The sequence below is a fragment of the Mesorhizobium huakuii genome, from assembly GCF_014189455.1.
GTDB classification, from domain to species: domain Bacteria; phylum Pseudomonadota; class Alphaproteobacteria; order Rhizobiales; family Rhizobiaceae; genus Mesorhizobium; species Mesorhizobium huakuii_A.
In genome coordinates, this window is record NZ_CP050296.1 from 1,016,907 (window position 1) to 1,240,496 (window position 223,590).

Annotated in this window: 211 protein-coding genes, 1 tRNA gene and 18 pseudogenes (2 of these 230 running past the window's edge); 107 read left to right on the forward strand and 123 right to left on the reverse strand. The window is 63.6% G+C overall.

Annotation, left to right across the window (positions count from 1 at the left end; all coding sequences use genetic code 11):
* On the reverse strand, positions 1-1,060 hold the 5' portion of the coding sequence (locus HB778_RS05065) for an aldehyde dehydrogenase family protein (RefSeq protein ID WP_183462006.1). Its footprint begins 437 nt before the window's first position; only the first 1,060 of its 1,497 coding nucleotides appear in the window; it begins with the start codon at positions 1,058-1,060; its stop codon lies beyond the left edge, outside the window.
* A gap of 190 nt (positions 1,061-1,250) precedes the next feature.
* On the opposite strand from HB778_RS05065, the gene HB778_RS05070 reads away from it, so the two are divergent.
* Complete coding sequence (locus tag HB778_RS05070; RefSeq protein WP_183462008.1) at positions 1,251-3,353, forward strand: FAD-dependent oxidoreductase; 2,103 nt, start codon at positions 1,251-1,253, stop codon at positions 3,351-3,353.
* Between the two features lie 67 nt (positions 3,354-3,420).
* Positions 3,421-4,959, forward strand: coding sequence for a trimethylamine methyltransferase family protein (locus tag HB778_RS05075; RefSeq protein ID WP_183462011.1), 1,539 nt, complete (start codon positions 3,421-3,423; stop codon positions 4,957-4,959).
* A gap of 80 nt (positions 4,960-5,039) precedes the next feature.
* On the opposite strand, the gene HB778_RS05080 is transcribed toward HB778_RS05075, so the two are convergent.
* The 3 genes from HB778_RS05080 to HB778_RS05090 are packed head-to-tail and all read right to left on the reverse strand — an operon-like array spanning position 5,040 to position 7,160.
* A complete protein-coding gene (locus tag HB778_RS05080) occupies positions 5,040-5,663 on the reverse strand; it encodes an HD domain-containing protein (protein WP_183462013.1) in 624 nt (207 codons plus the stop codon).
* Positions 5,664-5,696: 33 nt separating this feature from the next.
* Complete coding sequence (locus tag HB778_RS05085) at positions 5,697-6,047, reverse strand: Rieske (2Fe-2S) protein (protein WP_183465007.1); 351 nt, start codon at positions 6,045-6,047, stop codon at positions 5,697-5,699.
* Positions 6,048-6,074: 27 nt separating this feature from the next.
* On the reverse strand, positions 6,075-7,160 hold the full coding sequence (locus HB778_RS05090) for an amidohydrolase family protein (RefSeq protein ID WP_183462015.1): 1,086 nt from the start codon (positions 7,158-7,160) through the stop codon (positions 6,075-6,077).
* A 175-nt stretch (positions 7,161-7,335) separates the two neighbouring features.
* Between HB778_RS05090 and HB778_RS05095 the strand changes: the two genes are divergently transcribed.
* Positions 7,336-8,181 carry a LysR family transcriptional regulator gene (locus HB778_RS05095; RefSeq protein WP_183462017.1) on the forward strand — a complete coding sequence of 282 codons (846 nt, stop codon included), beginning with the start codon at positions 7,336-7,338 and terminating at the stop codon, positions 8,179-8,181.
* Positions 8,182-8,252: 71 nt separating this feature from the next.
* On the opposite strand, the gene HB778_RS05100 is transcribed toward HB778_RS05095, so the two are convergent.
* The 8 genes from HB778_RS05100 to HB778_RS05130 all read right to left on the reverse strand — a co-directional run bounded on the left by HB778_RS05100 (position 8,253) and on the right by HB778_RS05130 (position 16,490).
* Positions 8,253-8,891: a TetR/AcrR family transcriptional regulator gene (locus tag HB778_RS05100; RefSeq protein ID WP_244661815.1), complete on the reverse strand. Its 639-nt coding sequence runs from the start codon at positions 8,889-8,891 to the stop codon at positions 8,253-8,255.
* Positions 8,892-8,979: 88 nt separating this feature from the next.
* The gene (locus HB778_RS05105) at positions 8,980-10,542 is read right to left on the reverse strand and encodes an ABC transporter substrate-binding protein (protein ID WP_183462021.1); all 1,563 of its coding nucleotides are present in this window, start codon (positions 10,540-10,542) and stop codon (positions 8,980-8,982) included.
* A gap of 1 nt (position 10,543) precedes the next feature.
* Positions 10,544-11,059 carry an oligopeptide/dipeptide ABC transporter ATP-binding protein gene (locus HB778_RS41285; protein WP_244661816.1) on the reverse strand — a complete coding sequence of 172 codons (516 nt, stop codon included), beginning with the start codon at positions 11,057-11,059 and terminating at the stop codon, positions 10,544-10,546.
* Positions 11,031-11,570 carry an ATP-binding cassette domain-containing protein gene (locus HB778_RS41290; protein WP_244661817.1) on the reverse strand — a complete coding sequence of 180 codons (540 nt, stop codon included), beginning with the start codon at positions 11,568-11,570 and terminating at the stop codon, positions 11,031-11,033. The genes HB778_RS41285 and HB778_RS41290 overlap by 29 nt, the downstream gene beginning before the upstream one ends.
* Positions 11,567-12,532: an ABC transporter ATP-binding protein gene (locus HB778_RS05115; protein ID WP_183462023.1), complete on the reverse strand. Its 966-nt coding sequence runs from the start codon at positions 12,530-12,532 to the stop codon at positions 11,567-11,569. Before HB778_RS05115 ends, HB778_RS41290 begins: the two co-directional genes overlap by 4 nt.
* On the reverse strand, positions 12,529-13,416 hold the full coding sequence (locus HB778_RS05120; protein ID WP_183462025.1) for an ABC transporter permease: 888 nt from the start codon (positions 13,414-13,416) through the stop codon (positions 12,529-12,531). The genes HB778_RS05115 and HB778_RS05120 overlap by 4 nt, the downstream gene beginning before the upstream one ends.
* A complete protein-coding gene (locus tag HB778_RS05125) occupies positions 13,400-14,350 on the reverse strand; it encodes an ABC transporter permease (RefSeq protein ID WP_183462027.1) in 951 nt (316 codons plus the stop codon). The genes HB778_RS05120 and HB778_RS05125 overlap by 17 nt, the downstream gene beginning before the upstream one ends.
* Positions 14,351-14,480: 130 nt before the next feature.
* Positions 14,481-16,490 carry a CocE/NonD family hydrolase gene (locus HB778_RS05130; RefSeq protein WP_183462029.1) on the reverse strand — a complete coding sequence of 670 codons (2,010 nt, stop codon included), beginning with the start codon at positions 16,488-16,490 and terminating at the stop codon, positions 14,481-14,483.
* Between the two features lie 340 nt (positions 16,491-16,830).
* On the opposite strand from HB778_RS05130, the gene HB778_RS05135 reads away from it, so the two are divergent.
* A complete protein-coding gene (locus HB778_RS05135; RefSeq protein WP_183462031.1) occupies positions 16,831-18,045 on the forward strand; it encodes a pyridoxal phosphate-dependent aminotransferase in 1,215 nt (404 codons plus the stop codon).
* Positions 18,046-18,081: 36 nt separating this feature from the next.
* Here the strand turns inward: HB778_RS05135 and HB778_RS05140 are convergent, their stop codons facing one another.
* Genes HB778_RS05140 through HB778_RS05155 form a run of 5 tightly spaced genes read right to left on the reverse strand, consistent with a single transcriptional unit; the run spans position 18,082 to position 23,158 of the window.
* Positions 18,082-18,756: a hypothetical protein gene (locus HB778_RS05140; protein ID WP_183462032.1), complete on the reverse strand. Its 675-nt coding sequence runs from the start codon at positions 18,754-18,756 to the stop codon at positions 18,082-18,084.
* A gap of 1 nt (position 18,757) precedes the next feature.
* Complete coding sequence (locus HB778_RS05145; RefSeq protein ID WP_244661818.1) at positions 18,758-20,818, reverse strand: glycine cleavage T C-terminal barrel domain-containing protein; 2,061 nt, start codon at positions 20,816-20,818, stop codon at positions 18,758-18,760.
* The gene (locus tag HB778_RS42750) at positions 20,761-21,651 is read right to left on the reverse strand and encodes a 2Fe-2S iron-sulfur cluster-binding protein (protein WP_280515953.1); all 891 of its coding nucleotides are present in this window, start codon (positions 21,649-21,651) and stop codon (positions 20,761-20,763) included. The genes HB778_RS05145 and HB778_RS42750 overlap by 58 nt, the downstream gene beginning before the upstream one ends.
* Before the next feature lies 1 nt (position 21,652).
* Complete coding sequence (locus HB778_RS05150; protein ID WP_183462034.1) at positions 21,653-21,904, reverse strand: sarcosine oxidase subunit delta; 252 nt, start codon at positions 21,902-21,904, stop codon at positions 21,653-21,655.
* A gap of 12 nt (positions 21,905-21,916) precedes the next feature.
* Positions 21,917-23,158 carry an FAD-dependent oxidoreductase gene (locus HB778_RS05155; protein WP_183462036.1) on the reverse strand — a complete coding sequence of 414 codons (1,242 nt, stop codon included), beginning with the start codon at positions 23,156-23,158 and terminating at the stop codon, positions 21,917-21,919.
* A 128-nt stretch (positions 23,159-23,286) separates the two neighbouring features.
* On the opposite strand from HB778_RS05155, the gene HB778_RS05160 reads away from it, so the two are divergent.
* Positions 23,287-24,174, forward strand: a complete 888-nt coding sequence (locus tag HB778_RS05160; protein ID WP_183462038.1) for a LysR family transcriptional regulator — start codon at positions 23,287-23,289, stop codon at positions 24,172-24,174.
* A gap of 13 nt (positions 24,175-24,187) precedes the next feature.
* On the opposite strand, the gene HB778_RS05165 is transcribed toward HB778_RS05160, so the two are convergent.
* Entirely contained in the window at positions 24,188-24,343 is a 156-nt protein-coding gene (locus HB778_RS05165) for a DUF1127 domain-containing protein (RefSeq protein ID WP_183462040.1), read from the reverse strand.
* 234 nt (positions 24,344-24,577) lie between these two features.
* Here HB778_RS05165 and HB778_RS05170 point away from each other — a divergent pair, with 234 nt between their 5' ends.
* Positions 24,578-25,447 (forward strand): LysR family transcriptional regulator, encoded by an 870-nt coding sequence (locus HB778_RS05170; protein WP_183462042.1) that lies wholly within the window; start codon positions 24,578-24,580, stop codon positions 25,445-25,447.
* Positions 25,448-25,565: 118 nt separating this feature from the next.
* Here HB778_RS05170 and HB778_RS05175 read toward each other — a convergent pair whose 3' ends face one another.
* On the reverse strand, positions 25,566-26,468 hold the full coding sequence (locus HB778_RS05175; protein WP_183462043.1) for a GNAT family N-acetyltransferase: 903 nt from the start codon (positions 26,466-26,468) through the stop codon (positions 25,566-25,568).
* Between the two features lie 238 nt (positions 26,469-26,706).
* Between HB778_RS05175 and argE the strand changes: the two genes are divergently transcribed.
* From argE to HB778_RS05205, 6 genes and pseudogenes are all read left to right on the forward strand, one after another.
* The gene (gene argE, locus HB778_RS05180) at positions 26,707-27,831 is read left to right on the forward strand and encodes an acetylornithine deacetylase (RefSeq protein ID WP_183462045.1); all 1,125 of its coding nucleotides are present in this window, start codon (positions 26,707-26,709) and stop codon (positions 27,829-27,831) included.
* Positions 27,832-27,841: 10 nt separating this feature from the next.
* Positions 27,842-28,765, forward strand: a complete 924-nt coding sequence (locus tag HB778_RS05185) for a 2-hydroxyacid dehydrogenase (protein WP_183462047.1) — start codon at positions 27,842-27,844, stop codon at positions 28,763-28,765.
* 125 nt (positions 28,766-28,890) lie between these two features.
* Positions 28,891-29,244: a cupin domain-containing protein gene (locus tag HB778_RS05190; RefSeq protein WP_183462049.1), complete on the forward strand. Its 354-nt coding sequence runs from the start codon at positions 28,891-28,893 to the stop codon at positions 29,242-29,244.
* A 149-nt stretch (positions 29,245-29,393) separates the two neighbouring features.
* The gene (locus tag HB778_RS05195) at positions 29,394-30,857 is read left to right on the forward strand and encodes an aldehyde dehydrogenase family protein (RefSeq protein WP_183462051.1); all 1,464 of its coding nucleotides are present in this window, start codon (positions 29,394-29,396) and stop codon (positions 30,855-30,857) included.
* Between the two features lie 10 nt (positions 30,858-30,867).
* Positions 30,868-31,912: pseudogene (locus HB778_RS05200) on the forward strand (tartrate dehydrogenase).
* 17 nt (positions 31,913-31,929) lie between these two features.
* On the forward strand, positions 31,930-33,387 hold the full coding sequence (locus tag HB778_RS05205; protein ID WP_183462053.1) for an NAD-dependent succinate-semialdehyde dehydrogenase: 1,458 nt from the start codon (positions 31,930-31,932) through the stop codon (positions 33,385-33,387).
* A gap of 33 nt (positions 33,388-33,420) precedes the next feature.
* Here the strand turns inward: HB778_RS05205 and HB778_RS05210 are convergent, their stop codons facing one another.
* Both HB778_RS05210 and HB778_RS05215 read right to left on the reverse strand, forming a co-directional pair.
* The gene (locus tag HB778_RS05210; protein ID WP_183462055.1) at positions 33,421-34,695 is read right to left on the reverse strand and encodes an NAD(P)/FAD-dependent oxidoreductase; all 1,275 of its coding nucleotides are present in this window, start codon (positions 34,693-34,695) and stop codon (positions 33,421-33,423) included.
* Between the two features lie 16 nt (positions 34,696-34,711).
* On the reverse strand, positions 34,712-35,380 hold the full coding sequence (locus HB778_RS05215) for a haloacid dehalogenase type II (protein WP_183462057.1): 669 nt from the start codon (positions 35,378-35,380) through the stop codon (positions 34,712-34,714).
* 320 nt (positions 35,381-35,700) lie between these two features.
* On the opposite strand from HB778_RS05215, the gene HB778_RS05220 reads away from it, so the two are divergent.
* The 7 genes and pseudogenes from HB778_RS05220 (at position 35,701) to HB778_RS05250 (ending at position 44,094) form a co-directional block, all read left to right on the forward strand.
* The gene (locus HB778_RS05220; protein WP_183462059.1) at positions 35,701-36,540 is read left to right on the forward strand and encodes a GNAT family N-acetyltransferase; all 840 of its coding nucleotides are present in this window, start codon (positions 35,701-35,703) and stop codon (positions 36,538-36,540) included.
* A 10-nt stretch (positions 36,541-36,550) separates the two neighbouring features.
* Positions 36,551-38,194, forward strand: a pseudogene (locus HB778_RS05225) (aminotransferase class III-fold pyridoxal phosphate-dependent enzyme).
* Complete coding sequence (locus HB778_RS05230) at positions 38,161-38,883, forward strand: HAD-IA family hydrolase (protein ID WP_183462061.1); 723 nt, start codon at positions 38,161-38,163, stop codon at positions 38,881-38,883. Before HB778_RS05225 ends, HB778_RS05230 begins: the two are co-directional and overlap by 34 nt.
* Before the next feature lie 63 nt (positions 38,884-38,946).
* A complete protein-coding gene (locus HB778_RS05235) occupies positions 38,947-40,557 on the forward strand; it encodes an ABC transporter substrate-binding protein (RefSeq protein ID WP_183462063.1) in 1,611 nt (536 codons plus the stop codon).
* A gap of 86 nt (positions 40,558-40,643) precedes the next feature.
* Positions 40,644-41,594 (forward strand): ABC transporter permease, encoded by a 951-nt coding sequence (locus HB778_RS05240; protein ID WP_183462065.1) that lies wholly within the window; start codon positions 40,644-40,646, stop codon positions 41,592-41,594.
* 2 nt (positions 41,595-41,596) lie between these two features.
* On the forward strand, positions 41,597-42,442 hold the full coding sequence (locus HB778_RS05245; RefSeq protein WP_183465008.1) for an ABC transporter permease: 846 nt from the start codon (positions 41,597-41,599) through the stop codon (positions 42,440-42,442).
* On the forward strand, positions 42,439-44,094 hold the full coding sequence (locus HB778_RS05250) for an ABC transporter ATP-binding protein (protein WP_183462067.1): 1,656 nt from the start codon (positions 42,439-42,441) through the stop codon (positions 44,092-44,094). Before HB778_RS05245 ends, HB778_RS05250 begins: the two co-directional genes overlap by 4 nt.
* A gap of 15 nt (positions 44,095-44,109) precedes the next feature.
* On the opposite strand, the gene HB778_RS05255 is transcribed toward HB778_RS05250, so the two are convergent.
* Positions 44,110-44,586 (reverse strand): Lrp/AsnC family transcriptional regulator, encoded by a 477-nt coding sequence (locus tag HB778_RS05255; protein WP_032933129.1) that lies wholly within the window; start codon positions 44,584-44,586, stop codon positions 44,110-44,112.
* Positions 44,587-44,809: 223 nt separating this feature from the next.
* Here HB778_RS05255 and HB778_RS05260 point away from each other — a divergent pair, with 223 nt between their 5' ends.
* On the forward strand, positions 44,810-46,135 hold the full coding sequence (locus HB778_RS05260) for an NAD(P)/FAD-dependent oxidoreductase (RefSeq protein WP_183462069.1): 1,326 nt from the start codon (positions 44,810-44,812) through the stop codon (positions 46,133-46,135).
* On the opposite strand, the pseudogene HB778_RS05265 reads toward HB778_RS05260, so the two are convergent.
* From HB778_RS05265 to HB778_RS05285, 5 genes and pseudogenes are all read right to left on the reverse strand, one after another.
* A pseudogene (locus tag HB778_RS05265) lies at positions 46,132-47,540 on the reverse strand (FAD-dependent oxidoreductase). The gene HB778_RS05260 and the pseudogene HB778_RS05265 overlap by 4 nt on opposite strands.
* Positions 47,537-47,839 carry a (2Fe-2S)-binding protein gene (locus HB778_RS05270; protein WP_183462071.1) on the reverse strand — a complete coding sequence of 101 codons (303 nt, stop codon included), beginning with the start codon at positions 47,837-47,839 and terminating at the stop codon, positions 47,537-47,539. The pseudogene HB778_RS05265 and the gene HB778_RS05270 overlap by 4 nt, the downstream one beginning before the upstream one ends.
* The gene (locus tag HB778_RS05275) at positions 47,836-49,821 is read right to left on the reverse strand and encodes a hydantoinase B/oxoprolinase family protein (RefSeq protein ID WP_183462073.1); all 1,986 of its coding nucleotides are present in this window, start codon (positions 49,819-49,821) and stop codon (positions 47,836-47,838) included. The genes HB778_RS05270 and HB778_RS05275 overlap by 4 nt, the downstream gene beginning before the upstream one ends.
* Before the next feature lie 4 nt (positions 49,822-49,825).
* Positions 49,826-51,904: a hydantoinase/oxoprolinase family protein gene (locus HB778_RS05280; RefSeq protein ID WP_183462075.1), complete on the reverse strand. Its 2,079-nt coding sequence runs from the start codon at positions 51,902-51,904 to the stop codon at positions 49,826-49,828.
* A 106-nt stretch (positions 51,905-52,010) separates the two neighbouring features.
* On the reverse strand, positions 52,011-52,916 hold the full coding sequence (locus HB778_RS05285; protein ID WP_183462077.1) for a LysR family transcriptional regulator: 906 nt from the start codon (positions 52,914-52,916) through the stop codon (positions 52,011-52,013).
* A 116-nt stretch (positions 52,917-53,032) separates the two neighbouring features.
* Between HB778_RS05285 and HB778_RS05290 the strand changes: the two genes are divergently transcribed.
* Positions 53,033-54,157 (forward strand): NAD(P)/FAD-dependent oxidoreductase, encoded by a 1,125-nt coding sequence (locus HB778_RS05290; protein WP_183462079.1) that lies wholly within the window; start codon positions 53,033-53,035, stop codon positions 54,155-54,157.
* 160 nt (positions 54,158-54,317) lie between these two features.
* Positions 54,318-55,343 carry an alpha/beta fold hydrolase gene (locus tag HB778_RS05295; RefSeq protein WP_183462081.1) on the forward strand — a complete coding sequence of 342 codons (1,026 nt, stop codon included), beginning with the start codon at positions 54,318-54,320 and terminating at the stop codon, positions 55,341-55,343.
* On the opposite strand, the gene HB778_RS05300 is transcribed toward HB778_RS05295, so the two are convergent.
* The 4 genes from HB778_RS05300 to HB778_RS05315 form a co-directional block, all read right to left on the reverse strand.
* The gene (locus HB778_RS05300) at positions 55,309-56,727 is read right to left on the reverse strand and encodes a hypothetical protein (RefSeq protein WP_183462083.1); all 1,419 of its coding nucleotides are present in this window, start codon (positions 56,725-56,727) and stop codon (positions 55,309-55,311) included. The two genes, HB778_RS05295 and HB778_RS05300, sit on opposite strands and share 35 nt — an antisense overlap.
* On the reverse strand, positions 56,724-57,302 hold the full coding sequence (locus HB778_RS05305; protein WP_183462085.1) for a TetR/AcrR family transcriptional regulator: 579 nt from the start codon (positions 57,300-57,302) through the stop codon (positions 56,724-56,726). Before HB778_RS05305 ends, HB778_RS05300 begins: the two co-directional genes overlap by 4 nt.
* Positions 57,303-57,559: 257 nt before the next feature.
* Positions 57,560-57,943, reverse strand: coding sequence for an SMU1112c/YaeR family gloxylase I-like metalloprotein (gene gloA2 / locus HB778_RS05310; RefSeq protein ID WP_183462087.1), 384 nt, complete (start codon positions 57,941-57,943; stop codon positions 57,560-57,562).
* 315 nt (positions 57,944-58,258) lie between these two features.
* Entirely contained in the window at positions 58,259-59,134 is an 876-nt protein-coding gene (locus tag HB778_RS05315) for a LytTR family DNA-binding domain-containing protein (protein WP_183462089.1), read from the reverse strand.
* A 199-nt stretch (positions 59,135-59,333) separates the two neighbouring features.
* On the opposite strand from HB778_RS05315, the gene HB778_RS05320 reads away from it, so the two are divergent.
* The 4 genes and pseudogenes from HB778_RS05320 (at position 59,334) to HB778_RS41310 (ending at position 64,314) form a co-directional block, all read left to right on the forward strand.
* Positions 59,334-61,154, forward strand: a complete 1,821-nt coding sequence (locus HB778_RS05320) for an FAD-dependent oxidoreductase (RefSeq protein ID WP_183462091.1) — start codon at positions 59,334-59,336, stop codon at positions 61,152-61,154.
* Between the two features lie 557 nt (positions 61,155-61,711).
* Entirely contained in the window at positions 61,712-63,106 is a 1,395-nt protein-coding gene (locus HB778_RS05325; protein ID WP_183462093.1) for an FAD-binding oxidoreductase, read from the forward strand.
* 73 nt (positions 63,107-63,179) lie between these two features.
* Positions 63,180-63,842: pseudogene (locus HB778_RS41305) on the forward strand (MFS transporter); the annotation flags it as partial.
* A 106-nt stretch (positions 63,843-63,948) separates the two neighbouring features.
* Positions 63,949-64,314: a hypothetical protein gene (locus HB778_RS41310; protein ID WP_244661967.1), complete on the forward strand. Its 366-nt coding sequence runs from the start codon at positions 63,949-63,951 to the stop codon at positions 64,312-64,314.
* A 209-nt stretch (positions 64,315-64,523) separates the two neighbouring features.
* Here HB778_RS41310 and HB778_RS05335 read toward each other — a convergent pair whose 3' ends face one another.
* From HB778_RS05335 to HB778_RS05345, 3 genes and pseudogenes are all read right to left on the reverse strand, one after another.
* Entirely contained in the window at positions 64,524-64,823 is a 300-nt protein-coding gene (locus tag HB778_RS05335) for a DUF982 domain-containing protein (RefSeq protein WP_183462095.1), read from the reverse strand.
* Between the two features lie 131 nt (positions 64,824-64,954).
* Positions 64,955-65,463 (reverse strand): annotated as a pseudogene (locus HB778_RS05340) (Hsp20/alpha crystallin family protein).
* An 85-nt stretch (positions 65,464-65,548) separates the two neighbouring features.
* Positions 65,549-66,016 carry an Hsp20 family protein gene (locus HB778_RS05345; RefSeq protein ID WP_183465009.1) on the reverse strand — a complete coding sequence of 156 codons (468 nt, stop codon included), beginning with the start codon at positions 66,014-66,016 and terminating at the stop codon, positions 65,549-65,551.
* Positions 66,017-66,250: 234 nt separating this feature from the next.
* Here HB778_RS05345 and HB778_RS05350 point away from each other — a divergent pair, with 234 nt between their 5' ends.
* Positions 66,251-66,502 (forward strand): hypothetical protein, encoded by a 252-nt coding sequence (locus HB778_RS05350; RefSeq protein ID WP_432421236.1) that lies wholly within the window; start codon positions 66,251-66,253, stop codon positions 66,500-66,502.
* Positions 66,503-66,695: 193 nt separating this feature from the next.
* On the opposite strand, the gene HB778_RS05355 is transcribed toward HB778_RS05350, so the two are convergent.
* On the reverse strand, positions 66,696-67,010 hold the full coding sequence (locus HB778_RS05355) for a DUF982 domain-containing protein (RefSeq protein WP_183462098.1): 315 nt from the start codon (positions 67,008-67,010) through the stop codon (positions 66,696-66,698).
* Positions 67,011-67,089: 79 nt separating this feature from the next.
* On the opposite strand from HB778_RS05355, the gene HB778_RS05360 reads away from it, so the two are divergent.
* Positions 67,090-67,269: a hypothetical protein gene (locus HB778_RS05360; RefSeq protein WP_210308066.1), complete on the forward strand. Its 180-nt coding sequence runs from the start codon at positions 67,090-67,092 to the stop codon at positions 67,267-67,269.
* On the opposite strand, the pseudogene HB778_RS05365 reads toward HB778_RS05360, so the two are convergent.
* Both HB778_RS05365 and HB778_RS05370 read right to left on the reverse strand, forming a co-directional pair.
* Positions 67,256-67,524, reverse strand: a pseudogene (locus HB778_RS05365) (usg protein). The gene HB778_RS05360 and the pseudogene HB778_RS05365 overlap by 14 nt on opposite strands.
* Before the next feature lie 22 nt (positions 67,525-67,546).
* Positions 67,547-68,047, reverse strand: coding sequence for a hypothetical protein (locus HB778_RS05370; protein ID WP_432421237.1), 501 nt, complete (start codon positions 68,045-68,047; stop codon positions 67,547-67,549).
* A 187-nt stretch (positions 68,048-68,234) separates the two neighbouring features.
* Between HB778_RS05370 and groES the strand changes: the two genes are divergently transcribed.
* The 4 genes from groES to HB778_RS05390 all read left to right on the forward strand — a co-directional run bounded on the left by groES (position 68,235) and on the right by HB778_RS05390 (position 71,159).
* Positions 68,235-68,549: a co-chaperone GroES gene (gene groES, locus HB778_RS05375; RefSeq protein ID WP_183462102.1), complete on the forward strand. Its 315-nt coding sequence runs from the start codon at positions 68,235-68,237 to the stop codon at positions 68,547-68,549.
* A 59-nt stretch (positions 68,550-68,608) separates the two neighbouring features.
* Positions 68,609-70,237 (forward strand): chaperonin GroEL, encoded by a 1,629-nt coding sequence (gene groL, locus HB778_RS05380; protein WP_183462104.1) that lies wholly within the window; start codon positions 68,609-68,611, stop codon positions 70,235-70,237.
* Positions 70,238-70,603: 366 nt separating this feature from the next.
* Complete coding sequence (locus HB778_RS05385) at positions 70,604-70,924, forward strand: DUF982 domain-containing protein (RefSeq protein WP_183462106.1); 321 nt, start codon at positions 70,604-70,606, stop codon at positions 70,922-70,924.
* Positions 70,925-70,949: 25 nt separating this feature from the next.
* Positions 70,950-71,159 (forward strand): DUF982 domain-containing protein, encoded by a 210-nt coding sequence (locus HB778_RS05390; RefSeq protein WP_244661819.1) that lies wholly within the window; start codon positions 70,950-70,952, stop codon positions 71,157-71,159.
* Between the two features lie 314 nt (positions 71,160-71,473).
* Here the strand turns inward: HB778_RS05390 and HB778_RS05395 are convergent.
* Positions 71,474-71,549: transfer RNA gene (locus HB778_RS05395), tRNA-Ile, on the reverse strand.
* 134 nt (positions 71,550-71,683) lie between these two features.
* On the opposite strand from HB778_RS05395, the gene HB778_RS05400 reads away from it, so the two are divergent.
* Positions 71,684-72,397 (forward strand): SIMPL domain-containing protein, encoded by a 714-nt coding sequence (locus HB778_RS05400; RefSeq protein WP_183462108.1) that lies wholly within the window; start codon positions 71,684-71,686, stop codon positions 72,395-72,397.
* A gap of 223 nt (positions 72,398-72,620) precedes the next feature.
* Here HB778_RS05400 and HB778_RS05405 read toward each other — a convergent pair whose 3' ends face one another.
* Both HB778_RS05405 and HB778_RS05410 read right to left on the reverse strand, forming a co-directional pair.
* Positions 72,621-73,007: a hypothetical protein gene (locus HB778_RS05405; RefSeq protein ID WP_183462110.1), complete on the reverse strand. Its 387-nt coding sequence runs from the start codon at positions 73,005-73,007 to the stop codon at positions 72,621-72,623.
* Between the two features lie 204 nt (positions 73,008-73,211).
* Entirely contained in the window at positions 73,212-73,658 is a 447-nt protein-coding gene (locus HB778_RS05410; RefSeq protein WP_183462112.1) for a YcgN family cysteine cluster protein, read from the reverse strand.
* A 344-nt stretch (positions 73,659-74,002) separates the two neighbouring features.
* Between HB778_RS05410 and HB778_RS05415 the strand changes: the two genes are divergently transcribed.
* Positions 74,003-76,111 carry an OmpA family protein gene (locus HB778_RS05415; protein ID WP_244661820.1) on the forward strand — a complete coding sequence of 703 codons (2,109 nt, stop codon included), beginning with the start codon at positions 74,003-74,005 and terminating at the stop codon, positions 76,109-76,111.
* A 516-nt stretch (positions 76,112-76,627) separates the two neighbouring features.
* Here HB778_RS05415 and HB778_RS05420 read toward each other — a convergent pair.
* Complete coding sequence (locus HB778_RS05420; RefSeq protein WP_183462114.1) at positions 76,628-77,494, reverse strand: SDR family oxidoreductase; 867 nt, start codon at positions 77,492-77,494, stop codon at positions 76,628-76,630.
* 183 nt (positions 77,495-77,677) lie between these two features.
* On the opposite strand from HB778_RS05420, the gene HB778_RS05425 reads away from it, so the two are divergent.
* Entirely contained in the window at positions 77,678-77,944 is a 267-nt protein-coding gene (locus HB778_RS05425; RefSeq protein WP_095204197.1) for a type II toxin-antitoxin system VapB family antitoxin, read from the forward strand.
* Complete coding sequence (locus tag HB778_RS05430) at positions 77,941-78,330, forward strand: type II toxin-antitoxin system VapC family toxin (protein WP_183462116.1); 390 nt, start codon at positions 77,941-77,943, stop codon at positions 78,328-78,330. The genes HB778_RS05425 and HB778_RS05430 overlap by 4 nt, the downstream gene beginning before the upstream one ends.
* A gap of 6 nt (positions 78,331-78,336) precedes the next feature.
* Here HB778_RS05430 and HB778_RS05435 read toward each other — a convergent pair whose 3' ends face one another.
* On the reverse strand, positions 78,337-78,963 hold the full coding sequence (locus HB778_RS05435) for a response regulator transcription factor (RefSeq protein WP_183462118.1): 627 nt from the start codon (positions 78,961-78,963) through the stop codon (positions 78,337-78,339).
* Positions 78,964-78,971: 8 nt separating this feature from the next.
* The gene (locus HB778_RS05440) at positions 78,972-79,844 is read right to left on the reverse strand and encodes a S1C family serine protease (RefSeq protein WP_183462120.1); all 873 of its coding nucleotides are present in this window, start codon (positions 79,842-79,844) and stop codon (positions 78,972-78,974) included.
* Positions 79,845-80,012: 168 nt separating this feature from the next.
* Between HB778_RS05440 and HB778_RS05445 the strand changes: the two genes are divergently transcribed.
* Positions 80,013-80,963 (forward strand): S1C family serine protease, encoded by a 951-nt coding sequence (locus HB778_RS05445; protein WP_183462122.1) that lies wholly within the window; start codon positions 80,013-80,015, stop codon positions 80,961-80,963.
* A gap of 9 nt (positions 80,964-80,972) precedes the next feature.
* Here HB778_RS05445 and HB778_RS05450 read toward each other — a convergent pair whose 3' ends face one another.
* Positions 80,973-81,398 (reverse strand): VOC family protein, encoded by a 426-nt coding sequence (locus HB778_RS05450; protein WP_183462124.1) that lies wholly within the window; start codon positions 81,396-81,398, stop codon positions 80,973-80,975.
* Positions 81,399-81,464: 66 nt separating this feature from the next.
* Here HB778_RS05450 and HB778_RS05455 point away from each other — a divergent pair, with 66 nt between their 5' ends.
* Entirely contained in the window at positions 81,465-82,091 is a 627-nt protein-coding gene (locus HB778_RS05455) for a TetR/AcrR family transcriptional regulator (protein WP_183462126.1), read from the forward strand.
* Here the strand turns inward: HB778_RS05455 and HB778_RS05460 are convergent.
* On the reverse strand, positions 82,024-82,980 hold the full coding sequence (locus HB778_RS05460) for a LysR family transcriptional regulator (RefSeq protein ID WP_183462127.1): 957 nt from the start codon (positions 82,978-82,980) through the stop codon (positions 82,024-82,026). The genes HB778_RS05455 and HB778_RS05460 overlap by 68 nt on opposite strands.
* Positions 82,981-83,088: 108 nt before the next feature.
* Here HB778_RS05460 and HB778_RS05465 point away from each other — a divergent pair, with 108 nt between their 5' ends.
* Positions 83,089-83,721 (forward strand): FMN-dependent NADH-azoreductase, encoded by a 633-nt coding sequence (locus HB778_RS05465; RefSeq protein ID WP_183462129.1) that lies wholly within the window; start codon positions 83,089-83,091, stop codon positions 83,719-83,721.
* A gap of 146 nt (positions 83,722-83,867) precedes the next feature.
* On the opposite strand, the gene HB778_RS05470 is transcribed toward HB778_RS05465, so the two are convergent.
* From HB778_RS05470 to HB778_RS05495, 6 genes are all read right to left on the reverse strand, one after another.
* Positions 83,868-84,560: a hypothetical protein gene (locus tag HB778_RS05470; RefSeq protein ID WP_183462131.1), complete on the reverse strand. Its 693-nt coding sequence runs from the start codon at positions 84,558-84,560 to the stop codon at positions 83,868-83,870.
* Positions 84,561-84,571: 11 nt separating this feature from the next.
* A complete protein-coding gene (locus HB778_RS05475; RefSeq protein ID WP_183462133.1) occupies positions 84,572-85,612 on the reverse strand; it encodes a 3-oxoacyl-ACP synthase III family protein in 1,041 nt (346 codons plus the stop codon).
* Positions 85,613-85,863: 251 nt separating this feature from the next.
* Positions 85,864-86,181, reverse strand: a complete 318-nt coding sequence (locus tag HB778_RS05480; RefSeq protein ID WP_244661821.1) for a hypothetical protein — start codon at positions 86,179-86,181, stop codon at positions 85,864-85,866.
* A 17-nt stretch (positions 86,182-86,198) separates the two neighbouring features.
* Positions 86,199-86,354 (reverse strand): hypothetical protein, encoded by a 156-nt coding sequence (locus tag HB778_RS05485; RefSeq protein ID WP_183465334.1) that lies wholly within the window; start codon positions 86,352-86,354, stop codon positions 86,199-86,201.
* 82 nt (positions 86,355-86,436) lie between these two features.
* Positions 86,437-86,736, reverse strand: a complete 300-nt coding sequence (locus HB778_RS05490; RefSeq protein ID WP_183462137.1) for an AzlD family protein — start codon at positions 86,734-86,736, stop codon at positions 86,437-86,439.
* Entirely contained in the window at positions 86,733-87,473 is a 741-nt protein-coding gene (locus HB778_RS05495; RefSeq protein WP_183462139.1) for an AzlC family ABC transporter permease, read from the reverse strand. Before HB778_RS05495 ends, HB778_RS05490 begins: the two co-directional genes overlap by 4 nt.
* 172 nt (positions 87,474-87,645) lie before the next feature.
* Here HB778_RS05495 and HB778_RS05500 point away from each other — a divergent pair, with 172 nt between their 5' ends.
* Both HB778_RS05500 and HB778_RS05505 read left to right on the forward strand, forming a co-directional pair.
* Positions 87,646-88,104 carry an Lrp/AsnC family transcriptional regulator gene (locus tag HB778_RS05500; protein ID WP_183462141.1) on the forward strand — a complete coding sequence of 153 codons (459 nt, stop codon included), beginning with the start codon at positions 87,646-87,648 and terminating at the stop codon, positions 88,102-88,104.
* Between the two features lie 149 nt (positions 88,105-88,253).
* Positions 88,254-89,455, forward strand: a pseudogene (locus HB778_RS05505) (MFS transporter).
* Between the two features lie 53 nt (positions 89,456-89,508).
* On the opposite strand, the gene HB778_RS05510 reads toward HB778_RS05505, so the two are convergent.
* Positions 89,509-90,642, reverse strand: a complete 1,134-nt coding sequence (locus HB778_RS05510; RefSeq protein ID WP_183462143.1) for an NAD(P)/FAD-dependent oxidoreductase — start codon at positions 90,640-90,642, stop codon at positions 89,509-89,511.
* Between the two features lie 38 nt (positions 90,643-90,680).
* Entirely contained in the window at positions 90,681-91,349 is a 669-nt protein-coding gene (locus HB778_RS05515) for a peroxiredoxin (RefSeq protein WP_183462146.1), read from the reverse strand.
* Between the two features lie 140 nt (positions 91,350-91,489).
* On the opposite strand from HB778_RS05515, the gene HB778_RS05520 reads away from it, so the two are divergent.
* Positions 91,490-93,196 carry an AfsR/SARP family transcriptional regulator gene (locus HB778_RS05520; RefSeq protein ID WP_183462148.1) on the forward strand — a complete coding sequence of 569 codons (1,707 nt, stop codon included), beginning with the start codon at positions 91,490-91,492 and terminating at the stop codon, positions 93,194-93,196.
* A gap of 20 nt (positions 93,197-93,216) precedes the next feature.
* On the opposite strand, the gene HB778_RS05525 is transcribed toward HB778_RS05520, so the two are convergent.
* Positions 93,217-94,716 carry a PLP-dependent aminotransferase family protein gene (locus HB778_RS05525; RefSeq protein ID WP_244661822.1) on the reverse strand — a complete coding sequence of 500 codons (1,500 nt, stop codon included), beginning with the start codon at positions 94,714-94,716 and terminating at the stop codon, positions 93,217-93,219.
* Positions 94,717-94,813: 97 nt separating this feature from the next.
* Here HB778_RS05525 and HB778_RS05530 point away from each other — a divergent pair, with 97 nt between their 5' ends.
* The 6 genes and pseudogenes from HB778_RS05530 (at position 94,814) to HB778_RS05555 (ending at position 101,242) form a co-directional block, all read left to right on the forward strand.
* A complete protein-coding gene (locus HB778_RS05530) occupies positions 94,814-95,932 on the forward strand; it encodes a Gfo/Idh/MocA family protein (RefSeq protein WP_183462150.1) in 1,119 nt (372 codons plus the stop codon).
* On the forward strand, positions 95,929-96,828 hold the full coding sequence (gene iolE, locus HB778_RS05535) for a myo-inosose-2 dehydratase (protein ID WP_183462152.1): 900 nt from the start codon (positions 95,929-95,931) through the stop codon (positions 96,826-96,828). The genes HB778_RS05530 and iolE overlap by 4 nt, the downstream gene beginning before the upstream one ends.
* A gap of 111 nt (positions 96,829-96,939) precedes the next feature.
* Positions 96,940-97,896, forward strand: coding sequence for a sugar ABC transporter substrate-binding protein (locus HB778_RS05540; protein WP_095204219.1), 957 nt, complete (start codon positions 96,940-96,942; stop codon positions 97,894-97,896).
* Between the two features lie 150 nt (positions 97,897-98,046).
* Positions 98,047-99,143, forward strand: a pseudogene (locus HB778_RS05545) (ABC transporter permease).
* A complete protein-coding gene (locus HB778_RS05550) occupies positions 99,143-99,937 on the forward strand; it encodes an ATP-binding cassette domain-containing protein (RefSeq protein ID WP_183462154.1) in 795 nt (264 codons plus the stop codon). Before HB778_RS05545 ends, HB778_RS05550 begins: the two are co-directional and overlap by 1 nt.
* Positions 99,938-100,075: 138 nt before the next feature.
* Positions 100,076-101,242 (forward strand): extracellular catalytic domain type 1 short-chain-length polyhydroxyalkanoate depolymerase, encoded by a 1,167-nt coding sequence (locus tag HB778_RS05555; protein WP_183462156.1) that lies wholly within the window; start codon positions 100,076-100,078, stop codon positions 101,240-101,242.
* A gap of 56 nt (positions 101,243-101,298) precedes the next feature.
* On the opposite strand, the pseudogene HB778_RS05560 reads toward HB778_RS05555, so the two are convergent.
* Positions 101,299-101,902: pseudogene (locus tag HB778_RS05560) on the reverse strand (general stress protein).
* Positions 101,903-101,927: 25 nt separating this feature from the next.
* The gene (locus HB778_RS05565) at positions 101,928-102,677 is read right to left on the reverse strand and encodes a DUF4142 domain-containing protein (protein WP_183462158.1); all 750 of its coding nucleotides are present in this window, start codon (positions 102,675-102,677) and stop codon (positions 101,928-101,930) included.
* 24 nt (positions 102,678-102,701) lie between these two features.
* Between HB778_RS05565 and HB778_RS05570 the strand changes: the two genes are divergently transcribed.
* Positions 102,702-102,947: a hypothetical protein gene (locus HB778_RS05570; protein WP_183462160.1), complete on the forward strand. Its 246-nt coding sequence runs from the start codon at positions 102,702-102,704 to the stop codon at positions 102,945-102,947.
* 42 nt (positions 102,948-102,989) lie between these two features.
* Here the strand turns inward: HB778_RS05570 and HB778_RS05575 are convergent, their stop codons facing one another.
* Positions 102,990-103,880: an NmrA/HSCARG family protein gene (locus HB778_RS05575; protein ID WP_095204228.1), complete on the reverse strand. Its 891-nt coding sequence runs from the start codon at positions 103,878-103,880 to the stop codon at positions 102,990-102,992.
* Positions 103,881-103,983: 103 nt separating this feature from the next.
* On the opposite strand from HB778_RS05575, the gene HB778_RS05580 reads away from it, so the two are divergent.
* Entirely contained in the window at positions 103,984-104,874 is an 891-nt protein-coding gene (locus tag HB778_RS05580) for a LysR family transcriptional regulator (RefSeq protein ID WP_183462162.1), read from the forward strand.
* Between the two features lie 95 nt (positions 104,875-104,969).
* Here HB778_RS05580 and HB778_RS05585 read toward each other — a convergent pair whose 3' ends face one another.
* Entirely contained in the window at positions 104,970-107,408 is a 2,439-nt protein-coding gene (locus tag HB778_RS05585) for a GcvT family protein (RefSeq protein ID WP_183462164.1), read from the reverse strand.
* Between the two features lie 106 nt (positions 107,409-107,514).
* Between HB778_RS05585 and HB778_RS05590 the strand changes: the two genes are divergently transcribed.
* The 3 genes from HB778_RS05590 (at position 107,515) to HB778_RS05600 (ending at position 109,797) form a co-directional block, all read left to right on the forward strand.
* The gene (locus HB778_RS05590; protein WP_244661823.1) at positions 107,515-108,018 is read left to right on the forward strand and encodes a nuclear transport factor 2 family protein; all 504 of its coding nucleotides are present in this window, start codon (positions 107,515-107,517) and stop codon (positions 108,016-108,018) included.
* 102 nt (positions 108,019-108,120) lie between these two features.
* Positions 108,121-109,053, forward strand: coding sequence for an NAD(P)-dependent alcohol dehydrogenase (locus HB778_RS05595; RefSeq protein ID WP_183462166.1), 933 nt, complete (start codon positions 108,121-108,123; stop codon positions 109,051-109,053).
* Between the two features lie 45 nt (positions 109,054-109,098).
* Positions 109,099-109,797 (forward strand): helix-turn-helix transcriptional regulator, encoded by a 699-nt coding sequence (locus HB778_RS05600; RefSeq protein WP_183462168.1) that lies wholly within the window; start codon positions 109,099-109,101, stop codon positions 109,795-109,797.
* Between the two features lie 43 nt (positions 109,798-109,840).
* On the opposite strand, the gene HB778_RS05605 is transcribed toward HB778_RS05600, so the two are convergent.
* Together HB778_RS05605 and HB778_RS05610 are read right to left on the reverse strand one after the other, a co-directional pair.
* On the reverse strand, positions 109,841-110,137 hold the full coding sequence (locus tag HB778_RS05605; protein WP_183462170.1) for an HlyU family transcriptional regulator: 297 nt from the start codon (positions 110,135-110,137) through the stop codon (positions 109,841-109,843).
* 47 nt (positions 110,138-110,184) lie between these two features.
* Entirely contained in the window at positions 110,185-110,826 is a 642-nt protein-coding gene (locus HB778_RS05610; RefSeq protein WP_183462172.1) for a TetR/AcrR family transcriptional regulator, read from the reverse strand.
* A 179-nt stretch (positions 110,827-111,005) separates the two neighbouring features.
* Between HB778_RS05610 and HB778_RS05615 the strand changes: the two genes are divergently transcribed.
* A complete protein-coding gene (locus HB778_RS05615) occupies positions 111,006-111,683 on the forward strand; it encodes a PspA/IM30 family protein (RefSeq protein WP_183462174.1) in 678 nt (225 codons plus the stop codon).
* Between the two features lie 61 nt (positions 111,684-111,744).
* Positions 111,745-112,005: a YiaA/YiaB family inner membrane protein gene (locus HB778_RS05620; protein ID WP_023779112.1), complete on the forward strand. Its 261-nt coding sequence runs from the start codon at positions 111,745-111,747 to the stop codon at positions 112,003-112,005.
* A 635-nt stretch (positions 112,006-112,640) separates the two neighbouring features.
* Here the strand turns inward: HB778_RS05620 and HB778_RS05625 are convergent.
* On the reverse strand, positions 112,641-113,327 hold the full coding sequence (locus tag HB778_RS05625) for a PadR family transcriptional regulator (RefSeq protein WP_183462176.1): 687 nt from the start codon (positions 113,325-113,327) through the stop codon (positions 112,641-112,643).
* Between the two features lie 272 nt (positions 113,328-113,599).
* Here HB778_RS05625 and HB778_RS05630 point away from each other — a divergent pair, with 272 nt between their 5' ends.
* Entirely contained in the window at positions 113,600-113,857 is a 258-nt protein-coding gene (locus HB778_RS05630; RefSeq protein ID WP_183462178.1) for a DUF2798 domain-containing protein, read from the forward strand.
* Between the two features lie 55 nt (positions 113,858-113,912).
* Here HB778_RS05630 and HB778_RS05635 read toward each other — a convergent pair whose 3' ends face one another.
* The 4 genes from HB778_RS05635 to HB778_RS05650 all read right to left on the reverse strand — a co-directional run bounded on the left by HB778_RS05635 (position 113,913) and on the right by HB778_RS05650 (position 116,072).
* Positions 113,913-114,305: a thiol-disulfide oxidoreductase DCC family protein gene (locus HB778_RS05635; RefSeq protein WP_183462179.1), complete on the reverse strand. Its 393-nt coding sequence runs from the start codon at positions 114,303-114,305 to the stop codon at positions 113,913-113,915.
* A gap of 13 nt (positions 114,306-114,318) precedes the next feature.
* The gene (locus tag HB778_RS05640; RefSeq protein ID WP_183462181.1) at positions 114,319-115,377 is read right to left on the reverse strand and encodes a DMT family transporter; all 1,059 of its coding nucleotides are present in this window, start codon (positions 115,375-115,377) and stop codon (positions 114,319-114,321) included.
* 23 nt (positions 115,378-115,400) lie between these two features.
* The gene (locus tag HB778_RS05645) at positions 115,401-115,670 is read right to left on the reverse strand and encodes a putative hemolysin (RefSeq protein ID WP_183462183.1); all 270 of its coding nucleotides are present in this window, start codon (positions 115,668-115,670) and stop codon (positions 115,401-115,403) included.
* Between the two features lie 108 nt (positions 115,671-115,778).
* Positions 115,779-116,072 carry a GYD domain-containing protein gene (locus HB778_RS05650; protein WP_183462185.1) on the reverse strand — a complete coding sequence of 98 codons (294 nt, stop codon included), beginning with the start codon at positions 116,070-116,072 and terminating at the stop codon, positions 115,779-115,781.
* A gap of 250 nt (positions 116,073-116,322) precedes the next feature.
* On the opposite strand from HB778_RS05650, the gene HB778_RS05655 reads away from it, so the two are divergent.
* Positions 116,323-117,378, forward strand: coding sequence for a TauD/TfdA family dioxygenase (locus HB778_RS05655; RefSeq protein ID WP_183462187.1), 1,056 nt, complete (start codon positions 116,323-116,325; stop codon positions 117,376-117,378).
* A 99-nt stretch (positions 117,379-117,477) separates the two neighbouring features.
* Here the strand turns inward: HB778_RS05655 and rpoD are convergent, their stop codons facing one another.
* The 3 genes from rpoD to HB778_RS05670 form a co-directional block, all read right to left on the reverse strand.
* The gene (gene rpoD / locus HB778_RS05660) at positions 117,478-119,502 is read right to left on the reverse strand and encodes an RNA polymerase sigma factor RpoD (protein WP_095201737.1); all 2,025 of its coding nucleotides are present in this window, start codon (positions 119,500-119,502) and stop codon (positions 117,478-117,480) included.
* Positions 119,503-119,922: 420 nt separating this feature from the next.
* The gene (dnaG, locus tag HB778_RS05665) at positions 119,923-121,857 is read right to left on the reverse strand and encodes a DNA primase (protein WP_183462188.1); all 1,935 of its coding nucleotides are present in this window, start codon (positions 121,855-121,857) and stop codon (positions 119,923-119,925) included.
* Between the two features lie 141 nt (positions 121,858-121,998).
* On the reverse strand, positions 121,999-122,367 hold the full coding sequence (locus HB778_RS05670) for an RcnB family protein (protein WP_183462190.1): 369 nt from the start codon (positions 122,365-122,367) through the stop codon (positions 121,999-122,001).
* 389 nt (positions 122,368-122,756) lie between these two features.
* Here HB778_RS05670 and HB778_RS05675 point away from each other — a divergent pair.
* A pseudogene (locus tag HB778_RS05675) lies at positions 122,757-124,420 on the forward strand (Na/Pi cotransporter family protein).
* A 212-nt stretch (positions 124,421-124,632) separates the two neighbouring features.
* Here HB778_RS05675 and HB778_RS05680 read toward each other — a convergent pair.
* Entirely contained in the window at positions 124,633-125,577 is a 945-nt protein-coding gene (locus tag HB778_RS05680) for an IS630 family transposase (RefSeq protein WP_183458765.1), read from the reverse strand.
* Positions 125,578-125,738: 161 nt separating this feature from the next.
* On the opposite strand from HB778_RS05680, the gene HB778_RS05685 reads away from it, so the two are divergent.
* Positions 125,739-126,923, forward strand: coding sequence for an MFS transporter (locus tag HB778_RS05685; RefSeq protein WP_183462192.1), 1,185 nt, complete (start codon positions 125,739-125,741; stop codon positions 126,921-126,923).
* A gap of 5 nt (positions 126,924-126,928) precedes the next feature.
* On the opposite strand, the pseudogene HB778_RS05690 reads toward HB778_RS05685, so the two are convergent.
* A pseudogene (locus HB778_RS05690) lies at positions 126,929-127,826 on the reverse strand (LysR family transcriptional regulator).
* A gap of 95 nt (positions 127,827-127,921) precedes the next feature.
* Between HB778_RS05690 and HB778_RS05695 the strand changes: the two are divergent.
* Positions 127,922-128,752 (forward strand): SDR family oxidoreductase, encoded by an 831-nt coding sequence (locus HB778_RS05695; RefSeq protein WP_183462194.1) that lies wholly within the window; start codon positions 127,922-127,924, stop codon positions 128,750-128,752.
* 30 nt (positions 128,753-128,782) lie between these two features.
* Here the strand turns inward: HB778_RS05695 and HB778_RS05700 are convergent, their stop codons facing one another.
* The gene (locus HB778_RS05700; protein ID WP_183462196.1) at positions 128,783-130,996 is read right to left on the reverse strand and encodes a heavy metal translocating P-type ATPase; all 2,214 of its coding nucleotides are present in this window, start codon (positions 130,994-130,996) and stop codon (positions 128,783-128,785) included.
* A 113-nt stretch (positions 130,997-131,109) separates the two neighbouring features.
* Here HB778_RS05700 and HB778_RS05705 point away from each other — a divergent pair, with 113 nt between their 5' ends.
* Positions 131,110-131,526 (forward strand): MerR family transcriptional regulator, encoded by a 417-nt coding sequence (locus HB778_RS05705; protein WP_183462198.1) that lies wholly within the window; start codon positions 131,110-131,112, stop codon positions 131,524-131,526.
* 67 nt (positions 131,527-131,593) lie between these two features.
* Here HB778_RS05705 and HB778_RS05710 read toward each other — a convergent pair whose 3' ends face one another.
* The 3 genes and pseudogenes from HB778_RS05710 to HB778_RS05720 form a co-directional block, all read right to left on the reverse strand.
* Positions 131,594-132,151, reverse strand: a complete 558-nt coding sequence (locus HB778_RS05710) for a GNAT family N-acetyltransferase (protein WP_183462200.1) — start codon at positions 132,149-132,151, stop codon at positions 131,594-131,596.
* A gap of 85 nt (positions 132,152-132,236) precedes the next feature.
* A pseudogene (locus HB778_RS05715) lies at positions 132,237-132,979 on the reverse strand (SDR family oxidoreductase).
* A gap of 175 nt (positions 132,980-133,154) precedes the next feature.
* Positions 133,155-134,063 (reverse strand): AraC family transcriptional regulator, encoded by a 909-nt coding sequence (locus HB778_RS05720; RefSeq protein ID WP_183462202.1) that lies wholly within the window; start codon positions 134,061-134,063, stop codon positions 133,155-133,157.
* Between the two features lie 245 nt (positions 134,064-134,308).
* On the opposite strand from HB778_RS05720, the gene HB778_RS05725 reads away from it, so the two are divergent.
* Positions 134,309-135,304, forward strand: a complete 996-nt coding sequence (locus HB778_RS05725; protein WP_183462204.1) for a hypothetical protein — start codon at positions 134,309-134,311, stop codon at positions 135,302-135,304.
* 46 nt (positions 135,305-135,350) lie between these two features.
* Here the strand turns inward: HB778_RS05725 and HB778_RS05730 are convergent, their stop codons facing one another.
* Positions 135,351-136,142, reverse strand: coding sequence for an alpha/beta fold hydrolase (locus HB778_RS05730; protein ID WP_183462205.1), 792 nt, complete (start codon positions 136,140-136,142; stop codon positions 135,351-135,353).
* A 102-nt stretch (positions 136,143-136,244) separates the two neighbouring features.
* Here HB778_RS05730 and HB778_RS05735 point away from each other — a divergent pair.
* From HB778_RS05735 to HB778_RS05745, 3 genes and pseudogenes are all read left to right on the forward strand, one after another.
* A pseudogene (locus tag HB778_RS05735) lies at positions 136,245-136,388 on the forward strand (helix-turn-helix domain-containing protein); the annotation flags it as partial.
* Between the two features lie 84 nt (positions 136,389-136,472).
* Positions 136,473-137,417, forward strand: a complete 945-nt coding sequence (locus tag HB778_RS05740; protein WP_183458765.1) for an IS630 family transposase — start codon at positions 136,473-136,475, stop codon at positions 137,415-137,417.
* Between the two features lie 12 nt (positions 137,418-137,429).
* A pseudogene (locus HB778_RS05745) lies at positions 137,430-138,224 on the forward strand (LysR family transcriptional regulator); the annotation flags it as partial.
* Positions 138,225-138,230: 6 nt separating this feature from the next.
* Here HB778_RS05745 and HB778_RS05750 read toward each other — a convergent pair.
* Positions 138,231-138,680 (reverse strand): GatB/YqeY domain-containing protein, encoded by a 450-nt coding sequence (locus HB778_RS05750; RefSeq protein WP_183462207.1) that lies wholly within the window; start codon positions 138,678-138,680, stop codon positions 138,231-138,233.
* 274 nt (positions 138,681-138,954) lie between these two features.
* Between HB778_RS05750 and carA the strand changes: the two genes are divergently transcribed.
* From carA to HB778_RS05765, 3 genes are all read left to right on the forward strand, one after another.
* Entirely contained in the window at positions 138,955-140,160 is a 1,206-nt protein-coding gene (carA, locus tag HB778_RS05755; protein WP_183462214.1) for a glutamine-hydrolyzing carbamoyl-phosphate synthase small subunit, read from the forward strand.
* A 69-nt stretch (positions 140,161-140,229) separates the two neighbouring features.
* Complete coding sequence (locus HB778_RS05760) at positions 140,230-140,481, forward strand: type II toxin-antitoxin system RelE family toxin (RefSeq protein ID WP_183462216.1); 252 nt, start codon at positions 140,230-140,232, stop codon at positions 140,479-140,481.
* Between the two features lie 11 nt (positions 140,482-140,492).
* Entirely contained in the window at positions 140,493-140,876 is a 384-nt protein-coding gene (locus HB778_RS05765) for a helix-turn-helix domain-containing protein (protein WP_183462218.1), read from the forward strand.
* Positions 140,877-140,885: 9 nt separating this feature from the next.
* On the opposite strand, the gene HB778_RS05770 is transcribed toward HB778_RS05765, so the two are convergent.
* The 3 genes and pseudogenes from HB778_RS05770 to ypfJ all read right to left on the reverse strand — a co-directional run bounded on the left by HB778_RS05770 (position 140,886) and on the right by ypfJ (position 144,142).
* Entirely contained in the window at positions 140,886-141,806 is a 921-nt protein-coding gene (locus HB778_RS05770) for an aldo/keto reductase (protein ID WP_183462220.1), read from the reverse strand.
* Positions 141,803-143,067: pseudogene (locus tag HB778_RS05775) on the reverse strand (TCR/Tet family MFS transporter). The gene HB778_RS05770 and the pseudogene HB778_RS05775 overlap by 4 nt, the downstream one beginning before the upstream one ends.
* Positions 143,068-143,221: 154 nt before the next feature.
* Positions 143,222-144,142, reverse strand: a complete 921-nt coding sequence (ypfJ, locus tag HB778_RS05780; protein WP_183462222.1) for a KPN_02809 family neutral zinc metallopeptidase — start codon at positions 144,140-144,142, stop codon at positions 143,222-143,224.
* 257 nt (positions 144,143-144,399) lie between these two features.
* On the opposite strand from ypfJ, the gene HB778_RS05785 reads away from it, so the two are divergent.
* Positions 144,400-146,469, forward strand: coding sequence for a hypothetical protein (locus HB778_RS05785; RefSeq protein ID WP_244661824.1), 2,070 nt, complete (start codon positions 144,400-144,402; stop codon positions 146,467-146,469).
* A gap of 130 nt (positions 146,470-146,599) precedes the next feature.
* Here HB778_RS05785 and HB778_RS05790 read toward each other — a convergent pair whose 3' ends face one another.
* The 3 genes and pseudogenes from HB778_RS05790 to HB778_RS43410 all read right to left on the reverse strand — a co-directional run.
* Entirely contained in the window at positions 146,600-146,788 is a 189-nt protein-coding gene (locus tag HB778_RS05790) for a hypothetical protein (protein ID WP_183462224.1), read from the reverse strand.
* Positions 146,789-146,975: 187 nt separating this feature from the next.
* Positions 146,976-147,206, reverse strand: coding sequence for a hypothetical protein (locus HB778_RS05795; RefSeq protein ID WP_095202012.1), 231 nt, complete (start codon positions 147,204-147,206; stop codon positions 146,976-146,978).
* Between the two features lie 35 nt (positions 147,207-147,241).
* Positions 147,242-147,447 (reverse strand): annotated as a pseudogene (locus tag HB778_RS43410) (hypothetical protein); the annotation flags it as partial.
* A gap of 258 nt (positions 147,448-147,705) precedes the next feature.
* Here HB778_RS43410 and HB778_RS05800 point away from each other — a divergent pair.
* Positions 147,706-147,999 carry a hypothetical protein gene (locus HB778_RS05800; protein WP_183462226.1) on the forward strand — a complete coding sequence of 98 codons (294 nt, stop codon included), beginning with the start codon at positions 147,706-147,708 and terminating at the stop codon, positions 147,997-147,999.
* A 447-nt stretch (positions 148,000-148,446) separates the two neighbouring features.
* On the opposite strand, the gene HB778_RS05805 is transcribed toward HB778_RS05800, so the two are convergent.
* Together HB778_RS05805 and HB778_RS05810 are read right to left on the reverse strand one after the other, a co-directional pair.
* Positions 148,447-149,392 (reverse strand): IS630 family transposase gene (locus tag HB778_RS05805; RefSeq protein ID WP_183455851.1). Its coding sequence is split into 2 segments (ribosomal slippage): positions 148,447-149,052 and positions 149,054-149,392, totalling 945 coding nucleotides; the frame shifts between segments, so codons are not numbered across the junction.
* 300 nt (positions 149,393-149,692) lie between these two features.
* Entirely contained in the window at positions 149,693-150,079 is a 387-nt protein-coding gene (locus tag HB778_RS05810; protein WP_183462228.1) for a DoxX family protein, read from the reverse strand.
* 293 nt (positions 150,080-150,372) lie between these two features.
* Between HB778_RS05810 and HB778_RS05815 the strand changes: the two genes are divergently transcribed.
* The gene (locus tag HB778_RS05815; RefSeq protein ID WP_095201756.1) at positions 150,373-150,672 is read left to right on the forward strand and encodes a GlsB/YeaQ/YmgE family stress response membrane protein; all 300 of its coding nucleotides are present in this window, start codon (positions 150,373-150,375) and stop codon (positions 150,670-150,672) included.
* A 96-nt stretch (positions 150,673-150,768) separates the two neighbouring features.
* On the opposite strand, the gene mntR is transcribed toward HB778_RS05815, so the two are convergent.
* Positions 150,769-151,221 carry a manganese-binding transcriptional regulator MntR gene (gene mntR / locus HB778_RS05820; protein ID WP_027044183.1) on the reverse strand — a complete coding sequence of 151 codons (453 nt, stop codon included), beginning with the start codon at positions 151,219-151,221 and terminating at the stop codon, positions 150,769-150,771.
* Positions 151,222-151,453: 232 nt separating this feature from the next.
* Here mntR and HB778_RS05825 point away from each other — a divergent pair, with 232 nt between their 5' ends.
* From HB778_RS05825 to HB778_RS05835, 3 genes are all read left to right on the forward strand, one after another.
* A complete protein-coding gene (locus HB778_RS05825; protein ID WP_183462230.1) occupies positions 151,454-152,818 on the forward strand; it encodes an Nramp family divalent metal transporter in 1,365 nt (454 codons plus the stop codon).
* Between the two features lie 55 nt (positions 152,819-152,873).
* Positions 152,874-153,716, forward strand: a complete 843-nt coding sequence (locus HB778_RS05830) for a protein-L-isoaspartate O-methyltransferase family protein (protein WP_183462232.1) — start codon at positions 152,874-152,876, stop codon at positions 153,714-153,716.
* A 117-nt stretch (positions 153,717-153,833) separates the two neighbouring features.
* On the forward strand, positions 153,834-154,484 hold the full coding sequence (locus HB778_RS05835; RefSeq protein ID WP_183462234.1) for a dihydrofolate reductase family protein: 651 nt from the start codon (positions 153,834-153,836) through the stop codon (positions 154,482-154,484).
* 195 nt (positions 154,485-154,679) lie between these two features.
* Here the strand turns inward: HB778_RS05835 and HB778_RS05840 are convergent, their stop codons facing one another.
* On the reverse strand, positions 154,680-155,588 hold the full coding sequence (locus HB778_RS05840; protein ID WP_183462236.1) for a LysR family transcriptional regulator: 909 nt from the start codon (positions 155,586-155,588) through the stop codon (positions 154,680-154,682).
* A gap of 56 nt (positions 155,589-155,644) precedes the next feature.
* Here HB778_RS05840 and HB778_RS05845 point away from each other — a divergent pair, with 56 nt between their 5' ends.
* A complete protein-coding gene (locus HB778_RS05845) occupies positions 155,645-156,244 on the forward strand; it encodes a LysE family translocator (protein WP_183462238.1) in 600 nt (199 codons plus the stop codon).
* 211 nt (positions 156,245-156,455) lie between these two features.
* Here the strand turns inward: HB778_RS05845 and HB778_RS05850 are convergent, their stop codons facing one another.
* Positions 156,456-157,250 (reverse strand): SDR family NAD(P)-dependent oxidoreductase, encoded by a 795-nt coding sequence (locus HB778_RS05850; RefSeq protein WP_183462240.1) that lies wholly within the window; start codon positions 157,248-157,250, stop codon positions 156,456-156,458.
* Between the two features lie 214 nt (positions 157,251-157,464).
* On the opposite strand from HB778_RS05850, the gene HB778_RS05855 reads away from it, so the two are divergent.
* Entirely contained in the window at positions 157,465-157,920 is a 456-nt protein-coding gene (locus HB778_RS05855) for a MarR family winged helix-turn-helix transcriptional regulator (RefSeq protein WP_183465013.1), read from the forward strand.
* A gap of 26 nt (positions 157,921-157,946) precedes the next feature.
* Here HB778_RS05855 and HB778_RS05860 read toward each other — a convergent pair whose 3' ends face one another.
* Complete coding sequence (locus HB778_RS05860) at positions 157,947-159,125, reverse strand: MFS transporter (protein WP_183462242.1); 1,179 nt, start codon at positions 159,123-159,125, stop codon at positions 157,947-157,949.
* A gap of 208 nt (positions 159,126-159,333) precedes the next feature.
* Here HB778_RS05860 and HB778_RS05865 point away from each other — a divergent pair, with 208 nt between their 5' ends.
* The 4 genes from HB778_RS05865 to carB all read left to right on the forward strand — a co-directional run bounded on the left by HB778_RS05865 (position 159,334) and on the right by carB (position 165,623).
* Complete coding sequence (locus HB778_RS05865) at positions 159,334-159,690, forward strand: ArsR/SmtB family transcription factor (protein ID WP_095201764.1); 357 nt, start codon at positions 159,334-159,336, stop codon at positions 159,688-159,690.
* A gap of 275 nt (positions 159,691-159,965) precedes the next feature.
* Positions 159,966-160,724: a metallophosphoesterase family protein gene (locus HB778_RS05870; RefSeq protein WP_183462244.1), complete on the forward strand. Its 759-nt coding sequence runs from the start codon at positions 159,966-159,968 to the stop codon at positions 160,722-160,724.
* Between the two features lie 136 nt (positions 160,725-160,860).
* Entirely contained in the window at positions 160,861-161,868 is a 1,008-nt protein-coding gene (locus tag HB778_RS05875) for an SH3 domain-containing protein (RefSeq protein WP_183462246.1), read from the forward strand.
* Positions 161,869-162,119: 251 nt separating this feature from the next.
* The gene (gene carB, locus HB778_RS05880) at positions 162,120-165,623 is read left to right on the forward strand and encodes a carbamoyl-phosphate synthase large subunit (RefSeq protein ID WP_183462254.1); all 3,504 of its coding nucleotides are present in this window, start codon (positions 162,120-162,122) and stop codon (positions 165,621-165,623) included.
* 96 nt (positions 165,624-165,719) lie between these two features.
* On the opposite strand, the gene HB778_RS05885 is transcribed toward carB, so the two are convergent.
* The gene (locus tag HB778_RS05885; RefSeq protein WP_183462256.1) at positions 165,720-166,448 is read right to left on the reverse strand and encodes a reverse transcriptase family protein; all 729 of its coding nucleotides are present in this window, start codon (positions 166,446-166,448) and stop codon (positions 165,720-165,722) included.
* Between the two features lie 649 nt (positions 166,449-167,097).
* Here HB778_RS05885 and HB778_RS05890 point away from each other — a divergent pair.
* On the forward strand, positions 167,098-167,298 hold the full coding sequence (locus HB778_RS05890) for a hypothetical protein (RefSeq protein WP_183462258.1): 201 nt from the start codon (positions 167,098-167,100) through the stop codon (positions 167,296-167,298).
* 20 nt (positions 167,299-167,318) lie between these two features.
* Here HB778_RS05890 and HB778_RS05895 read toward each other — a convergent pair whose 3' ends face one another.
* The 5 genes from HB778_RS05895 to HB778_RS05915 all read right to left on the reverse strand — a co-directional run bounded on the left by HB778_RS05895 (position 167,319) and on the right by HB778_RS05915 (position 171,057).
* Entirely contained in the window at positions 167,319-167,861 is a 543-nt protein-coding gene (locus HB778_RS05895) for a phosphoribosyltransferase-like protein (RefSeq protein WP_183462260.1), read from the reverse strand.
* Between the two features lie 494 nt (positions 167,862-168,355).
* Entirely contained in the window at positions 168,356-168,748 is a 393-nt protein-coding gene (locus tag HB778_RS05900) for a RidA family protein (RefSeq protein WP_183462262.1), read from the reverse strand.
* 37 nt (positions 168,749-168,785) lie between these two features.
* A complete protein-coding gene (locus tag HB778_RS05905; RefSeq protein WP_183462264.1) occupies positions 168,786-169,178 on the reverse strand; it encodes a RidA family protein in 393 nt (130 codons plus the stop codon).
* A 277-nt stretch (positions 169,179-169,455) separates the two neighbouring features.
* Positions 169,456-169,920, reverse strand: a complete 465-nt coding sequence (locus HB778_RS05910) for a cupin domain-containing protein (RefSeq protein ID WP_183462266.1) — start codon at positions 169,918-169,920, stop codon at positions 169,456-169,458.
* Positions 169,921-170,313: 393 nt separating this feature from the next.
* Positions 170,314-171,057, reverse strand: a complete 744-nt coding sequence (locus HB778_RS05915) for a DUF899 family protein (RefSeq protein ID WP_183462268.1) — start codon at positions 171,055-171,057, stop codon at positions 170,314-170,316.
* 179 nt (positions 171,058-171,236) lie between these two features.
* On the opposite strand from HB778_RS05915, the gene HB778_RS05920 reads away from it, so the two are divergent.
* A complete protein-coding gene (locus tag HB778_RS05920; protein WP_183462270.1) occupies positions 171,237-171,572 on the forward strand; it encodes a hypothetical protein in 336 nt (111 codons plus the stop codon).
* Here HB778_RS05920 and HB778_RS05925 read toward each other — a convergent pair whose 3' ends face one another.
* Positions 171,573-172,061: a GNAT family N-acetyltransferase gene (locus HB778_RS05925; protein WP_183462272.1), complete on the reverse strand. Its 489-nt coding sequence runs from the start codon at positions 172,059-172,061 to the stop codon at positions 171,573-171,575.
* A gap of 4 nt (positions 172,062-172,065) precedes the next feature.
* Entirely contained in the window at positions 172,066-173,028 is a 963-nt protein-coding gene (locus tag HB778_RS05930; RefSeq protein ID WP_183462274.1) for a lytic transglycosylase domain-containing protein, read from the reverse strand.
* A gap of 181 nt (positions 173,029-173,209) precedes the next feature.
* Between HB778_RS05930 and HB778_RS05935 the strand changes: the two genes are divergently transcribed.
* Positions 173,210-173,779 (forward strand): methylated-DNA--[protein]-cysteine S-methyltransferase, encoded by a 570-nt coding sequence (locus HB778_RS05935; RefSeq protein WP_183462276.1) that lies wholly within the window; start codon positions 173,210-173,212, stop codon positions 173,777-173,779.
* Positions 173,780-173,887: 108 nt separating this feature from the next.
* On the opposite strand, the pseudogene HB778_RS05940 reads toward HB778_RS05935, so the two are convergent.
* Positions 173,888-174,791: pseudogene (locus HB778_RS05940) on the reverse strand (MBL fold metallo-hydrolase).
* A 196-nt stretch (positions 174,792-174,987) separates the two neighbouring features.
* On the opposite strand from HB778_RS05940, the gene HB778_RS05945 reads away from it, so the two are divergent.
* The gene (locus HB778_RS05945; protein WP_183462278.1) at positions 174,988-175,878 is read left to right on the forward strand and encodes a LysR family transcriptional regulator; all 891 of its coding nucleotides are present in this window, start codon (positions 174,988-174,990) and stop codon (positions 175,876-175,878) included.
* A gap of 70 nt (positions 175,879-175,948) precedes the next feature.
* On the opposite strand, the gene HB778_RS05950 is transcribed toward HB778_RS05945, so the two are convergent.
* Entirely contained in the window at positions 175,949-176,278 is a 330-nt protein-coding gene (locus HB778_RS05950) for a hypothetical protein (protein ID WP_183462280.1), read from the reverse strand.
* Positions 176,279-176,556: 278 nt separating this feature from the next.
* On the opposite strand from HB778_RS05950, the gene HB778_RS05955 reads away from it, so the two are divergent.
* From HB778_RS05955 to HB778_RS41315, 3 genes are all read left to right on the forward strand, one after another.
* On the forward strand, positions 176,557-176,769 hold the full coding sequence (locus HB778_RS05955; protein WP_010910991.1) for a cold-shock protein: 213 nt from the start codon (positions 176,557-176,559) through the stop codon (positions 176,767-176,769).
* Between the two features lie 274 nt (positions 176,770-177,043).
* Positions 177,044-177,244 carry a hypothetical protein gene (locus HB778_RS05960; RefSeq protein ID WP_095201778.1) on the forward strand — a complete coding sequence of 67 codons (201 nt, stop codon included), beginning with the start codon at positions 177,044-177,046 and terminating at the stop codon, positions 177,242-177,244.
* Positions 177,241-177,495, forward strand: a complete 255-nt coding sequence (locus HB778_RS41315; RefSeq protein ID WP_244661825.1) for a type II toxin-antitoxin system RelE family toxin — start codon at positions 177,241-177,243, stop codon at positions 177,493-177,495. The genes HB778_RS05960 and HB778_RS41315 overlap by 4 nt, the downstream gene beginning before the upstream one ends.
* A gap of 106 nt (positions 177,496-177,601) precedes the next feature.
* On the opposite strand, the gene HB778_RS05965 is transcribed toward HB778_RS41315, so the two are convergent.
* The 3 genes from HB778_RS05965 to HB778_RS05975 form a co-directional block, all read right to left on the reverse strand.
* Positions 177,602-178,210 carry a glutathione S-transferase family protein gene (locus HB778_RS05965; protein ID WP_183462282.1) on the reverse strand — a complete coding sequence of 203 codons (609 nt, stop codon included), beginning with the start codon at positions 178,208-178,210 and terminating at the stop codon, positions 177,602-177,604.
* A gap of 156 nt (positions 178,211-178,366) precedes the next feature.
* Positions 178,367-179,215: an EAL domain-containing protein gene (locus tag HB778_RS05970; RefSeq protein ID WP_183462284.1), complete on the reverse strand. Its 849-nt coding sequence runs from the start codon at positions 179,213-179,215 to the stop codon at positions 178,367-178,369.
* Complete coding sequence (locus tag HB778_RS05975) at positions 179,212-180,108, reverse strand: EAL domain-containing protein (protein WP_183462286.1); 897 nt, start codon at positions 180,106-180,108, stop codon at positions 179,212-179,214. The genes HB778_RS05970 and HB778_RS05975 overlap by 4 nt, the downstream gene beginning before the upstream one ends.
* Positions 180,109-180,327: 219 nt before the next feature.
* Between HB778_RS05975 and HB778_RS05980 the strand changes: the two genes are divergently transcribed.
* On the forward strand, positions 180,328-181,530 hold the full coding sequence (locus HB778_RS05980; protein WP_183462288.1) for a pyridoxal phosphate-dependent aminotransferase: 1,203 nt from the start codon (positions 180,328-180,330) through the stop codon (positions 181,528-181,530).
* A gap of 65 nt (positions 181,531-181,595) precedes the next feature.
* On the opposite strand, the gene HB778_RS05985 is transcribed toward HB778_RS05980, so the two are convergent.
* Together HB778_RS05985 and HB778_RS05990 are read right to left on the reverse strand one after the other, a co-directional pair.
* Positions 181,596-183,113 (reverse strand): MFS transporter, encoded by a 1,518-nt coding sequence (locus HB778_RS05985; protein ID WP_183462290.1) that lies wholly within the window; start codon positions 183,111-183,113, stop codon positions 181,596-181,598.
* 24 nt (positions 183,114-183,137) lie between these two features.
* Positions 183,138-183,533: a (R)-mandelonitrile lyase gene (locus tag HB778_RS05990; RefSeq protein ID WP_183462292.1), complete on the reverse strand. Its 396-nt coding sequence runs from the start codon at positions 183,531-183,533 to the stop codon at positions 183,138-183,140.
* 230 nt (positions 183,534-183,763) lie between these two features.
* On the opposite strand from HB778_RS05990, the gene HB778_RS05995 reads away from it, so the two are divergent.
* The 3 genes from HB778_RS05995 (at position 183,764) to HB778_RS06005 (ending at position 188,777) form a co-directional block, all read left to right on the forward strand.
* A complete protein-coding gene (locus HB778_RS05995; RefSeq protein WP_183462295.1) occupies positions 183,764-185,293 on the forward strand; it encodes a putative bifunctional diguanylate cyclase/phosphodiesterase in 1,530 nt (509 codons plus the stop codon).
* Between the two features lie 201 nt (positions 185,294-185,494).
* On the forward strand, positions 185,495-187,546 hold the full coding sequence (locus HB778_RS06000) for an elongation factor G (RefSeq protein WP_183462297.1): 2,052 nt from the start codon (positions 185,495-185,497) through the stop codon (positions 187,544-187,546).
* Between the two features lie 730 nt (positions 187,547-188,276).
* Positions 188,277-188,777, forward strand: coding sequence for a methyltransferase family protein (locus tag HB778_RS06005; RefSeq protein WP_183462299.1), 501 nt, complete (start codon positions 188,277-188,279; stop codon positions 188,775-188,777).
* Between the two features lie 30 nt (positions 188,778-188,807).
* Here the strand turns inward: HB778_RS06005 and HB778_RS06010 are convergent, their stop codons facing one another.
* Positions 188,808-189,704, reverse strand: coding sequence for a LysR family transcriptional regulator (locus HB778_RS06010; protein WP_095201789.1), 897 nt, complete (start codon positions 189,702-189,704; stop codon positions 188,808-188,810).
* Positions 189,705-189,794: 90 nt separating this feature from the next.
* A complete protein-coding gene (trxB, locus tag HB778_RS06015; protein ID WP_095201790.1) occupies positions 189,795-190,769 on the reverse strand; it encodes a thioredoxin-disulfide reductase in 975 nt (324 codons plus the stop codon).
* A 255-nt stretch (positions 190,770-191,024) separates the two neighbouring features.
* On the opposite strand from trxB, the gene HB778_RS06020 reads away from it, so the two are divergent.
* Both HB778_RS06020 and HB778_RS06025 read left to right on the forward strand, forming a co-directional pair.
* On the forward strand, positions 191,025-191,504 hold the full coding sequence (locus HB778_RS06020; RefSeq protein ID WP_019860544.1) for an Lrp/AsnC family transcriptional regulator: 480 nt from the start codon (positions 191,025-191,027) through the stop codon (positions 191,502-191,504).
* A 241-nt stretch (positions 191,505-191,745) separates the two neighbouring features.
* The gene (locus tag HB778_RS06025; protein ID WP_183462301.1) at positions 191,746-192,540 is read left to right on the forward strand and encodes a glycosyltransferase family 2 protein; all 795 of its coding nucleotides are present in this window, start codon (positions 191,746-191,748) and stop codon (positions 192,538-192,540) included.
* 15 nt (positions 192,541-192,555) lie between these two features.
* On the opposite strand, the gene gmhB is transcribed toward HB778_RS06025, so the two are convergent.
* From gmhB to HB778_RS06055, 6 genes are all read right to left on the reverse strand, one after another.
* Positions 192,556-193,209, reverse strand: coding sequence for a D-glycero-beta-D-manno-heptose 1,7-bisphosphate 7-phosphatase (gene gmhB / locus HB778_RS06030; protein WP_183462303.1), 654 nt, complete (start codon positions 193,207-193,209; stop codon positions 192,556-192,558).
* Positions 193,202-193,774 (reverse strand): D-sedoheptulose-7-phosphate isomerase, encoded by a 573-nt coding sequence (locus HB778_RS06035; RefSeq protein WP_183462305.1) that lies wholly within the window; start codon positions 193,772-193,774, stop codon positions 193,202-193,204. The genes gmhB and HB778_RS06035 overlap by 8 nt, the downstream gene beginning before the upstream one ends.
* Positions 193,775-193,781: 7 nt before the next feature.
* Positions 193,782-195,272, reverse strand: a complete 1,491-nt coding sequence (gene rfaE1, locus HB778_RS06040) for a D-glycero-beta-D-manno-heptose-7-phosphate kinase (RefSeq protein ID WP_183462307.1) — start codon at positions 195,270-195,272, stop codon at positions 193,782-193,784.
* 138 nt (positions 195,273-195,410) lie between these two features.
* The gene (locus HB778_RS06045; protein ID WP_183462310.1) at positions 195,411-196,043 is read right to left on the reverse strand and encodes a LysE family translocator; all 633 of its coding nucleotides are present in this window, start codon (positions 196,041-196,043) and stop codon (positions 195,411-195,413) included.
* A gap of 42 nt (positions 196,044-196,085) precedes the next feature.
* Complete coding sequence (locus HB778_RS41320; RefSeq protein WP_244661826.1) at positions 196,086-196,292, reverse strand: hypothetical protein; 207 nt, start codon at positions 196,290-196,292, stop codon at positions 196,086-196,088.
* 198 nt (positions 196,293-196,490) lie between these two features.
* Positions 196,491-196,727 (reverse strand): type II toxin-antitoxin system Phd/YefM family antitoxin, encoded by a 237-nt coding sequence (locus HB778_RS06055; protein ID WP_183462312.1) that lies wholly within the window; start codon positions 196,725-196,727, stop codon positions 196,491-196,493.
* Between the two features lie 170 nt (positions 196,728-196,897).
* Between HB778_RS06055 and HB778_RS42755 the strand changes: the two are divergent.
* The 4 genes and pseudogenes from HB778_RS42755 to waaC all read left to right on the forward strand — a co-directional run.
* Positions 196,898-197,182 (forward strand): annotated as a pseudogene (locus tag HB778_RS42755) (NAD-dependent epimerase/dehydratase family protein); the annotation flags it as partial.
* Entirely contained in the window at positions 197,116-197,820 is a 705-nt protein-coding gene (locus tag HB778_RS06060) for an NAD-dependent epimerase/dehydratase family protein (RefSeq protein ID WP_280515954.1), read from the forward strand. The pseudogene HB778_RS42755 and the gene HB778_RS06060, both read left to right, overlap by 67 nt.
* Positions 197,793-198,800 (forward strand): lipopolysaccharide heptosyltransferase II, encoded by a 1,008-nt coding sequence (gene waaF, locus HB778_RS06065; RefSeq protein WP_183462314.1) that lies wholly within the window; start codon positions 197,793-197,795, stop codon positions 198,798-198,800. The genes HB778_RS06060 and waaF overlap by 28 nt, the downstream gene beginning before the upstream one ends.
* A complete protein-coding gene (gene waaC, locus HB778_RS06070) occupies positions 198,797-199,771 on the forward strand; it encodes a lipopolysaccharide heptosyltransferase I (protein ID WP_183462316.1) in 975 nt (324 codons plus the stop codon). Before waaF ends, waaC begins: the two co-directional genes overlap by 4 nt.
* Positions 199,772-200,016: 245 nt before the next feature.
* Here waaC and greA read toward each other — a convergent pair whose 3' ends face one another.
* Together greA and HB778_RS06080 are read right to left on the reverse strand one after the other, a co-directional pair.
* Complete coding sequence (gene greA, locus HB778_RS06075; protein WP_008877613.1) at positions 200,017-200,490, reverse strand: transcription elongation factor GreA; 474 nt, start codon at positions 200,488-200,490, stop codon at positions 200,017-200,019.
* Between the two features lie 272 nt (positions 200,491-200,762).
* Positions 200,763-201,302: a tetratricopeptide repeat protein gene (locus HB778_RS06080; protein WP_027055114.1), complete on the reverse strand. Its 540-nt coding sequence runs from the start codon at positions 201,300-201,302 to the stop codon at positions 200,763-200,765.
* 157 nt (positions 201,303-201,459) lie between these two features.
* Between HB778_RS06080 and HB778_RS06085 the strand changes: the two genes are divergently transcribed.
* The 4 genes from HB778_RS06085 to HB778_RS06100 all read left to right on the forward strand — a co-directional run bounded on the left by HB778_RS06085 (position 201,460) and on the right by HB778_RS06100 (position 204,916).
* Positions 201,460-201,885 carry a DUF3775 domain-containing protein gene (locus HB778_RS06085; protein ID WP_095201799.1) on the forward strand — a complete coding sequence of 142 codons (426 nt, stop codon included), beginning with the start codon at positions 201,460-201,462 and terminating at the stop codon, positions 201,883-201,885.
* A gap of 550 nt (positions 201,886-202,435) precedes the next feature.
* The gene (locus HB778_RS06090; protein WP_432421238.1) at positions 202,436-203,128 is read left to right on the forward strand and encodes an extensin family protein; all 693 of its coding nucleotides are present in this window, start codon (positions 202,436-202,438) and stop codon (positions 203,126-203,128) included.
* Between the two features lie 192 nt (positions 203,129-203,320).
* The gene (locus HB778_RS06095; RefSeq protein WP_183462318.1) at positions 203,321-204,127 is read left to right on the forward strand and encodes an extensin-like domain-containing protein; all 807 of its coding nucleotides are present in this window, start codon (positions 203,321-203,323) and stop codon (positions 204,125-204,127) included.
* A gap of 81 nt (positions 204,128-204,208) precedes the next feature.
* Positions 204,209-204,916 carry an LssY C-terminal domain-containing protein gene (locus HB778_RS06100; protein WP_183462320.1) on the forward strand — a complete coding sequence of 236 codons (708 nt, stop codon included), beginning with the start codon at positions 204,209-204,211 and terminating at the stop codon, positions 204,914-204,916.
* 13 nt (positions 204,917-204,929) lie between these two features.
* On the opposite strand, the gene HB778_RS06105 is transcribed toward HB778_RS06100, so the two are convergent.
* Positions 204,930-205,952 carry a zinc-dependent alcohol dehydrogenase family protein gene (locus HB778_RS06105; RefSeq protein WP_183462322.1) on the reverse strand — a complete coding sequence of 341 codons (1,023 nt, stop codon included), beginning with the start codon at positions 205,950-205,952 and terminating at the stop codon, positions 204,930-204,932.
* A 126-nt stretch (positions 205,953-206,078) separates the two neighbouring features.
* Between HB778_RS06105 and HB778_RS06110 the strand changes: the two genes are divergently transcribed.
* Both HB778_RS06110 and HB778_RS06115 read left to right on the forward strand, forming a co-directional pair.
* Positions 206,079-206,993 (forward strand): LysR family transcriptional regulator, encoded by a 915-nt coding sequence (locus HB778_RS06110; RefSeq protein ID WP_183462323.1) that lies wholly within the window; start codon positions 206,079-206,081, stop codon positions 206,991-206,993.
* Between the two features lie 73 nt (positions 206,994-207,066).
* Positions 207,067-208,377 carry a hemolysin family protein gene (locus HB778_RS06115; RefSeq protein ID WP_183462325.1) on the forward strand — a complete coding sequence of 437 codons (1,311 nt, stop codon included), beginning with the start codon at positions 207,067-207,069 and terminating at the stop codon, positions 208,375-208,377.
* A 70-nt stretch (positions 208,378-208,447) separates the two neighbouring features.
* On the opposite strand, the gene HB778_RS06120 is transcribed toward HB778_RS06115, so the two are convergent.
* The 6 genes from HB778_RS06120 to HB778_RS06145 form a co-directional block, all read right to left on the reverse strand.
* Positions 208,448-209,767, reverse strand: coding sequence for an HlyD family type I secretion periplasmic adaptor subunit (locus HB778_RS06120; RefSeq protein ID WP_183465015.1), 1,320 nt, complete (start codon positions 209,765-209,767; stop codon positions 208,448-208,450).
* 3 nt (positions 209,768-209,770) lie between these two features.
* Positions 209,771-211,516: a type I secretion system permease/ATPase gene (locus HB778_RS06125; RefSeq protein WP_183462327.1), complete on the reverse strand. Its 1,746-nt coding sequence runs from the start codon at positions 211,514-211,516 to the stop codon at positions 209,771-209,773.
* Positions 211,517-211,551: 35 nt separating this feature from the next.
* Positions 211,552-213,036, reverse strand: a complete 1,485-nt coding sequence (locus HB778_RS06130; protein ID WP_183462329.1) for a family 16 glycosylhydrolase — start codon at positions 213,034-213,036, stop codon at positions 211,552-211,554.
* A gap of 449 nt (positions 213,037-213,485) precedes the next feature.
* Positions 213,486-214,079: a flavodoxin gene (locus tag HB778_RS06135; RefSeq protein ID WP_348524683.1), complete on the reverse strand. Its 594-nt coding sequence runs from the start codon at positions 214,077-214,079 to the stop codon at positions 213,486-213,488.
* Positions 214,080-214,092: 13 nt separating this feature from the next.
* On the reverse strand, positions 214,093-215,082 hold the full coding sequence (locus HB778_RS06140) for an aldo/keto reductase (protein ID WP_183462331.1): 990 nt from the start codon (positions 215,080-215,082) through the stop codon (positions 214,093-214,095).
* Positions 215,083-215,120: 38 nt separating this feature from the next.
* Positions 215,121-216,254: an aldo/keto reductase gene (locus HB778_RS06145; RefSeq protein ID WP_432421239.1), complete on the reverse strand. Its 1,134-nt coding sequence runs from the start codon at positions 216,252-216,254 to the stop codon at positions 215,121-215,123.
* Positions 216,255-216,410: 156 nt separating this feature from the next.
* Here HB778_RS06145 and HB778_RS06150 point away from each other — a divergent pair, with 156 nt between their 5' ends.
* Positions 216,411-217,301 (forward strand): LysR family transcriptional regulator, encoded by an 891-nt coding sequence (locus HB778_RS06150; RefSeq protein WP_183462335.1) that lies wholly within the window; start codon positions 216,411-216,413, stop codon positions 217,299-217,301.
* A gap of 29 nt (positions 217,302-217,330) precedes the next feature.
* On the opposite strand, the gene HB778_RS06155 is transcribed toward HB778_RS06150, so the two are convergent.
* Positions 217,331-218,281, reverse strand: coding sequence for a DMT family transporter (locus tag HB778_RS06155; protein ID WP_183462337.1), 951 nt, complete (start codon positions 218,279-218,281; stop codon positions 217,331-217,333).
* A 161-nt stretch (positions 218,282-218,442) separates the two neighbouring features.
* On the opposite strand from HB778_RS06155, the gene HB778_RS06160 reads away from it, so the two are divergent.
* The 3 genes from HB778_RS06160 (at position 218,443) to HB778_RS06170 (ending at position 220,943) form a co-directional block, all read left to right on the forward strand.
* Positions 218,443-218,847, forward strand: a complete 405-nt coding sequence (locus HB778_RS06160; RefSeq protein WP_183462339.1) for a YciI family protein — start codon at positions 218,443-218,445, stop codon at positions 218,845-218,847.
* A complete protein-coding gene (locus tag HB778_RS06165) occupies positions 218,844-220,085 on the forward strand; it encodes an RNA polymerase sigma factor (protein WP_183462341.1) in 1,242 nt (413 codons plus the stop codon). The genes HB778_RS06160 and HB778_RS06165 overlap by 4 nt, the downstream gene beginning before the upstream one ends.
* A 171-nt stretch (positions 220,086-220,256) precedes the next feature.
* Complete coding sequence (locus tag HB778_RS06170; RefSeq protein ID WP_183462342.1) at positions 220,257-220,943, forward strand: hypothetical protein; 687 nt, start codon at positions 220,257-220,259, stop codon at positions 220,941-220,943.
* A 39-nt stretch (positions 220,944-220,982) separates the two neighbouring features.
* Here the strand turns inward: HB778_RS06170 and HB778_RS06175 are convergent, their stop codons facing one another.
* Complete coding sequence (locus tag HB778_RS06175) at positions 220,983-222,545, reverse strand: DHA2 family efflux MFS transporter permease subunit (protein WP_183462344.1); 1,563 nt, start codon at positions 222,543-222,545, stop codon at positions 220,983-220,985.
* A 7-nt stretch (positions 222,546-222,552) separates the two neighbouring features.
* Positions 222,553-223,590 carry the 3' portion of an HlyD family secretion protein gene (locus tag HB778_RS06180; protein WP_183462346.1) on the reverse strand. It continues 66 nt past the right edge of the window, so only the last 1,038 of its 1,104 coding nucleotides appear in the window; the start codon falls outside the window, past its right edge; the stop codon is at positions 222,553-222,555.

A 223,590-nucleotide genomic window follows, 5' to 3' on the forward strand; every position in this document is an offset into this window, starting at 1 on the left:
AGCCCTCCACCTTGCCGGCCTGCCTGGCATTGATCAGCGGCCCGATTTCCGTCTCCGCCTCGATGCCGTGGCCGATGCGCAATTTGCCGGCGAAGTCTGCGACGCGGCGCACGAATTCGTCATGGATTTCGCGCGCCACGAACAGGCGCGAGCCGGCAATGCAGATCTGGCCCGAATGCACGAACACCGCCATCGCCGCGACCGGCACCGCCTTGTCGATGTCGGCATCGCGACAGACGATGATCGGCGACTTGCCGCCAAGCTCCAGCGAAACGCGCTTGAGGTTGGCCACGCCAGCCCGCGCGATCGCTTGCCCAGTCAGCGTCGAACCGGTGAAGACGATCTTGTTGACGTCGGGATGTTCGGCGAGCCGCGCGCCGGCCTCGGCTCCCGTGCCGGTGACGATGTTGACGACGCCATCGGGCACGCCGGCCTCCTGCATCAGCCGCGCGATCAAAAGCGGCGTCAGCGATGCATCCTCGGAAGGCTTCAGCACGATGGTGCAGCCGGTGGCGAGCGCCGGCGCGACCTTCCAGATCGAGGCGGCGGTCGGCGCGTTCCAGGGAATGATCGCGCCGACGACACCGACCGGCTCGCGCCTTGTGAAGGAGACGATCTCGCCCGGAATGGAATTGTCGATCGCCTCGCCATGCAGCGCCGTCGCCATGCCGCCATAGAAGCGCAGCATGCCGATAACACGGCGCCGGTTGGCCAGCGTGCGGGTGATCGGCAGACCCATGTCGAGCGTGTCGGAAACGCTGAGCTCTTCCCAATGAGTCTCGAACAGATCGGCGATGCGCAACAGCACGCATTGCCGCTCATAGGGCGAGAATTTCGACCATGGGCCTTCGAAAGCCGCGCGCGCGGCTGTCACCGCAGCATCAACATCGGCGGCACCCCCGCGCGGCACTGTCGCCAGCACCTCGCCCGTCGCCGGGTTGAGCGCCTGCATCACCTCACCGGACTGCGCCGCGACCCACTTGCCGCCGATGAACATCGGCCGGAATTCGCCGTGGTAAAGCGTCATGGCCTTCGCCCTCGGGTCGAAATTCAGCGTCATCGCGTCCTCCTCACGAATTCCGTGGCGACTATTACTCCTGCCAACGACGACCTCAAACAAGGAAAGCTAATCGGACTGTGCAGTGCGCGCGCCGCCTGAACCACGCCAACGCTTTGGGCCATTGCGTTCTGCAATGTCTGCGAATATGCTTGTTGTACGATCGTTCAACAAGCATATTCGCGAAGCCCCGATGACCTGCAATCCCCGCTACGAAATCCTGTTCGATCCGATGCGCATCGGTCCGGTCACCGCGCCGAACCGCTTCTACCAGGTGCCGCATGCCAGCGGCATGACCAACGCGCTTCCGCGTGTGCGTGCGGCCTTTCGCGAAGCCAAGGCCGAGGGCGGGTGGGGCGTGATCTGCACCGGCGCCTGTTCGATCGACCCGAGCTCCGACGACTCACCGCTGCCTTTCGCCACGCTGTGGGACGACAACGATATCCGCGCCCATGCGCTGATGACGGAGGCCGTGCATCGTCATGGCTCGCTTGCCGGCGTGGAACTGTGGCATGGCGGCGCATCCGTGATGAACCGGGCGAGCCGGCTGCCGCCGCTGTCGCCGTCGGGAATTCCATGGATGGCCACGCATGTCGGCTTCATGGGCAATATGCGGCCGAAGACGATGGACAAGGCCGACATACGCGAGGTGCTGCGCTGCCAGGCCGAGGCGGCGCGCAAGGCGCGCACGGCCGGCTTCGACGTTGTCTATGTCTATGCCGGCATGGGCTATCTCGGCTACGAGTTCCTGCTGCCCGAATACAATCACCGCAGCGATGAATATGGCGGATCCATCGAAAACCGGGTGCGCTTCGTGCGCGAGATGATCGAGGTTACCAAGGAGGCCGTCGGCAAGGATTGCGGCGTCGCGCTGCGCGTCAGCCTCGAGGAACTGCGCGGCCGGCCCGGCCGCAACCAGCCTTCCGAAGCGCACGAGCTGATCGAACTCTTGGCCGACCTGCCCGACCTGTTCGACGTCAAGATGGATTCCAGCCCGACGGACTGTTCGGCGTCGCGCTTCACCGGCGAAGGCAGCCACGAACCGGTGATCGATTTTGTCAAATCGCTGACCAAGAAGCCGGTGGTCGGCGTCGGCCGCTTCACCTCGCCCGACACCATGGTGTCGCAGATCAAGCGCGGCGTGCTCGACTTCATCGGCGGCGCGCGGCCCTCGATCGCCGACCCCTTCCTGCCGGCCAAGATCCGCGAGGGCCGCGAGGCCGAGATCCGCGAATGCATCGGCTGCAACATCTGCATTTCGAGCTGGCATGACGGCGTGCCGGTGCGCTGCACGCAGAACCCGACCGCCGGCGAGGAATGGCGGCGCGGCTGGCATCCCGAGCGTGTCGAGCGCGCCGACAGACCGGAACGCATCCTGATCGTCGGCGGCGGACCGGCCGGGCTCGAATGCGCGCTCACCCTTGGCCGTCGCGGCCATGAGGTGACGCTTGCCGACGCCAGCCGCAGCTTCGGCGGCCGGCTGACCTTCGAGAAGACGCTGCCCGGCCTGTCGGCCTGGAACCGCGTCGTCGATTACAGGCTCGGGCGTCTCGGCGAGATGAGCAATGTCTCGCTCTATCCTGAGAGTGCGCTGGGCGTGGACGAGATCATCGATCTCGCGCCCGATCGCGTGGTGCTGGCGACCGGCGCGCGCTGGACCAACATGCTCTATTCCTCGCTCGAGATTCCGGTCGGCCGGCTCGACCATCCCGGCGTGTTCACCCCCGACGACATTGCCGCCGGCCGGGTCCCGCAAGGACCGACCTTGGTCTTCGATTTCGACAATTATTACATGGGCGGCGTCCTCACCGAACATCTCGCCGCACAGGGCATTCCGGTCCGTTACGTCACCCCCGCCGGCCAGGCGTCGGCATGGACGATCATGACCAACGAGCTGCCGCTGGTGCATCGCGCGCTGGCGCGCCGCAAAGTGTCGGTGACGACGCTGCATCTCCTGAAAGCCTTCGACGGCGAGACGGCAACACTGGCGCATCTGTTCACCGGCGAGGAGAGCCGCATTGCCTGCCGATCGGTGCTGATCGTCGGGCTGCGCTTGCCGCGCAACGAGCTGTTCGAGGCGCTGATGGAACGCGCCAACGATCTTGCGACCGCCGGCATCCGCAGCGTCGACCGCATCGGCGACACGCTGGCCCCAGGCGCCATCGCCCACGCCGTGCACAGCGGCCACAAGCTCGCGCGCGAAATCGGCACGAAAGTTCGCTGGCAGCCCTTCCGCCGCGACACGCCGATCGTCGACGCGGTGGTGGATTTCGACATGCAAACGGCTGCTGAATAGGAGCAATTCCAGGAAAAGTGTGAAGCGGTTTTCCGTTCGGAATTGCGTCAAACAAGGAGTGGAAGCCATGGAACGCACTGCCGCACGTCGCAGACCCGGCCGCCCGCAGCGCGAGATCGGCGGCATCGAGCAGCGGCCATGGAAGCAGCTGACGCGGCCCTATCAGCCGATCGAGATCCTGTCGGCCGACCAGGTCCAGACGATCCACGAAATGGGCCTGACCATCCTCGAGGAAATCGGCATGCGCGTGCTGCAGCCGCGGGCGCGCCAGCTCTATCGCGCCGCCGGCTGCGATGTCGACGAAGGCGAGATGCGCGTGCGCTTCGACCGCGCCATGGTCATGGAGCGCGTCGCCATGGCGCCATCATCCTTCGAGCTGCGCGCCCGCAACCCGGCCAAGAACGTCAAGGTCGGCGGGCGGCACTGCATCCTGTCATCGGTCGGTGGGCCGGCCTATGTCATGGACAATGATCGCGGCCGCCGTCCCGGGACCTATGCCGAGATGTGCGACTATCTGAAACTCATCCAGTCGTTCAACGTGCTGCATCAGGAAGGCGGCGGCCCGTTCGAGCCGCTCGACCTGCACCAGAACACCCGCCATCTCGACCTCTACTATGCCGAGATCACTTTGCTCGACAAGAACTGGCAGCCGCAAACCCTCGGTCAGGGCCGCGCCATCGACGCGCTGGAGATGGTTGCGATTTCGCTCGGCACGACGCGCGAAAACCTTGCCCGGGAGATGCCTGTCTTCACCGGCATCATCAACACCAATTCGCCGCTGCAGCTCGATGAGCCGATGGCTGAAGGGCTGATCGCGCTGGCCGAGCATGGCCAGGTCAATGTCATCACGCCGTTCACGCTGGCTGGCGCGATGAGCCCGGTGACGCTTGCCGGCGCGCTGTCGCAGCAGCACGCCGAGGCGCTGGCCGGCATCGTGCTGACGCAGATCGTGCGTCCCGGCGTGCCGGTGATGTATGGCGGCTTCACCTCCAATGTCGACATGAAGACCGGCGCGCCGGCCTTCGGCACGCCCGAATACACGCAGGCCGCGCAGATCACCGGCCAGCTCTGCCGGCTGATCGGCGTGCCGTTCCGTTCCAGCAACGTCACCGCCGCCAATTCGGTCGACGCGCAGGCCGCCTATGAGAGCGCCATGTCGCTGTGGGGCTGTCTGATGGGCGGCGCCAACCTGGTGCTGCACGCCGCCGGCTGGCTCGGCGGTGGGCTCACCGCATCATTCGAGAAACTGGTCATCGACGCCGAGATGCTGCAGATGATGTCGGCCTATTTCGACCCGCCCGTGGTCGACATCGACACGCTGGCATTGGAAGCGGTGCGCGAGGTCGGACCGGCCGGGCATTTCTTCGGCGCCGCGCACACCATGCAGCGCTACGAGCGCGCCTTCTATTCGCCGCTGGTGTCCAATTGGGACAATTACGACACCTGGATCGAACGCGGCCAGGTCACGGCGCGCGAGCGCGCCAATGTCGTGTGGAAGCGCATGGTCGCCGAATACGAACAGCCGCCGATCGATCCCGGCATAGACGAGGCGCTGCGCGACTATATGGAGCGTCGCAAGCGCGAAGGTGGTTGCCCGCTGAATTGAGGGGCAACCGTCGAGGAGAAATCGAGCAGGACAGGCCGGGGCGGGCCCCTGGAAAAATGTCCTGGCCTCGTCGCCAGGCGCTATGTGCCTGATCGCTCGGCGGCCGCCGCGTCATCCGACATCGCAATGCGCATTCCGGGCCTGACGATGGCGGGATCATAGCTCTTGCGGGCGAACACTTCCCGCACCAGCGGCGCGAAGAAATCCAGCGGCCTGGTCGGATAGTCCGGATCGAAGCTCGACTGGTCCCATTTCTCGCAGAACTCGGCGCAGTCGTCGAAATAGGCGCTGTTCCTGAAGGCGTCCCGCTTGTGCGGGTTCGCACCGACATGCTCGCCATAGTAGATCAGCTGGAAATCGCCATGCTTTTCCACCACCCAGGCGCATTGCTCGCGCACGAAGGGACGCAAGATGGCGGCTGCGTATTCGTCGTGATTGTAGGGCGCGTAGATGTCGCCGATGTCATGCAGCAACGCCGACACCACCCAGTCGATATCCGCACCGGCATTCCAGGCGCGCGTGGCGGCCTGCAGCGAATGGCCGAGCCGCGTCACCTTGTAGCCCGACAGCGATTTGTCGAGTTCGACCATCGCCGCCAGCAGCCGGTCGGCCGTGCCGGCGGCGTATTCGGTCTCATGCTCGGTCAGGAAGGCATAGTCCTCGCGGTCGCCATCCCTCATCTGGGTGAACTTCACGGTCTCCATTGTCGAAACTCCAAAATTTGCGGCACGCAGCGGTCAGCGGCGCATTTCGAGATAGATGTCGTCGCCGTCGACATGAACGGGAAAGGTGCGCGCCCTGAGCTTCTCGTCGACAAGGCATTTGCCGGAGCGGATGTCGAACTCCCATCCGTGCCAGGCGCAGCGAATGAGCTCTCCGGCGCGCTCATAGACGAATTCCGCCTTGTCCGTTTGCCTGGTGGTGCCGGAGACCGGCCCCTCGCAGAGCTGGCCTGCCCGGTGCGGGCAGATGTTGAGCAGCGCGGCATAGCCATCCTCGAGCTGGAATATGCCGACGCGGATGCGACCGATGGTGACGATCCTCGGCTTGCCGACAGCGACCTCGGCGGCCTTGCAGGCAAAGGTCAGCGCCGGAGCCGGTTGCGGCGGCGCTCATCAGGCGACCCTCGCGGCGGCGGCCGGAGCCTCGATGCGCTTGTAGACCTCCAGCGCATTCAGCCCCATCACCTTGTCGCGCCAGGCCGGTGGGATGTGCAGGTTGGTCGGCGCGTCAAAGTCCCAGTGCGGATAGTCGGAGGCGAACAGCAGCGTGTTCTGGCCGTCCATGTGCTCCAGCGTCTCCCACAGATGCCTCACGTTCTGGGGCTGCTCCAACGGCTGGGTGCTGAAGCGGATGTTGCGGCGGCAATATTCCGACGGCAGCATCTTCAGCCACGGCGTCTCCTTGCGCAGCGCCTTGAAATTGGCATCGAGCCGCCACATCAGCGAAGGCACCCACGACACGCCGCACTCGATGACGACGAAATAGAGGTCGGGATATTTCTCGAACACGCCGTTGGAGATCATGCTGACCACATGGGTCATCGCCGGCTGGGCGAGCAAAGCGTGCGTTTCCCAGTAATAGGTCGTCGGGCCGCTGGCGATGGCGTTGTGGTTGACGCCGCCCTGGCCGCCGAAATGGATGGCGAAGGGCAGCCCGACCTCGGCGCAGGCTTCGTAGATCGGATGGTAGAACGGATCGCCATAGGGGCGCTGTGAGCCGTGGCTGGCCAGGACCTGGACGATGTCCTTGTGGCCGCCGAGACGCCGGATCTCGGCCGCGGCGCCATGCGGGTCGGTCGGCGAAATGATGATCGATCCCTTGAAGCGGCTGTCCTTGGGCAGCCACCAGTCGATCATGTAATCATTGTAGGCTTTCACCAGTGCGTTGGCATAGTGATAGTTGGCCAGGGTCGAGGCTTCCAAAGGCTCATCGGCGGTGAGGATCGCCACATCGATGTCATAGAGATCGAGGTGCTTCTCCTTCATGATCAGGTAATTGTCGTCCTCGGTCTCCGGCCGGATGTCGTGCCGCGAGAACCCCTCGGGATGCAGCCATGGACGGTGGCCGTGTGGGAAGCTCCCCCTCGGCCCGGGCTTCTCGCCGCGCACCAGGAAATCGCGCCAGTAGGGTTCGAGATAGGGCAGCAGCACCTCGGCGCTGGACCAGTAATTGTGAACGTCGGTGTCGACGATGAACATGGATGTCTTGCCTGCCATTGGGTCGGATGAGAGTTGCGGCAACCGTGCGCTTCCAAGGCAGGCCCGGCAACGCAGCCGGCGGCGGGATGTTAATCGAAGAATCCGATTACCCGTTGTCGGACCGGCCCGAAAAGCGTTAGCCATTGCAGGGAATTCCTGGCGCTGGATGGCCGAGATGCAGATCGAACTCTTGGACACATTCCTGGACCTGATCGAAACCCGCAACTTCAACAGGACGGCGGAGCGCCTTGGCATCACCCAGTCGACCGTTTCGAGCCGCATCCGCACGCTCGAGTCACTGCTGGACAAGCAGCTCTTCATCCGCGGCAAGAGCGGAACGGAGCCGACCGTCGCCGGCTTGCGGTTCGAGGAGCATGCGCGCGCGGTCAGGCTGCGCTGGCTCGACGCCCGACGCGAAATCCAGGCGGTCGGCAAGTTCGACCGGCTGATCCGCATCGGCATCCAGTTCGAGCTCTACGAACGCGTGCTGGAAGGATGGCTGGAATGGGTGCGGGCGACGATGCCCAAACTGGCGATCTATGTCGAGATCGACTACTCCAACCAAATGATCCTCGATCTCACCACCGGGAGCCTCGATCTGGCGGTGCTCTATTCGCCGCAGCACCTGCCGGACATGCATTACGAGCAGATCGCCGAGGAGAATTTCGTCATGGTGTCGACACGCGGCCTTGCCTTCGGCGCGGTGACGCCGACCGACTATATCCGGGCCAACTATTCGGCCTTCTTCAACCGCGCCCATAGGCAGATGCTGCCGGAGCTTGAAAGCAGCCCGGTCTCGATCGGAAATGGCGGCGCTGTCGCCTATCTCCTGCGAAGCCGGGGCGGGACCGCTTTCGTCACCGAGACGGTGGCGACCAGGTTGCGGCAGGAGGGCGTGGCGGAGTTCGTCGCCGACGCGCCGAAGATTTCACATCCCATCTATTCGGCCGTTCATGTCAGGCACCATCATTCCCACACCCATATTCGCCTGCTCAAGGCGCTCAAGCAGATGACCGCATAGGAGCTGCCCAAGAAGCAAGAAGGGCTGAGGCAGCCTTGCTCGGCAAGGTGCGAAGCAGCGCTGCCTCGCATTCAACCGTCCCGCAGCGGCCCCACCTGCGCTTCCAGCATCTCGAACCCCGCCGCTTCCGCCGCCTGCGGCGTCACCACGCTTTCATCGAGGCACCATTCGAGCCATAGCCCGTCGACCAAAGCGATGAAATTGCGCGCCAGCGACGGAGCGTCGACTTGCCTGCCGCGTGGTATGGCGACCGCGGCGATGTCCTCGGCGAGTTCCGCCCGGTAGGCATCGTAGAGTTCGCGGTGCGCTTCCTTGAGGCGCGGGTTGACGGCGATCTCGCCCCACAGCGACAGCCAGATCAAAAGGTTCTCGCGGCTGAAATATTCGGGCGAAAAGTTGGAATGCACCAAAGCAGCGAGCGAGGCTTCCGGCGGCCAGTCGGATGCCTCGGCGCGGCGGCGCTTGGCTTCGGCGATCTGGTTGTTGACGCTGGCGTAGAGCGAGGATTTGTAGACCTCGACCAGCAGCCCGTCGAGGCTTTCGAAATGATGGTTGATGAGGCCGCGCGAAACGCCGGCCTCCTTGCAGATACGGTCGATGGTGAAGGCGCCGATACCGCCGACCGACAGGCAGCGCGTCGCCGCCTCGATCAGCATGGAACGGCGCACGTCAGCCTGCTCGCGGCTGAAGCGCGGCGGAGCCTTCTTCACGCCGCGCTTCCTTTTTGCATCTTCTGGTTGGGTTTCCGTCATGGACCCCAGCTAATCGATTATGCACTTCCTGTCCATGAAAGCGCGTTCACGCCTTCTTCTTGAACAGCACGGGATTGGGATGGCCATCGGGATAGATAACCGGGTCGAAAGCGGTCTTGTGGATGGCGACCAGCGGCTGATGGCAGATGAAGACGAAGCCGCCGGACTGCTCCATCAGATCCTCCATGCGGTTGGACAGTGCGATGCGCCTGGCCTCGTCGCTTTCCGCCACCAGTTGCTGATAGCTGGTCTCGAATTCGGCGCTGTCGAAGCCGGACCAGTTGTAGGCGCCGATCTGATCGGGTCTGAACCAGACCAGGTTTTCCGACGGGTCGATGCCGCCGGCGAAATCCATCAGCGCCAGGTCGATGTTCTTGTAGCCGTCGCCTTGCGTCTTATCGCCGACGCCCCAGAAGGCGGCTTCGTCATAGGGTTGGATCTCGACCTTGATGCCGGCCTGTTCGAGGCTGGCCTGGATGATCTGCGCGGTCGCGGTGCGGATGGAATCGTTCATCACCGTCAAGGTCAGCGACAGGTCGCTGACGCCGGCCTCTTTGAGCAGCGCGGCGGATTTCTCATAGTCGGGCGCCGCGATCAGATTCGCGGCCCGCGCGAATTTGGTGCCGGGCTGGACGACGCCGGTGGAACGCTTGGTGAGATCGTCATAGACGCCGGTGAGGATCTGCCCGACATCGACGCCGTACTGCACGGATTGCCGCACCTTCAAATCCTTGAGCCGCGGGCTCAGCTGGTTGATGGTCAGCCAGACATAACGGGTCGATTGCGCCTCGATCAGGGTGGTGTCCGCTGGCGGCTTCTCCTTGACGGCCTTGGTCGCTGAAATCGCGATCTTGGTGTAGTCGAAGGCATCGGCCTCATAGGCGAGCTGGGCCGCTTGATCGTCGGTGACGATATAGATCTCGACCTTCGAAAAATCCGGTTTCGGTCCTGGCCAGTCCGGGTTGGCCGTCAGCGTCACCTTCTGCTTCTGCTGCCAGTCCGAGAAGAGATAGGGTCCACAGGTTGCCGGCGGCTGCGTGGTGAACTTGCCGCCCGCCTTCTCAGTGCCGGCGCGGCTGATGATGTGGCCGCCATAGTAAGGCAGGCTGGTGACGAAGATCGGCTGATAGGGCTCTTTCAAATGGATGATGCCGGACCTGGCATCGACGACCTCGACGCGGTCGAGTTTTTCGAACTGGTAGGCCCAGGGCGATGCGAGAGCCTTGTCGGCGATGCGCTCGAAAGAAAACTTCACGTCGTCAGCGGTGACCGCGCCAAAACCACCAGACCATTTCAGCCCGTCGATCAGGGTGAAGGCGATGGTCTTGGGGTCTTTCTGCTCAAGCTTTTCCGCGCCCCACAGCGACCAGGGCGAGCCTTTCCTGATATCGCCGAAATGGTTGAGCGAGACATAAATGCCGCGCATCATGACATCCTCGATGCCGCCATTCATGAAGGCCGGATCGAGGCACTGCAAATCGCCCTCCATGCGGATGCGCAGCATGTCGCCGGCCGCCGACCAGGCAAAGCTCGGCTTCATCGCCAGGCCGGCGCCGAGTGCGCCCGCCGCCTTCAGGAATGCACGTCTGTCCATGGACCATTCAGTCATCTCAGTTTCCCCTTTGGTTTGCGGAAGCGCGTGAGAAGGCTTCCCGTTCTTGCCCGCCTGTCTCCAGCGGGAAATGGCAGCGCACCATGCGGCTGGCGCCCATCGGCCGATAGGCTGGCGCCTCGGTCTTGCAGCGCCCGCGCGCGATCGGGCAGCGTGTGTGGAACTCGCAGCCCGAAGGCCGCCGGAACACGCTCGGGATCTCGCCGGTGACGGCAGGGTTGTGGCTGCGCCGGCGCGGATCGGGTATCGGCTCGGACTGGATCAGGGTCGCTGTGTAGGGATGCAGTGGCGCGGAAAACACGTCCTGCGTCGGCCCGGTCTCGACCAACCGGCCGAGATACATGATGGCCAGCCGGTCGCTGACGTGACGGATCATCGCCAGATTGTGGGTGACGATCATGGCGGCGAAACCGCGTTCGCGCTTGAGCTCGCCGATCAGGTTGAGCACGTCGCCCTGCACCGACACATCGAGACCGGCGGTCGGCTCATCGGCGAGCAGCAGATGCGGCTGCATCGCCAGGGCACGGGCAACGCCGACGCGGCGCTTGCCCGCCTGACAGCTCATGCGGGAAGCGATCGACGAAGGATGCGGGCAAACCGACCAGCGCCAGCAGCGCCTTGCGCGCGGCGCGGCGGTCCGGCATCGGCAGACCCTGGATGATCTGCGGTTCGGTGAGCAGCGTGCCGATGCGCAGGCGTGGGCTGAGCGAGGCGACCGGGTCCTGGAACATCATCGCCGAACGCCGACGCATGGCGCGGAAATCGGCCGGCGTCGCCACGTCTTTGCCCTCGAAGACGATGCGGCCGGCGGCGGCCCGGATGAGCCCGAGAATGGTGCGCGCCAGCGTCGTCTTGCCGGAGCCGGATTCGCCGACCAGCCCGAGCGTCTCGCCCGGCATCAGCGACAGCGTGACGCCGTCGATGACGTTGAAGCCCGGCAGCGGGAACGGATTGATCAGACGGCTGAGCAAGCCGCCGCGCACGAAGCTCACGGACAGATCCTCGACGGCGAGCAGCGGGCTCATGGCGTCACCGCATGACAGCGCGCGACATGAGACGCGGTGAGCTTCACCAGCGGCGGCGCGATAGAGCCGCAAGGCGCGAAGGCGCGGTCACAGCGCGGGGCGTAGACGCATCCCGATGGCGGCTGGGTCAGATTGGGCAGTGAGCCCGGAATGGTCGGCAACCGGTCCAGCCGTTCGTGGAAGCGGGCGGGATCGCAGGCGAGCAGCGCTTGCGTGTAGGGATGCCTGGCATCGTGGAAGATGGCGTCGACCTCGCCGCCCTCGACCACCTCGCCGGCATACATGACATAGACCCGGTCGCAGAGCTCGGCGATGACGCCGAGATGGTGCGAGACGACGATGATGATGCCGTTATAGTCGCGGCGGAGTTCGCGCAGCAGATGGATGATCTGCGCCTCCATGGTGACATCGAGCGCCGTCGTCGGCTCGTCGGCGATGAGCAGGCCGGGATCGGTCAGCAGGGCAGCCGCGATCGCGACGCGCTGGCGCATGCCGCCGGACAGTTCATGCGGGAAGCTGCGCATGCGCCGTTCGGCGTCGGCGATGCCGACGCGGCCGAGCATGGCGGCAATGCGCGCCCGTTTCTGCGCCCGGCCAAGGTCCTTGCGGTGGTGCTGGAAGTCGACGAGCTGGTCGCCGATGGTCAGCACCGGGTTGAACGCCGTCATCGGATCCTGGCTGACCAGCGCGATCTCGTCGCCGCGCAGCAGCCGCTGATGGTGCGCGTCGAGCTTTGCCAAGTCGACGCCGTTGTAGCGGATCGATCCATCGATGCGGGCATTGGCCGGCAGAAGATTGGCGAGCGCGGTGACCAGCGTGGACTTGCCGCAACCGCTCTCGCCGACAATGCCGATGACCTCGCCGGGATGCGCCTCGATGTCGACATGGCGCAGCGCGTGCACGCTGCCATGCGGCGTCTCGTAGCGGACGCTGAGATCGCTGGCGGCGAGCGAGCCGGTCATGCCGGCCTCCGCAATTGCAGGCGCGGATCGAGATAGTCGCGCAGGCCTTCGCCGAGGAAGGTGAAGCCAAGCGTGGCCAGCACCAGCGGCAGCCCGCCGAAGATGACCATGAAGGGCGCGGCGCGGATCGAGGTGTAGCCGTCATAGAGGATCGAGCCCCAGGACGGCGTCGGCGGGCGGACGCCCAGGCCAAGGAAACTCAGGCCGGCCTCGACCATGATGACGACCGGAATATCCATCGACAAAAGGATGATCAGCGGGCCGACGACATTGGGCAGGAGGTGGATGAGGATGATGCGCGCGGCACTGGCATCGATCAGCCGCTCGGCGAGGATGTAGTCGCTGTTCTTCAGCGCCAGCGTCTGTGCCCGGATCAGTCTGGCATAGCTCGGAAACGAGGTCGCGGCGATGACGATGATCAGCGTGCCGGTGCCGGCGCCGAGCACGGTGATGATGGCGAGCGCGAACATGATCATCGGCAGCGAGTTCAGGCTGTCGAAGCTGAGCACCAGTATGGCGTCGAGCCAGCGCGGCCCGTAGCCGGCGATCAGCCCGAGCACCAGGCCGATGGCGCCGGCGATGGCCACCGACACCATGGCGATGGTGAGCGCGGTGCGCGCGCCGTAGATGACCCGCGACAGGAGATCGCGGCCGAGATGGTCGGTGCCGAACCAATGCTCGACCGATGGCGGCTGCAGCTTGTGCAGCACGTCGATCTTGACCGGCGAATAGGGCGCCAGCCATGGCGCGAAAATGGCGGTGACGAGGAAGCCGGTGACCAGGACCAGCGCCACGCAAGTGAACGGATCGGCAAGCAGTGCGCGCAGCAGCGGAAATCGTTGTCGGCCCGGAATGGACAACGAGGCATCAGCCACGGAAGACATCGCGCACCCTCGGATCGAGCCGCGCGATCAACAGATCGGCGGCAATGGTGATGGAGACGTAGATGGCGGTCATGATCAGCACCGTGCCCATGGCGACCGGATAGTTGCGGGTGTTGACGGCGTCGGTGATCAGCTTGCCGATGCCGGGCCGGGCAAACACCGCCTCGACGAAGACGGCGCTGGAGAGGATGCTGCCGAGGCCGACGGCGACCAGCGAGATGGTCGGGATGATGGCGATGCGCAGCGCGTATTTGGAGACGATCTTCCATTCCGGCAGGCCAAAGGAGCGCGCGGTGCGGATGTGCGGTTCGCCCATCACTTCCATCATCGAGGCGCGCACCATGCGGGCGATGTAGCCGATCCAGCCGAGCGCGATCGCCGCCGCCGGCATGACAAGCGCCTTGGCCTGGCTGACGAAATCACCAGCCTCGCCGGCACCGATGGCCGGCAGCCAGCGCAGCGTCACGGCAAACAGCAGCAGTGAATAGATGGCGACGACGAAGGACGGCACGGCAATGACGCCAACGGACAGCACGCCGATGACGGCATCGGCCGCCGTGCCGCGCCGCATCACCGACAGGCAGCCGAGCGGCACGCCGATGAGGAGCGCGACGGCCAGCGCCGTCATGCCGAGGATGAGCGTGTTCGGCAGCGCCTCCAGCACCAGCGTGGAGACAGGCCGGTTCGACCAGACGTCATAGCCGAGATTGCCGGTCAGCGCGTTGCGGAAGAATTCGATGATCTGCCACCAGACCGGCTGGTCGAGCCCCATCCGCTCGATCAGCAGCCGCTTCAATTCCGGCGTGGCACGCGGACCAAGCGCTACCGTGGCCGGATCGCCTGGCACGAGGAAGACGGCCGCGTACATTGCAACCATGACGAGGACGAGGATCAGGAGGCCGAGACCGACGCGCTTCACTGCATATGCGAGCATGGCCTCTCCCCTCTCCCTAGAGCATGATGCCGAAAAGTGTGAAGCGGTTTTCGGACGACATCATGCTCTATCTCTTTGATTTAGAGCCGGATTCAGATTTCAGGTCGAACAGACCTGAAATCATCCGGCTCTATGCGAAATCGCGCCTGATGCGCCGGCTTGCCGAGGCGCTGTGGACGAGCGTGCCCCGTTCTCGCGCCTCGAGCCGCCAGCTCAGCTTGAAATGGGTTTCGTCCGCTGTCAGCTCGGTCACGGCGATCGCCTCTGTGTCGGCATCGCCGCTGGCAATCGCCCAGCGGTATTCGGTGACGAGTTTCGCCGACAGCGGATCGTCACTGCTGATGCTCATCGTGTCGCTGTTGGCCGACGAGACGGTGATGCCACGATCGTCATAGCGCCGGCGTCCATGATTGGATGTCAGCGCGATGGTCTGCACGCCCGAGCCGACATCGTCGGTGACGATGCGGCGGTCGAAGCCTTCGTCCAGCGTCGTGGTCGGAACCGGCGGCGCGGTTTCGGCCGGCTCGAAGCGGACGTCGCGGTCGCGCGATGACGGCGGGCGCACCGGCAGCATCACCATGCTGTCGCCGGTCGCGACCGACAGCGTCGACAGTTTGGGTTGCGGCCACAGGATCGGCCAATGCTGGTTGGCCAGCGCCAGCCGGATGCGATGGCCCTTGGGCACAATGCGGGCGAAATCGTTGAGCTTGAGCCGCACGCGGAAAGGCGTCCCGACCGGACACGGGGTCGGATGCTCATGGCTGTCGCGATGGCTGAGGTTGAGCACGCCGTAGGTCATCAGCGCTGACGTGCCGTCCGGATAGACATCGCAGAGCCGGGCGGCGAGATTGACATGCGGTTCATCGACGGTGACGAGCAGATCGAGCTCCGGCGCGCCGAGCAGGGTCAGGTCGTCGTCGAGCGGAGAAGTGTCGAAGCACAGCGCCATGCCGTCTTCGCGACGCTGGTCGATGGGCATGTCCGGACAGGAGCCGCCATAGCCGCCCCAGCGGCCGCAATCGCGTCCGGCGGTCGCTGGCGAGCGGACGGAAACCGTCGCTCCCTGCGCAGGCTCGCGGCTCAGCCCGCCAGCGTTCAGATGCAAGCTGCGACGCTCGACGCGCGGAGACGGCCACTGATCCTCGGCGGCCCAGCTGCCGGCATGATCAGGCAGATAAAAAGCTTGCGGCCGTTCCTCGCCGGTGACCCAGACGCGATAGAGCGGCTCGTCCATGATGCCGGTGTCTTCGCCGCAGAGCCAGTGACGCCACCAGCGCAGCGCCTCCTGCAGATAGCCGATCAGCGGCCCCGGCGCGCCACGGCAGGGATAGGCGTGCGACCACGGCCCGACGATGCCGAGTTTCGGCCCCGGCAGATGTTCGAGCAGGCGGGGGACAAAATTCGAGTAACTGTCCTCCCAGCCGCAGACGGCCATCACAGCGCATTCGATCCCGGAAAAATCTTCGCAGACAGAACCCTGCCGCCAGTAATCGTCGCGGCGCTGGTGGGCGAGCCAGACTTCCGACAGAGAGCTTGTCGCGGCAAGGCGACTTTCCCACATGGCGTGCCAGGCGTCGCCGACGATTTGCGGGTCGGGCGCCATCGCCTTCTTCACCAGCATGAAGTTCGACCACATCTCCTGCTCGGTCAGCAGCGCTCCGCCCATATAGTGGATGTCGTCGGCGTAGCGGTCGTCGGTGGCGCAGTTGGTGATGATGGCCTTCAGGGCCGGCGGCCGGCGCGCGGCGACCTGCAGCGCATTGAAGCCGCCCCAGGAAATGCCGGTCATGCCGACATTGCCGTTGCACCAGGGCTGAGCCGCCAGATGGGCGATGATCTCGCAGGCGTCCTCCTGTTCGCGCGGCAGATATTCGTCGGCGAGATCGCCGTCGGAATCGCCCGAGCCCCTGATATCGATGCGGGCGCAGGCAATGCCATGACCGGCGAGCCAGGGGTGGATGTCGATGTCGCGCGCCACGGTGCCGTCACGGCGGCGATAAGGCACCATCTCGACGACGACCGGCACCTTGTCAACGGTGCGCGGCCGCCACAACGTCGCGGCAATGCGGGTGCCGTCGGCCAGCGCGATCCAAAGCGGATCGACGGTTTCGACGGCAAAGGGAAACTCGGTTCGTACCACGGCAGGTACCCGCAAATGCTCTTGTTGAACGTTCGTACAACAAGAGCATTTGCGGCGCAATCCCGCATCGCTTTTTTAACGCCGAATGCGAACCGTTCTTCGGCCGCCGTGTTGCGCCGGCAAGCTTTCAGGCAGGGCAGAGGCCGATGTCCGTCATCGAACCAAGGCTGTCGGAGCACAGCCGATATGCCTTCGCGATCGAATCAAGACGGTGAGCAAGCTCTGCAGAAATCCAAGGGCCATAGTCACTTTTTTCATCTTCCAAATTTTGTTTCTTCGCGCGCACTGCTACTGAGCGTCGCATTCCAGCAGCGGCGGCGCCTTCAATCAGGAATTTCCGATGACGATCCAGAGCAAATTCAGCGGCCTCGGCACCGATGCCGCACCCGGACAGGAGGTCCGCCAGCTGGCCGGCGGCATCGACACGATGTTGCGCGGCGACGCGATCATCGGACGGCCGGTGGACTTTTCGCATGGTGACGTCGACGCGTTCACCCCGACGCCCGGCTCGTTCGAGGTCTTTTCAGCCGGCGTCGAAGCGGGCGGCAAGCAGGCCTATACCGAATATCGCGGCGATCTCGGCATCCGCGAGGAACTCGCCGGGCGGCTCGCAGGTTTCACCGGAGCGCCTGTCGATGCCCGCGACGGCCTGATCATCACGCCGGGCACCCAGGGCGCGCTGTTCCTGGCCGTCGCCTCGACCGTGTCGCGGGGCGATAAGGTGGCGATCGTCCAGCCCGATTATTTTGCCAACCGCAAACTGGTGGAGTTCTGCGAAGGCGAAATGCTGCCCGTGCGCATGGACTATGCGACGGCCGAAGGCCGCTCGGGCCTCGACCTCGGCCAGCTGGAAGATGCGTTCAAAGCGGGTGCGAAAATCTTCCTGTTCTCGAACCCCAACAACCCGGCAGGCGTCGTATACTCCCGCGCAGAGATCGAGACGATTGCCGCTCTGGCAAGCCGGTACAACGCCACCGTCATCGTCGACCAGCTTTACGCCCGCCTCCTGTATCCAGGCGTGGATTACACCCATTTGCGCGCGCAGAAATTGGATGCGGAAAAAATCGTCACCATCATGGGACCGTCGAAGACGGAATCGCTCAGCGGCTATCGGCTTGGGGTGGCCTTCGGATCGAGAGAAATCATTGCCCGGATGGAGAAGCTGCAGGCAATCGTCTCGCTCCGCGCCGGCGGTTATAGCCAGGCCGTTTTGCGCACATGGTTCGACGAACCGGCCGGCTGGATGGAGCAGCGCATTCGCCAGCACCAGGCTATCCGCGATGATTTGTTGAAGGTTTTCCGCGCGACTTCAGGCATTCAGGTCCGCACGACCGAAGCCGGCAGCTACATTTTTCCGGCCCTGCCTCCCCTGTCCGTGACAGGTGGTGATTTTGTCCGCATCCTGCGGCTGCAGGCAGGCGTCATCGTGACACCGGGAACGGAGTTCAGTCCGTTCTCCGAAAACAGCGTGCGGCTGAACTTTTCGCAGGACCACGCCGCCGCCGTTGCCGCCTGCGAGCGTCTGGTGGCTCTCGTCGACCGGTATCGCGCATGAGCGGAAATGACCGCGCAGGATCCAGGCGAGGCCGAACTATTCAGCAGGGTAAAGAGCCGCGAATTGAAAGCCGGCATTCGTTCCCGCCGCGGTCTCGGTCAGGACATCCAGCGCAAACGCCGCCGAGGCGATGTCGATGAAGATGTCGTAGGACATCGCGCCGAAACGGTCGAGGCGGACCACCACCGCATCCAGATGCAAGGCGCGGGTCTGGGCGAGATCACCGGACTTCAGGCTTTCCGGTCTCAGATCGGCCATCGAAATCCGTCGCATCAGAGCGGGCGCCGCGGGACCCGATATCACGAACCATGCCCAACCCTCGTCGCGATAGGCGTCGTAGCCCTTGGAGGGAAGCTGACTGTCGCGCCACGCCTTGCGCAGCTCGCGCAGCCGCGCACTGCTGCCGCCGGGAGGTGCGGCCAGCAGCACCTCCTGCTGGCCAAGTCGCAGCACTGATGTGCCGCAAGGCAAGGTAAGGGCGGTGTTCACCGCCTTGGGCGCAGATAGACCTGCCTCACCGAGCCAGTCCAGCGTACCGGGGCCACGCAGCCCGAAGCGCTCGGTCTGCGTGCAGTCGAAAACGACGTTCTCATTGGCTCCGGGGAGGCCATCTCTTCGCGCAAGGCGATGCGCCAAGGCGTGGTGGCGCAGGCTTGGATCAATACCTCCGGGATGACTGCCCGATGTTCCGCTGTGGCTGACCGGGGCCATCCTACATCTCCTGCCGTTGGTTTTCGGGATCGTAGAACGGCGCGGGCACCACTTTGGCCTGCACTTCCTTGCCGCACAGGCCGCGTATACGCAGGCTGGATCCTGGCGTCGCGTCGCGCGGGTCGGCATAGGCCAGCCCGATCCATTTGCCCAGGGTCGGCGAAAAGCAGGTCGAGGTGACGAAGCCCACTGGGCGTCCGTCCCGCAGCACGAGGCAGGATTCCGCAAGCCGGATACCATGGCCCTCGTGCAATTCGAAGCCACAGAGCTTGCGCTTCAGGCCGAGTCTGCCGCGTGCCTCGATGGCAGTCTTGCCGACATAGCGCGTCTTGGCCTTCGACAGTGCCCATCCCATGCTCAGCTCGTCTGGCGTCGACAGTGCGTCGGTATCCTGGCCGATGATGATGTGGCCCTTTTCCAGACGCAGGATGCGCGAGGCCTCCAGCCCATAGGGTTGCAGACCATAGGGTGCGCCCACCTCCAGCAGTTTTCGCCAGAGCGCCGCGCCGAAGGATTGCGGCACGTGCAGCTCATAGCTCAGCTCGCCGGTAAAGCCGATGCGCATGATGCGCGCCGGGCATCCGCCGATCACGCCGCTGCGGCCATTGAGATAGGGAAAGCCGTCCGGGGAGAGATCGATGTCGCTCCCCAGCGCCTCGAGCACCTTGCGCGCCGAAGGGCCGGTGACATTGATGGCGGCGAAGGCGGCGGTGACGTTCTGGATATCGACCCACATGCCCCACTGCGTGTTCAGGAACAGCATGTCGGTGAAGACACGGGCGACGGCGCCGGTGGTGGCGGTCACATAGAATTCGGTCTCGGACAGCCGGTAAGCCACGCCGTCATCGATGACCGATCCCATGTCGTTCAGCATCAGGCAGTAGCGCACGCGCCCCACCGGCTGCCTGGCATGCGCCATCGTATAGATGCGGTCGAGGAAAGCGCCGGCGTCCGGCCCGCGGATCGCCAGCTTGCCCAGGGTCGAGACGTCAAGCATGCCGGCCTTGCCACGCACCAGCGTGACCTCGTCGGAGATCGTCCTGCGGACATCGCGATCTCCGCCGTAATGCAGCGGTCGCCACCACGCACCGACCGGTGTCAGCTTCGCGCCGGCGGCGACATGTTCGGCGTGGATCGCCGTATGTCGGTACGGCACATGGTTCGGGCCGGCCAGCAGTCCCAATTTTTCCGGACCGAATGGCGGCCGCGAGGTCGTGATACCGACCTCACCCACTGTGCGGCCCGTTTCCGCCGCGACGATCCTGGCCGTTGCCAGTGCGGAATGCCGTCCCTGCGACGGCCCCATGCCGACAGTGGAATAGCGCTTCACCAGCTCGAGCTCGCTATAACCGTCGCTGACGGCGTTCTTGATATCCTTGACCTGCAGATCCTCGTCGAAATCCACGAAATCCCGCCCCTTGGCGTGGGCGGACAGCTGCTGAAAATGGTTCATCCCTGCCGCGCTGGCATCCGGGAGGATAGCCGGCAGGCCGGCATCATACCCCGCCCCTCGTGCCGCGGCCGCACCAGCGATCTCGCCGCTGCGCAGCACCGCGTTCAGCTCGAAATAGCCTGCCGCGGATCCGGCGACGTGAAACGCTTCCGGCAGATTGCTCAGCACGAATTGCCGGCTGGCTTCGTCAAATTCGAGCTTCGCGCCGGCATGCAGCGGCAACTGGTAGGACGGCGTGTAGCCCGCGGCGACCACGAGATGATCGCACTCCAGCGCCCCCGTGCCATGTTCCGGCGTGCTGAAGCGGATGGCTCGGACATGGCGATTGCCCGCGGTCCCCAACGCTTCCGTGACGGTGACATTCCAGATAATCCGGACGCCGCGCTCGACGAGGTTTTTCGCGAGGGTTTTGTCGGATGCATCGGCAGCCGGGTCGAGAATGGCGACCAGCGGCACGCCTGCATCGAGAAGGTCGAGAGCCGCAAAATATCCGTCCCGGTTGCCGGCAAAGACCACGGCGCGCCGGCCAGGGCGAACCGCATAGTGGCGCATCAGCCGCTGCGCGGCGGACGACAGGAGGATGCCCGGCAGGTCGTTGTTGCGGAACACCAAGGGCTGTTCATGCGACCCCGCGCCACCACGACCTGTCTGGCACGAACACGGTAGAGCGTCTCGCCCTGCAGCACCGGAAGCCAGTTGTCGGCAAACCAGCCATTGCAGGTCGCACCGGTCAGCACCCGCAGATTGCCGAGCTTTTCGGCAGCGTCGCGCAGCGCCTCCAAAGTCGCCTCCGCCTCCGCCGTCTCGAGCCCGAAGCGCGCATAGGTCAATGCCCCGCCGAGTTCCGGGTTCAAATCGACAAGCAGCACCTGCGCACCCGCCTCGGCTGCCTTGATGGCGGCCGAAAGCCCAGCCGGGCCTGCGCCGACCACCAGCACGTCTGTGTGCAGATTTTCCCTGATGTAATGGCCATGACCGGCGGTGAGATCGACCTTGCCGAGACCGGCCGATCTGCGGATCATCGGCTCCCAGAATTTGAGCCAGCTCTTCGCGCCGGGGCCAAAGAAGCTGCGGTAGTAGAACCCGACGGGCATGAAGCGGCCCAGCCTGTCGAGCACGGCGCCGCGATCGTGCTCGGCGGTGCCGTTGACGTTCTGGGCGGTGACCTTCAGCCCCTCGGCGATCGGGCGCAGATCAGCCCGCACATTCGGCTCGTCAGGCAGTTGCACCAGCGTGTTGGCGTCCTGCCCGGCCATGGTGAGGATGCCGCGCGGACGGTGGTATTTGAAGGAGCGCGACAGGATCCAGCGATCGCTGCCGGCCATGGCGGAGGCAATGCAGTCGCCGGAGAAACCTTCAAGCGCTCGGCCGTCGAAATCAAAGCGGATTTTTCGGGTGCGATCGAGACGCGATCCCCAGGGAAGCGGCAACCGTTCGGTCATGTCAGGCAGGCTTTCGATTGGGGAGATAGGTGGCCAGGATCTGGTCGCTGACGGTGTGGCGTTCGGCGATCAGCACTGTGTTGGACGGTGTGTGCCGCCACCACTCCCGCATCACGCCGAGCGGGTTCTCGGCGTAGAAGAGGGCTTCGATCAGCTGCTCCGGCTGTTCGGCGTCGGCCGCGCGGACCGGTCCGAGATACTGGAATTCGGTGATGTTGCGTGGCCCATTCACCGGGCAGGTCAAAAGCTTCATCGGGAGCACTCGTCAGTGGCTGGCGGCCGTGGCGCCCATCTCGTTCAGCAGCGCGAAACTGTCGAACCGGCTGAGGTCGAATGGTTTCAGGACATCGGGCACGCGCCCGGTGGCGATGGTCTCGGCCATGCGCTTGCCGGCCACGGGCGTCGCCTTGAAGCCCCAGGTGCCCCAGCCACAGTCGAGCCAGTAGTTCTTCAGCGGCGACGCCCCCATGATCGGGCTGTAGTCCGGCGTCATGTCGGTAATCCCGGCCCATTGCCGCAACAGCTTGACCTTGTGCAGGAACGGGAAGAGATGCAGCGCGCCTTCGGCGAGATGTTCCTTCTGGTCCAGCGTCGAGCGGGTCGATGCCAGTTGGTAAGGATCGGAGCCGCCGCCGATGACGACCTCGCCCCGCGAGGACTGCACCAGGTAGGTGTGCAGATTGGCGGATGAGACGAGTATGTCCAGGAATGGCTTCAGCGGCTGCGTCACCATCGCCTGCAGCGGGAAACAGCGGATCGGCAGCCGGATGCCCGCCATGGCGGCGACCTGGCCATTGAGCCCGCCGACGGCCTGCAGCACTTGGCCCACGGCAATCGTACCACGGTTCGTCCTGACATGGGTGACCCGGTCGCCCGCCTGCTCGAAGCCGGTCACCTCGGTGCGTTGATGGATCTCCCCGCCGCGCGCGCCGGCATGCCTGGCGTAGCCCCAGGCCATGGCATCATGGCGGGCGGTGCCGCCATCGGCATGCCAGAGCCCGCCCATCACCTCATGCTGGCCGCCAAGATCAAGGTTGAGATGCGGGCAAAGTTCCTTCACCGTCTGGACATCGACCACTTCGATCCTTGTGCCCATATGCTTGCCCATCTCGGCACGCAGATGGAAACTACGCAGCGTCGCCTCGGAATGCGCGAGTGTCAGCTGCCCGCGCTGCGAAAACATCACGTTGAAGCCGAGATCCCGCGACATCGTCTCGAACAGTTCGACGCCTTCCTTGTAGAAGCGCACCGATTCCTCGGTCATGTAGTTCGAGCGGATCGTGGTGGTGTTGCGCGCCGTATTGCCGCCGGCGAGATAGCCCTTTTCCAGCACGGCGACATTGCGGATGCCATGCACATTGGACAAATAGTAAGCCGCCGCGAGGCCGTGACCGCCGCCGCCGATGATCACCACGTCGTAGGATCGTTTCAGGTCGGGCGTCGGAGGGATGTCGCGAAAGGGAACATGCCTCGAACGCAGGCCGTATTTCAGCAGAGAGAAAGGCATGATTTCCTGCGGTTCAGGGCTGGGAATGGACTTCAGAAAAGCCACCGCGCCGACTTGGCGCAAGAAATCGTTCTTTACCCAGTGACCCCGTTTTCGTAATGCATGAGAAACCTGATTGAGGTCTCTCCATGCGAAACCTGCCGCATCTCATCTATCTGGAAGCCTTTGAGGCGGCGGCCCGGCATCTGAGCTTCACCCGGGCCGCCGAGGAGTTGAATTGCACCCAGGCGGCGATCAGCCAACGGGTTCGGGCGCTGGAGCAATTCTTCGCCCGGCCGCTTTTCCACCGGCGCAGCAACGGCCTGGAGCTTACCGAAGTCGGCACGGCCTATCTGCCGGGAATAGCCGAGGCCCTGGATCGGGCCGAGGCGGCGACCGAAGGGATGCTGGGCGCACAGGCGCAGGCCAGCGTGACCGTTTCAGCCCCGCTCAGCTTCGTTACGCTGTGGCTCGCACAGCACCTGGCTGGTTTCTCCGCCGCCCATCCGCGCATCGAGGTGCGGCTGAACAGCACGATCTGGACCGACCCCAATGTTGAGCTGGCGGATCTGAGCATTCTGGCACTCGATCCGTTGCAGCCGGTATCGGGTGCCGTGCAACTGGGACAGGAGCGGCTGATGCTTCTCTGCGACCCCGAGACTGGCCGCCAGGCCGGAGCCAAGCCCAGCGCGAACTGGCTCAACGCCGCCCGGCTCATCTACGTGCAGGGCAGGATGCAGCTGCTGGACCTCTGGGCGAAGCAGGAGAACATCGTGATCGCGCCGCAGAAAGCGCCGATCAAGGCCGACAATGCGGCGGCGGCATTGGAGATCGCGGCATGCGCCGGCGGCATCACCGCCGTCATGTCGACCTATGCGGCAAGCTACCTGGCTTCGGGGCGGCTGGTGGCGCCCTTCGGTCCCGGGGAAATCCTGCCCGTTGCCTTGCATGCGGTTCCCAATCAACAGCGCCGGCTTTCGCGGTCCGCGACGCTGTTCCTGCAATGGCTGTCAGGGGAGATACCGTTCCACCGCTAGATCGAGCATTGCTTCAGCGGCGCCGGCTCGCGTGGCGGGCATGCTGGCGGATCTCCGAACGAGAAATGCCGGCATCCGCCAGTGTGCTGTCCGGAACCCGCCGCAAGCGCGCAAGCGTCTGGCGATAGACAAGCCAGCGGGTGAAACGGTCTCGAAGTTCGTACAACATGATCGTCTCCTTTGGCACGCGGGATGTCCACGGGCTTGGGCTCATCGAAAACGCAAAGCATCTGCGCAAAGCGCATGCATGATCGAAAGGATTGCGCTGGCTCCCGGCGAAACGGGGCGCTTGCCAGTGTCTCGCCAGGCAGGATTGTCCAAGGCCGCCAACGCCTGCATACTTGCGCATCATGCCCGCTTCGGGCTACAGCCAAGGTCGCAAGGCTTTTTTCATTTCTGCAAAATGGATATTGGCTGGGACGATCTGAGGCTGTTTCTAGACGTTGCGCGGCTGGGTGGCCTGAGCGCGGCGACGGCAACCACGCGCCTCAGTGCAGCCACGCTTGGACGACGCGTCACCGCGCTCGAAAAGCAGATCGGCGAACCACTGTTCGTGCGCCAGCAGACCGGCTACCGGCTGACCCCGGTCGGGGAAGAACTGCTGCGGCGCGCCGAGGATGTCGAGGCGGCCATGCAATCGCTGACCCGCTGGCGCGAAGGCACCTTGCCCGACCGCATTGTCCGCGTCTCGGCCGGGCCATGGACCTCGGCTTTCATATCAGCCCATATCGGCGAGGTCTGGACCGTCGATGACGGCATAAGGGTGGAGTTCGTCACCACCACCGACCGGGTCGACATCGGTCGCCGTGCCGCCGATATCGGCATCCGCAGCGAGCGCCCGACCGAGCAGTGGCTGGCCGGCCGTCAGAGCGGCAAGGTCGCCCACGCGCTTTATTCCGGACGCCATCTGGTCAACGGCATCGCCGCCGGCCTGTTTGTCGGCGTCACCGGCGAAGGCGCAAACATTGCCTCGGCGCGCTGGCTGCAAGCCCATCACGGCGACCGCATCGCCGTGCGCGGCAACAACACCCATTCGGTGCGCGAACTGGTGGCCGCCGGCGCCGGCCTCTCGGTCTTTCCATGCTTCGTCGGCGACAGCGATCCGCGGCTGGTCCGCGTCGCCCAGCCCATTCCCGAGCTCGAAACCGACCAATGGATCGTCACCCATCACGAGGAACGTCACGCCCCGCCGGTCCGAAAAGTCGCCGGCCGGCTTGCCGCCTTGATGCAAGCGCATCAGCCGCTGTTTCGTGGCCAGACGCCGATCCGATAAGCTCAACAATGACCCGGCCGCGGCGACCGCAGCAGCGCTCCGTATTCTCGCTTCTCCGCGTCGCCGTGAGCCGGGTGGCGGCAACCTTGCTACGGGCAGGCCCGCCTGCGGGGCTGAACTATCCGAGAGTTTGACTGGCCAGCGCATAGGTCACCGGCGCAACTGCGCCGCCGACGGCAAAATCGGTGAGGCGTTTGCCCATCGACATGGTGAGCACCGTATCGAAAACCGGCATTCCGCTGTGCGACAGAAAGGCGGCGAACTCGCCACTGTCCATGTGGGTGTCGATCCGCAGGAAAGACCCCGAATGGTCGGCCACGTGCGGCCGGACGACCGCGACGGCGTCGGCGTCGCTTTGCGCCACGACCGGCCCCACGACATGGCCCCGCCCGAACGGCCGGCAGAGCGCGAAAGCGGTCAGCGTATCGCCCTTGAAAAGCCCGTAACCGGCCGAGTGCGCGAAAAGCTTTTCGATGAGCGCCGCCCGCCTCACGCCAAAGCCTGCCGCATCGAGCGCGATCGCCGCGGAAATATCGCCTGCGTCCAAAATCCGGACATCGCCTCGAATATCTGCCGGCCTACCCGTCGTCTGCAAGCGGGCGATGCCCTGGCATTGATAAACGGTCTTCTCCGGCTGGAAGTCGAGCGACAGATAGAGCCGCCTTGCCGCGCGCGTTGCATTGAGGCGCAGATCGCGCCCGGCGACCCTCTCGAAAACCCGCTTCATCAGCCATTGCCCCGCCCCCAGCGTCTGCAGCCGCGGCGAGGTTATAACCATGCCCACGGTGGCGAAATCGGCACCATGCGCGAACCACATGGCCGAACCGAGAACCCGGCCGATCTCGTCCAGCGCCACGAACCCCTCTCCCGATTCACGCAGGAATTGCCAGTCCTCGGCGCGATGCGGCCATCCCACGGCGAGCGAGTGCGCGTGCAAGCGGTCCAGTTCGACGCCTTCGATGTCGCCGATCCGCATCGAGAAGGTATCGATTTTCAAGCTCCCGGACGGCTTCAAGTCCATGCCTCTGAAAGATTCCCGAAAATTGACTGGCTACACGCCGCAGCCGCCCTCTACCACCAACGCTAAACAAACAGGCCCATACGATTTGCTCGAAAGCCGCGTGCTTACGCAAGATTCAACTGAAACATTTCCGCTTTCGGCATGCAATCGCGTCGGAACGCGCACATTCTTTCCGGCAATGTTGCAACTATGGTCGACGGCACCGATCCCGGCGAACCCGAACGTTTTGAGGGCTGGAATGGACGTCTTCGACATCCTCGATCGTCTCGTCGGCTTTCCATCGGTCGCCGGCAAACCGAACGGCGACATTACCGGCTGGATCGAAGCCTATCTGGCAAAATACGAAACGCAGGTCACCCTGCTTCCAGGGCCGGAAGGCGATCGTTCCAACCTTTTCGCGACGATCGGCCCCGCCAATGTCCCGGGCTATGTCCTGTCCGGCCATATGGACGTCGTTCCCGCCAGCGAGCCGCAATGGAGTTCGAGCCCTTTCGCGCTGCGCAAGGAGGGCGAACGGCTTTATGGACGCGGCACCACGGACATGAAGGGGTTTCTGGCCGCGGTGCTCGCGGCCGTGCCTGCGGTGCAGGGACTGCGGCTTGCCAGGCCAATCCACCTCGCCTTCTCCTATGACGAGGAGGTAGGATGCCGAGGCGTGCCGCATCTGATCGCCCGCCTTCCCGAACTTTGCGCGACGCCGCTCGGCGTCATCGTCGGCGAGCCGAGCGGCATGCGCGCCGTGCGCGGCCATAAGGGCAAGGCGGCCGCCCGCGTGGTCATCAACGGGCGCTCCGGCCATTCCTCCCGCCCCGATCTCGGGCTCAACGCCATCCATGCCATGGCCACTGCGCTGAGCGCGGCCGTGAGCGAAGCCGAGCGGCTGACACACGGTCCGTTCGACGCCGCCTTCGAGCCGCCCTACTCTTCGTTGCAGGCGGGCGTCGTGGCGGGCGGACATCAGGTCAACATCATCCCCGGCACCTGCAGTCTGGACCTGGAGGCACGCGCCATACCCGGCATAGACCCGCCAAGCCTGCTCGCGCCCGTCAAGGCACGGGCCGAGGCTCTTGCGGCCGACGGCTTTCGTGTCGAGTGGACACCGATGAGCGCCTATCCGGCACTGTCGCTGCCGCAGGGTGCGGCACTTGCGACATTGCTGGCCGAACTGACCGGCGAAGCGCCACTCGCCGCCGTCAGCTACGGCACGGAGGCCGGACTTTACCAGGCCGCCGGGCTCGATGCGATCATTTGCGGCCCCGGCGACATCGACCGCGCCCACAAGCCCAACGAATACATCCTTGCCAGCGAGCTCACCGCCTGTCAGCGATTGATCGAGGCCCTGGGCGCCCGCTGCGCGGCATGAAAGGAACGGAATGACATTCCTGTTCAATTCCGACGCGCGCCGCGGGGCGACCTTCGCCGATGCCTTCGCGAGAGAACTGCCGGACGTCCCCTTCACGATGGATGCCGCGACGGTCGCTCCCGATGCCGTGCGTTATCTGATCAGCTGGACCGTGCCGGATAACCTTGCCCGCTACGGCAACCTGGAAATCCTGTTTTCCATCGGCGCCGGCGTCGACCAGTTTCGCCTCGATGCGGTGCCTGCGAATGTGAAGATCGTGCGCATGATCGAGGAAGGCATCGTGCGCATGATGCAGGAATATGTGACGCTTGCCGTGCTCGCGCTCCACCGCAACCTGCCGGGATATCTGGCACAGCAGCGCGCCGGCGAATGGGCTGACATCGCGCAGCTCCAGGCCGGATCGCGCCGGATCGGCGTGCTCGGCCTCGGGCAGCTCGGCCAGGCCGTCCTCGATCGCCTGAAGCCCTTCGGCTTCCCGCTTGCCGGATGGAGCCGCTCGCCGCGGCGGATCGAGGGCGTGACCTGTCATCATGGCGAGCTCGGGCTCGACGAGATGCTCGCCGTCAGCGACATTTTGATCTGCCTGCTGCCGCTGACCGAGGAGACGCGCGGCTTCCTCGACGCCGAGCTGTTTGCGAAATTGCCCAAGGGCGCGGCGCTCGTCCATACGGGCCGGGGGCCGCAGCTCGACCAGGAAGCGCTTGTCGCTGCGCTCGACAGCGGCCATCTTTCCGCGGCGATGATCGACGTCACCGACCCCGAACCGCTGCCGGCGGGCCATCCGTTCTGGTCGCATCAAAAGGTCATTCTGACACCGCATATCGCCAGCGTCACCCAGCCCGCCAGCGCCGCGCAGGCCGTCGTCGAAAACATCAGGCGTTACCGCGCCGGCCTTGATCCCATCGGGCTCGTCGACCGGTCGCGCGGCTATTAGAGCAATTCCAGGAAAAGTTCGTGCGGTTTTCCGTCCGAAATTGCTTCAAAAACAAAGAGTTAGAGCAGTTCACCGTTTCTGTGAAACGGTGAACTGCTCTAAAGTCCAACATGAAAGGCCATCCCTTGTCCCTGCTCAAGACCGTCGATACCAGCCCTACCTTTCCGCCGCGCGAGTCCGGGGCGCTGCCCGAACGGCTGATTGCCGGCAACCCCGCTTTCAAGACCTGGGCGCAGGACGCCGCCAAGGACGATCTCGTCCATACCGGCGTCTGGGAAGCGACGCCGGGCGAGACGCGATCGATCAAGGGGGAGACCTTCGAGTTCTGCCACATCCTCTCCGGTGTGATCGAAATCACGCCCGACGGCGGCAAGCCGGTGACCTACCGCGCCGGCGACAGCTTCGTGATGAAACCTGGCTTCACCGGGGTTTGGAAGACCATCGAAACGGTGCGCAAGATTTACGTGACCGTAGGGTAACGGGAGCGCGCGAGGCGCCCGCCTCCGCAACAGATTTTGCCGTCTGTTATCGCCGGCACGCAACAATCATCCGCGACCGATCGTCGAACGGTGCATGCTGCGCTGCTGCCCGCGCTAGGCTCTTCGAGAACAGCTGAAAGCGGGCGCCCATGGGCTTGAGCTTCGATCCGGATACCGTCTCCCTTCCAGTCGGCCATTTCATTGGCGGGAAGCTGATCGCGGCCGAGGGTGAGATCGAGATGCACCGACCGTCGGATGGCAAAGCATACACCGCCTGTCCGATCGCAGGCCCCGACGTGATCGATCGTGCGGTGGACAGCGCCAAGGCGGCGCTGAAGTCCAGCAACTGGGGCAACGTTCGGCCACGCGAACGGACGAAGGCACTCCAGGCCTGGGCCGACCTGATCGAAGAGGCAGCCGGAACGCTGGCCAGGATCGAGGCGCTGTGCTCGACCCGGCCAGTCGGCCAGCTCATCGCCGGCGACATCGCTATCACCGCCGAGCAGATCCGCTTCTTCGCCGAGTTCGCCGACAAGGAAGGCAGCGAGCTCGTGCCGACCGACGACGCCACTCTCGGCATGATCATGAGCGAGCCCTATGGCGTGGTCGGCGCGATCACGCCCTGGAATTTTCCGATCTCGATGGCTGGCTGGAAGCTCGGTCCGGCGCTGGCCGCGGGCAACGCGGTCGTGCTGAAGCCGTCGGAAATGACGCCCTTTTCGGCGGTCTACATGGCACAACTCGCCGTCAAAGCAGGCTTGCCAGCAGGGCTCATAAACGTGGTGCTGGGCGACGGTCCGACGACCGGGACGGCGCTGACCGGCCATGCCGAGATCGCCAAGGTCAGCTTTACCGGCTCGACCCGCGCCGGCTCGGCGATCATGGAGAATGTCGCCCGCACCGGCGTCAAGCCGATGACACTGGAACTCGGCGGCAAGAGCCCGCAGATCGTCTTTGCCGATGCCGATCTGGACAAGGCGGCGACCGCGATTGCCGGCAGTGTCACCTTCAATGCCGGCCAGGCCTGCGTTGCCGGCACGCGCCTGATCGTCGCGAAGAGCGTGGCCGACAGGCTGACGGCCGCGATCCTGGAGAAGATGAAGGCGGCCCGGCCCGGCCCGACCTGGGACGACGCGACCCAATATTCGCCCATAATCTCGGAGCGGCAGCGGGCGCGCGTCGACGGCATCGTGCGCGCCGCGATCGAGGCCGGCGGCGAATGTCTGACCGGTGGCGGCGTCATGGACAGCCCAGGCTATTTCTACCAGCCGACATTGATCGCAGATGTCGACCAGGCCAATCCGGCAATCGTCGAGGAAATCTTCGGCCCGGTCCTGACCGTCCAGACCTTCGAGACCGAGGAAGAGGCGCTGGCGCTGTCCAGCCACCCGACCTACGGACTGGCTTCCGGCCTGTTCACCTCCGACCTGTCCCGCACCATCCGCTTCGCGCGCAAGCTTGAAGCAGGCACCGTCTGGGTCAACCGCTACAGCCGCTCGCGCGACCATATCCTGCCGACCGGCGGCTACAAGCGCTCCGGCATCGGCAAGGACCTTGGCCGTGAGGCCTATCTCGCCAACCGCAGGACCAAGAGCGTCCTGATCAGCCTCTAGAGAGATGCCGATGAAGTCCTATTCGATCGCTCTGATCCCCGGTGACGGCATTGGCCGCGATGTGACCGCCGCCGCCTGGTCCGTGCTGGAGATCGCGGCTAAACACGCGGGCTTTGCCTTGACCGGAACCGAGTTCCCCTGGTCCTGCAAATTCTACAAGGAAACCGGTCGCATGATGCCGGAGGACGGCATCGAGACCTTGCGCGGCTTCGACGCCATCCTGCTCGGCGCCGTCGGCTGGCCGGCGGAGGTGCCGGATTCCGTTTCGCTGCATGGCCTTTTGCTGCCGATCCGCAAGGCCTTCGTGCAATATGCCAACATCCGGCCGCATCGCCTGCTGCCGGGCGTCACGGGACCGCTGCGGGCGGAAGGTTTCGACATATTGTGCATCCGCGAGAACACCGAAGGCGAATATTCGGGCGCCGGCGGGCGCGTGCATCAAGGCACGCTGGACGAGGTCGCCGTGGAGACCTCGATCTTCACCCGCGCCGGCGTCGAGCGCATCCTGCGCTTCGGCTTCGAACAGGCGCGGACAAGGCGCGGCAAGCTCGCCTCCGTCACCAAGTCCAACGCGCAGAAATACTCGATGGTGTTCTGGGACGAGATCACGCGAAAGCTGGCTGCGGAGTACTCTGACGTCGCCGTGACCAGCTATCATGTCGATGCGCTCGCCGCCCGCATGATCATGGCGCCGGAGAGCCTCGACGTGGTCGTCGCCTCCAATCTGTTCGGCGATATCCTCACCGACATCGGCGCGGCAATCCAGGGCGGGCTCGGCTACGCCGCCTCCGCCAACATCAATCCCGATCGCTCGGCGCCGTCCATGTTCGAACCGGTGCACGGCTCGGCGCCCGACATCGCCCATCTCGGCATCGCCAATCCGATCGCCACCATCTGGTCCGGCGCCATGATGCTCGATTATCTCGGCGAAAGGGGCCGCGGCCGACCGCGTCATGAAGGCGGTCGAGGCTGCAACCGCCAGAGGCATAGGCACCATTCCCGGCAAGGACCGCACGGAAGCCATCACCGCCGCGGTCGTTGCCGCACTCACCTGATTGCAAGGTCGTTTCCAATGAAAAACCTGAAAGACAAAAACCTCTTCCGCGAAGCCGGCCTGATCGGCGGACGGTGGGTCGCTGCCGGCTCCGGCAAGACCGTCGATGTCATCGATCCAGCGACGCAGGCTGCCATCGGCACCGTACCGGACATGGCTGGTCCAGAGACCCGTGCGGCCATAGAGGCAGCGGCTTCCGCGTACGGGCCTTGGAAGAAGAAGACCAACGCCGAGCGTGCTGCCCTGCTGGAAGCCTGGCACGGCTTGATGCTGGCGCATCTGGATGATCTCGCGCTGATCCTGACGACGGAACAGGGCAAGCCGCTGGACGAGGCCAAAGGCGAAATCCGCTATGGCGCGTCCTTCGTCAAATGGTTCGCCGAGGAAGCGCGCCGCATCAACGGCCACACCATCCCCTCGCCGACGCAAGACCGGCGCATCATCGTGCTGAAGGAGCCGGTGGGCGTGTGCGGCATCATCACGCCGTGGAATTTTCCCAATGCGATGATCACCCGCAAGGTCGCGCCGGCGCTGGCCGCCGGCTGCACCGTGGTGATCAAGCCGTCCGAGTTCACGCCCTATTCGGCGCTGGCGCTCGGCGTGCTTGCCGAACGGGCGGGCATCCCTGCCGGCGTCATCAACATCGTCACCGGCATGCCCACAGAGATCGGCAACGAGATCATGGCGAACGAGACCGTTCGCAAGATCTCCTTCACCGGCTCGACACGCGTCGGCTCGCTGCTGATGCGCGGCGCGGCCGACAGCGTGAAGCGGCTCAGCCTCGAGCTCGGCGGCAACGCCCCCTTCATCGTCTTCGACGACGCCGATCTCGACCTCGCTGTCGAGGGCGCGCTGGTCTCGAAGTTCCGCAATGGCGGCCAGACCTGCGTCTGCGCCAACCGCATCCTCGTCCAGGCCGGTGTCTACGACACCTTCGCCGCCAAGCTATCCGCCCGCGTCAACGCCATGACAGTGGGGCCGGGCACGCAGCCCGGCGTCGCCATCGGGCCGATGATCAACATGGCGGCGGTCGAGAAGATCAACCGCCACGTCGAGGACGCGCTCGCCAAGGGCGCTGCGATCATCACCGAGAAGCCGGCGTTGCCGGAGGGCCCTCAGTATGTCGCGCCGCTGGTGCTGAGCGGCGCCACCAAGGACATGCAGCTCGCCGGTGAAGAGACGTTCGGCCCGATCGCGCCGCTTTTCCGGTTCGAAACGGAAGAGGAAGCGATCGCGCTGGCCAATGGCACGCCCTACGGACTTGCCTCCTACTTCTACACCGAGAATTTGAAACGCGCCTGGCGCGTCGGCGAGGCGCTGGAGTTCGGCATGGTGGGTCTCAATACCGGCTCGGTCTCGATCGAGGTCGCCCCCTTCGGCGGCGTCAAGCTGTCCGGCCTCGGCCGCGAGGGCGCGCAGGCCGGCATCGAGGAATATCTCGAGATGAAAAGCTTTCACATCGGCGGGCTCGGCTGAAGCAATTCGGCTGAAGCCCGGCCGGTTCGACGCTCACTGGATCCGGTCGAGCGCCTTGTAGTAGAGCCCGACCATCGGCAGGAACCAGGGCTTGCCGGAATAGCCGGGAATGGATGGCCATTCGAGCCCCTTCAGCGGATTGCGGTCCTCGCGGCCGAGCATGGCATCGGCCAGGATCATGCCGAGATGGGTGGAAAGCTGGGCGCCGTGGCCGGAATAGCCCATCGCGTACCAGACACCGTCCTGGTAACCGGCGCGCGGAAAGCGGTCCTTGGTCATGTCGACCAGCCCGCCCCAGCAATAGTCGATCTCGACCTTGGCGAGTTGCGGAAAGATCGCCGCGAGGCCTGTCCGCAATATCTGTCCGCTCCTGGCGTCGGAGCGCTGGTCCGATGTCGCCGAAAAGCGTGCGCGGCCGCCGAAGATCAGCCGCCTGTCCGGCGAGAGCCGGAAGTAGTTGCCGATGTTCATCGAGGTCACGCAGGTCCGGTTGCCCGGCATGGTCGCGGCGATCTCGGCGTCGCTTAGCGGCCGCGTGGCGATGATGAAGCTGCCGACGGAAATGATCCTGCGGCGGAAATAGCTGAAGTCAGGCGTGGTGTAGGCGCCGGTCGCCACCAGCACATTGTCGGCGCTGATGCGGCCGCGCGAAGTGGTCAGCTCATGCCTGTTGCCGGCCTGCTTGCGATCCGTCACCGCCGTTTTCTCATGGATGACGGCGCCATGGCGGGCGGCTGAAGCGGCGAGACCCGCCACATAGCGTCCCATATGCATCATGGCGCTCTTCTTCGACAGCATCGCGCCATGGAAGGGCGAGCCGATCTCTGATTTCAGGTCGGCCGCCGACAGCAGCGCCGTGTCCGGATCCACTTCGGCATGAAGGGCTTCGAAGTTGCGGGCGATCGCATCAAAGTGCTGCGGCTTGGAAGCAAGCTTCAGCTTGCCGGCGCGGCGGAAATCGCAGTCGATGCCTTCCTCGGCAACCAGCGCCTCGATGGTGTCGACGGAGTCGTCGAGCGCCCGGTAGAGCGCGATGGCGCGTTCCTTGCCGAGTTCCGCCTTGGCTGAGAGATAGCTGTGGGCGAGGCCGTTGTTGAGGTGCCCGCCATTGCGCCCTGATGCGCCCCAGCCAACACGCTGCGCCTCCAGCACGACCACCTTGGCACCGGCGCTCGCCAGCTGGCGCGCGGCGGCGAGACCGGTGAAGCCGCCGCCAATGATCGCGGCGTCATAGTGCCCTTCGACCGGGCCTTGCGCCCCGCCGGAAAAGACTGGGGCGGTGTCGTGCCAGTAGGAGACGAACTTCATCGGCAATCCGCCTGTTTCAGAGCCCAACGACGCCAGCGAGACCCGAAATGTCTGATATCTCGACATAGCCGTAGTACGGGTTGGCCGGTTCGTGGCCGCGATTGACCCAGACCTTGTTCTTGATGCCGAGATCGTGCGCCGACATCAGGTCGTAGCGGAACGAAGACGAGCAGTGAAGAACATCCTCCGGGCCGCAACCCAACCTGTCGAACATGTATTCGAAGGCCTTGAAGCGTGGCTTGTAGGCCTGCGCCTGCTCGGCCGTGTAGACGGCATGGAACGGCGCACCGAGCTTCTCGACATTAGACATGATCTGCGCGTTCATGGCGTTGGAGAGGATGACCAACGGAATTTCCTTGGCGACCTTCGCCAGGCCGGCCGGAACGTCGGCGTGGGGGCCCCAGGTCGGGACACGCTCATAGACCATTCTGGCGTCGTCGGCGCTGAAGGCAACACCGTTGCGCTTGCAGGTACGCTCGAGCGCGTTGTGGACGACGTCGGCATAGGGCTTCCAGTCGCCCATGATCTCGTCGAGCCGAAACGCCGCGAAGTTCCTGATGAATTCCTGCATGCGCGGCTCATCGAGCCGACTGCCATAGAGATCGCGCGCCGCTTCCGCCATCTGGAAAAAGGTCAACGTGCCGTAGCAGTCGAAGGTGATGTATTTGGGCCTGAAGGAAGCCATAGCAGTCGATCTCCGGTGGAAGCACGTCCGTGCTGGGATGTATTTCATCATAGGACGGCCGGCAGCGACCCACCTGACCGAAATCGCCCTCCCGAAAGCAGAAAGTTCCGTATCCGCCATCCGGTTTGGCACGCTGTAGCATCTGGCGTGCCGATTGCGGGGCCGCGCGCGGCGTGAAGCGCGTCCGCCACGGACGGTGCCAGCACAAGATGCGGCGCACCCCTCGTGCTACGGCGAAAGATACTGTCCAAGCCAAAGCCTTCAGACGATCTGCGGCGCGCCGATGCCCGAGACTTGGGCTCTAGACGGAAGGATGCCTCATGCCGCAGGGCGAGATCGAACTCCAGGCCTTCGGGCCGCACCATATCGAGGGCGCCGTGGCGCTTTCTCGCCAGGAGAATTGGCCGCATCGCCCGCAGGACTGGCAGATGGCGCTGCAGCTCTCGAACGGCGCGGTTGCGCTCGACGATCAGGGCCGCGTCACCGGAACCATCCTGGTCACGCCCTACGGCATGGATTGCGCCATGATCAACATGGTGATCGTCGACAGGAACGCGCGCGGCAAGGGGCTTGGGCGCCGGCTTATGGATCAGGCATTCGCGCTTGCCGGCAAACGTCCGCTGCGGCTCGTCGCGACGGCAGACGGCATGCCTCTCTATGAGAAACTGGGCTTCGTGCCCTCCGGCATGATCCGGCAGCATCAGGGCAAGGTTGCGGCGCTTGGTGCGCCCGATGGCGTGGAAGCAGCCGGTCCTGACGATCTGCCTGACATCAAGGCGCTGGACCGCGACGCCTATGGCGCCGACCGCGAAGCCCTGATCGATGCGCTGGCGGAGCGCGGCCAATTCGCGGTCATCCGCCGCGACGGCGCCATCGAGGCCTATGCCGCGATCCGCCCATTCGGACGCGGCGAGGTGATCGGTCCGGTGATCGCGGGAAGCACCGACGAGGCGAAGGCCCTGATTGGCTTCTTCGCCGCGTCGCGCCCCGGCGCCTTCCTGCGTGTGGATACCGGCAGCGGGACCGGCATCGCCGGCTGGCTCGAGGAAATCGGCCTCGCCCATGTCGGCGGCGGCGTGGCCATGGACCGTCCACCCAAGACGGGCGTGGAACAGATCAGGCCGAAAGTTTACGCCCTCGCCAACCAGGCGCTCGGCTAGGAGGATAACAATGCTCGCCAATTCCCTGATCGAACTCGACCGCGCCCATCTCATCCACCCAGTCGCTTCATATCGTGGCCATGAGGCGCTTGGCGTCCGTGTCTTGAAATCGGCGAAGGGCGCGACCGTGACCGAAGCGTCCGGCCGGCAACTTGTCGATGGTTTCGCGGGGCTATGGTGCGTCAATGCCGGCTACGGCCACGACAGCATCGTCGAGGCGGCGGCCCGGCAGATGCGCGAGCTCCCTTATGCCACCGCCTATTTCGACCTCGGTTCGGAGCCGGCCATCCGGCTCGCCTCGGAACTGGCCGAGCGCGCGCCAGGCGACCTCAATCACGTCTTTTTCACGCTTGGCGGGTCGGACGCGGTCGACAGCACGATCCGTTTCGTCCGCTACTACTGGAACGCCAAGGGCGAGCCGCAACGCGACCAGTTCATTTCCATAGAGCAGGGCTATCACGGCTCGTCGGTGGTCGGCGCGGGCCTGACCGCGCTCCCCGCCTTTCACGCCGGTTTCGGCATTCCCTTCGAATGGCAGCACAAGATCCCTTCCCCTATCCCTATCGCAACCCGGTGGGCGAGGACGGCAACGCGATCACCGCCGCATCGCTCGCCGCGCTGAAGGCCAAGATCGAGGCGATCGGGCCGGAGCGGGTCGCCGCCTTTTTATGCCGAGCCGATCCAGGGATCGGGCGGTGTCATCGTCCCGCCGAAAGGCTGGATCAAGGCGATGCGCGAGCTCTGCCGGGAGCACGGCGTCCTGTTCATCGCCGACGAGGTGATCACCGGCTTCGGCCGCACAGGCCCCCTGTTCGCCTGCACCGACGAGGAGATCGTCCCCGATTTCATGACGACCGCCAAAGGGTTGACCTCGGGCTATGTTCCCATGGGCGCCGTGTTCATGGCCGATCATGTCTACAACGTCATCGCCGATGGCGCGGGCGCCGCGGCTGTCGGCCACGGCTACACCTATTCCGCCCATCCCGTCAGCGCGGCCGTCGCGCTCGAAGTGTTGAAGCTCTATGAAGACGGCCTTCTGGACAATGGCATCAAGGCCGGTGCGCGCCTGATGGCAGGATTGGAGGGGCTGAGGGACCATCCGCTTGTCGGCGACGTGCGCGGTCGCGGCATGCTTGCCGCCATCGAACTGGTGGTCGACAAGGAAAAGAAGACGCCGCTTCCGGCGTCGGCAATGCCGGCACGGCGCATCTTCGACAGGGCGTGGGACAACGGCCTGATCATCCGTGCCTTCGCCAACGGGGTTCTCGGCTATGCTCCCCGCTCTGCTGCACCGACGCCGATATCGATGCGATCATCGAACGCACGCGCCGGACGCTCGACCAGACGCTGGACGATGCCGATGTCCGCCAGGCACTGGCATGAAGGCGGCGAAATATGTCGTGTCTCGAAATATCGCCGGGGCGGACGATTTCGCAATTTTGTGCCGCGCCCTCACGCCTTTTCGGCGAATCCAGCGCGGGGGAAGTGCCAGACTGCAGTTAAGACAAGGCCAGAAAGCCCGGATTTCCGGGCCTTCGAAAAGGGCCGACGCCCCGGACAGCACGGAATTTTGTTCTGTTCAACACATGCAATTCGGCCGCGCGCAGAGGAGAGCCAGTCTTGGCCAGGGGCTTTAGCGAATTCAAATACTTGACCTTCGATGTGGTCGGCACGCTGATCGACTTCGAAGGCGGCATCACCACCTGCCTGGCCGGAATTGCCGCCGAGGCCGGCGTTTCGATCGATGGCGAGGAAGCGCTGAGCCTCTACCGGCAGGCCCGCTACATGCCCGATGCCGGCCTGTTTCCCGACGATCTCGTACGTGTCTACACAGTCATCGCGCCGCGGCTCGGCCTGCCCACTGACGAAAAATACGGCGTCCGCCTGCGGGATTCGGCCAGCCTCTGGCAAGGCTTCCCGGACAGCGCGGCGGCATTGGTGGACCTTGCGAAGTCGCACAGGCTGATCGCCATGACCAATGCAAGGCGCTGGGCGCTCGATCATTTCGAAAAGCAGCTCGGATCGCCCTTTTTCGCCACCTTTACGGCCGACGATACAGGCACCGAGAAACCGGACCCGGCCTTCTTCCAGAAGGTCTTCGATTTCGTCGCCTCCCGGGGCGACAGCAAGGACGACATCCTGCACGTCGCACAAAGCCAGTATCACGACATCGGCATATCCCGGGCGCTTGGCATGACCAATTGCTGGATCGAGCGCCGGCACGCCCAGAAGGGCTATGGCGGCACGATCGAGCCCGAGCGCTTCACCGCGCCGGACTACCACTTCACCTCAATGGCCGCATTGGCGGCGGCCGTGCGGGAAAGCCTGAAGGAACGAACCTGAGCCCAAGCCCGGAAAGCCGCAGCAAGACGAGCATCCCGGAAAAACAACCGAAAGGGGAATGATATGACCGACAAGATCACGAACTGGACCAGCGCAGACGATACCATGGTCGAAACCGCCATCCGGCGGGGCGCGAGCCGCCGCGAACTTCTCAAGATGCTGTTGGCCGGTGGTGCCGCGGTTGCCGCGGGCAGCGTGGTGCTTGGCCGTGCCACCCAGGCCGTCGCCGCCACGCCGGTTTCCGGCGGCAATTTCAAGGCCGCCGGCTGGTCGTCCTCGACCGCCGACACGCTCGATCCGGCAAAGGCGTCGCTCTCCACCGACTATGTCCGCTGCTGCTCGCTCTACAACCGCCTGACTTTCCTCGACAAGGATGGCGTCACGCAGATGGAGCTGGCCGAAAGCTTCGACAGCAAGGACGCCAAGACCTGGACGGTGAAGCTGCGCAAGGGCGTCACCTTCCACGACGGCAAGGACCTCACCGCAGACGACGTCGTCTTCTCGCTGAAGCGCCATCTCGACAAGGCCGTCGGTTCCAAGGTCGCCAAGATCGCCGCGCAGATGACCGGCTTCAAGGCGGTCGACAAGTCCACGGTCGAAATCACGCTCGCCGACCCGAATGCCGACCTGCCGACCATCCTGGCGCTGCACCACTTCATGATCGTCCAGGACGGCACCACGGACTTCTCGAAGGGCAACGGCACCGGCGCCTTCGTGCTGCAGACGTTCGAGCCGGGTGTGCGTTCGGTGGTCACCAAGAACAAGAACTACTGGAAGTCGGGCAAGCCCTATCTGGACTCCTTCGAGTTCATCGCCATCAGCGACGACAGCGCCCGCGTCAACGCGCTGCTTTCCGGCGACATCAGTTTCGCCGCCTCGATCAATCCGCGCGCGATGAAGCTTATCGGCGGCCAGCAAGGCTTCGAACTGTCGAAGACGACCTCGGGCAACTACACCGACCTCAACATCCGGCTCGACATGGATCCGGGCAGCAAGGCCGACTTCGTGACCGGCATGAAGTATCTCGTCAATCGCGAGCAGATCGTCAAATCGGCGCTGCGCGGCCTCGGCGAAGTCGGCAACGACCAGCCCGTCTCGCCAGCGAACATCTTCCACAATGCCGACCTCAAGCCGAAGGCCTTCGACCCGGACAAGGCCAAGTTCCACTTCCAGAAGGCGGGCCTGCTCGGCCAGTCCATTCCCGTGATCGCCTCCGATGCCGCGACCTCGTCGATCGACATGGCTGTGATCATCCAGGCCGCCGGCGCCGATATCGGCATGAAGCTCGACGTCCAGCGCGTGCCGTCCGACGGCTACTGGGACAATTACTGGCTCAAGGCGCCGATCCATTTCGGCAACATCAATCCGCGCCCGACGCCGGACATCCTGTTCTCGCTCCTCTACGCCTCCAACGCGCCCTGGAACGAAAGCCAGTACAAGTCGGAGAAGTTCGACAAGCTGATGATCGAGGCGCGCGGCTCACTCGACCAGGCCAAGCGCAAGGAGATCTACGGCCAGATGCAGACCATGATCTCCGAGGAGGCCGGCACCATCATCCCGGCCTACATTTCCAACGTGGACGCCCTCTCCAGCAAGGTGAAGGGTTTGGAGGCGAACCCGCTCGGTGGCATGATGGGCTACGCAATGGCGGAATATCTCTGGCTCGAAGCCTGAGAGGCGCCTGCCGGGGACCGGACGACCGGTCCCCGGCACCTATTGCGCAACATGACTTGGCCGAACGCAACCGCAGGAGCGCTTCAATGACGTCTGGGGTTCTAAACCTCGTGCTGAAGCGGCTGGCGATCGCGGTCGTCACGCTGCTGATCGTGCTGTTCGCCGTGTTTTTCGCCACCAGCATGCTGCCCGGCGACACCGCGTCGATCCTGCTCGGCCAGGCAGCCACCCCGGAGGCGGTCGCCGGCCTGCGTGAGGCCATGCATCTCAACGATCCGGCAATCCTGCGCTTCCTGCTCTGGCTTGTCGGCCTGCTCCACGGCGATCTCGGCACCTCCTACGCCAATGAGATGCCGGTCGCGGCGCTGATCGGCGGGCGCTTCGTCAACACCATGGAACTCGCCGGCATCACCACGCTGCTCTCGGTGCCGCTGGCGCTGACGCTGGGCATCACCGCCGCCATGCTGCGCGGTTCCCTCTATGACCGCGCCGTCACCGTTCTTTCGATCGGCGTCATCTCGGTGCCGGAATTCATGGTCGCGACGCTCGCGGTCCTGCTCTTCGCCGTTTATCTCAAATGGCTGCCGGCCCTGTCCTCGGTCAATGAGGCGCATACGCTGACCGACCTCGTGCGCATCTATGCCATGCCGGTGATCACACTTACCTTCGTCATCTCCGCCCAGATGATCCGCATGACGCGCGCCGCGGTGATCGAAACGCTCTCAACGCCCTATGTCGAGATGGCGCTTCTCAAAGGCGCCTCACGCGGCCGCATGGTGCTCAAGCACGCGCTTCCCAATGCGCTCGGGCCGATCGTCAACGCGGTCGCGCTGTCTTTGTCCTATCTGGTCGGCGGCGTCATCATCGTCGAGACGATCTTCAACTATCCCGGCATCGCCAAGCTGATGGTCGATGCGGTCGCCACCCGCGACCTGCCGCTGATCCAGAGCTGCGCGATGATCTTCTGCCTCGGCTATCTCCTGCTCATCACCGTCGCCGACATCATCGCCATCATGTCCAACCCGAGGCTCAGGTGACGATGGCGCGCGTGGCAGCTTCCCGACGGTCCTTGCTGGGCCACAGCTACAATCTCGTGGGTGTCGTGGCCGCGCTGGTCATCCTGGCGTGGACGCTGATCGCCATCTTCGCGCCCGCCATCATTCCCCATTCGATCGGCGACATCGTCGATGACGATTATTTCGGCCCGATGCGTCAGGGCTTGTGGCTCGGCTCGGACTATCTGGGGCGCGACATGCTCTCGCGGGTTCTGATGGGCGCGCGCTACACCGTCGGCATATCGCTCGCCGCCGTCGTCATCGCCTGCTTCTCTGGCGTGGTGCTGGGGATGATCGCGGCCGTCACCGGCGGCTGGCTCGACACTTGCCTCAGCCGCTTCCTCGACGCCATGAATTCCATCCCCAGCAAGCTGTTCGGCCTTGTGGTCGTCGCCGCGGTCGGCTCGTCGATCCCCGCGCTGATCCTGACGCTCGCCGTCATCTACATACCGGGCGCCTACCGCTTCGCGCGGGCGCTCGCCGTCAACATCAACACCATGGACTTCATGACCGTCGCCCGCGTCCGTGGCGAAAGCATCGCCTACCTCATCGGCTCCGAGATCCTGCCCAACATCATCCGCCCGGTGCTGGCCGATTTCGGTCTGCGCTTCGTCTTCATCGTGCTCTTGCTCTCCGGCCTGTCCTTCCTCGGGCTCGGCCTGCAGCCGCCGCTCGCCGACTGGGGCGCGCTGGTGCGCGAGAACATAGGCGGCCTGCCCTTCGCGGCGCCTGCCGTCATCATCCCCTCTCTGGCGATCGCCAGCCTCACCATCAGCGTCAACCTGCTGATCGACAATTTGCCGCAGAAGATCAGGGACCGCGACGCATGACCAATCTCGTCGAGGTCAGGAATCTGAGGATCGAGGCGACGACCGACGCCGGACGTGTCGTTGAAATCATCAAGGGCGTCAGCCTCGACATCGCCGACGGCGAGATCGTCGCCCTGATCGGCGAGAGCGGCTCCGGCAAGACGACGGTGGCGCTCTCGCTCATGGGCTATGCGCGGCCCGGCTGCCGGATCATCGGCGGCGAGATCAATGTGAACGGCAAGAACATGGCCGCACTGTCCGAAAAGCAGCGCGCCAAATTGCGCGGCACCGACATTGCCTATGTTCCGCAAAGTGCCGCCGCCTCGTTCAACCCCTCGTCCACCATCATGGAGCAGGTGATCGAGGTTACGCGAATCCACGGGCTGATGCCGCCCGAGCAGGCGCGAAAGCGCGCGGTCGAGCTGTTCAGGGCCTTGTCGCTGCCGGACCCGGAAGGAATTGGCGCGCGTTATCCGCACCAGGTTTCGGGCGGGCAATTGCAGCGGCTGTCGGCGGCCATGGCGCTGATCGGCGATCCCAAGCTGATGATCTTCGACGAGCCGACCACGGCACTCGACGTGACGACGCAGATCGACGTGCTGAAGGCATTCAAGTCGGTCATGCGGGCTGGCGGGATAGCGGGGGTCTATGTTTCGCACGACCTCGCCGTCGTCGCCCAGATCGCCGACCATATCGTGGTGCTGAAGGGCGGCGAAGTGCAGGAGACCGGCACCACCGCTCAGATTCTTTCGGCCGCCCAGCACCCCTATACGCGTGAACTTTTGGCTGCGTTCGAGCCGAAGCCGCGGCAAGCGCATGCCGACGCGGATGCCGGCGCCAAGCCGTTGCTGCGCATCGACAATGTGACGGCCGGCTATGGTGCGGTGCGGGCTGACGGACTGCCGCTTATCCGCGCCGTCGATACCGTCAGCCTGGTCGTCGAGAAAGGGCGCAATCTCGGCGTCATCGGCGAATCCGGCTGCGGAAAATCGACGCTGGCGCGCGTCATCGCCGGCATCCATCCGGCGGCGGCCGGCGACATCATCTTCGACGGCAAGCAACTGGAGCGCGCCGCAGGCAAACGCAGCCAGGACCAGCTGCGCGAGATGCAGATCGTGTTCCAGTATGCCGACACCGCGCTCAATCCGGCCAAGCCGGTGGAGGACATCATTTCCCGGCCGCTGGCCTTCTATCACCAGCTCGACAGGCAGGCGCGCTCGAAGCGCGTCGACGAACTGCTCGACATGGTGCGCCTGCCCAGGACGCTGCGCTACCGTCGCCCGTCGGAGCTCTCGGGCGGCCAGAAGCAGCGCGTGAATTTCGCGCGCGCTCTGGCGGCCGGACCCAAGCTGATCATCTGCGACGAAATCACCTCGGCGCTCGACACGGTGGTGGCGGCCGCTGTGATCGAACTGCTCAAGGAGTTGCAGCGCGAGTTGGGCCTTTCCTACATTTTCATCAGCCACGACCTCTCCGTCGTCGAAGCGATCTGCGACGAGATCATGGTCATGTACAATGGCGAGCGGGTGGAGCAGATCACACCCGACAGACTGATGGCCCCCACCCACCCCTATTCCAAGCTGCTGTTCTCCTCCGTGCCGAAGCTCGATCCGACCTGGCTCGATGGCCTCGTCCGCGACCCCGAACTGGTCAGCCAGTACGGCCACCGCTGACGAGACGGCAGAGCCTTACCTCGGGAACAGGCTGGGCAGCGGCATGTGCGCCTTGACGATGGGCGACTTCAGCACGACGAAGCTGAAATACTTGTCGATGCCGATATCCATGTCGGTCAGCCGCTCCATGATCGTCTGGTACTCGGCGATGCCGGCGGTCACGAATTTCATCAGATAGTCGTAGCCGCCCGACACGAGGTGGCATTCGATGACCTGGTCGATCTTCTCGACGACGGCGAGAAAGCGGGCGAAGTCGACCTGGCGATGGTTCTTCAAGGTGATTTCGGTGAACACGGTCAGCGTCTGGCCAAGCTTGCCGATGTTGATCTGCGCCGAATAGCCCTCGATGTAGCCCTCCGATTGCAGTCTCTTGACCCGCATAAGGCACGGGCTCGGCGACAGATGCACCAGTTCAGCCAGTTCCACATTGGTGATGCGGCCGTTCTTCTGCAATTCGTACAGAATCTTGATGTCGATCCGATCCAGTTTCACGGTCGTCTCCGCAGAACGCATGCCACAGCACAAAATGCTGCCTTGCCCATGGACATAAACACTACCACAGCCCTTTGGCCTGTCCATCCAGGCGGATACCGCTTTGAAACGCAGAGGCTCCCGATTTCGACCGGGCTGCCGGAATAAAATTCTGCTTCGGCCTCAACTGCGGCAGCGGCTGCCTGCACAACACGGTAGATTGGCGCGTCAAGGCAGAGAGACCATGCGCGCGCCGCTTCAGCAAATCGAGACATCAAGCGACCTGCCGCGATCCGCGGACGCGGTGGTGATTGGCGGCGGCATCGTCGGTGTCTTCACGGCCTATTATCTGGCCAGGCGCGGCATGCAGGTCGTGCTCGTCGAAAAAGGGCGCATCGGCGCCGAGCAGTCCTCGAGGAACTGGGGATGGTGCCGCCAGCAGAATCGCGACGCCCGCGAATTGCCTATGGCAACCCGAAGCCTTGACCTGTGGGACAGCTTTGCGGCGGAAACCGGCGAAGACACCGGCTTTCGTCGCTGCGGCCTGCTCTATCTCAGCAATGACGATGCGGAACTGGCCGGCTGGGCGCGCTGGCGTGATTTCGCCAGGACGGCCGGCGTCACCACGCATATGCTTGACAGCGCCGAGGCCAGCGAGCGGGGCCGCGCCACGAGCCGGAGCTGGAAGGGCGGCGTCTTCTCGCCGACCGACGGCACCGCCGATCCGTCGCGGGCAGCACCCTCGGTCGCCCGCGCCATCCTCAAGCTCGGCGGCACAGTGCACCAGAATTGCGCCGCGCGCGGCATCGAGACCGAGGGCGGACGCCTGAGCGGCGTGGTCACCGAAAGCGGGACGATCCGGACGAAGTTGGCGGTCCTGGCCGGCGGCGCCTGGGCATCCTCCTTTTGCCGGCAGTTCGGTTTCCGCTTTCCGCAGGCGTCGATCCGCTCCTCCATCCTGTCCGTCTCGCCCGGCGCGGAGGGTCTGCCGGATGCGCTACACACGGCAAAAATCTCGGCCACGCGTCGCGGCGACGGCGGCTACACGCTCGCCATAAGCGGACGCGGCCGCGTCGACGTGACGCCGCAGCAATTGCGCTTCTCCTCGCAGTTTGTCCCGATGTTCCTGAAGCGCTGGCGCAGCCTCGCGCCCGGCGGGCTGCAGGGCGCGCGCTCAGGCCACGAAACGCTCAAGCGCTGGCGGCTCGACCAGCCGACGCCGATGGAGCGGATGCGCATCCTCGATCCGGCCCCGGACCAGGCGACAATCCGCCTGACCCATGCCCGCGCGCTCGAACTTCTGCCGGAGCTCAGAAAGACCAGGATCAGCGCGGCCTGGGCCGGCTACATCGACAGCACGCCGGATGGCGTGCCCGCTATCGGCGAGATTGATACCATTCCCGGTTTCTTCCTGGCTGCCGGATTTTCGGGACATGGCTTCGGCATCGGCCCCGGCGCCGGACACCTCGTCGCCGATCTGGTGACCGGGTCGCAGCCGATCGTCGACCCGACATCCTACGATCCGCGGCGCTTCGATGCTTCCGTGTGGGGGAAGGTCGCCGATTTCTAGGACGTGACAGATGCCGAGGCGCTGTCTTCGCAATCGCATCCACCTTCCCGGAGAAAGGCGCCGACAGGCGCAGGCCGCACAGGCGCCTGCCCGCGAAACCGTCCGACAGCGTCGGCAGCGCAGCCGGCTTGCTCCGCGACAAGTTCGACGGCAGCCAACTGGCAATAGCGCCCCTGGCATCGCCCCATGCCGACGCGCGACAGCGACTTCACCCGGTTGACCTCGCCGCCGCCGGAATCCACACTTTGACGTACGTCTCCAGCAGCCACGTTCTCACAACGGCAGACGATCGCGTCGTCGGGGAGCGCCCGCACCATCGCCGCCGGCCAGGGAAAGGCGCAAGCCAGGCCGCGCGCAAAGCGCTCGAGCCGTGCAAGCTCGCGCAGATCCGCCGCGGTGAAGGGCGCCGGAAATCCAAGATCGGCAAGGCACGCCGCCGCGCCAGACACCCCGCGATCTCCGCGCCATCCGCCCCGAGGAGACGAACGCCGTCACCCGCAAGATAGACTCCGTTGCCGGCGCGACCCATCCGGTCGGTCTTCGGCAGCCATTGCCGCCACTGCTCATCATAGGTGAAGGCGCATCCCGCCAAATCTGCGAGATGCGTTTCCGCCCGCAGGTGCCAACCCATGCCGATCGTGTCGCATGGCGTGAGGCACTGCCTTCCGCCGGCGTCGCGCCAACATATCGCCGTGATGCCTTGCCCGTCTGCCTCGATCCTTTCGAGGCTCACGCCGGCATGGTAGCGGCGGCCGAGCCGCACCCGCAGGGCCAGGCCGCGCAGTGCGACGAATGGTCGGGCGGCAAGCTTCCAGAAACCTCGCATCTGCTGATGCCAGGGAGAGGTGTCGAGCACCGCCGCCACATCCGCTCCCGCCTTGACGAGTTGCGCGCCGACCAGCGTCAGCAAAGGCCCCGATCCGATCAGGACGATGCGGTGCCCCAGCGCCACGCCTTGCGCCTTGAGCGCGATCTGCGCCGCGCCAAGGCTGTAGACGCCGGCGCTCTGCCAGCCCGGGACCGGAGCGACACGGTCGGATGCGCCGGTGGCAAGGATCAGGCGGTCATAACTGACCAGCTGCACGCCGCCCTCCCCCAGCACGTGCAGCCGCCCCTCCTGCACGGCAATGACCGAGCTCGCCGCGCAATAGGTGAGCCGCCCCTCTGCGGACAGCCGATCGAAGAGCGCGTGCAACGCGCGTGCCTTCCCCGCCTCCGACCCATAGAGCTGCTCCGGCGTGCGGACGAACCCGTCAGGCGGGCGACGATAGATCTGGCCGCCGGCGCGATTGCCTTCGTCGATCACAACCGGATGGAGCCCCGCCTCGACCAGCGCCGCCGCCGCCCTTATGCCGGCGGGGCCGGCGCCGACGATCACGACCCGGGGCGATGAGGTCTCGTTCACGGCCAGCTCTCCGGCGGCGTCGTGCGCAACCGTATGCCTTGCGTGATAAGGGTCGAGCATGCCCGTAGGCGCGGCCCCTCCTCCTGCCACACCCAGCAATCCTGGCAAGCTCCCATCAGGCAGAAGCCGGCCCGCGGCTCGGGTCCGAACTCGGACATTCGCAACGCGTGCCCTGAAGCCAGCATCGCGGTCAGCACGGTGTCGCCCGCGAGCGCGCTACGGATTTCACCGTCGAGAAAGAAATGCAGCTGCGCCCGATCGCGCTCGGCCAGCCGGACGATGCGGCCGGCCGAGATCATTCCGCGGCCTCTCGCACCGGCCCGGGACGCGGCAATTCAGGGAACCGTTCGCAGACAGCATCGAAAGCCGCCTGGACAGCCTCCGCCCCGGAGCGCCCCTTCATGCGGCGGAAGATCTCCGTCTTGGTGAAGAACCGCCAGTGGATCGGCAAATCCCCCAGTATGGCGGTGAGCCGGTCATAGGCGGCTGGCGTCCACTGCGCTTCGTAGCCTTCGCGCTCCGGACCGAAATGGAAATGGCCGGCGCCCGGCTCGTGATGCGCGCGCCGCCTTTCCGTCGCCTGCTCATCGACCTCGCCTTCGCGAATGACGACGCCATAGTCGCGTTCGGCCGCTATCGGCGAGATATAACCGCGCCGCACATCCTGCGCGACCCGCCAGGGCTCGCGTTCGTACGGATCGCCGCGCCCGCCGCCTCCGGCGGAGCGGATATCGAGCACGTCGCCTGGCTGCAGCACCGCCGTGTCGATGTTGCCCAGCCGCCGCTCGTGCTCTGTCCCCGGATTGACGATCATGTCCGACAGGCCGGCCGCCTTGCCGCCCAGCACGCCCCAGGGACGGAAGAAGCTGCGGTCGCGGTTGCGCGCGGTGATCCTGGAGTCGGGAGCAAAGACGCGGAAGGCCATCTCGGTCGCCAGCCCGCCGCGCCAACGCCCCGCCCCGCCACTGTCCCTGGCGAGCCCGTATTTCAGGAATTCGACCGGGGTCTCGGTCTCGGTGATCTCGATCGGTGTGTTCTTGAGATAGGCGGCATCCGCACCCGAGCCGTTGGTCCCGTCGCGATGCGGCATCGCCCCGCCGCCGCCTACCACCGGGTTCACCGCCGTGATGACGGTCCGGCTGGTGCGTTCATCCGTGGTCATGACGTTGACGATGCAGTTATTGCCGGCCGGCGCCGCGGGCAGGCGCTCCGGCACCGCCTGCGAGAAGGCGCCGAAGATGACCGACCGCAGCCGGGCGCAGGTGAGCGAGCGCATGCCGACGGCGGCGGGGTGGACCGGATTCAGCACCGACCCCGTGGGGGCGATGCAGGTGAACGGCCGGGTGAGGCCCGTGTTGAGCAGGATTTTCGGGTTGAGCGTATAGAGCACGTAGTAGACGCCCACCAATAGCATGGTGTGGCGCGGATCGCCGCCCGAAGGCACGTTGAGCGAGGAACCGAGCTGCGGATCTGAGCCGGTGAAGTCGAGCACCGCCTCGTCGCCCCTGATCGTCAGCCTCAGCTTCAGCCGGCACGGATTGGCCTCGACGGAATCCTCATCGGCGTAATCGGCGAATTCCCACGTGCCGTCGGGCATGGCGCGCAGCACGTCGCGTGCCTGCGCCTCCGCATGGTCGAGAAGCGCGGCAACGCCGTCGACGAAGCCGGCCTTGCCGAATTTTTTCACCATCGCCTGGATCTTGCGCTCGCCGGTGTTGAGCGCGCCGACCAGCGCCTTGATGTCGCCGATGTTGAGGTCGGGCTTGCGCACATTGGTGCTCATGATCCGCAGGATCATCTCGTCGAAGACCCCTTCGTTCACCAGCTTCATCGGCGGAAAGCGGATGCCTTCCTGATGGATTTCGGTCAGCGCCCGGCTGAGCGAGGCCGGCACCGCACCGCCCATATCGGTGTTGTGGATGTGCCCTCCCGTCCAGGCGACGATCTCGCCATCGACGAAGACCGGCTTCCACAGATGCGTGTCTGGCGCGTGCGTGGCGACGTGGCCGGAATAGGGATCGTTGGTGAACGCAACATCTCCCGGCCGGTAGTCGCCGACCATCGCGATGGCGCGGTGATAGGAAAGCCCGGGATACCAGGTGGCGCCGAGTTCCATCGGCACGGCGAAGGTCGCCCCCGATCGATCCATCAGCATCACCGTAAAATCCTGCGTCTCCTTGACGAAAGCCGAGTGCGCGGTGCGGTGCAGCGTGTGGGCCATATTCTCGGCGGCCGCGCGGGCGTGGTTGGCCAGAACCTGAAGGTTTGTGCGGTCGAACATGGCGTCACTCCGCGAAGGTCAGCAGAAGGTTGAGATGGCGGTCGACCCGTGCCTGCGCTCCGGCGGGAATGGCGAAGGTGGTGTCTTCCTGAACGACCACGGCAGGCCCGTGGAACGTGCTGCCCGACACGAGGGCCTGGCGGTCGTGCAGGTCGACCATTTCGACGTTCAAGTCGGTATAGACCGGGAGCCGGCGCGCCGGGATGGCTGCAACATCCACTTCTTCGGTCTCCGGCAGGGAGAGTTTCGGACCCGCGCCTATGGCGGACAGCCGGACGTTCACAAGCTCGATCTCGCCGTCGGGATCGTGGAAATCGTAGAGCTGCTGATGGGAGAGGTGGAAGGCCTGCTCGATGGCGGCCAAATTGCCGTCCATCAGCCATTCCGGCGAGAGGACGACCTCGATCTCGTAACTCTGCCCGACATAACGCATGTCGCAGGAGAGGTTGAGTTCCGCCGCCGCATCGTGCCCCTGCGCCGCGAGCCAGTCGCGACCCTCACGCGCCAAGGCCTCGAAGGCCTCGCGAATTCCGCCAAGCGCCACGGCCGACAGCGGGCTGAAGATGGTGCGAATGAAATCGCCGCGCAGGTCCGCCACCAGCCCGCCCAGCGCCGACACCACGCCGGGGCGACGGGGCGCCATGACGCGCTTCATGCCGAGTTCGCGGGCAAGAAAGGCGCCGAGCATCGGTCCGCCGCCGCCGAAAGGCATTAGAGTGAAGTCGCGCAAGTCGACGCCGGCGCGCGAAGCAAGCTTCTCGACCTCGACGAACATTTCCGACACCGCGATATCGAGGATCGCCTGCGCCGTCTGCTCGACCGGACGGCCGAGCCGAGCGGCAAGCTCGCCGACCGCGCGCTGCGCCAGGCCGGTGTCGATCCGCAGCTGGCCATAGGCCATCTCGCTGTGGCCGAGCCATCCGCACACCACCATGGCGTCCGTCACCGTCGCACGCTCGCCGCCACGGCCATAGCAGGCCGGCCCTGGCGTCGAACCGGCCGATTCCGGTCCGACCCGCAGCACCCCTTGCGCGTCGACAGTAGCAATCGAGCCGCCGCCGACACCGATCGAACTCACCGACACGGAGGGGATATGCAGCGGAAATTCGCCGATCAGTTCGCCGGTGCCAAACTGCGGCTCGCCATCGATGATGAGCGCGAAGTCGGCCGAGGTCCCGCCAATGTCCAGGGTAAGGATCTTGTCTTCGCCAGCCCGGCGCGCCAGCCACGAGGCGCCGATGACGCCCGAGGCCGTTCCCGACAAAAGCATGTTGACGCAGGCGCGCTTGCCTTCGGCGGCGTTCATCAGCCCGCCATTCGACTTGGTCAGCATCGGGCGGGCCGGCACGCCGCGGCCCTTCAGCCGCTCTTCCAGCGCCGTCAGATAGCCGGAGACGCGCGGATGGACATAGCCGTTGAGGATGGCGGTCGAGCTGCGCTCATATTCGCGAATAACAGGCCACACCTCGGCCGAGGAGAAGACGAAGAGATCGGGCGCGAGACGGGTGATCGCCGCCTTGACCGAGGCTTCCTGCGCGGCGTTGCGCCAGGAATGGAGGAAGCAGACGATGATGCCCAGCGCGCCATTCGCCTTCGCCACGGCCACCGCGCTTTCCACCGCCGCCATATCAGGCGCCTGGGATTCGCTGCCATCGGCGCGCATGCGGGCCGGGATGCCGAACACCATGTCGCGCGAGATCAGCGGATCCGGCCGCGCGCAGAACAGCGAATACATGTCCGGCATGCGCAGCCGCGCCAATTCGATGACGTCCTCGAAGCCGGCATTGGTGAACAGCGCGAGCGGCGCGCCCTTGCGCTGAATGATGGTGTTGATGCCGACAGTCGTGCCATGCACGAAACGCGTCATGCGTTTGGGATCAAAGCCTTCGCGCTCGGCCAGAAGGGTGAGGCCCGTCATCAACTCGGCACCGGGATCTTCCGGCGTCGTCAGCACTTTCAGCGAGGCGACGCGTCCTGAATTTGCTTCGAGCGCGCAGAAATCGATGAATGTGCCGCCGATATCGACACCGACCTTCCAGTCGGCTTCGTTCCGCGCTTCGTCAGCCGCGATGGCACCATCCATGATGCGTCCCTTCCTGTCTGCCAACCAAAGCTGACACGACAGGATGGCCAGGGTCCAAGACGGATGACGCGGAACGATATAAGTCTTGCTTATGCCCCCGTCCTGCTTATGCCCTTGCCTTGTCACCGCCCAGCACGATGGAACAGGCCGCGCGGATCTGCTCGCGCATCATCTCATCGGCCCGCGAAAGCGCCCGTGTGCGCGATGTGAGCATCGCGATCGGAAATTCCGGCCCATTCGCGAGCGGCCGGACGGCAAGCCCGGCAAACTGCTGCCAGGGCAGCAGCGCGTCGACCAGGGCGACCCCCAGGCCGGCCTGGACGAAGCCGACGGCCGAGATGGAGACATCGATCTCGAGCGACGGTGAAAGCGCCACGCCCTGCGCGCGCGCCGCGTGGGCCAACTCGTCGGCGGGGCGGGTGTTGCCGCGATAGGATATCAAGTCCTCGCCGGCGAGGTCGGCGAGCGTCAGCTCTGTTTTCCCGGCCAATGCATGCCCGGCGGGCAGCAGGCAGGCGAAGCCGACACTGCCGATCACTTCAGCCTCGATGTCGGGAGGCAGGCGGTCGTCCAAGGCCACGCCGAGACTGGCATCGCCGGCGCGCAGCATGTCGACGATGGCGGCGATCGGCGCCATGTGGGAGCGCAGCAAGATGTCGGGATGCTGCGCCCGGAAGCTGGTGAAAGCGCGCGGCAAGATCGCCATGGCCGGCGGCGGCGAGGCCGCGACCCGCACCAGCCCTGTCCGGCCGAGACGCAGGTCGGTGGTCTTGCGGCGCAAGCCTTCCAGCCCCGCCGACAGCCGCTCGGCATCGGCGAAGATCTCGAGCGCCTCCGGGGTCGGCCGCAGCCGGCCCTTCACCCGCTCGAACAGCGTGAAGCCGAGTTCGTCTTCGGTGTGAAGCAGGATCTGGCTGAGCGCGGGCTGGGAAATGTTCAGCATCCGCGCCGCGGCGGTCACGGTGCCCGCGCGCATCACGGCGATGAACACTTCGAGCTGACGCGCCCGCATTGCCGCTCCATAGGTTAAGCTTATGGCTGTTGTCCAATCCCATCTTTGACGCAATCCCGCGGTGCCGACAAGATCGGCTTTGTCAGGGGATTGTCCGCTCGGCGCAAGGAATAACCATGGATGTGATCGTGCTGGGCGGCGGGCTGATGGGAACGGCTTGCGCCTATTTCCTCGCCGGGCGCGGCGCGCGCGTGACGCTGATCGAGCGCAACCGGGTCGGCACCGGCGCGACCATCGCCTCCTTCGGCAACATCCGGCGCACGGGACGCCATCTGTCCCAGCTTCCACTGGCCCACCGCGCGCTGCGGCTGTGGGGCGAGGCCGAAAAGATGCTTGGCCGCGACGTCGAGTTCCGCGCCACCGGCCATCTCAGGCTGATCTTCGATGAAGGAAGCCTCGCCGACATGCGGGCCTATGCCGAGGCAGCACGGCCCTGGGGGCTTGAACTGGAGGAACTCGGCCCACGCGAGATCCATGCCCGCTTTCCGGGCCTCGGGCCCGAAGCGATCGCCGCGTCGTTCTCACCACAGGATGGCAGCGGCAATCCGCGGCTGATCGCGCCCGCCTTTGCCGAAGCCGCCCGCAAACTGGGGGCGCAAATCATCGAGGGAGCCGAGGTCGAGAAGATCACCCATACGGGTTCCGGTTTCCTTGTCGCCACTTCGAAAGGTTCATTCGCCGCCGACTGCTTGCTCAACACCGCCGGAGCCTGGGGCGCGCGCATTGCCGCACAGTTCGGCGAAGACGTGCCGCTCGACGCCCGCGGCCCGCAGATGGGTGTGACCGAGCCGCTGCCGCATCGGATCCTGCCGGTGGTCGGCATCTGGACGCGCGACAAGGACCATGGCGCCTATCTGCGCCAGGTCGAGCGCGGCAACATCGTCTTCGGCGGCGCGGCCGAGAGGGTCGCGGTGGACCTCGATCCGGGCCACGCGGTCGCCGACCCGATGCGGCTGCCGATGCAATTGCGCGCGGTCGCGCGGCTGCTGCCGGCAATTGCAGAGGTCGCGGTCATCCGCACCTGGTCCGGCTGCGAGGGCTATGTGCGGGACATGCTGCCGGTCATGGGAGCTTCGGCGACGACGCCAGGCCTGTTCCACGCCTTCGGCTTCTGCGGACATGGCTTCCAGCTCGGTCCGGGCGTCGGCGACGCCATGGCCGAGCTCATCATGACCGGTGGTTGCGAGACACCGCTCGATGATTTCAGGATCGATCGTTTCGCCCGCGCAGCTTCGCGATGAGTGCTTTCGCGAAGGACGGTTCAGTTCGAGCCTCCGCGCCGGACCTGGCGTCTCTGGTTGGTCAGCGAAAATCTGACTGGTGTGGCGTTTCGACCAAGCGCATAGTCGCCGCCAAGCCTGCGCAGCGTTGAGCTTGCGCCGCAAGGACAGGAGGCCGGCAATGAGCGCAGCTCGCGAAAAGGTCGACCGTCAACGCCGCCGGCTGCTCGGCGCGGCCGCTCTTGCCGCCGCCGGCCAGTTCACCATGCCGGTCGTGTTCGGCGCGCAGGCGGCCGGACAACCGGATGCGTCCTTCGGCCCGCTGAAGCAGGTCGATGCCGGCGTGCTCAAAATCGAGTATGCCGAGGCCGGGCCGTCCGACGGCCCGCCGGTCGTGCTCTTGCATGGCTGGCCGTACGACATTCACAGCTTCGTCGACGTTGCACCGATGCTTGCATCGGCGGGGCATCGCGTGCTGGTCCCTTACCTGCGCGGCTATGGGGGGACGCTCTTTCGTTCCGCCGGGACATTTCGCAATGGCGAGCCCGCGGCGCTCGCCGTCGATCTGACCGCCTTCATGGATAGTCTCAAGATCAAAACCGCGGTCCTGGCGGGCTTCGACTGGGGCGCCCGGACGGCCGACATCGTCGCCGCTCTCTGGCCCGAGCGCGCCAAGGCGCTGGTTTCCGTCAGTGGCTACCTGATCGGTAGCCAAGAAGCCGGCAAGATGCCGCTGCCGCCGCAGGCCGAGTTCGAGTGGTGGTACCAGTTCTACCTCGCGACAGAACGCGGCCGTCTTGGCTACGAGAAAAACCGGCGCGATTTCAACAAGCTGATCTGGCAACTCGCTTCGCCGAAATGGGCATTCGATGACGCCACCTACGCGCGCAGCGCGGCGGCCTTCGACAACCCTGATCACGTCGACATCGTGGTCCACAACTACCGCTGGCGGCTCGGTCTGGCCGAAGGCGAGGCCGAGTACGCCGAAATGGAGAAACAACTGGCCACCGCCCCGACCATCCATGTCCCGACCATCACGCTGGAGAGCGACGCCAACGGCGCGCCGCATCCAGCGCCGAGTTCATACGCCAAGATGTTCACTGGCAAATATGAGCATCGGCAGATCGAGGGAGGTGTCGGGCACAACCTCCCTCAGGAGGCGCCGAAGGCCTTCACCCAGGCCGTTCTTGACGTCGCCGGTTCGTGAGACCGTCCGGCAAGCATGACGGCCACATCGAGAGAATGGCGATCGAAAGTGTTGAGGCGACGCACAGCCACGCGAAGAGATCGCCGATCCGCGTGTAAAGCGTCGGCCCGGGGCCGAGCGGAAGGTCCGTGACCACCATGGTCAGGCCCGTCGGCGCATCCTTCTTGATGGCGACGACACGGCCCTGCGCATCGCTGGCGATCACCAGGCCATGGTGCGCGGGACGCATCATGGCGAATCCGTTTTCGACGCCGCGCATGATGGCCATTCGCGCATGCTGCCAGCCGTCGATGCCGAAGTCGCCCGCCGGCACGCCTGCTAGCCGGGCCCCCGCATCGGAGCGAATGGTGCTGGGGAAATCCATGTCTTTGCAGATCTCCATCGCGAGTCCGTCGGCCAGGGACCCGGAGGCGTGGCCGGGCGCGTAGCGCTCTTCAAGCCCCGGCACGGGATGCCGCTTGTCATAGCGCTGCGTCGGTCCCGTGGGGTCGAGTGCAAGCGCGAAGTCGGCTGGCGGGTGGTCAGAATGGAAGCCGGCAATGATCCGCGCTCCGGTTTCCCTGGACACGGACGCAAGCGGCGCGATGATGGCCGCCTGCGCCTCACGGATCGACGCCATGCCGCCTTCCGACGTCACGATGAAACGGGCGCCCTGGCGAGCCGCCTCGCCGATTTCCCGTGCGTAGGCTGTCGTCACCGCAAGATCGTCCGGCAAAGCATGCGCGCGCCAGGCGTTCGTTACAAGGGATTCATCCACGATGCCTGCCACCCGGACGGTGGAAGGCTGGGGCTCGGCCAGACGCGCGAACCCGAACGCCAAGTTCGCCGCGCAGATCGCAACGCCCAGAGTGATGGCGGCGATGGCCTCCCGCCTGGCGCGCAGCGCCAGGGCAAGGGTGTTGGCGAAGAGGCAAATGAGGAACGTGACGGCGTACATTCCGAAGAGCGAAGCGCACTGGATCAGGACGGGCGCTGACATCGTGCTGTAGGCAAACGAGCCGTAGGTGCCGTTCGGCGATGGAAGCTGGCTCAGGAGTTCGAACGCCGTCCAACATGCTGGAAACGCGAAGAGTGTGGCGAACGGATGCGCCCGGTGGTGTACTAAGCGCGCGAACCAGACGGCGGCGCAAAACATGCCAACGTAAAGCAGCAAGACCGGCACGATGATGAAGAGCGGCGGCGTGTAAGGCAGTTGCAGCATGTAGCCGCCGCTTGCCAGGATCGCGGCCGCGCTCGCCGCCATGACCTGCCACATCGGCTGCTTTCCGTAGGCCAGCCACAAGAGCGGCACGGGTGCGAACCAAGCCAGCATCCATACGTCGTCGAGGCCCTGTGACAGGTAGAACATCGCGCCGCCCAGCAGCGCAGCCAGGACGGCGATCATCTTACTCTCCGAACAGCTTCGAATGAAGCGAGACATTGGCGAAGGGCCGTGCGGTAGAGCGCTTTGAACTGTGTCTCACTCGAAAAGCGGTTGGCGCGATGCATCGATACGAAGCCTTGACCTAACGCCGCGAGCGCCAAGGCGATTTCGAGCGCGGGCGTGTCCCCGATGCGTCCCTCTGCCTGCGCCTCTTCGATGCGCTTCATGGCCATGGTCAACACGGGCGAGCGGCCAGCTGCAAAATCGTCTGGAAAGCGGCGCGCCTCGGGAGCGGGCAGGAAGAACGCCGCGTCGAACCGGTGGGATTCCGTGATGGCGAAGTCCAAGTAAGCTTCGCCGAGCTCCTCCAGCCATTCCATCGGATCGGATGTGTTGATGGTACGCGCCCGCTCCTCCCAGGCCCGAAGTCCGTCCTCCATCAGAGCGTTCAGCAGAGCGTCCTTGTCGGCGAAGTGGCGGTACATCGCCATCGTCGACATCTGCGCACTCTGCGCCACCTTGCGGATGGTGACTCCCGAGATTCCGTCTTGTTCGAGCACGGCTTTGGCCGCCGCAAAGATCCGGTCCTTAGTCATGTGTGCTTTGTACACGTGTCCGTGTGCAATGCACACAGGGCTGAAGTCCTGCTGAAAACAAACAGTGCTTAAGGTCAGGAGGCAGTCATGACGGAGCGAGCAGGACGGCAACGTCGTGCGATTGGCCGATACTTGGCGCAGAGCCGCCGGCTTCCTAACCCGTTGCTAGGAGTCGGTGACGCACCCGAGTTGGCGGATTATGTCTGCCGACTGGCGTTCCCACCCCCGATGACGTGGTCACGAAAGCGAACCGCTCCTTATGGGGCTTCGTATAGTTCCAGCGGCAATCCATCCGGGTCACTGAAAAAGGTAAACCGTTGGTCTGTATATGGGTCGATCCTGATTGGCTCAACGGCAATGCCGGCGGCTTCCAGGCGCATAATGACGGGATCAAGATTCGCCACGGCAAATGCCAGATGTCTCAGGCGTGTCGCCTCTGGATGGGACGGCCGCATCACTGGTGCAGGGAAGGAGAACAATTCCAGCTGGACGGACCCTATCCGCAGATCGGCCTTCCATGACTGTCGCTCCTCTCGATAGACCTCCCGGATCAAATCGAGGCCGAGGAGTTCGACGTAGAACCGCCGCGACCGGTCGTAATCGGTGCAGATGAGCGCGACGTGGTGAATGGCGTTCAGCATACCAAGAACTCTAGGCCAAGGTGGGATTTGAAGCCAACGTCACCATCGAGTACACGGCACTTTGTTGATGTCGCCGTTCGCGAGGGTCGCCTCGTTCATATTCTCGCGTGAGAAGCTCATGCAGGGATAGATTGCCGATGGAGCACAAGGGCAACTGGACCGCCTGTGGCACGTGCTCACGGTGACGCCTCGACGCCTCTCAACGCTTACAGACACTGCACGGTGACGATCCATGCCGCCGCATTGAGAAAAGACGCCGTCGATCTTACCCACCGCTTTAGCTAAGGAACCACGAACCAGCGGACGCCCTACAGATTAGGCAGTGTGGGCACCCGGCCTTTCGATGCGTCTCTCCAGGCCGTCGAGCAAGTGCCGGTACCGCCGCGATCCCCTGATCTCCGAACCGTCGCTGGTTCGAATGCGCACATCGCCGTCCCCGAGCGGCACGATCTCGACGATCTTTGCCCGATTGACGATCCAGGAACGGTGCACGCGCACGGCATCGACACCGGCCACCGCCAGTTGCGCCTGTAACGCGGTAAGGCTGATACGCGCCAGATGCGTGGTCCCCCGGGCATGCACATCGACATAGTTGGCAGCGGCCCGCGCCCACTCCATCGAGTGCGCGTCGAGCAGGATGGTACGGCCACCCGACTTCAGCGTCATGCGCTCGGTTTCGCCCTGCCCGCCTTGCCGCGACCGACTGCGATTGAACTCGATGCTGCGCATAAGCGTCAGCATCAAAAGGATCGTGGCGTAGGTCAGGACATCCTTGCGGTATTCATAGGCAAGGTCGCTCAGCGGCGCGTGGAAGAAATTGTAGCTCTGCCCCAGCAGAGCGGCGAAGACGGCCTTGCGCAGCAAGACCATGCCGGTGACGTGCAGGACTGAAAAAACGATGCTGCCGGCAATGTGAGCAACAAGCGCGCGCGGCAGGCCCTGCACAGCGAGCGGAAAGCGCCGTTCCCACAATGCCGCCAGCGGCACCAGCGCCATGATCACAAGGACGCTCGAATATTCCAGGATCCAGGGAATGCGTGTATCCAGCGCCCGCCCGTCGCGGACGGCATCGGCATTCAGCGTCGACGCATTGACGAAGGCGATGACAGCCAGAAAGGCGACGGCCCCGAGCAGCACCCGCAGCAGGATGCGGCGTTCGAGATCGGTCGGCTTTACGGCTGGCTCCAGCATGGCAGCGATCATGCCCGAGCAACCCGATCGGGGAAAGGAACATGTTACAGCTTTGGTCCCCGGAGAGCCGCCGCTTGTCCCTCGGCTTTCATTCACTGTCGCCGCTCGTCCCACCGAGCCATGTCTCATCCCAGGATTGTTCCCACCGCAAACCCTCCGTTGTAGCCATCTGTCCATTGCTGGCGCGAGGTCGACGGACATGGACAGGCGAGATTTCCTGCAGATGATGGTGGCGACAGCTCCCGTCGCAGTCGTTGGATGGAATGACAGTTTCGCAGGTGCCGCCGAAAGCCTGCCAACGCCCCGCATCCGGCCTGGCAATGCCGGTTGGCCCTCACAAACGGCTTGGGAACAGCTCAAACAGGCGGTCGGCGGCCGACTGATCAAGCTGAAATCGCCTTTGACCGCTTGCATCCAAGCGCCCGACAGCGCGGATTGCACCGAACTCTGGAAGAACCTCGGAAACCCTTTCTTCCTCGGCGACGACCCGGCTCTCACCCAGACCCTCGGCTGGGTTGGCGCATGGACTTCTCAACCCAGCGCCTATGCCGTCTCCGCGCATTCGACCGAAGATGTCGTGGCGGCTGTCAATTTCGCCCGTGACCACAATCTGCGCCTGGTGATCAAGGGTGGTGGCCACAGCTATCAGGGAACGTCCAACGCGGCGGAGTCGCTGCTGATCTGGACCCGCCACATGGATGCCGTGATCACCCATGACGGCTTCGTGCCGTCGGGTTGCGAAGGTCGGCAGCAGCCTGTCCGCGCCGTCTCAGTCGGAGCGGGTGTGTTGTGGGGCAAGGCCTACAACGAGGTCACCACCAAGGCGGGCCGCTATGTGCAAGGCGGCGGCTGCCTGACGGTCGGCGTCGCCGGCCTGATCCAGAGCGGCGGCTTCGGCAGTTTCTCCAAGACCTATGGGCTTGCGGCGGCGAGCCTGCTGGAAGCCGAAGTCGTGACCGCCGACGGTGAAGTGAGGATCGCCAATGCCTGCACCAACGCCGAGTTGTTCTGGGCGCTCAAGGGTGGCGGTGGCGGCAGCTTCGGCGTGGTGACGAGGCTGACCTTGCGTACACACGCGTTGCCGGGATTCTTCGGTGCCGTTGCGATGACGATCCAGGCCGGCTCGGATGATGCCTACAAGACACTGATCGCGCGTATCCTGGAATTCTACACCACCGCGCTGCTCAGTCCGCACTGGGGCGAGCAGATCGTCTTGCGCCCCGGCAATTTGCTTGCCATCAACATGCTGTTTCAGGGCATCGATCAGCAACAGGCCGAACTCACGTGGCGGCCCTTTCTTGATTGGCTGGACGCGGGCAATCAGGATTTCCAGCTATCGGCTGATCCTTTTTTCATCTCGGCCCCGGCGCGACATTTCTGGGATCCGCGTTTCCTGGAGAAGGTTCCCGGCATCGTTTTGTTCGACGCCCGCCCCGGCGCCTCGGCCGACAACATGTTCTGGGCCGCCAATCTGGAAGAGGCAGGCCAGGTGCTGCATGGCTATCAGTCAGCCTGGTTGCCCGCCTCGCTTCTCGAGCGGGACCGCCGCGAGGCGCTGGCCGGGATGCTGTTTGCGGCAAGCCGCCACTGGTGCATCTCGCTACACATGAACAAGGGACTCGCCGGTGCACCGGCTGAAGTCGTCGAACAGGCGCGCGATACCGCCATCAATCCGGCAGCGCTGGAAGCCTTTGCGCTTTTGATCAGTGCTGCCGCAGGGCCGCCCGCCTATCCTGGCATCCCCGGCCACGAGCCTGGCGCCGCTAAGGCGGATCGGGATGTCGAAGCCATCGGCAGGGCGATGAGCGAGGTTCGGCGCCTAGTTCCAAATCCCGGCTCTTATGTAGCCGAAAGTGACTTTTTCGAAGAGCGCTGGCAGGATGCGTTCTGGGGAGCGAACTATCCGCGGTTGCTTGCGGCGAAAGAGCGCTACGATCCGGACGGCCTTTTCATCAATCATCACGGTGTCGGCAGCGAGGGCTGGAGTGCCGACGGTTTTACGAGGTTGGCTGGACGCTGAACACGCCCGAGACGGAGAAAATTGACGACCGGCCCAAAACCATCCCACGCAAAAAGGCAGAGGCTTACCCGACAACGCTCAATTCAAACTCAAAGAACTTCAGCGTAAGGTACTGATTTGCAAAAGGTTGGTGGGCCCGGAGGCCGCATTAAAATCGTTGATTTTGTTGAGTTTTTCGTGGACCAAAATCAGAAATCTTTCCGTATCGTTCCGCATGGTCCCGTGACGCCATACAGTCGACTTTAGCTAACCTCATTTGCGAACGGTCGGAGTCATGCTCCAGAATGGCCGCAGTGGGCCGGAAGCGGGCAGTACGCTCCGCTATGACTTGGAGAGAAAGCTGACCTCTGCATACAACGTGGCGCAGTGCTCCTTGAACCAGTGGCAAGCATTGGCTTTTCGTTAAGAATGGAAACGGGCGCTCCGGCTGGATCGTTACGCGCCGGCGAGAACGCCAAGCCTGTCCAGAGCAGGTGCAAGCAGCTAAAAATTTCGCTTTTGCAGAAGGCTGCGTCCCTGTGAGATCATAGTCCTTACCGGAACCGGGGGCGATATCGATGGAGATTCCACGACAGACCGAAGCGTTATCGGGCCGATCCCATTCTCGGAGCACGCCGATCGAACAGCTCCGGCAAGGATTACAGGGCGAACTGGTGTTGCCGACAGACGATGCCTACGACCAGGCGCGCGGGGTCTGGAACGGGGCGATCGACAAACGCCCTGCTGCAATTGTCTTTTGCGCCGATCCCGATGACGTCGTCCATGCCGTGACCTATGCCAGGTCACAAGGCTTTGTCGTGGCAGTTCGCAGCGGCGGCCACAACGTCGCCGGTCTGTCCGTCTGCGACGATGGGATGGTGATCGATCTATCCCGCATGAAGAAGATCGCAGTCGATCCCGAGCGCCGCATCGCCAAGGCCGAAGCTGGTCTGACCCTCGCCGAGTTCGACGCAGCCACACAGGCGCACGGGCTTGCAACGACCATGGGGGTCAACGGCGACACCGGTATTGCCGGCCTCACGCTCGGTGGTGGCTTCGGCAAGCTCGGGCGCAAGCACGGTCTGAGCTGCGATAATTTGATCGCGGCCGAAATTGTCACGGCCGACGGACAGCTTTTGCGAACAGACGCCCGCCAGCATCCCGAACTGTTTTGGGCCCTGCACGGCGGCGGCGGCAATTTCGGGGTGGTGACGACGTTCGAATACCGGCTGCATCCTGTCGGCCCGAACCTTCTCGTGGGCTCGGTGCTTCACGCCTACGATCGGGCGCCGGAGGCCATGCGGTTTTACGACAAATTCTCCCGCGACGCCCCGGACGAACTGAGCGTCGACGCCGCGCTCGTCACACTGCCCTCGGGCGACCGTGCCTTCAGCATCTCGGCATGCTATGTCGGGTCACCCGAAGCGGGCGAACCCGCAATCGCACCGCTGATGAAATTCGGATCCCCCATCGAAAGCCGCCTTCGGGCCGTTCCTTATCTTGAGATTCAATCGGCGGGCGATAGCCTCTTTCCACGCGGACGGCGTTATTACTGGAAGGCACAGTTCCTGCGTGAGATCGGCGATGGCGCGATCGAGGCGCTGCTCGATAGCTACGCGAGAGCTCCCAATCACTCGTCCCTGCTGGTTTTCCAGCAGGTCGGCGGAGCGATCGCTCGTGTGCCGGCATCCCACTCGCCCTACGCCAATCGGGATGCGGCCTTCGACTGCTTCCCGATCGCCATTTGGGACGATCCAGCCGGTGACGAGGCAAACATGCGCTGGGCGCGCGACCTGTGGAATGCGGTCAGACCATTTTCAACCGGCGGCGTTTATGCCAACAATCTCGGTGATGAGGGTGACGAGCGCGTGCGTGATGCCTACGGCGCTAATTATGCGCGCCTCGCCGCCATCAAGAAGCAATACGACCCGACCAATTTCTTTCGATTGAATCAGAATATCAGGCCTGGATAATTCGAAAATCCGTGGGGGAACCGTGCGCAGTCGCTGGACGATCCTTGTTGTCCTGTTTGTCGCCCGCGCCGCAATGGCGTTTCAGTTTCAGAGCGTCGGCGCCGTCGCGCCTCTTATCAGCGATAGCGTCGGTGCGAGCCTGGCCGACATCGGCATTTTAATCGGCCTCTATCTTGCACCGGGAGTCGCGTTGGCCCTGCCTGGCGCGACCATCGGCCAGCGCTATGGCGACAAGGCGACCGTTCTCGCCGGGCTCCTAATGATGCTGGTGGGTGAAATGCTGATGGCGGCATCGCCGTTGTGGAGCCTGCAGGTCGGCGGCCGTTTGATAAGCGGCACTGGCGGCGTACTCCTGAACGTCCTGATGACCAAGATGGTCGCCGACTGGTTTGCCGGCCGGGAAATCGCAACCGCCATGGCCATCTACATCAACTCGTGGCCAGCGGGCATCGCCGTTGCTCTCGTGGTGCTGCCGGCAATCGGAACGACATTCGGGGTGACCGCCGTGGGCGTTGCCGTTTCGGTCCTGGTCATCGCCGGCATCGGCCTGATGACCTTCATCTATCGCACCCCGGAGGTATCGCCCGCCAGTGGCATCGAACGCTCTGGCATTTCGGCGGCGACAACCTATGCCCTCATCGCCGCCGGCCTGATCTGGTGCCTCTACAATGTCGGCTTCGCAATGGTCTTCAGCTTCGGTCCGTCGATGCTCGTCGAGCGCGGGTGGTCAAACGCCGCGGCGGGATCGACGATCAGCGTCGTGCTTTGGCTGGCGACCCTTTCGGTCCCCCCTGGGTGGCTTCCTGGCCGATCGCACCAAACGCGGCGGCGCGGTTCTAGCCATGGGCTGTTCAGGCTTTGCATTCCTGGTGCTGCTTCTGTCGCGAAACGGACCGGCGCTGCCCCTCGTCATTGCCATGGGGATCGTGTGCGGCTTGCCTGCCGGCGCGATTGTGAGCTTGCCCACACGGGTGCTCGAGCAGAAGACGCGATCGATCGGGATGGGAGTGTTCTACACCGTCTATTATGCCGGCATGCTGGCTGCGCCGGTGATCGGCGGCAAACTTGCAACCTGGGCCGGCACCCGCGCCGCCGCGCTCGAATTCGGCGCTGCCGCACTCCTCCTTTGCCCTCTGCTTCTTTGGTCATTCCACCGGATCAGCCACGTCCCACAGCCGGTGGTGGTTCCATCCAGGTCAGGCGGCTAGTTGCACTGAGACCGCTGCTACGCTCGATGACGGGAACGGTGACGTTCGCAGGACGATGCGAGAGCTGCAGGATTAGCTTTGATTTTATTGGGTTTTTCGTGGGCCAAAATCAGAATTCTCCCGTATCGTTCCGTGTGGTTCCGCTGTCGACCTCGTCCAGTCCAATTTCACTGGCCTATACGCGCCCTAGAGAAGTCCTGAACTGAAAGTCAGGGACTGCGCCCAGAAACGGACAGCTTTTGATCAGCCCCGGCCAATGGCGAAAAATCGGATCTGGCCAGCACCCCAGCTATCCTGGCAAAGCTGACAAATGCCTGTCGCGCCTGTTCGGTTGTCATCTGCCCGGCGATTGCGGCGTTGCAGCTCCTCACCGCGCAGCTGTATACCGGTCCCCGACGGGCCTTCGGCCATTGATTCAAGAACACGAGCGCCTCCCGCACCGATCTGATGTCGTGTCTCACGTCACTGATCTTAACCTGCACGGGGGCAAGGAAAGCCAGACTGGTCATTTGTTACCTCCCTGGGGTTGCAAGGTTGATTCAGCATCCCATGACGGCTCTTTCGTTTGATGCTGTTGGACGACCATCCTCGCCATCTGCGAGGACCGGGGCTCATCGAGCCCCGGCCTCCTTCGCGACCGTCATTTGTTGCCGTTGATTGCAATGCGCTTGGCGTTTGCCTGCGCCTTTTGGTCTTTGGCAGGGTCACGGTGAGCACACCATTCTTGAACGCGGCCGCGACCTTGTCGTCTTCAACCTCACGGCCGAGACTGAAGCGCCGCTCAAAGCGCCCATAATAGCGTTCGCTGAACTGGCGATCCTTGTCCTCGGTCTCTGCCTTCTTCTCGCCGCGAAGCGTCAGGACACCATCATCCAGCATGACCTCGATGTCATTCTCATCGAGGCCCGGGATTTCGGCCGTCACCCGGATTTCCTTATCGGTTTCCGAGAACTCCACGCTTGGCCAAGTGCCGTTGAGAGGGGGCACGCGGCCCAGAACCGAAGGCGTCTCAAAACCGCGGAACACCTCGTCGAATAGCCGGTTGACGTTGCGGTGCAACGACAGGAACGGATCCATGTCGTCACTGCGATAAATGCTCGGTGCCTGGCTGCCGCCACGGCTCCAGGGAATCAAGTCACGTACGCTCATTTGTCCTTCTCCTTTCCGTGTTCTTGGGTCGCACCCGGACCCCCGCCCACGACAGGACGGGGTGTTGGGCGCGGGCCGACAAAGATCAGGCAGCCGCGCTTTCAATGCGCTTGGACGCCGCCTTCTTGTCGGTCTCGACATTAATCGCGATGCGGCGCGGCTTCATCTCCTCGGGAATTTCCTTCTTGAGGTCGATGATCAGCAGACCGTTTTCGAGCTTTGCCCCGATAATGGTCACATGATCGGCTAGTTCGAAGCGGCGCGCGAACGACCTCAACGCCAAGCCATGATGGAGGTACTGAACCTCGTCGTTCTCTGTCTTGGCGCCCTCGATCACGAGCATATTTGGCTCCTGCGTGATCGTAAGCTCATCTTCACCGAAACCGGCGACCGCGAGGACAATGCGGTAGGTGTCTTCGCCGAGCTTGGCGATATCGTAGGGCGGCCAGTTGTCCGCGTTCTGTGGTGGGCTGGCGTTTTCGAGCAGGTTGAAGATGCGGTCAAAGCCGATGCTCGACCGATAGAAGGGGGAAAAGTCCAGGTTCGTTCTCATAACTACATCCTCCTTGGAGCAACATAGATACGAGGGAACGCCAAGAAGCCTGGCGCTCCCTGACACGTCGGCCCCTTGCGAGGCGACCGACAAAGATGAATTGGGAATCGATTTCCGCAGCGTCAAGAGGGACCGCCAAGGCAGTTTCGCGACACCTTCGAATGGCTGGTGGCAAGCGCTCCATCGAATACCCATCTGCTTCGCTGGTATTTCGAACGGAGGAAAAGCATGCCCATGACACGCCAAGACGTTGTCTCGGTCCTCGGACCCGTGGACAACGCGACGATTGCGGAAATCATCGCGTCCGGTGCCTCGCTTGAGGAGTTGAGAGAGGCATGGGCCTGGGCCTTTGGTGATGAGGCGTTGATGAGCCAGGGACGACCGTTGCCGGGAACACGGGTGGCAGCGCTAATCGACCTGATCGAGCCCGACGACGAAGCCGACCTGGTGGATCCGGCCCAAAGGGGCCCGGGCGCCGGCTATTGAATGGTGAAGATGCCGTCTACGGCTTCCATTCAGGCAGACGCGCTCATTCGTGCGATCCGCGTGGTAAGTTGTGTGTGCCGAAGAAGTCATCCGAAATGTATGAACAGGCAACGATAAGGGCTTGGCTTTCCCGCGCCCGTTGCCCCGGTGACGCGCCGCATTGATGCTGCGGCGGTAGATTACCGCAGTGAATTTAGCCGTCACTTTCCATAAGATGGTCTGCTCTGCTGATCTTCGGCCCTGTCATCCACTGTGGCGCTACGGGCACGTCCTCGATGACACCGACCCTGCGTGCCCAAGTCGTAAAGGCCTTGTTCGCCGCCTCAACAGACTTCCGGCCATCGTAAGCGGAGTAGCATGCATCGGACGCCGCTGCGTGGAGGAGGCCGCGCCTTTCAACCGGCCATTCTTCCAGAAACTCTATCGCATCCATGACGCAGCCGATCTTTTGGACACCGTAGCCGTCGTCTTTTACGAAAACCGGCTGTTTGAACGTCGCGCTTTCCATAGTAACCTCCCTTCAAACCGTGGGGGCAACTGAACCCTGCCTCACCGTGCGCGGCTTCCTGCAAACGATGCCAGCGAGCTTGGCGAACGCCACGGCAAACCACGGCGGAAACGGGATTTTCAAAGAGCATCGTTTCCATGCGATCCTTCCGCTCCTGCTCAACTCGACATCCGGCAAGCCGCGCTGGACACATAAAAACATTGGAAACGCCTCTTTTCAGTTCAAGGGAGCGGACCCGGCGCCGGCTATTGAATTGTGAAGATGCCGTCTACGGCCTGCCATTCGGAAGGCCGGATAAGGCGGTGATGGGCGACGCGCACGGAATGCAGCGCGCCTCAAGTTCTCGCTTCCAGTAATCCAGAAACCCTTTGAGAGTGGGGAATTCCGGTGCGAGATCGTACTCCTGCCAAACGTAGAGCTGCAAAAGGCTCGGATGATCGGGGAGATGGTAGTGGATCTCCGCGGTTGTGAGACCGTAGCCCTCCATCTGCAGCCGGAATTCCCCGCTGACCATGCGTCTCTCCTATCGCGCGCGTTCAGGCATCAAGTCTTTGCGGGCGTTCTCGGGCCCGCCGTTCCTCGAGGTCACAGCCTACCTCGGCGCGACTATCGTCCAGTCGGCGAAGTGCATCCATGACGGCGTCAAACGTCACCGGGCTCGCAGCACCCGGTGGCTTTCGCAGCGCAGGCATGGAGTCGACGGCGCAAGCATCAGAAGCCCATGAGGCAAGAATGGCGCGCTTTTCCTGAGTGTCGAGCGTGCGGTCGCCCACCACCTCATCGGGGTGGCTAAAGTGCCGCGCCGGAAACAGCAGGCGGTCAAGCGAAGGATCAGAGGTTTCAGGGGCGATCGAGGGGATGTTTTTTGGGAAAGTTCGTTCCATCGACAGTCTCCGCTTCCTAACAATCTCCTTGGCATCATTGGTGTTGCAGTGACCCTTTTCGGGACTCCAACGACAAAAAATTTCGTGGAGTTCGGGCCCAATTTCAAGACCTAAAAATCGCGCGCCCCAGCGAAAATAGCTGCATGAATTCATGCCCCTAGACCTCTTCAATGCAGAGTGCCAAAATTTTTTCAGCGACCTCTTGAAACTCGAAAAATGCGAAACTAGCTCGATATGCGCGCGATGCCTGAAAAAGGGGTCGCAGCGCCCCGCACCGGCCGATATTGCCGGTCCGGTGTGGAGGAACCTCAAAAATCTGTTTGTCCCGAAGGAGAACGATATGACGTTCCGTCCATTGCATGACCGTATCCTGGTCCGCCGCATCGAAGCCGAGGAGAAGACGGCCGGCGGCATCATCATCCCCGATACCGCCAAGGAGAAGCCGCAGGAGGGCGAGGTGATTGCCGTAGGCCCAGGCGCCCGCGACGAGAGCGGCAAGCTCACGCCTCTCGACGTCAAGATCGGCGATCGCATCCTGTTCGGCAAGTGGTCGGGCACTGAGATCAAGCTCAACGGCGAGGACCTGCTGATCATGAAGGAAAGCGACGTGATGGGCGTGATCGAGCAGACCGCGGCGGTCAAGAAGGCCGCCTGATCGAACTCTGGTCCAACCGCAATCCAGTCAATGAAGCTGCCTATTGAAGGAGTGATCCAATGGCTGCCAAGGAAGTAAAATTCCACTCCGACGCCCGCGAGCGCATGTTGCGCGGCGTCAACATCCTCGCCGACGCGGTGAAGGTGACGCTCGGCCCCAAGGGCCGCAACGTCGTCATCGACAAGTCGTTCGGCGCCCCGCGCATCACCAAGGACGGCGTCACCGTCGCCAAGGAGATCGAGCTTGAGGACAAGTTCGAGAACATGGGCGCGCAGATGGTCCGCGAAGTGGCCTCGAAGACCAGCGACATCGCCGGCGACGGCACCACCACCGCGACCGTTCTCGCGCAGGCGATCGTCAAGGAAGGTGCGAAGGCCGTCGCCTCCGGGATGAACCCTATGGACCTGAAGCGCGGCATCGACAAGGCCGTCGAGGCGATCGTCGCCGAGCTGAAGACCAACGCCCGTAAGGTGACCAAAAATGACGAGATCGCCCAGGTCGGCACCATCTCGGCCAATGGCGACGCCGAGATCGGCCGCTTCCTGGCCGAAGCGATGCAGAAGGTTGGCAATGAGGGCGTCATCACCGTCGAGGAAGCCAAGACCGCCGAGACCGAGCTCGAAGTCGTCGAAGGCATGCAGTTCGACCGCGGCTACCTCAGCCCGTATTTCATTACCAACCAGGACAAGATGCGCGTCGAGCTGGAAGAGCCCTATGTGCTGATCCACGAGAAGAAGCTGTCCAATCTGCAGGCGTTGCTGCCTGTGCTGGAGGCCGTCGTTCAGTCGTCCAAGCCGTTGCTGATCATCGCCGAGGATGTCGAGGGCGAGGCGCTGGCCACCCTGGTCGTCAACAAGCTGCGCGGTGGCCTGAAGGTCGCTGCCGTCAAGGCGCCCGGCTTCGGCGACCGCCGCAAGGCTATGCTCGAGGATATTGCCATCCTCACCGGCGGCACCGCGATCTCGGAAGATCTCGGCATCAAGCTAGAGAATGTCACGCTCAACATGCTGGGCCGCGCCAAGAAGGTGGTGATCGAGAAGGAGAATACGACCATCGTCGACGGTGCCGGCTCGAAGAGCGAGATCCAGGGCCGCGTCAGTCAGATCAAGGCGCAAATCGAGGAGACTACCTCCGACTACGACAAGGAAAAGCTGCAGGAGCGGCTGGCCAAGCTCGCCGGCGGCGTCGCCGTCATCCGCGTCGGCGGCTCGACCGAGGTCGAGGTCAAGGAGCGCAAGGACCGCGTCGACGATGCCATGCATGCGACGCGCGCTGCGGTCGAGGAAGGCGTATTGCCAGGTGGCGGCGTGGCGCTTCTGCGTGCCGCCAAGGCACTGGACAGCGTGCAGGCCGAGAATGAGGACCAGAAGCACGGTATCGAGATCGTGCGCCGCGCGATCGAAGCGCCCGTGCGCCAGATCGCCGAGAACGCCGGCGCGGAAGGCTCGATCATCGTCGGCAAGCTTCGCGAGAAGCCTGAATTCGGCTGGGGCTGGAACGCACAGACCAACGCGTTCGGCGACCTCTACAACGAGGGCGTCATCGATCCGGTGAAGGTGGTGCGGACTGCACTTCAGGATGCGGCATCGGTTGCCGGCCTGCTGGTAACGACGGAAGCGATGGTTGCCGAGAAGCCGAAGAAGGAACCCGCCGTTCCGGCAATGCCGGCTGGTGGCATGGACTTCTGATGGTAACGGCAGTGTCCGCGCCCGGTGGGCGCGGACACCCTGACAAATGGGTAGAGCCATGAACGTGATGAACTTGAACGTAATCCCCCGCGTGCGGCCACCGATCTGAACTACGAAGCAGACCTGAAGGTTGCGCTTGACCCGATACTGGTCGAGTTGCTCGACAGAGCGGAGGCCGCGGGCTGGGATCGGCGCAAAGCAGCATACACGGTGATGTTTCTGGCCGCGCGGAATCTTACCGACGGCAAGGGCCCTCCTGGAAACGGGAGTTCGGCAGGCTAAGGCGCGACACACGCAATCTATCGCGCACGCGCCGTGGGAAAGGCTTCCGATCGATTGAGCTAATCACGTGAAACGGAGGAAAACATGGAACACAATCAATTTCAGCATCCCGTGAGGGTGCTCGTGGGTCTTGGGTTTCCGACCGACATTCAAAGCGTAAAAGACGCCTTCGTCCTGCTGGATGAATGGCCGCCATCGAAGCGAAGCCCTGCTCATGGCGTCGCGCTCAATGCCTGTCGGGCAGCCCTCGCCGGCGAGGTGGATGCCGAAACCGCTCGCAGCACTTTTGTTGCCTTCGCCCGCCGCATGGATTTGCTTGTACAGGCCGCAGGCGACATCGTCGCGGCCAAGGCAGTTGGCGCTTTCGGAGCTGCCTCGAGAGGCCCCCACAACAAGTCGATGTAATCGGTCTGTGGGAGCGGAGAAAGCTATGAGGGATATTCGATTTCCCGAACCAGTGAGACTGCGCGTGAGACCCTCAAGGGAGCGGGTGGTTGCCAGCAGTTGGGAAGCACTTGAGTGCCTTCATGACCAATGGCCAGAATGGGCGAGAGGACCAAGTTATCGAGCTGCCTGCCGCACTTGCCGCGACTCCTTGGACGGATGGCGGCTCCGCAACAAGCAAGAAGGGCATTTTTGAAAGCGGCCCGTCGTGCAAGTTTGGTCCAGGCCTCATAGTGAGCTCAGCGCCGAGGCAAGTCTTTGCTCTGCAAACGACGCAATCTGAACGATTGCACGCCTCCGTCGGACCGGCAAGGAGCGGATATGACCGGCGGCCGAAGTCGGAACCAGCCTAATTGCACGTCGTTGCCGCCGTTTACCGCAAGCATCGTTCCCAAGCCTTTCGAAACGGCGAGTCATGAGCTACGTGTGACGAGTGCCATCAATGAGACGGACAAGACTGACGAAAAGGCCCAAGAAGAATTGAGCGCAAATCTTTGATTCATAAAAAGTTGGTGGGCCCGGAGGGACTCGAACCCCCAACCAAGCGGTTATGAGCCGCCGGCTCTAACCATTGAGCTACAGGCCCCACGCGGGCTGGATTAATGTTTTTCGCTTCCCGGCACAAGGCTTTCCCGACGGGCTTTCGCGGATCGCCCAAATCAACCCATAATCGCGCTCTACGCGACCTTTGCGACTGGATCGCAGACCAAGGAGATTTTCATGACCAAACATCTTTTGCCTCTCGCGCTCGCCGCTGCAATCGCTTTTCCGGCGATGGCTGGAGCCGCCGATTCGCCGACGCCCGCCCGCATCGTTGTTTCGGGTGAAGGTGAAGCGACCACCCCGCCCGACCTGGCGTTGCTGTCGCTCAGCGTCATGCGCGAAGCCAAGACCGCGCGTGCGGCACTTGACGCCAACAATGACGCCATGGCCGCCGTGATCGCGGCGATGAAGGCTGCCGGCATCAAGGATCGCGACCTGCAGACGGCGGGCATCCAGATCAACCCGCGCTACAACTACACCAACAAGCCCGACGGCAGCCAGGAGGCCGAGCTCGTCGCTTACCAGGTGACCAATACGCTTGCGGTGCGCGTGCGCGACATCGACAAGACCGGCGAGATCCTCGACAAGGCGGTGTCGCTCGGCGTTAACCAGGGTGGCGGCATCTCCTTCACCAACGACAACCCGGCGGCAACCATCGACGCGGCCCGCAAGAAAGCGGTGACCAACGCGATCGCCAAGGCCAAGACGCTCGCGGAAGCCGCCGGCGTGAGCATTGGCCGGGTGCTGGAGATCACCGACCAGAACATCGCGCCGCCGCCGATGGCGATCAACGCCAAGGCCTTCGACGCCGCCGCGGGTGCGGCAGTGCCGACGCAAGCCGGCGAGAACGCCTACAACGTTCAGGTCACCGTTACGTTTGAGCTGAAGTAAGCGGTCCTGACGATGCGTGGTCGAGTCTTGCCCACGCCGTCAGCAAATGCCTTGCATGAAAAACCCCGGGGGATCGCTCCCGCGGGTTTTTCGAGCCGCACCCATCCGATGGGACAGGGGCTCCGCTAGTCCCGGCTGATCCTCGAGAGGATCGTGCCGCTGCCGACCTTCGCAGAAGGTCGTGTCTTCAGGCTAACCCTCGCAGAGGGTTATGCCGCAAGCCTCAGCGATAGATGACCGGGCAACCGCGTTCATTGGCGAACACGACGACGACGCGGTCGCCGTCCTGGCGGCCCATGACCTTGACCGTGCGGCGGTTGACGTCGACGATGCGGGCGCGGTAGAGGCCCATGCGCTCGGCCTTGTCGAGGGCACGATCCGGCGAACAGCCGCGGCGCCAGCCTTCACGGCGCCAGTCGTCGCCGCGCCAGTCGTCACGGCGCTCATCGCGGCGATGCCGATAGCCGTCATCACCGGCATAGACGCCGAAGCGCGGATCCTGGTTGTTGCCGAAGCCGAGATAGAGGCTGTCGGCATGGGCGGGAATGGCCGCCAGCGTGCCGAGGCCGACCAGGGCCGAAAGGGCCGCCGTCTTGATCGTGTTGTACATGGTTCTCTCTCCTTGTTGCAGGCTTGCGCCCGTCCTCGTGAAACCGATGATGGGAGAATGCGTCAGCCTGTCTGAACTGTTTACGAACCCGCCGTTCATCTGCGGTTCATGTGGCGGGAAACGAAAATCTTCGCCAGGTTTCGAACAATGCGTCCCCAAAAATCTTGCCCCGGTTCCTGTTCCGGAACCGCGCGGATACGGGCCTCAAGGCTCGTCGTCGAGCATATAGTCAAAATAATCTTCAGGTTCGGCCAGATCGGTCTCGCTCGCCTTGACCCGGCCGCGCATCGAGATGCCGGCCTCATGCACGGTCTCGGCACTGCCCGACACCAGCCGATGCCACCAATAGAGGTCGCGGCCTTCGGCCACCAGCCGGTAGGCGCAGGTGCTGGGCAGCCAGCTGATGGTGCGCACATTCTGCGGCGTCAGCCCGACGCAATCGGGAACGCGCGCCAGCCGGTTGGCATAGTCAGAGCAGCGGCAGGTCTGCGCGTCGAACAGCCGGCAGCCGACACTGGTCCAGTAGATCTCGCCGGTATCCTCGTCCTCTAGCTTCGACAGACAGCATTTGCCGCAGCCGTCGCAAAGCGATTCCCATTCGGCCGGGCTCATCGCTTCCAGCGTCTTTGTTTTCCAGAACGGCGTTTCCATTTTGGGGATGTGGCCCCGGCAGCCGCCGAGGTCAAGCGCGGCAACGGTTGAAATGCGGCTGCAACTCGACCGAATGACACGAAGTTGCCTTCAAAAGGCCGGCCAATCGCCCCGTACGGCATCTATCCCAATCAAACTGGAACCAATCGGGCTAAGAACGGTTTCGGCAAGGATGGGACCCCACAAGGAGAGTTTTCGATGAAACGCCAACCACGGATTCTGGCAGGCACCGCACTTGGCCTGTTGATGGCATCCGCGCCGTTGGGCGCGTTCCCGCTGCAAGGCAATGCCGCATTCGGCCCGGCCCAGCGCACGTCAGCCCCGTTCATTCTGGCGCAAGCCGCTTGCGCCGAGGGCGATCGGCCGAAGCCTGCGCGCAGAAGCAAGGGAAGAAAAAGCAGGAGCAGCCCGCCCAGGCGGAACAGCCCGCCCAGGCGGAGCAGCCGGCGCAAGGTGAGCAGCAGCCGCGCAAGAAGCGCGACCAGCAGCAGCAGACCGAACAGGCGCCTGCCGAGCAACCTGCACAGGGCGAGCAGAAGCCACGCAAGAAGCGTGACCAGCAACAGCAGACCGAACAAGCCCCCGCCGACCAGCAGGCGCAGCCGGAACAGCAACCGCGCAAGAAGCATAACCAGCAGCAGCAAACCGAGCAGGCGCCCGCCGGCGAGGCCGCTCCCGCGACCGACGAACAGCAGCCGCGCAAGAAGAAGCGCGACCAGCAGCAACAGACCGAGCAGGCACCGGCCGGCGAGGCCGCTCCCGCAACCGAACAGCAGCAGCCGCGCAAGAAGAAGCGCGACCAGCAGCAGCAGACCGAAGCCCCCGCCGAGCAGGCTCCCGCTGGTGAGACACAGCCCGCCAACGACAACCAGCCGGTCAAGCCCGGCAAGAAACACAAGCAGGACCAGCAGAAAGAGGCGCCCGCTGCTCCGGCAGTGACGCCGGAAGCCGCGCCGACGCCGAAGGAAGCCCCGGCAGGGCAAGTAACGACACCCAAGGTTGAACCGGCTCCGGCCGGCGAACAGCCGGCGATCCAGGGCGAGCAGCCCCAGGACAAGACAAAGAAGCACGGCAAGAAACCGGTGGCCGAACAGCCCGCGAACGGCGAGCAACCTGCCACGGGCAAGCAACCGGTTAATGGTGAGCAGCCGCAGACCGGCAAGCAGCCCGCGACGGGCGAGCAACCGGCCAATGGCGAGAAGCCGGCAACCGGTGAACAGCCCGCCAATGGCAACACGGCCGCGCCCGTCCAGGGCGAAAACCCCGTGCAGGGCGAAGCGCCCGCCGACAAGAATGCCGCCCCCATCCTCGACAGCCAGAAGGATGCCGAGCGCAAGGCTGGCGGCCGCAAACATGGCGACAAGGCCGGCCAGAACGGCCAGCAGCAGGATGGTGGCCAGAACGCCCAGCAAGGCGGCGATCAGGGCCAGAAGCCGGTGGTTGCTCCTGTCGACCAGGGTCCGCCGCCCACCGACGACAAGGCAGCCCAGCAGCAGATCAAGCCCGAAAAGATCGTCCCGGTGACTGAGGAAAAGGGCAAGCGCCTCGACCGTGCGCCCGACGAGAACATCCGTGACCGCCGCCGCCCCAAGGGTGTCGACGTGCTCAAGGAGATCGGCGATCGCGTTATCATCCAGCTCGGCGGCCAGACGATCGTCCAGAGCAATGAGGGCTCGCGCATGAATCGCGGTGCCAAGGACGTCTATTACGAGGACCTCCCACAAGGCCGTAGACGCGAGACGGTCGAGCGCGACAATGGCATCCAGATCGTCACCATCCGCAACCGTTACGGCGATGTCATCCAGCGTTCGCGCATCACGCCGGATGGGCGCGAATATGTGCTGAGCTATGTCGACGAACGGGACTATCAGGATGAGGGCGACTGGCGCGATCCCGGCGACGACCTGCCGCCGATGCGGCTCAACATTCCGCGCCGGCAGTACATCCTCGATTCCGAGGACGTCGAAAGCGATGACGACTACTACACCTTCCTCGACCAGCCGCCGGTGGAGAGGGTCCAGCGTCTCTATTCGATCGACGAGGTCAAGCGTTCGGCCCGCGTGCGCGACATCGCACGTCGCGTCGACCTCGACACGCTGAACTTCGAATTCGGCTCCTCCTCGATCTCCGACACCGAGGTGCAGAAGCTCGAGGGCGTCGCCAGCGCCATGGAGAAACTGCTGAAGAAGAACCCGGCCGAGACCTTCCTGATCGAGGGCCACACCGACGCCGTCGGCACGCCGGAAGCGAACCTTGCTCTGTCGGACCGCCGCGCCGAAGCGGTTGCTGAAGCGCTGACCAATGCCTTCGGCATCCCACCGGAGAACCTGACGACACAGGGCTATGGCGAAGAGTATCTGAAGATCAACACGCAGGCACCCAACCGCGAGAACCGGCGTGTCGCCATCCGCCGCATCACGTCCCTGGTGGCGCCGGTCGCCAGCAACAATTAGGTCATGATTTCAAAACCATGACCTGGTTTGTGGACTCAATGCGAAAAGCACCCATCCCCGGCTCGATCGGGGATGGGAAAGGTTCGTATCCGGGTCCCGGGCTCAAGAAGATTTGTACCGGCATTAGAGCCGGCTCATTGAATCGCGAGCCCGCTCACCCCAGATTCAGGGCTGGGCGTTCCCTGCCCCGTCCCGACTCCAGCGGGATGTATTGAGCCCCGCCGGCCCTCTCCGGCGGGTTTTTTTGCTTTGATCCTATCTTGCAAAGAGCGGCGGCGTGGCCGAAACACGGCCACCTCGCCTTCGTCGTCTCGGCGCTGATGCTGGCCTATATCGACCGGCTGATGGGTCTGAGCAAAGGCAAGAAGGACGAGGTGTGAGGTAGCTCCCTTCTCCCCGTTATACGGGGAAGTGAGATGTGGTCCGCGTTGCGGACAAAGAGCCAATTGCTTGGCTCTTTGAAGGACGAACGCCGGCAGGCGGATGAGGGGCAGCGCCGACAGGTCGTGATTTTCGTCAGTAGATGCTTTTGACTTTTGTATCGGAGTTGGCAAACACCTCGTCCGGCACGAAAAAGTCGCCGGCCAGCGGCCCGGTCGCGTCTGGTGAATAGACCGAAAAGTCGCTGACCCCCTCGGCGCGCAGCAGCTCCTCGTCGATGTAGAAATTGCCCGATGTTTCGCGCGACGGCCGCATGAAGATGGCATGCGCGGCATCGGCCATGATGTCGGGCGACCGGCTCATCGCCGCGACCGTCGCGCCGCCGAGCAGATTGCGCACCGCTGCCGTGTCGATGGTCGAGATCGGCCACAGCGAATTGACGGCGATGCCGTCCTTGGCGAACTCCGCGCTCATGCCCAGCGTGCACATCGACATGCCGAACTTGGCCATGGTGTAGGCGACATGGTTCTTGAACCACTTCGCCTTCATGTCGAGCGGCGGCGCCAGATTCAGGATGTGAGGATTGCCGGCTAACTTCAAATGCGGAATGCACATTTTGGACACCAGGAAAGTGCCGCGCGTGTTGATCTGATGCATCAAATCATAGCGCTTCATGTCGGTCTCCAGCGTGCCGGTGAGCTGGATGGCACTGGCATTGTTGACGCAGATATCGATGCCGCCGAATTTCTCCACCGTCCTTGCGACAGCCTCGGCCACCTGCGCCTCCTCGCGAATGTCGCACAGCACAGGCAGCGCCTTGCCACCAGCCTGCTCGATCTCTTCAGCGGCGGTGTAGATCGTGCCCGGCAGCTTCGGATGCGGCTCGGCGGTCTTGGCGGCGATCGTCACATTGGCGCCGTCGCGCGCCGCCCGCAGCGCGATCGCCAGCCCGATGCCGCGCGACCCGCCGGAGATGAACAGCGTCTTTCCCTTGAGCGACATTTTTCCTCCGCGTGCTGACCCATTCTTCTGAGCCGATCCTTGCCCGTGCGGCTTGCGGATACAAGAGCTTGCCGCGGGAAGCCATGGTGACGCTGCGGAGGCTTTGTTGATCGACAGCGCCCGATATCTATTGGATTTACCGAGGCTCGGGTATATATTCTATACAAACAGGCAGAATATAGAATGGCACTATCGATCAAGAACATGGAAGTGGAGCAACTGGCGCGCGAGCTTGCCCGTCGCCGCCACGTGTCCGTGACAGAGGCTATCCGTCAGAGCCTCGAGCGCGAGGTCGCGCGCGAACGGCTGGTACCGCGCGAAGACGCCAGTGACCTGTTTCAGCGGTTGATGGCGATTGCCGACAGTGCGGGAAAAATCCCCGAACGCGAAGATGCGATGACCGACGACGAAATCCTCGGTTACGACGAGTTCGGAATCCCGACGAAATGATCATCGATTCCTCGGCCTTGGTCGCCATTCTGCGTCTCGAGCCGGGCTACGAACGTTTCGTGCTCGCGATCACGCAGGCCAACAGACGGCTGCTGGCAGCGCCAACGTATCTGGAAACAACGATGGTGCTCGCGGGCGGCCGGCAAGATGAAATCCTGGATCGGCTAGACACCTTCCTGCGGACCGCCTCGATCGAGACGATCCCCTTCACCGCCGACCACGCAGCCGTCGCCCGCCAGGCTTTTCTGCGTTACGGCAAGGGTCGGCATCCGGCGGCACTGAATTTCGGCGACTGCATCGCCTATGCCACTGCGCGGCTCGAAGCCATGCCGCTATTGTTCAAGGGTGACGATTTCCGGCTGACCGACATCGAAGCGGCAGTCTGAGCAATATCAGACCAGCACCAACCCCTGCCGCATCGCGATCGCGATCGCATCAGTGCGGTTGGCCGCCCCCAGCTTGATCAGGATCGCGGCGACGTGAAATTTCGCCGTGTGGACGGAAATGTTGAGCCGACGCGCAATCACTTTGTTGGGCGCGCCTTCGGCGAGCAGCGCCAGCACTTCCGCCTCGCGCGGCGAAAGCGCAGGCCGGGTGGCATGCTCGTCCAGGACTTCATCCTCGAACGGCGCGCCCGTATGGAAATCCTCATCGCGTCCACGGCCGCCCTCGCCTGTGACGCGATAGCCGGCCGCCGCCAGCCGCGCCGCCGCTGCGATCAGCAGATCGTCCGCACCCGCAGGCATGACCGCAAACACCTCACCGGCGGGCCGCTCGACGCCGGTGCGTCCCGACAGCAGCACCCGTGGCGTGGCGGCCGGCACGGTATCTCCGCTCCTGTCATCGATGATGGCGACATCCGCCCGGCCGCCGGTCACCACCGGCAGCAGGTCGTCGCTGGCGGCAAGAGTGGCGGCCAGGCGCTCGGCGCGCGCGGCATCGCCAAGCGCAATCAGCACCACCAGCCGCCGCGAAGCGGCGCTGTTGCTCACGATCCGGTCGCCGGCGAGCGTTTCCATCAGTCCTCTCAGCTCAGCGGCTTTTCGCCTATGGTCAATGTCACGTCGCGCTGTTCGCCGCCACGCACCACGCCAAGCGTAACGGAGGCGCCGGCACTGTCCGGTCCGAGCCGGCGGATCAGGTCGCGCGGACCATGCACGGCCTCGCCGTTCCACGCCACGATGATATCGCCCAGCGACAGGCCGGCGGCCTTGGCCGGGCCGTTGTCGTCGAGGCTCATCACCATCGCGCCATGGGCGTCGCGGTCGCGCACCGGATGCAGGCCTGCACCGAGATAGCCGCGTGCGACATGGCCCTTCTCGCGCAGTGTCGCCACCGCCCGCTCGATCGTCTCATAGGGCATGACCAGCGCACGGCCGCGCGGCCCGAACAACAGCATGCCGATCAGCGCGCCCTTGGCGTCGAGCACCGGGCCACCCTCGAAGCGGCCGCCGGCGCCGACGGCCAGATTGATGCGCCGGTCGATCGTGCCCCCGCGCATCGAGCGCCAGGCCGGACCGACTTCGCCAACCGAACCCGATACGGCCAGCGCCGAACCCTGGCTGTTGCCAATGGCAATGGCGACATTGCCTGGCCGAACCGCATCGGCCTTGGCAAGGACAGGCGCACCGGCCGCGTCCGTGGGCTTCAGCAAAGCGACGCCCGTCGAAGGATCGCGACCGACCAGCTCGGCCTTCACCGTCCCGCCCGAAGCCAGCGTCAGCTCGATCTCCTCGCCGGCCTCGACCGCCTCTTCGGCAGTGACGAAATAGCCGTCGCGCCAGTGGAAGGCGCTCGCCGTGCGGTGATGATGGGCAGTGAAGCTCGCGGTCGCCGGTGCCGCCGCGGCGGCAAGGGCGGCAACGGCTTGCGAAAACGCATTCAGATTGAAATCACTCATGATGGTCTCCTGGGGTTCGTCATGTCCCAGATATCGCCCGACGGCGCCCCTGGAGGTACTCGCCTGACGGCTAGTTGGCGGTTTGACTGGCCATCTGGTCAGGTCGCGGCGGTTCCGGCCGCTCCGCACATATAGTCACGATCAAGCTTGAAAACACGGAGCCCATCCATGGCCCTCGCCGCTGCCAAATTCCAATCCGACGATACGCTGCTCGACGCCTATTCCATGACGGTGGCCGACGCGGTCGACCGCATCGGTCCGGCCGTCTGCCGCATCGAGCGTATTGGCGGCCAGGGCGGCCATGGATCGGGTTTCGTCATCGCGCCGGACGGGTTGGTCGTCACCAATTTCCATGTCGTGGGTGACGCAAAAACAGTTCGCGTGTCGATGCCGGACGGCGCCTCCAGCGAGGGCCGCGTGCTCGGGCGCGATCCCGACACCGACATCGCTCTGGTGCGCGCCGACGGCAGTTTTTCCGATGTCGCGCCGCTGGGCGATTCCAAGCGGCTGCGGCGCGGCCAGATCGCCATTGCCATCGGCAATCCGCTCGGCTTCGAATGGACGGTCACCTCAGGCGTCGTCTCGGCGCTCGGCCGCTCGATGCGCGCCTCGACCGGCCGGCTGATCGATGACGTCATCCAGACCGATGCCGCGCTCAATCCCGGCAATTCCGGCGGGCCACTGGTGTCGTCGGCCGGCGAAGTCATCGGCGTCAACACCGCCATGATCCATGGCGCGCAAGGCATTGCGTTTGCGGTCGCTTCCAACACCGCCAATTTCGTCATCTCGGAGATCATCCGCTTCGGCCGCGTCCGCCGCGCCTTCATCGGGGTGTCAGCCGACACGACCAATCTGCCGCGTCGCGCAGCACTCCTGTCGCAAGTGTCGACCAGCACGGCGGTGCGCCTGCGCAGCGTCGAGAAGAACGGCCCGGCGGCCAAGGCGGGCCTGAAGGAGGGCGACATCATCGCGGCCATAGACGGGCGCCCGGTGACCGGCGTCGACGACCTCGTGCGCATGCTCGACGCCGAGCGCATCGGCCGCGAGACGCTGTGCACGGTGGTGCGCCGCACCGGCGTCAGCCAGGTGGCGGTGACGCCGGTGGCGCGGGCAGGCTGAGGCCGTCACTCAAGCCCCTGCCGCGCCCGCCGCGTACTGCGCCAAAAATTCCTCGCTGGGCGGGATCGGCTTGATGACGTCGATCAGCACGCCATTGGGATCCCGGGTGATGAAATGGCGCTGGCCGAAGGGTTCGTCGCGCAGCGTGCGCAGGACCGGCAGGCCGGCAGCAAGGACCCGCTCATAGACGGCGTCGGGATCGCGGACCTCGAAATTGATCAGCAGGCCCGAGGTGCGCCCCCGCCCCTCCTGCGGGATCGTCTCGTGGTCGCCCTGGACGATGCCGAGATTGACGCGTTTGTTGTCGACCGATTGCAGGTGCACGTACCAGTCGCTTTCAAACAGCGGCTGGAAGCCGAAATGCTTGACGTAGAAGGCCGCCGTGCCGGCGACGTCGCCGGTCATCAGCACCGGGTAGTAGCTTGTGATCTTCATCTTTCTTTCTCCCTGGACATAACATACAGTCTGTATGTAAATCGAATTAACATACAGGCTGCATGTATGCAACAAAAATCCGCGCGCCGTTCCAACCGCGACCGCACCGAGGCGACGCGCGCCGACCTGGTCGCGGCGGCGCGAAAACTGTTCACCGAAAAATCCTATGCCGAGACCGGCACGCCGGAGATCGTCACCGCGGCCGGCGTGACGCGCGGCGCGCTCTATCACCACTTTGCCGACAAGCAGGCGCTGTTTGCCGCCGTGGTCGAGCAGGAGGCGCAGGCGGTGGCGCAAGAGATCGGCCGCGCCTCGCCGCCTTCGCTCGACGCCCGCGATGCGCTCATCGCCGGCTCAGACGCCTATCTCGCCGCCATGCGCGTGCCCGGCCGCACGCGGCTGTTGTTGCTCGACGGGCCGGCCGTGCTTGGCCGCGCTGCCATGGATGCGATCGACAACCGCCATGGCAACCGCTCACTGCGCGAGGGCCTGGTCGCCGCAATGCGGGCCAACACCATGACGAGATTGCCGGCGGAAGCGCTGACCGCGCTGCTTGCATCCGCCTTCGACCGCGCCGCACTTGCCATTGAGGCCGGTGCCTCAGCCGAGGATTACCGCGCCGTGCTCATGGCGCTGATTGACGGATTGTCTCCGGGTCGTCCTCGGGCACCTCGCCCGGCTCGAACTCGTTGAAGCAGCCGAGCCCACGCTTGAATCGCTCGATGAGCCAGGCCGCCGCCGGCTTCGGGCTGCTGTCGTTACGATGCATGGCAAACATCGGCGACTTCACCTCGCTAAAGGGTTCGAGATCGAGTTCCACCAACCGGCCACTTGCGAGATCGTCGGCGATCAGCCAGCGCGGCAGGCCGCCCCAGCCCAGCCCCTCGCGCATGAGTATGTGCTTGGTGCGCATATCCGTGAGGCGCCAAGTCCGATAAGCAAAGACACCGAAGTCGCGTCCCTTGGTGCGTTCGGACTGGTCGGTGACGACAAGCTGGGTGTGTTCGCGCACATCCTCGAGCGCCAATGGCTTTGGCAGCAATGCCAGCGGGTGGCTGGGCGCCGCAGCCAGCACGATCGACATAAAGCCGATGCGCACGAGATGGACGTCAACCTCGCCCAGCAGGCCGCCAATGCCGAGATCGGCCTGTCCATTGACGACATGGTCCGGGATCAATCCAAGCGAGCCTATGTGCAGGCGCAGCATCACAGTGGGGAACTGCGCTTCGAATGCCTTGAGCACACGCACCAGAACGGGCGAAGGCAGCGCCGAATCGACCGACAATGCCACTTCGGCCTCCAGCCCGTGATGGTGGCCATCGACGCGCGAACGCATACGCTGCAACACGCCGATCATGCGCCTTGCGTCCTCCAGCATCGCCCGGCCGATCTCGGTGAGTTGCGGCTCGCGCGTGCCCTCGCGTTCGAACAGCTTCAGCCCAAGCTGGGCCTCGAGATTGGCGATGCCGTAGCTGATGACGGATTGTGCCCGGTTGAGCTTGCGGCCGGCAGCCGAGAAACTGCCGGTATCGGCAACGGCGACAAGGATTTGAAGCTGGTCGAGGGTCGGGTTGGGCTGCATGACTGTATCTATTTTGTAGATGGATCGTATAGAAAATATACCAGTTTATCTGATGGATCGATAGCCCCATATGAGGCGGGACAATTCATTTCACTGGAGAGACCCGCTATGTCCATTCTTCTCGTTACCTCAAGCCCGCGCGGCGCTGCCTCGCACTCGACCCGCATCGCCACCGAATTCGCCGAAAAGCTCGTCGCCGCTGATCCGTCGAACACGCTTGTCGTGCGCGACCTCGTCGCCAACCCGCTGCCGCATATCGATGCCGACTACTCGACCGGCATCTATACGCCGGCTGAAGCGCGCACCCCGCGCCAGGCTGAAGTCGTCGGCGTCTCCGACGTCGTGCTCGACGAGCTGTTCGCCGCCGACACGGTGATCCTCGCCACCGGCTTCATCAACTTCAACATCTCCTCGACGCTGAAGTCGTGGGTCGACCACATCGCCCGCTCCGGCAGGAGCTTTGCCTATGGCGAAAGCGGCCCCAAGGGCCTCGTCACCGGCAAGAAGGTCTATATCGTGCTGGCTTCGGGCGGCGTCTACTCCGAAGGTGCGGCCGTGCAGTTCGATCACGCCATCCCCTATCTGCGCGGCGTGCTCGGCTTCCTCGGCATGACCGACGTCGATGTCATCCGCATCGAAGGCGTCGGCATGGGCCCTGACGCGGTGACCGCCGCGCTCGCCAAGGCGACCGCCAAGGTCGACGCCGTGGTGGCCAGCCAGCAGACCGCTGCCGCCGCGTAAGGCTGCCGATCATATGACTGAGAAAGGCAGGCGCCCGCGCCTGCCTTTTTCGTTCAGAGCAAGTCCAGGAAAAGTGTGACCCGGCCTGCGAACGGCCGCCGGTGCCACATCCACGGAGATTCGCAACCGACGTGTCCCGAAGGAACCTAGTCTTGCGCACTCCGTCTGACCGGCACGACCCGCTCAATCCGCTTGCCGCTCGAATTCTCCACGACCAGATGAATGCTTTGAACCTCGGCTGGAGAAGGTGCCTTCAATTGCACCTGCTTGACGATCCAGCCTCCTTCAAATGCCAGGTCCTTGACTTCGACATTGTCCGTGCCCTGTCCGACGCCATACTGAAGTGGCGCCGTGCCGCCCTTTATCACGGCTCGCACCGTAACCAGCCCTGCAGGGCCGACTGGCTGCGGTGAAAGATCCGGCGTGGACAATTCAAACGGCACCTCCAGATTTGCCTTCGAAGACTCCGCCCCGAAGTAATAGCCGACAATCGTGCCAAACACGCCCAGCAGGAGGGACAAGACTTCCTTCGCCCTCTGAAAGCGACCGTCATTCGCGTCGCTTGGAGCTGGCCCGACCAGCGTGTTGAGGACGAGTGCGACGGCGATTCCTATGGTCACGATCGCGAAGAGATAGGTAATCAGCCCTCTGGCAAGCTCGGGCCTTGCCATTCCCGAAAGAAAGCCGTGATCGACGCCAAGCATCGAAGCGCCGATCATGACAAACAGGCTGAGCAGAATCAGAATTGCAAGGATTACTATCGGATTTTGAAAATTCGCCTGCGAAACATCCGGCTGGGACTCGGCCGGTTTTGGTGTCCCATCGTCCTTGTCTGCCATCACTCCCCTCCTCAGTAGATGCCCTCCATCAGGCCAAATACCATTCCAGCGGAAGCCGGACACAACACCACCCGCATTCCTCGCTCCAACGAACCCTCTTTGGTTGCCTCACACATAGCCGCAGGAATGGACGCTGATGCCAAGTTTCCGAATTTTCGAAATACTTTGTCATAAAGGCGGTCGCCAACGCCCAGTCTAGTCGCCATGATTTTCAGGGCCGACTCGCTGGAACTGTGTGGGAACCAGATGTCGATGCCAGAAACGTCGGGGTATGCCGCCTTTACAAAAGAGGTCATTTCCCTGCTCGCCGTCTGTGTAAGCTCTGAGCTGTAGGCAACCAGTTGATGGACGCCATTGGCTCCAACTTTTGTATCAGGCAAGCAGAAATCGCGAAAGCCGGGAAGTGGTAGATTGCAAAGCGATGCAAACTGAGGTCTGGTTCGAAAACGAAATTTCCAAGCATCTGGCGACAATGTAACGACGGTGGCAGTGGCTGCTTCGCCGATAGTTAGAGCTGGAAATGTATAAGCGATTTCAGCATCGGTCCGCATTTTGAAGATTTCGGGATATCCGTTTTCGTAGACGCTGAACTCAGCATTTACGATCAGGATCCTTGCGTATGATCGGGTCAGCAAAAAGCCTTGGGCAACCTGAAGCGCCCTTGCCCAACTCATGCACGCCTCCGTAATGTCGAAGGCGTCACATTCGATGCCAAGTGCAGAAACCAGGAACGTCGCGTTGGCCGGCTCCAGAAAGCCGCGCCCTATCCCGCAGTAGATGACCAGATCTATGTCCCGGGGCACCAGCCCAGCATCGGCGATGGCCGATCGAGCGGCATCACGCAACAGGTCAAAGGCTCTTTCCCCGGCACCCATGTCACGGACGTAACGCGACTGTGCGCCGGCTCTTCGGAACAGGCGCTCGATTTTCCGACAATAAGACTCTAATTCTTCTCTATTTTGACTTTGATTGTAATCACGAATATATCTTAGTATATCCTCATTCGAGATCATTCGGGATGGAGTTCTAAACGCAATTGAATCAATACGCATTCCGGCACCCCGAGCACGTCAGGTAGCCGTATTTTTCACCTCGATCTTGATTGCTTCCCGATTCGGTCATTAGCCCCGCCGGTAGCTCGTCTGAAAAACGACAATGAGAAAGGCCGGAAATTATCTCAATTTCGACGATGGCGCACCCTTTAATCCGGTTCGATCCTGCAGCCGGAGTGGAGCGTGACGGCGGAGATCTGCTCCGCACGAGGGGCGGCTGGCCGCATAACATATGGTTGCATCGACTTTTGCTAGTTTGCGCGCGAGATGTGCGCTGCCAGGTCGAGGCAACGGCAGGCATAACCCCATTCGTTGTCGTACCAGGCAACGAGCTTGGTCAACCCGCCCTCGGTCTGCATGCCGGCCAGCCCGCCGAAGATCGAGGAATGCGGGTTGCCGCGCAGGTCGGTCGAGACCACAGGCTCGTCGCAATAGGCGAGGATGCCGTCCATCGCATCTGCCGCCTGCGTGCGGAGCATCGTGCAGATGTCCTTGTAGGACACGTTTTCTCTGAACCGGCAGGTGAGATCGATCATCGATACATCAGACACCGGCACGCGCACCGCCATGCCGTTGATCCGTCCTTTCAGTTCGGGCACCAATCGGTGCCGAGCTGTTTGCCGCTCTCGGACGCACGGACGCGCGCTTCCGCGATCAGATCGCGGCCGCCTCTGATGATAATCAGTTGCCGCACGCGACCAACATCGATGCCGTCGCCGAAATGCTCGCCGCATTGCAGCATAGCCTTGCGCAGCGCGCCCGCAACAGTGTTGCGCTGATCCTCAGGGCTGCGGGCGCTGCTCGCGATTGAACAGGCTCTGAGCCTATCCGATGAAATGCCTGAACAGACCCGCCGAAGCGACCCCGATCAGCACTGTGGGCAGCATGGAAAGCCGTGTCGCCGCGATAAAGGTGATGGCCAGCGCCAGGAGATCGGCGGGATTTCGCGACACGAAGGCCGGTGCGATGACCGAGATCAGCACGCAGCCCGGTGCGGCCTCCATCACCGCCGTGGCACGCGCACTGAGCACGCGGTTGCGCAGCACGATATAGCCGCCGATCCGCGTGAGGTAGGTAACGCCGGCCATCAGCACGATGGTGAGAAGGGTTGCCATGTCGATCATGCGTCACCTGCCATCAGCCAGGCAGCGGCGAGCCCCGACACCGCGCCCGCCGCGACATACCACGCACCGGGAATGAAGAGATAGACGAGGGCCGCGACAACCAGGCTGACCAGCCAGGGCCGCGCCGCCGCCACGCTCTTCCACATGCCGCGCATCAGCACCAGGAAGACAGCCGGAAACGCCATGTCGAAGCCATAGGTTTCGACATGGCCGAGCATCGGGCCAAGCAGCGCGCCCGCCGCCGTGAAGCCCACCCAGGCCAGATACATCGCCAGGGCCGCGCCCATATAGTAGCGCGGGCTGAAGGCAGGGGTGATGCCGGCGCTGGCGCGCTGTTTGGCATCGGCCAGACCGAGCGCCCAGCTTTCGTCGCAGAGGAAGAACAGGGCCGGAAACACCTTGCGCTGCGGCAAATGCCCCAGGAATGGCGCCAGGGCTGCCCCCATCAGGAAGTGACGGCTGTTGACCAGGAAGGTAATGGCGGCGATGAGCGCGATGTGCGGCGGCGAGGTCCAAAGCTGGATGGCCGCGAATTCCGAGCCGCCGGCGAAATTCAATCCGGTCATCAGAGGCAGTTCGACAGCGCTGAGACCTTTCTGCGTCGCCTGCGCGCCCAGCACCAGCGCATAGGGGATGGTGCCGAGCAGCACCGGCAGGCACGACATGACCCCGCGCCGGAACTCCGAACCCGATCCGCCGTCGATCGCCTCGGGCAATGTTGCTTCAGAAACGCTCATGATTTTCCACAGGCTGGCCTCGCGGCCACCGTTTCCGGTTGGGCTTCAGATGGTGATGGTGTCGACGCAACCATATAAAGATGGCTTCGCAATTTGGTTGCGAAGATTGTTGTCTTCGCCCTTATTTTGGCATTCAATGCCGCGATTCATTGAAGATATGGAATTCGTAGCCATGAAGCTCGATGACATCGACAGGCGTATCCTGCGGGCGCTGCAACGTGACGGCCGCATGGCCAACAACGATCTGGCCAATGAGGTCGGCCTGTCGCCCTCGCCTTGCCTGCGGCGCGTGAAGCTTCTGGAGGAGGCCGGCGTCATCGACCGCTACGTCGCCGTGCTCAACCCGGCCAGCATCGGCAAGGGCCTCACCTTCTTCACCCGCATCTGGCTGAAGACGCAGGACGAGGACACGGTCCAGCACTTCGCCACCGAAGTGGCCAAGCTGCCGCAGGTCATGGAATGCTACCTGATGCTCGGCGACTGCGATGCCTTGGTGCGCGTGGTGGCGGCCGATCTCAACGACTATCGCCGCTTCCAGTCGGAGCATCTGAGCCGCATCAAGGGCGTCCAGAACGTCAAGACCGACGTGCCGAGCTGGACGATCAAATACACATCGGAACTGCCGATCTGACTGGCGCCCGCACGGCGATCCGGCCGGTCGGAAACGGCGTCGTTTCAGACTGGATAAAAAATGCAACCGGATTGTAGGATCGGCCTCCGTGCCAGCGTCCTTCGGACGCAAGCGGCGCTGAGCGCTGCACTCTGGCATGGGAGATTTGCATGAACCTTTCCTATCGTTGGGTCATCGTCGCCGCTGGTGCGCTGATGTCCTGTGTCGCCATCGGCACGATGTTTTCGCTGGCGATTTTCCTCGAACCGATGGCGCTCGACACGCAGTGGTCGCGCGCCGGTATTTCGAGCGCCATGACGCTCAACTTCCTGATCATGGGCCTCGGCGGCTTCGCCTGGGGCGCCCTCTCCGATCGTTTTGGCGCCCGCATCGTGGTCACGATCGGTGCCGTGCTGCTCGGCCTGGCACTTGTGGTGGCGAGCCGCGCCGGCTCGCTGCTGACCTTCCAGATCAGCTATGGCGTGCTCGTCGGGCTTGCCGCCAGCGCCTTCTTCGCGCCGATGATCGCGTTGACCACGGCCTGGTTCGACACCCACCGCGCCTTGCGGTTTCGCTGGTCTCGGCCGGCATGGGCGTCGCCCCGATGACGATCTCGCCTTTCGCCCGCTGGCTGATCTCGGCCTATGAATGGCGCACCGCCATGTTCGACATCGGCATTATGGCCTGGGTGCTGTTGCTGCCGGCGGTGCTGCTGGTACGCCAGCCGCCAAAGCCTGCTGTTGCCGATGCGGCCTCCGCGCCGGTCGCCGATGGTGCGGGCATGAGCGTCGGCCAGGCGCTGCGTTCGCCGCAATTCATCGTGCTGGGTCTGACCTTCTTCGCCTGTTGTGCCGCCCATTCCGGGCCGATCTTCCATATGGTCAGCTACGCCATGCTGTGCGGCGTCGCCCCCATGGCGGCGGTCACGATCTACAGCGTCGAGGGTCTCGCCGGCTTAGGCGGCAGGCTTCTCTACGGCGTTCTGGCCGACCGGCTCGGCGTCAAGCCGGTGCTGATCGCAGGCCTGGCGATCCAGGCGGTCGTCATTGCCGCCTATCTCTCGGTCAGCCAGCTCGATCAGTTCTATGTGTTGGCCGTCATCTTCGGCGCCACCTATGGCGGCGTCATGCCGCTCTACGCGGTGCTGGCGCGCGAATATTTCGGCCAGCGCATCCTCGGCGCCGTGTTCGGCGCCGCCACCATGGCATCCAGCCTCGGCATGGCCTTGGGACCGCTCGCCGGCGGCATGGTGTTCGACGCCTATGCCAGCTACCACTGGCTGTTCATCGGCTCGGCCCTTATCGGCCTCGGCGCGGTGGGCATTGCAATCGCCTTCCCGCCGCTGCCGCGACGGGAATTGCAGATGGCCTAGAACAACTGGACGGGCGCTGGTGATAGTCCCTCAGCGCCCGCCATTGTCGAAGCTCAATGCCCGAACCAGCGGGCCTTGCGGCTGGAGCCGAAATTCACCTTGTCGACCCGCAAAGCCTCCGATGGTTCGTAGAAAGCACCGGTGGGTTTTGGGCCGGAGAAGAAATCCACATCCACCCTGGCGATCCGGTTGGCACCGAACTCGATGTAGCAGGATCCCGCGCCCGGGTTCCTTGCCGTCGGTTCCTCATGGCGGAGCCTGGCGATCAAGTTCGCCGCAACGGTGCGTGCGGCGCCCTCGGCAAAGACGCCCGCCTTCGGCGCGCCCGTATTGGCCAGATCGCCCAACGCGTAGACGCCGGGAAAGCGGGTTTCGAGTGTGCGCGGATCGATGGTGACCCAGCCGCCCTCGGTGATGCCGGCCTCGACGACGACATCGGGCGCGCGGTTCCGGGGCACGCCCAGGAACAGATCGCAGGGCAGTTCGCCGCCATTGTCGAGCGTCACAGCCTTGCGGCCCTCGTCCACGGAAACCACGCGGGTGCTGGGGATGAAGGTGATGCCGCGCTCGGCGAAGGCGGCCAGAAGCGCCTTCGACGTTTCGGGAGAAGGCGGCACCGGGCTCGACATCGCGTTAACATAGGTGATCTGGCAGTCGCCCCGGACGCCCCTCTCGGTCAGGTAGTCATGCAGCATCAAGGCGCATTCGCTGGGCGCAGGCGGGCATTTGTAGGGCGCGCCGCAGACACCGATCACGGCATGGCCGCGGGTGAAACCGGGCAGTACCTTCGCCATATGGGCGGCGCCCGGAACCGAGTAGAATTCGTTGCGGCCGAGCGTGATGCCGGGTGTGCCCGAGACGTCATAGTCGGCGCCGAGAGCGATCACCAATATGTCCGCCTCGTGCACACCCTTGTCCGTCGTCACGCGCCGCCGTTCCGGGTCGATGGCGGTGACGGTCTCGCGCTTCAACGTGACGCCGGCCTTGGCATAGTCGGCGTAAGGCAGCCGCACAGCCGCTTCGGTTGCGCGGCCGAACATCAGATCAAGCTTGGCAAAGCCGAACACGAAGGAATCCGACTTGTCGATCAGGGTGACAGCAATACTGTCACCCAAAGCTTCGGACAAGGACGTGCTGAGCTCTAGCCCGCCGAAACCGGCGCCAAGGATAAGGATACGGGTTTTCATGCTGTCACCTCCTGTTGCCGGGTGCCCCTTGGGAAGGCTCAGGCGTTGCTGTGCGGCTGCGGGACGATGCGGATATAGGGCTTGGGCTGCTTCCAGCCATCGGGGTACAGGACCTTGGCTTCGTCGTTCGAAACCGAACCCGCGATGATCACCTCGTCGCCCTGCCGCCAGTTCACCGGCGTGGCGACGCGATGCCTGGCGGTCAGCTGCATGGAGTCCACCACGCGCAGGATCTCGTCGAAGTTTCGCCCGGTGGTCATCGGATAGGCGATCATCAGCTTGATCTTCTTGTCGGGACCGATGACGTAGACATGGCGCACCGTCTGGTTGTCGGCTGCCGTGCGCCCCTCGGCACTGTCGCCGGCCGTGGCGGGCAGCATGTCGTACAGCTTGGCAATGGCCAGCATCGGGTCGCCGATCATCGGGAAATTCGGCGCGTGTCCCTGGGTCTCGGCAATGTCATCAGCCCATCCGGCATGACGCTCGACCGGATCGACGGAAAGCCCGATGATCTTGACGCCACGCTTGTCGAACTCGGGCTTCAGCTTGGCCATGTAGCCGAGTTCAGTGGTGCAGACGGGGGTAAAATCCTTGGGATGGGAAAACAGGATGCCCCATGAATTGCCCAGCCAGTCGTGGAAGCTGATTGGGCCGTGGGTGGTTTCGGCGGTGAAGTCAGGCGCCATGTCGGCGATACGAAGAGACATTTGATCCTCCTGTGAGCGGTCGGAATTGACTACGGGTGCAGCTTAGGCAACCTATGTTCCGCCAGCGTTCCCCGCTCCACAGGTGCTTGTGACGGCCGATTTCGGGCATGCGGGCCTCGCATCCTGAAAGGACCTTTCGATTGCGTGTCCGAATTCAATTGCTTGGCGGGTTCAGCGTCAGTCTGGACGATCAGCTCATCCCGGCCACGGCGTGGCGGCGGGACCGTGGCGCGGCACTGGTGAAGCTGTTGGCCGTCACCCGCTCGCACCGCATTCACCGCGAACAGGTGATGGAGGCCTTTTGGCCCGATCTCGATCCGGAGGCCGCCGGTGCCAACCTGCGCAAGGCCATTCATTTTGCCCGCCGCGCGCTTGGCGCCAATGACCTTATCGAGCAGACGGCCGATGTCATCGCGCTCGCCCCCGCTGGCGATCTCGAAATCGACGTCGACGCGTTCGAGGCCGCCGCCAGGCTTGCCTTGCGCGGGCAAGATCCCGCCGCCTGTGAGGCGGCCGCCGATCTCTACAGGGGAGACCTGCTGCCGGACGATCCCTATGTCGACTGGTTCGAAACGCCCCGCCAGGCCCTGCGGCAGCGCTATGCCGAGGTGCTGCGGGCCGGCAAGCTGTGGCAGCGCCTGATCGCGCTGGACCCGGCCGACGAGCAGGCGCAATGCGCCCTGATGCAGGCGGCGCTCGACGCCGGCAACCGGGCCGAGGCGATCCGGCTGTTCAATCAGCTCAGCCAAAACCTGCGCATCGATCTTGGCGTCGGCCCGGGCGCCGAAACCGTGAAGCTCTACGAAAAGGCGCTGGCGGTGCCCTCTATCGACCCCGTCGGCTTGAGCGACCGCATCCGCGCCTCGCTGGCCTGGGGCTTGCTGCATCTGCAAAGCGGCGACTTCGCCAGGGCGGGCCAGGTTGGCCGGGAAACCCGCGATCTGGCGATGGGCGCGGGGTTGGCCCGCGAGGTTGGCGAGGCCAGCGCCCTGATCGGCCTGGTGGCCCACATGCAGGGCCAGTGGCGCGAGCTGTTCAGGGCGGAGTTCATCGAATGGGTCCGCTCCAAGCCAGCCTTCGTCTCCAACGTTTTTGACGGGCATCTGTGCCTGGCCGAATTCTGCCTCTGCAGTGCCAAGGGCCACCACGACATCGCCGCCTCGGCCCGGGAGCTCCTGTCGGTGGCCGAGGGCGCCGGCTCGGTCGCCGGGCGCGGCCTTGCCTCGCTCGTGCTGGGCGAAGCAGCGCTCTTCTCGGGCCAGTTGGCCGAGGCCGAACGCATGTTGACCGAAGCCGAAAGACTCTACGCGCAGGTGGGAGCCGTGGCCGGCCGCGTACTGGCGCTGCAGCGCCTGACGGAACTCGCGCTTGCCAGACGCCAGAAATGGCAGGCGGGACGGTTGATCCACCGCGCCACCACCCTTGCCCATTCTTCCTGGCTGGCGCCACATTTGCTGATCAGCCTGAAGGGTCTCGAGGTGCGGGCCGCCACCACCTCCGAGAGGATCGCCGAGACCATTCGCGAAGGTGACCGCATGCTGTCATCGGGCTGCAATTGCCAGCCTTGCTCGATGACCTTCCGTACCGCGGCTGCCGTTGCCCTGGCCGAGGCGGGTGAGATCGAGCAGGTCAACCGCCGGCTCGACGAGGCTGAGCGGGTCGCCGGCATGTGGAATGGCGGCCCCTGGGTGGCGGCCGTGTGGGAGGCGCGCGGCGTGCAGCGCCGGGCCGAGCGTAACGAAACCCGGGCCGTGGCGGCGTTCGAGGAAGCAGCCACGCGCTTTGCCGCGCTTGGCAGACCGATCGACGAGGTGCGCTGTCGGGCACGGATGGCAGATCTGGGCTAGCACCGCCCAAGAGCACGAGTTCAGCTTAAAAAAACGAATAGTCCCAGTTTCTTAACCGGGGTTTCTCGTTCGCGAAAAATGGCTTTGCAGCACGGTGCGAAACTTCTGCATCGTCTTTTCAGTTGTCTGTGCGTCGGCCGCCGCAAAGCCCATGACGAGGCCGTTCTGCTCCGTGCCGTGACGGTACTGGATCGACAGCGCCGAGACGTTGATCCCCTGCTGGAGTGCCGCCTCGGCAACCGCCCTGTCGCTGCATCTGCCGCGAAAAATGCCGACGACCTGGATGCCGGACTCGGTCGTGTGGAAATCCAGCCATTCCCCGAGATGCCTTTGCGCGCTTTCCAGGAAGAACTGCCGTCTCTCCGCGTAGAGCCGCCGCATGCGCCGGAGATGGCGGGTGAAATGCCCTCATTCATGAAGTCCGCGAGCGCGGCCTGGGTCAGCAAAGGCGCGAACTGGCCGCTGACGCTCAGCGCCGAGACGATCGTATGGTCTATCGCCTTGGGCGCCACCATGAAGCCCAGCCGCATGGCCGGGAAAAGGATCTTGGCGAAGGTGCCGACATAGACCACACGGTTTGACGCGCCGATGCCTTGCAGGGCCGGAATGGGCTGGCCCTGGAAACGGTATTCGCCGTCATAGTCGTCTTCGATGATCCAGGAGCGCCAAGTCTCGGCCATGTGCAGGAGATTGAGCCGCTGTTCCATCGGCATGGTTATGCCGAGCGGGTGATGGCAGGAAGGCGTCACGAAGATCATGCGCGGAATGACAGGCGGCGGCTCAAGATCCCAGCCGGCATTGCTGACGCGCAGCGGTGCCAGTTTCGCCCCGGCCGAGACAAAGGCCGAACCCGCGCCGTAGTAGCCCGGCTCCTCCATCCACACCGTGTCGCCTTCGTCGATCAGCAGCCGCGCCAGGAGGTCGAACGCCGACTGTGCGCCATTGGTGACGACGATCTGCTCGGCCGTGCATTTCACGCCGCGTGAGGCGGTGAGATAGCGGGCTATGGCCTCGCAAAGCGGCGGATAGCCTTTGACGTGATAGGTGCCGAAAAGATCGATATGGGCGAATTTGGCGCGGCGGCTGAGCAGTTTCGACCAGGTGTTGAACGGAAAATTATCCGGGTCCGGCATGCCGGGATGAAAGGCAAGCATGCCTGGCCGGCCATGATGATAGGGTTGGGCAAGCATGGTCTGCCCGCGTCGCGATATCGGATTGGCGTCCTCGGCCGACACCTGTTCGGCCGCCACCGAACGGGTCGGCAGGTCCATCACCACCGAGGGCCTGCGCGGCCTAATCGCCAGATAGCCTTCCAACGCCAGCTGGTCGCAAGCGGCAATCACCGTGTTGCGTCCAATATTCAGGTCTCGCGCCATGACCCGTGTCGAAGGCAGCGCATGGCCGCTCGGCAGCACGCGCCGTTCGATCAGGCCGCGCAACTGGACATAGAGCTGCCGGTGCAGGTTGGCAGGGCTGTCGCGATCGAGCGCAATGCCGTCGACGGGAAAACTGGTTTTCATCTGGTTCCCAAAAATCAATGGAATCTGGCTCTAACAATGGAACCAAAGGAGTCCTAGGCTCAAGAAAAAAGCGTTCGGGTTCAGATGGGGCTGGCCGATGCAGTGCATAAGGGTGGGAGTGATCGGGGCGGGCGGCGTCGCCCAGGTCGAGCACATCCCAAACCTGCTCAAGCTGCACCGGCAGTTCAAGATCCTTGGCGTCTGCGATCCGTCGCGAAAAGTCCGCGCCTTTGTCGGTGAGGAATTCGGCCTCGAGACATTCTCCGATCTCGACACGCTTCTCGCCATGCCGCTTGACGCCGTGGTTATCGCCTCGCCGGATGCGCTGCACCGCGAACAGTGCCTCGCCGCCTTCGCCAGGGGCCTGCATGTCTTCTGCGAAAAGCCGCTTTGCTACAGCACGCAGGACATCGACGAATTGATCGCCGCCAGGGACCGCGCCGGAAAGGTGCTCCAGGTTGGCTACATGAAGCGTTTCGACCCGAGCTACGAGGCGGCGCTGAACATGCTGCCCGGCACGGCGCACACACTTCGCTACGTTTCGGTCGAGGTCAACGATCCCGACGCCTGGCCCTTCATCCGGCACGCCTCCACTTGCCGGGGTGACGACGTCGCGGCGGAATTGATTGCCTCGACCGAAGCCAAGCAGCGCGAGCAGGTCGCGCGCGCGGTGCCCGAGGTCGACGATCCCGGCGCCTTTCGCGGCTTTGTCGGCGCCTATTGTTCGTCGATCGTGCACGACGTCAACGCCGTCCACGGCTTGCTCGACGCGCTTGGCGTGACGGACAGTGAAATTGTCGGCGCCTCGCTCTTCGCCAAGGGCGAAGGCGGCCAGGGCGCCGTGCGGTTGCGCGGCGGGCAGGCATTGTGGAACATGGTCCACATCGCCACTCCGGGGCTCCCCGATTATCGCGAGCGCATCACGCTCTATTTCGACAACGCCTCGCTCGAGTTGGAATTCCCCTCGCCCTATCTCAATCATCAACCGACACGGCTGACCGTCCGCACCGGCGACGGTCACACGCTTTCCAGCCGCGACATAAGCAGCGGCTACGAAGAGGCATTCGTCGAGGAGTTGAAAGGCTTCTGGTCGGCGATCGTCGAAGGCTCAGCCGTGCGCAACACCGCCGAGCATGCCCGCCGCGACATGACGCTGCTGGCCGGCCTCGCCCGCCATCACCTTGCCCAGTCGAAGCAATCAGGAGTTCGCCCGTGACGGTTCGCATCGGCATCAATCCGATCACCTGGACCAATGATGACGTACCGGAACTCGGCGGCGACACACCGCTTGAAGTCTGCCTCCGCGAAACCAGGCAGGCCGGCTATTCCGGCACCGAACTTGGCGGCAAGTTTCCGCGCCGCTCGGCCGAGTTGAAGCGTATCATGGCACAGTACGGCCTTGCGGTGGTTTCCGGCTGGTATGACGGCCGTTGCGACGAAAAGGATGTCGGTGCGGAGATGGATGCGATCACGCCGCATCTCCAGCTTTTGAAGGATATGGGCTCCACCCATGTCGTCTATGCCGACACCTCGCGCGGGCGCCACAACGCCATCTGGGGGCCGATCTCGCAGCGTCCGGTCCTCAGGCCCGAGGAATGGCCGGCCTACGGCCGCAAGCTGACGGCGCTGGCCGAAAGGATGGCGGATTTCGGCGTTCGCATGGCCTTTCACCACCATATGGGAACCATCGTCGAGACCGATGCCGAGGTCGGCCTGTTGATGCGGCACACCGGCGAGGCGGTCGGCCTGCTCTACGACACCGGCCATTCGATCTTTTCGGGCGGCGACCCGCTGGCTCTCATCAAGGCGCAGGTTAAACGCGTCGTGCATGTGCATTGCAAGGATGCCCGCAAGGCTGTGCTTGATCGCGCCCGCGCCGAGGACATGAGTTTCATGGGCGCGGTCATGGAAGGGATCTTCACCGTCCCCGGCGACGGCTTCATCGACTATCCCGCCATTTTGCGCGTGCTGGCCGACAATGGCTACAGCGGCTGGCTGGTCGTTGAGGCCGAGCAGGATCCCAACAAGGCCAATCCGCTGACCTATGCGACGATGGGCTTCCAAAACCTGTCGCGCATGGCGCGGCAAGCTGGATTTACCGTCATGGAATGATCGAGGCCGCGATGCGGACCCAGGGAACCAGTGCTGAGGAATGAAACTGGAATAAGGGGCAACTGGACTGCCGACCGTAATTGCGGCGGCGGAAAACAAACAGGAGGTTCTATGTTTTCGCTTGCGAAATTAATAAAGCCTGCGCTCGGCCTGCTGGCCGGCTTCACGATGATGGCGGCAGCCACGACCCTTGCGGCCGCCGACGAGACCCGCGTGGTGTTCGTCACCCACGGCCAGAGCGGCGACCCCTACTGGTCGGTGGTCAAGAACGGCATGGACGATGCCGCCAAGACGCTCGGCGTCAAGGCCGAATATCTGGCGCCCGAAACCTTCGACATGGCCAAAATGGCGCAGATGATCGACGCCATCACGGCCTCGAAGCCGGACGGCATGGTCGTTTCGATCCCCGACGCGGCCGCCCTTTCGGCTCCGGTCAAAAACGCCGTCGCCGCCGGTATCCCGGTCATTATCATCGATTCCGGCGGTTCGAAACTCACCCATGACCTTGGCGGCCTGCTGTTCATGGGGCAGGATGAGTTCCAGGCGGGCGTCATGGCCGGCGAGCGCATCAAGGCGCTCGGCCTCACCAAGGCGGTCTGCGCCAACCACGAGGTCGGCAATTCGAGCCTCGACGACCGCTGCGCCGGCTTTGCCAAGGGTCTGGGCGTCGACGTGCCGGTGATGAACGGCGTCATCGACCCGACCGAAATGAAGAACCGCGTGATCGCCTACATGACCGCTCATGCCGATACACAGTTCATCCTCGCCGTCGGTGCCAGCGGTGCCGAACCGACGCTGGCCGCCCTTGATGAATTGGGCCTGTCGGGCAAGGTGAAGACCGGCACGTTCGATCTCTCCCCCACGATCCTGCAGGCCGTCGTCGCCGGCAAGATGGAGTGGGGCATCGACGCCCAGCAATATGCCATGGGCTACATCCCGGTCGCGATGTTCGACCTCTGGAAGAAGTACAAGATCATGCCGATCGCCGACTATCCGACCGGCCCCGGCTTCGTCACCAAGGACACCGCCGCCTCGGTTATCGAGCTGTCGAAACTCGGCAAGCGCTAACACTGGCGGCCGGGGCTTCGCTCCGGCCGCTTTATCAGAGCAATTCCAGGAAAAGTGTGAGCGGTTTTCCGTCCGGAATTGCGTCAAGGCAAGGAGATAGAGCTGTTCAGCGTGAAACGATGAACGGCTCTAGTGAAGGGCAACACAGCCATGGTTTCAGAGATTCGCGACGAGCGGGTCCGGTCCGTCTCACGCCTCAGCCGCCTGTTGAGCAGGCCGGAGCTTGGCGCGGCTGCCGGCACCGTGCTGGTCTTCGTGTTCTTCGCCATCACGGCGGGAAGCTCAGGACTTTTCAGTGCCAAGGGCATCATCAACTTCCTCGAAGTCTCGGCCCAGCTTGGCATTCTCGCCGCACCCGTGGCTCTCCTGATGATCGCCGGCGAGTTCGACCTGTCGGTCGGCTCGATGATCGGCTTTGCCGGCATCCTGATTGCCATCCCCGCCGTTTTCTGGGGCTGGCCGATCTGGCTGTCGCTGCTGTTCACCTTCGCCGTCTGCGGTGGCATCGGCGCGCTCAACGGCCTCGCCGTCGTCAGGACCGGCCTGCCCTCCTTCATCGTGACGCTCGGCAGCCTGTTCATGCTGCGCGGCCTGACCCTTGGCCTCACACGCGGCATTTCAGGGCGGACCCAGGTGTCGGGCGTGCATGAGCTGGCGTTGCACGATCCGCTGAACAGCCTGTTTTCGGGACAGGTGCTTTCCGGCTTGATCGCCAGGCTTGCCGACATCGGCCTGATCGGCAAGCGGGCGGACGGCTTGCCGTCGATATCAGGCATTCCGGTGTCGATCGTCTGGTGGATCGTGCTGACACTGGCCTGCACCTGGCTCTTGACGCGCAGCCGCTTCGGCAACTGGATTTTGCCGCCGGCGGCGAAGCCAATGCAGCGCGCAATCTCGGTGTCCCGGTGGCCCGCACCAAGATCACGCTTTTCGTCATGACGGCACTCGCGGCCGCCCTGTTCGCGGCGATCCAGGTGCTGGTCACCGGTTCGGCCGACACGCTGCGCGGCACGCAGAAGGAGTTCGAAGCCATCATCGCCGTCGTCATCGGTGGCACGCTGCTCACCGGCGGCTACGGATCGGCCATCGGCGCCATGTTCGGCGCCCTGATCTTCGGCGTGGTGCAGATGGGCATCTTCTACACCGGCATCGACACCGACTGGTTCAAGCTTTTCATGGGCGCCATGATGGTCATCGCGGTGTTGTTCAACAGCTATGTGCGCAACCGCGCCATGAGGAGCCGGTGATGGCCGAGCCCTATGTCGAACTGAAGTCGGTCAGCAAGTATTTCGGCTCGGTCGTGGCGCTCAAGGACGTGTCCTTCGATGTCTGCCCCGGCGAGGTGCATTGCCTGCTCGGTGACAATGGCGCCGGCAAGTCGACGCTGATCAAGACGCTGTCGGGTGTCTACACGCCCGACGAGGGCGAGATCCGCGTCCAGGGCAAGCCGACACGATTTGCCTCGCCCGCCGATACGCGTAACAGCGGCATCGCGACGGTCTACCAGGACCTGGCGCTGGTGCCGCTGATGAGCGTGGCGCGCAACTTCTTCCTCGGGCGCGAGCCGATGCGCAAGTTCGGGCCGATCAGCCAGTTCGACGCCGACTTCGCCAACCGCACCGCCTATGACGAGATGTCGGCGATGGGCATCCAGCTGTGCGATCCCGAACAGCCCGTCGGCACGCTTTCGGGCGGCGAACGGCAATGCCTGGCTATCGCGCGCGCCGTCTATTTCGGCGCCAAGGTGCTGATCCTCGACGAGCCGACATCGGCGCTCGGCGTCCACCAGGCATCCGTGGTGCTGAAGCTCATCGTCCAGTCCAAGGCGCGCGGCATCGGCGTCATCTTCATCTCCCACAACGTTCACCACGCCTATGTCGTCGGCGACCGCTTCACGCTGTTGAAGCGCGGCAGAAGCACCGGCACCTACGCCAAGGGCGAAATCACCCGCGACCAGTTGCTCAATTTGATGGCAGGCGGCAAGGAACTGGTGGATCTGGAACAGGAACTGGCGAAGTCGGCGAGGAATGGGCCGGCCTGAGATACGGCGCCGGCCTGGACGGAGCATTTGCCTTTCGTCTACCCCAGCGTAAGCTTGTTATTGTGCAGTGCAGCAACGATGTTGCTGTAGGTGCATTGTGCTCGGGCTTCCGCCATTCCGGCGGTCTAGGATCTCGATTTGCGGAACATCTCAGATACGATCGCCCGCCTTTCGGCCATGCGAGGCCGGCCGGCATTTTCCCAACCGGGCCATCTCGACAGTCTGTCCGACCTGGCGGCGTTCGGGTCCAATCCAGGCGCCTTGCGGGCACGTTTCTACCTTCCTGAGAACTTGCCGCGCGGTGCAGCGTTGGTTGTCGTCCTGCATGGCTGCACGCAGACGGCTGCCGGCTATGATCACGGGTCCGGCTGGTCGCGCCTGGCGGCAGAGGAAGGGTTCGCGGTTTTGTTCCCCGAACAGCAGCGCGCCAACAATGCCAATCTCTGCTTCAACTGGTTCGTGCCCGAGGATGTCACACGCGATCGCGGTGAAGTGCTCTCCATCCGCCAGATGATCGAAGCCATGGTGACGAAGCATGGCCTGGACCGCCGGCGCGTTTTCATCACTGGCCTTTCCGCCGGGGGCGCCATGGCGGCGGCAATGCTGGCAACTTATCCGGACGTGTTCGCCGGCGGCGCAATCATTGCGGGACTTGCCTATGGCAGCGCATCGACGATCCCGGAAGCGTTCGATCGCATGCGTGGGCATGGTGGCCCGTCTCAGTCGGAACTCCAGCGACGTCTGGCGCAGGCGTCGCCGCATCAGGGAAGCTGGCCGAAAATCTCAATCTGGCAGGGCACGGCCGACCACACGGTGGCGCCGTCCAATGCGGACTCCCTTGTCGCCCAATGGCAGAGCGTTCATCGCGTCGGGGCAAGCCCTGTTCGAAAAGAGACCGTCGATGGACAAACGCGGCAAGTCTGGTGCGACGCCGATGGCCGTGAGGTGATCGAAAAATACACAATTGCCGGCATGGGCCATGGCACCCCCTTGAAGACAGGCGGTGACGGCGGCTTGGGCCATGCCGCGCCGTTCATGCTGGAGGTCGGAATATCGTCGACGAGACGTATGGCGGCCTTCTGGGATCTTGCGAGCCGGGATGCACCAAGAGGGGCCAAGCCTAAGGCGGCCGCAGCGAACCCCACTGCGGGTACGGACTTGCGCCCATATATAGCGCCCGAAAAGTCGAGGCCAGCGCGGGTCGAACCTGCCGAACAACCGCGTCCAGATGGTTCACGCGCTTCTGCTACAGGCATTGGCAAGACTATTGAGGATGCGCTTCGCGCAGCCGGCTTGATGCGTTAGCCGAAGGCTGTTCGGCAGAATGGCCCCGCCGCCTTTCGGCAGCGAGGCCCTGTCGATCAAACTCGGTTTACATCGCGAGCGCCATCGCGGCCGATTTCGTTCGAGCGGTAGTTCTCCGCGTCAGCGTCGAAGCCAGTCCAGCCATCGGCCTGGTATTCGCCACGCCGTTCTTGCAGGTTGACAGACGTAGCCTGTCCCAGGATCCCTTTCGGCCTCCGGCACCAACTGGTCGTCGACCTTGGCTGTGACCAGAGTGCCGCCGCGGCGCACACCCTCGGCGTAAACATGGGCATCATGTTCCGGGACACCGGAATCGGTGAGGGCACCGACGATGCCGCCTGCCGCGCCGCCAACCACGGCACCGCCCACGGCACCGACCGCAGTGGCAGCCAGCCACCCGGCGGCCACCACCGGACCAACACCCGGTATGGCCATCAGGCCAAGCCCGGCGAGCAGTCCACCGGCTCCGCCGATCGCGGCTCCCAGTCCAGCACCGCCGGCAGCGTCGTCGGCGGCCTTGGACCCGTTGATCTCGTGCTGATTGTCCGAATTGCTGGAAACGATGCTGATGTTGTCACGCGCAACACCGCTGGCTTCCAATTCGCCAACGGCGTCGGAAGCATCATCGTAATTGTCGAAAAGTCCGGTTACGGTTTTCATGATTTTGATCTCCTGGATTTCAGTTTCAGTTGACGCCGGCAACGACGTTGCCCTTGTAGTCCAGCGCCACGGTGGTGTTCTTGCCGTCCTTGTTGGCCTGGCCACGCCAGATGCCCTGGTCGTCCTTGGTCAGCTTCGACACATCGGCGAAGCCGGCATCCTGGATGCGGCCCTTGGCCTGGTCTTCGGTGAAGCTGTTGGCCCCGGGAAGCGGAGGCATGGGGTCGGGTGCGCCGCCGACCGTGTTCTTGGGCGTCTGCGAATCCGAGGACTGGGTGCCCATGGTCGCCGCGATCTTCTCGATCATCTCCTGGTGCATCTTGAGCGTCGGCACCGTCTGCTGGGCGAATGTCTTCAGCTCGGCGTTGTCGCCGTCCTTGGCGTAGCTCTCGAACAGCTTCACGGCATCGGTGTGCGCGTCGCGCTGCATCTGGACGTAGGGGCCATCGATCGGATCCTTGCCGTTCTGCAGAGTGTCGACATCACCCTTGAGCTTGGCATCCAGTTCCTTGGGAACCGTCAGCTTCTGCTCGCCGGCGATCGTCTCCAGCTTCGCGTTGGCGGCGCCGTGATCGTCGATCATCTTGTGGGCGAAATCCTTGACGCTCTGATCCTGCACCTTGCCTTCGGCGACCTTGCTGGAATTGACCTCGAACATGCCGCCCGCAGCGGCCTTGTTGACGAAGTCCTGCGCGCTGTCGGCGGCGAGTGCAGGCAGGGCAAAAGCCATGGCTGTAGCTGTGGCCAGTGAGGCCAGAAATAGGCGTGTTTTCATTGGGGAAGGTCCTTTCATGCACACATGTGCTGGGGACCTAACCTGCGCCAGTCGGCTTTGTTCCGGACGGTCAGAGATAATCTGGCGGGACCGGCCGCGAACCGTGTCGGCGGTGATTTCGGGCGGCGGCTGGTCAAAGACTATGCCTGCGAGGCAGCAGCCATCGCCAAGAGGGTCAATGCCCCGCGCCGGCACTCGGCAACGCCCGCCACCGGAGAGCGGGTGCGCCGGCTGCCACTGCGCGATCTGGAGTATTCGCTGGCGGTTTGAGGGATTGATCCAGGCATTTGTAGAGCCAGCCGGCTTTACTCCTCAGCTCGCCGCCGTCTCTATCGCCTGCGAACCAGCGATTGCTGAGGCGAAGTCGCGATACGGGCGCAGTGGGCGGCCCAGAAGCGCAGTCAGGCGCTCGACGTCGCCGTCCTCAGGCAACATCCCTTCGGTGAAGAAGCGCTCGCCCATCAGGCGCATGTCGTATGCCATCCAGGCGGGCAGGAACTGCTTCAGATTTTGCTCAAAGCCCTCTGCATTATCGCCGCCGTAATGGATCGGGCGGGCGAGCACGTCGGACCAGATGGCGGCGATATCCGTCCCAGTCAGTGTCTGCGGACCGACGAGGTTGATCCGGTCGAGCGCAAGCGGCTCTGCGGACTGCTCGCGGCGCAGCAGCTCAAGGGCGGCGATCTCGGCGATATCACGGACGTCAATCATGGCGAGACCCTTGGCGCCGATCGGCATTGGGTAGGTGCCGTAGCCGGTGATGGCGTCTTCGATCATCAGATCGTTCTGGATGAAGTAGGCCGGGCGCAAGATCGTAGCCTTGAAGTCCATCTGCTCGATCATTCGCTCGACGGCGAACTTGCCCGCGAAATGCGGCACGTTCACATAGACGTCAGCGTGGATCACCGACAGATAGACGATGCGCTCGATGCCGGCCGACCGGGCGACGTTGAGCGCGATCAACGCTTGGGTGAATTCGTCCGGTACCACGGCGTTCAAGAGGAACAGGGTTGAAACGCCTGACATGGCTTTGCGCAGCGAATCGACATCGAGAAAGTCGCCTTGCACGACGGATACGCCTGCCGGGAAGCTGGCTTTCGACGGATCGCGGACGAGAGCACGGACATCAGCGTCGTGCCTGACGAGGTGTTCGACGACTTGGCGGCCAATATTGCCGGTGGCGCCGGTAACGAGAATGGTCATGAAATTTCTCCTGTTGGGTTGCTTGACACCTCCAATATGTGTGGCTCACTGAGAGCCCAATAGACGGAAATTTTAGACGCATCGTCTCACTGGTGGAACACCCATGGATCTTCTTGCGCTCGCCGATTTCAATCTCGTTGCCCGCCATGGTGGCTTCGGCAAAGCGGCAAGGGCCACCGGCCGGCCCAAGGCAACGCTGTCCCGGCGCGTTGCAGAGTTGGAAAGCAGTCTTGATCTGCGCCTGTTTGAACGCGGTGCGCGTAACCTGAAGCTCACCGAAGAAGGACGGGCGCTGTTCGAGCGGACGGGAGCGTTGCTTGCCGAATTGGACGAGACGACTTCGGCGATTGCCTCGGGCGCCCAGAGACCCAAGGGGAGATTACGGATCAGCGCACCTTTACATTTTTCGCAGACCGCAATGGGAAGGATCGCCGCGGGCTTTGCCCTTAAGTACCCGGAGGTGAAGCTTGAAGTGACGACTGAGGACCGGCCTGTCGACATGATCGAGGAAGGCTACGATCTGGTAATCCGGGTCAATCCAGATCCCGACGAAGGCCTGGTCGGACGGGCGTTTCTCCGCGACCGCCTGATCGTTGTGGCGAGCCCCGATCTTCCTCGCAGCACCGGTGAGCGCGCCGCGCCCGGCGTTGCGCGCGGGGCAGGCGAACTGCAAACATGGCACGTGAAGACACAAGGTGGCCGGTCAACAATTACAATCGAGCCGGTTCTCGTTTTGTCGACGCTCATTATGGTTAGGGATGCCGTGCGAGCCGGCGTCGGTGCAGGACGTCTTCCCATTTCGTTGGTGAGCCACGACTTGGCTGACGGCACACTGGTGAATTGGGGGGATATTGACGGTCCCGAAATCTCGATTTGGACGCTCTACCCATCGCGGCGGCTGCTCAGCGCGCGAGTGTCGGCGTTCTTGGACTTTCTAAAACAGGCTTTCCCAAATGGGACGCCGGACGAACTCGCCGCCTACATTGGCAGGTGATGACCGAAGCCGCTTTCGGGCACCGACAGCCCTATGCAAAAAACAATGGAAGCTGCAAGCGTGCCCTCAATACCTTTGCTAACGTCTGCTGCGCGCTACATCCGCGCCCTGGCCGAGGTGGGGTCATATGGCGAATCCGCGATGACTTCAGCGGTCTTCCATTCCCCCAGTATGGCGACGTCGAGCTTGGTGCCGGGCGTGCCGAGACGTTCGGGCAACAGCGCCAGCGCCACATCATGTCCGAGCGTATAGCCATAGCCGCCCGACGTGATGCGCCCGACCAGTTCGCCATTGAGGTAAAGGCCCTCGGAAGCGAGCGTGCTGGCGCCGTCGGTCTCGATCCTGAGCGTCACCGACCGGCACTGGTCGTTTTTGTCCTTGTATTTCAAGACGGCGTCCCGGCCGATGAAGTCACCCTTGTCGAGGCGGATGAAGCGTTCGAGCCCGCTCTCCAGAGCGTTGAGCTCGGGATTCATGTCGCGGTACATGGCGCGGTAGGATTTCTCCAGCCGCAGCGATTCCAGCGCATGCAGGCCGACGAGCCGCAGGCCGTGCTTCTCGCCCTCTCCGAGGATCGCGTCGAGCAATTGCCGCTGGTAGGCCATGGGATGATAGAGTTCCCAGCCGAGCTCGCCTTCGTAGTTCACCCGCAGCATGCGCACATCGCTGGCAAGCGCGACGCCGCCGGTCTTCACACCGAACCAGGGAAAGGCTGCGTTCGACAGATCGATCTCCGTCAGCGGCTGCAGCACGTCTCGCGCCTTGGGACCGACGACGGTGAAGCAGCCGCGCTCGTTGGTGACGTTCCTCAGGCTGACGCTGCCGTCGGCGGGAAGCAGTTTTGACAGATCGTCGAAATTCCAGCGTTCGGCGCGCGGCGTCGAGATGAGATAGAAACTGTCGTCGCCAAGCCGCGCCACCATATATTCGGCCTGCACGCCGCCGCCAGCGGTGAGGTGATGCGCCAGCACGGCCCGGCCGGTCGCCGGCAGGCGATTGGCGAGGATCCTGTCGAGCCATAAGGCCGCGCCCGGCCCCGACACCTCGAACTTGGTCATCGGCGTCATCTCGACCAGGCCGACGGCGTTGCGCACCGCCTGCACCTCCTCGCCGACGAACACGCCTTTGGCGGTCCAGCGCCAGCTGTACTGGTCCTTGGCCTCGACGCCCCTGGGCGCGAACCAATCGGGCATCTCCCAGCCGTTGAGCACACCCCAGACCGCACCCAGTTCGGTCAGCCGCGCATAGGATTGCGCGGTCTTCTGTGGGCGGGCGGCGGGCATGTCCTGCCCCGGATATTTCTGCTCCGCATGCGTGCCCCAGGCCTCGCGGACCTTCTCGCGCGTCCAGGCCTTGTTGGCGTAGTCGCCGAAGCGGCGCGGGTCGAGATCCGAGGTGTCGAGGCTGTTGGTGCCCTCGACGATCCGCTCCGACAGATAGTAGCCGATCGTGCCGCCCCACAATATGCCGCCCGGCACACCCTCGGCGAGCCACACATTGCGCAGGCCCCAGGCCGGTCCCATCAAGGGAAGCTCGTCCGCCGTCATCTGGAAGGGGCCGCGGACATTGGCCTTGATCCCGGCGCGTCCCAGTGCCGGCACAAGCTGCGTCGCCCGCTCCCAGTTCCATGACACCGCCTCGAAATCCTCTTCGACGAGATCGGCGCCGAACCAGGCGGGAACGCCGTCCTCGGCGAACAGTTTGAGGTGTTCGGTGCGCTCATAGGGCCCGAACATGAAGCCGTCGCCCTCCTCGCGCAGATAGCCTTCAAAACCCTCGTCGCGCAGGATCGGCATTTCCGCGCGTCCCTGCTTTTTGCGCTCCACGATCTCCGGCACCGGCTCGGTGATCCAGTACTGATGCAGGATCGGGATGGCGGGGATGTCGAGGCCGAGCAGCGCGCCGGTCTGGCGTGCGTAATTACCGGTCGCGCAGACCACATGCTCGCAGATGATGTCGCCCTTGTTGGTCGCGACCCGCCATTCGCCGCTTGCGGTCCGCTGAAAGCCGGTGACCTCGGTGTTGAGATAGATCTTGGCGCCCAGATCCCGCGCGCCTTTGGCCATGGCATGGGTCACGTCGGCCGGCGCGATATGGCCGTCATCGGGATGATAGAGCGCGCCCAGCATATGCTTGTTGTCGAGAAGCGGGCACAGCGCCCTCGCCTCCGCCGGCGACAGCAAATGTGCCCGCATGCCCTGGACGTCGGCGACGCTCATATAGCTTTTGTATTCGTCGAGCCGGTCCCTGGAATTGGCGATCCGCAACTGGCCGCATTTGTGCCATCCGACAGGCTGCCCGGTCTCGGCCTCGAGCCCTTCATAGATCTCGATGGTCTTGTTGATCATCCGGCCGATATTGATGTTGCGGGCATAGGACGGGACGAGGCCGGCCGCGTGCCATGTGGAGCCGGCGGTCAGCTGCGTGCGTTCGAGCAGCGCGACGTCGGTCCAGCCGCGCTTTGCTAGGCCATAAAGAATGCCCGCGCCAACACACCCGCCACCGACAACCACCACCCGCGCATGCGTCTGCATCGACCCACCAAATCCCCAGTCATTTCCACTCTGTAGCGTCGAAGCTACAGGCGGCGAAAGACCGTGTAACGTCTTCAAAAACTAGGGGTGATGATAAGCTGGATTTATGCAGGCGGTGCCTGGCCGCCCGTTCCTGTCGCGCCGTCTGGTGCTCGCAGTGCATCATGCTGACAAAATCTGTCACTGCCTTGTTCTATATGCCGGTCATCGACATCAAACAAAGGAACGAACGATGACTGGAACAAACGGCAAGGCCCTGACGATCGCGCAGGCCTATTTCGACGCCATGGCCAACAAGGACGTGGAGCAGATCTCCTCCATTTCTGCTGAGGACGTGGTTTGTATTTCTCCGTTGGGAGAGCTTCAGGGCGTGCAGGCATTCCGCGGCTTTCAGGAAGGCTTCGCCTCGATGATCAAGACGCTGACGCTGCTCGCAGCCTTCGGCGATGATGACCACGCCGTCATTGTCTACAATGCCGAAACCTACCCCGTCCCGAGCGCGGTTGTCGCCGAGCACGTCGTCATCAAGGGCGGCAGGATCGCGTCGACCACCGTGATCTACGACGGCACGCCCTTCGCCGAATATCTGAAAACGGTTCAACCGCACTGAGCCGCGCCGGCAGACGGAAGTCCCCCAATGACTACCAGCGCCCTTGAGACCGAACGGCCGAGCAGCTTGGCCGAGGTGATCTCCATCCCTGAGAGACGAGTTATGAAACGCATCCAATATGACCGCTATGGCGGCCCGGACTTGATGAAGCTCGAGAATTTCGAGCTTCGCGCGCCGGGCAAAAGCGAGGTTGCCGTCAAGGTCCACTTCGCGGCCATCAATCCCATCGACTGGAAAGTGCGCAACGGCGCGCTGAAGATGGTGACGGGGAAAACATTCCCTCGTGCCCTGGGCAGCGATTTTTCGGGAACCGTCACTTCGGTCGGTCCCGGCGTCTCGCGCGTCAAGGTCGGCGATGCCGTGTTTGGCCTCGCGCCGATCAAGGATGGCGGTGCGATCGGCGAAGCCGTGATCGTGCCGGAAACCTTCCTTGCCAAGATGCCTAATTCGATCTCCTTCGAGGAGGCGGCGTGCCTTGCCACGCCCGGCATCACCGCCTGGAATGGTCTCGTCGACAAGGCGCAGTTGACGGCAGGCAAGCACGTCCTCATCAACGGCAGCACTGGCGCCGTCGGCGAGTCGGCGGTTCAAATCGCCCGCATGCTCGGTGCAACAGTCTCCGGAAGTTGCAGCGCGGAAGCGATGCAAAGGGCGCGCGACCTCGGCGTTCAGACCGTCTTCGATTATCGCAAGACGGACCTTTCGAAGATCAGCAACCGCTACGACGTCGTCTATGATACCGCCGGCACGATGACCGTCGCCGTCGGTCTCGGCCTGCTGCGCAAGCGTGGTTTCTATCTCGACATCAACCCGACGCCGGCCAAGTTCATCCGCGCGCTGTTCAACCGGCACCTGAAGCCGATCATCTGCACGGCGAGAGCCGACATTCTCGACAATCTCGCCCGCGCGGCGGGCAAAGGGGCACTCAAGCTGCCGGTGGTGGAAATCGTTCGTCTTCAGGATGCGATTGCGCTGGTGACCGCCCTTGAATCCGGCCGCAGACTCGGCGGAAAAGGCTTGGTGTCCATGGCTTGACAGCCTGCTGCCAAAGTTTGGCACGGTGTGTGCTAGGATAGTCCGATGTCCAAGAGCAACCGGCTTTTCGAACTTATGCAGATGCTGCGCCGGCACCAACGCCCGGTGCCGGGCACCGAGCTTGCGCGCGAAGCCGGGGTTTCCTTGCGGACCATCTACCGTGACATCGCCGCCTTGCAGGCTTTGGGCGCTCAGATCGAAGGCGAGCCGGGCTTTGGCTACATCCTAAAGCCCGGCTTCCTGCTGCCGCCGCTGATGTTCACCGAGGAAGAAATGCACGCGCTCACGCTTGGCGCCCAATGGGTAAGCCGGCAGACCGATCCTGGCCTCGCGCGCGCCGCAGAGAACCTGCTTGGCAAGATCGGGGCGGTGCTGCCTGCAGAGCTGCGCCCAACCTTAAATGAGAACGCCTTCCATGTCGGCCGTGCGCCGGCTCATGTGAACGAGATCGATTTGCAGATCGTGCGCCAGGCGATGCGCGAGCAGCGCAAGCTTCTCATAAGCTATCGTGACCCCAAGGGACCCGCGACCGAGCGGATCATCTGGCCAATCATGCTTGGCTTTGTCGAGACGAAACGCTTCGTCGCCGGCTGGTGCGAGTTGCGGCAAGACTTTCGGCTGTTCCGCACGGACCGGATTGGCCGAGCTGAGTTACAGGCCGGCCGCTACCCGGGGCGCCGCCGTGATCTGGCCAAGCAATGGCGGGTCAAGGTTGATGGCGAAAACGCAAAACTATCCGGCTGAAGTGAACATCCATTCCTTGCGGCGGACTGTTCGACCCAGTGCCCTACCCAAAAATCCGCTCGCCCTGTTCATCGACCAGCTGGATACCCTTCTTGATCGAGATGTCGACGGCGTCGTCCAGTCCGGCGAAGCGGTCGGCGCGGATGAATTTGTGTTCCTTCATCACGCCGTCGATCTCCTTGGAGACGATTCCGCAGGTCTGGTACTGGCCGTCGGCCTTGTAGGGCGTGGCGCTGATCAGGAAACCCTTGTGCTCGACCTGCTTGGCGGGTGCCGCACTTTTGGGCTCGGCCGCTTCACCACTGCTGCCACCGCCGAATAGACGTTTCAGAAAAGACATCGCTCAAATCTCCTTGTTCGCCCTGCAAACCGCGGTCCGTTCGCGATTCACGACGTTTTCGTCCCAGCATGCGCGAATGTGCCGCCGCGTTCCAGCCCCCTGATGAAGACCGCGACCAGCAGCTCGATCTGCTGGTCGATCTCGTCGGCCTGCCGGCGCACGGATCTGGCCGCATAGCCGCTGGTGACGATGCCATGCACGCTTGACCACAGCGTGCGCGCGGCGATCCGGCGCGTGTCGTCGTCGAGGTCGAAGTCGCCGCCGGCGAGCACCTGGGCAATGATCTCGAACAGCTGGTCGAGCCGCGCCTCATACGCGTCCGGCTCGGCCAGCGTCGGACGCCGCCTGTTGAAGGCGAGCAGTGCCGGCCAGCTGCCGGGATGCGCCTCGACAAAACGGACATACGCGTCGGCCAGCGCCAGCAGGCGCTGGCGCACATCGGTAGTGCCGCGCTTGGAAAGATCGGCCATCGCCGCTGCCCCTGCCGCACCCAGCCGGTCGAGCAGCCGCATGTTGACGGCACGGTGCACCCCGTCGAGATCGGAAAACAGGTTGTAGACCGAACCGACCGAGATGCCCGCCTGCTCGGCTATGGTCCTGGCCTTCAGATTGTCCATGCCGCCCTCGTTGAGCAGCACCTCGGCAATCGCCAGCACCCGCTCGCCCGTCTCTTCCCTGTCCAGTGCCATATCAATCCTTGTGAATGCGCGCGCCTTGCGCTGCACGCTGGTTCGAACCGCGATTTCCTCTTGTTTACCATACCCGGGATTTCGTGAACAGCGTTCAAAAACCTCTTGAACAATGTTCATTTCCTGTTATGTTGGCTTCGTGAACATTGTTCACGGGAACATTCGAAGGGAGAAGAACCATGCTTAGCCTGATCAGAACATTGCTCGACGGCGCCAGCGCAAGGGCCGAGGACGGCCTCAAGGATCGCTTCGCCATCGACCTTCTGGCGCAGCGCATCCGCGACGCCGAGGCGGGCCTTGCCGCCGCCAAGCAGACGCTTGCTTCGCTGATCGTTCGCCAGCGTGCCGAGCAGGCCGGTCTCGACCAGCTCGAACGCCGCCATGCCGATCTCGAAAGCCGCACGCTCAGCGCGCTCGCCGCCGGTAACAACGGGCTCGCCGAAAGTGGTGCCGCGGCCATCGCCGAGCTGGAGAATGAACGCGAGGTCCGTCGCGCCACCGTGCAGAACCTTGGCGAAAAGACCTTGCGGATGCGCGTTTCGGTGGAGCGGGCGCATCGCCGCATCATCGACCTCAACCAGGGCATGATCTCGGCCCGGGCCATCGATGCCGAGCGCAAGGCACAGTCACGCCTGGTCAGGTCGATCGGCAATTCTGGAAGCCTCAACGACGCCGAGGAGCTCTTGGCCCGCATCAAGGGAGCCAGCGACCCGTTCGAGGAGGCCGGCATCCTCGACGAGATCGACGGCGAACTGCGTCACGAAGCGATCCGCGACCGCCTTGCCGACGCCGGTCACGGCCCGGCGGTGAAGGTGCGCGCCAGGGACGTGCTCGAGCGCCTCAAGACCATCAACTGAAACCTGCTTTCGAACCTGACTTCCATCCAATCCAACATCATCGAACCAACGGAGAACTCCAATGAACGCCAATCAGACCTACATCATGTTCAACACCGCCTCGGTCGGTGCCGCCTATTTCATGCTCGGCCTGTCGCTGTGGCTGGCGCCTGTCGACCTCGCGACGAAGGGTTACTGGGCCATGGGCATCCTGCTCTTGACCGGCAGCCTGGTGAACCTGGTCAAGTACCGCACCGACGAACGCCTGTCGGCCGAGATGACCGCCAAGATCGAAAAGGCCCGCAACGAAAAGCTGATCAGCGAATATGTCGGCAAGGAATGATGCCGGCCTGCCTTGACGCAAAAAAGCCCGGGTCTCCCCGGGCTTTTTTGTGCCTTGCAGAACTTGGGCTCCTCACCTCCCACGGGAGTGGGGGAGAGGTGGCGCGGCGAAGCCGAGACGGAGAGGGGGAATGGCTCGACCTTGAATGAGGTCTGAGAAAACTTGCCAGCGCAGCGACCCCTCTCCGACCGCTTCGCGGCCACCTCTCCCCCGCTTTGCGCTACGGCATGCACACATTCCGAGCGGCTGGTCTTTGGCGATAGCGTACATGGTAGCTTGGCGCATGCATGTCTTATGCTGCGCTGGTCGACCCCCACTCCGTCTCGGCTTCGCCGAGCCACCTGCCGGGGCGAGCCACGGGTCTCGCCCGTCCTTCGGACCCCCGATCGACGGGGTAGAGGAAAGGCGCCAAGCTTTTTGCCGTCAACGCTCGTCCAGAAACGCTCCCTTCCTTTCCCTCCGGAGGGGGGAAGGTGGCGCTGCGAAGCAGCGACGGATTGGGGGAACCACGTAGCAATCAAGCCTCGGGCCGATCAGTCACGCCAGTCACAGAAGATGTGTGCATAGCGTAGCCGCTTTGCGGGGGCGAGGAATCCTGGTCTTGCTAGATCCGCGCCAGCACCCTGCTCCGCGCCTCAGCGGTGCGTCAGCGCTTCCAGCGCTTCGGCCGCGGCTTCGAGGATGGCGATCGCCTCGGCCTGCTTTTCAGCCGGGGCATCGACGATCTCGCCCAGCGCCGCGCGCAGGCGGTGACGGATGGCGCGGAATTCGTCGCGCGTTTCCGAACGCTCGCCACGGCCACCACGGCCGCCGCGACGGTCCTCGCCATCGTCGTTCCAGCCGAACCAGTCGCGCGCCTTGGCCATCTTGCGGCCGAAGCGTTCGAGATGGTCGAGCACGCCGTCGATCATCTCGCGATTCTCAGCCAGATGCGCCTGCCCGGCCTCGGTGATGGAAAACACCTTCTTGTTGCCGTCCGCAGCGGAGGAGGCATAGCCAGCCTCTTCCAGGAAGGTCAGCGTCGGGTAGACCACGCCCGGGCTCGGGCTGTAGATGCCGCTGGTGCGCTCTTCCAGCGCCTTGATGATGTCGTAGCCGTGGCGAGGCGCCTCGGCCAGCAGCGACAGGGTGATCAGCTTGAGATCGCCGTCGGCCAGCATGCGGCCGGCGCGAAACATGTCGCCCGGGCCACCACGTCCGCCACCGCGACCGCCATGGCCGAACGGGCCAAAGCCGCCGCCCCCTCTGCCGAACTTGCCGGCCATGTGCATGAACATGCGCTCGCCGAAATGGCCGCGTCCGAAATGATTGTCCTTATGCATTGATTGCTCCTTGAGTTCTATCTTACGATATATCTTAATTAGGCGCGCTCTTTCGTTGAGTCAAGATATATCTTACGATGTATCTGAATGTGGCGCCAGAGGCTTGCTTTCGCCGAAACGCGCGGCTAGAAGGCGCTCGAGGGTCGAAGACCGCTCCGTAAGCGTCTGACGTCAAGCAACGCATCCAACCCCGGTCCTTCCGGGCAGTTACGCCGAAACCGGCGAACGGATGCCACATGCGAACGACCGGACACTTCAGGGAAACTCCCAAAATGACTGCAAGACATCAGCGCAGGAAGCTGCCTGCGCACTACGCCGCGATCCTCAGCCCCTTGGTGCTGTCGCTGCTGATGACCTTCATCGTCTCGTTCATCTCGACGTTGAAGAGTCTCGGCTTCCACCCCGGCCTGCCGTCCATCTGGATGACCGCCTGGGGCCTGTCCTGGCTGGTGGCGTTTCCAACGCTGCTGCTGGTGTTGCCCATGGTGCGCCGCATCGTCGGTGCGCTATGCGAGCCGGCCAGCCGATAGAGCCGGCAGACAAGGGTCCGGAGACACCTTCCGGACCTTTGCGCCTCATCGAATGTTACCAGCGGCCCTTGCGCCGGTTCCAGGCGTAGAGCAGGTCGGCGAAGCGATCATAGGCAAGGCGCGTCAGCGGCAAGGCAACCGGATTGCCGAAAAGCGTGGCCAGCCAGCCCTCGCCTGGCGTCGCCTGCCACACGGCAATCGCGACATCAGCGCCGACCAGCAAGCGGCCATTCGCATCGGTGGCATGCAACCGGCGGCGGATGTCTTCCAACGAAGCGCCAAAACGGCCAAGTGCCGCCGGCTCCAGATTGATGTCGCGAAATTCGATCCGCCCGGCCTTGACCGCTGCGATCAGCCGCCGCTTCTGCCGGCTGATGCCCGCATCGCAGACAGGGCAACGCGTGTTGTACCAAACGGTCAGTTCAGGCTTGGGTGTTTGCTTGAGCATGATCTTGGCATGCTCAGCCGTGGCCGTGACGATGATGCAGGTCCGGATAGTGCGGATGCCGGTGGCGCGTCGGCGCATGCCGGTGCCTGTGCGAATGCGGCTCGCTCACCGGCCCATCATGATCATGCTGGTGGTGTTCGTCATGCACATGGCTGTGCTCATGTTCCAGCGCCTCATGGTCGTGCTCATGCTCGTGGCGTTCCGACAGATGCAGCCACAGGCCGACGCCCATCAAAAACCCCGCAATCACCAGTTTGAAGGTGACCGCATCGCCCAGCATGACGATGGCCAGCAGCGCACCGATGAACGGAGCCAGCGAGTAATAGGCGCCCGTCCGCGCGGTGCCGAGATGGCGTAGCGCCAGGATGAACATCACCAGGCTGACGCCGATGCCGAGGAAGCCGACGGCCGCCGTCGCCGCGACAATGGCCATCGCGGGAAACGATGCCCCGGCAACAAGTGCCAACCCGACATTGGCCGCACCCGCCACCAGCCCTTTCAGCATGGCGATCACCACAGCGTCGGTGGCCGAAATCCGGCGCGTGAAATTGTTGTCCAGCCCCCAGGCCAGGCAGGCCGCCGCCACCAGCAGGGCGCCCGGGTTGAAAGCAACGCCGCCGCCATTCCACGACAACAGCACCGCGCCCGCCAGAATGGCTAAGGCGCCAAAAAGCAGGCGCCGGTCGACATTCTCGCGGTAGACAAGCCAGGCGATCGCCATCGTCGCCAGCCCTTCCAGGTTGAGCAGCAGCGCTGAACTGGACGCCGTGTTGAGACTGAGGCCGAACATCAACAGCACCGGCGCGACGATGCCACCCATGCCGATTGCCAGCGCCAGCCAGGGAATATCCCGGGCGCCCAGCTGCGCTTCGCCGGCCGCCGCCTGCTTGCCGCGAAGCAGGCGGTAGAGAGCGAGGCCGACGCCGGCACCGAGATAGAGCAGGCCGGCCAGCATGAAGGGGTTCACGGCATCGAGCAGCAGCTTGGAAAGTGGCGGCGTCGCGCCGAACAGAACAGCCGAGCCAAGGGCGAGCGGCACGCCGGGCCAGAGATGCGAATGCGTTTCGGACATGATCTCATCCTATAGCGTGCGCGTCACTTGCCGCGCATGGCAGCCTTTGGCCCGATGCATTTGTTGTCGCGAAACAGCGCCCACTCCTCGCACAGGCGCCCTTTGGGCAACCGGCAAAACCCGTATTCATTGCCGGCCTTGTCTTTCCGGATCACCAGGCGCCCGCCGATCTCGCCGCAATGGACGGATGCCGGATTGGCCATGCCGACCGGTTTTTGCGCGGCGGCGCCGGCGGCGAACGGCATCGACGATATCAAGGCGAGGCTGGCGGCCAATATCGAGGCGTTCTTCATCGCGATCTCCCCTGGCCGCAGTCTATCATGGCGACGCGTCCTGTCCTGCGGCAAAGCGCCGTCAGGCCGGCACTTGGCCGCTGCCTTCAAGGAGCCCTGTCGCTTGCTTCATCCAAGCGACGAGATGATCTCGCGGTAAGCGAATTCCGGGAAAGCCTTCAGCGTGCGTGACTTGAGGTTTCCGTTCGCGGCCAGCATCAGCGCGAAACGCGCCAGCACCGCATCATCGGGCGCTTCGACCACCGCCACCATGTCGTATTCGCCCATGGTCAGGTAGAACGCCTTGAACGACCCGCCCATGTCTCCCAGCTGCTTCCTGGCGGCGTCGAGGCGCTTGGGCGAATCGCGCACGTTCTTCGCGCCCTGCTCGGTCCAGTTCATCAGCATGATGTAGGTCGTCATGGTACGCCTCCTTCCGGAGCCACGGAGCACGGCGGCTTCGCCGGGGCGGGCATCCGGGTTGTCGCCCAGAAAATGCATCCGACGCGAAATTATCCTCCCGCGGCGAACGTCCCGCAAGGACCACCGCGCGTCGGCGCCGACCAAGGGAAAGCCGGTTTAAAAACCCGTCTGATTGCGGCAATCTCCATCTTGGCCGTCAGCCCGGGAAATCCCCAATGTCCAGAGCCGATCCGGCCCGCAGGAGAATGTCATGCGCGAGACAACAGACCTGCCGCCGGACCGGGTCGACATTCCTGCGGCATGGATCGGCGAGGACATGGCAAAGCATTCTGAACAATGGCTGGTCGAACTGGGCTCGCGCGACGTCGCGGAACTGGAATCGGCGGCCGCCGGTTTTCTCGCCCGCTCACGCGATATCGGCAACCTGAGCAAGGCCGATTTCCCCTTACCCCGGCTTGCCGGCCATCTTTCCGCGCTTCGCCAAAAACTGATCGTCGGAATAGGCTTCGAGGTGCTGCGCGGTCTCCCGGTCGCGGGATATTCCGCTGAAATGACGGCGACGATCTTCTGCGGGATCGGCGCGCATCTGGGAAGCGCACGCTCACAGAATGCCCAGGGCCACATTCTCGGCCATGTCCGCGACATCGGCGCCGACGCCAGGGACGCCACGACACGCATCTACCAGACGGCGGAACGCCAGACGTTTCACACCGATTCCGCCGATGTCGTCGGCCTGCTCTGCCTAAGGGATGCCATGCAAGGCGGCGAGTCGCTGCTGGTCAGCACGGTGACGATCTATAACGAGATGCGCAAAAGACGGCCCGATCTGGTCCGCCTGCTGTTTGATCCGATTGCAACCGACCGGCGCGGCGAGATACCGGAAGGCGAAAAACCCTATTTCGAGATCCCGGTCCTCAACTGGCATGCGGGATTGCTGACCGGCATCTACCAGCGCCAGTACATCGACAGTGCCCAACGCTTCCCGGATGCCATGCGGCTCAGCCCCGCGCATGTCGAAGCGCTGGATCTCTTCGACAGCCTTGCCAATGATGTCAGGCTGAACCTGTCGATGCGGCTTCAGCCCGGCGACATGCAGTTCGTCTACAATCATTCGCTGCTGCACGACCGCATGGGGTTTCGCGATTGGCCAGACCCGGACAAGCGGCGCCATATGCTGCGCCTGTGGCTATCGGTTCCCGGCGACCGCCTGCTGCCTGAGTGTTTCAGGCAGCGCTACGGCTCGATCGAGATCGGCGACCGGGGCGGGATCATTGTCAAGGGGACCCGGCTGAACGTGCCGCTATAGGGCAATTCCGGAAAAGTCTGAAACGGCTTTCCGCTGACGCTTGAAACGAAAAAGGGCGCCAATCGGCGCCCTCAACTCTTCGCAGAGATAAAACTCAACTCAGCTGTCGAGGAAGCTGCGCAGCTTGCGGCTCCGGCTCGGGTGCTTGAGCTTGCGCAGCGCCTTGGCTTCGATCTGGCGGATACGCTCGCGGGTGACCGAGAACTGCTGGCCGACTTCTTCCAGCGTATGGTCGGTGTTCATGCCGATGCCGAAGCGCATGCGCAGCACGCGCTCCTCGCGTGGCGTCAGCGAGGCCAGAACGCGCGTCGTGGTCTCGCGCAGATTGGCCTGGATCGCCGCGTCGATCGGCAGGATCGCCATCTTGTCCTCGATGAAATCGCCCAGATGCGAATCCTCCTCGTCGCCGACAGGCGTTTCGAGCGAGATCGGCTCCTTGGCGATCTTCAACACCTTGCGCACTTTTTCGAGCGGCATGGCGAGCTTTTCGGCCAGTTCCTCCGGCGTCGGTTCGCGGCCGATCTCGTGCAGCATCTGGCGCGAGGTGCGCACGATCTTGTTGATCGTCTCGATCATGTGCACCGGAATGCGGATGGTGCGCGCCTGGTCGGCGATCGAACGCGTGATCGCCTGCCGGATCCACCATGTCGCGTAGGTCGAGAACTTGTAGCCACGGCGGTATTCGAACTTATCGACCGCCTTCATCAGGCCGATATTGCCTTCCTGGATCAGGTCGAGGAACTGCAGGCCGCGGTTGGTGTATTTCTTGGCGATGGAGATGACGAGGCGCAGATTGGCCTCGACCATTTCCTTCTTGGCGATCGCGGCTTCGCGCTCGCCCTTCTGCACCTGGTTGACGATCTTGCGGAATTCCAGGATCGAGATCGCCGTTTCGGTGGCCAGGTGCTGGATCTCGGCACGCAGGTCCTTGATCGCATCCTTCTCGTTCTTGGTGAATTCCTTCCAGCCGCGCGAGGTCAGATTGCCGATCGCGCGCGTCCAGTTCGGGTCGAGCTCGGAGCCCTGATATTCCTTCAGGAACTCCTCGCGGCGCACGCCATAGCTTTCGGCCAGCCGCAAGAGCTTGCCCTCGTTCTGCACCAGGCGCTTGTTGATGTCGTAGAGCTGCTCGACCAGCGCCTCGATGCGCGCGGTGTTGAGCGAAAGCGACTTCACCGCCTTGATCAGCTGGTCCTTCAACTCCTTCAGCCGGCGGTCCTGGCTGGGCGACAACGTGCCGGCGGCGGCCAGGCGGTTCTCGACCTGCTGGTCCTGCAGCTTGCGCAGCTTCTTGTAGGTGTCGGCGATGACGTCGAGCGTCTCCATCACCTGCGGGCGCAGTTCGGCTTCCATCGCCGCCAGCGACAGGCTCGCCTCGTCCTCGTCTTCCTCGTCATCATCCCCGATGCCGCGCGTATCGGCGCCGACATTGGTGATGTCGTCTTCCTCGTCGCGTCCACGGCGCGACTTTTCCTCGGGCTTGGGCGCTTCCTCGATGCGCTCGACCACCGGCGCCTGCTTGGCTTCGGGGCCGGCATAGGTGGCTTCAAGATCGATGATCTCGCGCAGCAGGATCTTGGATTCGTTGAGCTCGTCGCGCCAGATGATGATGGCCTGGAAGGTCAGCGGGCTTTCGCACAGGCCCGCAATCATCGTCTCGCGGCCGGCCTCGATACGCTTGGCGATCGCGATTTCGCCTTCGCGCGACAGAAGCTCGACCGAGCCCATCTCGCGCAGATACATGCGCACCGGATCGTCGGTGCGGTCGGTCGGCTCTTTCTTGGTGGTGGTGGCGGCGACCGCCGTGCCGGTCTGTTCGGCCAGCTCGTTGGCGTCTTCCTCGGCATCGGCCGCGGTGTCGCCGGCCTCGGCCTCTTCACCCTGCTCGTCATCCTCGACGACGTTGATGCCCATGTCGGACAGCATCGCCATCGTGTCCTCGATCTGCTCGGAGGTCACTTCCTCGGAAGGCAGCACCGAATTCAGCTCGTCCATCGTGACATAGCCGCGCTTCTTGGCGGCCTTGATCATCTTCTTGACAGCATCATCGGAAAGGTCGAGCAGAGGGCCATCGGTGGCGCCTTCGCGTTCGGTCTCGACCTCTTCCTTTTCCTTAGTCGCCATTTTTTTTATCTTCTCCAAGCGGCTGCCATCGAAGCCGCATAAACTGTCGGACCAGTCAAAACCGGATGTGCTCGCTTAAAAACGCGCTTTCACCGGGCCGGTAGCCGCATCTACCTTGTTTGGTACACGTCGTTGCCCAAAGCTGGTTTCCCCTTTTGGGCGACATGCATTAAGTCCAGATTAACCCTGATATCTGTGGCAGGCTGCCTGCCTGTCCAGTCACCAGTACCTCACATCGCTCATTTCCCGTCGGCGCGGGTGCGGGTTAACGTTTCGAATCGTCCTGATTCCGCCATTCTGTCAGAAGGTCAAGCGCCTCTGGCATGATTCGCATGAAAAAAGCGAATCAATTACCCGACTTAGCGCGCCTCGCCCCCTTGGGAAGCCCAGCCACGCTCTCATTCTTGCATTCAGCTGCACTTAGGCTCGCCCGGCCCTGCCCGACGAAACGCCGAATCCTTCGATCAGCGCTTCCGTCGCCTGTACATCCTGAAATTGCGCCTGAATTTCGATCAGATGGCGGAAGTTTTCGTCCGAGGGATCTGCTTCGAGCGCCGCTTCCGCCTGTTTCAGTTCCTTATGTAAGGTGCGCGCGCTGCGCTGCAAGTGCAGTGCCTGGTTCAGAGCGTCGCGGGCGTCGTCGAGTGCCGCCGTCTCCAGCGCCGGCCATTGCCGCGCCCGCCGGATCAGGCCGACGGCGCGCTCCCAGATCTCGGCGCAGCCGGCACGCTCGATCGTCGCCACCACGGCGTGGCGGTCATTGGCCGTGTCATGCGCCATCGCGTCAAGGATGGCGGCATGCAGCCGCTGCAGATCGGAATTGGCAAGGTCGAGAAATTCGACATGGGCGAAATTCTCGTCGATCAGCGGTGGATGGTTGACCAGGGCCACGATGATCGTCGCCTCGCGCACCGACATGCCCTCGCTGCCGCGCTTGACCAGCGCCGACTGGCCGAGGCTTTCGGTGATTGCCATGCGGCCGCCGCCAGGCTTGGCGAATTGGCCGCCGGGTGCGGCTGCCTTGCCCTGCCCCGGTTTCCAGTCCTGGCGCCCTTGCCGCGCATCGCGCTGCAAGCCGAAGAAGCTCTTTTCCCGCTCACGCATTTCCTGCTGGTAGTGATAGCGCGTGCTTTCGTCGCGGATGCGGCTGGCGAGTTCCCGCAGCGTCTTTCCCAGTTCCGCCCGCCGCTCCGGCGTGTCGAAGACACCACCCGCCGTCTCGCGCATCCACAACAGGTCGACCAGCGGCCGCGCATCGGCAAGCACGGCACGGAAAGCGTCCGGCCCCTCGGCCTTGACCAGGTCGTCGGGATCCTTGCCTTCCGGCAGCAGCGCGAAGCGCGCCGAGCGCCCGGCCTGCACCGAGGGTAATGCCAGATCCGCGGCACGCCACGCCGCCTTCAGCCCGGCCTTGTCGCCGTCGAAGCACAGCATCGGTTCGGGCGCCATACGCCAAAGCAATTCCAGCTGGTTTTCGGTAAGCGCGGTGCCGAGCGGCGCCACGACATTCTCGAAGCCGGCCTGTGCTAGCGCGATCACGTCCATGTAGCCTTCGACGGCGATGACCGTGCCGCCTTTCGCGAGCGCCTTGCGGGCACGGGCGAAATTGTAGAGCACATTGCCCTTGTGGAAGAGCTCGGTGTCGGGCGAGTTCATGTATTTGGCCAGCGCATCGGCCGCCAGCGCCCGGCCGCCAAAGGCGATGATCTTGCCGCGCGAATCCGGGATCGGAAACATGATGCGGTCGCGGAACCAGTCATAGGAGACCGGAATGTCGTCGCCATGCCGCACCAGCCCGCAGGCTTCGATATCGGCTTTCGGCACGCCTTTTGCGGCGAGATGCTCCTTCAGAGCATTGCGGCTGTCGGGCGCGAAGCCGAGCCGGAACGACTGCTGCGTCGCTGGCGTCAGCCCGCGATCCCTGAGATACGCGCGGGCTTTGGCTCCCTCCGGTCCCTGCAGCCGCTCCTGGAAGAAGGCGGTCGCCATTTCCATGACGTCGGTCAGGCTGGCGCGCTCTTTCTCGCGCCGTTCCTCCCGCTCGTCGCGCACCGGCATTGGCACGCCGGCCATGTCGGCGATCTTCTCGACCGCCTCGGGAAAACTCATGCCGTCGAGTTCAGTGAGGAATTTGAAATGGTCGCCCGACACATCGCAGCCGAAACAATGGTAGCGGCCTTTCTTGTCCTCGCAGTGGAAGGACGGGCTTTTCTCGCCATGGAAGGGACAGCAGGCCCAATAGTCGCCGCGCGACGCATTGGTCTTCTTACGATCCCACGCGACGCGTTGGCCGATAACCGATGAAATCGGCACGCGGTCGCGGATCTCGTCGAGAAAGGCGGGCGGAAAGCGCATTGAGGGAACTCGTTTCCCCACCATATAATCATGCCGGCGAAATCCGACGACCCCCAATACGGGCCATACCCGGTTTCCACAGGGCAAAAAGAAAGGCGGCCGTTGCGGGCCGCCCTTCCTTCTCAGTCCAGCTGCCGGAACTTACTGCGCGGCAAGCGCGCCGAAGATGACGCCCGACAGGATGCCGACCAGCACATAGTCGTTGCCGACGCGGATCCATTCCTGGCCGCGGCCGGGGCGATGTAGGCCGTAGCGGCCATAGTCGCGGATCGGCCGGTGCTGCCTCCAGCCCGAATACTTCTGGCCGTTGCGCCAGTGGTTGCGCTTCACGACGACCTTCTTCTTGAAGACGCGCTTCCTCACATCGTTGTGGTGGCCGGGCTTCTGCCAGTCGACCTTGGTGTAATTCGACTGCGGCGCGACCGGCGCGTTCATCGGCGCGGCCTGGCCGGTAAGCGACGTGGCGGCGAGCATCGCGACAGCGAGAGCAGAAAGAACAATGCGTTTCATGGGAAGTCTCCTTGGTTGTCGATGCCCCGAGGAATAGCGGCCAGGGGATGAACCGAAACTGAATGGGAGCATTACAATTACGTAATGAAATCTTCTACTTATTCCTGATATTTGAACATCATCGCAAAGTTGACAGCGAGCAGCGCGGCCGACGCGGCCGATCCGCCGTGATGCCACCGACCGGCGATGCAACCATTTGCGCATCCGTCCATTTTCCGACACGCCCTGTCGCGCACCAACAGCCCCTTGAAATCGACAAAATTTTATTATCCGGCTAAAATATTCCGGCTATTATCCACGGCTGCCATGACCATGATTCGTACCCTTGTTTTCTCTCCTGATCGCCACGATGTCCGCATCGTGGGCGCCATTCGCATGCAGGCGCCTCAATGAGCGGTTCCGTCGTCCTTCTGCATCTGGCCGGCGCGGTCGCGCTGATGCTGTTTGCCACCCGAATGGTCAAGACCGGCGTCGAGCGCGCTTATGGCGACGTGCTGCGCCACAGGCTGCGCGCAACCATGCGCAATCCGATCATGGCGGTGCTGGCCGGCACAGGCCTCGCCATCGCCCTGCAAAGTTCGACCGCGGTGACGCTGCTGGTCGGCTCCTTCGCCGGTTCCGGCATCGTCTCGGGTGCCGCCGGCCAATTGGCCGTGCGCGGCGCCGAGATCGGCTCGGCGCTCGTGGTCAAGCTTTTGACCTTCGATCTCACGCTGCTGGTGCCGCTCTGCCTGATCACCGGCACGGTGATGTTCATGGCCACCGAGCGGCGCGACTGGCGCCAGACCGGCCGCATCCTGGTCGGCATCGGCCTGTTGATCCTGTCGCTGGAAATGATCGGCCAGGCATCCGAGCCGCTGCGCAACAGCCAGCTGATGCCGGTCATCATCAACTACTTCTCCAGCGATTCCATCACCGCCTATCTCTTGGCTGCGCTGATCACCTGGCTGTTCCAGTCGAGCATCGCGGCGGTGCTTTTGATGGCGACGCTGGCCGGCCGCGCCTGATCAGCCCGGAACTCGGCGTCGTCCTCATCCTCGGCGTCAATCTCGGCTCCTCGATCATCGCGCCGATGCTGACGCGCTCGACCGGCCCCGCCGTGCGCGTCGTGCCGATCGGCAATCTGCTGATGCGCGGGCTGGGCTCGCTGGTCATGCTGATCCTGTTCATGATCGTCCGCCCGCATGTCGGCTTCCTCGGCGCGACGGCGGCGGACCAGATCGTCAACGCCCACATCCTGTTCAACGTCATCATCCTGCTTGCCGGCCTGCCGCTGGCCGGCTTCGTCTATCGCGCTTCGGAGAAGATCGTGGCGCTCGGCACCAAGCCGGCGCCGGCCGCCTCGCTCGACGTCATCGAGTTGTCGGCGCTCAACGAGAGCGCGCTCGATGTGCCGAGCCAGGCACTGGCCAACGCCACGCGCGAGGTGGTGCGGGTCTGCGAGACGGTCGAGATCATGCTGAAGCGCATCATCGAGCTCTATGAGAGCGCCGACGCCGACAAGATCAAGGCACTTGCCGCCCTCGACGACCGCGTTGACCGCAAGCACGCGGCGATAAAACTCTACCTCGCCAAGGTCACCAAGAACCCGCTGACCGAGGACGAGGCGCTGCGCTGCCAGGAACTGATCGGCGCCTGCGTCAAGCTCGAGCAGGTCGGCGACATCATCGTGCGCAACATGCTGGTGCATGTGAAGAAGAAGATTGAACACGGGCTGGAATTCACCGACGAGGGCTGGAGCGAATTGTCCGCCTTCCACGCCTCGGTGCTGGCCAATGCAAGACTTGCCTTCAACGTCCTGGTCTCGCGCGACCCCGAAACGGCCCGCCAACTGGTGCTGGAGAAGGACCAGTTGCGCGACCGCGAGAAGGAAACCAGCGCCAGCCATTTCGTGCGGCTGCGCGAAGGCACCGCCAAAAGCGTCGAAACCAGCTCGATCCACCTCGACACCATCCGCGACCTGAAGCAGATCAACTCGCTGCTGGCCTCGATGGCCTACCCGGTGCTGGAAGAGCGCGGCCTGCTAACCGGGTCGCGGCTGAAGGCGAGCTGAGGCAAGCGCCGCTTTTCCCTTCTCCCCCTGTGGCAGAAGGTGGCCTCGCGAAGCGAGGTCGGATGAGGGGTGTTCCAGCTTGGCGAGGACGGCACTCCGTCACCCACCCCTCAACCGTCTCGGCGCTGCGCGCCGATCCACCTTCTCCCACAGGGGGAGAAGGAAGAACCGCCCCCCACCCCCCACTCAAGAAAACCTAGAGCGGTTCGCATTTAGGTTGACTTGTATCCGGCGCTTTCGATGTAGTTGTTACATTCATTTGAGGTGACGACGTCGAGGGTGCTGGCGATGGCGCTGTGTACGGCCTGGATGCTTCGCTTGGCGGCACGTCGCATGCAGTGCTTGAGCTTGGCGAAGAGCTTCTCGATTGGATTGAGATCTGGACTGTAAGGCGGCAGGAAGAAGAGCCGCGCACCGGCGGCCCTGACGATGTCGCGGACGGCTTGGCCCTTGTGAGATCCGAGATTGTCGAGAATGACGATGTCACCCGGCTTCAGGGTCTTGATGAGTTCGGTTTCGACATAGACACGGAAGGCCTGCGCATTGATGGGTCCGTCAATGACCCAAGGCGCCTCTACCCGATCATGCCGCAGTGCGGCGATGAAGGTCATCGTCTTCCAATGACCATATGGCGCGTGAGCCATCAGCCGCTTGCCGCGCACACCCCAGCCGCGCAACGGCGCCATGTTGGTCTTGACCCACGTTTCATCCAGGAAGACCAGGCGCGTTGGGTCAATGCGGGTCTGATAGCGCATCCATTGCGTCCGCCGACGCATCAGCTTTGGCTTGAGTTGCTCAGCCGGCAGAACGGTTTTTTTAAAACTCTTGCCCTCGCGATGCAGGAAGCGACCGACGCTGGCAGGGTGGATGATGAGACCCCGGTCAGCCAGTGCGGCCGTCAATTCATGAAGCGTTATGTTGGCATCCCGCTCGACCTCGCTCAGGACGAAGGCACGATGCTCCCCGTCAATCAGATAGGGTCGATGACCGCCCATCTTGCCGGGTGCCGCACTGCCCAGCCGACGCTTGCGCGCCGCCCACTTGATCACGCTCGAAACTGCCACCTTCAGTGCCGCGGCCACCTCTCGGCTCGTCTCGCCTTCTTCAAGGCGAGCCAACGCCCGTTCCCGCAAATCCATCGAATAAGGCTTGGCCATCTGTCCCGACCTCCAACGGTCAGAACATCGAATCTGATTTGCTCAGTCTTGGGAATCCCGATTCAGACAAAACGCGAACCGCTCTAAAGTCGCGACAAAATTTCTGGATTGCCTGTGCCGCCCATCCGTGGTTTGAGGCCGTTCCAGCCAAGGCTTTCCCCATGTCGCTTCCGCTTATCGCCCTGTTCATCGCCGCTTTTGCTTTCGGCACCACCGAATTCGTCATTGCCGGCGTTCTGCCGCAGGTAGCGGAGGGGCTTGGCGTCTCGGTTCCCTCGGCAGGCTATCTCGTCTCCGGCTATGCCTGCGGCATCGCCATTGGCGGCCCGCTGCTGGCGCTTGCGACCAAGTCGCTGCCGCGCAAAACCCTGCTGCTCGGCCTTGCCATCGCCTTCACCATCGGCCAGGCGGCCTGCGCACTGGCGCCAGACTTCACCTCGATGCTGCTGCTGCGCATTGCCGTGGCAGTCGCGCACGGCGCCTATTTCGGCGTCGCCATGGTGGTTGCCGTCGGCCTCGTTCCCGAGGACAAACGCGGCATGGCAGTGGCGGTCATCCTGTCAGGCCTCACCGTCTCCAACGTCATCGGCGTGCCGGCCGGCACCGCGATCGGCAACATCTGGGGCTGGCGCGCCACCTTCTGGGTGATGGGCGCGCTGGGCGTGGCGGCAACCCTTGCCATGGCAGCCCTTCTGCCGCGTACCGCTGGATATCAGGCCAAGCCCGCCGGCCTCGCCCGCGAGGTTCGCGTCCTGGCGCGCCAGCAGGTCTGGACGTCGCTGATCCTGATGCTGATGCTGATGCTCGGCCAGTTCTGCCTGTTCACCTACATCACGCCGACCCTGCTGGAGGTCACCGGGCTCGACGAGGACCTGGTGCCCTGGGTGCTGCTGCTCAACGGCGTCGGCGCCACCCTTGGCGTCTTCCTCGGCGGCAAGCTGTCGGACTGGAAGCTGATGCCCTCGCTGATCACCATGCTTGCCCTGCAGGCGGTGACGCTGGCGGTCATCTATGCCGTCAGCCCCTACCCCGTGCCGATGGTTGTCGCGATCGTCATCTGGGGCGGCCTCAACTTCGCCATCGGCACGCCGATCCAGACCCGCATCCTGGCGTGGACCGCAGATGCCTCCAACCTCGCCTCCTCGCTGATCCCGTCCGGCTTCAATGTCGGCATCGCGCTCGCCGCGTCACTGGGCGCCGCCATGCTCAATGCCGGCTACGGCTACCGCAGCCTGCCGGTCGTCGGCGCTTTGGCGATGCTGGTCGCCGTGGTGGTCGCAGTCGTCTCCCAGGTCTGGGAAGGGCGCAGCAACGCCACGCCACCGCTGACGGCACCCGCCGAGTAGCAGCTTCATCCCTTCGTCTCCTTCAACACGTCGATGAAAGCGCGTAGCGCCGGCGGCACCAGCCGGTGGCCAGGATAATAGAGGAACAGGCCGGGAATGGACGGACACCAATCGTCCAGCACAGTGACGAGCGCTCCCCGTTCGAGATAAGGCTTGGCGGATTTGTCCGAGATGTATGCGATCCCCATACCGCCGGCGGCTGCCTCGGCCATCAACTCCATATTGTCGAGCGTCAAGGCGCCGGGAACATCGATGGCGATCTCCTGGCCATGTTTTTCGAACTCCCAACGGTAGGGCTTGCCGCTCGGCAGACGGAACCGGATGCAGGCTTGATCCCTGAGATCGTCCGGCACGTTCGGGACCGGGCGGCCGGCGAGATAGGCTGGCGACGCGACAGCAATGAAGCGTGTCGGCCCGCCGAAGCGCACCGCGACCATATCCTGCGGCACGGCCTCGCCCAGGCGGATGCCAGCATCAAAGCCTTCGGCGACGATATCGACCAGTCTTCCCTCGGTGACGAGATCGAGCAAAACCTGGGGGGCAGCGCTGAAGAAAGGTCGGCACCACGGATCCAAGCAGCAACCGGGCACCGATTTCGCTGGTGTTGATCCGCAGCGTCCCTGACACAAGACCACGGAAGTCGTCGACCTCGGCCAGTGCCGCGTCGATATCCGACAAAAGCGGCCGCAGGCGCGTGACCAGCCGCTCGCCCGCCTCGGTGGGTGCCACGCTGCGCGTGGTGCGGTTGAGCAGGCGCACGCCCATGCCCCGCTCCAACGTCCTCATCATGTGGCTGAGCGTGGAAGGCGAAAGGCCGAGATCGTCGGCCGCCTTGCGGAAGCTGCGATGCGAGACAATCGCGGCGAGCGCTGTCAATTCGGGAAGTCCGGGCTTGCCATTCATGGGAAATCTTCATCAAGCTATATGAAATTGAACGGATAGTATCATGAGTTTGATGGCGTAGTCTTGGCCGAAGTCAGCAATGAAAGGACATTTCCATGACCAGGACATGGTTCATCACCGGCACCTCATCCGGCTTCGGACGGCTTTTGACGGAAAGGCTTCTGGCCCGTGGCGACTGTGTCGCCGCAACGGTGCGCAAACCGCAGGCGCTCGCCGATCTGAAGGCACACCATGGCGATCGCCTCTGGATCGCTTCGCTTGAAATGACCGACAGCGATGCGATCCGGGCAACGGTCGACAAGGCCTTTGGCGAGCTGGGGCGCATCGATGTCATCGTCAGCAACGCGGGTTACGGCCTGTTCGGCGCTGCCGAAGAACTGGACGACAGCCAGATCCGCGACCTGATCGATACCAATCTCATCGGCTCCATCCAGTTGATCCGGGCAGCACTGCCGAATCTGAGGAAACAGGGCGGCGGCCGCATCCTGCAAGTCTCCTCGGAGGGCGGACAGATGGCTTATCCCGGTTTCAGCCTCTATCATGCCACCAAATGGGGCATTGAAGGCTTTGTCGAATCCGTTCGGCAGGAGGTCGCGCCGTTCGGCATCGGCCTGACGCTCGTCGAGCCAGGCCCGACGCAGACGAATTTTGGCGCCAGCCTGGTCAGTTCCGGGCCGGCGGATGCCTATGCGAACACGCCGGTCGGCGACCTGCGCCGGGCTTTTTCCGAGGGTTCGTTCGACATCAAGGGAGATCCCGGCAAGATGGTCGAAGCGATGATCGCCTCGGTGGAGCAGGATCCCGCGCCACGACGATTGACCTTCGGCGCCGCCGCCTACGCCTCGATCCGCGGCGCGCTCCGGGGCAGGCTCGCGGAACTGGAGAACCAGAAAGACGCGGCACTCGCCATGGATATCCACCCCTGACGGCTGCCGCTGAACGGTGGCCTCCGACCCTTACCCGCGCCAGCGCAAGAGACGCATGGCGTTGGCAGTAACCAGCACGGTGGCGCCGGTGTCGGCCAGGATCGCCGGCCACAGGCCGGTGATGCCCAAAATGGTGGTGACCAGGAACACCGCCTTCAGCCCCAGCGCCACGGTGATGTTCTGGCCGATATTGGCCATCACCGCCCGCGACAGCCGCACCATGCGGGCAACGTCCATGACGCGGCCATGCAGGATCGCCGCATCGGCCGTCTCCAGCGCCACATCGGTGCCGCCGCCGATGGCGATGCCGATGTCGGCGGCGGCGAGCGCCGGCGCGTCGTTGATGCCGTCGCCGACCTTGGCCACCTTCAGCCCTTCGCGCTGCAATTCGCCGACGATGCGCTGCTTGTCCTGCGGCAGCAATTCCGCCCGCGCCTCGATGCCGAGCAAAGCGGCTATTGCCTCAGCCGTGCGGCGGTTGTCGCCGGTCAGCATCACCGTGCGGATGCCCTCGGCCTTGAGTGCCATGATGCCGGCCGCCGCATCCGGCCGCGGTTCGTCGCGCATGGCGATCAGCCCGGCCACCATGCCATCGGCGACCAGCACCGACATCGTCTTGCCCTGGCCGTTGAGGCTGTCGACGGCAAGACGCTGCGCTTGCGTCATGTCTGCGCGCTCGCCTGCCGCCGGGCCGGAGCCCAGGAAGACGGCCACGCCGCCGACGCTGCCCTCGACACCCTTGCCGGAGATCGCCTTTGCCGAGAGCGCCGGCGGCACCGGCGCCTTGTCGGCCTTGGCTCTGCCCAGGATCGCCACCGCCAACGGATGGCTGGAGCCCTGCTCGAGCGCGGCCGCCAGCGCCAGCACGCTGCGCTCATCGCGGCTGTAGGCGACGATGTCGGTAACGACAGGCTTGCCCGCTGTCAGCGTGCCGGTCTTGTCGAAGGCCACCGCCGTGATCCGGCGAAAGCCTTCGAGCACCGCACCGCCCTTCATCAGCAGGCCGCGCCGCGCGCCGGTCGCCAGCCCGGCGGCGATCGCCGCGGGCGTCGAGATGACCAGCGCGCAGGGGCAACCGATCAAAAGGATCGCCAGGCCCTTGTAGATCCATTCGTTCCAGTCACCGCCGGCGACGAGCGGCGGCAGCACGGCCACCAGCGCGCCGACCGCCAGAACGCCGGGCGTATAGGTGCGCGAAAAGCGATCGATGAAGCGCTCGGTCGGCGCCTTGGCCTCCTGCGCCTCCTCCACCAGGCGCACGACCCGGGCAATGGTGTTGTCGGAAGCGGCCGCCGTCACCCGCACCTTGAGCACGCCATCGCTGTTGATCGTGCCGGCGAAGACCGGTTCCGTGACACCCTTGCGCTTCGGCGTGCTTTCGCCGGTCACCGGCGCCTCGTCGATATCGCTCGAACCTTCGACAATCTCGCCATCGGCCGGGATGCGGTCGCCCGGCCGCACCACGATGACGTCGCCGACGCCAAGCTGTTCGGCGGGAACTTCAACCGTGCCGCCTCCCCGCTCGACCAGCGCCGTCTTCGGCACCAGACCGGCAAGGCCCTGGATGCTGGCCCGCGCACGGCCGGCGGCGACCCCTTCCAGCAGCTCGCCGATCAGGAACAGCACGACCACGGCTGCCGCTTCTTCCGTGGCGCCGATCATCACAGCACCGACAGCGGCGATGGTCATCAGCATCTCGATCGAGAACGGTGTGCCGGCCAAAGCCGCCATCAACGCGCGCCGCGCGATCGGCACCAGGCCAACCAGCAGCGCTGCCAGGAAGACCCAGCGCTCGGCCGACGGGAACAGGTGGCCCATGCCATGGGCGGCCAGAAGCGCTGCCGCACAAGCCAGCGTCAGCGCCGCGCGGCGGCTACGCCACCACGCCTGCCCCGGCTCGGCGTGGCTGTGGAGGTGGGATGACCCTGCGGCCTCTTCGGTGATTTGCTGGCCATGGTCATGGCCTTCGTGATCATGAGCGGCACGGTCATGCGCCTTGGCCGCTGGCCCACCGGTCCCGGCTCCCGCCTTGACGAGGCCGTAGCCCAGCCGCGCCACCTGCCGCAGCACCTTGTCGTCATTGAGCGGCCGGCCATGGCTGACCGTCATGCTGGCGCCGGTCACTGAAACCGAGACGTCGGCGACGCCGTCGAGGCGGCGTACCGCCGTGTCGATCTTGGCCGCGCAGGAAGCGCAATCCATGCCGCCGATCTTGAACCGTGTCTGCTTGAGAGGAGCCGTCATCGCATCACCTGTCTGCTCGTTTACCCGCGCGGCGATGCCGCCGCACGGGCCTTGAACCCTGATGTCAGGCACTGTAATTGCTCTAGTCACTAGAGCTTCAAGAGGCAAAATGCATGTTTTCGATCGGTGATCTTTCCCGCCGCACCGGGGTCAAGGTGCCGACCATCCGCTACTACGAGCAGATGGGCCTGGTCGCCGCGCCCGAGCGATCGGAAGGCAACCAGCGTCGCTACTCCAGGCAGGAGCTGGAACGGCTGGCCTTCATCCGCCACGCCCGCGACCTCGGCTTTGCCGTCGACGATATCCGCGCTCTGATCGAATTGAGCGGCCACCCTGAGCAGCCTTGCGGCCATGCCGACAAGATCGCCGAAGAACAGCTGATCTCCGTGCGCGAAAAGATCGCCCAGCTGAAGCGGCTGGAAACCGAACTGGAGCGCATCGCCTCCTGCTGCAACGGCAAGACGGTCGGCGACTGCTACGTCATCCGCGCGCTGTCCGATCATGCGCTGTGTGCCGACGAGCACGGGTAAGATGTCCCCTATTGTCGGAGCCGACGCTCGAAAATGAGGACAGGCTGCAGGCTGCCCAACCTCCAACCTACAGCTCGATCCGGAACCGTAAACTCTCGACCCCGCCATAGGCGGCGTCCTCGAAGAAGCGCTCGACGAGTTTGCCGCCATTGGCCAGGATTACCTTGTGCGAGGCCGGGTTGCCCGGCTTGGCGGTGATCTCGACATAGGGCAGGCCAACCGCCCTCGCCTCGTCGAGCATCAGCCGCAGGGCCTGCGTGGCGTAGCCGCGCCGCCGCTTCCACGGCACCACCGCATAGCCGATATGGCCAAGCACATGCGACGGCAGCGTCGCCGTGCCCTTCTGCCAGCGAAAGGCGATCGAGCCGGACGCCTCGCCATCCCAGATCCAGCGGCGGAAGCCCGGCAGGCGCGGCACTTGCGTGCCGTCGGGCAAGGTGATCGGGCCACCCCTGGCTTCGGGATCATCGAGGCTGGCCAGGAACGCCACCGGATCGTCCTCTATGGCCGCAAGCTGCTCGCGCGTCGCCTCCATGAGCCGAACATTGTCCGGCGACCAGCCACGCTCGAGCGCCGCCTTGTAGGACGGCAGATGTTCAAGCGCTGGTTTGACGATCTCGACCATGATCCATGCTCTCCAAGTAAGGCAGGGATAGCCTTCGCTGCCGGAGCGCTCAAGCCGTCTGGAAGCGGATCTCGCTCTGATCGCTTCAGCCCGCGTTTGCCAACGCGACCGCATCCGGGCCAGCCGGAAAGCGGAGTTGACCTGAAGTGTCGTGGACCGCGCCCAGACGGCTTCGGCGACGTCGCTTTCCCTGGTGATCAGCGCGGGCTGGGCGAAGGCAGCGAAGATCGGTGCCGCGAAATCGGCGTAGGCTTCGGGGATCATGTCTTCGATGCGCACTGAAGTGTTTTGCGTAAACCGCGTTGTTGGCGCGTATCCGGGCTCGACCAGCTTGGCGCGGATCCCGAAATAGCCGAGTTCGTGCGCGAGCGATCCGGTGAAACCCTCGATGGCCTGCTTGCTGGCGGTGTAGGCCGCCGCCAGGGGCATCGGTGCCAGCGTGGCGCTGGAGGTGACGTTGACGATCGCCCCGGACCGACGCGCGCGCATCTGCGGGATCACGGCCTGCGCCATCGCCATCACGCCAAGCGTATTGGTCTCGAAGACCTTGCGGATGTGCGACATCGTAGTCGCTTCAAAGGCGCCGACCACGCCGATGCCTGCATTGTTGACCAGAACATCGATCGGACCGGCGGCTTTGACCACCGCCGCGATGCTGGCCTCGCTGGTGACGTCCAGGGGCAGGATCCGCAGGCGCTCCGAGCGCGGCAGTATGTCCTCTCGCGGTGTCCGCATGGTGGCAATGACATTCCACCCGTTGGCGAGGAAATGGCGGGCCGTCTCGAGGCCGTAGCCAGAAGAACAGCCAGTGATCAGGATCGTTTGCATGGTAAGCTCCGTTGGTTTCGATAAACCCTTCGTAGGCATGCCAACGCAGACGATCTATAATTGATAGTCCGATTTTTATTTCCAACTGTCCAAAAATCGCTTAGGGCGAGCGAGAGCAGGTGGACGGGGCTATCAGCGGAAGCGTTTGAAGAGGCCTCGCCGCGAGGGAACAGCCTCAGCCGGTTACGCCGACACCGCCGCCGCGGGCGAACCTTCCCGGCGAGCAGCCAAGCCGTTTCCTGAAGGCCGTGCTGAAGGCGCTGGCTGACTCGTAGCCGATCTCATCTGCTATTTTGTCCAAGGTTTTCGAGCCGCGGATGAGAGCATCCTTGGCCAGCGCCATGCGCCAGCGAGCCAGATACTCGATCGGGCCGCAACCCAGCACGTCCACAAAGCGAGCCGCGAACGCCGACCGCGAGAGCCCGGCAACCCTAGCGAGTTCCGCGACCGTCCAGCCCGCCCGGACATCCTCGTGCATTGCGCGCAGCACGCGCGCGAGCACCGGGTCCCGCATCCCGCTGAGCAGGCCAGCTGCGCCGTAGGCGATGCCATGCCATCGCAGCGCTTCCACGAGCAGAACCTCAAGCAATCTCTGCAAAACCATTTCCTTGCCCGGATCTTCGTTCTCGCACTCTTCCATGATGAGCTCGATAACCTTGCCAAGCCTGCCGGAACGCCCCTGCGATACCGGCACGTGAATGACGCTCGGAAGGAGCGCAACCAGGAGCGGGGCGTTGACCGGCTCGATCCGGAACGTACCGCCGAGCGCGACAAAGTCGGGCTCTCCATCTGGGTCACCGTGCCGGATGGCAATGTCCATCGGCGCCCTGAGCTCACAGTCGATGCCCGGATGGCTGCTGAGGGAGAATGGCGGTGTGGAAGGCAAGAGGAGGAAGTCGCCTTTCTCGAACTTGACCGGATCCTGGCCCTCGAACGCGATCCAGCACGTCCCCTCCACGATTATGGTGAAGCCGGGCGCATCATATGCGGCGTAACGGATACCCCATCGGCCACGACCCTTGATGGGCTTGGAAATCGCCGTGCTGGGTTGCAGAAGAACAATGACGTCACTGAGGGGATCCATTCAAGACGATCCATAATTATTTTGCTATTGATAGTTATAGATCGTCCTCCCAGCCTGTCCAGCTTGGCTTGGCCGCGCGCAACTGTGCTGGGTTGACCTGCAGTGCGGCTGGTTGATCGCAAAACGATCGTTACCAGGCGCGCTGAACAAGATGTGTCTCGCCGATGGGCGCGGGACATTTTATGATTGATTGCGGATATAACACCGCCAAAGATTCGCATGGCTTCGGCAGGAGAATTGAACCGGTGCGGTTGAGATCTGTCTCGTTGGGTGTCGTCGTCACCCTCAGCCTTCTCATCATCGTCATTGCCCTGACGGCGACGGTTCGATCCTTCGCCGCGCCCTCGGCTATCCCGGCCTGGCTGCAGGCGCATATCGGCGACAGTGATGGCCAGATCTCTCAAGTGGTGCTGGAGCGAGCGCGCGCGCTTTACCAGAAAAAGGTGGCGCAAGGCGCGGTCAGGAACCCCTGCTATTTCGCCATGGATGCGACACGTCCCGGCGATCTCGGCAATGGCGTGCTCGGGCGCCGGTACTACGTCGTCTGCGAAGCCAGCCAGTCGTTTCGCGCTATCGCATCGGGTCACGGGGCCGGCAAGAACCTGAAGGGCACGGTCGATTTTTCAAACGGCAGGCGGTGCTCCAAGAATTTCGGCAATGCCATGGATTCGGAACTGACGGCCGGTGGCGCCTACATGACCCGGGAGTCGAAAACGTCGTTCAAGGGTTTTTATCGCACCGGCGCCAAACAGGACGCGGCTTTCCTGCGCACCTTCATCCAGTTCGACGGCGAAGGCGAAGCCGCCAATGCCAGGCAGCGCGTGATCGGCGGCCACGCGGCGCAGGTGCTGCGGGCCATGTGCATGCGCAAAAGCCCCAACAGCTCCTATGCCGACCATGATGGTCTGGTGCCGTTCGGCAAGCTGGTGGACTATGCCGGCGGCCGCAGCAATGGCTGCACCAGCTGGTCGCCGGCGGATGCGCAGCAGATCATCGCCATGGTCAAGGACAACCCGACGACGCTCTACATCTACCCGGAATCGCGCGACATCGCCGCCGTCGCACAAGCGGCGAAAGGCCATTCGCCATCCGGCGAGGCGCATTACTGGAACGCATCCTGCCTGAAGGAAATTGGCGCACCGAAATTCTGGCCGCAAAAAACCCTCGAGCCGATGATCGCCCAGTACAAGAAGGATCATCCCGCACCACCCGCGCAGCCGCTGCCGATGTGCAAGCCGTGAAGTCCGCTCCATAACAGGCTGCGAACCTCACTCACCCCGCGCCGGTTCAGTGCAGGAAATCGAGCACCGCCTCTATGAACTCTGCCGGATACTCGACGTTTGACAGGTGAACCGCGGGCAGGACAACCAGCTTCGCGCCGGGCACCGCTGCGGCGATCAGCTCGCTGTGGCTGGCCGCCGTCACCTTGTCGTGCTCGCCGGCGATCACCAGCGTCGGCCGGTTGATCAGCGCCACCGTGCGACGAAGATCGGCGTCGCGAACCGCGGCGAACAGGCCTGCCAGGCCTTGTCGGTCGATCGCCAGCAGCATAGTACGAAACTCCTCAATCACCGGTGCGTTGGCCGCCACCATCCGCGCGGGGAACCAGTTGTTGAGGAAGATTTCGGCGGTTTCCGACATGTCCGGCGCCTGCCGGACAACGGCAATCCGCTCGTCGAAATAGCTGGCCGGCCCGAGATGAGACGAGGTGTTGCTCAGGATCAGCCGGTCGACGCGTTCGGGCGCATGGATGCCGAGCCACTGCCCGACGAAGCCGCCGAGCGACAGGCCGAGGAAATGCACACGACCAAGGCCGAGCGCATCGAGCAACTCGATCACGTCGCGGCCAAGCCGGTCGAGCGAAGAGGCGCCGACTGGGACGCTTGACCCGCCATGGCCGCGAAAATCGTAGCGCAGAACGCGGAAATGCCTGGACAATTCGCCGACCTGCCCGTCCCACATGTGCAGCGTGGTGCCGATGGAGTTCGACAGCACCAGCACCGGCTTTGCGGCATCGCCGTCGAAGCGATAGCCGATGCGCGTGCCATCGCCGACAGTCACGAAATTCAGCTCACTCATGATGAAAATTCCTTCTGGAACGTTTGAATGAGGCGGAGCGTAGCCGCGACATGTTTTTGTTGATATTACAAAGATAGGACAAACTCTGTAGTCAAAGCTGACATGACCAACTTCACCTTGCACGATCTGCAATGTTTCGATGCGGTGATCCGCACCGGCGGTTTCCAGCCGGCAGCCGTCCTGCTGCATCGCTCGCACCCGGCGGTGTTCGCCGCCGTCGCCAAACTCGAACGGCAGCTCGATCTAGAGCGGTTCGCGTTTTGTCTGAATCGGGATTCCCAAGACTGAGCAAATCAGATTCGATGTTCTGACCGTTGGAGGTCGGGACAGATGGCCAAGCCTTATTCGATGGATTTGCGGGAACGGGCGTTGGCTCGCCTTGAAGAAGGCGAGACGAGCCGAGAGGTGGCCGCGGCACTGAAGGTGGCAGTTTCGAGCGTGATCAAGTGGGCGGCGCGCAAGCGTCGGCTGGGCAGTGCGGCACCCGGCAAGATGGGCGGTCATCGACCCTATCTGATTGACGGGGAGCATCGTGCCTTCGTCCTGAGCGAGGTCGAGCGGGATGCCAACATAACGCTTCATGAATTGACGGCCGCACTGGCTGACCGGGGTCTCATCATCCACCCTGCCAGCGTCGGTCGCTTCCTGCATCGCGAGGGCAAGAGTTTTAAAAAAACCGTTCTGCCGGCTGAGCAACTCAAGCCAAAGCTGATGCGTCGGCGGACGCAATGGATGCGCTATCAGACCCGCATTGACCCAACGCGCCTGGTCTTCCTGGATGAAACGTGGGTCAAGACCAACATGGCGCCGTTGCGCGGCTGGGGTGTGCGCGGCAAGCGGCTGATGGCTCACGCGCCATATGGTCATTGGAAGACGATGACCTTCATCGCCGCACTGCGGCATGATCGGGTAGAGGCGCCTTGGGTCATTGACGGACCCATCAATGCGCAGGCCTTCCGTGTCTATGTCGAAACCGAACTCATCAAGACCCTGAAGCCGGGTGACATCGTCATTCTCGACAATCTCGGATCTCACAAGGGCCAAGCCGTCCGCGACATCGTCAGGGCCGCCGGTGCGCGGCTCTTCTTCCTGCCGCCTTACAGTCCAGATCTCAATCCAATCGAGAAGCTCTTCGCCAAGCTCAAGCACTGCATGCGACGTGCCGCCAAGCGAAGCATCCAGGCCGTACACAGCGCCATCGCCAGCACCCTCGACGTCGTCACCTCAAATGAATGTAACAACTACATCGAAAGCGCCGGATACAAGTCAACCTAAATGCGAACCGCTCTAGTTCTCCTGGATCGCAGCGGCTATCGCGTGCGCCCGACCGAGGCGGGGCTGTCGTTCCACCGCCGGGCGCAATCGCTGCTGCGCGAACTGGAGGGCCTGCGGGTGCACGCCGCCCAGCTCTCGATGGGTGAGGAAAGCGAGATCCATGTCGTGATCGGCGACCTCTGCCCGCGCCCGCAAGTGCTGGGCATGCTCGGGCGCTTCTTCGCCCAATGCCCGGGCACGCGCCTGCATCTGCACTTCGAGGCCGTCGGCGGTCCGTGGGAGCGCCTCTTCGACGACGAGGCCGATCTGATCCTGCACTGGATCGACAAGGGCGATGCGCGGGTGGAGTGGGTCGATCTCTGCAAGGTGCCGTTCATTCCCGTGGTGGCGCCTGGCTTTCTGCCGGAACGTATCAAAGAGCCGATCACGCCCGACCAGCTGCAGGCACTCACCCAATGCGTCATGCGCGACACCTCCCGCCATTCGCCACAACAAAGCTATTCGCTGATCGAAGGCGCGCCACAATGCCTGGTGGCCGACCAGGGCATGAAGAAGGAGATCATCCTGCAGGGCCTAGGCTGGGGCCATTTGCCCCGCTTCCTGATCGAGGAAGAGCTCCGCGACGGCCGCCTGAACTCCATTGCCGGCCGCCCCATGCCTGGCCGTATCGAAGAACTCGTGGTGGCGCGCCGCCGCGACCGGCCGCACGGGCCAGTGGCCAACCGGTTATGGGATCATGTCCAGCAGGAAGCGCCGGCCTTACGCCTCGCGCTCGAGCCGCAAGGCCAGACTTGGCGGTGCCCTTGACACCCCCTACTGCAGCAGCCCCTTGACGATGCCGCTCGCCTTGCTGAAATCCATCTGGCCGGCATATTTCTGCTTCAGCGCGGCGATCACCTTGCCCATGTCCTTCTGGCTGGCCGCACCGGTTTCGGCAATCGCCTCGCGTGCCGCCGCCGCGATCGCCGCATCGTCGAGCTGCGTCGGCAGGAAGCCGCGGATGATCTCCATCTCGCCGCGTTCCTGAGCGGCCAGTTCCGGGCGCTTGCCGTCTTCGAAGGCCTTGGCCGATTCCTCGCGCTGCTTCACCATCTTGGCCAGGATCTGCAGGATCTCCTCGTCGCTGGCGGGGTCCTTGCCGGAACCGCGATTGGCGATGTCGCGGTCATGGATGGCGGCCTGGATCAGCCGCAATGTCGGCAGCCGGTGCTTGTCCTGCGCCTTCATCGCGCTCTTCAGGGATTCGGCGATTTTTCCGCGCATTGTGCTTCTCTCCTTCGAACGGCGCGGACCATAACCTTGCCGGGAGCACAAGGCAAATCCCGGATGGGGCGGCAAGCCACTGATATTGTTCGACGAAATAAATCGATCCCGGTCCCTGGCTGTATCATTGACCGTTCTGGCACCTTCCCCTATGTACTCGGCCTTGCATAAGACAATGAATTGACGCGCTGGGGCTCGAGAAATCGGCGCGGCGTCGTTTGCTGCGCGGATGGCCCGCCGGGCCCATGGAACGCAGCCTGATAGGAGTGCCGCCATGGCCGAGATGACGCCCGCCTGGGCAACCGAAAAGCCGACCGCCCTGCTGGTGCTGGCCGACGGCACCGTCATCGAGGGCCGCGGCCTCGGCGCCACCGGTTCCGCCGTCGCCGAAGTCTGCTTCAACACGGCGCTCACCGGCTACCAGGAAATCCTCACCGACCCGTCCTATGCCGGCCAGATCGTCACCTTCACCTTCCCGCATATCGGCAACATCGGCACCAATGGCGAGGACATCGAGGACCTCAACCCGGCCGCCCGCGCCGGCGCCGTCGGCGCCGTGTTCAAGGCCGATGTCACCAACCCGTCCAACTACCGCGCCGCGGGTGGCCTCGACCAGTGGCTGAAGAAGCGCGGCATCGTCGCACTGTCGGGCATCGACACCCGTGCGCTCACCGCGCTGATCCGCGAAAAGGGCATGCCCAACGCCGTCATCGCGCATGCGCCCGACGGCGTCTTCGACCTCGACGATCTGAAGCAGCGCGCCGCCGCCTGGTCGGGCCTCATCGGGCTCGATCTCGCCAAGGAGGTCACCTCGGGCCAGTCCTCGGTCTGGCGCGAGACGCCGTGGGTGTGGAACGAAGGCTTTGGCGAACAGGCTGAGCCCTCGCTGCATGTCGTCGCCATCGACTACGGCGTCAAGCGCAACATCTTGCGCCTGCTTGCCGGCCTCGGCGCCAAGGTCACCGTGGTTCCGGCCAGCACCGGCTCGGAAGAAATCCTTGCCATGCAGCCGGACGGCATCTTCCTGTCCAACGGCCCCGGCGACCCGGAAGCCACCGGCGGCTATGCCGTGCCGGTCATCCAGGATTTGCTCAAGACCGACATCCCGGTCTTCGGCATCTGCCTCGGCCACCAGATGCTGGCGCTTGCGCTCGGCGGCAGGACCGCCAAGATGCACCAGGGTCATCACGGTGCCAACCATCCGGTCAAGGACCACACCACCGGCAAGGTCGAGATCGTCTCGATGAACCACGGCTTTGCCGTCGATGCCGACTCGCTGCCCGAGGGCGTCGAGGAAACCCATGTCTCGCTGTTCGACGGTTCGAACTGCGGCATCGCGCTCACCGGCCGTCCGGTGTTCTCGGTCCAGCATCACCCCGAAGCCTCGCCCGGCCCGCAGGATTCGCACTATCTGTTCCGCCGCTTCGTCAACCTGATCCGCGAAAAGCGCGGCGAGGAATTGCTGGCCGAACGGGCCTGATCCTGCAAGATTGGCGATTTGCGATAATATCGCTTAACTCGTAGCGATAAATCTGCGATATTGCTCTTCGTGAAGACGATCATCCTTTCGGTATCGGCGGCTCGCGATCTCGACAACCTGCCCGCCGATATTCGCGAGCAGGTCTCCGAAGGTTTGATCGCTTACGCCGTCACCGGCCGTGGAGATGTAAAGCGTCTTTCCGGCAGGGACGGCTACAGGCTGCGGATCGGCCGCTACCGCGTCATATTCGATGAAGATCGCGCCACCATCCTTGCGATCTACATCGGCAAGCGTGAGACGACGACTTACAGTCGGCCATAGGACAGGACATCATGAACGCCCCGCAAATCATAAAGACCTCAACCGGCGAAGAACTGGTCGTCATTCCGAAGGCTGATTACGAGGCATTGCTGCATGCCGCCGAAGAAGCCCTCAAAGACGCCGCGGATGTAGCGATCTACGACGAACGGAAGGCTGAACTCGAAACCGAGAAGGCCCTGCCCGGTGACGTAACCATGGATATTTTGCGGGGTTCCAGCCGCCTAAAGGCGCTTCGCAACTGGCGCAAACTGACACAAGCAGAATTGGCCAGTGCGATCGGTGTCAGCCAGGGCTTCCTGTCGGACCTCGAATCCAATCGCCGCAAGCCATCGGCACAGACCAGCGCGATGCTGGCAAAGACGTTGGATGTCCCTGCCGAGTGGATTGAATCCTAATCCCTGAACTTACGCCACCGGCCGGCCTTCGCTCGCCTCCAGTATGGCGAACCATTGCTGGCGATCGAGCACGATGTCGAGCGCCTTGACCATGGCCGCCAGCCGTTCCGGCCTCATCGAACCCAGCACTGGCACCAGCCGGGCCGGATGCCGCAGCAGCCAGGCGATGGCAACGGCGGCGAGATCGCCGGCGCCGACTTCGGCGGCCACCGCCGCGAGCGCTGCCCGCACCCGAGCTTCTCGGGCTTCCTTGCCGGTGAACAGCGAGCCGCCGCCGAGCGGCGACCAGATCATCGGCGCGTAGCCCAGACGCTGCGCATGGTCGAGGCTGCCGTCGGTCAACGCGGACGTCTTCAGCACCGACATCTCGATCTGGTTGGTGGCGAGCGCGAACGGCAGCCGCGAGGCCAGGAGATCGAACTGCGACGGCGTGAAATTGGAAACGCCGACCGCCCTCACCTTGCCCGCCTTGACCAGTCCGGCCAATGCCGCCGCCGTCTCGTCGGCATCCATCAGCGGGTCCGGCCGGTGCAGCAGCAACAGGTCGAGATAATCGGTGCCGAGATTGCCAAGCGAGCGGTCGACCGAGGCATTTATGTGGGCGGCGCTGGTGTCATAGTGCTTCAGCCGGTTTTGCGGCCGGTTGGCCGAGGCCAGCATGATGTCGCATTTCGAGATCAGCTCGATCTCCTCGCGCTTGCCTTTCCAGCGCGACAGCCCGGCGCCGAACGCCGCTTCCACCTCGTAATTCCCATAGATGTCGGCATGGTCGAAACTGGTCAGGCCGAGGTCGACGGCGGTGGCGATCAGCCGGGCGACTTGATCGGCATCCGGGCGGGCGTCACCGTCGAGCAGGCGCCATGCACCGAAGACCAGCCGCGACAGCGACACCCCTTCCTTGGTCAATGCGATGCGGCTGTCATGGCTCATGCCTGCGCTCCATCTTCGGCGACATCGGTGGTGACATTTGTGACCGTTGCCGGCCTCGCCACCTTGGTGACGAAGACGATAACCGCCAGCAGCAGGAAACACGCACCGACCAGATAGGGCGCCCCGCCGAAGGTCACGGGCGCGCTTGGTCCGGTGAACCAGGAGAAGATCGCGGTGTAGAGCAGCGGCGTGATGATCGAGGTGATCGAGAAGATCGAGGTCATCGCGCCCTGCAGTTCGCCTTGTGCCGAAGGTGGGACCTTGGCGGCGGCGAGGCTTCTGAGCGGCGGATCGGCCAGCGCTTCCAGGCAGCCGACGACGATCACCGCATAGATCATCCAGCCCTGCGAGGCGAAGGCATAGCCGAACGCGCTCGCCGCCGTGAACGTCAGGCCGATCACCGCGGTTCTCCATTCGCCGAGCCTGGGGATCACGCGCGGCAACACCGTGCCCATGACGATCGCGCCGCACAGGCCGAAGGCCCCAGCGAAAAACCGATCTGCTGCTCGCTCCAGCCATAGCGGTAGTTGGAGACGAACGACCACACCGCCGGATACATCATGTGGCCGAGCGTCATCAGGAAGAAGACCAGCCCGATCCAGCCGATGCCCTGATACTGGCGCATCTGCAGCAGAGTGCCGACCGGATTGGCGCGCTTCCACTCGAAGCGGCGGCGATGCTTTTCATCCAGCGTTTCGGGCAGGAAGAACATCGCGATCAGGAAGTTCACAAAGGCGAGGCCAGCGGCGAAAAAGAACGGCACGCGCGGTCCGAACGTGCCGAGCAATCCGCCCAGCACCGGCCCGATCACGAAGCCGACACCAAAGGCAATGCCGAGCAGGCCGAAATTCTTCGCCCGGTTCTCATCATTCGAGATGTCGGCGATGAAGGCCGACGTCGTCGAATAGCTGGCGCCCGAAATGCCGGCCAGCACACGGCCGATGAACAGCATCGGATAGGACCAGGCGATGGCGCAGATCAGATTGTCGATGGAGAAGGTCAGCACCGAGGCAAGCAGGATCGGCCGCCGGCCGAACCGGTCGCTCAAGCCGCCCATGATCGGCGCGAAGAAGAACTGCATGGCCGCATAGACGAAGAACAGCCAGCCGCCTTCGATCGCCGCTTCACTAATGCCGACGCCGGTCAATTCCCTGAGAAAAGCCGGCAGCACCGGCATGATCATGCCGAAGCCGATAATGTCGAGCAGCAGCGTGGTGAAAACGAGCGCGAGGCCCCGCCTGGCGGTTTTGGGGTCGATCATGACGGGTCAAGCTCCTCCGGCCGCCTTGGCGCAGGCGGACGCACCTTATAGGCGAACCCGCAAAAAGGAACAATGCGAGAACAGGCAGGAATGTTTGATCCTGACACCCCCTGACGGCGTCTTCGCCATCAGGGAATTGCGGTAAGTCGAGTGCTTAAAGCGGTCCACTCATCGTGTTGCAGTCCGACAGCTTGCCGCTCTTGTAGCCGCGCGCCAGCCAGGTCTGCCGCTGCTGCGAGGTGCCATGGTTGAAGCTTTCCGGCACGACATAGCCCTGCATCTTCTTCTGCAGCGTGTCGTCGCCGATCTGCTTGGCCGCGTTCAGCGCGCTTTCGATATCACCCTGCTCCAGAATGCCCTTCTGCGCGGTGTAGTGCGCCCACACGCCGGCGAAGCAGTCGGCCTGCAACTCGATGCGCACCGACAGCTGGTTGGCATCGGCTTCGCTCATGCCTTGCCGCATCTGGTTGAACTTGCCCATGATGCCGGTGAGGTTCTGCACGTGATGACCGACCTCATGTGCGATGACATAGGCCCGCGCGAACTCACCGGCAGCGCCGAACTTTTGATCGAGCTCCTGGAAGAAGGTCATGTCGAGATAGACCCTGTGGTCGCCCGGACAATAGAACGGGCCGGCCGCCGCCGAGGCAAAGCCGCAGGCCGAACGGACCTGGCCGGAAAACAACACCAGCTTCGGGTCCTCATAGGTCAGGCCTTGCGACTTGAAGATGCCGGTCCAGGTGTCCTCGGTCTCGGCCAGCACGGTCGCCACGAACTGCTTCATCTCGTCATTGGCGGGTGCTGTGCCGCTGCCCTGGCCGCCGCCATTGTCGGTGATCTGGCCACCGCCGCCCGGCAACAGGCCGCCATCGCCACCGCCCAGGATCGCCGAGGGATCGAAGCCGAAATACCATCCGGCGATCACCACCAGGATGACGAGGATGATGCTGCCGCCGCCACCCGTCCGGCCGCCGATGGGGAGCTGGAAGCCGCCACCGCCGCCGATCCCGCCGCCGCCGCTGTCGCTGCGGTCGTCCTCGATATTGTCACTCTGACGACGGCCTCTCCAGAGCATGGCAACTCCCCGTGATAAACTTCCTCGTTGCTCCGGCAAGGCCGGCTCAACCCAACAAACAATTATCCCAATGGTTGCGCCAAGTCACAGTGTTTTTCGATGGCCTTTAGGCGATCAAAGCCGGCGAGCGGCCTCGCTCATGCCTTGGATTGAAGCAGACGGAACTCTTGCCGCCAAGTTCGTTGCTGCGACTGTCGCCCCATGGCCGAAGATCGGGAAGACCGCTAGTGTTTGATTTTCTGTGTAGCGAGGGGCGCTTGCGGATCATTGGCCAATTCCTGCCGTTGCTGATGGCATTGGGTTGCCTTGGGATCGGGTCGGCCGGCGCGGTCACGCTCGATTCCAGTGTCGCTGTCACCGATCCCGCCACCTTGCAGGCGCTGGAGCGCGGCGGCCTCTCCATCAGCCGCCTGCTCGGCCCCGCGCTCGGCCTCACCCGCGACGTCGACAATCGCGGCCTGTTTTCCGTGCCGGCCCTGGCCACGGTGCGCGACACTGTCAAGCAGGAGATATCGGACGAGCCGAAGACCAGCCCAGACCCCTATGTCGCCGCCATGGCCAGATCGAGCGACACCAGCCAGAAATTCAATCCGAAATACATCGACGATGACGGCTCGACGCTGGACCTGACCGGCGTCGTCAACCGCATGGATCGCGGCTATCTTGGCCACACCGAATGCGGCGAGATCCGGCTGATCTATCGCTTCCACTATTCGGTCGCCGAAAAGCCGGCCAAGGGCAAGGTGGCGCAGCGCATCTCTTCGCGCCTGCCGCTGACCATGAGCCTGGTGTTCAACGCCAAGCCCGTGCGGGCACAGGCGCGCGCCTCGAAGGATCTGCCGAGCGCCACCGACGTATCCTGCGCCGACGTCGCCCAGCGCTGGCTTGCAGCAGGCCAAAAGGACCTGCCGCCCGAGCAGTTGGCCGCCTGGCTGCGTTCCGACGAAGGTCCGCTGTCCGGCGCGATGCTCAATTCCTCGCAGATCATGCGGCTCGAGCTCAACATGCAGGTGCTGCGGCTCTCGGCCTCGACGCGGCGCGATTTCGGCGGCCACGCCGAATATCTGCTGAAAATCTTCAAATGGAGTCCGGCGACCTCAAGCTTCTATGAATCGAGGATGGAGAACCAGATCGACCGGGCGACGGTGCTGGCCGACAGACCGTCCTTCGCCAAATGGCTGCTTACCGACCGCAACATCTACGACCTCGACCATGGCCGGCTGCTCATCGACGAAAAATTCCTGGCCAAGAGCGCCGTATCCGTCGCACCAGGAGGCTTGAGCCGCTCGCAGAACAACATCGCCTATGGGCTGGTCGACGACGCCGATATCGACAAGGCGCTGAAGGATTACGTCGCCAGGGGCAACACGCTCGCCACCATCAAGTCGGTGGCCGGCTTCAATTTGCGGCTGAACGAGATGAGTTGCACCGGCTGCCACCAGACGCATGGCATTGCCGGCTTCCACTATACTGGCGCCGACCCGGCGAGCGAACCGCGCCGCAACGCCGTCTTCGTGCCGGGATCGGCGGTGTTCTTCGCCGACCTGCCGCGCCGCCGCGCTATCGTCGAGCAATTCGCTGCCGGTGGCCATCCGGATTTCACCAAAGGTTTCGCCGCGCGTCCGGACCAGAAATATGCCGAAGCGCTGAAGGGCACCGACCTCTACAATGGCTGGGGCTCGATCTGCTATCGCGGCGAGGACGCAAGCTTCAAGGACTGGACCTGTGGTGCCGGCCTGCGCTGCGCCGGCGTCCACGAAAGCGCCATCCATCCGGGCTTCGGCACTTGCGTCAGCGAGAAGGGCACCGCGGTCGGCGACCCCGTCGAATTCGGCGAGATCAAAATGTCGACATGGGGCAACGACCAGTATTGCCGGCTCTCGCCGGCCACCGCCAAGGCCTGCGCCATCGATCCCGCGCGCGACAAGAAGCCGGTGGTCAAACTCGCCGGCTATGGCGCCGCGCGCCAGCGCTACGACAACCCCGAACAGAAGACCGGCGGCTTTCCCGGCGGCATGCTGCGCAAGGCGACCTGTGACAAGCTTCCCAACGAGGCGACATGCGGCCGTCTGGCCAAGACCGGCTTCAACGATTGCATCGCATCAGGCAAGGACCACAAATTCTGCACCCGGGAATTCACCAAGACCGCCGGCCTGCGCGCCTGCGACAAGGCGCATCCCTGCCGCGAGGACTATATCTGCACCGCCGGCTACGATGACCTACCCCAGGCCAAGCCTGGCGAGGGCACCTGCATCCCGCCCTATTTCATCTTCCAGTTCCGCGTCGACGGCCACCCCAGAAGCTGGGTGCAGGATGTCCGTGAGTGAGAGAACGATTTGCCGCAGGCAAATTGAAAGGTCCGGTGGACCTTTCAAGGGCTCGAACGCCCGGAGCCATAGCGGAGGGCAACCGGCCGCTGAACAGACAGCTTCCGCCTGCCTTGACCTCGGCGCGGCCTCAGCTCTTCTGCTTGGCACCGGCGCTCTTGCCGTCGGAGCTTTTCGAACGCTCCTCGAAACGCGCAGCGCCCTTTTCCAGCGGCCGGCCGGTTTTGGCCTCGGTCTTGCGCTCGTCCTTCGCCGCCGCCTGCTTCAATCCCTTGGCGGCCTGCTTGCCCTTTGCGGTCGGTGCCTGTTCGACGCCCATTGCTTCCTCCCTTGGCGCGACAATCGCGCACTGTTCAGGAGCAACGTGCGTAAGGTGCGGCGGTTCCGGCGACCTCTGAGAACGGCTAAGCGACTTTAGAGCGATTCCAGGAAAAGTGTGAAAAACGCCGCTCCAGCCAAATCTAGCCGGAGCGGCCGCTCATAAAACAGGAAGTTCTGTGAGCGCCTTAATAGGCCTTCTTGGCAATCGTGTGCTTTTTGGCGTGCTTCTTATGCTTCTTGACGTGTTTCTTGACCTGCTTCGTCGCCATAGCATCCGAGCCTTGCGAGGTGGTCGTTGCGGTCGTCGCTGCGGGGGCCTGGCTCATAGCGGCGTTGGCGCTGCTGGCGCCGAGGACCGGCATCGAGACAGCGAGCGCGAACGCAAGACCGAGGGCGGTGAGAAGGGACTTCTTCATGGTTTCATTTCCTTTTTTGCAGTCGGTTTTGAGCGTCACTGAACCGGATTGACCGGTGTCGCTCCTGACAGCTTCAACGCATTCGCAAGCATCCGTATTCCCTGTGCCTGTTTCTTGTTGGCGCAGAACCGGCTTCCCTCTTCTTTGAAATGCCTTCGAAGTGCCTTCGCAGGGGTGAGGTTTTCGAGGCGCCGTCAGGTTGACGGCCGAGACTGCTGCAGCGCTCGCTGCGGCCTATCGCGTTGCGAGCGCACTTCCAAACAGGAAAAACCCGCCATCCCGGGTAGGAAGGCGGGCTCGTTTGGGAACACGTATTGGGAACCTCTCGCGGGCTGATCAATAAGATCGAAAGAAAACACGCCGAAGAGCCCAGGTTCCAGCGGCGCATGAATTTTTACATGCATGGCCGAACGAAAGCGGAACTTTTCTAAATTCTTCCCGTTTTTTGAGATGATCGATGCTTGGACGATCGTCAAAAGCTACCGAAAGGATTTTCGACATGAACACCAAGATGCTCTGCATGGGCGCCATGGCTCTCTCGTTGATGACAGGCGCCGCACTTGCCGGCGGCGGCACCGGCACTTCCGCACTGGACGACCCGGCTAAGATGTCACCCTTCTTCACGGACGCCAGCATGAAGACCATGAAGTCGGAGAAGGAATTCAAAGCCGCATGGATGGCTATGAAGGAAGAAGACCGAGCGGGAATAACGAAGGAATGCGGCGACCAGGCCATCGCAAAATCGCACGACAATTTCTGCAAGATGACCAAACAGCTCGGAGGCGCGAACTGATCAACAAGAGAGCGTTTCGACCGGAATCTGCCGGGCCGAAAGGGCTCGCCTTTTTTCTATCGATGGCTCAATCGCCATCCAAGCGTTGAACGCAATGATACAAGAAATAAGATCCTCCGATTGCAATGGGCGAGGACGATTCGACGTCCGGCAGGTCGCCGTGAACTATGTGCCGCACCTGGTTGAGCATCCCTCGAGGTTTTTTCAGAACGTCGTCGCTTGAACCACTTGCCCCAACTGCGAAAGATATCCGCATTTCAGATAGGTCCGCTGGAACAGGAATGCTCCGCAGAACGTTTATCTGCATCAAGTCACAGGCATTAGGCCCTGCCCAGGGCAAGAGCGGCGAACGGTATCACCACGATTCTGGTCATCGTTCTTATTGTTTTGCTGCTAGGCGGCGGTGGTTTCTACGGCCGCGGGCGCTGGTACTAGAGCGGGATGAATTTAGGTTGGTACATACCCGGCCTCGGTGAAGTAATTTCTGCATTCGGTTGAAGTGACGGTGCCGAGGATCTGACCGATGGCTTCGCAGACGGTCTCGACTGTTCGTCTGGCAGCCTTGCGCAGCCAATGCTTGAGCTTGGCGAAGAGCTTCTCGATGGGGTTCAGATCGGGCGAGTATTTGGGCAGCAAGAACAACCTGGCGCCGGCCGCGCGGATGGCGCGGCGCACGGCCTTGCCTTTATGTGAGCCGAGATTGTCCATGATGACGATGTCGCCGGGCTTGAGGACTGGGACGAGAACCTTGTCGACATAGAGCTGAAAACGCTCGCCGTTGATCGGTCCGTCGATGAGCCATGGTGCATCGACGCAGTCATGACGCAGCGCCGCCAGGAAGGTCATTGTCTTCCAATGGCCGTGCGGCACCTTGGCCTTGATCCTCTCGCCGCGCGGCGCCCATCCCCTGAGCGGTGCCATGTTGGTTTTGGTCCATGTCTCGTCGATGAACACCAGACGGGAAGGATCGATGCGGTCCTGATACTTTGCCCACTGTGTCCGCCTGCGCGCCACATCCGGGCGATCCTGCTCAGCCGCGATCAGCGTCTTTTTTGTGACTGAGCTTCTCGGCGTGGACGAACTCCCACACCGAGCGGTAGTCGACCGCAAGGCCGCGCTCGGCCAGCTCGATCACAAGACCGCGCAGCGTAAAATCCGTGGCCCGGCAGCGCACCAGAAGCCAGTCCCGATGCTCACCGGCAATCTTCTTCGGCCGGTGCCCACCCATCTTGCCGGGTGCAAGGCTGCTCGTTTCGCGCAAGCGGCGCACCCACCTGATGACGGTGCTGATACCAACTCCATAGCGCACCGAGGCCTGCCGTCGCGACAGCCCCTCCCGCTCAACCGACGCAACAACCCGTTCGCGAAGATCCATCGAATAAGGCTTGCCCATCCTTACCAACCTCCTTGCCTAGCAAGAAGGTTGAATCAGATTTGCCACCCTAGGGGAATCCCTTCGATTCAGCCTCAATTCATCCCGCTCTAGACTGTGAGGATCGTCGTAGCGTCAATCGGAGCCTCTTGGTCCCGCTTTCCCACATAGTGCAAGGCATGGATTCCATCATACTGCGACGCCGCGTCTCCGACGTTGGCGCGGCCGACGGGTCTCCTCGTCGCTCTCATCAAGAGCGTCTCCGTTCCGGTCGATGGCCCGCCAAAGTGAATATTTCCGACAATGCGCTCGTCATCTCGCTCAGCCCCGGTTGTCGACACTCCAGGCTCCAGGTCCCGCGAAAAACAGGTAGAAGAAAGCAAAGCAGAACAGGATCGCCGCATCGCCCATATTGTTCGCGGGGAAAAAGCCCTTTTGGGCGTGAACCATGAAATAGGCGATCGCCATCATCCCGCAGAGAACGAACGAAACGGGCCGGGTTAAAAAGCCGACCAGGATCAGCAAGCCGCCGAGCAATTCAAGAATGCCCGTTACAATCATCAGCGTTTCCATGCCGGGCTGTGCAGGCATCGTCGATGGTGGAAAGTTGAAAAGCTTTTGGCTGCCGTGTTCAAGGAACAGAAGCCCCACAACGATCCTGAGCACTCCCAACGCCTGAGGCGAATATCTGGAAAGACCTTGGAGCATCGGAAACTCCGTCGTGCTGATTTCTATCGAGTTTAACCGCGACGCTCCGCGAAGGTTCCGGTGGCATCCAAGAGAACTCGCTAACTCGTGCTTGACGATGAGGTTTTGATCGCCATGGACTTGGAGCTTGCGCTCACAGATGCTGGCTTCATGGTCGCGGTTGGGCGCTGCCCGACGGTCGCGTCGCCGACGCGCTTTGGCTTTCGTGGGGATGGCGGATCGGTTACGGAATTAGTGCGCTAATTTACGGGCACCAATCGCACAGCAAAGAAAGGGAGCCCGGGAGGATCACCATGCATCTGTCGAACGAGAGCATCATTGTCATATTGGTAGTCGGCCTTGTTGCCGGATGGTTGGCCGGGAAGATCGTGCGGGGGGCTGGCTTTGGCCTAATTGGGGACATAGCAATCGGGATCATCGGCGCGTTCATCGGTGACTGGCTACTGCCTCGCTTAGGCATCCATCTTGGGAGCGGAACGATCAGCCTGATCGTCAACGCCACCGTCGGTGCGATCGTACTTCTCCTCATCATCCGGTTGGTTGCCGGTGGCGGTCGCTTCGGCGGCGGATGGAAGGGTCGTCGGTGGCGCTAGCACGGGGTTGCAAACCCATCGTCCCGAACGACGGGCGCAATCGCGTTTTCGCACAACCTCGGTCGAACTCGGTCATCAGAACGATTGGGTCTGACCCTAGCGCGGCGCCGTCATCGCCTTGCGGAACGCTTCCAGCGTTTCGGCGCTGACATGGTGCTCGATGCCCTCGGCATCGATGCGCGCCGTCTCGGCGCTAACGCCGAGCGAGCGCAGGAAGGCTTCCACCGTCTGGTGGCGGATGCGGCTTTCCTCCGCGACCTTGCGGCCGGCCTCGGTCAGGAACACACCGCGATAGGGTTTTCTCGACACCAGCCCGTCGGCGCACAGCCGCGTCAGCATTTTGGCCACCGTCGGCTGGGCGACGCCGAGCCGTGCGGCGATGTCGACCTGGCGCGCCTCGTTGCCGTCCTCGATCAAATCGGCGATCAGCTCGACATAATCCTCGACCAGCGCGCTGCGGCGCGCTTGGCGCTGCTGCCGGAACCCTTCCGAGTGGACATCGGCGTCGGGCAGTGGCTCACGCGGGACCGGTCTGTTCTTCAGCGCCAATGCGCGCTCCTCCTCGGAGTTTGGCCGTCGGCGCTTTTATAGCACGGGCTCTGATTCTTCAGGCCGTTTATTTGCATTCCCCCACAGGCGCAACCGGCGTTTCCGATTGCCGTTCCGCAAACCCGGCCGAGCGCTCGACAAAAAGCACAAACAATGAAATATAGCCTATTGCATAATGTTGAGCCATGGCATAGCTTAGCGACACCCCCTGGAAGTCTCGGAAAGCCTTTTCATGTCAGACGCAGAAGCCACAGCCCCCCGTTCCTCATGGCGGTTCGCCGGACGGGACGAGGACGATCAGCCCAGCCTGCGCGAAGTCAATTCCACCATCGCCGTACCGAGCTCCGGCGCCTGGTTCCGTCGCCTCTTCGCCTTCATGGGGCCAGGCTACATGGTCTCGGTCGGCTATATGGACCCGGGCAACTGGGCGACCGACCTCGCCGGCGGCGCCCAGTTCGGCTACACGCTTTTGTTCATCATCATGCTGTCCAACCTGATGGCGATCCTTTTGCAGGCGCTGGCCGCGCGGCTTGGCATCGCCACCGGCCGCGACCTCGCCCAGGCCTGCCGCGCCTACTATCCGCGCCCAGTCAATTTCGTGCTGTGGATCGCCTGCGAACTCGCCATCATCGCCTGCGACCTCGCCGAAGTCATCGGCACCGCGATCGCCTTGCAGCTTCTGTTCGGCATTCCGCTGGTCGGCGGCGCCATGCTCACCGCGCTCGACGCCTTCCTCGTGCTGCTGTTGATGAACAAGGGTTTCCGCTATCTCGAAGCCTTCGTCATCGCGCTTTTGATCATCATCTTCGGCTGCTTTGCCATTCAGATCTTCTTCGCCGCCCCGCCGGCCGGCACGATCCTGCATGCGATGTTCGTGCCGTCGTCGGAGATCGTCACCAACCCCGCGATGCTCTACATCGCCATCGGCATCATCGGCGCCACGGTCATGCCGCATAATCTCTATTTGCACTCCTCGATCGTGCAGACCCGTGCCTATGAGCGCACCGAAAAGGGCAAGCGCGACGCCATCAAATGGGCGACGACGGACTCCACCATCGCCCTGATGCTGGCTTTGTTCGTCAACGCCGCCATCCTGATCGTCTCGGCCGTCGCTTTCCACGACACCGGCCATCAGGACGTCGCCGAGATCGGCCAGGCCTTCGAACTCTTGTCGCCGCTGCTGGGCCTCGGCATCGCCTCGATCCTGTTTGCCGTGGCGCTGCTGGCGTCAGGCCTGAACTCGACGGTGACGGCCACACTTGCCGGCCAGATCGTCATGGAAGGGTTTCTGCGGCTGCGCATTCCCAACTGGGCACGGCGGCTTCTGACGCGCGGCCTCGCCATCATTCCGGTGGTGGTCGTCACTGCGCTTTATGGCGAAAAGGGCACCGGCCAGCTGCTGGTGTTCAGCCAGGTCATCCTGTCGATGCAGCTGCCCTTCGCGGTGGTGCCGCTGGTGCAGTTTGTCTCCGACAAGAAGAAAATGGGCAACCTCGCCATCCCGCGCGGTGTCGCGGCCCTCGCCTGGGTGGTCGCGGCGATCATCCTCGTGCTCAATTTCAAGCTGCTCTACGATACGATGTTCGGGGTCGGCTGAGCCTTCCGCCGGATAGCGCGACAAACCGCCAAATCGCGCTATCTTTCCAGGCATCATGAGCAACATTGAAGACATAAGGAGATTCTACGCGCGGCTGATGGCGGCCAATGCCGGCTCATCGGATCCGCGCCTGGAAGAGGTGTTCGCCGGCGTGCCGCGCGAAGCCTTTCTCGGCCCGGGACCGTGGACGATCGTAGCCAGCGGCGACAAGATCACCACGCCGAGCGCCGACCCGGCCCATGTCTACCAGAACGTGCTGGTGGCGCTCGATGCCGACAAGGGCATCAACAATGGTGAGCCGTTCCTGCACGCCATGTGGATCGGAAAACTGGCGCCGAGGCCCGGCGAGACCGTCACGCATATCGGCGCCGGCACCGGCTATTACTCCGCCGTGCTGGCCAGGCTGGTTTCACCTGGCGGCACCGTCACCGCCCTCGAACTCGACAGCAGACTGGCCGAGCTGGCGCGCAAAAATCTCGAAGCCTATGGCAATGCGACTGTCGTCCACGGCGATGCCGTGACCACACACCTACCGCCATCCGACATCATCTATGTCAACGCCGGCGTCGTCGCCCCTCCGGCCGGATGGCTGAAGGCGTTGCGCCCCGGCGGCCGCATGATATTTCCCTGGCGCCCGGCCGAGCGCGTCCCGCTGGCGGTGCTGGTGACCCGCACCGGGAAGGGTTTCGCCTGCAATCCCTTCATGCGCTCCTGGTTCATCCCGTGCTTCGGTGCCTCGGCCGCGGATCTTGCGGCGAAGATCCCGACACCGGAGCAGGCCGCGCGCAGCCGCTCGATCTGGTTGACGAGCGACAAGGCGCCGGACCGCACTGCCACGGCCATCTTCGGCGACGTCTGGTTCTCGACGAAAGACGTCCGCGCCAAACCCGGCAGCTGACGCGTCGATGCGCCAATTTGTCCAGAATTTCGCGGGCCCTGTCGGGATGGGTGCGGGCCGGCCGTCCTTGGGCCAAAGTCCGGCCGCGACAGCGTGAATGGAGCAAGGGAGAGACCAATGAGAAAGATCATCGCCGCCACCTTCGTCAGCCTCGACGGCGTCATGCAGGCGCCTGGCGGGCCGGAAGAGGATCCGGTCGGCGGCTTCAGCTTCGGCGGCTGGACCTTCCACTACTTTGACGAGGTGGGCGGCGCGGCAATGGAAGAACTCTTCTCCAAACCCTTCGCCCTGCTGCTCGGCCGCCGAACCTACGACATCTTCGCCGCGTACTGGCCGTACCAGAAAGATCCGATCGCCGATGCCTTCAACCCCGCGACCAAATATGTCGCGACGCATCGGCCTGACACCCTCACCTGGCAGAACACGCAATCGCTTGGGCCTGATATCGTCGCCACGCTGCGCCGCCTCAAGCAGGAAGATGGACCCGACCTGCTCATCCAGGGATCAGGCAATCTGATCCAGACCTTGCTTGCCAACGGCCTGATCGACGAGATCCGGCTGATGATCTTCCCGCTGGTGCTGGGCAAGGGCAAGCGCCTGTTCGGCGACAGCGCGATGCCAGCCGCCTTCAAGCTTGCCAAGTCGCAGTCGTCGAGCACCGGCGTCATCATGGCGACCTACGAACGCGCTGGCGAAATCGAGGTCGGCTCGTTTGTCACGGGGGAGCCGTCGAACGCCGAACTCGAGCGGCGCAGGAACTGGAAGTAGCTTTGCAAGACCTGGGTTCCTCGCCCCCGCCAGAGCGGGGGAGAGTGGCCGCGAAGCGGCCGGAGCGGGGGCTTCGTAGGGCGGATGCTTATGAGAACTTGGCACCGCAGCGCCAATCCCCCTCTCCGTCTCGGCTTCGCCGAGCCACCTCTCCCCCACATTCGTGGGGGCGAGGAACCCGAGCTCTGGAGCCACTCAAGCCGCTTGCGCTCGCCGCGCCAGCCCGTCGCGTATATGCCGCGCGAATTCCTGCGCGGCAGGCCCAACACCATGCCGTGGCAAATGCAGATTGATGGCAAAATTCGGCAGCGGCGGCAGGCCGGACTCAAAGGGCAAGATGTCGAGATCGGCCGGGACCGTGGACGCCAGCCAGGTGGTGACCGCGAGGTCGGACCGCACCGTCGCCGTCGTCGCGTCGATGTTGCCGTTCTCGAACACCGTGCGCCATTCCAGCCCATGCTCGTTGAGCGCCGAGAGCACGACCGGGCGAAAGGCGCAGGTGTCGGCGACGATCGACACCGGCAGCGGCCGTTTTGCGCGGGCAGTGCCGCCTCTGGCGCCGACCCAGACCAGCCGGTCGACGGCCAGGCATTCGCCTGATGTCGGGCCGACCCTCTCCTCGATCACCGCAAGGTCGATAGTGCCGGCCGCCAGCGCTGCCGCCAGTTCCGGTGACGACGCACAGACCAGCGAGATCTCGACCTGCGGATAGGTCTCGGCATAGGCCTTCAGCACCGGCGCCAGCAAGGTTCCCACCAGATCGTAGGGCACGCCGAGCCGCACCTGGCCGGCGACAGCACTTCCCGCCATCTCGGCCCAGATTTCGTCATTGAGGCTGAGCAGGCGCTTGGCCTTGTCGAACAGCCGCTCACCGGACCGCGTCAGGCGCAGGCCGCGCCGGTCGCGCTCGAACAGGCTGCAGCCAAGCACCTCCTCCAACCTTTTGACCTGCTGGCTGACGGCGCCCTGTGTCAGGTGAAGCGCATTGGCCGCCGCTGTCATGCTGGCCTTGTCGGCGACGGTGACGAAAGTGCGCACGAGCGCCGTGTCGAGGTTGCGGATCATGCTGGCATTATAGATGCTAATGCTAAGCATCGCAAACATTGCATTTACTGATGCTCAGCCAAGCCTACCATGGAGCCTCCGACAAAGGACGCCTCATGCTCCAGCCCATCCTGCCGCTCATCCTGTTTGCCTTCGTGGCCACCGCAACGCCGGGCATCGCCACGACCTTGTCGACCGCCTCGGGCGCGCAGTTCGGCTTTCGCCGTTCGGTTCCGCTGATGATCGGCAGTGCCGCCGGCCTCGCCACCGTGACGGGGGCGGCCGCCGCCGGGCTCGCCGGCCTGCTGCTTGCGGTGCCGTCGCTGCAGTTGGCCATGAAGATCGCCGGCTCGCTCTATCTTCTGTGGCTGGCGCTCAAGATCGGCCGCGCTGGTCCGCCCAATCTCGATGTGACGATGGCCAGGCCGAACAGTTTTCTTGGCGGCGCCGGCATCCAGTGGATGAACCCCAAGGGTTGGGCGATGGGACTGGGCGCGGCGGCCTCCTTCGCCGCTCTTGCCGACGGCCCGGGACAGCTAGCCTTGCTGCTCGGCTCGACCTTCGGCCTCACCGCCGCCATCTCGCTGTCCATCTGGTGCTTGGCCGGCATGGTTCTGGCCCGGCTGCTGAAGACCGAATGGCAGTGGCGCGCGCTCAACATCGTGCTGGCGCTGGTGCTGGCGGCGTCGATCATTCCGATGTGGCGGACGGCGTGAGGCGCCGTCCTAGCAAGACAGGTTCCTCGCCCCCGCGAGAGCGGGGGAGAGGTGGCCACGAAGCGGTCGGAGAGGGGGCTGGCGCCAGCAGCTGGAGGATCCTTGAAGGCCGTTCACGGACAGGATTGCGCCACCCCCCTCTCCGTCTCGGCTTCGCCGAGCCACCTCTCCCCCACATTCGTGGGGGCGAGGAACCCAGGCATGGATAGCCTCAAGCCGCGTAACGCGCCGCCGGCTTGTCGGCGTGCAGGCTGCCGTAGAAGGCCTGGCGGGCGCCGAGGAACGTGTCCAGCTTGCCGGCATCGGCAAGTGCGGGCACGGTGACGGCTTCGCCCCTGGCCAGGCCGACAAGAGCGGCATCGACCATATCGTCGGCGGTCATGATGATTTCCTTCGGAAGCTGGTCGATATCACTGCCGGCAAGCTCCCAGAAATCGGTCCGGGTCGCACCGGGCAGCACCACCTGCACCTTCACATTGGTACCCGCGACCTCGCGGTGCAACGCTTCGGTGAAGTTGACGACATAGGCCTTGGTGCCGCTGTAGATGCCGCCGAACGAGGTCTCATAGGCGAGCACCGAGGCGATGTTGACGATGGCGCCGCGGTTGCGCGCCAGAAGACCCGGCAGCACGGCACGGGTCAGGCGGGTCAAGGCGATGACATTGACCTTGATCATGCGTTCGGCCGCGTCGGCGTCGGCCGTCGCCACCACCTGCTGGCCGCCCAGGCCGGCATTGTTGACGAGCAGCGTTACGCTGTCGTCGGCTGATATCAGCCGCTCGACACGGCGCACATCGTCGTCGTCGGACAGATCGGCTGTGATGAAGCTGACCTTGCGGCCATAGGCATAGCGCAGCTTCTCGGCCAATTCCTCAAGCCGGTCGGCGGGCCGCGCCACCAGCACCAGATCATAGCCCTGCCCGGCCAGCCGGTCCGCATAGACCGCGCCGATGCCCGATGAGGCACCAGTGACGACCGCCGTGCCCTTGTTTGTCTGTCCACTCATTGTCCTGTTCCTTCTGTTTCGAGCTGTTCGCTTCGACCTGGCCGCCGGCACCGCAGGCATTCGCCTCGGCTCACCGGAAAGCCGCCTGATTGACTTAGTGGCATATACCACTATCAACGAAATAGGCATATGCCACTATCTTGTCAATGAGCGCATCCGGGATTATTTGTCAGGCAGCAGCCGGACATCATGTCTGCGCCGCCAAGGAATCGCTATGTCGAAAGAGGCCCTGCCCGGACTGTCGCTCTGCAACAACGCCATGCTGCGTCGCGCGACGCGCAAGATTGGCCAGTACTATGATGATGTGCTGGCGTCCTCGGGCCTGAAAGCCACGCAGCAGGGCCTGCTCTATCAGATCCACATTGGCAACGAACCGGCGATGGGCGCCATTGCGTCTGCCCTGATCATGGACCTGTCGGCGCTCGGCCACACTCTGAAGCCGCTGATCCGCGACGGCTATGTCGAGACCTTCGCCGATCCGGATGATCGCCGCATCAAGCGGGTGCGGCTGACGCCTCGAGGATTGGTCAAGCTCGATGAGGCGATGAAGCTGTGGCAGGTCGCCCAGCAGCGTTTCGAGGACGTGGTCGGCAAGGAGAAGGCGGCGAGGTTGCGCGCGGCGCTGGATGATATTTCCGCACTGGATTTTGATCTGCCGCCGGCCAACTGAGCTGGCCGGCGGGTTCGAGACTGGTCCTACTCAGCCGGCATCGCGACCGGCCGTGCCGCCCAGCGGCCGGCCAGCACGATGCCCAGCCCGATCAACGGAAAGGCCGCCGCGACCAGGCCGAGATCGGCCGGCGCGCCATAGCGCAGCACGCCACCGCCAACCACCGCGCCCAGCGCCACGCCGAGATAGAGCGCCGAACCGTTCAGCGACAGCACGATCGGCGCGGCATCGGGCGCCAGCTTGATGATGCGGCTGGCCTGCGCCGGCGGGAAAGCCCAGCCGACGATGCCCCACGGCACCATCATCGCCATCAGCGCCGGGCCGGCAATGTGCTGCGGCAGGAAGGTCGGGATGACCGACAGCATCACCAGCATGGCGGCACTCAGCGTCAGCGACCAGCCGACGGTGCGGGTGGCGCCGAAACGGTCCGCCGCCTGGCCGCCGGCAATGTTGCCGATGACGGCGCCGACGCCGAAGGCGAGCAGCATGCCGGGCAGCGCGATCTGGCTGAGCCCGCCGCCCTCGATGGCCAGCGGCGCGACATAGGCAAAGACAGTGAAGGCGCCGGTCAGCGCCAGCAATGTCGTCACCAGGATCGGCATCACGCCGGGCCGCATGGCTGCCGCCAGCCGGCGCTTCAGCGGTAGCCTGGTGCCGACGATGCCGCGCGGCAGCCTATACCACAGGATGGCGCCGGCGAGCGCGCCGAGCCCGGCAATGGCGTAGAAGGTGCCGCGCCAGCCGGCGACGGCCGCGACCAGCGCGCCAAGCGGCGCCCCGACGGCGACGGCCACCGTGGTGCCGCCGACGACGACGGCGATGGCGCGTGCCCGGTGGTGGTCATCGACCAGCGCCACGGCGGTCCCTTGGGCGGTCGCGGCGAACAGGCCCGACGACAGCGCCATGATGATGCGCGCGATCAGAAGCACTTCGAAGGAAGAGCTCAAGGCAGCGGCGATGTTGCCGATGACGAAGAACACCAGTGTCCACAGGATGACGCGGCGCCGGTCCCATTCGCCGGTCAGCGTCGCCAGGATCGGCGTGCCGATTGCATAAGCGAGCGCAAAGGCGGTGATCAGCGTGCCGGCGAGGGGGATGGAAATGCCGGCATCCCTGGCAATGTCGGGCAGAAGGCTGGAGATGACGAAGCCTTCGGTCGAGATCGTGAACGATCCGAGCGCAAGCCAAAAGAGGCGCTTGTCCATGGCTGATGTCCTTAGTTCAAAAGTTATTGAACAATTGGACATAACAGGGCAATGATGTCAATGAAGCCAGGGCAAAATAGCTGAACCATCCTGACAGCCCTGTGTCAGGACAGCCTGTTGGCACGGCCATGGGCGGGAGAAACAGTGTGGACGCCAGGGGAAAGATGGATGCGTTGAAATCGGCCCGAACTGTGCTTAGGTTCGGGCCATGACGTTACCTCATCCCAATACGGACCAGATCAGCCTGCCGATCGTGCTTGGCGTGCTCGGCGATCCGACGCGGCTCGCCATCGTGCGCTACCTCGCCAGCAAGGAAGGCATGGCGCTGAACTGCAGCCAGTTCCTCGATCTCGGCTCCAAGACCAATCTCAGCTATCACCTCGCCAAGCTGCGCGAGGCCGGCGTCACCCGCGCCGAAGTGGTCGGCACCAACCGCATGATCACGCTACGCCGCGCCGACCTCGACGCCCGCTTCCCCGGCCTGCTCGACAGCGTCATCGCCGCGGCCGTGGACGACCCCGCCCTGCCGGCGGTCGGTGGGCATGATATCGAAGTGCCGGCCTGACCTTTGAAGAACTTGGGTTCCTCGCCCCCACGTGAGTGGGGGAGAGGTGGCTCGGCGAAGCCGAGACGGAGAGGGGGCTGCCGAGACGGTGATCAAGTTCTGCAAGGCATCCGCCCTACGAAGCCCCCTCTCCGACCGCTTCGCGGCCACCCAGCCGGGGCGAGCCACGGGTCTCGCCCGTCCTTCGGACCCCCGCTTTGCGGGGGCGAGGAACCCAAGTCCTGATAGGTTTGCCCTTCCGATCAGTCGTTCGCCAATCCACGGAGCCCCTAAAAATGCGCATCGCCGTCCTCGCCGACATCCATGGCAACGTCCTGGCACTCGATGCCGTGCTGGAGGACCTGGCGCGTCGTGGCGGTGCCGACCTCACCGTCAATCTCGGCGACAGCGTTTCCGGCCCGCTCTGGCCGCGCGAGACGTTTGAGCGCCTGGAAGCGCTGAACCTGCCGACGGTGCGCGGCAACCATGACCGCCGCGTCGCCGCCGATCCGGCCGACGAGACCATGTGGGCTTCCGATGTCTATGCGCAGGAGCGGCTGACCGAGGCGCAACGCGAGGTGCTTTTCGCCCAGCCGCTGACGCTGGAGATCGCTCCAGGCATCGTCGCCTTCCATGCCCGTCCCGACCACGACGAAAAATATCTGCTCGACGCGGTTGTCGATGGCCAATTGGTGCGCGCGCCGCTGGCGGCGATAAGGCGGCGGCTGAAGGCGCTCGACCCGGCCTGCCGCATCGCGCTGTGCGGCCACAGCCACCGCACGGAGCTGGTCCGCATCCCCGACGGTCCGGTGATCTTCAACCCTGGCAGCATCGGCTGCCCCGCCTATGACGATTCCACCCCGCCGGCGCATGTGTCCGAACAGGGCTCGCCGCATGCGCGCTACGGCATCGTCACGTTGGGCGGCGAAGGCCGGCCCGACCGTTTCGAGGCGATCGCGGTCGACTACGACCACGAGGCGGCGGCACGACAGGCCGAACAGGCGGGCCGCCCGGAATGGGCCTATGCGCTCAGGACTGGCTTCATGCCGGGCTGAAACCGCGTTCCTGCCCGCCTCGCAGTGCGCTTCACATTCGGGCTGAAAAAGGTGTGAACATCTCGCTTGTAGACACGGCGGCGCACCGTCGCTTATAAACCGGCTTCGCGTGCGGCAGCGTTTTTGGGTTCTGGCGGTGCCTTTGTTAATGCAATTGATCGCCGACAGCCAAGGGCGCCGAATTACGTCGCGGACAACGCTCTTGGCGCTGATTGCCGCTCCGTCCCTGCTGGCGGCGCTTGCGGCTGTTGTGCCTGCCCATGCCGAAGACACGCCCTTCATCTCCATCGTCACCGGTCTCGCGCCCGACGACCTGCTCAATGTCCGCGCCAAGCCATCGGCGACCGGCAAGACCGAGACGCGCCTGGCTGCCGGCGCGAGCGTCCGGAACCTCGGCTGCAACGACATTGACGGACACCCCTGGTGCAAGGTGGAGTCCGACAACCCCAAAGCCAGCGGCTGGGCCCCGGCGCGCTACCTCGTTCCCGTCAATCCGGCGACGGTGCCCCTCGACCAGGCGGGGGATGCAGGCACGGCGCCCGATGCGGCGATGTCGCCGCCGCCGGCGCAGCCCGACCTGACGGCGCGGCTCGGCGGTGTGGCCCATCCCGTTGCTCCCGAAGCCCCGATGAAATCCGCCGCCGACATCGCCATGCAGGATGCCTACGGGCTGGCGCTGGCGGCGAATGAAACCCCGCCGACCGGAGAAAACCCCGCCCTCGCCCAGGATGCGGCCACCGGCACGGCCGCGGATAGCGGCTCGGCGGCGGGATCGGTTCCCGTTCCCACGCCGCGTCCTGACGGCGCCGCGCCCGCCCTCGACACCCAGACCGTCGCCGAACTGCCGCCGCAACCGACCTCCCTTGGCTCGGGCGGTGACGTCGAGATCCCCTGCGCCCGCTATGTCGGCCAGCCGATGACGAGCTGCGCGGCGGCCATCGTGCGCAAGGGCGCCGACAAGGCCGACATCACCGTGACCTGGCCCGACGGCGGCTCGCGCCTCATCTCCTTCGACGCCGGCGTGCCGGTCGGCTCGGACGCCAAGAGCGATTTCCGTTTCACCCGCGAGGGCAGCCTGAGCATGATCCGCATCGGCGTCTCCGAACGCTTCGAGATCACCGATACGGTGGCGTTTGGGCACTAGGTGTCAGTGGGCAGTAGGGCAGTACGGCAATAGGGCAATATGTTTTAAGGGCGCTCGAGCCCTCCCCCTACTGCCCTACTGCCCTACTGCCCTACTGCCCTACTGCCCTACTCCCTCATTTTCGGGGTTACATCCGCCAAAACTCTTCCCTATAAGGCCCACCTAGCCTGATACCAGAATCGCGAGCACAACCGGCCGGGTCTTCCCGTCCCGGTTTTTTGTGCAAGCCGCCCGCCGAACGGACCTATGACATGCCAAGACGCACTGACATCAAGTCGATCCTGATCATCGGGGCCGGCCCCATCGTCATCGGTCAGGCCTGTGAGTTCGACTATTCCGGCACCCAGGCCTGCAAGGCGCTGAAGGAAGAAGGCTTCCGCGTCATCCTGGTCAATTCCAACCCGGCCACCATCATGACCGACCCGGAACTGGCCGACGCCACCTATATCGAGCCGATCACGCCCGAGGTCGTCGCCAAGATCATCGCCAAGGAGCGGCCCGACGCGCTGCTGCCGACCATGGGCGGCCAGACCGCGCTCAACACCGCGCTGTCGCTGCGCCGCATGGGCGTGCTCGAGCGTTACAATGTCGAGATGATCGGCGCCGACGCCACGGCAATCGACAAGGCCGAGGACCGGGCGCTGTTCCGCGAGGCGATGAAGAAGATCGGCCTGGAAACGCCGAAGTCGATGCTGGCCAACGCCACCGACGTCAAGAATGCCGACCGCAAGACACATGAGGCTGAGCGCGCCGCACTCAAGGCCGAGAAGCCGGAAAACCTCGACGCCGAGCTCGATGCGCTGGAAACCCGCTGGAATCTCGGCGAAGGCGACCGCAAGCAGCGCTACATCAGCCATGGCATGGCGATCGCCGCGCAAGCGCTCGACCATGTCGGCCTGCCCGCCATCATCCGCCCCTCCTTCACCATGGGCGGCACCGGCGGCGGCATCGCCTACAACCGGGCCGAATTCTACGACATCGTCCAGTCCGGCCTCGACGCCTCGCCGACCACCGAAGTGCTGATCGAGGAAAGCGTGCTCGGCTGGAAGGAGTATGAGATGGAGGTCGTCCGCGACAAGGCGGACAATTGCATCATCGTCTGCTCGATCGAGAACATCGACCCGATGGGCGTGCACACCGGTGACTCGATCACCGTCGCCCCGGCGCTGACCCTCACGGACAAAGAATACCAGATGATGCGCAACGCCTCGATCGCGGTGCTGCGCGAGATCGGCGTCGAGACCGGCGGCTCCAATGTGCAGTTCGCCGTCAACCCGGCCGATGGCCGCCTCGTCGTCATCGAGATGAACCCGCGCGTCTCGCGCTCCTCCGCTCTGGCTTCGAAGGCGACCGGCTTCCCGATCGCCAAGATCGCCGCGAAACTCGCCGTCGGCTACACGCTGGACGAGCTGGAGAACGACATCACCGGTGGCGCCACGCCGGCCTCCTTCGAGCCGTCGATTGACTACGTGGTGACGAAGATCCCGCGCTTTGCCTTCGAGAAATTCCCCGGCGCCGAGCCGGTGCTGACCACCGCCATGAAGTCGGTCGGCGAAGTCATGGCCATCGGTCGCACTTTTCAGGAGTCTTTGCAGAAGGCCTTGCGTGGCCTCGAAACCGGCCTCACCGGCCTCGACGAGATCGAGATCCCCGGCCTCGGCCACGGGGCGGCGGTTGCCAACCACGCCGACGACCGCAACGCCATCCGTGCCGCACTCGGCACGCCGACGCCCGACCGGCTGCGCATGGTGGCGCAGGCGATCCGCATGGGCACCTCGCTGGAAGACGTGCATTCCATGTGCAAGATCGACCCGTGGTTCCTCGAGCAGATCGCCGGCATCGTTGCCATGGAAGCCCGCATCCGCGAGCACGGCATTCCGCAGGATGCCGTCAATCTGCGCATGCTGAAGGCCATGGGTTTTTCGGACGCCCGGCTGGCGTCGCTGACCAAGACCGACGCCGAAGTGATTTCCAGGATCCGCGACAAGCTCGACGTTCATCCCGTCTACAAGCGCATCGACACCTGCGCCGCCGAATTCGCCTCGCCGACCGCCTATATGTATTCGACCTATGAAGTGCCCTTCGCCGGCGCGCTGGCCAACGAAGCGCAGGTCTCGTCGCGGAAAAAGGTCGTCATCCTCGGCGGCGGGCCGAACCGTATCGGCCAGGGCATCGAGTTTGACTATTGCTGCTGCCATGCCGCCTTCGCGCTGCGCGATGCCGGCTATGAAGCGATCATGATCAACTGCAACCCGGAGACGGTCTCGACCGACTACGACACCTCGGACCGGCTCTATTTCGAACCGCTGACAGCGGAAGACGTGCTGGAGATCCTGCGCGCCGAACAGGCGTCGGGCGAACTGGTCGGCGTCATCGTCCAGTTCGGCGGCCAGACGCCGCTGAAGCTGGCCGACGCGCTGGAAAAGGCCGGCATCCCGATCCTCGGCACCTCGCCCGACATGATCGATCTCGCGGAAGACCGCGACCGCTTCCAGAAGCTCCTGCACAAGCTCAACCTCAGCCAGCCGAAGAACGGCATCGCCTATTCGGTCGAGCAGGCCCGCCTCGTCGCCGGCGAGCTCGGTTTCCCCTTGGTGGTGCGCCCGTCCTATGTGCTCGGCGGCCGCGCCATGCAGATCATCCATGACGAGGGCATGCTGCAATCCTACCTGCTCGACACCGTGCCCGGCCTGGTGCCGGAGGACATCAAGCAGAAATACCCCAACGACAAGACCGGCCAGATCAACACGCTGCTGGGCAAGAACCCGCTTTTGTTCGACACCTATCTCTCGGGCGCCATCGAGGTCGATGTCGATTGCCTCTGCGACGGCAAGGCGACCTTCGTCTCCGGCATTCTCGAGCATATCGAGGAGGCCGGCATCCATTCGGGCGACAGCGCCTGCTCGCTCCCCGTTCACTCGCTGCCTTCCGAACTGGTCGACGAGTTGGAGCGCCAGACGGCAGCGCTCGCCCGCGCGCTCAATGTCGGCGGCCTGATGAACGTGCAGTACGCGATCAAGGACGGCACGGTCTATGTGCTAGAGGTCAACCCGCGCGCCTCCCGCACCGTGCCCTTCGTCGCCAAGACCATCGGCCGGCCGATCGCCAAAATCGCCGCCCGCATCATGGCCGGCGAGACGCTGGAAGACGCCTTCGCCCATTACGGCGCGATGCCCGACCCGCGCAATCCAGGCCACATCGCGGTCAAGGAAGCCGTCTTCCCCTTCGCCCGCTTCCCCGGCGTCGACATATTGCTCGGCCCGGAAATGCGCTCGACCGGCGAGGTCATGGGCCTCGACCGCGACTTCGCGCTGGCCTTCGCCAAGAGCCAGCTGGGCGCCGGCGTCGACCTGCCACGCTCCGGCACGCTGTTCGTCTCCGTGCGCGACGAAGACAAGAAAGGCATCTTGCCGGCGGTCAAGCGCCTGGCCGGCCTCGGCTTCAAGGTGCTGGCGACGTCAGGCACGCAACGCTTCCTCGCCGAAAACGGCGTCGTCGCCGAAAAGATCAACAAGGTGCTCGAAGGCCGCCCCCACATCGAAGACGCCATCCGCAACCGTCAGGTGCAGATCGTTTTCAACACCACGGACGGTCAGAAGGCGGTTTCTGACTCCAAGTCACTGCGGCGAGCGACGCTGATGCAGAAGGTGCCGTATTACACGACGCTGTCGGGCGCGGCGGCGGTGGCGGAAGCGATCGCGGCGCTGAAGGCGGGAAGCCTGGAGGTCAGGCCGCTGCAGGAGTATTTTGCGTAGGCTTCAACAGATTTAGGCGATGTTATCAAGATTATGGCTTCTCGCCGGCAGATCCGATTTTACGACTAGGCCACCAGGAAAAATTGACACTACGAATTACCTCAATATTTTCAGCTTAAGAATTTCTTTCCCAAGGCGCGCTGTCTCGTTGTGAGGTTCGATAGATAGCCAGTATTCTATCTGACCCAAGAGCCTGTACCTATAAATTGGGTCGGATATCCCCGCGTTATTTTTATGAGATTCAATTCCGTATCTATCGATATAGTGGATGGCCTTTCTCAAATTTCTACGCGATTCTTTTGGCAGTTTGAGTTCTCCACTGGAAATAGAAATACCCGTGATGATTTTCTTTTGCCCCTCAAAGGCAAGGACGGTCTTTTCCGCAGCGATTTCAAGGCCAAAATTCGACAAGCAGTCGCTAAGAAATGGAAAGGCACTCTCAGGTATTAGATCTCCAGAGAGGCAGATATCGTCCGCGTACCTCGAAAACAGAAGCCCATTTTGGTTGCAAAATGCCGCAATCTGTACGTCGGCCTTAAGCATCACAATATTGCTGATCGCCGGACTAGTAGGGGCTCCTTGAGGAAGGACATCATCGAATGTGCATATCCTCGCTAAATAATAAGATACCTTTGGCGAGTATCCAGCCTCAAGAAATATATCGTTAACCGACGCATACTTGATAGAACCAAAGAAATCTCTAATGTCTATTTTTAAAATACATTTCGACGCAACGTGTAATTTCGCGTTCCCAACGGTGCTACGCCCCTTAACAAACCCAAAAGCCGAATGGTGCACGCTGAGCTTGGAGAGAATTTCGTCCAAAATCCATCGCTGCAACCCGCAAGGAATGGCCGAGGTACAAAAAGAGAGCGCTCTCCGCCCCTCCGCTTTGGGATACTTCTAAGACTGTAGTAACGACGGTTGTCCATAGCTACGCTCGCTATGAACTTCGCCTCAAGTCCAGAATGCCAAGCTAGGTGGTGAATATCTAAGACTACAGGGAGACCCTGCGCCTCTAAACGCTCCGCGTACGCTATGAGACCCCGTTTGGCTGCGAGCTTAAGTGGCCAACGGAAAGTCCTTTGCCTTAAAAACTCACTGTATGGTTGCACCGGCACCAAGTCACCACATAATATACATATTAGTAATCGACTGCTTCATCGACAATTAACAATGTTAGTTGTCTGAGGTTCGTAGAACCTCACGGTAATCTTCTTCGATTACCGTATGGGCTTAACTCTAGCCTAAGTCGCCGAGGCGAATACACCTCGTTGCGCTAGTTCCTCAATGCCGGTGCAAACTCGCTGATTCAGAAACCTCAGTCTGCCGTCTCTCCCAACTTTGTCAAGAAGTCGAGCTCAAGGCTGGACATTCTGGGAACATACAAATCCAAGTCCTCGGTACGCGCTGGGCGTTGCGGAACGAATCTCCATTCCTTATCGGCTCTAGGCCTCATGAAGAGCTCAGGCGCATGAGCATCAATCCAAGCTACGCCCTGCGGCAGAAGCCTAATTCTAAGTCCCGCTTCATCATGCTCGACCGCCGCAATCTCATTGGCCTGCAGGAAATCCACAGATTCGAGCATCTGGAGCGGAGACAGCCGATACCTCTTATGAAATTGGTAACCGTCAACCCATCCGCGATTACGATATATCTCTCGCAATATCTCTAGTATGAAGGTAGGATAGGTCATTACCTGAGCCTTTTAAAAACAGTCTTTCTCAGTTTGTAGTCCTTATATACTGGCCACCAGAATATCGGAAAGACATTATTTGGGCAATTGTAATTGTGCACAGAAAACAAGGCCTCAGATGACCCGTATCCCATAGATGGCATGAATTGACCTTTGTACAATGCCGCGAGATTCTTTTCCAAAGATTTCATGATCTTTCGCTTTGAACTCACATCTGTGCCCCCGTACCTGTCCGAGATTCCACGATTGAGCCAAATTTCTGAATGATAATCCAAGCCAAGGCCATCCAGTCGAGATTTTGCGGCAGCCATACCGGCAATAGCCAGAAGATATACCCTATTATCTTTGTATCGGCTATTTCTAACGTATTCGACAAATTTCGTTGCTTGGCGCTCAATAGTCTTTCCAGTTCCGAAGAAATCATCAAACAGTACGTAGTTTTTTCCATTTCCAAATGCATCACCGTAACCAACCAAAGAGTTTCTGAAATTTTTCTCAGACCAGCCATCGACCGAGCTAAAATCGTTCTTTAGCTGCTGCAAAAGGCCTGAGATCCATCGACTTCATAGTCGTCGCTCACGGCAAAAAAATAGTATTCTTTGCAGATAGAGACCATTTCTCTTGGACATGAGAAGAAATTGATTTCGTTATATCCACCATATCGAAGGATGTTATTACTTTAAAATTGTTTATAAGATCTATAATCAAGTCACGAGACTCAACATCATTACAATCATTCCAAAGTCTGACGAGCGCGTCATATTCGCTCACCAACCATCTACATTTTTTGCAGACGTCAAAGAGTACTTTAAAATCACCAGGGTCCATAAATTGAGTCGCGCGAGGCGCATCTGCGATGTCTTTAGCCAGAGTTAAGCTCCCCCAATTCGATGCGACAATCTACCCACTTCCGTATCTTTCAGGCAATAGCGGTGGTTGGAAAGCGAACTAGTCCGACGCATTGCGAAAAGCACTATACTTAAGTTGAAACGTCCACCCTTGAGCCCGCTTCTTCGCCGATGGTGATAGCCACCATTCACGCCACCGCCACACACTCGATCTCGATATCAAACTCCATCGGCCAAGACGCCACCGGCACAAACGTCCGCGATGGCGCGTTTTCGGGGAAATGCTTGGCATAGACCCGGTTAATCGCGTTGTAGAAGCCGGAATTGACGGCGTAGATGCGCACCATCACCACATTGTCGAGCGAGGTGCCCGCCGCTTCCAGGCAATGTTTCAGCGCCTTCAGCGACGCCTCGGTCTGCACCTCGATGTCGCCCTTGACCAGTCTGCCGGTCAAAAGATCGAGCGGTGGTGTGCCGGAGACGAAGACCAGCCCGGCGGCCTTGGTCACCAACGACAACGGCACGCCAAGCGCGCGCACCGCCGCCGACAGCACCGGCACTTCGACGATTTCCTTGGTCATGACAATCTCCTTGAGGTTACGACGAGAGAAGAAAAAATCACGCCACCGCCACACATTCGATCTCGATATCGAACTCCATAGGCCAGGACGCCACCGGCACGAAACTGCGCGCCGGCGGGTTGGTCGAAAAATACTTCGCATAGACCCGGTTGATGGCGTTGTAGAAGCCTGAGTTGACGGCGTAGATGCGCACCATCACCACATTGTCCAGCGAGGTGCCGGCCGCTTCCAGGCAGTGTTTCAGCGCCTTGAGCGACGCCTCGGTCTGCGTTTCGATGTCGCCGCGCACCATCTCGCCGGTCACCATGTCCACCGGCGGCGTCGCCGAGATGAACACGAAGCCGTTGGCCTTCACCGCTGTCGAACAGGGCAAGCCGAGTGAGCGCACCTTGTCCGACATGACGGGTACTTCGATGACTTCTTTTTTCATGGTGATGCTCCCTGGGTTTGGCGGGGAGCTTATCCTGCCGGCTGGTGAACGCCAGCGGGGAGGCATGGTCCAGCGGCTACCGCCGCAGACAATCGCATAGGGCGCTCCCCCTCTCCGTCCGCTTCGCGGCCACCTCTCCCCATTTCATGGGGGCGAGGAAACGCCAATCACCGAGGTCGCGGCACCGAAAAGGCTTGGGTTCCTCGCCCCCACAACGTGGGGGAGAGGTGGCCGCGAAGCGGACGGAGAGGGCTGGCGCCGCCCTGTGCGATTGGCTTCACCCCTGCCCCGGATACGGCATGCCGTCCTTATGCAAAAACCGCCCATCCGAACTCGGGCTCATCATGTCGATGTCGGAGCAGGTTATGACATCGTCAGGGTTGCGCGAGCCGACCTCCAGGTAGCGCGCCATGACCGACGAGCGGTTGATCATGTGATGGCCGTTGCCGCTGTTCTTGGCGAAGGTGGCGCAATCGCCGGCCTTGAGCAGCGTCTCGCCGCCATCCTCGACCAGCGTCAGCTCGCCTTCCAGTACATAGACGAGCTCGTCCTCATGGCTGTGCCAGTGGCGCTGGCTCGACCAGCCGCCGGGCGGCAGCGTCATCAGATTGACGCCGAAATCGCGGAGCCCGCCGGCATCGCCGAGGCGGCGGCGCGTGCGGGTGGCGCAAGGGGCGTCGAACGGTGCGGGGTAGCCGGAGCCCTTGCGGACAGGCACGGTTGACAGGTTGATCTTGGGCATGGGTTCTCCCTCGATTTGGATGGTGGCAGTCTACCACGGCAGGCGTGGGCACAGAGCAACCTTGCGGCAGCGGGTTTGCCAAGGGGTTGGCGGAAATATCCGCCGTCGCGCTCTACGGCGCCCCCCTCTGTCCTGCCGGACATCTCCCCCACAGGTGGGGAGATTGGCAGCTTTGGCGCCGGCTCTCATCTTTGCAACGATGAAGATTGGCGGAGCCCGCGATAACGGCCAATCTCCCCCTCGTGGGGGTTGAGGATTGGTCCGCGAAGCGGATGGAAAGCCAATTGCTTGGCTTTCCAAATGACGAACGTCCGGCAGGACAGAGGGGGGCGCCGTAGAGCGCTGGGTTTGAACCGCTTGCATTCTTTCCCCAATGCACTGCCGCACCACCCTCTAATGGCAACACCCCGCCCCATACTGCAGCTGCTCATGCCAGTCCGGCCGGCCCTCCGGCGTGAAATCCATCAGGTTCCACAGGATCTCGCAGGTGCCGATGGCGCGCGGGTCCTGGCCGGGGTCGGTCGGCGCGAAGCCGAGTTCCGACGACCAGAAATGCCTGATCCCATCACCGTCGCGATGGAACACCGACAGCAGCGGCATCTGCGCGCCGTCGACATCCTCGGCATTGTAGTCGCGCTTGAAACTGTTGGCGGCCGAAGACAGCAGCCGCATGTTCTTCCAGCCACGATCACGACCGAGCGTGACCAGGTTTTCTAGGCCGGTCTTGGCCACCACCGCAAAATTGAAGCCGGCGGCTTCGAGATGGCCGATGGCGCCGTCGAACTGGTCGAGCAGCGCCGTGCAGGACGGACATGGCTGGTCCGGCCGGGCGAGCTTCGCCGTGCCGCCGCTCGCCGCGACATCGCGCGTTTCCTGGGGATGGCGCGGAAACATCATCTGGTAGAGGACGAGCGAATTCTTATCCGGCGCGAACAGCTCCGACAGTTTTGTCTTCGCCGGCCTGCCGTCGGCATCGAGCGCATCGAAGACATAGTCCTGGCGGATCAGACCGCCCGGCGGCAAAGCGCGCCGCGCCTCGGCCACGGCTTCCATGGCGCGCCGCAGCTCGATTTCCTTCTTCAAGAGCTTTTCGCGGGCGGTGCGGTATCTGGCGGATTCGTTGGGAAAGGTGATCATGATCGGCTCCCTTAAGTCGTCGCCGGCGTCCCGGCGCTGTTGCTCTGCGACCCAAGGACGTTTGGCGACGACCGGTTCCCGACATTCTTGCGGATGCCACGCAGCGATTGTTGCGGGAACCTCCGCGGCTTCCCAGCATTCTCACCCCGGGTTAAAGCCGGTGGGTACGGGGAAGAGTAATGAACGATGACGAGGTCGACCTGCGCTGCCCGCAAGTGGTGGCCGACAACGCCGCCAAGGGGCTTGCGGCTGCGCAAGCAATTCGGCGCGGCGGCACCGAGATCGGTGTGGCGCGCGCCACGGAACTGATGAACCGAGAGAAGCTCGCACCGTCCACCATCCGCCGCATGGTCAGCTATTTTGCTCGCCACGAGGTCGACAAGCGCGGCAAGAATTACGGCAATGAGGCAAACCCGTCGGCCGGCCACATCGCCTGGCTCTTGTGGGGTGGCGATGAGGGCCGCGCCTGGGCGCTGGAGCTCAAAAAGAAGATCGGCAACGCGCCGGATATTTAGTCAGGAGTACCAATCAACCTCGAACATGCCGACCCGCTCGTAAAGCCGCACGGCGGCGGCGTTCTCGACGGTGTTCGTCTTCAGGTCGACATGGGCCGCACCGCGGTCGCGAAAGGCGGCGAAGGCGTGCCACATCAGCGCTTCGCCGATGCCCTTGCCGCGCGCTTCGGGATGAACGGCGAGATCCTTGACGAAGGCCGACGTCCAGCACAGCGCCGCTGCCGCCAACCGGCCCTTGGCATCGATGACGAGGAAACACAGCGCCGGGTCGAATTCGGGGTCGTCTGATATGCGCGGCCACCATTCATCGAACGGGCCGTCGGTGCCATCGTCGAACACCTCGCCGAGCAGCGCATGCAGCGGCGGCGCGTCGCCGGGCTCGAAACAGCGCATGGCAAAACCGTCCGGCCAATGCGGTGCAACGAGCGTCTCGTCGAGGATCTTGCGCAGCCGGATGTCGTTCAGGACCGGCGGGCGCGGTTCGGGCATCGCCTCAGGCGTCGGGCTGCAGGCGGTGCCGCTTGCGGTCGGTGCCGAGGCCGGTCGCCTCGAGCAGGCCCTTGCGCTTGGCGTCGAAATAATAGCCGGTCTGGTAGAGCCAGTCGGCCTTCTTGGCGTTGCCGCCGGCCACCAGCCAGGCGCCGCGCAGATATTTGACTGCGTATTTGAGGTTGGTCTCGGCGTCGAACAGGCCCTTGGCCGGTCCGTCATAGCCCATGCCGCGCGCCGTCGCGTGCTTGATCTGCATCAGCCCCCAATGGCCATTGTTGTAGGCCTTGGGGTTGAAGGTGCTCTCGCGGTTGACGACATGGCGCACCAGATCGACCGGCACCTGGTAGAGGGCGGCGTATTTGACGATCAGCCGGTCGACGTCGCCGCGCATGCCTGTGTGCTCTTCCGGAGCGGCAGGGCTGAGCGGCGCGGACGGAAACTGCACCAGGGCAGCCGGGTTCTGCGGCACGACATAGGCCACCTGCTGCACGCCGGGCAGTTTCTGGCCGCTACCGGCGACCGCCGGTACGATGAGCCCTGCGGTGGTGTATGTCTGCGCCGCCTTGACGGGCTGACCCGCCTTGGCCGGCGGTGGCGCCTGCCAGGCATTGGCGGTCATGACAGCGGGTATGGTCGGGGCCGCCGGCGTCGAGCCGGCAAAAGCGGCGGTCGCGGCAGCCGGCTGGGCAGCGGTCGCCACGGCCGGTTGGACAGTGGGGTCGAGCGGCGCGGTGGCAGCACCGGGAGTCATTTCGGCGGTCTGGACGGGGGCAATGCCCGAGGACTGCGGCAGCACCGAAACCGTCTCCGGCAGCGGAATCGTAAAGCCGGCATCGCTGCCGGCAACGGTCGCGGTTTCGGTCAGGGACGGCGCGGCCTTCATCTGCGAGGTCGAGGTGCAGCCGCTGAGACCGGCCGCCGCCACGATCACGCCGATCGCGATAAGGGTTTGTTTTGCTGGCAAGCCGCGTTCGGGTCCGGTTCATCGGGGTGTTAAGAAATCCCTTACACCAGCGACTCATGACCGGCAATCGGGGCCATCAGGTCGTTTTCGGGTGGCGGGACTCGGGCCGAACTGCCATATTGTTCCTGATATGTACCGGATGAAATGCCGGATTTCGCCACTTTGCGGAAAGGAGCGCGTCATGGAAACGACATCGTCGATCACAGCCGGCCACGCAGTGTTAGAAACAGTGATCGGTTTCATGGGCATCGCCTGGAGCGAAAAGGGCCTGATCCGGCTCTGCCTGCCAGAACACAGCCGTGAATCGGTGGAGCGGCGGCTGATGCGTCATGCCGGCGTTTCCGCCTCGACAGTGCAGCCGCCATGGGTGGTCGAGCTGATTGCCTCGATCAAGGCTTACGCCGCCGGCGAGGACGTCGATTTCTCCGATGTGCCGGTCGATCTCGACGGCATCGACGATTTCCGCCTCGCCATCTACGACGCGGCGCGAAAACTCAGCTATGGCGAGACCACCACCTATGGCGAACTCGCCAAGCGCGCCGGCCATGCCGGCCTGCCGCGTGAAACCGGTGCGGCCCTAGGCGCCAATCCGGTGCCGCTGGTCATCCCCTGCCACCGCATCCTGGCGGCCGGCGGCAAGATCGGCGGCTTCTCGGCACCCGGCGGTTCGGTCACCAAGGAGAAGATGCTGGCCATGGAAGGCGTGCGCGTCGGCCCCCCGCCGCCAGCGCAGGTGTCCTTCGGCTTCTGAACCGCCGACCATTCGATGTCAGGGGAAAGAACGGCCAGAAGATTGCGGCCGTTCTCCTCGGAGGTTCCCTCCTAGGTCCCGCGGATCAGGTCGAGGTTCGTCGCCATGTCACCCCCACTTCATCTCGCCCTTGGCGACCTTGGAACCGATATCAAGGGCGACGCCCATACCGAGGCCGGGGAAGCGCGCCTCCATGGCGGCCTTTAGCGCGGCGCTGTCGGCGGCCTTGCTCAGTTCTTCCTCGAAGGTGAGAAGATAGAACTTGGTGAATTCCACGGCCGCGGGACCGGTCGCGGCATCGGGGTCCATATGGCCAGGCACCACCACGGCGGGCTTGCGGGCGGCAATCGCCTCCAGCGTCTTGACCCAGGCGGCACGGCTTTCCCTGGTCTGCGTGTCGGCGGTCCAGACATGAACACCCGCGAAGATCATCACCCCGCCGAACACGGCATTGAGCGAGGGCACGAACAGGTATCGGCGATTGGCAAGTCCCTCTTCCGCATTGACGATCTCGATCGTCTCGCCGTCGACACTAAGCGTTGGGCCGTCGAATGCTTCGGGCAGAACGATGTCGGACAGCGCCTGGGGGCCGTTTTCCTTCAATTGCGGGCCCCAGACCGCGAGCTTTTTCTCCACACTGCCTTTGATGGCTTCGAGCGTGGCGGAGGCAGCAATCACTTTTGCCTCCGGGAAGGCTTCCCGCACCGGCTTCAGGCTGAAGTAGTAATCGGGATCGGACTGGCTGACATAGATGGTCGTCAGCTTCTTGCCGGTGGCCTTGATGGCCTCGGCGAGCGCCTTGCCGTCCGGATAGGTGAAGCCGCCGTCGATCAGCAGGGCCTCGCTTGGCCCGGACACCAGCACAGGCGCGCGGAAGAAGCCGTTCGGACCCGCCGGGAAATGTTTCCAGCCAAGCGTGGTGCCGGCGGCTTGGCCGCGCTCGGCGGGGGGCGAATACGGCGGTTGCGCCGAGGGCCAATGAGGTCTTCATGATCTGTCTCCTCGTGAACATGGAATAGCTCCTTTGACTGAAATGGGGGGGCAGGCCGCGTGGCGTGGCCAGCTGTCCGAGAGGGAAGAGCGCAAGCCACGATTGCGCCCCCGTTGGAGAGGACAGCGCAGAGGTAACGCCCCTGGATTAATTGATAAATCTCCTATAATAATACAGACTGTATGCTGTAAGCTTACAATAAAACTGACGGCGTCCCGTGGAACCAATCAACCTCAACCGCCTCGCCTATTTTGCTACCGTCATCGACGCAGGCTCGTTCACCCGGGCAGCCGAGCGACTCGGCATCACGAAAGCCGTCGTCAGCCAACAGGTCGCCCGCCTTGAAGCCGAACTGCGGACCACGCTTCTCGTGCGCACGACGCGGAGGCTCGAGCCGACCGAAGCAGGCCGTCTTTTGCATGCACGTTGCGTCCTGATCCTGCGGGACGTTGAAGAGGCCGTCGCCGAGGTTGGCGAGGGCAACACCGAAGTGGCCGGCGTGCTGCGCGTTTCTGCTTCCAACGACTATGGCGCGATCGTGCTGGCCCCTATCGCCGCCCGCTTTCGGCAGAAATTTCCGGCCTGCGGCGTCGAACTGTTCATTTCCGATGCGATAATTGATTTGATCGGCAACAAGATAGACCTGTCCATCCGGGTCGGCTGGCTGGAGGACTCCAGCCAGCAGGCGCGGCGCATCGGCACCTTCCGGCAAATCCTGGTCGCATCGCGGGATTTCGCCGCCGGGGTCAAGGTAGACGAACCGGAGGACCTTTCTTCCTTGCCGCTCGTTGCCAATTCCGTCCTTCGCAAGCCGTTCACCTGGAGCTTCAGCCGAGGCGATTTCGAGCGGCGCACCATCACCATGCGCGAGACGTTCTCCATCAACTCTACCCCGGCCGTCCTGGAAGCGACGCTCGCCGGCGGCGGACTGGCGGTTCTGCCGGACTATCTGGTCGTCGATTATCTATCGCAGGGCCGTCTCGTCCACATACTCCCGAACTGGACGCTGCCCTCCGGCGGCATTCACGTCGTCTATCCGGCGGCGCGCTTTCGCCCGCAAAAAGTGACGCGGTTCGTGTCCATGCTCATGGAGCACATCCAGGATTGAAAGCATTTTTGTCCCCAGAGGCGCGGTTGCTCGACTGAGCGAAGGCTTCCGGCTCCGGTTGATGTGTCCGCTAGTTGTTGTGGAAGAACCGCCGGCGGAAATGCCGGTCATTGTCCGGGCGCTTGCAGTTGTAGACCGGGCAGGACTTGGTGTCGGCGCTCGGCACATAGGCGCGCGTCCTCACCTCGCCCATGGTGCAGAATTGCTGGCTCTGCACATAGCGGTCGTGAAGCGGCAGCCCCGGCACGCGCTTCGACTGGTAGCGCAGGATGACGGCGCCCTGGCGAGCAATCGTCGACTGCACCTTGCCGCAGCTCATATGCGTCGGGTCGTGGCGCGAGATCGCCTGCGCCTCGGCGGCCACCAGCGTCAGGCAGGCGGCAAGCACAATGGTTTTCATGGTCTCCTCCCCTGCGGACCGACCGGCCTCGGCCTCCGTCCCCGTTGCGAGGCTTTTACCAGATTGGGGCAATCATTGGGCAACCCTTTGATCACGGCTTTTTTACGCAGTCTTGTTTTTGGAACGAAAGCAGCCTATATCAGCCCCATTGATATTTCGGCCGATCGATCCGGGCCTCGCGATCTTCGCGTTTGCTGACGTCTATCTCCAAAATCTCGATGCACACCGGCTGGACTTGGTCTGGTCAAACTAAAGCAAATGTTGAAGGACTATCTAAAATGGCAACTGGAACGGTCAAGTGGTTCAACGCCACCAAGGGCTTCGGTTTCATCCAGCCTGACGCCGGCGGCGCGGACGTTTTCGTCCACATCTCGGCTGTCGAGCGCGCTGGACTGTCGACCCTGGTCGAAGGCCAGAAGATCAACTTCGAGATCGAGCAGGACCGCCGCACTGGCAAGTCGTCCGCTGGGTCTCTGAGCAAGGCAGCCTGATTTTGCGAATGGCGCGCGCCGGGCGAGAGCCCGGGGCGCGCGGCAAGTCACGGATGTACTGACGGTCGCGCGAGAAGCGCGCCCGGAGCGGAAAGACCCGACACGCTGGAACAGCAGATAGCTGCCAGCCCGGACCGGACGCTCCCGATCAGGCTACCTGAGGATGGGAAGGCGGGATTTATCCCGCCTTTTTGTTTGTCTGGGGTTAGGTGCCGCAACCCGCGCTATGGTCCACCCGGTGGTACTTTTATCCCAATAGTGGTACCACTCGGCCATGACCAAACTTGAGCAAATCGAAAAATCCGTCGCCGAACTAAGCCCCGAGGAACTGAAGGCGTTTGCCGCCTGGTTCGAGGCGCTTCAGGCGGACATGTGGGATCGGCAGATGGAGGCCGACGCGAAGGCAGGCCGGCTGGACAAGCTTGCCGAGCAGGCATTGGCTGACCATCGCGCTGGCCGGACCCGGCCGCTGTGAATCACTTCGCCTCTCCATCATTCTGGGAGGCTTATGAAAAACTGCCATCGTCAATCAGAGCCAAAGCGGACAGGCGTTTTGCCAGATTGCGTTCTGATCCTTTTCATCCCTCACTGCATTTCAAACAGGTCGGTCGATATTGGTCGGCGCGCGTTGACGAGAACTATCGGACTGTCGCCATACGCAACAATGAAGATGTGATCTGGTTCTGGATCGGCACACACGCTGATTACGACCATCTGTTGAAATAGTCCTCGGTTGGCTTCTCGGCCGAAGGCCGCAAGCCCGACCGGGCGTCGCCCCCGTCCGGAGCGAGCCGCGAAGCGGCGACGAGCGTGAGGACAAGAGTATCCTACCCTACCCGACCCAGCCGATCGGCACATGCCCCGGATCCGCCTCGACGCGGCCAAGCCAGGCCACGACGGCCGGATAGGCGTCGAGCTGGAAGCCGCCTTGCTCGGCCGTATGCGTGTAGGCATAGAGCGCGATGTCGGCGATGCTGAAGGCAGCACCAGCGAAGAAGGCGTTGTTCGCCAGATATCTGTTCATCACGCCGAGCGCCTTGTGGCCGCGCTCCAGCGTCATCGCCAGCCGCTCGGGCGTCGCATCCCTGGCGCGTTCGGGAAAGGTCAGCAGCGCTTTGCGCACGGCGATATAGGGCTCGTGGCTGTACTGCTCGAAGAACAGCCATTGATAGGCAAGCCCGCGCTCATACTTGTCCGCCGGCAGGAAGCGCGTGCCTTCGGCGAGATAGAGCAGGATGGCGTTGGACTCCGCCAGCCGGCGGCCGTCGTCGAGTTCGAGCAGCGGCACCATGGCGTTCGGGTTCTTGGCGACAAAGTCGGCTTTACGCGTGTCGCCGGTGTGCGAACTCACCTCGATCGTGGTGAAGGCGAGGCCAAGCTTGGCCATCAGCAGGCGCGGCTTGTAGCAATTGCCGCTGTCGATCATGCTGTAAAGTATCATGGACGGTCCCCGGAGCGCTGCCTCGATCAGGCGATTATCGCAGCGGCCGCGCCTTCAACCAATGATTTGTTTTGGCGAGATTATCAGCGGCGCTGATGAGAGCGTCCTTCTCCCCGTAAACGGGGAGAAGGACGCTCTCATCGCGGATTTCGCCAACTAGCCGAACAACGGCACGACCTTGTTGTCGCGGCCGAGCAGAGTATCGACTGACAGCGGCTCTTCGTTGAAGATGGTGCCGGCCAGCGCCGGCCGGGCGAGAAGAAAGCCCTGCAGCAGGTCGACGCCGCCGTCGAGCGCGACGCGCAGATGGGTGGGCTGCTCGATGCCTTCGACCAGCACCCTGGCGCCGCGGTCGTGCAGGCTGGAGACCAGCGGGCGGAAGAAGCGTTCGGCGGCGGCGTGGCGGCAGAACTCTCCAAACCAGCCGCCATCGATCTTGACGATGTCGGGGTTGAGCAGGCTCACCCGTTCCTCGGTCGAATGGCCAGTGCCGAAATCGTCGATGGCGATGCGGATGCCGTCGCGCCGCATTTCCCGCACCAGCCGGGCGAGAAGCGCGTCATCCGCCGCCTGTTCGGTAATTTCGCAGACCAGCATGCCGGGGGCGAGGCCGAGTTCGCCGAGATGCCGGCTCATCAGCCGGATCTCGGCCAGCGCCCGCCCGGCATGGTCGTTGACCATCGGATTGTAGTTGAAGAACAGATCGAGCCCGTCGACGCCGATATTGTGGAAATTCCGAAGATGCAGCATCCGGCACATGGTCTCGACAAACAGCCGGTCCGGCGCGGCGACGCTTTCGAAGAACGCGCGCGGCGATCCTGCCCGGCCGGCACGGTGCGGTTCGATCAGCCCCTCGACCGCCACCGCGTGCAGCGAACGCCCAAACGGCGCGAAGATCGGCTGGTAGGCGCTGCGCAGGCGGAAGTCGCCAAAGACGCCATATTCGATACCGATTTCATCGGCGAAGATCGCGTCGCCGACAGTGCGCCGCCGCTCGAAGCTCATGGCGTGACCCTGCGCCCGAAGGCTTTTGCCGGCCGCCCTGTACGCGGCGCGACGCCGGGGGCAGTGGACGCATCACTTGCAGCGGCAACCGGGTCCGGACTGCTTTTGCCGAAAACGCGAAAGCTGGTCGGCGCCAGTTCCGGCCGCGCCAGCACGAAGCCCTGGACCATCGAAGCGCCGGACTTCTCGGCGAGCTCCAGTTGCCATCCCTCCTCGATGCCTTCGAACACCGTGCGGATGCCCTGTTCCTCGAAGCTTTTCACCATGGTGGTCAAAAGCGCGAAGCCGGCGCCGGACTCCATAAGCTGCGTGATCCACGTGGCGTCGAACTTGACGATGTCTGGCTTCAACTCCTTGATGCGGTTGATGTCGGAATCGTCGGAGCCATAGTCATCCACCGCGATGCGGAAGCCGTTGGCCCTGAGCGCGGCGACGAAGCCATGCAGGGCCTCCTGCGATGCCGATCTCTGCTCGGTCACCTCGCACACGACGCGGCCCGGATCGATGCCGGCCTCGTGCAGCACCAGCCGCATCTCGCGCAAGGCATTGTCGGCGATCGATCGCTCAGTGAACACCGACGGGTCGAAATTGACGAAAATCGACGCCTCCTGCGGCAGGCAGGCGCCGGCATTGAGCAGATGCAGCGTCCTGGTCAGCGCCTCGATATGCAGGCGGTCGGCGGCCGGACAGGTCGAGAAAAAGGTCATCGGCGATTGCGGCTCGCCGTCACGGAATGGCCGGATCAGCCCTTCGAAGGCGGCAACCGACAGCTTGCCCTCCTTGAAGGCGAAGATCGGCTGGAAGGCACTTTGCAGCGTGTAGATACCCCAGACACCTGACGAGGTGCCGTCATCATGACGGATGATATGGGCAAGCCCGATGCTGCGCGACAAGGGTCCCTCGCTCCGCGAATTGGCGGAATGGATTGCGATCCTGCCACTCAAGCCCTTACCGCCCGTTAATGAATTTTTTGTTGCCGCTCACAGGTTGCAATCACGGCTCCTTGAGGTCTGGATCAGCCGACAATGCTTGCACTGAGCGAAATCATGCGACATGAGAAGCGCCGCGGCCGCTCCTGGCCGCGCCGATCCTTTCAGGAGAGATAAAAGGTCATGGCCTTTCTTGCCGACACCCTTTCCCGCGTAAAGCCTTCCGCCACCATCGCGGTGACGCAGAAAGCCCGCGAGCTGAAAAATGCCGGCCGTGACATTATCGGCCTCGGCGCCGGCGAGCCGGATTTCGACACGCCCGACAACATCAAGAACGCGGCGATCGAGGCGATCCGCCGCGGCGAGACCAAGTACCCGCCGGTTTCGGGCATCGTGCCGCTGCGCGAGGCGATCGCCAAGAAATTCAAGCGCGAGAACAATCTCGACTACAAACCGGAGCAGACCATTGTCGGCACCGGCGGCAAGCAGATCCTGTTCAACGCCTTCATGGCGACGCTGAATCCCGGCGACGAGGTCATCATCCCCCGCCCCTACTGGGTCAGCTACCCCGAAATGGTGGCGATCTGCGGCGGCACTTCGGTCTATGCCGACACCTCGATCGACAATGGTTTCAAATTGACAGCGGAAGTGCTGGAGAAGGCAATCACGCCGAAGACCAAATGGCTGCTGATGAACTCGCCGTCCAACCCGTCGGGTGCGGCCTACACGGAAGCCGAGCTGCGCGCGCTGGCCGATGTGCTGCTCAAGCACCCGCATGTCTGGACGCTGACCGACGACATGTACGAGCACCTGACCTATGGCGATTTCGTCTTCAAGACCATCGCCGAGGTCGAGCCCAAGCTCTACGAGCGCACGCTGACCATGAATGGCGTCTCGAAAGCCTATGCCATGACCGGCTGGCGCATCGGCTATGCCGCCGGCCCGGTCCAGCTGATCAAGGCGATGGACATGATCCAGGGCCAGCAGACGTCGGGCGCCTGCACCATCGCGCAATGGGCTTCCGTCGAGGCGCTCAACGGCCCGCAGGACTTCATCGCCAGGAACAAGGCGATCTTCCAGGGCCGGCGCGACCTCGTCGTCTCGATGCTCAATCAGGCGCGCGGCATTACGTGCCCGTCGCCGGAAGGCGCCTTCTATGTCTATCCGTCCTGTGCCCAGCTGATCGGCAAGAAGACCAAGGCCGGCAAGGTCATCGACACCGACGAAGCCTTCTGCTCGGAACTGCTCGAGGCGGAAGGTGTGGCGGTGGTGTTCGGCTCGGCCTTCGGTCTCGGCCCCAACTTCCGCATCTCCTACGCCACCTCGGACGCGCTGCTGGAGGAAGCCTGCACGCGCATCCAGCGTTTTACGGCCTCGCTAACCTGATCAGCTCAGCCTAAGACAAAGAACCCGGCGTCACCGCCGGGTTTTTTTGTTGCCCTTGAATCAGCTCACGCCTGCTGCTTGGCCTGCCTGGCGGACCGCGCCTCGGCTGGCGCCAGCACGGTGATCAGCAATGCGGCGGTGAGGAATGCGCCGATCGCGGCCGTCAGCATCGCGGCATGGAAGCCGCCGGCATAGGCAATCGTGAAAAGGTCGTGCACGCCACTCGTGCCCACCGCCGCGTCGGTGGTGAAATCATGCCGTGAGATGGCGGTCCGGGCGACCGCGTCGGCATTGGCGACACCGGCGTCGCGGAGATATCCGGTCAGAAGGCTGGTCGCCCGCATGCTCATCAGCGCGCCGAGCAGCGCGATGCCGATGGCCAGTCCGCTCTGGCGGGTGGCATTGATGACCGCCGACACCATGCCCGAGCGCTCGCGCGGCGCGTAGGACATGGCGGCAGCACTGCCGGTCGGGATCGCCAGCGAGTTGCCGAGGCCGTTGATGGCGAACAAGACGCACAGCATCGCATAGGGCGTCGACGGCCCGGCCCAGCACATGCCGAGCATGGAGAGGCCGATCAGCACATAGCCCGCCGTCATCAAAAGCGAATGGCCGTAGCGGGCGCTGAGCCGGCCGATCCATGGCGACACCACGATCTGGACAAGGAAGGCCGGCGCCATGCGCAGGCCGGTCTGCGTCGGCGACCAGCCCTGCACCTGCTGCAGGAACATCGAGAAGAAGAAGACGCTGGTGTAGGAGGTGAAGCCGAGCGCGAACGAGGCGACGTTGGCGACGGCAAAGCGCACATCGCGGAACAGGCCGAGCGGCAGCATGGGCCGTGGCGTGCGCGCCTCGAAGCCAAGGAAGACCGCCAGGCCAACGACACCGGCAATGATGGCCGTGATGGTCCAGGCATCGCCCCAGCCGCTCTCGCCGGCCGAGATCAGGCCGAAGGTCAGCGCGCCGAGCCACAGGATCGAGAGCGCCAGGCCGACAAGGTCGAGATGGGCATGTTCGGGATGCGCCGTCTCCTCGATCGAGGCAGCTCCCAGCACGATGGTGAAAAGGCCGAGCGGCAGGTTGATCAGGAAGATGCTCTGCCAGCCGACCGTCTGCACTAGAATGCCGCCCAGCACCGGGCCGACGACCAGAGAAACGGCGGCGAACGAGGCCCAGCCACCGATGACGCCGGCCCGCTCGCGCGGATCCGGGAAAGCCTGCGTCAGGATCGACAGCGCGCCCGGAATGAGCAGCGAGCCGGCAATGCCTTGCACCACCCGGCCGGCCAGCAAGGCCGGCAAATTGGGCGCGATGGCGCAGATCAGCGAGCCGGCAACGAAGATGCCGACGCCGGCCAGCCACGAGCGCTTGCGGCCATAGCGGTCTCCGATCAGCCCCGAAGACAGCATGAAGGCCGAGAGGCACAGCGTGTAGGCGTCGACCACCCATTGCAGGCCGCCGAAATCGGTGTGCAGCGCCTGCTGGATGGTCGGCAGCGCGACATTGACGATGCTGACGTCGAGCAAGGCGACGAACGAGCCGAGATAGACGGCGGCGACGAGCGGCAGGCGGTTCTTTGGCATGATGATTTCTGCAGGCGGCCAGGCTCAGCTGCCATACTGCTCGCCGGAAACCGCTTCCAGCCAGTCGGCATGGACGCCGTCGAGCGCCTCCTGCATGGCGATGTGCGTCATCGCCGATTTCGGCCCGGCACCATGCCAGTGCTTCTCGCCGGGCGCGAACCAGATCACGTCGCCGGCCCTGATCTCCCGGACCGGGCCGTCCCATGTCTGGGCAAGCCCGGCGCCCGAGGTGACGTAGAGCGTCTGGCCGAGCGGATGCGTGTGCCAGTGGGTGCGCGCGCCCGGTTCGAAGCTGACCAGCGTCGCTCTCAGCCGCGCCGGCGCCTCCGCCTCGATGATCGGCGTCTGCAGGACCCGGCCGGTGAAGTATTTTTCCGGCGCTATGATGGTCGGCACGCTGCCGCAAGCAATGATCTTCATCGTCTGACCCTGAAACTGGTGGTGAAGGCCCCTCGTCGAGGCAAAATGCATTCTCGGCCTATATCATGTCAGGCGCAACCGACGGTTTCCGCTGCCTTGGCGAAGAAGCGGTTTTTCTCCTTAACCATGAACCTTTGCCGCATGGCGACACAGCGCGAAACAACGGCGAATTCAATGTCTTCTTAACGGCTCGCCAGTAGCCCTGTGCCTGCATTGCAGGGGGCGATGAGATGAGCATACTGGCGACGATCAAGGACCATAGCGGCCGGATCTATCGCGGCATCCAGGCCCTGCTTGTGCTCAGCATCGGCGCGGCCGCACTCGGCGCTTTCGACATCTCGCGCAACCTGCCCTCGGGCAGCCCCTTCGCCGTCTCGATGCTGGCCACCGGCCTTGCCTTGCTGGCGCTGATGTACATGCGCAGCAGCGTCGTCCATCGCTTGCGCTCGGCGGCGGCGGCCGAGGCGGAAAAACATCATTTCCTGACCAGGGACGCCATGACCGGGGCGATGACAAGGCGTTATTTCCTCGAAGCGCTGGGCGACAGCCTGGGCACGATGCGCGACCGGCGCGAGGCGACCTTGCTGTTGATCGACGTCGATCACTTCAAGCAGCTCAACGACACGTTCGGGCATCAGTTCGGCGACCTCGCTCTGGTGCACCTGGTCAAGACATCGGAACGCATCTTTGCCGGCGGCATGGTCGGGCGGCTGGGCGGCGACGAATTCGGCGTCATCATTCCGCATGCCGACCTCGCCGCCATCAACAAGGATATCAGGCAATTGCTCGATACGATGCGGGCCGGCAAATCGCATGAAGGCAAGACCATTCCGCTCTCCATCTCGGTCGGCGTGGCGCTGGCGCCGGCCCATGCCTCCAACACGGCGGAACTGATGCTGGTTGCCGACCTGGCGCTCTATGAAAGCAAGGCGGCTGGCCGGGGCCGCGTCACCGTGTTCGACGAAGAGATGCTGTCCGACAAGCGCTATCGCCGGCTGGTCGAGCGGGAATTGCGCGCCGCGGTCTATCTCGGCGAACTCGAGCTGCACTACCAGCCGATCGTCAACCCGGACGGCTCCGCCTGTGCGTTCGAAGGCCTGATCCGCTGGCGTCATCCGGTGCGAGGGTTGATCTCGCCGGCCGAGTTCATTCCCATCGCCGAACGCTCGACGCTGATCGACATGCTGGGCGAATGGGTGTTCAAGCGGGCTTGCGTCGATATCGGCCATTTCCCCGGGCGCCGCATCTCGATCAACGTTTCCGGCGAGCAGCTGAAGCGCGACGAGATCGTCACCATGTGTGACCGCGTGCTCAGGGAAAGCGGCCGCTCGGCAGCGCAATTCATCATCGAGATCACCGAGACGGTGGCGACCGCCGCCACGCCGGAAATTCTGCGGCGTCTCGAAACGCTACGCGGTCTCGGCTTCCACATCGCGCTCGACGATTTCGGCACCGGCCATTGCGGCTTCAACTATCTGAAAACCTTGCCCATCGACAGCATCAAGATCGACCGCTCCTACATACGCAGCCTTGCCCACGACCAGGTGGCGCAGATCTTCGTTTCGGCGCTGGCGCAGATCGCCCGCATCCAGGACGTCACCATCGTGGCGGAAGGCGTCGAGACGCAGGAAGAATTCGCGCTGGCCAAGGCGGCCGGCTGCAACCGTTTCCAGGGCTATTTCTTCGGCAAGCCGGCGCCGCGCGACAAGGTGGTCCCCTTGCGCGCCATCAATGCCGAACCCATGGCGCTGAGCGCCTGAGGCCGCAGCACGGCAGCGGATTTCTATTTTCCTTGCCCTGCCGGCAAACAAGTGGGACGATGCATCAGGGCAGGTGGCGACATGAAAAAGAACCCCGCCCGCGACGGTCGAACAGGCCGGCCGCCGCTCAGGACCGATTGACCACGCCTGAACCATGCAAGCCAGTCGGTCCCTAGGGAAACGCCTGAGTGGAGGTCAGCCATGGGTACTCGCGCCGGAGGACGACGCACGGGACCGAAATGCATTGCCATAGTCGGTCCCTTTGCAAGCGGTAAGACGACACTTCTCGAAGCCATATTGGCCCGTACGGGCGCCATCCCCCGACAAAATCCCGTTTCATCAGGCAGCACCGTCTCGGATCATTCGCCGGAAGCGCGCGCCCACGCCATGAGCGTCGAGGCGACGGTCGCCACCACCGATTTCATGGGCGAGCAGATCACCTTCGTCGATTGTCCCGGCTCGATCGAATTCTCCTTCGAAGCCGAGCCAGTGCTGGCCGCCTGCGACCTCGCTGTGGTCGTCGCCGAGGCCGACGAAAAGAAGATCCCTGCCCTGCAGCTCATCATGCGCAAGCTCGACGATCTCGGCGTGCCGCGCCTCCTGTTCCTCAACAAGGTCGACAAGGCGATTGCCGGCGTGCGCGACACGCTGAAGATGCTGCAGCCGGCAAGCTCGGTGCCGCTCCTGCTGCGCCAGATTCCGCTGCGCAAGGACGGCGTCGTCATCGGCTCTATCGATCTGGCGCTGGAGCGCGCCTACATCTACCGCGAATATGCAGAGAGCGAGGTCGCCGAAATACCGGGCGACGACAAGGCGCGCGAACTGGAAGCGCGCTTCTCCATGCTGGAAACCCTGGCCGACCATGACGACCAGCTGATGGAACAATTGCTCGAGGAGATCGAGCCGCCGAAGGACGCGATCTTCGACGACCTCGCCGCCGATCTGCGCGAAGGCGTCGTGACGCCGGTGCTGATCGGCACCGCCGAGAAGGGCAACGGCGTGCTGCGCCTCCTGAAGGCGATCCGCCACGACGCACCCGACATCGAGGCGACCCGCAAGCGGCTCGGCGCCCCGGACGACGGCGCCACCGTGGTCCAGGTGATGAAGACCATCCACACGCCGCATGGCGGCAAACTGTCGGTGTCGCGCATCCTGTCCGGCCAGGTCGCCGATGGCTCGGAACTCTGGCTGCCTGGCGGCGACACCGCCAAGGTTTCCGGCATCTACAAGATGCTCGGCAAAGACCAGTTCAAGCTCACCGCCGCCAAGGCGGGCGATACCGTGGCGCTGGGCAAGCTGGACGAGGTCAAGACCGGCCAGACGCTGACCTCGGCCAAGGGCGGCACCAAACAGCTGTTCGCGTTCGAGCCGCCGCAGCCGGTCTTCGCCTTCGCGCTGCGACCGAAGGAACGCAAGGACGAGGTCAAGATGTCGGCCGCCATCCAGCGGCTGGCCGAGGAGGATCCCTCGCTCAGCCTGCGCCACAACCAGGACTCGGCCGAGACGGTGCTGTCCGGCCATGGCGAGATGCATCTGCGCGTCGTGCGCGAGCGGCTGGAGGGCAAGAACCAGATCCCGGTCGAAGGCCATGCGCCGGCCGTGCCCTATCGCGAGACGATCCGCAAACCGGCGCAGCAGCGCGGCCGCCATAAGAAGCAGTCGGGCGGCCATGGCCAGTTCGGCGATGTCGTGATCGAGATCAAGCCGCTGCCGCGTGGCTCCGGCTTCCAGTTCACCGATACCATTACCGGCGGCGTCGTGCCGAAGACCTACATCCAGTCGGTCGAAACCGGCGTGCGCGACTATCTGAAGTCCGGTCCGCTCGGCTTCCCCGTCGTCGACGTCGCCGTCAACCTGTCGGACGGCTCCTACCATGCGGTCGATTCCTCCGACATGGCCTTCCAGATGGCGGCCAAGCTGGCGATGAAGGAAGGCATGGCCGCCTGCTCGCCGGTGCTGCTGGAGCCGGTGATGAAGGTCGAGATCGTGACGCCGTCGGACGCCACTTCGAAGATCATCGCGCTGATCCCGCAGCGGCGTGGCCAGATCCTCGGCTATGACGCGCGGCCCGACTGGCCGGGCTGGGATGTCGTCGAGGCGACCATGCCGCAAGCCGAGATCGGCGACCTGATTATCGAGTTGCGCTCGGCGACCGCGGGCGTCGCCAGCTATCGCGCTGCCTTCGACCATATGGCCGAACTCACCGGCCGCCTCGCCGACGAAGCGATGAACGCCAACGGCAAGGCCGCCTGATTTCCATTCTGATGTAGCGTCCCCTCGAACCCCGGTTCGAGGGGACAAAACCAAAAACGACGCCCGGAGGGCCGGACGCCGTTTTGTTTGCGGACCGTTTTCTTGGGAGGGGAAACGGCTGGTCCGCCGCATGTGCAGTGGCCGCGCTTTCGGCGGAAATAGGTTCGGACGCGGTAGCCGCCTGAGCCCGGGCCGTCCGAGTGATGCCCCCATCTCCCGTCCGAACCACACCGCGTCCTATGCTCTACATAGCAGCGGAACGCATCGTTGTCATGTTACCAGAGGTTACATGACACTGTTACGCGGCAATTCTGATGAAATCTCCGGCCATCGCAGCAGGGGCCGGGCAACAAAAAAGCCGGATCAACGAAGATCCGGCTGAGTTTGATTGGAAGTGCCTGTTAAGGCTAACCTCCAGAGGGGAACACTCGAGGGCGCTAATGGGAGGAGAACGCGCCCAGGAGATGATCTATATATCTGCTCTTCATGCCCAAGAAACAAGCATCTATTTTGCAACACACGCATGCAAAAAGACGCAGGCTGTGGTCTAACCCATTCCGGAAGCCAATAGGACCAGCAGAATCGTCAAAACGGAGCGCACTGCCGGGCCTTTGTCGTCATGAAAACGTCATTCCCGGCCGATTTTGCTCCAAAAATCCGAAAAACACCTGATGACCTGGAATCAGGCAGCGGCCGTTCAATTCTAAGGCAACCAGGCAGGAAACAGCCAATGCGTCCTTTTTCAGCGATTGCCGGCAGCGGCATTTTCCTGATCGCAGCGCCCGGTGTAGTTGCCGGACTTGTCCCCTGGCTGCTTAGCGATCACTGGGGCTTGCCGTGGTCCACCGTGGCGGGCTTTGTCCTTGCCGGCGGCGTTCTCATCGTCGCCGCGGCCGCCGTGCTGCTGCATGCCTTCGCCCGCTTCGCGCTCGAGGGGCTGGGCACGCCTGCCCCCGTCGCGCCGACAGAGAAGCTCGTGATCGGCGGCATCTACCGCCATGTCCGCAACCCCATGTATGTCGCCGTGCTGTCGATCATCCTCGGCCAGGCGCTGCTGTTCTCGAGCTGGACGCTTGTCGCCTATGCCATCATCGGCGCTGTTGTCATGGGCTCCTTCGTCAGGTTCTACGAGGAACCGACGCTCGCCCGCCGCTACGGCGCAGACTATGAAACCTATCGCCGCAACGTCCCCGGCTGGCTGCCGCGCCTGACGCCCTGGCGAGGTGAATAAGCCACCAGTGCTACCGATCGTCCGCTAGGGCTAAAATGACCAACTGCGCGCTTTCGCGATGATGAAGTCGCGGAACACGTGCAGCTTGGCCTGGTTCTTCATCGCGTCGGGATAGGCGAAATAGGTGTCGAAGGACGGCACCTCGGTTTCCGGCAAAAGCTGCACCAGACCGGAATCCTTGTTGATCACATAGTCGGGCAGCATGGCGATGCCGGCACCGCCCTGCACCGCGCGCTTGATCGACAGAATGTCGTTGATCTGCAGCGACGGCACGCGCTGACCGCCTTCAAAATCGCCGACCGTCTCCAGCCAGTTCAACTCCGACAGATGCGACGGCACCGGCAGGCCGAAGGTGACGATGCGATGGTTTCTCAACTCCGAGACCGAGGCCGGCTTGCCGTGCTTGGCGACATAGGCGGGTGCCGCGTAGAGGTGGAAATGCACGGTGAACAGGCGGCGCTGGATCAGGTCCGGCTGCTGCGGCTGGCGCAGCCGGATGGCGCAGTCGGCCTGGCGCATGGTGAGGTCGAGTTCCTCATTGGCGAGGATCAGCTGCAGGCTGATCTCGGGATAGAGCTCGATGAACTCCTGCACCCGTTCGGTCAGCCAGCCGGCGCCGAGGCCGACGGTCGTCGTCACGCGAAGCACGCCGGAGGGCCGGTCCTTGGTTTCCGTCAGGCGCGACTTGATGGTCTCGAGCTTCATCAGCACGTCATGCGCCGTGCGGAACAGCATCTCGCCCTGTTCGGTCAGCACCAGGCCGCGCGCATGGCGGTTGAACAGCGGCACGCCGACATCATGCTCGAGCGCGCTGACCTGCCGCGATATCGCCGATTGCGACAGATGCAATGTCTCGGCCGCGTGCGTAAACGACCCCGCTTCCGCCGCAGCGTGAAACACGCGTAGCTTGTCCCAGTCCAACGCCATGATTCCCCTCGTTCTGTTTGGCGTCTGAATGAAAAATCAGGCTTTTACACGGCGTTTCTAAGCCGTTTTTCTAACAGTTTTGCAAGCGGCCTATTCCGCTGCTTCGCGATGCACCTCGATACCGGCCAGATACTTTTCCGCTTCCAGTGCGGCCATGCAGCCGAGCCCCGCCGCCGTCACCGCCTGGCGGTAGATATCGTCGGTCACGTCGCCGGCAGCGAACACGCCGGGCACGTCGGTGCGGGTCGAATCCGGCGCCGTCCACAGGTAGCCGTTCGGCTTCTGCTTCAGCTTGCCGGCGAACAGCTCGACCGCCGGTGCGTGGCCGATCGCCACGAACACGCCGTCGACCTTGAGATGCGTCTCGGCGCCGGTCACCGCATGCTTCAGCTTCAGCCCTTCGACCGAAGGCGGCAGCGGCGCCTTGCCCGGGCGGCCGGTGATCTCGTCAACCACCGTGTCCCAGATGACGCGGACATTGTCCTTCTTCAGCAGCCGCTCGCGCAGGATGCGCTCGGCGCGGAAGTCGCTGCGCCTGTGGATGACCGTGACGCTCTTGGCGAGGTTCGACAGATAGAGTGCCTCCTCCACCGCCGAATTGCCGCCGCCGACCACCGCGACATCCTTGCCGCGATAGAAGAAGCCATCGCAGGTGGCGCAGGCCGAAACACCGAAACCCATGAAATCCTGCTCGGTTGGAATGCCCAGCCACTTGGCTTGCGCGCCGGTGGCGATGATCAGCGCGTCGGCGGTGTAGGTGGTGCCGGAATCGCCCTTGGCGCGGAACGGCCGCACGTTGAGATCGACCTCGGTGATAATGTCGTTGATGATGTCGGTGCCGACATGCTCGGCCTGCTTGAGCATCTGTTCCATCAGCCACGGTCCCTGGATCGGGTCGGCGAAGCCGGGATAGTTCTCGACATCGGTGGTGATCATCAGCTGGCCGCCCTGCTGCAGGCCGGCGACCAGCATCGGCTTCAGCATGGCGCGTGCGGCATAGACCGCCGCCGTATAGCCGGCCGGACCGGAACCGATGATGAGAACGGGCGCGTGCTTGGTGGTCATCTAGAACCTCTGCGGGGCAGACAATCGGGTGTGCCTTGGGGAATAGCGTGAAATGTCGCGGTTAATGTAAGGGTTGCCAATCACGCCAGCAAGACGAACGGGCCGTCGTCCCCGGAAAGCTTCGGCCCAAGCGGTTATTCGCACGATCGCCGCTTTCGTTACCGTTCAAAAATCGCGTTGATGAGGGCTGGCGCCAACACAAAAGTCGTTTAATTACAAAATTGCGAAAGATTCTTGCGCCGAGCTGAGACAGCCATGCCCCTGAAAGCCGACCTCGACGCCATCGACTGGAAGATCCTGCGCGAGTTGCAGGCGGATGGGCGCATGACCAATGTCGAGCTTTCGAACCGCGTCGGAATTTCGGCCCCGCCCTGCCTGCGCCGGGTCAAGCGGCTGGAGGAAGCCGGCATCATCCGCGGCTACCGCGCGCTGCTCAACGCGCCGGCGCTCGGCCTCGATGTCGTCGCCTTCTGCCTGGTCGGGCTGCATCATCAGGCCGATGCGGAGCTGCGCACCTTCGCCGAGCGCACGCGCGGCTGGCCGATCGTGCGTGATGCCTGGATGGTCTCGGGCGAATCCGATTTCCTGCTGCATTGCGTGGCAAGCGACCTCGGCGCCTTCCAGACCTTCGTCATCGAGGAACTGACCTCGACGCCGAATGTCGACACGGTGCGCACCGCGCTCACCATCCGCCGGGTCAAGGATGAAGGCCTGGTTTCCTTCGAGCGCCCCTGAGGCCGGGCGGATGCCTTGGGCGCCACCGCCGCGAATCCCTGACCTTCGCCACACCGGCGCCGCGTTGGTATTCGACAGACGCTGATGTACAAGGCTGGACGGCTCTGCCGGACTTCGCCGCCCGCTTGGTTTCTTAAGCAATTCCTGAAAAAGTGTGTAACGGTTTTGCACCCGGGATTGCGCAGAAATGGATAGCGAAAGCAGCGTCGTTGAGGGGGCGGCCCGCCATGGGAAGGGGACCATGACTCGATTTGCAAGCCCGGTCTCGGCGCTTATCATCTGCGTGAACGAGGTCGATATGATCGGCCCGTGCCTGGAAAGCATCGACTTCTGCGCCGAGATCATCATCGTCGATTCCGGCTCGACGGACGGCACCGTCGAATGCGTGCAAAGCTATATCGCCAAGGGCTACCCGATAAGGCTGCTGCACAATGACTGGCCGGGTTTTCCGCGTCAGCGGCAGTTCTCGCTCGACCATGCAACCCAGCCCTGGTGTCTTTCGATCGACCCGGACGAGCGCGTCGACGACCAGTTGCGGCAGTCGATCGTGGCGATCACACAGGCGGCCGACGACAAGATCAGCGGCTGGTACATCCGCCGCCGCGATTGGCTGAAGGGCTATGGCTACGCGCACCGTTGGGTGCTGCACAACAGGCTGATGCGGCTTTTCCGCCGGGAAGGCGCCACCATGGATCTCACCGCGCGGGTGCACGAAGCCTTCCACGTGCCGGGCGAGACCGGCACGATCGAAGAGGGCGTCCTGCTGCATCGCCGCGAAATATCGGTCGAGGAGGATCTTGCCCGGGCCAACGCCTATTCCGGCCTCAAGGCCGTCACGCTGGTCGAGAAGGGCAAGAAGCCGGGCCTGGTGCGGCTGGTGCTGTCGCCCTTCGGCAACTTCCTGAAATTCTACCTGGCAAAGCGCTACTTCCTGTGCGGCCGGCACGGCTTCGTCTACTCGATGTCGGTGATGATCTATTCCTTCGCCACCGAGGCCAAACTCTACGAGGCCTCGGAACGCAAGGACCCTACGTGAGCCGTCAAGCCTGGATCAGGACCTGACGTCTCGGCCGAGCATTTCAATGGCGGTGAGCAGATCGCTGAGGTCGCTGCCGTCCCGCAGCGGCCTGATGGCGAAGCCGGGCTGAGCCGTCGCCTCGCCGTCTACCAGCCAGCCCTGTGCCAGGCCGGCGCGCTGTCCCGCTTGCATGTCGCCCAGTCTGTCGCCGACGATCAGGGAGCGCTGTAGGTCAAGGTCAAGGCGTTTGCCCGCCTCGGTCAGCATGCCCGGATTGGGCTTTCGCATCGGGTGATCGGCAACGGCGAGTGGCCCGACACCCGCCTCGTGGTAGGCACAGGCAAGCACCATGTCGACGAACACGCCCTGCTCGCCCAGCAGCTCGAGCACGCGGCCGTTCACCGCCGCAAAGGCGCTCCAGCCGAAATAGCCGCGCGCGATGCCGGACTGGTTGGTGACCACGACAACCGGGATTCCAGTCCGGTTGGCGGCCGCGATCGCCGGCAGCATCTGCGGCCTGAGTTCAATCTCGGCCGGGTCGCTGGGATAGTCGGTATCGACGTTGATGGTGCCGTCGCGGTCGAGGAACAGCGCCGGCACGTGCGGCGGGAAAACCCGGTCGCCGATCCGCTCGATCCACACGCCCGGCTCGGTCAGCTTGTGCGACGTTCCCGTCCCGTCAGCCATTCGACAGGCGCGCTTCGACCACCTCACAGAGATGATGGTAGAGGCAAAGATGCCCCTGCTGGATGATCGGCGTCGAGGTCGAGGGCACGTTGAGCAGGATGTCGCACAACGGCTTGAGCTTGCCGCCGGTGTCGCCGGTCAGGCCGATCACCGTCATGTCCATCATCCGCGCCTGTTCGGCGGCGGCGAGAATGCTCGGCGAATTGCCGCTGGTCGAAATCGCCAGCAGCACGCCGCCGGCCGAGCCGTGCGCCTCGACCTGGCGCGAGAACACCGTGTCGAAGCCGTAATCATTGCCCCAGGCGGTCAGCACCGCGGCATTGGCCGGCAGCGCGATGACATTGTAGGCCTTGCGCTCCTTGAGGAAGCGGCCGACCAGTTCGCCGGCTATGTGGATGGCGTCGCTGGCCGAACCGCCATTACCGGCGATCAGCAAGGCCTTGCCTGACGAAAGCGCGGTCACCACGGCACTCACCGCACGCTCCATCTCTCCGGTCAGGTCGCGCTCGACCATGGCTGTGATCGCTGCCGCCGAGCGGACCAGATAGTCGTTCAGTTCAGACATCAAAACCTCAGCTTGTAGAGCCGGCGCGCAATTTGCCGATGGTGCCGGTGGTGCTCTTACCGGCGACGAGATCGACCAGCACGACGCGTCCGCCGGCCTTCTGCACCACATCGGCGCCGACCACGGTGTCGATCGTATAGTCCGCGCCCTTGACCAATATGTCGGGCAGCAGCGCCTCGATCAGCGCCAGCGGCGTATCCTCCTCGAACACCACGACGGCATCTACCGAGGCCAGGGCCGCGAGCACACAGGCGCGGTCATGCTGGTCGTTGACCGGGCGGCCCGGCCCTTTCAGCCGCCGCACCGAGGCATCGCTGTTCAAGCCGAGCACCAGCCGGTCGCACTGGCTGCGCGCCGCGTGCAGCAGGCTGACATGGCCGGCATGCAAAATATCGAAACAGCCATTGGTGAAGCCGACGCTCAGGCCCTCTTCCTTCCAGGCCGCCACCATGCGCGCGGCCGATGCGGCATCGAGGATGGCGTCCTTGTGGGCGGTCGGTCCGTGCGAGCGGAACAGCGCGCCGGTGAGTTCCTCGACCGTCAGCCGCGCGGTGCCGCGTTTTCCGACCACGACGCCGCCGGCGGCATTGGCGATCGAGGCCGCCGCGACCGGATCGGCGCCCGATGCGAGCGCCAGCGCGAACGTCGCTATCACCGTGTCGCCGGCGCCCGAGACGTCGAACACTTCGCGCGCCTGGGTGGCGATGTGGCGCGCCTCGTCCGGGCCGACGACGCTCATGCCCTTTTCGCTGCGGGTGGCGACGACGAAGTCGAGGCCGTGCGCCGAAATCAGTTCGCGGGCTGCAGCGACAATCTCGTCATCGGCGAACACGGCATGGCCGACGGCCTCGCCAAGCTCCTTGCGGTTGGGCGTGACGGCGGTCGCGCCGGCATAGCGGGCATAATCGCGGCCCTTCGGATCGACCAACACCGGCTTGCCGGCCTCGCGGCAGATGGCGATCAGTTCGGCGGCTACGCCGTCGAGCAGGATGCCCTTGCCGTAATCGGAGAGGATGACGATGTCGGCTTCCGCGAGTGCGGCACGGAAATGCCGGATCAGCCCTGCCCGTTCCGCCCCGTCCAGCGGCTTGATCTCTTCCTCGTCGAAGCGCAGCACCTGCTGGTTGAGCGCGCTGAACCGGCTTTTCGACGAGGTCATGCGGCCGCGCTGCTGCGAAAGCCCCGCTGTCTCGGCGCCAAGCTCGCCAAGCATCCGCACCAGGCTGTCGCCGGCCGTGTCGGTGCCGATCACCGAGACCGGAATGGCACGCGCGCCGAGCGAGACGATGTTGGCCACGACATTGCCGGCGCCGCCCATGGCCGAGCTTTCGCCGCGGCCATGCAGCACCGGGATCGGCGCCTCAGGCGAAATCCGCTCGATGACGCCGTTGACGAAGCGGTCGAGGATGAGGTCGCCGACCACCAACACGGTGACGCCGCCAAAGCGCGCAATGGCGCGGTGCAAGGGTTCGGGCGAAGGCGGATTGTGCTTGATCATGTCACTGGCAATGTGTGGAAAGGCTGATCTGTGTCGTGCTGAAAATTGTCAATTTACGGGCCGGATCGTCATGCCTGCCGATATACCGCAAATCCACGCAGCGCAACGGCAAGCACGGGACCGGCACACTCCAAGCGGTCAGCTTTTCTGCAGGGCAACGTGAACGCCGAGCCCGACCAGCACGGCCCCGCCGGCCCGCTGCATCAGCCGCTGCACCCGGCTCGAACGCCGCAGCCGGCCGATCACCAGGCCGGCAAGGAACACGCAGACAATGTCGGCCGAGGAGAACATCAAATTGACGATGGTGCCGAGCACGACGAATTGCAGCCAGACTGGAAACGCCGCCGAGGCGTCGATGAACTGCGGCAGGAACGCCATGAAGAAGATCGCCGTCTTGGGATTGAGCACCTCGACGGTGATGCTCTCGAAAAGCGCGCGGCGTGCCGATTTCCGCTCGATGGCGGGCAGTGCCACGTCGCCCTCGACACGCTTGCGGAACAGCGAGACGCCGAGCCAGATCAAATACAGCGCGCCCACAAGCTTGACCGCCATGTAAAGCGGCGGCACGGCATGAAACAGCACCGACAGGCCGGCCGCGGCGGCAAAGACATGCACATAGCCACCGAGATGGATGCCAAGTGCCGCCGTCAGGCCAGACCAGCGCCCGCGCGCCATCGTCTGCGCCGCGGCATAAAGCATAGCCGGACCGGGGATATAGGCAAAGATCGCCGTGGTGGCGAAAAACGCAATGAGCAATTCGGTCGACGGCATTTTTTGCTCCTTATGATCCACCCCTGCCCGATTGCAGGCCGTTCAGTCAGCCCGTGGGATGGCTTTGGATTGGCCTGCGCGAACAGCCGCAATGAAAGCCGACATGACTTTTTTGTGGAATGACGGACTGAAGGCGCCGATGCGCGCACCCGGTTCGAAATAGGCCGACGATTCCAGAATATCGTGGTTGTACTCGTCGACTATGACCCAAAGGGGGGATAGGGTCAAGGCCGGCGCGGTGACGTTCAATTTCCGGAATGCCAACGGCTACGCGATCGCGGCCCGGCTGCGTAGAGGTGATTGCAAGGATGAAAAGGCGTGCCTCCGGCTTTCCCAGGAAGAACGGCGACGAAGGCGACAGGCCTCGTCTTGCGGCCTTCGGTCTCGCCGTCTCCACGTTGGCGATGCCACAGATATGGATATCGCCAGACGTCCGCGGCGACGGGTTTAATCACGGTCCAATTCCGCAGCGTACTCCTCAAGCATCTCCACATGGTCCAGCGGTGCATCCCCCGCAGCGTAGACTGTCCGGCTGTCGCTGCCGAAGCGAGCCTCGTAAGCCTCGATGCTCATCAGGACATATCTCGGCTTGTTGTGACGAGTGATGGAGACGGGCTGCTGGCTGGCAGCCGCAAGCACATCGCCGAGATTCTGTTTCAGATCGGTGGATGGATAGTGTTTCATCAGACACTCCGTTTTGCCCATAATAGACAAAATAGACAAAACAGACAAGTTTGAAAGAGTGAGACGGAGCGACTACCTGCTTTGTCGACAGCCCGGCTGGCCTCCCTTATAAGGACCGGAATCGCAAGCAACCAGAGGCCTTCATGATCATCGTCACGGGCGGCGCCGGCATGATCGGTTCCAACATTGTCGCCGCGCTCAATGCCGAAGGCCATGACGACATCCTGGTCGTCGACGATCTCACCGACGGCCACAAGATCGCCAATCTCGCCGATCTCAGCATTGCCGACTATCTCGACAAGGACGATTTTCTGGCCCGCATCGAGGCCGGTTCGCTCGGCCGTGTCGAGGCGGTGTTCCACCAGGGCGCCTGCTCGACCACCACGGAGTGGAACGGCAAGTTCATGATGGAGGTGAATTTTGCTTATTCGAAGCGGCTGTTGCATGCCTGCCAGGCGCTGCGTGTGCCCTTCCTCTACGCCTCCTCGGCCTCGGTCTATGGTGGCGGTTCGAGTTTCGCGAAGAACCGGCGCTCGAGCGGCCGCTCAACGTCTATGCCTATTCGAAGAAACTGTTCGACGACTATGTCAGGCGCACCGTCTTCGACACCGACCATTCGCAGGTCGCCGGCCTGCGCTATTTCAACGTCTATGGGCCGCGCGAGACGCATAAGGGCGCCATGGCCTCCGTCGCCTTCCATCTGTTCAACCAGGTCGAGCGCGGCGAAAATCCGAAACTATTCGGCGCTTATGACGGTTTCGGCCCCGGCGAACAGAGCCGCGACTTCATCCATGTCGGCGATGTCGCCGACGTCAATCTATGGCTGTGGAAGCGGGGCTCGAGCGGCATCTTCAACTGCGGCACCGGCCGCGCCCAACCCTTCCGCGCCATCGCCGAAACGGTGATCGACACGCTGGGCAAGGGCGAGATCGAATTCATCCCCTTCCCCGATCACCTCAAGGGCAGCTACCAGAGCTTCACGCAAGCTGATATGTCCCGTTTGCGCGCGGCCGGTTATAATGGCCAATTCCGGACAGTCGAAACCGGTGTCAGAGACTATGTCGAATGGCTGAAAGCCCAACGATCCTCGTGATCGGCCCACGCTGGGTGGGCGACATGGTGATGGCGCAGTGCCTGTTCTCGGCGCTGAAAGAACTCCATCCCAACGCCGCGATCGACGTGCTGGCGCCCGCCTGGGCCGCACCGCTGGTCAAGCGCATGCCCGAAATCCGCCAGCAGATCGACTTGCCGCTGAAGCCCGGCGCGCTCGAATTCACCATTCGCCGCCGCTTCGGCCGCCTGCTGCGCGGCCGCTACGACATAGCTTACATTCTGCCCGGCAGCTGGAAATCGGCGCTGATCCCGTTCTTTGCCCGCATCCCGCGCCGCTTCGGCCATCTGCGCGAAATGCGCTATGGCCTGCTGACCGACATCGTGCCGCTGCCGGACGCCGTGAAACGGCGCACCGCGCAGGCCTATTTCAGCCTCGCCAAGGGCGGCGGTTTCCGCGCTCCCCACCTGACCGTGGATGCCGGCAACCAGGCCAGCCTGCTCGACCGTTTCGGGCTGGCGCCGCAGAAATTCGTGGCCCTTATGCCTGGCGCCGAGTTCGGCCCGGCCAAGCGCTGGCCGAGCGAAAGCTATGCCGGCCTTGCCCGCGAATTCATGGGTAAGGGATTGAAGGTCGCCCTGTTCGGTTCGAAGAACGACCGCGACGTCACCGCAGAGATCGCCGCTCTTGCCCCCGGCGTCGTCGATCTCGCCGGCCAGACGCGGCTGGAGGACGCCATCGACCTGATCGCGGCGGCAAGGCTGGCGGTCTCCAACGACAGCGGGCTGATGCATGTCGCGGCGGGCGTCGGCACGCCGATCGTCGCCGTCTACGGCTCGACCTCGCCCGAAAACACGCCACCGCTGGCGGAGCGGCGCGAACTGGTGTGGCTGCATCTCTCCTGCTCGCCGTGTCACCAGAAGGTCTGCCCGCTCGGCCATCTCAACTGCCTGAAGACATTGCAAGTCGGGCAGGTCGCGGCGGCGGCGGAGCGGCTGCTGGAACTTCCGGCCGAGGCATGAAGGTCCTGATCGTCAAGACATCGTCGATGGGCGATGTCATCCACACCTTTCCGGCCGTCGAGGATGCCAGCCTCCACCGGCCGGATGTATCCTTCGACTGGTGCGTCGAGGAGGCGTTCGCCGGCATCGTCGCGCTGCACCCGGCGATCGGCAGGATTCACACGGTCGCCATCCGGCGCTGGCGCAAGGCGCTGTTCAAGGGGGGCACCTGGCGCGAAGCGGCCGCGCTGCGCCGCACCTTGCGCGCATGCCGCTACGACCTGGTCATCGATGCGCAGGGCTTGCTGAAATCGGCCCTGGTGGCAAGGCAGGCCGGCGCGCCGATCGCCGGCTTCGACCGCTCGAGCGCGCGCGAACCCTCGGCGACGCTGTTTTATGACGTCACCTACGGCGTGCCACGCGACCTGCACGCCATCGAACGGACACGGCGGCTGTTCGGGCTGGCGCTGGGCTATCAGCCCGATCTGTCGACGCTCAACTCCGGCATCGTGCCACCACCCGGTGGCCTGGCCGCCATCACCGGAAAAACCGCCTTCCTGCTGCACGGCACCAGCCGCGAAGACAAGAAATGGCCTGTCGAAAACTGGATCGGAACCGCCCGCCTGCTGGTCGAGCGCGGCATGACGCCGGTCACCACCTGGTCGAACGAGCGTGAGAAAGCCGTGGCTCAAGCCATAGCCAAGGCCGTGCCGTCCACGGTCGTGGTGCCAAAGTCCCCACTGGCCGACATCGCCGCCATCCTCGGCCGCTCAACGCTGGTGATCGGCGCCGATACGGGATTGACCCATCTCGCCAGCGCCTTCGGCCTGCCGACGGTCGCGGTGTTTTTGGCGACCGAGCCGGGTTTGACCGGCCCGCGCGGGCCTTATGCGTCGACGCTGCTAGCTGCAGCAGAGGGGCGTGTGACGCCGGCTGAGGTGATGGCGGAAGTGGAGAGGCTGCTGATTCTTAGATTACAAGCGCCGGCCTAGGACCTTTCAGAATTCGCTCTGGCGAGTCGAATAGCGTGGTTCTTCGGGGTCGCCCCGCGACGAGCGGAGCGTACTTAAAGTACGTGAGCACCGGAAGCGCAGAAAACCGCTCGCGCATGACCCCGAAAATCGTATCGATTTTCGGAAAGGATCATGCGCCAACTGAAAAACCTACAGCGTCCTTTGCGCGTCCGAGAGGACGCGCGGCGCTGCAGTCGGCCGCCAGAGTAGAATCATCAAAGGTCCTAGATAAACTGCACCTGGACGATCTCATACCCCCTGGCACCACCGGGCGCATTGACCTCGATGGCGTCGCCGACTTCCTTGCCGATGAGCGCGCGTGCGATCGGTGAGGAGATCGAAATGCGGCCGGACTTCACGTCGGCTTCCTGGTCGCCGACGATCTGGTAGGTCTTCTTTTCCTCGGTGTCCTCGTCGACCAGCACGACGGTGGCGCCGAACTTGACCTTGTCACCGCTGAGCTTGGTGACGTCGATCACCTCGGCGCGCGCGATCAGATCCTCGAGCTCGTTGACACGGCCCTCATTGAGGCTCTGCGCCTCCTTGGCGGCATGATACTCAGCATTTTCGGACAGGTCGCCATGCGAGCGCGCTTCGGAGATCGCCTCGATGATGCGCGGGCGCTCTTCCTGCTGGCGCCAACGCAGTTCTTCCTTCAATGACGCGAACCCCTCGCCTGTCATCGGGACCTTGTTCATGATGCCTGACCTTTCCTGCCGCCACCCCCGCGTTTCGGGGAAAGCCTTGTCGATGGGTACAAAAAGAAAACGGTCCGGCAGCCTCGGGCTAACGGAACCGTTTCACCGCAATTTGCTAAGATATAGCAATCTTCTCGGGTTTTTCACGTCCAAAAAATCGGTTTTGCAAAAATCATCCCCGATTCATCAACCGAGGCGGCTAATGAGACAGAGGCAACAATAAAAACGGCCGCGATTGCTCGCGGCCGCTTCGGGAAGCCTTGGGAGCCTGATCAGCTCCGCATGAAATGGTCGATCTGCTCGGACAGCATGCCGTATTCGCGCGATCCCTTGCCGGTGCGCTTCTCGATTTCCATCAGCTGCTGCTGGGCGCCGGCCAAATCGCCGATCTGCAGATGCGCTTCGCCGAGATATTCGCGCACCAGCGTGTAGTTCGGGTCGATGCGCAGCGCTTCCTCGTAATAACCGAGGCCGACGGTGACACGGCCGGAATGGCGGTGCGAATAGCCGAGATAGTTGAGAATGCGGGGATCCTGCTTGTTGGCGGCAAGGGTCAGCACCGAAATCGCCTCATCATAACGCCCGGCCATCGCCAGCGCGTGGCCTGCATCATAGATGCTGTCGTCGTCCAGCATGCCTTCCTGAGGGGCGACACACTTTTTCTTCTTCTTGTCCCAGACCTCTCCCTTCTTGCACTGGGTGACAGTCTGGTCGCTGCCGCCACTGCTACTGCCCGCCGCGAACACCGGGACAGCGAAGAACTGCAGCGCGACAAGAGCAGTCGCCGCCTGGATCAGCATTCTTTTATGCATCGAAGCCTCCTTGAGGGGTGAGAATAGAACACTAACGCCAAGTGCCTCGCGTTTCATCCCGGAAAAAGCAGGGCCGGAAAAAGCCGGGGTGGAGAACATCAGGTGACGGATGCCGCAAATCCGCTATCATCCGGCAAACGACTGACGGAGACGGCCCGTGCAGCGGCGGCTTGAAAAGGACTGGGACCTTACGATCGGCCCCGACACCGTGCGCCTGTTCATCCTCAAGGCCAAGGCCCTGAGTGCCGCCGTCAACGAGGATTACGCCGACGGCGCCGAACACGAGATCGAATTCGACGGCGACACGCACGACAATCATCATCATGACGGCCTTGCCGAGGAAAGCTCGGAAAACCTGACCGAGGAGGAGCTGCGCGAGCTGATCAACGACCTCAATGTCGATGAAGCCGCCGAACTGATCGCGCTCGCCTGGGTCGGCCGTGGCGACTATGACGCCTCGGAATGGGTGGATGCCGTGACGGCGGCACGTGAACGCGCCAACAAGCGCACGGCGAAATACCTGCTTGGCATGCCGCTGCTTGCCGATTGGCTGGAAGAAGGCCTCGAAGCGATCGGCGCGTAACGCTGAAGTAACCGATTGTGATCGCCCCGAAGCATCTGTTCAGGCAACTTCGGCATGCCAGCGCCGTTTCGGATCGATGGCAACGCTGAGCTTCTCCCGATTTTGCACCTTGGCGCTGCCTCTGGCGGCTGCGGTCCTGCTGGTGGCGCCGGCCGACGCCAGACATCGTCACAGGCATTACCAGCCGCTATCCCCTCGGATGGATCAGTCGTCGACACAGCGTCTGGACCAGCAGCCGAGGGTCAAACGGCGCGTGAGAGCGCAGGGTAAGCAGCCGCCAAAGCAGGCGCCACAGGAAACGCAGGAGCAGCAAACCTCGCCCGCCGATGTTCCAGTACCCGAGCCGCGTCCCACGGACGCGCCAAAGGCCGACGCCGCACCGGCGGAAGAGCAAAAGACGGAAGGTCCAAAGGTCCCGGACGCATCCAACCAGCTCAATCAAGAAAAGTCTCGTCAGGGAAAGCAGGCACGTCCCGAGCCATCAGCCCCCGAACCTTCGGCCCGAGCGCCGTCAACCGAAACGGAAAGCGAGCCGGAGCCGCCGGCCGAGGTGCCGATCCCGACACAAAGGCCCGACACCGCTGACCCTGAGGCTCAGCCGCCGGCTGTTGCGCCGCAGCCGCCTGAAAAACCGGCGGATGCCGGCGACGAGAAGATGCTTCCCGACCCGCGCTCGGCCGACCGGCCGGGCGAAAAGATGCCCGCCGAGGAAGTCGCCTGCCGCGCGCGGCTGAAGGCGCTCGGCGTCGAATTCGAGGAGCACAAGGCGGAAAGCAGTCCCGAAATCGGCTGCGCGATCCCCTACCCCCTTGTGCTGAAGAGCCTTGGCAAATCGATCGCCATCGCCCCCGGCACCGAGCTCAACTGCCCGATGGCCGAGGCAGCGGCGCGGTTTGCCGCCGACGTCGTCCAGCCGGCGGCGAAAGCCGAATTCGGTGCCGACCTCAAATCGATCAACCAGGCTTCGGCCTTTGTCTGCCGGCCGCGCCACGGCACCAGGAAACTGTCGGAGCACGCCTTCGGCAACGCGCTCGACATCGCCAGCTTCACCTTGTCGGACGGCAGCAAGGTTGAGGTCGGTCCAACGCCGCCCGAGAAGGACGGCAAATTCCTCAACGCCGTCCGCAAGGCCGCCTGCGGGCCCTTCAAGACCGTGCTCGGACCCGGCGCCGACGCGGACCACGCCTTGCATTTCCACCTCGATCTCGAGCCACGCCGGCACGGCGGCACGTACTGCCAATAGGCTCACAGGCAGCGTGCCGCATTTCCGCCGCAGGCGTGAACGCGGGCGCAGAGTTTTCCTTTACCCTTGATCGTTAAAATGCCGGATATCCGAACCATGATCCCGAAAAGTGGGAACCGGTTTTCGGAAAAGATCATGGTCAGGCAAAAGTTCGAACCTGATCACGGATCAGGTTCGAACTAGATTCCGCCAATGGCCGGCAAATTTCGCGCCGTGTTTTACGCCACCGCGCGCCGATCGAAACCCGTGATGCTGCTGGCCGCCGGCCTCACCCTCGCGGCGGTCTCGGCTTGCAACACCGGCAGCGTGCTTTCGCTGCAGCCGGCGGTCGATGTCGGCGCACAAACGTCAGCCGTGCCGCAATATACGGGCATGCAGAGGCTTGTCCCCTCCAACCCCTACATGACGCAGGCTGCCTATCCGCGCATGGATGAGCCGATGTCGCCGGTCGAGCAGATACCGGCCAGCGAAATCGATTGCCGCCAGCAGTTGAAGCGCCTCGATGTCGCCTACACCGACCTGGCGCCGATCCATGAAGGCCAGTGCGGCATCGACTATCCGGTCAAGGTCACGGCCATCGGCAGTGTCGAGATGAAGCCCGCCGCGACGCTGACCTGCGACATGGCCGCCACCTTCGCCGCCTGGACGAAGAATGAACTCGTTCCCTCCGCCCGCTGGCGCTACTTCTCCGGCGTCAGGACCATCCACCAGGGCTCCAGCTATTCCTGCCGCAACATCGCCGGCGAAGGTGTTTTGTCCGAGCACGGCAAGGGCAACGCGCTCGACGTCATGAGCATCGAACTCAACAATGGCGACGACATCGACGTGCGCAAGCCCGGCCTGTTTGCCTTCCGCACGCGCGGCTTCCTCAACAATGTGCGCGCCGATGGCTGCCAGTATTTCACCACCGTGCTCGGCCCCGGCTACAATTACGACCACCGCAACCATTTCCACTTCGACATCAAGAACCGCAAGAACGGCTATCGCGCCTGCCGCTAGTGCATGTCGCCGGCCCGTACCCTCTGCCAGCGGCACGCGACTCCGCATAGAGTGACGCCGGAAGGGTCGGGGCGACGGCACGTGAGCCAGCGAAGTATTCAGCGACGCATTGCGATCTGGGTGATGGCCCTGCTGGGCGCCTGGCTGGCGCTTGCCTATCTTGCCGCGCCGGAATTCTGGACGTTCCGGGAGCGCGGCTTTCGCGACCAACGCTTCGAAATGGTGACGCACACGCCGCAAGGCATTCCCGGCGACCCGATCAATATCGGCCTTGTCGGTACCGAGAAGGAGGTGGTCCATGCATTCGCCGTCGCCGGCTGGGACACAGCCGATGCCGTCACCTTGAGAACCGCCATCGATATCGGCGAAAGTGTCCTGTTTTCCCGCCCCTATCCCGATGCGCCGATGAGCCGCCTGCTGTTCGAAGGCCGCGCCCAGGACCTCGCTTTCGAAAAGCCGGTCGGCGACAGTGCCGACCGGCGCCACCACGTCCGTTTCTGGAAGACCGATACGGTCGGCGACGACGGCCGCCCGCTCTGGCTGGGCGCCGCCAGCTTCGATCGCGGCGTTGGGTTGAGCCACGACACCGGCGCGATCACCCATCACATCGGTCCCGACATCGATGCTGAACGCGACTTCCTGATCGGCGACCTCAACGCAGCCGGTTTGCTGGCATCGACCAGCGAAATGGCGGGCATCGGCGCCACCAAAACCGGCCGCAATGGCGGCGGCGACCCCTATTTCACCGACGGCAAGGCAATCATCGGCGTGCTGAAGCAGCCGCAGTGACCGGACACCAAGGTCAGGTCGTGGTGATCACGATCTTGCCGAATGCTCCCTGCTCCAGACGCTGCAAGGCCCGCGGCACCTCGTCGAAGCCAAAGACCGTATCGATGACCGGCTTGATGCCGAGCGCCTCGATCGCCTGGTTCATCCGCTCGAAGGACCGGCGATGGCCGATCGACAGGCCCTGCACGACAATGCGGTTGCGCATGAAGGGCAGGATCGGGAAACTGAGCTCCATCGAGCCCAAAAGACCAATGATCGACAGGCGGCCGTCAGCGGCCAGCGCGTTCAGCGATCGTCGCGCATTGTCGCCGCCGACCATTTCCAGCACGTGGTTCACGCCCAGCCCGTCGGTCAGCTTACGCGCGGCTTCGTCCCATGCCGGCCGCGAGCGGTAGTTGATCACCTGCCAGGCGCCGAGCTTTCTTGCCCGCTCGAGTTTCTCGTCGCTGCTCGAGGTGACGATGGCGCGCAGGCCGAACGCCTTGGCGAACTGCAGCGCAAACAGCGACACGCCGCCTGTGCCCTGGATGAGAATGGTCTGGCCCGGCACCGGCCTTGTCGCCTCGGCCATCGCAAACCAGGCGGTCAGCGCCGCGATCGGCAGCGTCGCCGCCTCGCTATCGCTGAGCGACGGCGGCGCCAGCACCGTGGCATCCTCGCCAAGGACAACATGGTCTGAAAGCATCCCCGGCAGCGAGGACCCCAACGTATGCTTGTGCAGCACCGGCGGCGCGTCGCCATCCGGCCAGTCGGCGATGACCTGGCCAAGCACACGCTGCCCGACCTTGAAGCGGCTGACCGCGCTGCCGACGGCGACGATCTCGCCCACCGCATCCGATGTCGGCACAAAGGGAAAGGTGAGATCGGGGATCAGCGTGCCGTCGACGATCAGCCTGTCCTTGTAGTTCAGCGACACGGCTTTCGTGCGCACCAGAAGCTCGTGCGGCCCGGGTTCAGGGATCTTGCCCGTTACCTGGCTCAGCCTGGACAGCCCGAAACCGCTCATCTGCCAGGATCGGTTGATTTGGGTGCTCATGACGCTCAGCGCTCCGTGATCGATGGCCACGCGAGACATTTATGCTTTTCGACTATGGAAAATAGGGCTCCCATGCGGCATATTCGGCACCTGATTGATAACTAAAATTCGTCAATTGGAATCGTCATGGAATCGGTCGACCTGCAAGGCATCGTCGCATTCGTCCAAGCCGTGGAGGCTGGCAGCTTCACCGGCGCCGGCGAGCGGCTGCATGTGACGAAGTCGGCGATCGGCAAGTCGGTCGCCCAATTGGAGCAGCGGCTCGGCGTTCGCCTGCTCAACCGCACCACCCGCAGCCTCAGCCCGACCAGCGAAGGCGTGAGCTACTATGAGGCCTGCGTCAGGGCGCTGGCCGAGATCGAAACGGCGCAGTCGCTGCTCGCCGCGCGCCGGCAGATCCCCTCCGGCCGGCTGCGCATCGACGTGCCGCTGGCTTTCGGCCGGCGCTGCGTCGCGCCCGTCCTGTTCGAGATTTCCAGGAAATTCCCCGAGCTGACCGTGGAAATCTCCTTCAACGACCGCCGCGTCGACCTGATCGAGGAGGGCATCGATCTCGCCATCCGCATGGGAGAACTGGACGACAGCCTGTCGCTCGCCGCCAGACCCATCTATGCCCAGCGCTCGGCCATCTGTGCGGCTCCCGCCTATCTCAGGGAACACGGCAGGCCGCGATCGGTCGAGGACCTCGCCCATCATAGCGTCATCGGTTACGGCCGCGAGGGCATCGTCCGCCCCTGGGTGATCCGGCATGGCGACGGCCGCCTGACGACCTTCGTCCCCAAGGCGCGGCTGGTTCTCGGCCATGGCGAACCGATGCTCGACGCCGCCCTTGCCGGCTGCGGCATCGCCTTCCTGCCGACCTGGCTGGCAGCCGACAGCCTCAGGCATGGCGACTTGGAAATGGTCCTCTCGGATTGTCTGGTGGAAAACATCGTCGTGCACGCCGTCTGGCCGGTGACGCGCGCGCTCACGCCAAAGATACGGGTTGTCGTCGACGCTCTCGTCGAACATTTTTCGGCGCCAGCCTGGGACAATGGCTGAAAGACACGTGTCATATTCCAAAAATGGCGGCCCGCTATTTTCGAGCGGCCCGCGGCAATGCTATTGAGCCCTCATGCTATACGTTGAAATTGCTATCGTGGTCGTCCTCATCTGCGTGAACGGCCTTTTGTCGATGTCCGAACTCGCTATCGTTTCATCGCGCCCGGCACGGCTCAAGGCGATGATCGACCGCGGCGTCAACGGCGCCGGCCGTGCGCTGGATCTCGGCTCGAATCCCGGCAAGTTCCTGTCCTCGGTGCAGATCGGCATCACGCTGGTCGGCGTGCTCTCCGGCGCCTTCTCCGGCGCCACGCTGGGCGACCGGCTGTCGGTGTACCTGGCCTCGATAGGCATGCGCGAAAGTGTCGCCGACCCGCTCGGCGTCGGCATTGTCGTTGCCATCATCACCTATTTCTCGCTGATCGTCGGCGAACTGGTGCCCAAGCAGATCGCGCTGCGCGACCCCGAACGCGTCGCCGCCCGCGCCGCCCCGGCCATGACCATCCTCGCCACCGTCTCGGCGCCATTGGTCTTCCTGCTCGACATTTCCGGCCGCGCCATATTGTGGCTGCTTGGCCAGCGCGGTGAAAGCGAGGAGAAGGTCACCGACGAGGAGATCAAGATGCTGGTCGCCGAGGCCGAGCATCACGGCACCATCGAATCCGACGAGCGGCGCATGATTGCCGGCGTCATGCGGCTCGGCGACCGCGCCGTGCGCGCGGTGATGACGCCGCGCACCGAGGTCGACTGGATCAATCTGCAGTCCGACGACACGGCGATCCGCAAGCTCCTTATGGAAACCCAGCATTCGCGCCTGCCGGCGGGCGACGGCGGCGTCGACGTCATGGTCGGCGTCGTCCAGACGCGCGACGTGCTGGCCGCGATCCTTGCCGGCCGCACGCTCGACCCGCGCAGGCATGTGCGTGTCGCGCCCATCGTCTACGACCAGGCCGACGCGCTCGACGTGCTGCACAAGCTCAAGGAATCCGATGTGCCGATGGCGCTGGTGCATGACGAATACGGCCATTTCGAAGGCATCGTCACGCCGGCCGATATTCTCGAAGCCATCACCGGTGTGTTCCGCGCAGACCTCGATGCCGGCGACGAGGAAAACGCCGTCAAGCGCGAGGACGGCTCATGGCTGCTCGCCGGCTATATGCAGGCCGACGAGATGGCCGAGATCCTGGGCATCGACCTGCCCGAAAACCGCGACTACGAGACCGTCGCCGGCTATGTGCTGTCGCACATGCACCATCTGCCCGCGACCGGCGAATGCGTCGATGCGCAGGGCTGGCGCTTCGAGGTGGTCGACCTCGACGGCCGCCGCATCGACAAGCTGATCGCCACCCGCTTGCCCGGCACCCACCGCGAGGCGGTGCGCTGATTGTTCGGTGTCGGATTTTGACCCTGGCGGTCATTGATGATGGGCCGGCGGATTGTCCGGCCCGCAACCTCTACCGCTCCGTGAAGGCGCGAGCGAAGGAATCGAGCATCGGCCGTGCCAGATACTCGAAGAAAGTCCGGTCGCCAGTGCTGATGAACGCCTCGACCGGCGTTCCAGGATAAAGCTGCTCGGGCTTCACGCCTGGCGGCAGGTCGGCGGCAATCCTGAGTTTGACGCGGAAATAGGGCTCGTGCGTAGCCTCGTCGACGAGCCGGTCCGCGGAAATTTGCGCCACGGTGGCTGAAACCTCGGGGGTGAGCCGCATGTTTAAGGCGGACAATCGAAGTTTCGCCGGTTGGCCGACACGGACCTGATCGACGTCTTTCGGCCGCAGCCTTGCATCGACGATCAGATCCGGTGCCGTAGGCAGGATCTCCATGATCTTTTCACCGCGCGCAATCACACTGCCCTTGGCATTGTAGGTCGAAGACACCACGATCCCCGCGGCCGGCGCCTTGATCGTCGTCCGCCGCAGCACCGCCTCGGCCGCCCTGATCTGTTCCTCGATGTCGGCCAGGTTGGAACGAACCTCGTCCAGCTTCGTCAGCGCCTCCTCCACGCGTTGCGTGGTCAGGCGCTCGATCTGCTCCTGGGCTTCGACGATCTGGGTGTTGGCCACTGCGAGATTGGCCTCCAGCGCTCCAGCCTGCCCGACGAGATCGGCCTCGCTGCGCAAAAGCTGCGAGTATTCGCTACGATTGGTGAGGCCTTTGTCCAACAGGCTGGTCTTGATGCCGAGCTCCTTCTTCACGATGTCAGCTTGTTGCTGAATGGCCTCTTTCTGGGATTGCAATGCCACGACCGACTGCCGATGCATGGCTACGCGCTGGGCGAGGATCGATTGTTCCGAGCGGAACCGGGCGAGTCTGGCGTCGAATTCCTTTTGCTGTTCTCGAATCAGGGCTTCGAAATCGGGCTGGAGCGATGCTGGCGCCGGTTTGGTGATTGGCGCGAGCCTGTCCAACCCGTCGCGTTCCGCCTCCAGCCGCGCCGCACTCGCCCTCAGCGCGATCGACTGTCTCGTCAGCCGGTTGAGTTCGGCCTGCGCGGCTGTCGGATCCAGCACGATCAGATCCTGGGCCTGTTGCACGCGATCGCCGTCATGGACCAGCAACTCCTCGATGATGCCGCCCTCTGGATGTTGGATCAGGATGTTTCCGCCGGTCGCCGAGATCGTGCCTTGCGTCATCACCGCTCCAGACAAAGGCGCGCTGACGGCCCAATAGCCAAGGCAACCCACGAACAGCGCTGTTGCCGCGTACCCGGCGAATGCCACGCGCCTTATGTCGGTACGCGGGTTGCCCTCCCAGGCGAGGCTCTGCGCTGCCATCATCTACGATCCAAAGCGCATGTTATGCGTGCGGATCGTCGTGGCGAACGACCCTGTCACCACCGTATTCGGCTGCGCGGGAAGGCCCTTGCCGACGACCGAATGCCGTAGCACTTCGCTGCTTGAGCCGAAGGCTTCGATCGCGCCGCCGCGCAGAAGCATCACGCGGTCGCAGGACGCGGCAATCGAAGGGCGATGCGTGATCACGACCATGGTGACGCCGGCCGCCTTCGTGGCGGCGAGTACCGCCTCGAGCGCCGCTTCGCCCGTGCCGTCGAGATGGGTGCTGGGCTCGTCCAGGACGAGAATTCTGGGATTGCCGTAGAAGGCGCGCGCCAGCCCGATCCTCTGGCGTTCGCCGCCCGACAGCGTTCTGTCCGACGGACCGATCAATGTCTGGTAGCCGTCCCGCTGCGCCAGGATCAGCTCATGCGCCTCAGCCCGCCTTGTTGCCTCGATGATCGCGGCGTCATCTGCATCGGGGTCGAAGCGGGCGACATTCTGCGCGATCGATCCTGGAAAGAGCTCCACCTCCTGCGCAAGGTAGCCGATGTGCTTTCCGAGCTGGTTTTCGTCCCAGCTCCTGAGGTCGGCGCCGTCGATCCTGACCGCGCCGCCGGTCGGCCGGGCAGCGCCCACAAGCAACCGCGCCAGCGTCGATTTGCCGGCGCCGCTCGGGCCGACGATGGCCAACGCTTCGCCGGCGCCAATTTGGAAGTTCAGCCGCTTGAGGATGGGTTCGGTGCCGGGCTGCGCGTTCGGAGCCATGAAGAAAACGTCCTGCGCGGAAATCGCGCCTGCCGGATCGGGCAGGATCAGTTTGCGCGCTTCAGCCGGGCGCGCCGCAAGCGCCGTCTCCAGCCGTTTCCACGCTCGCCGGGCGTCGGCGATCTGCCGCCAGGCGCCGATCAACTGGTCAAGCGGCTGCAGCGCGCGCGACGACACCAGCGAGGAAGCAAAGATCATGCCTGCCGTCATCTGCCCCTTGAGCACCAGCCATGCGCCGGCGCCGAGGATCGCCAGTTGCAGCATCATGCGCAACGCCCGCGAGGCACCGCTGAAGATCGCATTGGCACTCGACGAACGGTCATGCAAGGTGAGCGCAGCCGCTACGTGCCGTCCCCAGACCCGCGCGGCGTTCTCTACCATGCCCATGGCGCGCAGCGTCTCGGCATTACGGGCAAAGGCCTGTTCCGCCTGGCTGGCCAAGGCCGAACGCTCCGCGGACAGGGCGTCGTTCCTGCCGATGGCAAGCTGGTTGGCCACGACCAGCAAAAGCAGAAGCGCCGCGCCGGCGACCGTCACCCAGAACAGCACCGGATGGATGAGATAGAGCAGAGCGAGGAAGACAGGGGCAAAGGGCAGGTCGAACAACACCGCCACGCCGCGCGACCTGATGAAGGCGCAGACCGAGGCAAGGTCGCGCAGCGGCGACAGGCCGCCGGCATATTTTGCGCCAAGCGAAACGGCGAATGTGCCGGCGCCCAGCTTCCGGTCGACGGTCGCCGCAACGCGCTGCGTGTAAACGGCGCGGATCGCGTCCAGCAGCCCGAGGAAAGCGAGCGCAAGAACCGCGATGACCGAAAGATAGACAAGCGTTTCAACGCTGGAGGACGGCAGCACGCGGTCATAGACCTGCAGCAGGTAGAGTGGAATCACCAACAGCAGGATGTTGATCAACAGCGAGAAGACGCCGACATCGGCGATGGCGCGCATGAAGACCGGACGCAGGCCGGATGGTCCAGTCATTTCCACATTCCCCGACGCTGCATGATCCCGAGACCTTACGCGTGGCCCCCGAATTCGGAACCGCCATGCAGCGTGCTGTTGCTGTGCGTGGCGATATTGTGCGTGGTGGTGCCGCTGGTGATGTTCAGGGCGTTTGCCGGAGCACTGTCCAGCGTATAGGCGCGGACGTAGTCGATCTTCATCTCGGCCGGCGTGGCCAGATGATCCGGAGGGGTGCCGGCCAAGCCGCCGACCGCGAGATCGACCAGCATGTACATGGGCTTGTTCATGTCGGACGGCGTCGCCGCTTCCGCGACCTCAACACCGTCATAGGTCCAGACGAGCTTGTCCGGCGTCCAGAGCAGGCCATAAGTGTGGAAGCCGTCGGGGTTCGAGACACTCACCGTCGACGTGACCTTGGTGTGCGTTCCCGTCTCATTCGAGTGCGCCGTCATGATCAACGAGTTCGGGGCTTGGCCGATCGTCTCCACGACATCGAGTTCCGGCGGCCACGAACCGTCTTCCGGAAGCAGCCAGAAGGCCGGCCAGGCACCGGCGTTCTCGGGCAGGTCGGCCCGTATTTCGAAATAGCCATAGGTTTGCGAGAAGGAATCGTGGGTCGTCAGTATGCCGGAGGTGTATTCGTAATTGTTGATCAGCGGCTTGATGTCCGCCGGCGCCTGCGCCGCGGTAATGGTGAGCACGCCGTTGTTCACGCTGAACGGGTGGACGGAACTCGTCGGTGCGTAATTGGCGTCGATGTACCATTGCTGCTCGTTGTTGCTGGTCAAGGTGCTGCCGTTCGGCGCTCCCCACCAGAAGTTGCTATCCCACGTGCCGCCCTGGCTATTGTGAAGGTTCAGCGTGTTGAAATCGTCGCTGAAGGAGAGCTGCATTCCGGACTTGTCGATCGGCAACTCGAACTGGCTGGGCTGCAGCTTGTCGATGGTCGTGTCCTTGAACTCGAGGATCTCGCCGGACCCGAGGTTCAACAGCACGTTCGATCCCGCCTGGATCATGCTGGAGTGGATGGCGTCGAACGACGTGAACCCATAGCCATTCAGGCGGACGGTGTCGGTGGCGGCAAAATTCGCGATCAGGTCGCTTCCATTGCCTTTCGAGACGATGAAAGTGTCGTAACCGCCGCCGCCATCGATCAGCACATCGTTTCCCGCGCCGCCGTCCAGCGTCTGGTGCCCGGCCTTGGCGGTGATGATGTTGTCCAACCCATTTCCGAAAGCATAGTTGTTGGCGTTTGTGACGACGAGGTTCTCGACATTGTCGGGGAGCTTATAGCTCATCCATGTGCTGATCGTGTCTATGCCTGCCCCGGCGGCCTCGGCCACCTTGTTGCTCGCCGCATAGAGGTAATAGATGTCATCGCCTGCGCCACCATGCATGGTGACACCGGTTGATCCGTAGAACGAGTCGTTTCCGGAGCTGCCGTACACGTCCGGCCCGGCCCCTGCCGCCGAGTACCAATGGGTGGAAGCGCCGCTGTAGGGAAGAGGAACGCCCAAGGCGTTGACGAAGAAGCTCATCGGATAAATCCTTCTCCTGATGCCTCGCCTGCCTGGATCGTTCGATTCCAGGTGGCCGCATCCGGACCAAAACTGCCATTCACGATAGCGTTCCAGGAGCTTGGCACATAGTTCACCATTACATCGACTATTCAGTGACGTTTTCCGGACTGGAGGCACAACAACCCGATGAATGGTCTACAGATTGTAACTCGACCGGCGAAATATTTGATAAAATTTTATAGAAGACAGCGATCTACTTACGACTATATTTGGTTCAGGTCACACAGAAGCGCTCCCTGCTTTCTGATGGGGTAGCGCAATTGCCGCTCTGGCAACAATGCGTCGAGACGCCGGGATGGCGCTTCGAAATGGTCGGCCTCGACCGCCGCATCGACAAGCTGATGGCCACCTGCCTGCCCGGTGCCCATCGCGAGGCAGTGCGGGCACTCCACTATCGCTCCTGCCGACTAATCAACATCCAACGTCTTCAGCCACTGGGCGACGCGCTCGATGGTCTGGCGTTCCTGCGGCCCTTGCATGGTGAAGCCCTTGATCAGGCGCGATTGGGGGGCGTGACTGGCCACAACGTCCAGGCTGTCACCCGGGCCGAAGCCGCCATGCATGATGAACGGGACGATGGTTTTTCCCGCCAGGTCGTGCAACGCGAGGAAAGAACGTATGATAGGCGGTGCGGTCTCGCCCCAAATCGGGAACCCCAGAAACAGGGTGGCATAAGCCGCCATGCTCGGAAGCTGGGACCGGAGCGGCGGCCGGTAGCCGCGATCGCGCTCCCGCCGCGCCTGCTCGACGGTCTCGAAATAGTCGGCCGGGTAAGGTGTGGCCGGCGCGATCTCGAACAGTTCGGCCGGCAGGGCACGGCTGAGCTGCCCCGCGATGACGCTTGTATTCCCGCTCCGCGTGAAGAACGCCACCAGCGACTTGCCGTCGGCCGACGGCGCGGCTTCGGCCTCTGTGGCCGATACCGCGACGCCGGCCGTGAGTGGCAATAGCAGGGATGACATGAGGATGTCCCGTCGGGTCGGCTTGTCGGTATCGGTCACGGTTCAGATCCACTCACAGCCCGGTCATCTTCAGTCCCGCTTCGGGCAAACGTTCGCCCTGAACCTCGATCTTCGCCAGAGCGTCGGCGAGTTCCCCCAGGTCCTGCACCGTGAGCGTGACGTCGACCGCGCCGAGATTCTCCTCCAGACGATGCAGTTTGGTGGTGCCGGGGATCGGAACGATCCAGGGCTTCTGCGCGAGCAGCCAGGCGAGTGCGACCTGGGCAGGTGTGGCACCTATGCGCCCGGCGACGGATTTCACGACCTCGACCAGTGCCATGTTGGCTTTGCGCGCCTCCGGCGAGAAGCGCGGCACAAGGTTGCGGAAGTCCGTGGCGTCGAACTTGGTGTTCTCGTCGATCTTGCCGGTCAGGAACCCCGCGCCCAGCGGGCTGAACGGGACGAAGCCGATGCCGAGTTCCTCGCATAACGGCAGGATCTCGGCTTCGGCGCCGCGGTAGAACAGGGAGTATTCACTCTGGACGGCCGCCAGCTTCTGCACCGCATGCGCCCGGCGAATGGTCTGGGTACCCGCTTCCGACAGCCCCCAATGCTTGACCTTGCCTTCGGCGATGAGGTCCTTGAGGGCACCCGCCACATCCTCGATCGGCACATCGGGGTCGACACGGTGCTGGTATAAGATGTCGATGCGGTCGGTTTTCAGCCGCTTGAGGCTGGCCTCCGCCACCTGCCTGATGTGCTCGGGCCGGCTGTTGGTGCCGCCGCTGCGGGCACCCGTCTCGAGATCGATGTCGAAGCCGAACTTGGTGGCTATGGCCACCTGGTCGCGAATGGGGACCAGTGCCTCGCCCACGAGGTCCTCATTGGCAAAGGGTCCATAGGCTTCGGCCGTATCGAACAGGGTGACGCCACGATCATGGGCGGCGCGGATCAATTTGATCATCTCGGCCTTGTCGGCAGGTGGGCCGTAAGCGGAGCTCATGCTCATGCAGCCGAGGCCAAGGGCGGAAACTTCGAGGCCCCCGATTTTTCTGGTTTTCATGACGATCTTCCTTGTGATTGTTCGGGAGCAAGCGCGGCTCAGGCCTTCTCCGGCGCTTCAACGCCGGAGAACACGAGGACGCTATCGGGAAGGCGTGCACCCTGGACCTGAATTGCCGCGACCGCGGCATTGAGTTCCGCCAGTTCGTCCGACGTGAACCGGACCGAGGCGGCGCCGATATTGTCGAGAAGGTGCGGCATCTGCGTCGTGCCAGGAATGGGCACGATCCACGGTTTCTGAGCCATCAGCCAGGCGAGCGCGATCTGCGCGGGCGTGGCCTGCTTCCGCTCGGCCCAACCCCTTAGCAGGTCCACCAGCGCCAGATTGTGCGGCAGGTTGTCCGCCGCGAAGCGGGTCTCCACCCTGCGGATGTCGCCTTCGGCGAACCGCGTGTTGGCGTCGATGGCGCCGGTCAGGAACCCCACCCCAAGCGGGCTCCACGGCACGAAACCGATGCCGAGTTCCTGGCAAAGCGGAAGGACTTCGCGTTCAGGTCCGCGCCATAGCATCGAATATTCGCTCTGGACCGCCGTGACCGGCAGCCCGGCATGCGCGCGGCGCAGTGTCTTCAGTCCCATTTCGGACAGGCCCCAGTGCAGGACCTTGCCCTCATCCATCAGATCCTTGACCGCGCCGGCGACGTCCTCGATCGGGACCTGCGGATCGACCCGGTGCTGATAAAGCAGATCGATGCGGTCGGTGCGAAGCCGCTTCAGCATACCCTCGACGGCAAGTTTGATGTGGTCCGGCCGGCTGTTGAGGCCCGGGAGCCGCTTGCCCGTTTCCAAGTCGATGTTCCAGCCGAACTTCGATGTGATCACCACGCGGTCGCGGAACGGCGCGATGCCTTCACCGAGGATGCGCTCCACCTCGTGGGGACCGTAAGCCTCGGCGGCGTCGAAGAAGGTGACGCCCCGGTCGAAGGCCGCGCGGATGATGTTGATCATCTCCGGCCGCGGCGGAATGATTGTCTGATAGGTCCGGCTCATGTTCTGGACACCGAGGCCGATGGCGGAGACCTCCAGCGAGCCAAGCTTGCGCCGTCCGCTCAATGATTGTGTGCCGTTGAGGCCCGTCGCCTGAGCTGTTGCTTGAGCCTGCGAACCGGTGGCGGCGAGTAGCGGCACCGCCGCCAGACTTCCCGCCGCGCTCAGAAAGCCACGGCGCCCCATTCTCATATGTTCGCTTGCCATCTTTCCTCATCCTTCTCTGAAATTGCGTTCGGACCCTGCTGCAGGCCACGGCATGCGCATAAGATAGGGGATGTGGTACCTTGCGATAATGCGCTATAATCCGTATGGCTCTGTTAGCTGAGCTAACAAATACCCATGCAGAACTTCAACGATCTTGCCGCTTTTGCAGCCGTGGCCCGGGAACGGAGCTTCACGCGTGCCGCGGCAAAGCTCGGTGTGTCACCCTCGGCGCTCAGCCAGACCATCCGCAATCTCGAGGAGCGTGTCGGGCTGCGGCTGCTGACGCGGACCACGCGCAGTGTTGCGCCGACCGAGGCCGGTGAGCGGCTGTTGCGCACCCTGGCGCCCCGCTTCGAGGAGATCGAGGCCGAACTGGCGACCTTGAACGAGCTGCGCGAGAAACCGGCTGGAACCGTGCGCGTCACCGCCGGCGAGCACCCGGCGATTTCCGTGCTGCAGCCGGCCCTCAGGCGGTTCCTGCCCGATCATCCGGACGTGCAGGTGGAGATCATCATCGACTACGGCCTGACTGACATTGTCGCGGAGGGTTACGACGCCGGCGTGCGTATGGGCGAACAGGTGGCGAAGGACATGGTGGCGGTCCGCATCGGCCCCGACATCCGCATGGCGGTGGTCGGTTCACCGGCCTACTTCGCGCGGTTTCCCGTGCCGGAAACGCCGCACGACCTCGCCGCGCACAAATGCATCAACATGCGGCTGCCGACCCACGGCGGACTGTTTCCATGGGAGTTGGAGAAGGATGGCCGGGAGGTCAAGGTCCGCGGCGACGGCCAGCTTGTGTTCAACAGCCTGGGCATGCGCCTGAGTTCCGCCCTGGATGGGCTGGGGCTCGCTTACATGCCGGAGGACCAGGTCCTCCCCTACGTCTCCGCCGGGCGGCTCGTCCGGGTTCTGGAAGACTGGTGCCCCTATTTCCCTGGTTACCACCTCTATTATCCAAGCCGACGGCACACGTCGCCGGCCCTATCCCTGCTGGTGGACGTTCTGCGGCACCGGAATATCTGACGGATGCCGCGCATATGCGTTCGGCCTGATCAAACCGTGGCTTCAATCGGTTCGGCAAGTCTGGGGTTCGAGCGTGCGGCGATCAGGCAGCTGGCCACGATGAGGCCGGCTCCCGCCAGCGTGGTCCAGGTCACCGCCTCGTCGAAGAAGAACCACCCGAGCGCGATCGCCCAGATGAAGGCCGAGTATTCCGTCGGGATCAGATATTGCGCTTCGGCACGCGCATAGGCCCAGCTCATCAGGAACTGACCGGCGAGCGACAGGGCTGTTACGCCTGCGAGCGGAAGCCAGAGATTGCTGGGCAGCGCAATGGCGAGCCAGGGGGCTGCAAGCCCGAGCATGACTGCAACGCCAAGGTTCTGGAACAGCATGATCTCAATGGGCTTGGCCAGCAGCGCCTGTCGTCGCGCCAGGATCAGATTGTAGGCATAGAACACCGTCGAGACGAGCACCGCCGCTGTGCCGAGCAAGGCATCCCTGGCGTAGCTTGTGTGCCCGAACTGTCCGGCGACGATGATGACAACGCCCGCAATGCCGGCGAGCGAGGCCCAGATCGCCTTGCGCTGTATCCTTTCGCCCAGAAGCAGCGCGGCCAGCAGGAGCGCAAACAGCGGCGCCACGAAACTAAGCCCGATCGCCTCCGCCAGCGGCAGTCTTGCAAGCCCCCAGAAGAAGCACAGCAGGACAATGCCGACAATCGCGGCGCGCAGCGCATGCAGCTTCAGAACCGAGGGGGCAGGAAGCGAGCGCGGCCCTGCCAGCCAGCCCGCGCCCGCGACCACGGTCGCCAGCATGCTGCGCCACAGCACCGTGTTGTAAACGCCGACCGCGATGACCAGCACCTTCATCGCCGCATCCATGCCGGATAGCAGAAAGATGCCGAACACGCAGACGAGCACCGGGATCGTCGGGGAGATTGCGCCGGCCAGGCTGGATGACTTCACGCGGGTTTTCTCGAGGTGACGGATGCAGGCTGACATATCAGGGCAAACTGGCAGGGCCAGATGGCAGCCTCGCCCATATGGCGGTCCAACACTGTCAGCCTGTTGCGTGATCGGGATTCGAACTTTTTACAGCGCCCGTCGATTTCGCCATGGCCCGTTCGTCGTATCATCGAACCAACCCAAACAAGGAGACGACCATGCGGTTCATGATGTTGATGATTCCCGGTGGCTACGCCGAGGCGGCACCCGACGTCAGGCCCGACGCCAAGGGGGTAGAGGGGATGATGCGATACAATGAGGAGCTGAAGAAGGCCGGCGTGCTGCTGGCGCTCGACGGGCTGCATCCGCCGTCATCGGGCGCGCGGGTCAGCTTCAAGGGCGGCAAGCCCGTTGTCACCGACGGGCCGTTTGTCGAGGTCAAGGAAGTGCTGGGCGGCTATTGGGTGATCGACGTGCGCTCGCGTGAAGAAGCCATCGAATGGGCTCGCCGCTGCCCCGCCGGGGAGAATGACGTGATCGAGGTCCGCCGCGTCTTTGAGATGAGCGATTTCCCCGAGGACGTCCAGAAGGTGGCGGAAGGTTTTGGCGAGCTGATGGGTTGACGGCCACAGCCACCATCGAAGCGGTCTGGCGGATCGAGCAGCCGAAGCTCACCGCCAGGCTCGTCCGTTATCTCAGGGATGTCGGGCTGGCCGAGGAGATCGCGCAAGACGCCTTCCTGCTGGCGCTGGAGCGCTGGCCCCGGGACGGCATCCCGCGCAACCCGGCCGCCTGGCTGACCGAGGTCGCCAGGAACAGGGCGCTCGACCGGCTGCGCCGCACCACCATGATCGACGGCAAGCACCGCGAACTCGCCATCGATCTCGCCGAGCTGGAGCGCGAGATGCCCGACATCGAGGCCGCGCTCGATAAGGATATTGACGACGACCTTCTGCGGCTGATCTTCACCGCCTGCCATCCCGTCTTGCCGGCCGAGCAGCGCGCCGCATTGGCGCTGCGGCTGCTGGGCGGGTTGTCGACGCCCGAGATCGCCCGCGCCTTTCTGGTGTCCGAAGCCACGGTCGCCCAGCGCATCGTGCGCGCCAAGCGGACGCTTCGCGATGCCGCCATCCCGTTCGAGACACCGCGCGGCGAGGTGCGGCGCGAACGCCTCGCCGCCGTGCTGGAGGTGGTTTATCTCACCTTCAACGAAGGCTATGTGGCGACCACCGGGCCGGACTGGCTGCGCGCCGATCTCTGCGGCGAAGCGCTGCGCCTAGGCCGCTCGCTGACGGCGCTGATGCCCGATGAGTCCGAGGTGCTGGGGCTGGTGTCGCTGATGGAACTCAACGCCTCGCGCTTTCCTGCCCGTACCGGCAAAGCGGGCGAACCGATCCTGCTGCTCGACCAGGACCGCAGCCGATGGAACTGGTCGCTGATCCGGCGCGGCCTGGACGGCCTGAACCGCGCCATGACGCTGACATCGACCCCCGGCCCTTATCTCTTGCAGGCGATGATCGCCGCCTGCCATAGCCGTGCGGCAACCGCCGCCGACACCGACTGGATCGCGATATCGGCCTATTATCAGGCGCTCGCCTTGGCGGCCCCCTCGCCCATCGTCGAAATCAACCGGGCGGTGGCCGTCGGCATGGCCTTCGGCCCGGCACAGGGTCTCGCCATTGCCGATGCACTGAGAGACGAACCCCGCCTGAAGGACTCGCACCTCTTGCCCACGGTGCGCGGCGATCTCCTGGAAAAACTGGGATATCAGGCGGAAGCCCGCGCCGCGTTCCGCCAGGCCGCCGGATTGACCGGCAATGACAGGGAGCGCGCGCTGTTGCTCGCCCGCGCAGGGGACTAGGCACGCTTGCCCTCGGTCCCCACCGCGAGCGGTGCGGCGACGCGGACGCCACCATCGACACCTGTGCGGTTCAGCGCTGGGCTTGTTGGGCCGATGGTCAGCCTGTATCGTTCATGACTGTCTTGGCGGCGGCTCTCGCCTGCAAGGTCGTGCGGCCATGGGAGGCGAGCCTTGAGTTCAGTCCAGGCACAAGACGTCAAGCAGATCATTGCCTATGGCAGCGGCAAGACCGCATTGAAATACATCGCCTTCTCGGCGCTTGTTCTCGTCGTCGGGCTCATCGTCGCCTTCGGGACCAAGAACTGGCTATTGGGTCTTCCGGTGGCGGCTTTGGCCGCCGTTGTGCTTGTCTGGCAAACGAACGGATGGCTGACCGCCGAGCCATTTTTGCTGCTGTCGCCGGCCGGATTGCGCCTCAATCTCGACGGCTATGTCTTTCTCGACGTCCCCTGGCGGGAGGTGGAGGGCATTTCCTGGCTCGACATTACCTTCGAGGTTGTGAAGAGGCGATGGGGCACGTCTTGGTATCGCTGGGGCAAAGACCAGTACCGGGATGTCACCGCGCTGCAGGTTTCCGAGGCATTCATGGATGAAACCATCATGCCTCTGTGGAGGGCTGTCTACCGAAACAGCGGGGGGTCAAAGCGGTTCGGCATCGGTCTGGCGACCTTCACATTCGCCCCTAACCTCACGGCCTCGCGCCTGGGCAACATTTTCCCAGCCCAGGATGGCAAACGGTTCGTCGCGCTGCCCCACAAAGTGCTCTCCACCAACGGCGAGCAGCTTCGCGCCGAAGTCGAGGCTCGCTGGCTGGCTTTCGGCAAAAGGACCGACACCGACGCCGGCGCATCGAGATGAATCGCTGAAGAGCCGATACCCGGAAAACCCGGGCGCGCCTCAATGTGCGCCGGGAGGCAGAGGCTTCGGCGCGACGTTGCGCAGGAACGGAACGAGCGCCGTCGCGATGACGAAAGCGACCATGATCACCAGGAACGCATCGGCATAGGCCATGGTCGAAGCCTCGCGATAGGCCAGTTGCCACAGCTGCTTCAGCGCGGCGGTATGACCGTCCGCAATGGCGCCGGGCAATTGTCCGTAGCGCTGGCCGACAGTATCGACGAGCCGCATCGCGGCCTCGTTCTGTGGCGTCAGATGCGAGGCGATGGTCAGGAAATGGAAGTTGGTGCGGTCGTTGAGGATCGCGCCGCAAATGGCGATGCCGACGGCACCGCCGAGATTGCGCATCGTGTTGAACAGGCCGCTGGCATATTTCAGCCGTTCCGGCGGCAAGCTGCCAAGGCCGAGATTGACGCTTGGCGCCACCGCAAAGACCTGCGGGAAGCCGCGGAACAGTTGCGGGATCAGAAGCTCGGCCGCACCCCACTGGCTGGTGATGGCGCTAAAACTCCACATCGAGGCGCCGAAGGATGCCAGGCCGAACATCATCAGCCAGCGCGTGTCGAAGCGCTTGGCGAGAAAGATGTAGACGGGCACGCCGACCATCGAGGCGACACCGGTGGAAAACACCGCCACCCCGGTCTGAAAAGCGTCGTAGCCCCTGACATAGCCGAGGAACAGCGGCGTCAGATAGATCGTGGCGAAGATGCCGATGCCGGTGACGAAGGAGAGAAAACAGCCAATGGCGAAATTGCGGTTGCCGAAGGCGCGGAAGTCGACCACCGGCTGCGCATAGGTCAGGCTGCGGATGACGAACAGGACCATGGTGATCCCGGCAACGAAAGCGCCATTGCGGATTGTGGCATCGTCGAACCAGTTCCAGCGCGAGCCCTCTTCCAGCACGTATTCCGCGGTACCCAGGCTGACCGCCATCAGCACGATGCCGATATAGTCCGCGCCCTTCAGCAGCGACGGATCGGCCTTGTCGATCTTGACCAGCAGCGCGACGAGGACGGTGATGATGGTGCCTGGAATGACGTTGACATAGAACAGCCAGTGCCAGTTCAGCGTGTCGGTGATCCAGCCGCCGATGACCGGCCCGAGCGTCGGGGCGATCGAGGCGATGCTGCCGACCACCGCGGCGGCGTAGACCCGCCTCGGCCCCTGGAAATAGTGGAACGACGAGGTGAAGACCGTCGGGATCATCGACGCGCCCAGCAGCCCCTGCAGCGCGCGGAAGACGATCATGCTTTCGATGCTCCAGGCGAAGCCGCACAGCATGCTGGCGAGCGTGAAGCCGGCCGCCGAGATGGTGAACAGCCAGCGTGTCGAGAACACCCGGGTGAGCCAGCCCGACAGCGGGATGACGATGATTTCCGCCACCAGATAGGAGGTCTGCACCCAGCCGATCTGGTCCTGCGCCGCCGACAGGCCGCCGCCAATATCCTGCAGCGAGGAGGCGACGATCTGGATGTCGAGCAGCGCGATGAACATCCCGACGCACATCACCATGAACGGCAGGATGCTGACGAAGAAGGATTGCGGGGCGGCGCGCTCGGGCATGGCGTCCTCAGTGCGAGCCGGTATCGACCGTCACGACGGTGGACAGACCTGGCCGCAGAGCGACTTTCCGCGCCTGATCCGGGTCGATGGTGATCCGGACGGGAACGCGCTGAACGATCTTGGTGAAATTGCCGGTCGCGTTTTGCGCCGGGATCACGCTGAAGATCGCGCCGGTCGCCGGCCCCAGGCTGGTGACATGGCCCTTGAGCGGCTGGTCGGGCGCGATGTCGGTATAGACCGTCGCCGCCTGGCCGCCGGCCATGCTGCGCAGCTGGTCCTCCTTGAAATTGGCGTCGACCCACAGCCCCTTCTCCGGGACGATCGTCAGGAGGTAGCTGCCCGGCGAGACATAGGTGCCGACCTGCGCCAGCCGGTTTCCGACGAGGCCGTCGATGGGAGCGCGGATCTGCGTGAAGCCGAGATCGAGCTCAGCCGTATCGAGATCGGCCTTGGCGGCCAAAACGGCGGCGGAGGCTTCCGAGATCTGCGTGTTGAGCACATCGAGCTGTTGCCTGGCCGCTGCGAGCCCGGCGCGAGAGGCGGCAACCGACGCCTTCGCCTGGTTATCGGCGGCAAGGCTTCTCTGCGCGTCCTGCTGCGAGCCGGCCCTGGTGCTGGCCAGCACCTCATAGCGCTTCGCATCCTGGGTGGTGAACGTAGCGGCGGCACTCTTGGCCTCGAGATCGGCCTGCGCTTGTTCGATCAGCGAATTCTGCAGCGAGACCTGGGCACGGAGATTGTCGAGCGCCGATTGCTGCTGCTGGACCGAAGCCTGCGCACGCTCCACCGCCGCCTTGAACGGCCGGTCGTCGATGCGGATGATGAGCTGGCCTGCATCGACATGTTGGTTGTCCTCGACGAGGATCTCAGCGATGTGCCCGGCGACACGTGGCGCCAGCGGCGTGACATTGCCGCCGACATAGGCATCGTCGGTGGAGACGAGGAAACGGCCGGCCTGCCACCACTGAAAGCCATACCAGCCGGCGACGCCAATCGCGATCGCAGCGCCCAGCATGACGAACTGCTTGCGGCGGCTTTTGGCGGG

Bases quoted from the DNA above. Each gene is read 5' to 3' on its own strand.
- HB778_RS05070 (WP_183462008.1), top strand. From the start codon at position 1,251: ATGACCTGCAATCCCCGCTACGAAATCCTGTTCGATCCGATGCGCATC.
- HB778_RS05075 (WP_183462011.1), top strand. From the start codon at position 3,421: ATGGAACGCACTGCCGCACGTCGCAGACCCGGCCGCCCGCAGCGCGAG.
- HB778_RS05080 (WP_183462013.1), bottom strand. From the start codon at position 5,663: ATGGAGACCGTGAAGTTCACCCAGATGAGGGATGGCGACCGCGAGGAC.
- HB778_RS05090 (WP_183462015.1), bottom strand. From the start codon at position 7,160: ATGTTCATCGTCGACACCGACGTTCACAATTACTGGTCCAGCGCCGAG.
- HB778_RS05095 (WP_183462017.1), top strand. From the start codon at position 7,336: ATGCAGATCGAACTCTTGGACACATTCCTGGACCTGATCGAAACCCGC.
- HB778_RS05105 (WP_183462021.1), bottom strand. From the start codon at position 10,542: ATGACTGAATGGTCCATGGACAGACGTGCATTCCTGAAGGCGGCGGGC.
- HB778_RS41285 (WP_244661816.1), bottom strand. From the start codon at position 11,059: ATGCAGCCGCATCTGCTGCTCGCCGATGAGCCGACCGCCGGTCTCGAT.
- HB778_RS41290 (WP_244661817.1), bottom strand. From the start codon at position 11,570: ATGAGCCCGCTGCTCGCCGTCGAGGATCTGTCCGTGAGCTTCGTGCGC.
- HB778_RS05115 (WP_183462023.1), bottom strand. From the start codon at position 12,532: ATGACCGGCTCGCTCGCCGCCAGCGATCTCAGCGTCCGCTACGAGACG.
- HB778_RS05120 (WP_183462025.1), bottom strand. From the start codon at position 13,416: ATGTCTTCCGTGGCTGATGCCTCGTTGTCCATTCCGGGCCGACAACGA.
- HB778_RS05125 (WP_183462027.1), bottom strand. From the start codon at position 14,350: ATGCTCGCATATGCAGTGAAGCGCGTCGGTCTCGGCCTCCTGATCCTC.
- HB778_RS05135 (WP_183462031.1), top strand. From the start codon at position 16,831: ATGACGATCCAGAGCAAATTCAGCGGCCTCGGCACCGATGCCGCACCC.
- HB778_RS05140 (WP_183462032.1), bottom strand. From the start codon at position 18,756: ATGGCCCCGGTCAGCCACAGCGGAACATCGGGCAGTCATCCCGGAGGT.
- HB778_RS42750 (WP_280515953.1), bottom strand. From the start codon at position 21,651: ATGACCGAACGGTTGCCGCTTCCCTGGGGATCGCGTCTCGATCGCACC.
- HB778_RS05150 (WP_183462034.1), bottom strand. From the start codon at position 21,904: ATGAAGCTTTTGACCTGCCCGGTGAATGGGCCACGCAACATCACCGAA.
- HB778_RS05155 (WP_183462036.1), bottom strand. From the start codon at position 23,158: ATGCCTTTCTCTCTGCTGAAATACGGCCTGCGTTCGAGGCATGTTCCC.
- HB778_RS05160 (WP_183462038.1), top strand. From the start codon at position 23,287: ATGCGAAACCTGCCGCATCTCATCTATCTGGAAGCCTTTGAGGCGGCG.
- HB778_RS05165 (WP_183462040.1), bottom strand. From the start codon at position 24,343: ATGTTGTACGAACTTCGAGACCGTTTCACCCGCTGGCTTGTCTATCGC.
- HB778_RS05170 (WP_183462042.1), top strand. From the start codon at position 24,578: ATGGATATTGGCTGGGACGATCTGAGGCTGTTTCTAGACGTTGCGCGG.
- HB778_RS05175 (WP_183462043.1), bottom strand. From the start codon at position 26,468: ATGGACTTGAAGCCGTCCGGGAGCTTGAAAATCGATACCTTCTCGATG.
- argE (WP_183462045.1), top strand. From the start codon at position 26,707: ATGGACGTCTTCGACATCCTCGATCGTCTCGTCGGCTTTCCATCGGTC.
- HB778_RS05185 (WP_183462047.1), top strand. From the start codon at position 27,842: ATGACATTCCTGTTCAATTCCGACGCGCGCCGCGGGGCGACCTTCGCC.
- HB778_RS05195 (WP_183462051.1), top strand. From the start codon at position 29,394: ATGGGCTTGAGCTTCGATCCGGATACCGTCTCCCTTCCAGTCGGCCAT.
- HB778_RS05205 (WP_183462053.1), top strand. From the start codon at position 31,930: ATGAAAAACCTGAAAGACAAAAACCTCTTCCGCGAAGCCGGCCTGATC.
- HB778_RS05210 (WP_183462055.1), bottom strand. From the start codon at position 34,695: ATGAAGTTCGTCTCCTACTGGCACGACACCGCCCCAGTCTTTTCCGGC.
- HB778_RS05215 (WP_183462057.1), bottom strand. From the start codon at position 35,380: ATGGCTTCCTTCAGGCCCAAATACATCACCTTCGACTGCTACGGCACG.
- HB778_RS05220 (WP_183462059.1), top strand. From the start codon at position 35,701: ATGCCGCAGGGCGAGATCGAACTCCAGGCCTTCGGGCCGCACCATATC.
- HB778_RS05235 (WP_183462063.1), top strand. From the start codon at position 38,947: ATGACCGACAAGATCACGAACTGGACCAGCGCAGACGATACCATGGTC.
- HB778_RS05240 (WP_183462065.1), top strand. From the start codon at position 40,644: ATGACGTCTGGGGTTCTAAACCTCGTGCTGAAGCGGCTGGCGATCGCG.
- HB778_RS05245 (WP_183465008.1), top strand. From the start codon at position 41,597: ATGGCGCGCGTGGCAGCTTCCCGACGGTCCTTGCTGGGCCACAGCTAC.
- HB778_RS05250 (WP_183462067.1), top strand. From the start codon at position 42,439: ATGACCAATCTCGTCGAGGTCAGGAATCTGAGGATCGAGGCGACGACC.
- HB778_RS05260 (WP_183462069.1), top strand. From the start codon at position 44,810: ATGCGCGCGCCGCTTCAGCAAATCGAGACATCAAGCGACCTGCCGCGA.
- HB778_RS05270 (WP_183462071.1), bottom strand. From the start codon at position 47,839: ATGATCTCGGCCGGCCGCATCGTCCGGCTGGCCGAGCGCGATCGGGCG.
- HB778_RS05275 (WP_183462073.1), bottom strand. From the start codon at position 49,821: ATGTTCGACCGCACAAACCTTCAGGTTCTGGCCAACCACGCCCGCGCG.
- HB778_RS05280 (WP_183462075.1), bottom strand. From the start codon at position 51,904: ATGGATGGTGCCATCGCGGCTGACGAAGCGCGGAACGAAGCCGACTGG.
- HB778_RS05285 (WP_183462077.1), bottom strand. From the start codon at position 52,916: ATGCGGGCGCGTCAGCTCGAAGTGTTCATCGCCGTGATGCGCGCGGGC.
- HB778_RS05290 (WP_183462079.1), top strand. From the start codon at position 53,033: ATGGATGTGATCGTGCTGGGCGGCGGGCTGATGGGAACGGCTTGCGCC.
- HB778_RS05295 (WP_183462081.1), top strand. From the start codon at position 54,318: ATGAGCGCAGCTCGCGAAAAGGTCGACCGTCAACGCCGCCGGCTGCTC.
- HB778_RS05300 (WP_183462083.1), bottom strand. From the start codon at position 56,727: ATGATCGCCGTCCTGGCTGCGCTGCTGGGCGGCGCGATGTTCTACCTG.
- HB778_RS05305 (WP_183462085.1), bottom strand. From the start codon at position 57,302: ATGACTAAGGACCGGATCTTTGCGGCGGCCAAAGCCGTGCTCGAACAA.
- gloA2 (WP_183462087.1), bottom strand. From the start codon at position 57,943: ATGCTGAACGCCATTCACCACGTCGCGCTCATCTGCACCGATTACGAC.
- HB778_RS05315 (WP_183462089.1), bottom strand. From the start codon at position 59,134: ATGCTGGAGCCAGCCGTAAAGCCGACCGATCTCGAACGCCGCATCCTG.
- HB778_RS05320 (WP_183462091.1), top strand. From the start codon at position 59,334: ATGGACAGGCGAGATTTCCTGCAGATGATGGTGGCGACAGCTCCCGTC.
- HB778_RS05325 (WP_183462093.1), top strand. From the start codon at position 61,712: ATGGAGATTCCACGACAGACCGAAGCGTTATCGGGCCGATCCCATTCT.
- HB778_RS41310 (WP_244661967.1), top strand. From the start codon at position 63,949: ATGGGCTGTTCAGGCTTTGCATTCCTGGTGCTGCTTCTGTCGCGAAAC.
- HB778_RS05335 (WP_183462095.1), bottom strand. From the start codon at position 64,823: ATGACCAGTCTGGCTTTCCTTGCCCCCGTGCAGGTTAAGATCAGTGAC.
- HB778_RS05345 (WP_183465009.1), bottom strand. From the start codon at position 66,016: ATGAGAACGAACCTGGACTTTTCCCCCTTCTATCGGTCGAGCATCGGC.
- HB778_RS05350 (WP_432421236.1), top strand. From the start codon at position 66,251: ATGACACGCCAAGACGTTGTCTCGGTCCTCGGACCCGTGGACAACGCG.
- HB778_RS05355 (WP_183462098.1), bottom strand. From the start codon at position 67,010: ATGGAAAGCGCGACGTTCAAACAGCCGGTTTTCGTAAAAGACGACGGC.
- HB778_RS05370 (WP_432421237.1), bottom strand. From the start codon at position 68,047: ATGAATTCATGCAGCTATTTTCGCTGGGGCGCGCGATTTTTAGGTCTT.
- groES (WP_183462102.1), top strand. From the start codon at position 68,235: ATGACGTTCCGTCCATTGCATGACCGTATCCTGGTCCGCCGCATCGAA.
- groL (WP_183462104.1), top strand. From the start codon at position 68,609: ATGGCTGCCAAGGAAGTAAAATTCCACTCCGACGCCCGCGAGCGCATG.
- HB778_RS05385 (WP_183462106.1), top strand. From the start codon at position 70,604: ATGGAACACAATCAATTTCAGCATCCCGTGAGGGTGCTCGTGGGTCTT.
- HB778_RS05390 (WP_244661819.1), top strand. From the start codon at position 70,950: ATGAGGGATATTCGATTTCCCGAACCAGTGAGACTGCGCGTGAGACCC.
- HB778_RS05400 (WP_183462108.1), top strand. From the start codon at position 71,684: ATGACCAAACATCTTTTGCCTCTCGCGCTCGCCGCTGCAATCGCTTTT.
- HB778_RS05405 (WP_183462110.1), bottom strand. From the start codon at position 73,007: ATGTACAACACGATCAAGACGGCGGCCCTTTCGGCCCTGGTCGGCCTC.
- HB778_RS05410 (WP_183462112.1), bottom strand. From the start codon at position 73,658: ATGGAAACGCCGTTCTGGAAAACAAAGACGCTGGAAGCGATGAGCCCG.
- HB778_RS05420 (WP_183462114.1), bottom strand. From the start codon at position 77,494: ATGTCGCTCAAGGGAAAGACGCTGTTCATCTCCGGCGGGTCGCGCGGC.
- HB778_RS05425 (WP_095204197.1), top strand. From the start codon at position 77,678: ATGGCACTATCGATCAAGAACATGGAAGTGGAGCAACTGGCGCGCGAG.
- HB778_RS05430 (WP_183462116.1), top strand. From the start codon at position 77,941: ATGATCATCGATTCCTCGGCCTTGGTCGCCATTCTGCGTCTCGAGCCG.
- HB778_RS05435 (WP_183462118.1), bottom strand. From the start codon at position 78,963: ATGGAAACGCTCGCCGGCGACCGGATCGTGAGCAACAGCGCCGCTTCG.
- HB778_RS05440 (WP_183462120.1), bottom strand. From the start codon at position 79,844: ATGAGTGATTTCAATCTGAATGCGTTTTCGCAAGCCGTTGCCGCCCTT.
- HB778_RS05445 (WP_183462122.1), top strand. From the start codon at position 80,013: ATGGCCCTCGCCGCTGCCAAATTCCAATCCGACGATACGCTGCTCGAC.
- HB778_RS05450 (WP_183462124.1), bottom strand. From the start codon at position 81,398: ATGAAGATCACAAGCTACTACCCGGTGCTGATGACCGGCGACGTCGCC.
- HB778_RS05455 (WP_183462126.1), top strand. From the start codon at position 81,465: ATGCAACAAAAATCCGCGCGCCGTTCCAACCGCGACCGCACCGAGGCG.
- HB778_RS05460 (WP_183462127.1), bottom strand. From the start codon at position 82,980: ATGCAGCCCAACCCGACCCTCGACCAGCTTCAAATCCTTGTCGCCGTT.
- HB778_RS05465 (WP_183462129.1), top strand. From the start codon at position 83,089: ATGTCCATTCTTCTCGTTACCTCAAGCCCGCGCGGCGCTGCCTCGCAC.
- HB778_RS05470 (WP_183462131.1), bottom strand. From the start codon at position 84,560: ATGGCAGACAAGGACGATGGGACACCAAAACCGGCCGAGTCCCAGCCG.
- HB778_RS05475 (WP_183462133.1), bottom strand. From the start codon at position 85,612: ATGCGTATTGATTCAATTGCGTTTAGAACTCCATCCCGAATGATCTCG.
- HB778_RS05480 (WP_244661821.1), bottom strand. From the start codon at position 86,181: ATGGCGGTGCGCGTGCCGGTGTCTGATGTATCGATGATCGATCTCACC.
- HB778_RS05485 (WP_183465334.1), bottom strand. From the start codon at position 86,354: ATGCTGCAATGCGGCGAGCATTTCGGCGACGGCATCGATGTTGGTCGC.
- HB778_RS05490 (WP_183462137.1), bottom strand. From the start codon at position 86,736: ATGATCGACATGGCAACCCTTCTCACCATCGTGCTGATGGCCGGCGTT.
- HB778_RS05495 (WP_183462139.1), bottom strand. From the start codon at position 87,473: ATGAGCGTTTCTGAAGCAACATTGCCCGAGGCGATCGACGGCGGATCG.
- HB778_RS05500 (WP_183462141.1), top strand. From the start codon at position 87,646: ATGAAGCTCGATGACATCGACAGGCGTATCCTGCGGGCGCTGCAACGT.
- HB778_RS05510 (WP_183462143.1), bottom strand. From the start codon at position 90,642: ATGAAAACCCGTATCCTTATCCTTGGCGCCGGTTTCGGCGGGCTAGAG.
- HB778_RS05515 (WP_183462146.1), bottom strand. From the start codon at position 91,349: ATGTCTCTTCGTATCGCCGACATGGCGCCTGACTTCACCGCCGAAACC.
- HB778_RS05525 (WP_244661822.1), bottom strand. From the start codon at position 94,716: ATGAAAACCAGTTTTCCCGTCGACGGCATTGCGCTCGATCGCGACAGC.
- HB778_RS05530 (WP_183462150.1), top strand. From the start codon at position 94,814: ATGCAGTGCATAAGGGTGGGAGTGATCGGGGCGGGCGGCGTCGCCCAG.
- HB778_RS05540 (WP_095204219.1), top strand. From the start codon at position 96,940: ATGTTTTCGCTTGCGAAATTAATAAAGCCTGCGCTCGGCCTGCTGGCC.
- HB778_RS05550 (WP_183462154.1), top strand. From the start codon at position 99,143: ATGGCCGAGCCCTATGTCGAACTGAAGTCGGTCAGCAAGTATTTCGGC.
- HB778_RS05565 (WP_183462158.1), bottom strand. From the start codon at position 102,677: ATGAAAACACGCCTATTTCTGGCCTCACTGGCCACAGCTACAGCCATG.
- HB778_RS05570 (WP_183462160.1), top strand. From the start codon at position 102,702: ATGTGCTGGGGACCTAACCTGCGCCAGTCGGCTTTGTTCCGGACGGTC.
- HB778_RS05575 (WP_095204228.1), bottom strand. From the start codon at position 103,880: ATGACCATTCTCGTTACCGGCGCCACCGGCAATATTGGCCGCCAAGTC.
- HB778_RS05580 (WP_183462162.1), top strand. From the start codon at position 103,984: ATGGATCTTCTTGCGCTCGCCGATTTCAATCTCGTTGCCCGCCATGGT.
- HB778_RS05585 (WP_183462164.1), bottom strand. From the start codon at position 107,408: ATGCAGACGCATGCGCGGGTGGTGGTTGTCGGTGGCGGGTGTGTTGGC.
- HB778_RS05590 (WP_244661823.1), top strand. From the start codon at position 107,515: ATGCAGGCGGTGCCTGGCCGCCCGTTCCTGTCGCGCCGTCTGGTGCTC.
- HB778_RS05595 (WP_183462166.1), top strand. From the start codon at position 108,121: ATGAAACGCATCCAATATGACCGCTATGGCGGCCCGGACTTGATGAAG.
- HB778_RS05600 (WP_183462168.1), top strand. From the start codon at position 109,099: ATGTCCAAGAGCAACCGGCTTTTCGAACTTATGCAGATGCTGCGCCGG.
- HB778_RS05605 (WP_183462170.1), bottom strand. From the start codon at position 110,137: ATGTCTTTTCTGAAACGTCTATTCGGCGGTGGCAGCAGTGGTGAAGCG.
- HB778_RS05610 (WP_183462172.1), bottom strand. From the start codon at position 110,826: ATGGCACTGGACAGGGAAGAGACGGGCGAGCGGGTGCTGGCGATTGCC.
- HB778_RS05615 (WP_183462174.1), top strand. From the start codon at position 111,006: ATGCTTAGCCTGATCAGAACATTGCTCGACGGCGCCAGCGCAAGGGCC.
- HB778_RS05620 (WP_023779112.1), top strand. From the start codon at position 111,745: ATGAACGCCAATCAGACCTACATCATGTTCAACACCGCCTCGGTCGGT.
- HB778_RS05625 (WP_183462176.1), bottom strand. From the start codon at position 113,327: ATGCATAAGGACAATCATTTCGGACGCGGCCATTTCGGCGAGCGCATG.
- HB778_RS05630 (WP_183462178.1), top strand. From the start codon at position 113,600: ATGACTGCAAGACATCAGCGCAGGAAGCTGCCTGCGCACTACGCCGCG.
- HB778_RS05635 (WP_183462179.1), bottom strand. From the start codon at position 114,305: ATGCTCAAGCAAACACCCAAGCCTGAACTGACCGTTTGGTACAACACG.
- HB778_RS05640 (WP_183462181.1), bottom strand. From the start codon at position 115,377: ATGTCCGAAACGCATTCGCATCTCTGGCCCGGCGTGCCGCTCGCCCTT.
- HB778_RS05645 (WP_183462183.1), bottom strand. From the start codon at position 115,670: ATGAAGAACGCCTCGATATTGGCCGCCAGCCTCGCCTTGATATCGTCG.
- HB778_RS05650 (WP_183462185.1), bottom strand. From the start codon at position 116,072: ATGACGACCTACATCATGCTGATGAACTGGACCGAGCAGGGCGCGAAG.
- HB778_RS05655 (WP_183462187.1), top strand. From the start codon at position 116,323: ATGCGCGAGACAACAGACCTGCCGCCGGACCGGGTCGACATTCCTGCG.
- rpoD (WP_095201737.1), bottom strand. From the start codon at position 119,502: ATGGCGACTAAGGAAAAGGAAGAGGTCGAGACCGAACGCGAAGGCGCC.
- dnaG (WP_183462188.1), bottom strand. From the start codon at position 121,857: ATGCGCTTTCCGCCCGCCTTTCTCGACGAGATCCGCGACCGCGTGCCG.
- HB778_RS05670 (WP_183462190.1), bottom strand. From the start codon at position 122,367: ATGAAACGCATTGTTCTTTCTGCTCTCGCTGTCGCGATGCTCGCCGCC.
- HB778_RS05680 (WP_183458765.1), bottom strand. From the start codon at position 125,577: ATGGCCAAGCCTTATTCGATGGATTTGCGGGAACGGGCGTTGGCTCGC.
- HB778_RS05685 (WP_183462192.1), top strand. From the start codon at position 125,739: ATGTCGCTTCCGCTTATCGCCCTGTTCATCGCCGCTTTTGCTTTCGGC.
- HB778_RS05695 (WP_183462194.1), top strand. From the start codon at position 127,922: ATGACCAGGACATGGTTCATCACCGGCACCTCATCCGGCTTCGGACGG.
- HB778_RS05700 (WP_183462196.1), bottom strand. From the start codon at position 130,996: ATGACGGCTCCTCTCAAGCAGACACGGTTCAAGATCGGCGGCATGGAT.
- HB778_RS05705 (WP_183462198.1), top strand. From the start codon at position 131,110: ATGTTTTCGATCGGTGATCTTTCCCGCCGCACCGGGGTCAAGGTGCCG.
- HB778_RS05710 (WP_183462200.1), bottom strand. From the start codon at position 132,151: ATGGTCGAGATCGTCAAACCAGCGCTTGAACATCTGCCGTCCTACAAG.
- HB778_RS05720 (WP_183462202.1), bottom strand. From the start codon at position 134,063: ATGGATCCCCTCAGTGACGTCATTGTTCTTCTGCAACCCAGCACGGCG.
- HB778_RS05730 (WP_183462205.1), bottom strand. From the start codon at position 136,142: ATGAGTGAGCTGAATTTCGTGACTGTCGGCGATGGCACGCGCATCGGC.
- HB778_RS05740 (WP_183458765.1), top strand. From the start codon at position 136,473: ATGGCCAAGCCTTATTCGATGGATTTGCGGGAACGGGCGTTGGCTCGC.
- HB778_RS05750 (WP_183462207.1), bottom strand. From the start codon at position 138,680: ATGCGCGGAAAAATCGCCGAATCCCTGAAGAGCGCGATGAAGGCGCAG.
- carA (WP_183462214.1), top strand. From the start codon at position 138,955: ATGGCCGAGATGACGCCCGCCTGGGCAACCGAAAAGCCGACCGCCCTG.
- HB778_RS05765 (WP_183462218.1), top strand. From the start codon at position 140,493: ATGAACGCCCCGCAAATCATAAAGACCTCAACCGGCGAAGAACTGGTC.
- HB778_RS05770 (WP_183462220.1), bottom strand. From the start codon at position 141,806: ATGAGCCATGACAGCCGCATCGCATTGACCAAGGAAGGGGTGTCGCTG.
- ypfJ (WP_183462222.1), bottom strand. From the start codon at position 144,142: ATGCTCTGGAGAGGCCGTCGTCAGAGTGACAATATCGAGGACGACCGC.
- HB778_RS05790 (WP_183462224.1), bottom strand. From the start codon at position 146,788: ATGGGCGTCGAACAGGCACCGACCGCAAAGGGCAAGCAGGCCGCCAAG.
- HB778_RS05795 (WP_095202012.1), bottom strand. From the start codon at position 147,206: ATGAAGAAGTCCCTTCTCACCGCCCTCGGTCTTGCGTTCGCGCTCGCT.
- HB778_RS05800 (WP_183462226.1), top strand. From the start codon at position 147,706: ATGAACACCAAGATGCTCTGCATGGGCGCCATGGCTCTCTCGTTGATG.
- HB778_RS05810 (WP_183462228.1), bottom strand. From the start codon at position 150,079: ATGCTCCAAGGTCTTTCCAGATATTCGCCTCAGGCGTTGGGAGTGCTC.
- HB778_RS05815 (WP_095201756.1), top strand. From the start codon at position 150,373: ATGCATCTGTCGAACGAGAGCATCATTGTCATATTGGTAGTCGGCCTT.
- HB778_RS05825 (WP_183462230.1), top strand. From the start codon at position 151,454: ATGTCAGACGCAGAAGCCACAGCCCCCCGTTCCTCATGGCGGTTCGCC.
- HB778_RS05830 (WP_183462232.1), top strand. From the start codon at position 152,874: ATGAGCAACATTGAAGACATAAGGAGATTCTACGCGCGGCTGATGGCG.
- HB778_RS05835 (WP_183462234.1), top strand. From the start codon at position 153,834: ATGAGAAAGATCATCGCCGCCACCTTCGTCAGCCTCGACGGCGTCATG.
- HB778_RS05840 (WP_183462236.1), bottom strand. From the start codon at position 155,588: ATGTTTGCGATGCTTAGCATTAGCATCTATAATGCCAGCATGATCCGC.
- HB778_RS05845 (WP_183462238.1), top strand. From the start codon at position 155,645: ATGCTCCAGCCCATCCTGCCGCTCATCCTGTTTGCCTTCGTGGCCACC.
- HB778_RS05850 (WP_183462240.1), bottom strand. From the start codon at position 157,250: ATGAGTGGACAGACAAACAAGGGCACGGCGGTCGTCACTGGTGCCTCA.
- HB778_RS05855 (WP_183465013.1), top strand. From the start codon at position 157,465: ATGTCGAAAGAGGCCCTGCCCGGACTGTCGCTCTGCAACAACGCCATG.
- HB778_RS05860 (WP_183462242.1), bottom strand. From the start codon at position 159,125: ATGGACAAGCGCCTCTTTTGGCTTGCGCTCGGATCGTTCACGATCTCG.
- HB778_RS05865 (WP_095201764.1), top strand. From the start codon at position 159,334: ATGACGTTACCTCATCCCAATACGGACCAGATCAGCCTGCCGATCGTG.
- HB778_RS05870 (WP_183462244.1), top strand. From the start codon at position 159,966: ATGCGCATCGCCGTCCTCGCCGACATCCATGGCAACGTCCTGGCACTC.
- carB (WP_183462254.1), top strand. From the start codon at position 162,120: ATGCCAAGACGCACTGACATCAAGTCGATCCTGATCATCGGGGCCGGC.
- HB778_RS05890 (WP_183462258.1), top strand. From the start codon at position 167,098: ATGAGCATCAATCCAAGCTACGCCCTGCGGCAGAAGCCTAATTCTAAG.
- HB778_RS05900 (WP_183462262.1), bottom strand. From the start codon at position 168,748: ATGACCAAGGAAATCGTCGAAGTGCCGGTGCTGTCGGCGGCGGTGCGC.
- HB778_RS05905 (WP_183462264.1), bottom strand. From the start codon at position 169,178: ATGAAAAAAGAAGTCATCGAAGTACCCGTCATGTCGGACAAGGTGCGC.
- HB778_RS05910 (WP_183462266.1), bottom strand. From the start codon at position 169,920: ATGCCCAAGATCAACCTGTCAACCGTGCCTGTCCGCAAGGGCTCCGGC.
- HB778_RS05915 (WP_183462268.1), bottom strand. From the start codon at position 171,057: ATGATCACCTTTCCCAACGAATCCGCCAGATACCGCACCGCCCGCGAA.
- HB778_RS05920 (WP_183462270.1), top strand. From the start codon at position 171,237: ATGAACGATGACGAGGTCGACCTGCGCTGCCCGCAAGTGGTGGCCGAC.
- HB778_RS05925 (WP_183462272.1), bottom strand. From the start codon at position 172,061: ATGCCCGAACCGCGCCCGCCGGTCCTGAACGACATCCGGCTGCGCAAG.
- HB778_RS05935 (WP_183462276.1), top strand. From the start codon at position 173,210: ATGGAAACGACATCGTCGATCACAGCCGGCCACGCAGTGTTAGAAACA.
- HB778_RS05950 (WP_183462280.1), bottom strand. From the start codon at position 176,278: ATGAAAACCATTGTGCTTGCCGCCTGCCTGACGCTGGTGGCCGCCGAG.
- HB778_RS05955 (WP_010910991.1), top strand. From the start codon at position 176,557: ATGGCAACTGGAACGGTCAAGTGGTTCAACGCCACCAAGGGCTTCGGT.
- HB778_RS05960 (WP_095201778.1), top strand. From the start codon at position 177,044: ATGACCAAACTTGAGCAAATCGAAAAATCCGTCGCCGAACTAAGCCCC.
- HB778_RS05965 (WP_183462282.1), bottom strand. From the start codon at position 178,210: ATGATACTTTACAGCATGATCGACAGCGGCAATTGCTACAAGCCGCGC.
- HB778_RS05970 (WP_183462284.1), bottom strand. From the start codon at position 179,215: ATGAGCTTCGAGCGGCGGCGCACTGTCGGCGACGCGATCTTCGCCGAT.
- HB778_RS05980 (WP_183462288.1), top strand. From the start codon at position 180,328: ATGGCCTTTCTTGCCGACACCCTTTCCCGCGTAAAGCCTTCCGCCACC.
- HB778_RS05985 (WP_183462290.1), bottom strand. From the start codon at position 183,113: ATGCCAAAGAACCGCCTGCCGCTCGTCGCCGCCGTCTATCTCGGCTCG.
- HB778_RS05990 (WP_183462292.1), bottom strand. From the start codon at position 183,533: ATGAAGATCATTGCTTGCGGCAGCGTGCCGACCATCATAGCGCCGGAA.
- HB778_RS05995 (WP_183462295.1), top strand. From the start codon at position 183,764: ATGAGCATACTGGCGACGATCAAGGACCATAGCGGCCGGATCTATCGC.
- HB778_RS06000 (WP_183462297.1), top strand. From the start codon at position 185,495: ATGGGTACTCGCGCCGGAGGACGACGCACGGGACCGAAATGCATTGCC.
- HB778_RS06005 (WP_183462299.1), top strand. From the start codon at position 188,277: ATGCGTCCTTTTTCAGCGATTGCCGGCAGCGGCATTTTCCTGATCGCA.
- HB778_RS06010 (WP_095201789.1), bottom strand. From the start codon at position 189,704: ATGGCGTTGGACTGGGACAAGCTACGCGTGTTTCACGCTGCGGCGGAA.
- trxB (WP_095201790.1), bottom strand. From the start codon at position 190,769: ATGACCACCAAGCACGCGCCCGTTCTCATCATCGGTTCCGGTCCGGCC.
- HB778_RS06020 (WP_019860544.1), top strand. From the start codon at position 191,025: ATGCCCCTGAAAGCCGACCTCGACGCCATCGACTGGAAGATCCTGCGC.
- HB778_RS06025 (WP_183462301.1), top strand. From the start codon at position 191,746: ATGACTCGATTTGCAAGCCCGGTCTCGGCGCTTATCATCTGCGTGAAC.
- gmhB (WP_183462303.1), bottom strand. From the start codon at position 193,209: ATGGCTGACGGGACGGGAACGTCGCACAAGCTGACCGAGCCGGGCGTG.
- HB778_RS06035 (WP_183462305.1), bottom strand. From the start codon at position 193,774: ATGTCTGAACTGAACGACTATCTGGTCCGCTCGGCGGCAGCGATCACA.
- rfaE1 (WP_183462307.1), bottom strand. From the start codon at position 195,272: ATGATCAAGCACAATCCGCCTTCGCCCGAACCCTTGCACCGCGCCATT.
- HB778_RS06045 (WP_183462310.1), bottom strand. From the start codon at position 196,043: ATGCCGTCGACCGAATTGCTCATTGCGTTTTTCGCCACCACGGCGATC.
- HB778_RS06055 (WP_183462312.1), bottom strand. From the start codon at position 196,727: ATGAAACACTATCCATCCACCGATCTGAAACAGAATCTCGGCGATGTG.
- waaF (WP_183462314.1), top strand. From the start codon at position 197,793: ATGGCTGAAAGCCCAACGATCCTCGTGATCGGCCCACGCTGGGTGGGC.
- waaC (WP_183462316.1), top strand. From the start codon at position 198,797: ATGAAGGTCCTGATCGTCAAGACATCGTCGATGGGCGATGTCATCCAC.
- greA (WP_008877613.1), bottom strand. From the start codon at position 200,490: ATGAACAAGGTCCCGATGACAGGCGAGGGGTTCGCGTCATTGAAGGAA.
- HB778_RS06080 (WP_027055114.1), bottom strand. From the start codon at position 201,302: ATGCATAAAAGAATGCTGATCCAGGCGGCGACTGCTCTTGTCGCGCTG.
- HB778_RS06095 (WP_183462318.1), top strand. From the start codon at position 203,321: ATGGCCGGCAAATTTCGCGCCGTGTTTTACGCCACCGCGCGCCGATCG.
- HB778_RS06105 (WP_183462322.1), bottom strand. From the start codon at position 205,952: ATGAGCACCCAAATCAACCGATCCTGGCAGATGAGCGGTTTCGGGCTG.
- HB778_RS06110 (WP_183462323.1), top strand. From the start codon at position 206,079: ATGGAATCGGTCGACCTGCAAGGCATCGTCGCATTCGTCCAAGCCGTG.
- HB778_RS06115 (WP_183462325.1), top strand. From the start codon at position 207,067: ATGCTATACGTTGAAATTGCTATCGTGGTCGTCCTCATCTGCGTGAAC.
- HB778_RS06120 (WP_183465015.1), bottom strand. From the start codon at position 209,767: ATGGCAGCGCAGAGCCTCGCCTGGGAGGGCAACCCGCGTACCGACATA.
- HB778_RS06125 (WP_183462327.1), bottom strand. From the start codon at position 211,516: ATGACTGGACCATCCGGCCTGCGTCCGGTCTTCATGCGCGCCATCGCC.
- HB778_RS06130 (WP_183462329.1), bottom strand. From the start codon at position 213,036: ATGAGCTTCTTCGTCAACGCCTTGGGCGTTCCTCTTCCCTACAGCGGC.
- HB778_RS06140 (WP_183462331.1), bottom strand. From the start codon at position 215,082: ATGAAAACCAGAAAAATCGGGGGCCTCGAAGTTTCCGCCCTTGGCCTC.
- HB778_RS06145 (WP_432421239.1), bottom strand. From the start codon at position 216,254: ATGGGGCGCCGTGGCTTTCTGAGCGCGGCGGGAAGTCTGGCGGCGGTG.
- HB778_RS06150 (WP_183462335.1), top strand. From the start codon at position 216,411: ATGCAGAACTTCAACGATCTTGCCGCTTTTGCAGCCGTGGCCCGGGAA.
- HB778_RS06155 (WP_183462337.1), bottom strand. From the start codon at position 218,281: ATGTCAGCCTGCATCCGTCACCTCGAGAAAACCCGCGTGAAGTCATCC.
- HB778_RS06160 (WP_183462339.1), top strand. From the start codon at position 218,443: ATGCGGTTCATGATGTTGATGATTCCCGGTGGCTACGCCGAGGCGGCA.
- HB778_RS06175 (WP_183462344.1), bottom strand. From the start codon at position 222,545: ATGCCCGAGCGCGCCGCCCCGCAATCCTTCTTCGTCAGCATCCTGCCG.